Raw genomic sequence first — 226,236 nt, forward strand, 5'->3', positions numbered from 1 at the left:
ACCCCGCGCAGGACTTCGCGGGCATCTGCCTGCGCGGGCTGGCCGGGTGGGGCGAGGTCATGGCCCCCATGACGACAGTGATGAACACCTACGGCGGGCAGTGGTTCGACGAGGGCGGGAACGCCCGCCTCGACTCGCCCGAGGTGCGCGAGGCCGTCGAGACGTACGTCGACACCGTGCAGCAGTACGGGCAGCCTGGCGCCGCGACCTCCGGCTTCGGCGACTGCCTCACCCGGTTCGCGCAGGGCCAGGCGGCCATGTGGTACGACGCGACGTCGATGGTCTCGTCGATCGAGGACCCGGCGTCGTCGACCGTGGCGGGCAAGACGGGCTACGTGCCCGCGCCGGTGAGCGAGACCGACGCGGCCGGCTGGCTGTACTCCTGGTCCCTGGCGATCCCGTCCACCAGCGAGCACAAGGACGCCGCCTGGGACTTCGTGTCGTGGATGACCGACAAGGACTACATCACGCTGGTCGGCTCCACGCTCTCCTGGGAGCGGGTGCCGCCTGGCAGCCGGCTGTCCACGTACGAGATCCCGCAGTACGCGGAGGTCTCGGAGGCGTACGCCGACGCGACCCTCACCGCGATGAGCGAGGCCACCCAGGAGAAGACGATGGTGGCGCCCGTGCCGTACCCGGGCATCCAGTTCGTCGGCATCCCCGAGTTCCAGGATCTCGGCACCCGCGTAGGGCAGCAGATGTCGGCCGCGATCGCGGGGCAGAAGTCGGTGGCGGACGCGCTGGAGCAGTCGCAGCAGTACGCCGAGACCGTCGCCGAGACGTACCGCAAGGAGAACGAGCGATGACCGCCGTCACCACGCAGGCCGGGAACCTGCGGCGCGCGCAGGCCCAGCGCGCCGCCCGCGCGGACAAGCACCGGTACTCCCGCGCCGAGCGGTGGCGCCGCCGCGGGCCGCTGCTGCCGGCGCTGGTCTTCACGATCGTCGTCACGCAGATCCCGTTCCTCGTGACGATCTGGTACTCGCTGCACTCGCGGAACCTCTTGCGCCCCGACTCCGACCTCTTCGTCGGGCTCTCGAACTATCTCGACATCGCGCGCGACTCGGTGTTCCGCCAGACGGCGCTCAACTCGGTGGTCATCACCCTCGGCTGCGTGCTGGTCGCGATGGTGCTGGGCATCGTGCTCGCGATCCTGCTCGACCGGCCGTTCCGCGGCCGGGGCGTGGCGCGCACGCTGCTCATCACGCCGTTCCTCATCATGCCCGTGGCCAGCTCGGTGCTGTGGTCGATGGCGATGCTCAACCCGACGTACGGGCTGTTCAACTGGACGCTCGGGCTGGTGGGCATCGACCCCGTCGACTGGACCTCCACGTACCCGATCGTCGCGATCCTCATGGCCCTGGTGTGGCAGTGGACGCCGTTCATGATGCTGCTCGTCCTGGCCGGGCTGCAGGCCCAGCCGAAGGACGTGCTCGAGGCCGCCGCGATGGACGGCGCCGGCTGGTGGCGCACCTTCGGGTCGATCACGCTGCCGCAGCTGCGCCGGTACATCGAGCTGGGCGTGCTGCTCGGGATCATCTACGTGGTCAACACGTTCGACCAGATCTACCTCATGACCGCCGGCGGCCCCGGGACGGCCAGCGCCAACCTGCCGTTCTACATCTACCAGCGCGCCTTCCTCGGCTTCGACGTCGGGCAGGCCGCCGCGATGGGCGTCGTCGTCGTCATCGCCACGATCATCGTCGCCTCCGCCGCGCTGCGGCTCATCTTCCGCAGCTTCGACGTCAAGGAGTGAGCATGACCGCCACCGAAACGGCCCCGCGCACGCCTGTCGCCCCGTCCGCGGCCGCGCGCCGCTCAGGCCGGAGCAGCGTCACCGGGGGGCTGCTCACCACCCTCACCTGGATCCTCGCGCTCGGGTTCTTCTTCCCCGTCCTGTGGATGGCGATGACGGCGTTCAAGCAGGAGAACCAGGCGTCGTCCGACCCGCCCACGTGGTTCTTCACCCCGACGCTCGACCAGTTCCAGGCGGTGGTCGGGGAGTCCGGCACGTACGTCGCGAACTCGGCGATCGCCACCGGCGTCTCGACCGTCCTCGTGCTGCTGCTCGGCATCCCCGCCGCGTACGCGCTGTCGATCCGGCCGGTGGAGAAGGTCAGCGACGTGCTGTTCTTCTTCATCTCCACCAAGATGCTGCCGGTCGTGGCCGTCATCGTGCCGATCTACGTCATCGCCGGGCAGCTCAAGGTGCTCGACAACATCTGGACGCTGGTCGTGCTGTACACGGCGATGAACCTGCCGATCGCGGTGTGGATGATGCGGTCGTTCTTCCAGGAGATCCCCGCCGAGGTGCTCGAGGCGGCCGCCGTCGACGGCGCGGGGCTGATGAAGACGCTGCGGTCCGTGCTCATCCCGATGGTCGCGCCCGGCATCGCCGCGACGGCGCTCATCTGCGTGATCTTCGCGTGGAACGAGTTCTTCTTCGCGCTCAACCTCACCGCGTCGCGCGCCGCCACCGTGCCGATCTTCATCGTCTCGACGATGACGAGCGAGGGCCTGTTCCTCGCGCGGCTCTGCGCCGCCGCGCTGCTCGCGTCGCTGCCGGTGATCCTCGCCGGGTGGATCGCGCAGAAGCAGCTGGTGCGCGGCCTGTCGATGGGCGCGATCAAGTAGCCGGGCCGGTGTGCAGCAGGTCGCGGGCCTGCTCGGCCGCGCGGGTGATGCTGTCGGCGACGAAGTCGATGAAGCGGGCCATGTTCTCGAGGCGCGCGCCCGCGGCGGAGTCGCGGCCCAGGACGTCGACCCCCTGCCGGGCGGTGGCGGCGAGCGCGGCGTTGGAGCGCGCGGCGGCGATCATCGACTGGTACCAGGCGTCGCCGTCGGCGGCGTAGCGCTCGCGGCGCCCGTCCTCGCGCTCGCGGCGGATCAGCCCCAGGTTCTCCAGCAGCGCGACCGCCTTGGACACCGACGCCGGGCTCACCTGCAGCCTCTCGACCAGCTCCGCCGCGGTGAGGCTGCCCGAGTCCGCCAGGTACAGCCGCGTGAGCACGGCCGCGGCCATGCGGGGGAGGCCGGACTGCATGAGCAGCGTCGTGAACGTCTCCTCGTACTCCCGCAGGGCCGCGTCGTCGGTCGCGGCCCCCGAGCCGGACGTCGCGCGCGGCGAGGCGGGACGACGACGGTGCGCGCGCTGCTGGGTGGCGCGCTGGGCGAGGTCGGCGCGGTAGCCGCCGGGGCCGCCGTTGCGCATCACCTCGCGCGTGACGGTCGACGTCGGGCGGTCGAGCCGGCGGGCGATCTCGGCGTACGCGAGGTCGTCGGCGAGGCCCAGCGCGATCTGCTGGCGCTCCTGGGCGGTGAGCCGGCCTCCCGGCATGGCGTCCTCCTGGGGTCGGGCCCGGGGTCGGGCCGGGTGCCACGTTACGTTCACTTCGGGTCAGGTGCAACGGGCTCAAGCGCGGTGGTTGCGTTGATGTTCAGGCCTGGTGCAACGATATTGGCATCGTGACCTGCGCAAACGGTCTTCTGATGCAACATTGCTCTTGCCCGATCTACGAACGCAACGTAGCGTTTCGTATGTCAGAAAGTCACCGCACCGACCATCGCAGGAGCTGAGAACGATGCAGAACTTCGCCACCCCCGCCCCCGTCTCCGCCGTCGTCGACGTCCCGGCCGGGCGCCTCACCTTCGTCGCCGCCGACCGGTCCGACACCACGGTCGAGGTGCGGCCCGCCGATGCCTCGAAGCGCCGCGACGTCGAGGCCGCCGAGCAGACCACCGTCGCGTACGCCGACGGCGTCCTGCGCGTCGCGGCGCCCGACGGGCACCGGGCCTTCGGGCCCTCCGGCTCGGTCGAGGTCACGGTGCAGCTGCCCGCAGGGTCCGCGGTCGAGGTCACTGCGGCGAGCGCCCCGCTGCGCGGCGTCGGGCGCCTGGGCGCCGTCGTCGTCGAGACCGCGCACGGTGACGTCAAGATCGACGAGGCGGCGAGCGCCCGCCTCGCCACGCAGGCCGGCGACATCACCGTCGGCCGGCTCACCGGCCCCGGCACGCTGAGCACCGCGAAGGGCGACCTCCGCGTGGAGGAGGCCGTGCAGGGTGCGCTCGACCTGAGCACCCAGGCCGGCGACGTGACCGTGGGCGTCGCGTCCGGCGTCACCGCGTCGCTCGACGCGGGCACGACGCTGGGCCGCATCAACAACTCGATCACGAACAGCGGCGGCGACGTCCAGGTCGCGATCCGCGCCACCACCACGATGGGCGACGTGTCGGCGCACAGCCGCTGAGCCGACCGCCGCAGGATCCCGGACCCGCCGGGCCGACGAGTTCCGTCGGCCCGGCGGGTCTGTCCTGTCATGACCCCCACCGGAACCCTCGACGCCCGCTTCAGCGAGGCCACCGCGCCCACCCCCTGGCCGGAGGTCGAGGCCGCGCTGACGGCCGCGACCCTGTACCGGCTCGTCACCGTCCGGGCGGGCGGCCGCCCGCACGTCACGCCGCTCGTCGGGCTGTGGACCGACGACGGCTTCGTCTTCTGCACCGGCCCCGGCGAGCAGAAGGCCCACAACCTCGCACACAGTCCGCACGTGGCCGTGACGATCGGGTCCCCGGAGTGGGACGCCGGGCTCGACGTCGTCGTGGAGGGCGTCGTCGTCCGCGCGACCGGCGAGCCGGAGCTCCGCCGGCTCGCCGACGGCTTCCGCGCCAAGTACGGCGACGCCTGGGACTTCGAGAACGACGACGAGTCCTTCGACCCGCACGGCCAGCGCGCGCTCGTCTACCGGGTCGTCACCGACAAGGTGCTCGCGTTCGCCAAGTCGCCGCACGGGCAGACGAGGTTCCGCCCCTGACGTCGCGTCACGGCGCCAGGTCGGGGTCCAACGGGAGGGTGAGCGCCGTGCCGCACTCGCCGACCCCGTCGAGGACGGTGGCGGCCCACCCCTCGGCGAGCTCGTCGTGCGTCACGAGGGTCTCCGACCGGAGCGTCGTGGGCGTGCCGCCGGCCGCGTCCTGCGCCGGTTCCGGCCAGGATCCGTCGGCCCAGAGCGGGTCGCCGTCGTCAGGGACGGTCGTAGCGGGCTCGTCGTCGGCGGCGCGGGCCTCGAGGGTGGGGGTGCCGGTGGGCTGCGTCGGCCAGTCGGCGGGCACGGTCCACCGCGCGCCGAGGCGCCACGTCGTCGTGGCGTTGCGGTGGATGCCCAGCCGTGACTCCCAGCTCTCCGCGCGCTGCGCGACGATCGTCGCCGACGCCGAGACGTCGACGCTCTCGGCGTCCAGGCCGCGCCGCCCGCCCCGCCGGGCTCGCCCAGGCCCGGGAGCGCGGCGAGGGTCGGCGCGGCGCCCGTCGCGAGGAAGGCCACCGCCGCCACGAGCGCGGAGTCGAGGAGCGCCGCCAGCACCCGCAGGCCCCACGCCGCCGGCGGCGACGTCGTGAACGGGTTGAGGGCGTGCTCGACGCGCGAAGGCGCCGTCGTCGTCATGTCCGGATCGTTCCATGACCGTGCGGCGGCGTCCACGGGATGTCCAGCCCGTGCCCAGGTCACTGGCGCGCGACGGTCCCCGCGTCGCCGTCCACGACGACCGCGCCGGCGTCGCGCAGGGCGTCGGTCGCCGCGGGCACGCCGAGCACGGCGGGCAGCCGCAGCTCGCGCGCGACGATCGCCGCGTGCGACAGCAGCCCGCCCGTCTCGGTGACAACGGCGGCGACGACGTCGAACAGCGGCGTCCACGCGGGGTCCGTCTCGCGGCACACCAGCACGTCGCCGGGCCGGACCGCGCCGAAGTCGTCCGGTCCGCGCACCACCCGCGCCGGCCCGCTCGCCCGGCCGCCGCTCGCCCCGGTGCCCCGCAGCACCCCGTCGTCGCTGTGAGCGGGAGCCTGGCCCCGTCCTGCCCCTCGATCAGGGCCGATCTCCCGCTCGCAGCGGTCGACGGGGAGGGCGGCCGTGACCGGGCGGGCCTGCAGCAGCCAGGCCGTGCCGGCGTCGTCCACCGCCCACTCGACGTCCTGCGGGCCGCCGCGCAGGTCGGCGACCTGTCGCCCGAGCGCGGCGAGGCGCAGCACGGCGTCGTCGTCGAGGCAGGGGCGGTCGCGGTCCGCCGCCGGGACGTCGCGGGTCCTGGTGCCGCCGGGGGAGCGGTCCACGCGGGTGCGCTTGTCGCCGGTGCGGTGCTCGACGACGCGCCCGGCGACGACGGTCCACCGGTCGGGGTCGACGGTGCCCTGCACCACGCTCTCGCCCAGCCCCCAGGAGCCCTCGACGACGGTGCGCCCGCCGCCGGTGAACAGCACCCCCGCCGCGCGGGCGTCGACAAGCCGCTGCACGACGACGGCGACGTCGGCGGCGGGTGTTCCGGCAGCCGGTGCGCCGCTCGTCGCCGCCCGGTAGGCGGTGACCCGTGGCCCGACGGCCGACGCCCGGCAGGCGAGCAGCGCCGCGACGACGTCGCTCGCGCCGGTGACGCCGAGCACCGTCTCGTACTGGCCCGCAGCCGAGGCCCTGGGCCCGTCCTCGTCCGTCGCGGACGACCGCACGGCCACGGCCGAGCGCCGCCCCAGCGCGTCGAGCGCCCCGTCGACGGCGGCCCGCAGGTCGACATCCTCGAGCGAGGGCGGGACGACGACACCGACCGGTACCGGCAGCCCGGCCCGCCGCAGCGCGCCCAGGCCGGCCGCCTTGGCGCCGTGCGCCGCCGTCGCGGCGTCGAGCGGCACGACGGTGTCCATGCCGCACCTCCGTCCCCTGACCTTCGTCCCCGCCGCCGCCATGGCGCGACATCAACACATCATTGACAACAGTTCGTTGATGGTGCACGGTCGCGGGATGGAACGCAAGACCCGCCCGGACGACCGTGCCGCCGGCCAGGCCGCCGACCACGAGCGCGACCAGGGTGACGCCGACGCCGAGGCGCGCGCCCGGCGCGTGCTGCTCGGCCTCGGCGCGGACAAGCTGACCTCGCGCCCGTGGCAGCCGGGCGCGGTGCCGCCGTCGGCGACGGACCTGGTACGGCACTACCTGTGGCGCTCGGCAGGCGGGACGCTCACCGCCGAGGAGGATGCCGCGGGGGCGCTCGCGGCCCTCGCGCTGGTGCCCGCCGCGCGCGCCGAGGCCGAGCAGCTCGAGACGGCGGCCCTGTTCTCCGCGCGCGCCGCCGGTCACACCTGGGGGCGGATGGCGGGTGCGCTGGGGCTGGGCTCCCCGCAGGCGGTGCAGCAGCGGCTCGACCGGCTCGTCGCGAGGTCCGCGGGAGCGGGGGAGGCGCCGTGAGCCGCGTGTCGGAGCCTGGGCTCCTCGTGCTGCACGCCGTCCGCGTGCGGGGCTCGGCGGACGCCGCGGCCGTCGCCGGGCGGTCGGGGCTCACGGTCGACGTCGCCCGCGAGCACCTGCTCGACCTCGAGGCGTTCGGCCACGTGACCTGGGCGGAGTTCGCCGGGACCGGCGGCTGGTCCCTCACCGAGCGCGGTCGGGCCGAGGGGGAGCGGCGCCTCGCGGCGGAGCTCGCTGCCGACCCGACCGGGCGGGCGTCCGCCGTCGTGCGCGCGGCGCTCTCGACCTTCGACCCGCTCAACGCCCGGCTGCTGCAGGCCTGCACGGACTGGCAGCTGAGGCCCGCCGCGGGCGGCCGGCTGGACCTCAACGACCATCGCGACGCCGCCTGGGACGCCCGCGTCCTCGACGAGCTGGGGGCCGTCGCCGCCGAGGCGCGGCCGCTGCTCGCCGGGCTCGCGGCGGAGCTCGACCGGTTCGCGGGCTACGGCGTGCGGCTCGACGACGCCCTGGCGGCGGCGCGGGGTGGCGACGGCACGCGCGTGGCCGGGATCGGCGCGGCCTCCGTCCACGGGGTGTGGATGGAGCTGCACGAGGACCTGCTCGCCACGGTGGGGATCCCGCGCGGCGCGGTCGAGCCGCGCCCCTGAGGGGCAGGTCCCGCACTCGGCTCAGCGCTCGGACGCGGCGCCCAGCGCGGCGAGGACCCGGTCGCGGAGGAGCTCGTACTGCTCCCGGTGGTAGCGGGGTGCGTCCGGTGGCCTGACGACCACCGTGCCGCCGACGACCGTCTCCTCGGGGCGGAACTGGTCCGCCGTGAGGTCGACGTCCGTACCGTCCGGCAGCCGGTTCCAGTAGTGGTGGCCGATCTGCGCCCCGTCGACGTGGACCTCGGCGAGGACCAGGTCGCCGCCGAGGACGTCCTGGACGACCAGTGCGGTCATGCCGCACTGGTCGCGCGAAGGGTGCTCGGGGGTCCACTCGGCGCTCATGTGCGGGTAGCAGGTGTCGGGGCCCCAGGCGGCGAGGAAGTGTTCACGCAGCTCATCGACGGTGATCGGCATCCCCGCAGCGTGGCACCGGGCACCGACACGCCTCGGGGGGGCGTCGCCGTCAGACCGCGGCGACCTCGTGCAGCGACGACGCGAGCGGCGCGATCTCCGGGATGTCCTCGGCACGCGTGAGCGCCTCCTCGAGCGCGCGGTCGTGCGTGGGCCGGGCCCGCTTCAGCAGGGCGCGACCGGCGGGCGTGAGCTCGGTGTAGATGCCCCGGCGGTCGTCGGCGCACAGGATGCGCGTGAGCAGGCCGCGGTCCTCGAGGCGTGTGACGAGGCGCGTCGTGGCGCTGTTGGACAGCGCGGCGGCGCGCGCGAGCTGCTGCATGCGCATGTGCCAGCCGTCCTGGCGGCTCAGCGCGTCGAGCACGGTGAACTCCACGACGGAGAGCTGGTGCTCCTTCTGCAGCGCGCGTTCCAGGTCCGTCTCGATCAGCCCGTGCAGCGCGGCGAGCGTGCGCCAGCCGCGCGCGCGGATCTCGACGGCGTCGTCGGCGATTCCCATCTCGGCCTCCTCGCGGGCCTCGTCGTCGGGCCCGGTGTCCCGTCGTCCGGGTCACAGCATAGCGCCTTGCGCCGATATAACGCGTGTGCAACTATCTAGAACGTTGCGCGTGCAACTACTGCGTGCGCAACGTTCCCCTCTCCCGACCCTGGAGGCCTCGATGCCTGCCGCGCTGTACGCCCTCGCCCTCGGGGGCTTCGGCATCGGACTCACCGAGTTCGTCATCATGGGCCTGCTGCCGGAGGTGGCCGCCGACTTCGGCGTCACCGAGCCGGTGGCCGGCTACCTCATCTCCGGCTACGCCCTGTCCGTGGCCGTCGGCGCCATCGCCATGACGGCCGCGCTGTCCCGCATGCCGCGCAAGCGGGCGCTCCTGCTGCTCATGGTCCTGTTCATCGTCGGCAACCTGCTGTGCGCCGTCGCCCCCACCTACGGCATGACGATGGTCGGCCGGGTCGTCGCGGCACTGTGCCACGGCGCGTTCTTCGGGATCGGCGCGGTCGTCGCGGCCGACCTCGTCCCGGCGAACCGTCGTGCGGCCGCCATCTCGATCATGTTCGCGGGCCTCACCGTCGCGAACGTCGCCGGGGTGCCGCTCGGCACCTTCCTCGGCCAGGCGGCGGGCTGGCGCGCCACGTTCTGGGCCGTCACCGCCGTGGGCGTGCTCGGCCTGGTCGGCATCGCCGTGCTCGTGCCCCGCACCGAGCACCGCTCCGCCGGCTCCGTGCTGTCGGAGTTCCGCATCTTCCGCGGCCGCCAGGTCTGGCTGTCGATGGCGGTCACGGTGCTCGGCTACGGCGGCATGTTCGGCGCCTTCAGCTACATCGCGTTCACGCTCACCGGGGTGAGCGGGTTCAGCAGCGCCGCCGTCCCGTGGCTGCTCGTCGTGTTCGGCGTCGGCACGGTCACGGGCAACGTGCTGGGCGGTCGCGCCGCCGACCGGAACCTCGTCAAGGCGCTCGTCACCGTCATCGCGGTGCTGGCCGTCGTCCTCGTCCTCTTCGCCCTCACCGCGCAGAGCAAGGCCGCGACCGTCGTCGGCCTGCTGCTCATGGGCGGCTTCGGCTTCGCGACCGTGCCCGCGCTGCAGACCCGCATCATGCGGTACACGGACGCCGCGCCGACGCTCGGCTCCGGCGCCAACATCGCCGCGTTCAACGTCGGCAACGCGTTCGGCGCCTGGGCGGCCGGCCTCGCCCTCGCCGCCGGCGCGGGGTACACCTCGCCCCTGTGGGTCGGCGCGGCCGTCACCGTCGCCGGGCTCGGCGTCCTGCTGGTCGCCGTCCGCACCCGTGGCGGCGAGCTCGCCCGCCCCCGTGCCGCCGAGCGAGAGCGCGAGCTCGCGCCGACCGCCGTCTGACATCCCCAGAGCCCAGCACCGCACCACCGGAAGGACCCTCCTCATGACCGCGAACGTCCCCACCGTCTCCCTCGCCGACGGCACCGCCATGCCCCAGCTCGGCTTCGGCGTCTTCCAGGTGCCCGACGCCGAGACCACGGCCGCGGTGAGCGCCGCGCTCGACGCGGGCTACCGCAGCATCGACACGGCCGCCGTCTACGGCAACGAGCGCGGCGTCGGCCGCGCCCTGGCGGAGTCGGGCGTCGCCCGCGGCGACCTGTTCGTCACCACCAAGCTGTGGATCGACCGGCTGGGCCGCGCCGCCGCCCGCGAGGGCCTCGAGCAGAGCCTCGAGAAGCTCGGCCTCGACCGCGTGGACCTGTACCTCATCCACTGGCCGACCCCCGCCACGGACGACTACCTCGACGCCTGGCAGGGCCTGGAGGACCTGCGCGCCGCCGGCCTCGCGACGTCGATCGGCGTGTCCAACTTCCTGCCCGGGCACCTCGACCGCGTCGCCGCCCTCGGCGGCAGCACCCCGGTCGTGAACCAGGTGGAGCTGCACCCCGCGCTGCAGAACCGCGACACCGTCGCGGCGAACGCCCGCCACGGCGCGGTGACCGAGGCGTGGAGCCCGCTGGCGCAGGGCGCCGTGCTGGGCGACGCGCCCGTCGTCGACGCCGCCCGCGCGCACGGTGTCACGCCCGCCCAGGTGGTGCTGCGCTGGCACCTGCAGCAGGGCCGCGTCGTCATCCCCAAGTCGGTGACGCCCGCGCGCATCGCCGCGAACGTCGACGTCTTCGGCTTCGACCTCACGGACGCCGAGCTCGCCGCCATCGACGGGCTGGAGCGCGACGGCCGCACCGGCCCGCACCCGGCGTCCTTCAACGGCTGACCACCCAGAGTGCTGTGAGCGGGCGTTTGGCCCCGTTTCCCTGGGGAAACGGGGCCAAACGCCCGCTCACAACGCGTCTAGGCTGAGACGGCATCCCTGACCGTCCCGAGGAGGACCCATGCCGAGCAGCGCCCGCGTCGCCGTCGTCACCGGAGCCAGCAGCGGGATCGGCGCCGCCAGCGCGCGCGCCCTCGCGGCGGCGGGCTTCCACGTGGTCCTCGGCGCCCGCCGCATGGACCGCCTCGAGCAGGTGGCCGCCGAGACCGGCGGCACCGCGCTGCCCCTCGACGTCACGGACGACGCGTCCGTCGCAGCGTTCGCCACGGCCGTCGAGGAGAAGCTCGGGCGCTGCGACCTGCTCGTCAACAACGCCGGCGGCGCGCTCGGGACGGAGTCCGTGGCGGACGCCGACCTCGCCGACTGGCAGCGCATGTACGACATCAACGTGCTCGGCACCGTCCGCGTCACCAAGGCGCTGCTGCCGAGCCTGATCGCCAGCGGCGACGGCCAGGTCATCACCATCGGCTCCATCGCGGGCCGCGAGCCCTACAAGGGCGGCGCCGGCTACAACGCCGCGAAGCACGCCGAGGCCGCGCTCACCCGGGTGCTGCGCCTCGAGCTGCTCGGCCAGCCGGTGCGGGTCAGCGAGATCGACCCGGGCATGGTGCACACCGACTTCTCGCTGGTCCGGTTCAAGGGCGACCAGGAGAAGGCCGACGCCGTCTACGCCGGCGTCGAGCCGCTCACGGCCGAGGACGTCGCCGAGACGGTGGCGTGGATCGCCACCCGCCCGGCCCACGTCAACGTCGACCAGGTGCTGCTCATGCCGCGCGACCAGGCGGCGGCGCAGGTGGTCCACCGCCGAGAGGTCTGACGCCTCGGCCGCAGCTCCTCACTCGTCCGATCCGCCGCGGGCGTGCCCGCCGTCGCCGACCACCTTGAGGCCGATGGCGCAGCCGATGATGCCGACGAGGAACAGGGCCTTGAGGAGCGACGCCGTCTCGGCGCCCGTCACCATCGCCCAGGCGACGGTGAGCGCGGCGCCGACGCCGGTCCAGATGGCGTAGGCCGTGCCGATGGGGATGTGCTTCGCGGCGTAGCCCAGGCCGAGCATGCTCAGCGACAGTGCGACGACGAAGACGATCGTGTCGGCCGGCACCGTGAAGCCGCGGCTGGCGTGCAGGGCTGTGGCCCAGACCGCCTCGAGGACGGCGCTGGCCAGCAGCACCACCCAGGCCACGGTCGTCACGTTCTTCCTCGCGTCCACGTTCTCGGCGCTCATGTCAGCTCACCACCTTGAGTCCCACGACCGACCCGACCAGGCCGACCAGCAGCAGCGCCCGCGCGACGGTCAGCCGCTCGTCGCCGCGGACGATGGCGACCAGCACGGTGAGGACCGCGCCGATGCCCACCCACACCGCGTAGGCCGTGCCCACCTCGATGGTGAGCATCGCGTGCGCGAGACCCCACATGCTCAGGGCCAGGCCGACGACGAACAGCACGGTCGGCACCGGTCGCTTGAAGCCGCGCGACGCGGCCAGCGCGGTCGCCCACACGGCCTCCATCACGCCGGCGGCGATGAGGATCAGCCAGTCCACGGCTCTCACTTCCCCTCGTTCGGGATCTGCTGGGAGTTTGTCGCACGATCGTGCGAAGACAGTTCTAGCACACTTCGCACGACTGTGCGAACATGGGCGCGTGCCCCAGAAGCTCGACCGTGACGAACGCCGCCGCCAGGTGTCCGAGGCCGCGTGGCGCGTCCTCGTGCGCGACGGCCTCGAGGCCCTGTCCGTGCGCAACGTGGCCGCGGAGGCCGGCCTGCCGCAGAGCTCGCTGCGCTACACGTTCCCCACCGTGGCCAGCGTGCGCGAGCGCGCCGTGGCGCTCGTCCTGGAACGGCTGCAGGAGCGCGTCGCCGCCGTCGACGTCGACGGCGCGAGCTGGTCGCGGGCGGTGCTCGCCCAGCTCCTGCCGCTGGACGCCGAGCGGCGCACCGAGATGGAGGTGTACCTCGCTCTCGGCACCGCGGCCATGACCGACCCCGCCCTGCGCGACGGCCACCGCGCGTCGCAGGACGCCATCCGCGACGTGTGCGCCCGCGCGCTGGCCGCCCTGACCGGGCGCGCGCCGTCCGGCGTCGAGGTGCGCGAGCTGCACGCGCTCGTCGACGGCCTCGCGCTGCACGTCGTGCGGCAGGACCCCGACGCCGACGCCGGATGGGCGCTGGACGTGCTCGACACGCACCTGGAGCGCGTCGCGGGCTGACGCGCGATGTGCTCAGTCCGTACCGTCGTCGGCCCTGTGCCGGGCGACGAACGGCCCCAGGAGGCCCTCGGTGCCAGCCCAGACCTCGTCGAGGGGCGCGCCGGACTCAAGCATCCTCGAGCCGGCGTTGACCACGGCGTTGACGAGCTCCGCGGTCCGGTCCGGCTGTGCCACGTCCAACGCGCGCAGGGTGTCGACCAGGGGCCGCAGGAGCTCGCGGTGCATCGCCCTCATCCCCTCGGCCACGGCGGGGGCGGGCCCCGCGCCGGCGAGCGCGGTGGCGAGGGCGTGCTCGCCCTCGGCGACGAGCTCGAGGTTGGTCCGCGCGTAGGCGAGCACCCGGCCCGCGTCGTCGTCGGCGTCATCCATGGCCGTCGCGACCGTCGCCGCCCACCGGGGGAAGACGTCCGCCACCATCGCGCGCAGGAGATCATCGGCGGAGCGGAAGTACTGGTAGATGCTCGGCCGGGCGAGGCCGGAGCGCTCGGCGAGCGCCGCGAACGTGGGTGGGCGGCCGGTCTCGGCGAGCAGGGCTCGCGCGGCGTCGAGGAGTGCCCGCTGCTGCGCTGCGCGGTGCTCGGCGACGGTGGGGGCGCTGATGCGCGGCACGGGCACTCCTCCTCGCGGGTGCCCTGGGCCTGCGGCCCGGGGCGTGACGGTCAGTCGACCAGTCTCCCATCCTCCATCCGCACCACCCGGTCGCAGTGCTCCAGCACGTCGTGGTCGTGCGTGACCATCACGGTCGCGACGCCGTGCTCGTGCGTCTCGGCCGCGAGCAGCTCGACGACGTCGTGGCTGCGCGCGCGGTCGAGCGCCGCGGTCGGCTCGTCCACGAGCAGGAGCGCCGGGGTCGTCACCAGCGCACGGGCGATGCCGACGCGCTGGCGCTCGCCTCCGGACAGCTCGTGCGGCCGGCGGCCGGCCTTTTGCGCCATGCCGACCTGTTCCAGGAGCTCGAGCGGCGACCGCGCAGAACCTGCGACCTTGCGCCCCGTGGCGTGCAGAGCGAAGCGCAGCTGGTCGACCGCCGTGAGTGCGGGCAGGAGGTTGCCCGACTGGAACACGAAGCCGATCCGCTCGCGACGCAACCGGGCCTGGCGGGAGACGGGGAAGGCGCCGACGTCCTCGCCGTCCACCAGGACGGTGCCGGAGTCCGGCCGGGTCAGCGCCCCGGCGACGGCGAGCAGGCTCGATTTCCCGGCGCCGGACGGCCCGACGACGGCGAGGAGCTCGCCCGCCGGGACGGTGAGGTCGACGTGGTCCAGCGCCTTCACCGTGCTGTCGCCGTCGCCGAGGGTGAGCGTGACGTCGGCCAGCCGGAGGCCGTCGCCCGCGGCGGAGCGCCGCTCGGTGGTGATGGTGGTGGGGGCGGGCTGGGTCATCGCTGTCCTCCGAGGGCAGTGAGCGGGTCGACGCGGGCGATGCGGCCGACGGCTGCGGCCGCGCCGAGAAGTCCGAGCGCGATCAGCAGCGCGGCGGCGGACGCCACCGGCACGGGCTCGAGCGAGAACGGCATGGGGGTGGACGTCAGGAGCGCGCCGAAACCGACCCCGATGCCCATGCCCACCGCGGTCGAGCCGACGAGGACGACCGCGGCCTGCCCCAGGGCGTCGCGAACCAGGTAGCCGGTGCGGGCGCCCATGGCGCGGGCGACGGCGATCTCGTGCCGGCGCTGGATGGTCCACACCGTGAAGAACGCGCCGACCACGAGGGCCGAGATCGCGTACAGGAACGTCTGGATGAGGTTGAGCGTGAGGGTCTCGGCCGCGTACCCCGGCGAGCCCTCGAACGAGTCCTCGAGGAGCACGGCAGTCGTGCCGGTGCCGGTGCCGGCGGTCGCGAGGTCGATGTCGGCACCGTCGGACTCCTTCAGCGCCACGGCGGTCGCCTCGTCGTAGTCGTCGGGGCGCACGTCGTCGCCGGGCCCGGCGCCGGCGTGGATCTCCTGCCAGGTGGCGAGGGGGACGTACGCGACGTCCACGTGCCCGTAGGTGTGCTGGCCGTCAAGGACGCCGACGATCCTCAGCTCGGTGCCGAGCCGGTCGACCGTGACGGTGTCGCCGACGCCGAGACCGAGGTCGGTCACGGTCTCGCTGACGACGATCCCGTCGCGCTGCCCGAGCCCTGCGCCCTGCGCGACGAGGTTGGGAGGGGGTGCGAGGAAAGAGTCGGGCTCGACGCCGAAGAGGGCCAGGTCGACCGCCTCGCCGTCGGGGCCCTCCGCGTTGACGAGCTGGTTCCCGAACAGTGCGGCGTCGGCCACGCCGTCCTGCTGTGCCCATCGGGCCACCTGGTCCCGCTCTACCGTGCTGCGCGAGAACGCGGAGTCGACGGGGGTGCCCTCGTCGAAGGCGAACGCCGTCACGGGCAGCTTCTTCAGCCCGGAGACGCCGTCGTTCACGAGTCCCGAGGAGAGTCCCGAGAGGATGACGACGAGGATCGCGACGAGGGCGACGACACCTCCCATCAGACCGAACCGTGCTCGCGCGAACAGCAGCTCGCGCCACGCCAGAAACATCGTGCTCCCTTCCGCGCCGACCCGAGTTGTCGACGTCATGTCGGGAACGATAGCAACGCGGTGTCGGGAAACTGTCGAGATGCGGGAGCTCAGGCTGTGGGTTTGGTCACCGGACCTCGCGTCCGTCGCCCACCAGCGCGTCGCCCACCTCCGACCGCAGGTACAGCACGGACCGGCCGGAGCGGGCGGAGGTCAGCAGGCCGGCGTCGCGCAGCACGCGCAGGTGCTGGTTGACGGCGCTGGTCGTGACGTCGAGGCGGCGGGCGAGCTCGGTGGACGACGCCGGCTGCTCCAGGGCCGTGAGGAGCCCGGCCCGCGCGCGGCCCAGGACCGCGACGAGGGCGTCGCCCGCCACGTGTCGCTCGGCCTGCCACAGCGTGCCCGTACCGCGCGCGCCGTACATGATCATGGGCGGCTCCTCCGGCGAGATCGGGGCCGACGCCGCGCGGGTGAACAGGGTGGGCACGAGCGTGAGCCCCGCGCCGGTGGTGGAGCGGCGGAACTCCCCGCTGAGCGTCCCGAGGCGGACGCTCACCACGCCGTCGGCGAACGAGACCCGCGGGGAGAGGTCGGCGAACATCGCGCCCGCGCCCCGCGCCGAGATCACGGTGCCGCGGTGCACGACGTCGGCCTGCAGCACGGCGCGCATCCGCGGCCAGACGGGCGCGAAGCAGGCGTCCCAGTAGCCGGTGAGCGCGTCGAGCATCCGGCGTCGTACGCGGGGGAGCGGGCCGCGCAGCGGGGCGGGCAGGCCGCCCGGGTGCACCGCGGCGAGGTCGTGCACCACCACCGTGTCGTCGACGGCGGCCACGCCGGCGAGCTCGTCGTCGAGCCGGGTGAGCGGGCTGCCCGGGCGCGGCGTGAGGAAGTCCGGCGTCCACATCACCTCGTTGGTCAGCGCGAGCAGCATCTCCCCGTCGAGGGTCGGCCGGGCCTCCTGCACGCGACGCAGCCACGGCAGGTGCACGGGGAAGCGGCCGGGGTCGCGCCACGCGCGCAGCGACAGCACCAGCTCGTTCAGCGGGGAGACGGCGAAGCGGACGTCGGCGAGGTCCATGCCGGCCAGCTCGTAGTGCATCCACCCCATCAGCGGCTCCGTCCCATCGTGTGAGCATAGATGTAGTGCAGCGCTACATCCGTTCCGGGTGCGGACCCACGGGTCCCTACTGGTGCCGTGATCCAGACCCTCCTGCCGCGGGACCCCGTGGCGCGCGCACTCACCGTCTCGACCATGGCCTTCGCCGCGTCGACGGGGATCTTCTACACCGTCTCCGTCCTGTACTTCACGCGCGTGGTCGGGCTGCCCGCGACCACCGTCGGGCTCGGCCTCGGCATCGCCGGCGGCGCGGGCGTGCTCGGGTCCTACCTCGCCGGGCGCTGGTCGGACCAGCGCGGCGCGCACCGCGTGCAGGTGTGGGGCCTGCTCGCGCAGGCGCTGGCGCTGGCGGCGTACTCGTTCACCTCCGACGCGGTGAGCTTCACCGCCGTCGCCGTCGTCGTCAGCGCGGGACGCGGCGTGCAGTCCACCGCCCGGCAGGCTCTGCTGGCGCGGTGGTTCACCGGTCCCGAGCGCGTCGACGTCCGCGCCCGGCTGCGCGTCGTGACCAACGTCCTCATCGGGCTCGGCACGCTGGCCGCCGCCGTCGCGCTGCTGGTGGACACCGCGGCCGCGTACCGCACCGCGATGGTCGCGACGGCGGTGCTGCTGCTCGGCGCCGTCGTGCCGCTGGTCCGCCTGCCGCGCCGGGTGCCCGAGCTGGCCGCGCGGATGCTCGCCGACGCGCCCGTCGCCGACACCCCGGCCGCCGCCGCGGCCGACGACGCCGCGCACCGGGCCGCGCCCGGGGTGCACCCGCTGCGCGACCGCACGTACGTCGCCAGCGTCGTGCTCAACGCCGTCGTGGCCATGCAGTTCGGCGTCATGACCGTGGGCGTGCCGCTGTGGGTCGCGACCACCGACGCGCCGACCGCCGTCGTGTCCGCGCTGCTGGTGGTCAACACGGCGCTGGTGGCCCTGCTCCAGGTGCGCGCGTCCCGCGGCACGCACGAGGTGCGGGCGGCCGGCCGGGCCGTGCGCCGCGGCACGCTCCTGCTGGCCGGCGCCTGCGTGCTGTACGCCGCGGCCGGGCACGGCAGCCTCGTCGCCGCGACCGCGCTGCTGCTGCTCGCCGCCGTCGCGCACTCGCTCGGCGAGGTGCTGTCCGAGGCCGGTGGGTGGGGCATGGCGTTCGAGCTCGCCGACCCGCGCCGCGCCGGCGCCTACCAGGGCCTGTCGCAGACCGGCTACGCGCTCGCCGGGATGGTCGCGCCGGTCGTCGTCACCGCGCTGCCCATCCGGTTCGGCACGCCCGGCTGGCTCGCGCTGGGCGCGATCTTCGTCGCCGCCGGCGTCGGCGCGGCGTGGGTGGCGCGGCGGGCGGCGGACGTCCGGCCGGTGGACGACGTCGTCTCCGCCGCCGTCTGACGCTCGCGGCGGCAGCTCGAACTGCCGCGGCGGGCCCGAACTGCCGCCGTGACGCCTGCTCGGACGGCGCCCGGCGCGCCCTTCGGCCCGGTTCGTCCGAGAATGCGGGTGTGACGGACGAGGGCACGACGACGCGCGAGTGGTTCGTCGGGACGCACGGCGCGCCGTCGGAGACGGCGGACGACGACCACCCGGCGCGCTGGCTGCACGTCACGGACAAGGCGTCGTTCCTTGCCGCGGCGGAGGAGATCGATCCCGCGCTGCGGGAGCGGCTGGCGCAGGTGCACGTCGTCGCGCGGGACGTGCCGAAGCGGCCGGCGGCCGCCGTGCGCTGGCTCGACGACGACTGGGTGGCGGTGCTGACCCCGACGGTCTGGTTCACGGAGGACGACCGGCAGGTGCACACCGGTGAGCTGGGCGTGCTCGCCAGCCCGGACGCGGTGCTCACGTTCGAGGCGGGCGAGGCCGGGGTGCACGACCACGCGCTGGACCGGTTGCGCGGCCCGGGCCCGGCGCACGGGTCGGGGGCGCAGCGGGTGACGCTCGCCGTCGTGCTGGGCCTGGTGGGCGTGGCGTCGGAGGTGGAGGTGGCGCTCGGGGACGCCGTCGCGGACACCGAGCGCGTCGTCTTCGACCGCACCACGGCGGACCCGGTGCAGCGCCTCTACGACCTCAAGCGGGAGATCACGGAGGCGCGGCGCGCGCTGCTGCCGGTGTCCGCGGAGCTGCCCGAGCTCACCTCCGACGAGCGCCGCGTCGTCGCCGACCGGCGCACGCTGGAGCGGGTGGCGTCGACGGTCGAGCGCATCGACCGGCACCTCGACGCCCACGACGACCTGCTCTCCGACATGCTCCAGGTGCACCTGTCGCAGGTGTCGGTGCGGCAGAACGAGGACATGCGCAAGATCTCGGCGTGGGCGGCGATCCTCGTGTACCCCACGGTGATCGCGGGGATCTACGGCATGAACTTCAGCCACATGCCCGAGCTGCACTGGCTGCTCGGCTACCCGTTCGCGCTGCTCCTCATGGCGGTCGGCTGCGTGGTGCTCTACCGCGTCTTCCGCCGGGTGGGCTGGCTCTGACCCCGGAGCGACGCTCCGCTACCCTGGCGCCCTCGAAGCGCCCGACGGAGGGACGGTCCCGTGCAGCTGCTCGTGGTCGAGGACGACGACCATGTCGCCGGCGCGCTCGTGTCCGTGCTCGGACGGCACGGCCACGAGGTGGTCCGCGCGCGCGACGGCGCGTCCGCGCTGCGGGAGCTGAGCCCCCGCACCGACATGGTGCTGCTCGACCTGTCCCTGCCCGACATCGACGGGTTCGAGGTCTGCCGCCGCATCCGCCGCGTCTCGGACACCCCGATCATCATGGTCACCGCGCGCACCCGCCTCGACGCGCGCATCCGCGGCCTCGAGCTCGGCGCCGACGACTACGTGACCAAGCCGTACGACGTCCGCGAGGTGCTCGCGCGCATCGACGCCGTCATGCGCCGCGGCCGCGGCCGCGAGTGGGACGGTGCCCGCGCGGAGGCATCCGACGCGCGCGTCCGCGTCCGCGGGCTGGTGGTGGACCTCGCGCGGCGCGAGGTGCGTCGCACCGGCGACCTGGTGGGCAGCACGGTGGGCACCGTCGTCGAGCTGACCCGCAAGGAGTACGACCTGCTCGCGCTGCTGGTGCGCCAGCAGGGCTCGGTGCTCACGCGCGAGCGGATCCTGCGCGACGTGTGGGGCTCCAGCTGGAAGGGCCTGGGCCGCACGCTCGAGGTGCACGTCGCGTCGCTGCGCCGCAAGCTCGGCGTGCCCGACGTCGTGGAGACGGTGCGCGGCGTGGGCTACCGGGTGGCGGCGCCCGACGGCGGCGGGCCCACGGTCGCGGGGGCGTAGACGTCGATGCGGACCCGCCTGGCGATCATCCTGTTCGTGCCCTGCGTGCTGGTGCTGGCGCTGCTCGGCACCGCGTACGCGGGCAACGTCGCGCGGGCGAACCAGCAGGGGGTCTACCTGGACCGGCTCGCGGACGCGGGCTACCTGGTCATCACCGCCCGGCAGTCGCTGGCCGCGGACGACCCGGCGATCGTCGAGGGCGACCTCGACCGCTACCGCGAGGTGTACGGGGTCGCTGCCGCCGTCGTCGACCAGTCGGGCGTCACGTGGGCCACGAACGGGCTCGACCCGCAGGAGGTGGACGAGCGGCAGGCGGCGCTCGCGGGCCGCCGCGGGGAGGCGGACCTCAGCTCGCTGCCGTGGAAGGCCGACCGGGTGGTGGTGGCCGAGCCCGTGTACGACGGCGGCGACCTGGTGGGCGCCGTCGTCACCGTGTCCGACGCGGACGAGGTCTCCCGCAGCATCTGGTCGAGCTGGGGCATCCTCGTCGCCGCGGGGCTGGCCATGTGCGTGCTGGCCGTCGTCATCGCGCACCGCACCGCGGGCTGGGTGCTGCGGCCGGTGCGCGCCGTCGACACCGCGATGGGCGAGATCGGCCGCGGGCGGCTCGACGCCCGCATCCCGCCGTCCACGGGCCCGCCCGAGCTGCGCGAGGTCATCACCCGGTTCAACGCGATGGCCGGCCAGGTGGAGCACTCCATGCACCGGCAGCAGGAGTTCGTCTCGAACGCGTCGCACGAGCTGCGCAACCCGCTCAACGCGCTCATGCTCCGCGTCGAGGACCTCGCCCTGTCGACGCCGCCCGAGCACGCCACGGAGGTGGCGCACGTGCGCGCGGAGGCGGTCCGCATGGCGCACATCCTCGACGCCCTGCTGCTCCTGGCCGACGACGCGAACCTGGCCGCGGGCGCGCACCCGCTGGACGTCGCCGGGCTCGTCGCGCGGCGCGTGGAGAGCTGGCGGCTGGTCGCGGTCGGGCGCGAGCTGACGTTCGCCGACCCGGGCGACGGCGCGTGGGCCGAGCTGAACCCGATCGTGCTCGAGTGCGCGTTCGACGCCGTCCTGGACAACGCGGTGAAGTTCTCGCCCGACGGCGGCCGCGTCGACGTCTCGGTGACGGCCCCCGCCGTCCCGGGCGGCGCCGTCGAGGTGGTGGTGCGCGACCACGGCGCGGGCGTCCCGCCCGAGGAGCTGGACCGCCTCGCGGAGCGGTTCTGGCGCTCGCCGGGCCACAGCACCGTGCGCGGCTCCGGGCTGGGCCTCGCCATCGCGTCGGAGCTGCTCGCCACGGGCGGCGGCGGGCTGCGCCTGGGCCTGCCGGACGGCGGCGGCCTCGAGGTGCGGCTGCGCGTGCCCGCGCTGGCGACGGTCGACGGCGCGCCCCTCGACCCCGCGGCGGAGGTGACGCCGTGAGGGCCGGGTCGACCGCGGGCCGGTCGCGGGCGGCTCGCCTCGCGACGCTGCTGGTCACGGCGCTGGTGGCGCTGCCGTTGCTCACCGCGTGCGTGGGCGACGACGGCGCCGGCGACCCGTGGGACGGGCAGCGCCCCGACGCGCTCACCGTGGCGACCGGCGGCTCCACCGGCATCTACCACGCGTACGGGACGGCGCTGGCGCAGGTGCTCGAGGACCGCTACGACGTGCCGGTCGTGGTCGACGAGTCCGGGGGGTCGGTGGAGAACCTCGACAGCCTCGACGCCGGCACGGCGCAGGTGGCGTTCAGCGCCGCCGACGCCGCGCGGGACGCCGTCGCGGGCGAGGGCGAGTTCGACGAGCCGCTCGAGGTGCGCGCCCTGGCCCGCGTGTACGACGACTTCCTCCACCTCGTCGTGCCGGCGGGCTCCCGGGTCCGCACCATCGACGACCTTCGGGGCAGGCGCGTCTCGCTCGGCGCGCCGCAGTCCGGCACGGCCCTCATCGCCCACCGGCTGCTCATGGCGGCCGACGTGCCCGCCGAGGACCTCACCGACGTGAGCCTCGGCCTCGACGGCTCGATCGAGGCGCTGCGCGCGGGCGAGATCGACGCGTTCTTCTGGTCCGGCGGGCTGCGCACCCCGGGCCTGACGGCGCTCGCCGACGACGTCCCGGTGCGCCTCGTGCCCCTGGGCGACCTGGTCGAGGACGTGCGGTCCCGGTACGGCAGCGGCTACCGGCACGGCATCGTGCCCGAGGGCATGTACGGGTCGTCGCGGGCGGTCGAGACGCTCGCGGTGCCGAACTTCCTCATGGTGCGCGCCGACATGCCGGACGCCGAGGCCCGCACCCTGGTGTCCACCCTGTTCGACGCGAGGGGTCAGATCGCGGAGCAGGTGCCGTCGGCGGCGAACCTCGACCGGGTGCGGGCGATCTTCACCGACCCGGTCGAGCTGCACCCCGGCGCGCTGCGGTACTACCGCGTCACGAAGGACTGACGGTCCCGCGGCGGCGCTACCAGGCCGCGGCGGCCGGCACGGCGGAGACGAGCCGCAGGCGGTGTCCCACGCCGCCGCGCCACGGTGCGGACGGCGCCAGGGTCGTCGGGTACCCGGTGGGGTTGCGCTGGTGCCAGCGCCACAGGTCGAGGCAGATGTCCTCGATGCCGCGGGTGGCGCTCCAGCCGAGCTCGGCCTCGGCGCGGGCGGGGTCGGCGTACGACACGGCGACGTCGCCCTCCCGGCGGGCGGCGACGCGGTACGGCACGGTGCGGCCGGTCGCGGTCTCGAACGCGCGGACCAGCTCGAGGACGCTGGTGGGGCGGCCGCTGCCGAGGTTCCAGGTGGACAGCTGCTCCTCGGCGTCGCCGAGGGCCGCCAGGGCCGTGACGTGCCCGGCCGCCAGGTCGTCCACGTGCACGTAGTCGCGCATGGCCGTGCCGTCGGGGGTCGGGTGGTCGACCCCGTGCACCTCGAGGCCGTCGCGCAGCCCGGCGGCGGCCTCCGCGACGGCGGTGAGCAGGCCCGCGGACGCCCCCGTCCGGTCGGGCCCGAGGGATCCCGAGGGGTGCGCGCCCGCCGCCGAGAAGTGCCGCACGACGCCCACCCGCAGGGCGGGGCCGGCGTCGGCGGCGACGTCGCGCAGGATCTGCTCGTTCATCGCGTGGCTGCGGCCCACCGGGCCGGTGGGGGCGAGCGGCGCGTCCTCGGCGTGCGGCAGGTCGCGACCCTCGCCGTACACGGCCGCCGACGACGACACGACGAGGCGGTCGACGCCGTACCAGGCCATGCAGCGCAGCAGCGTGAAGGTGGTGCCGAGGTTGGTTTCGTAGCTGTCCAGCGGGCGGACGCCGCGGGCACTGGGGCTCTTGATGCCCGCGAGGTGCAGCACGGCGTCGAAGCCCTCGGTGTCGAAGAGCCGCTCGAGGGCGTCGATGTCCGCCCCGTCGAAGACGTGCACCGGCACGGGCCGGCCCGCCAGGACCTCCACCCGCTCCAGCGCCGCCGGGGCGCCACGGGAGAAGTCGTCCACCACGACGACGTCGTGCCCGGCCTCGAGCAGCCGGAGCACCGTGTGCGACCCGACGTACCCGGCGCCTCCGGTGACCAGGACGCGCATGGGGGTTCCTCGCTTCACAGCTCGCGGCGGTTGATGTCGCGTCGTCATCTTGGTGGCCGGGACCGGGCGCCCGCAGGCGATTTGAGGAAGGTCAGAGGGTGCGAACCGTCGCTCGACCGTCAGAGGACCGGCACCTGCGCGAGCTCCTGCGTGCACCGGGTGAGCGCCACGTAGAGCCCGTTCCAGCCCCGCGGCTCGGCCGCGATGCCGTCCGGGTCGACCACGACGGCGGCGTCCCACTCGAGGCCCTTGGCGCCCGTCGCGGAGAGTGCGGGCACGCCGTCCGGCAGCACCTCGCGGAGCGCGGCCAGCCGGGAGGCCGGGGCGACGACGCCGACCGTGCCGCCCTCGTAGCGGCCGGTCATCCCGGCGACGGCGTCGACGACGACGCCCGGCCACGTGCGCTCGTCGGCGTCGGCCCACCAGGGCGCGACCGGCGCGGACCGGACGGCGCGGGGCGGGGCGTTGCGGCTGCCGGCCCGCCGCAGCACGGGGACGGTGAGCTCCATGACCTCGCGCGGCGTGCGGTAGCAGATGGTGAGGTCGGCCCGTCGCCACCGGTCGCCGAGGGCGTCGCCCACGGCCTCGCCCCAGTCGGTCTGGCGGTGCGCGGACGACGCCTGGTCGATGTCGCCCACGGCGGTGACGGACCGGGTGGGGCAGCGGCGCACCACCATGTGCCACTGCATGCCGGACAGCTCCTGCGCCTCGTCCACCACCACGTGCCCGTACGTCCAGTCCCGGCGGGCGGCGGCCCGCGCGGCGACGAAGACGTCGTGGTCGTCGCCGTCGGACCCGTCGTCGAGCGCGGCGCCGGCAGCCTCGCGAGGGTCGCCGAGCAGGTCGGCGAGGGCGTCGAGGAGCGGGACGTCGCTGCTCGCCCAGCCGTCCGCGCCACCCGCAGGTTCGGCGACGACGCGCGCGACCTCCGCGGCCGTGAGGTCGGGGGCGTGCACGGCCAGGAGCTCCCGGTCGTGCAGCAGGCGGGCGAGCTCGGCGGCCGGGTCGCGCCTCGGCCACCACGCCTCGAGCGTCGCGGCGACGCCGCGGTCGGCGGCGACCCGCGCGTGCAGCGCCTCGAGGTCGGACTCGGACAGCACGCCGTCGACGTCGGAGCCCGTCGCGCCGGTGTGCACGGCCCGGTCGTCGGCGGCGGCCAGCCGGGCGTCGAGCTGGCCCAGCACGTCCTCGAAGCCCTCCTCGGCGCGGGCGAGCAGCTCGGCCTGGCGGTCCGCGACGGCGTCGACCAGGAGGTCGTGCACGCGCTCGGTCACCCGGTCGCGGGCCCGGTGGTAGGAGCCGGCGCCCACCGCGCCGCGGCGCGCGGCGGCCACCTGGGCCGCGGGCAGCACGTACTCCTCGCCGTCGAGCGCGAGGGCGAGCGGGCCGTCGTCCGGCTCGAGCGACGCGACGAACCGGCGCAGGGTCGGCAGCCACGACGACCGGCCCTTGAGCTCCGCGACGTCGCGCCCCTCGGTGCGCGCGGGCCGCACGCCCGGCACGAGCGTGTCGCAGGTGGCGGAGACGACCGCCGTCTCCCCGAGCGCCGGCAGCACCTGGGCGATGTAGTCGAGGAAGCGTGTCGACGGGCCCAGCACGAGCACGCCGCGCTCCGCCAGGTGCGGCTGCGCGAAGAGGAGGTAGGCGACGCGGTGCAGCGCGACGACCGTCTTGCCGGTCCCCGGGCCGCCCTGCACCACCAGCGGGGTGCGGGCGTCCGCGCGCACGACGTCGTCCTGCTCCCGCTGCAGGGTGGCGACGGCGGTGCCCATCCGGCCGGTGCGCCGCTCGTCCAGCGCGGCGAGCAGCGCCCCCTCGCCGACGAGGCCCGAGTCGTCGAGCCCGCCGTCGAGCGGCTCGTCGTCGACGCCGACGACCTCCGGCCCGCGGGTGCGCACGTGCCGCCGGCGGCGCACGCCCTGCGCGTCGACCGGTGTCGCCGTGTAGAACGGGCGGGCGACGGCGGCGCGCCAGTCCACGACCAACGGCTCGTCGTCCTCGGTGGCGCCGGGCAGCCCGACGCGGCCGAGCCGGCGCACCGAACCGTCGTCGCCGTCGAGCCGGCCGAAGACCAGGCCGTGGTCCGCCGCCCGCAGCTCCGCGCGCCGGCTCCGCAGCCGCGCGATCCGCGCGCGGGCCGCGGCGTCCTCGGGGCGCGCTGTGGCGAGGGTGCGCTCCAGGTCGTCGAGCACCGCGGCGCGTCGTGACCACGCGGCGTCGAGGGCGGCCTGCTCCTCGTCGATCGCGCCGGCGACGACCGCGCTGGTGACGACGTCGTCGGCGGTGCCGGAGGTCGTGTCGGAGGAGGTGGCGGCGGTGTGCGGGGTGGCGGGCTGGGGCACGAGACCTCTTTCGTACGGCGTACGGGGCCCTGCCCCAACGCGCCGCCCGTCGCGATTGTTCCCGGCCCGCCCGCCCACTCATGCCTGTTCGGCGACGCCGCGGGGTGGCGGCGTCAGTCGACGTACGGCCAGCCGGCGTCGTCGTAGCCGAGCAGGTTGATGCCGAGGAACGACGCGCCCGAGCCGGCGTAGTAGTGGTACATCAGCACGTCGGCGTCGACGTCGGAGAAGACGGTCTGATGCCCCGGGCCGTGGATCGACCCGTGCCCGGCGAGCACCTGCGTGCCGCCGCCCTGGGTCAGGGGGACGCCGGCGCGGTCGACGTACGGGCCGGTGACCGACGTCGAGCGCCCGACCATGACGCGGTAGGTGGAGTCTGCGCCCTGGCAGCACGCGTCGAACGACACGTAGAGGTAGTAGTAGTCCCCGCGGCGGTGGATCGTGGGTGCCTCGATCGCGCCGCCCCCACGACCGGCGACGGAGTGGAACGCGGTGCCCGAGCGCAGGCCCGACTGCGGGTCGAGGCGGATCATCTTGATGCCCGACCAGAACGAGCCGAAGCTCAGCCACCACCGGCCGTCGGCGTCGACGACGAGTGCGGTCGATGGCGTTGAAGTCGTCGGAGGTGCTCGACTCCACGACCGTGCCGCGGTGCGTCCAGGTGCCCGGGTCGCCGGTCGGGCTGGTGGCCAGGAAGATCGCGGACCGGTTCACGCCGAACGACGACGCCGAGTACCAGAGGTAGTACCGGCCGTTCGCGTACGCGATCTCCGGCGCCCACAGGTGGGTGCTGCCGCCGGTGTACGTGTCGGCCCAGGGCGCGCCGTCCGGGAACGCGGCGCCGACCTCGGTCCAGCGCGTGCGGTCGGTGGACCAGGGTCGCGAAATACCGGCGTGGGGTATATGGTTGCCGGCAGCGGGGATACCCCAGGGGGGTATAAACCGAGATCGCGAACCCGTCCGTCCGAGGTAAGGATCGAGCTGTGGACCACTCCTCTCACGACCAGCACACGGGGCACCGGCGCCCCGACGCCGCGCGCGTCCTGGAGAACGACCACCACGCGCACGAGGGTCACGACGCGCACACCGGTCACGACGCGCACACCGGTCACGACGCGCACACCGGTCACGACATGCACGCGGGCCATGACATGTCGGGCCATGACATGCCGGGTCACGGCGGCCACAGCGGTCACGGCGACCACGTCGGTCAGTTCCGCCGCCTGTTCTGGATCATGCTGGCGCTGGCGGTGCCGACCGTCGCGCTGTCGCCGATGTTCGCGATGGTGCTCGGTTACGAGCTCCTCGACGCAGCATGGGTCGACTGGGTCTCGCCGGTCCTCGGCACGGTGATCTACGTGTGGGGCGGCCGGCCGTTCCTCACGGGGGCGGTGTCGGAGCTCAAGGCCCGCAAGCCCGGGATGATGCTGCTCATCGGCCTGGCGATCACGGTCGCGTTCGTCGCGTCGCTGGGCGCCAGCCTCGGCGTGCTCGACCACCAGCTCGACTTCTGGTGGGAGCTCGCGCTGCTGGTCGTCATCATGCTGCTGGGCCACTGGATCGAGATGCGGTCCCTGGCGCAGACCACCTCCGCGCTCGACTCGCTGGCGGCGCTGCTGCCGGACGAGGCGGAGCGCGTGGAGGGCGAGCAGGTCGTCACGGTCCCGCCGGCGTCCCTGCGCGTGGGCGACGTCGTCCTCGTCCGGCCCGGCGGCAGCGTCCCCGCCGACGGCCGTGTGGTCGACGGCCACGCGGAGATGGACGAGTCGATGGTCACCGGCGAGTCGCGCACGGTGGGCCGCACGGTGGGCGACGCCGTCACCGCCGGCACGGTCGCGACCGACTCCGGCCTGCGCGTCGAGGTCACCGCGACCGGCGACGACACCGCGCTCGCCGGCATCCAGCGCCTGGTCGCCGAGGCGCAGGCCTCGTCGTCGCGGGCCCAGCGGCTCGCCGACCGCGCGGCGGGGTGGCTCTTCTGGTTCGCGCTCGGCGCCGCCGTCGTCACCGCGATCGCCTGGACGGCGTCCGGGCTGCCGGACGACGCCGTGATCCGCACCATCACGGTGCTGGTCATCGCCTGCCCCCACGCGCTGGGCCTGGCCATCCCGCTGGTCGTCTCCATCGCCACCGAGCGAGCCGCCCGCGGCGGCGTCCTCATCAAGGACCGCCTGGCGCTCGAGAGCATGCGCACCGTGGACGCCGTCCTCTTCGACAAGACCGGCACCCTCACCAAGGGCGAGCCGACGGTCGCGGAGATCGCGACGGTGGCGGGGACGAGCTCGGGCCCGGACGAGGACGACGCGGTGCTGGCGCTGGCGGCCGCCGCCGAGGCGGACAGCGAGCACCCGTTGGCCCGGGCGATCGTCCGGGCGGCGGAGGCCCGCGGCCTCGACGTCCCGCGCGCGACGGACTTCTCGTCGTCGCCCGCTGTCGGCGTCGTCGCGACGGTCGACGGGCACGAGGTGCGCGTGGGCGGCCCCCGCCTGCTCGAGGAGCAGCAGGTCGACGAGGTGGCAGAGGCCGAGGCATGGCGGGGCGACGGCGCGATCATCCTGCACGTGCTGCGCGACGGCGCCGTCGTCGGCGGGCTGAAGCTCGCGGACGAGGTGCGGCCGGAGTCCGCCGAGGCGGTCGAGGCGCTGCACCGGCGGGGCGTGCAGGTCGTGATGATCACGGGCGACGCCGAGGCGGTGGCGCGGTCCGTGGCCGACGAGCTCGGCGTCGACCGGTTCTTTGCGGGCGTGCGCCCGGAGGACAAGTCGGCGCGCGTGGCGGGGTTGCAGGCCGAGGGCCACAGGGTCGCGATGGTCGGCGACGGCGTCAACGACGCCCCGGCGCTCGCGCAGGCGGACGTCGGCATCGCGATCGGCGCCGGCACGGACGTCGCGATCGCGTCGGCGGGCGTGATCCTCGCCAGCGACGACCCCCGGTCGGTGCTGTCCGTGATCGAGCTCTCGCGGGCCGGCTACCGCAAGATGACGCAGAACCTCTGGTGGGCGGCGGGCTACAACCTGCTGTCCGTGCCGCTGGCGGCGGGCGTGCTCGCCCCGGTCGGGTTCGTGCTCCCGATGTCCGTCGGCGCACTGCTGATGTCGCTGTCCACCGTGGTGGTGGCGCTCAACGCCCAGCTGCTGCGGCGGCTGGACCTGCGGCCCGACGTCGTGTCCCGCGACGTCCTCGGACGCTGACGGCGGGGCCCTGACATCGGTCCTCCGGTGCGAGATCGGTCGACATCCTGACCGATCTCGCACCGGAGGACCGATGTCGGCTCAGCCGATCTCGAGCCGGACGGCGTCGTAGGCCGCCTCGTTCCACAGGTGCTCGGCGCCGGCGTTGATCTGCAGCGTGATCTCGTTGCCGGCCGGCTTCAGCAGGCCCGCGTCGAAGGCGATCTCGCGGGTGTAGTTCCGCCCGCCGCGCGCGCTGCGGTAGGTGGCCCCCTTCGCGTCCTCGGGCCCGAAGGTCCAGACGAACGGCTCCCCGTTGACCGTGATCGTGAGGTTGCTGTTCTCCGGCGGCACCGGCAGCGCGGAGCCCATGGCCCACGCCGCCAGCGCGATCGTCAGGGTGGCCTGCGCGCTCGCCGCCGGCGCGCGGTCGAGGTCGAACAGGATGCGCCACGGGCTCTCCTGCCGGGTGACGTGCAGCCGGTACGTCGTCGCCCCGCCGTCGCCGTCGCTCACCACGAGCTCGAGGACGGTGCGCTGCGCGTGCAGGGCCACGGCGAGCCCCTCCTCCGCCACGACGTCGCCCCCGATCGTGACCTGCGCGCCGCCGCGGCCCGCGGCCCGGACGACGACGGACTCCTGGTCCCAGGGCAGGTCGACGGCGAAGTCGGAGCGGAACGTGCTGAAGCCGGGCACCAGGTCCGCGCCGTCGACCTCGAGGCCCCCGAGCACGGGGAGGGCGGCGTCCGCCGCGAGGATCTCGACGGCGTTGAGGCGGCCGTCGCCGCCGGCGAGGAGGTCGAGCCGGCCCCCGGTGACGGTCACCGTCGCGGTGTGCACGGCGTACTCGCCCCGGCCGGAGTCGAGGGCCACCGGCTCGCCGCCGCCGAACGAGACCTGGGTCTTGTTGGCCGCGATGTCGTCGCCGGAGAGCACGGTGACCTCGTACTCGCCGTCGGGCAGGTCCACTGCGAAGGTGTAGCCGGACCCGACGACGAAGTCGCGCTGCAGGTCCCCGTCCGACCCGCGGTCGCGGGAGTCGACCGCCCGGTCGAGGCCGAAGCCCGCCCCGGCGGAGTACAGCGTGTTCTGCGCGACCCGCTGGTACCCGGCGGCGACGGGGCTGGACGCGGTGCCGAAGTCGAACAGCCGGACGCCGTCGGCATCCTCGGGGAGCACCGTGCCCTCCGGCGCCTGCACCGGGTACGACCGCTGGTACTGGATGTAGTTCCAGTCCTTCGCCGTGCTCGTGCCGACCGTGTACGTGACGCCGTCGGGGAAGTCGTCGTGGAACGACTCGAACAGGCCGTAGCGCCGGAACTCCCGGCCGTGCCGGAACTCCCGGGAGTCGCGGGTGGGGGTGCCGAGCTGGAACACCGTGCGCCCGTGGCTCGTGGGCTCCCACAGCATGCGGCCCAGCGTGACCTCCTGGCCGGCGCCCACCTCGACGTCGTCGATCACGTACTCGCCCCAGAGGCCGCCGCCGTAGACGGTGAGGCGGTAGGTGCCGGGGCGCACATGGTCGAGCGTGAACTGCCCTCCCCGACCGAGGTCGGCCCAGTAGTTGTGGCCGAGCACGGAGTCCTGCATGGGCGTCCCGTTGTCCGACAGCACGACGACGGCGCCCTCCAGGTTCGGCGTGCCGGGGACCCGCACCGTGCCGCGCACGCGGGAGCGCTTCGCGGTGGGCGTCCAGCCCTCGATCGCGAGCCGGTCGTAGAACTCGGCGTGCGCCTCGAAGCGCGCCTGGCGGGCGGCGTCGCGGCGCAGGGCGCGCGGGTCGTCGCCCTTGTTGAGGTAGACGAAGTACGGCCCGTACGTCTTCTGCCACGCCTGCCCGGCCGCGACGCGCACCGGCGGCGCGCCGTAGTGGGTGGCCTGCGGCTCCACGAGCAGCACGGGGGTGTCGCCGGTCTGGTGCAGGATCAGGTCCTGGCGCACGGGGCCGCCGCTGAACCCCTCGAGGTTCGGCAGGGCGGCCCACATGCCGTAGCCGCTGCCGTACAGCCCGTGCAGGCTGTGGTCCTTCATGGACACGGCCCAGTCGTACTTCGTGTAGTAGCGGCGGGGGTAGGCGGAGCCGGTGCCCTCGAGGTCGTAGGTCGCGTCCATCACCATCTCGGCGCGCGAGATCTCGCCGCCTGTGGGCATGCGTGCCGCGGCCTCGCGCCACCGGACGGCGTCGGCGTCGTCCTCCACCGAGGCGTGCGTGAAGACGCCGCCCGCCGTGTAGAAGACGTACCGGTGCTGGTCGGTGCGGAAGCCGTGCAGCTCCGCGGGGTGGTCGTAGCTGTACGCGAGGTGGATGCCGGCCTCGCCGGAGCGCACGACGTGGTGCCGCACCAGCCAGCACGGCATGTCGCCGGACGGGCTGTGGTGGTACGCGACGTCGACGAAGTCCTGCTCGACCCGGACGGTGAGGTGGTTGTCCGCCGGCGGGAGCGGAAGACTCCCGCCCTCGCGGACGGTGTTCATGTCGTAGTTCCCGCGGCCGACCAGGTTCACGCCGTCGTAGACGAGCGAGGTGGTCCGACCATTCGACTTGTCGACGGTGAGGCGGACGAGGCCGTTGTCCACGACGACGTGCGTGTCCGTCTCGACGACCTCAGGCGGTCCCGAGGCCGCGGCGCGTGGGGCTTGCGCCCACGGCAGCAGCGCTGTTGCGGTGATCCCGGCCAGCTTCCCGAACGTGCGCCGCGTCATTGCGGCCGATGTGGTCATGCCACGGGAAATTAGCACGATTCAATCGTCGATTGGAAGGATTCATTAGACGACTGGAGTGTCGAGCTCAGGTCGCGGGCGGGAGGGCGGCGGTCAGGTCCACCTCGACGAGCTGCCCGGGGAATCCCAGCTGGGCCACCCCGAGCAGCGTGCTGGCGCTGGTGAACGCGGGGGCGAGGGGTGATTCCCTGCCTCCACGATCGTGACGTGGTGGTAGCCCGGAGTCACGTGCAGGCCCGCGGGGTCGAGGCGCGTGATCGTCATGACCCGAGTGTCACGGCCTCCGGCGTCGCGGTCGACGGGTTTCGCGCTCCGCCGCGACGGAGGATCACGAGGTTGAGCGCGGCCGCGGCGAGCAGCACGACGGCCGTGGCGACGAAGACGGCGCGCAGGCCGGCCTGCGCGGCGACCAGGCCGCCGAGCACGGGGCCGGCGACCTGCCCCACGTACTGCGCGGAGACGCCGAGCCCCAGCACCCGGCCGACGGCGTCCGGCGGGGCGAGGTGGCGCACGGCCGCGGTGATCGACGGCAGCAGGCCGCCGAGGCTCAGGCCCAGCAGCACGCGCAGCACGCCGAGCTGCCAGACGTTCGTCACGAGCGCCTGCGCCAGGGCGAGCACGCCCGCCGCCGCGAGGCAGGCGACGACCACGCGCGTGTGCCCGACCCGGTCCGCGAGCCGGCCCACCCGCGGCGCCGCGACGACACTGCCCACGGCGGTCAGCGCGACGAGGATCCCCGCGACGCCGGTGGCGTGCGAGAGCTGGCCCAGGTCCTCGACGTAGACGGTGACGATCGGCTCGATCGACATCGTCGAGAACAGCAGCAGGCTCGACGTCGCCAGCAGCGCGACGACGGCGCCCGGGCGCTGCACCTGCGACCACACGCCGTGACGGCGGGTGGCGGCCCGGGGCGGACGCAGCCCGGCCGGCGGCTCGCGGAGCAGGAACGTCGTGGCGAGGAACGCCACGAAGATCACGGCCCCGCACACGACGAACGTCGTCCGGATGCCCACCCAGGCGGGCACGAAGCCGCCGACCAGCGGCCCGACGACGTTGCCCGCCAGGATGCCCGACGACAGCACCCCGAGGGCCCACGCGCTGCGGTCCTTCGGCGTCTGCGCTGCCACGAGGATGGTGGCCCCGGAGGAGTAGCCGCCGAGCAGGCCCACCAGCAGCCGCACCGCGACGAGCTGCTCGACGCTCTGCACGAACCCGAGCAGCGTCATCGCGGCCGCCATGCCCAGGCTGGCGCGCACCAGCATGGACTTGCGGCCGAACCGGTCGCCGAGCGCTCCCCACAGCGGCGCGGTGAGCGCCGCCGTGAGGAACGTGGCCCCGTACGCGACGCCCGACCAGCGCACGACCGCGGCCGGGTCGTCCACGCCGAGCTGCCGCACGTACTCCGGCAGGAACGGCACCAGCAGCGTCATCGCGACGAGCGTGGTGAACGACCCGACCGTGCCGACGGCGAGGTTCCGCCGCCAGTACCGCTGCTCGGGGTCGGCGACGGCGGGGTCCTCGACGTCAGGGCTGGTCATGCCCCAGGTCTACACCCGATATCCGTTCAGTGGGACCATCTGTCTCGTATGGTGGCTACGCGTTCACGGTGAGACGCACCGTCGCGAACGCCGCGGGCGGCAGCTCCGCGGTGAGGACACCGCCCTCGAGACGCACGCCGTCGAGCGGGCGCGGCGCGACGGCGTCGGGCGCGTCGAAGGTGTTGTGCGCGGCGGGGTCGTCCGCCGCCAGCACCGTGGCGACGGGGTCGCTCACCGCGTGACCGCGCAGGTCGATCCGCACCGTGGCGCCGGCGTCGGGGTCGAGGTTGGTCAGCGACACCAGCACCGCACCGTCCTTCGTCGACGCCGACGCCGAGACCGTCCCCACGGCCGTGCCGTCGACGTCGTGCGTGGCCCGCGGCGACCGCTCGCGCACCGGCAGGCTCGCGGCGTCGTGGTGGCCCGCGCTCATCGCGAAGGCGTGGAACGTCGGCGTCTTGATCATCTTCGCGCCGTCGGTGAGCAGCATCGACTGCAGCACGTTCACCGTCTGCGCGATGTTCGCGAGGCGCAGCCGGCGGGCGTGGTCGTGGAAGGCGTCGAAGTGCACCGACGCGACGAGGGCGTCGCGCATCGCGTTCTGCTGGTACAGGAAGCCGGGGTTGGTGTCCTTCTCGACGTTCCACCACGTGCCCCACTCGTCGAGCGCCAGACCGAGCCTGGCCTCGGGGTCGTAGGCGTCCATCACGGCCGAGTGCCCGGCGATGATGCGGCGCACGTCGAGCGCCTTGCGCATCGTGGCCCAGTACTCGTCGCGCGTGAACTCGGTGGCGGCGCCCTTGTCCCCCCACGTCCCGGCGAACGTGTAGAAGTGGAACGACACCATCTGCCACAGGTCGCGCGGCTCCGCGTCGCCGAGCTTCGCGACCTGCTGCATGAGCGTCTCGGTCCACGCGTAGTCGTCGTCCGACGCGCCCGCCGCGACCCGCACCAGGCGGTTGCCGCCGTGGTCGCGCGCGTACGTCGCGTGCTGCCGCGCCAGCGACGCGAACTGGTCCGCGCGCAGGTTGCCGCCGCAGCCCCACGGCTCGTTGCCGATGCCGAAGAACGACACGCCCCACGGCTCGTCGCGGCCGTGCTCGCGGCGCAGGCGGGCCATGGGCGAGTCGTCGCCGCGGGTCAGGTACTCGACCCAGTCCGCCGTCTCCTGGACCGTGCCCGAGCCGACGTTCCCCGAGATGTACGGGGCCGTGCCGAGCAGGTCGCACAGCGCCATGAACTCGTGCGTGCCGAAGGAGTTGTCCTCCACGACGTCGCCCCAGTGCGTGTTGACGATGCGGGGACGGTCGGCCGCCGGGCCCACGCCGTCACGCCAGTGGTACGTGTCGGCGAAGCAGCCGCCCGGCCAGCGCAGGTTGGGGATCGCCAGCTCCCGCAGCGCCTCGACGACGTCGGTGCGGATGCCGCCGACGTTCGGGATGTCGGAGTCCTCGCCCACCCAGAAGCCCTCGTAGATGCACCGGCCGAGGTGCTCGGCGAAGTGCCCGTACAGGTGGCGGCTGATCGTGGGGCCGGGGACGTCGAGGTCGACGACGGCGTCGAGGGCGAGGTCGGGCGTGCTCGTGGACAGGTCGGTCACGGGGGAATCCTCCAACGTTGCAGGTGGCGGTCAGACGATACCCGCGGAGCCCCGCGCGGATGCCAGACTCCTCACGTGCCGAACACCCCGGATCCCGCCCCCGTACCGGCCCTCGCCCCCACCTGGCTGCGTGTCGCCACGCTCGTCGTCGCGGCCGCCGCCGTCCTCGTCGTCGCGTGGGCGTGCGCGACGGCGTGGGGTGCGGTGGTGCACGGCCACCCGGCGTACGCGGTGCTGCTGGCGCTGACGCTGGTGGGGACGGTCGTCGCCGGGGTGCGGGCGCTGCGCCGTCGGCCCGCGCGCCCGGGGTGGCGGCGCGCGGGACGGGTGGCGCTGCTCGTGGTCGGTGCGGCCTGGATCGTGCTGGTCGCGTGGCTGCGGCCGTTCGGCGCGGTCGAGCCGGCGCTCGCGGACCTGCGCTCGGACGACGCGGTGACGGTGACCGAGGGCGCCACCCGGTACGTGCTGACCCCGGCCGGCGGGGGCGACGGGACGGCCGTGTTCTTCCAGCCCGGGGCGAGGGTCGACGCCCGCGCGTACGCGGCGGTGCTGCGTCCGCTCGCCGAGGCGGGGCACACCGTCGTCGTCGCGAAGCAGCCGCTCGGGATCGCGTTCCTCGCCACCGGTGCGTTCGACGACGCCCGCGCGGCGGTGGACGCGGACCGATGGGTGGTGGGCGGCCACTCGCTCGGCGGCACCGTCGCGGCCATGGCGGCGGAAACCGCGGACGACGACGCCGAGGCACCCGCGGCCGGGCTGCTGCTGTTCGCCTCCTACCCGGCGGGCGACATGAGCGGCACGCTGACCGCCGCCGTCGCGTCCGTCTCCGGCAGCGAGGACGGTCTCGCGACTCCGGCGAAGATCGACGCCTCGCGCGCCGACCTGCCCGCCGACGCCGCGTTCACCGTCGTCGAGGGCGCCGGGCACGCGTACTTCGGCGACTACGGCCCGCAGCCCGGCGACGGCACCCCGACGATCTCGCACGACGACGCCCGCGCGCAGATCTCCGGCGCCGCCGTCGCGTTCGTCGACGGCCTCGCGCGGTAGCCGCGAGGTACTACCTCGCCGGGACGGGTACTACCTCGGCGAGATCGGTACTACCTCGGCGAGATCGGTACTACCTCGGCGAGATCGGTGCTACCTCGTGCCGGGGTCACACCCCGTCCAGGGTGAGGTGCACGACCACGTCGTCGCCGTCGTCCACGCCCTCGGGGCGGCGCACGGCGTCCTTGAGCGGCACGAGATAGCCGCCGTCCCTGGGGAACAGGGAGGTGGTGAACGTGGTGCCGCCGAGGCGGCCGGTCACGGGGATGACGCCCCAGCCGTACGTGACCAGCGCCGCGACCGCGGCGATCCGCTCCGCCTCGGCGTCGGGGACGGCCACGTAGTAGTACGGCGCGGGACCGCGCCACTGGAACACCTCGCCGCGCACCTCGAGCTCCATGCGCCCAGGCTGCCGCGAGACGCTGACACGGTCGAGCTCACGCGAGGTCGAGGACGGCGTACCCGTGCCCGTCGAGGTGCACGACGTCGCCGTCCCTGCTCAGGCCGCGCGCCTCGACCTCGCGGGCACCGGCCGCCCCGGGCACGGTGATCGACACGGACGCGCGGCCCGGGTTGAGCACGACGGCGAGCGTGCCGCCGCGCAGGTACGCGAACGGGTAGCCGGTGGCCAGCACGTCGACGTCGGCGGTGGCGTCGAGCCGCGGGTCCGAGGTGCGCAGGTGCGCCAGGCGGCGTACCAGGTGCAGCAGCGAGCCCTCGTCGTCGAGCTGGGCGGCCACGGTGGGGCGGTCCCGGTCCGGGTCCTGCGGCAGGTAGCACGACTCCGCCACGTCCGGCCCGAGCCGGCCGGGCGGCACGTCGCCCCACTGCATCGGGGTGCGCGAGCCCGCACGGTCGTAGGTGGGGTTGAGCCGGGAGCCCTCGAGCGTGGGGGTCTCGGGGACGAACCGCATGCCGATCTCGTCGCCGTAGTAGATCGACGGCATGGAGGGCCAGGTGAGGGTGAGGACGAGGGCCGCCCGCGCCTGCTCGGCATCGCGCGCCCCCGCGACGAGCCGCGTGAAGTCGTGGTTCGACGTCGGCAGGCCGGTGAGCCCGCCGCGCCCGGCCGCCGCGATGGCGCCCGTCGCCTCCTCCCAGGCGCGGACGAAGGTGCCCGCGTCGCCGCGTGCCTCGGCGTCGGCCCAGCTGGGCACGTCGCCCCACGACGGCTGCACCGTCCCTGCGCCGTTGTTCCACAGCGAGCGCAGCGGCAGGCCGTCGTCGTCGCCCCCGAACTGGAGGAAGAAGTCGGCGTGGAAGCCGGACGGCACGGAGACGCGCGGGTCGCCCCACTCGCTGATCAGCACGCGGCCGGGATAGGTGGCGTCGAGCCAGGCGCGGTTCTCGCGCCACAGGCGGCCGGTCTCGACCAGCCCAGGGTCGTCCTTGACGAGCGACGCCGCCATGTCGACGCGGAACCCGGCGACGCCGAGGTCGAACCAGTGCGCCATGATCTCGCGCAACGCGGCCCGGTTCGCCTGCGGACCCGCGGCGTCGACCGGGCTGCGCCACGGCTGGGCGGGGTCGGGCCGCGCGAACCCGAAGTTCAGCGCCGGCTGCACCGGGAAGAAGTTCGGCAGGTAGAACCCGCCGCGCCGGCCCGGGCCGGGCTCGAATCCGTCGACGGGGACGTCGCTCCACACGTACCGGTCGTCGTCGGGGTCGTCCGCGGACGCGGCGAACCAGGGGTGCTGGTCGGACGTGTGCCCGGCCACGAGATCGAGCAGCACGGCGATGCCGCGCCTGCCCGCCTCCTCGGTGAGCTCCGCCAGGTCGTCGTTGGTGCCGTACCGCGGCGCGATCGTCATGAAGTCCGCGACGTCGTACCCGGCGTCGGCGAACGGGGACACGAAGCACGGGTCGAGCCACACCGCGCCCACGCCGAGCCAGCGCAGGTAGTCGAGACGCGCCGTGATGCCGGCGAGGTCGCCGATCCCGTCGCCGTTCCCGTCGGCGAAGCTCTGCGGGTACAGCTGGTACAGGACGGTACGCCCGAGGCGCGGGGCGAGGTCGACGGCAGCGTGCGGGGACGTGGGGGAGTGGGTCGGCACCGAGGCTCCTGTGGATCGGGATCGGGATCGGGATCGGGATCGGGTCGGACGGGACAGCAGGCGGGGTCAGACGACGCCGGTCGTGCCGAGCAGCGACCCGAGGGCGAAGGTCACGCCGAGGGCCAGCGCGCCGCCGACGACGACGCGCGCGACGGACCGGCTGCGAGACGACCCGCCGATCCAGGCGGCGATCGAGCCGGCCGCGCCGAGGGCGGCGAGCACGACGACGAACGTGCCGGCGACCTTCCACGGCTCGGGGACGAGCAGCACGGCCAGCATCGGGAGCACGCCGCCGCACAGGAACGCGAGCAGCGACGCCCACGCGGCGTGCCACGGGCTGACGACGTCGCCGGGGTCGATGTTGAGCTCGGCGGACAGGTGGGCGCCGAGGGCGTCGTGGTGCGTGAGCTCGGTGGCGACCTGCCGCGCCGTGCCCTCGCTGAGGCCCTGCCGGCGGTAGAGGCCGACGAGCTCGTCGAACTCCTCGTCCGGCATGGTCGCGAGCTCGTGCTGCTCCTTGGCGATGAGCGCCTTCTCGCTGTCCGACTGGCTGGACACCGACACGTACTCGCCGAGCGCCATCGAGATCGCGCCGCCCACCAGGGCCGCGAGCCCGGCCGTGAGCACGGGCGCCCGCTCCGGCGTCGCGCCGGCGACGCCCACGACGACGGCGGCCACGGAGACGATGCCGTCGTTGGCGCCCAGCACGCCCGCCCGCAACCAGTTCAGCCGCTGGGCGAGGCCGCCGGCGTGCGGCTCGTCGGGATGGCCGGTCGGGTCGGTCTCGGTGCGCTCGGACATGTGCTCAGCACAGCATCGCTCGGTGGGTGCCGCCAGCACGACGCCCGACCGGGCACGGCACGGACCGCGGACTCAGGCGTGCGTGGGGTGCTCGTGCTCCGGGTGGGTGTCCGGCTCGACCTGGAAGGTGGAGTGCTCGACCGCGACGTCGAAGTGGGTGGCCACGCACTCCTGCAGCTCGTCGAGGATGCGGCCGGCGTGCCCGTCGGTGAAGCAGCCCGAGTCGACGACGACGTGCGCCGACAGGATCGGCAGGCCGGTGGCGATGAGGGAGGCGTGCACGTCGTGCACGTCGCGCACGTGGTCCACCTCCAGCAGGTGGGCACGCACCTCGTCGAGGTCCAGCCCGGGCGGGGTGGACTCCAGCAGCACCGACCCCGCGGCTCGCAGGAGCTTCACGGCGCGCGGCAGGATGAGCGCCCCGATGAGGAGTGCGGCGACGGCGTCGGCCCGCTGCCAGCCGGTGGTGGCGATGACGATCGCGGCGACGATGACGCCCACCGACCCCAGCGCGTCGTTGACGACCTCGAGGAAGGCGGCTCGCAGGTTGAGGTTCGCGTCGCGGCGGCCCGCGAGGACGGCCATCGACGCAAGGTTCCCGACCAGCCCGATGACGCCGAAGACGACGAGCTGCGTGGAGGGGATCTCCGGCGGGTCGGCGAGCCGCAGCACCGCCTCCACCAGCACGTACACGCCGACCACGAGCAGCACGGCCGCCTGCGCCAGCGCGGCCAGCACCTCCGCCCGCCGGTAGCCCCACGTGCGCTGCGGCGACGCCGGCCGCAGCGACAGGTGCGCGGCGAACAGGGCGAGCGCGAGGCCCCCGGCGTCGGTGAGCATGTGGGCGGTGTCGACCAGCAGCGCGAGGCTGCCGGTGAGCAGCGCCCCGACGGCCTGGGCGACCAGGATCGTGGCGGTGATGCCGAACGCGATCGCGAGCCGGCCCCGGTGGTCGGCGGCGCCGTGCGCGTGGTCGTGGTCGTGGCTCACGCGGCGTCCTCGGAGCCGGCGCGTCCGTGGGGCGTGCCCGGCGTCGCGCACGTGCAGTCCGGCCCGCAGCAGTCCGGGTCGACGACGAGCGCCAGCCGCAGCATGTCGCCGAGCGCGTGCGCGAGGTGCGGGTCGGACAGCCGGTACTCGGTGCGGCGCCCGTCCTGGCGGCCCACGACCAGGCCGCAGCCGCGCAAGCACGCGAGCTGGTTGCTCATCACCTGCTTGGAGACGCCGAGCGTGGCGGCCAGGTCGGACGGGTAGGCGGGGGCGTCGCGCAGCGCGAGCAGGATGCGCGCGCGGGTGCCGTCCGACAGCGCGTGCCCGAGCCGCGCCAGCGCCGCCGTGTGCGTGAGGGTCACCGTCTCCATGGGCGCGACGGTACATGCGGTCCTGTACCGATACCAGCGCCAACCATGCACCTGTGCACCTTCTGATGCGTCAGAAGGTGCACAGGTGCATGGCGAGCTCTCCAGGGTCGGTCAGTGGCCTCGGTCGTGCGGGACGGTGACGTCGACGGTGCAGCCCACCGCGCGGCCGAGCTCGTCGTGACCGGCGTACGTCAGCGTGTAGACGCGGTCACCGCCGCCCGCGCGCTCGGCACGCAGACTGCCGGAGACCGACGGCGTTCCCGGCACGAACCCGGACACGTCCCCGTCGCCGCCCCCGGAGACGTCGACGAGCTCGAACGCCCGCGGCCCCAGGACCCCGTCCCGGAGGTCGACTTCGACGGTCACGTCCACCAGCTTCCGGTTCGGCGGCCAGAGCACGGGCCGGTCGACGGTGCATTCCAGCTCTCGCGTCGGGACGGGCTCGTCCAGGGTGGCGACGGCATGGGCGATGGTGGCGGTCAACCGCCCGCCGGCCTCGTAGTACATGTGGGCGGTGCGGCCGTCGAAGTAGAAGGTCGGGGCCGCCGACCGCCCGCTGTCGGGGGCGTCGGCCATCGAGTCGTGGACCACGCCGAGGTGGATCTCCTGGTCGAAGTTCTTCCCCACATCCACCGCGTGCATGTTGCCGTCGCTCGCGTGGAAGACGACGAGGTTGCGGCCCTCCCAGCGCAGGAAGAACGGCCCCGAGGCGTTCGGCTCCTCGATGCCGCGTGGCGTCACGAGGGGCTCCGGCTGGATCTCCCAGCTGCGCGCGTCGTCGGACACGGCCCAGCGGATCCGTCGGGCGACGGGCCCGTCCTGGCCCGGCAGCGCGTTCGCCGGGTTGTCCATGAACAGCATCAGGTAGCGGTTCCCGTGCCCGGGCACCGACTGCTCGAAGACCTTCGCGTACGAGGTCTCCCGGCCGGTGGTGTCGTCGCTCTGGACGGCGGTCCCGCCGTAGTCGAAATGGATCCCGTCGTCCGAGGTGGCGTATCGGGTGATCGTGTTCTCGCCGTGGAAGTACAGGAACAACTTCTGCTCGCCCTCCACCCACAGGGCGTGCGGCGACGAGACGTGGCTGACCGCCTCGTAGTGCGGCGCCCAGCTGTTGCTGATCAGGGGGTTGCCGTCGTACTCGGTCCATGGCCCGTCGATCGAGTCGGAGTAGGCCAGGGCGATGCCGCCGGGCCGCTCGTGCGGGGCGTAGTACATGTAGTAGGTCCCCAGCGGCTCGGCGAAGTAGTCCGCCGCGCGGATGACGCTGGGGAAGATGAACTCGTTCGTCGGGTTGTAGGTCAGGTCGCTCTTGTCGAGAGCGGTCCCGACGTAGCCGAACTCCGGAAACGTGAACGGCTCGTCCGGGGCGCCCACCACCTCGGCGACGCCTGAACCGGTGCCGTCGTCGTGCGGGAGGGCATGACCTGCGTCGGCGCCGAGAGCGATGGCGGCGGCGAGGGCGAGGCCGGCGACCAGCCGGGCCCCTCTGACGGTTCTGGCGGACATGACGCGCACTCCTTCGTGGCGGGGATGTCGGTGACGGCGGCGCCGTCGTCGGCGACCGCACCGCTGCAGCCTTCGGCGCAGGACGGGCGCCGGTCAAGGAGCCTTATCGAACCCATGAGCAAGCCACCTGATAATGCGCCGCACCTGATCCCCGCGACGCCGGGACGCCCGGGATGCAGGGCCGCAGCGCGGTCATGGCCGTGATCGCACCGTCATTAATAATGCGCATCATCAGGTTGACCCCGGTTCGGCCGACGCCCAAGACTCCTGGCACATCACCGCCGACGTCCGAGCTCGAGGAGGAGCGTTGCCCCGTCGTCGCATCACGCAGGCCGACGTCGCCGCCATGGCCGGCGTCAGCCAGGCCACCGTGTCGTTCGTCCTCAACGACAGCAACCCGAGCGGGGTGCGGATCAGCGAGGAGACCCGGCAGCGGGTGCTCGACGCGATCCGCATCACCGGGTACTCGGCGAACCCCGCCGCGCAGCGCCTCGCGGGCGGGCTCACGCAGATCCTCGGCGTCTTCACCTACGAGGCGACGTTCCCCCAGGGCGGCCGCGACTTCTACGGCCCGTTCCTCGTCGGCATCGAGCACGCCGCCGAGAAGCTCGGCGTCGACATCCTGCTCTTCACCAGCGCCCGCGTGGAGGACGGCCGGCGGCGGCTGACCCGGGAGGGCTGGCAGCGGCTCGGCGTCGCCGACGGCTGCCTGCTCCTGGGGCAGCAGGAGGACCGAGGCGAGCTCCAGCACCTGCTCGACACGAACTACCCGTTCGTGTTCATCGGGAAGCGCGGCAGCGACGGTGGCCGCCTGCCCTACGTGGGCGTCGACTACGTGACGGCGACGAGCCGGCAGGTGGAGCGCCTGGCGGCGCTGGGCCACACGCGGATCGGCTATGTCGGGCCGCGGGGCACCGACCAGCCCACGCTCGACCGCGTCGAGGGGTACCGCCTGACCATGAAGCAGCACGGCCTCACGGCTCGGTTCGTGGAGCTGGACGACGTCGCGGCCGCGGCGGCGGAGATCGCCGACCAGCGCTTCACCGCCATCGTGGTCGCGCCGGAGAACTCACCGGAGGAGCTCGCCGACGAGCTCGAGCGCCGTGGCCTGCGCGTGCCCGACGACGTCTCCGTGCTGCTCCTCGGGCAGCCGCACCGACCACGCCCGGGCGGCCGCCCGTGGTCGGGGTTCTTCATCCCCCGCGAGGAGATGGGCGCCCGCGCCCTGCACCTGCTCTCGCGCCTCGTGGCGGCGGACGCCGGCCGGGCCGGCCGCCGCGGGGGCGCGCAGGTGCCCGACGACGAGCTGCGCCAGCTGCTCGACTGCGTGGACATCGACGGCGAGACCCTCGCGCCGCCGCCCGCCTGACGCGCGCCCCGGCACGACCCCCGCACGACCCCCAGCACCACCCACCGCACCACGACAGGACGGAAGCACCGCGTGACTCCCCAGGACATCCAGACCGACGTGCTCGTCGTCGGAGCCGGCCTCGGCGGCATCGCCGCCGCCCTCGCCGCGGCGGACCGCGGCGCGCGCGTGGTCCTCACCGAGGAGCACCCGTGGATCGGCGGCCAGCTCACGTCGCAGGGCGTGCCGCCGGACGAGAGCGCCTGGGTCGAGGACTTCGGCGTCACCGCGCGCTACCGGCGCCTCCGCGACGGCATCCGCGACGTGTACCGGCGGTCGTACCCGCTGACCGACGCCGCCCGGTCGTGGGACGCCCTCAACCCCGGCGCGGGCTGGGTGTCGAAGCTGTGCCACGAGCCGCGGGTGGCCCTCGGGGTGCTCGAGGAGATGCTGGCGCCCTGGCGGTCGTCCGGCCGGCTGACGCTGCTGGAGCGCGTGCGCCCGACGTCGGCCACCACCGACGGCGACCGCGTCACCTCGGTGACGCTCGGGTCCGTCGTGGGCGGCGGGCCCGTCACCGTCTCGGCCGCGCTCGTCGTCGACGCGACCGAGACGGGGGAGCTGCTGCCGCTGACGGGCACGGAGTACGTGACCGGCTTCGAGTCGAGCCGGGAGACCGGCGAGCCGAGCGCCCCGGACGAGGCGCAGCCGGACAACGTCCAGGCGCTGAGCGTCTGCTTCGCCGTCGAGCACGTCGACGGCGACCACACGATCGACCGGCCCGAGCGCTACGACTTCTGGAGCTCCTACCGGCCCGACGCCTGGAACGGGCGTCGCATGCTGTCGTGGGAGGCGCCCAACCCGCGCACCCTCGCGATGGACGTCCGGACGTTCACCCCCAACCCGGGGGACGACGCCCGCGCGGTCGCGGCCGACCAGTCGAAGAACCCCGGCGACGGCAACCTGTGGACGTTCCGCCGCATCGCCGCCCGCGACCTGTTCGCGCCCGGCCACTACGCGAGCGACCTGTGCCTGGTGAACTGGCCCAGCATCGACTACTTCCTCGCGCCCGTCCTCGACGTCCCGCGCGACGTCGAGGAGGCGCGGGTCGCCGACGCCCGCCAGCTCAGCCTCTCGATGCTCTACTGGATGCAGACCGAGGCGCCGCGGGCCGACGGCGGCACCGGCTTCCCCGGGCTGCGGCTGCGGCCCGACGTCATGGGCTCCGCGGACGGCCTCGCCCAGGCGGTGTACCACCGCGAGTCGCGCCGGATCCGCGCCGTCACGACCGTCACCGAGAACGACGTGTCGTACGCCGTGCGCGGCGACGCGGGCGCCACCCGCTACGACGACTCCGTCGGCGTGGGCATGTACCGGATCGACCTGCACCCCTCCACCGGCGGCGACACGTACATCGACGTGCCGTCCACCCCGTTCGAGATCCCGCTGGGCGCGCTGCTGCCGCAGCGTGTCACCAACCTGCTGGCCGCGAACAAGAACATCGGCACCACGCACATCACGAACGGCTGCTACCGGCTGCACCCCGTCGAGTGGAACATCGGCGAGGCGGCGGGCCACCTCGCCGCCCACTGCCTCGCGACGGGGCGCGCACCGCACGAGGTCCAGGCCAAGCCCGACCTCCTCGCCGACTACCAGGCCGAGCTCGTCTCGGCCGGCGTCGAGCTCCGCTGGCCCGCGGACCAGGTCCACCCGTACTGACCGTCGGCCCGAACCCGTCCTGAGCACTCAGTCCGAAGGAGCACTGATGAACCCCCGCACCGCCCGCCGCCCCCGCGCGGCCCTCGCCGCGACCGCCGCCGTCACGGCGCTGCTCGCCCTCACCGCCTGCGGCGGCGACGGGCAGGGTGTCGCCGGCGACCCGGAGACCCCCGACGAGCCCGTCGACCTGCGCATGACCGTCTGGACCGCCGACGAGAAGCAGCTCGCGATGTTCCAGGAGATCGCCGACGCCTACGTCGCCGAGAACCCGGACCTCGTGTCGAGCGTCTCCTTCGAGACGATCCCGTTCGAGGACTACACGACGGCGCTCACCACCCAGCTCGCCGGCGGGAACGCGCCCGACCTGGCGTGGATCTTCGAGAGCAACGCGCCGGAGTTCGTCTCCAGCGGGGCCCTCGTCGACGTCGCCCCGGTGCTCCAGGGCACCGAGGGGTACGAGTACGACGACCTGACGCCTAGCGCGCTCGAGCTGTGGAGCGAGGGCGACGGCCTGTTCGCGTACCCGTTCTCCAACAGCCCGTTCGCGATGTTCGTCAACACCGACCAGCTCGAGGCCGCCGGCCAGCCGAACCCGGCCGACCTCGTCGCCGACGGGACGTGGACCTTCGACGAGGCGCGCGACATCGCCGCGAAGACCGCCGCCGACTCGGGCAGGCAGGGGCTGGTCGTGCGCGACTTCGACTTCCAGTTCTGGGAGAACCTCGCCACCGTGTGGTCGGGGTGGAGCGCCGCCCCGTGGAGCGCGGACGGCACGCAGTGCACGTTCACCGACCCCGAGATGGTCGACGCGATGACGTGGATCCACGACGCGATCTTCGACGACGAGGCCATGCCCGGGCCGGGGACCACCGCCGACTTCTTCGCCGGCGACGCCGCGATGACGATCACGCAGATCAGCCGCGCGTCGTCGCTCGACGGCTCGTTCGACTGGGACGTCGTCCCGCTGCCCGCGGGGCCGTCGGGCAAGCAGAACGTCATCGGGCAGGCCGGCATCGGCGTCTTCGCCGCCGGCGCGCACCCGGACGTCGCCGCCGACTTCCTCGCGTACTTCACGAACCCCGACAACGCGAAGGAGCTGGCCGCGTACTTCCCGCCGCCGCGCGAGTCCCTGCTGAGCTCCGAGACGCTCGCCGCCGCCAACCCGCAGCTCAGCGAGGACCAGCTCCAGGCCGTCGTCGTCGAGGGCATCCAGGACGCCGTCACGAAGCCGGCGCACCAGAACTTCGCGAAGCTGCAGGAGACGGTGCGCTCCGAGCTCGACGCGATGTGGACGGCAGACGCGGACGTCGCCGGCGTGCTCGGCGACACCTGCGACGCGATCGCGCCGCTGCTGGAGGACTGACGTGTCCCTCACCACCGCCTCGGCACGCGCCCGCCGCGACTGGTGGGTCGGGTACGCCATGGTCTCCCCGGTCGTGCTCGGCGCCCTGCTGTTCGTCGTCGTGCCGCTCGGGATGGTGGCGTGGTACTCGCTGCACGAGTGGAACGTGCTGGCGAACACCTTCCAGTTCAGCGGCGCGGCGAACTACCAGCGGCTCGTCGAGGACCCGGGCCTGCACGACGCGCTGTGGGCGACGCTCTGGTTCTCGATCGGGCTGGTCGTGCTCAACATCGCGCTGGCGCTGCTCCTGGCCGTGCTGCTCGACCGGAAGCTCCCCGGCACCACGACGTTCCGTACGTTCTTCTTCTCGCCCGTCGTGGTCTCGCTCGTGGCCTGGACCATCGTCTGGAGCTTCCTGCTGCAGGCCGACGGCGGGATCAACGGATTCCTGTCGCTGCTCGGGGTCGAGGGGCCGAACTGGTTGCGGCAGCCGACCACGGCGATGCTCTCGGTGATCGTGGTGCAGGTCTTCAAGAACGTCGGCCTGAACATGATCCTGTTCCTCGCGGCCCTGCAGGGCGTGCCGGAGGAGCTGCAGGAGGCGGCCCGCCTCGACGGGGCCGGCGCCTGGCGCCGGTTCCGTTCGATCACCCTGCCGCTCATCAGCCCGACCATCCTGCTGGTCTCGATCATCACGATCGTCGGCTCGCTCGAGGTGTTCGCGCAGATCGACGTCCTCACCGGCGGCGGTCCCGGCAGCTCGACCACGGTGCTCGTCTACTACCTGTACCAGCAGGCGTTCCAGTTCAACGACTTCGGGTACGCCAGCGCGATCGCCGTCCTGCTCTTCGCCATCGTCCTCGTCCTCACCCTGCTGCAGTGGCAGTCGCGCAAGAAGTGGGTCTTCCATGAAGTCTGACGTGCTCACGGACCGTCCCGCGGCCGCCGGGCCGCCGTCGCCGGGCGGCTCCGGCGCGGCCGGCCCCACCGGCTCGGGCGCCCCGGCCGCCCCCGCCCGTCGTGACCGACGGCGGCGGCGACGCCGGAGCCGGTGGGTGCTCGTCGCGGTGCTGCTCGTGCTCAGCCTGCCGTTCGTGTTCCCCACCTGGTGGATGGCGACGTCGAGCCTCAAGCCGATGAGCGAGATCCTGCGGTCGGTGCCCACGCTCTGGCCGCAGGACCCGACCTTCGAGGCCTACGGGCGGGTGTTCGCCCTGCAGCCGTTCGCCGAGCAGTACTGGAACTCCCTGTACATCGCTGCGTTGGTCACCGGCGGCACGATGCTGGTGTCCGCGATGGCCGGGTATGCCTTCGCGCGCATCCGGTTCCCCGGGGCCAACGCGCTGTTTCTGCTCGTGCTGGTCGGGCTGCTCGTGCCGTCCGAGGTCACGATCGTGCCCCTGTTCCGGCTGGTGAACTCCGCCGGGCTGATCGACACGCACTGGCCGCTGATCGTGATCCCGGTGCTCGGCGCGCCGAGCGTGCTCGCCACGTTCATCATGCGGCAGTTCTTCCTGGGCCTGCCGCACGAGCTCGAGGAGGCGGGGCGTCTGGACGGGCTCGGCAGGTGGGGCTTGTTCTGGCGGGTGGCGATGCCGCTGTCCCGGTCGGCGCTCGCGGCCGTCGCGATCTTCACGTTCCTCAAGTCGTGGAACCTCTACCTGGAGCCCATCGTCTACCTGTCCTCCAAGGACCACTTCACGCTGCCGCAGGCTCTCACGCAGTACGTCGACGCCTACGGCGGGCCCATGTGGAACGTCCAGCTCGCCGCGACGACGCTCACCGTGCTGCCCGTGCTCGCGGTCTTCCTCGTGGCCCAGAAGCAGTTCGTCCAGGGGCTCGCGCACACCGGGCTCAAGGGCTGACCGGCCCGGCGGCTCAGGCGGTCGCCGGGGCGATCTCGTCGAGGACGGCGAGGTCGTCGTCGGTCAGCCGGAGCGCCGCGGCGGCGACGTTCTGCTCCAGGTGCGCGACGTCGCCCGTGCCCGGGATGGCGAGCACGTGCGGCCCGCGGTGCAGCGTCCACGCCAGCCGCACCTGGGCCGGCGTCGCGCCGTGCCGCGCCGCGACGTCGGCCACTTGCGCGGCGCCGGCGTCGTCCGCGGCCCGGGCGCCGGGGACGGCGCCGGCCATGGACGCGGCGACGGAGAAGAAGGGCACGAACGCGACGCCGCGCTCGGCGCACAGGTCCACGAGCGCGTCGTCGCCGCGGTACGTCAGGCCGTACCGGTTCTGCACGCACACGATCGGGGCGATCTCCAGCGCCTCGGTCAGCTGTTCGGGCAGCACGTTGGAGACGCCGATGTTCCGGACCAGGCCGGCGTCGCGGAGCTCGGCGAGCGCGCCGACGTGCTCGGCCACCGAGCCGGGCTCGGTCGTGAGGCCCGTGCCCCAGCGCAGGTTCACGACGTCGAGCTGGTCGAGGCCGAGCTGGCGGATGTTCTCCTCGACCTGGCCCCGCAGCTGGTCGGGCCGGGCGTAGGGCTCGAAGGCGCCGTCGCGGGACTGGGACGCGCCGATCTTCGTGGTGATCACCAGGTCGTCGGCGTAGGGCTGCAGCGCGGCCCCGATGAGCTCGTTCGCCGAGCGGGTGGGGAAGAAGTAGAAGGCGGCGGTGTCGATGTGGTTCACCCCGAGCTCGACGGCGCGGCGCAGCACGGCGACGGAGTCCTCGCGCGGCCGGACGGTCGCGGAGCCGAGGGTGCCGATCAGGCGCATGGCGCCGAAGCCGAGGCGGTTCACGGTGCGGTCGCCGAGCTGCCAGGTGCCGGCAGCGGCGGCGTCGGGGGTGGTGGGGGCGGTGAGGGAGGTCGTCATGTCGTCCAGCCTCGGCGCGGTCGGGGCGGGGGTCACGCGAGTGGCAGGTTGTTGCCGACCCTGGCAGCACCCTGCCGCCGGGTGCAGGATCGAGGCATGCAGACCGGAGAGGCCGTCACGGTCGTCCAGGGGGACGAGGAGCTGCTCGCCCGCACCGCGCACCTCTTCGCGCACGCGACGGAGATCTCTTGCGCCGCGAACGACCTCGGGACCTGGGTGGTGACCCACGGGCCGCAGCCGGTCGAGGACGCGGCGTCGGCCCGGCGCGACGACGTCCGCCTCCGCAAGGTGTACCGGCCGGGCGTGCTCCTGGACCCGGTGGCGGCGCGTGGGCTCGCGCGGGCGCGGGAGCTGCACGGTGCGCAGATCCGCATCACGACCGACGAGGTCAACGAGACCATCCTCTTCGACCGGCGCCTCGCGATCCTCGCCGGCGACGTCCGGGCGGGGCGGCGCAGCTACGGCATCGTCACGCAGCCCGAGGCGGTGGAGGGGGTCGCGTCCCTGTTCGAGGCCGTGTGGCGGTCCGCCGTCGACCTCGACGTCTTCGACGCCCGGATCGCCGAGATCCGCGCGATCGCCCCCCAGGTGCTCGACCTGCTCGGGCAGGGGGTCAAGGACGAGACCGCCGCCCGCGCCATGGGGATGGGCGTGCGCACCTACCGCCGCCGCGTCGCCGAGCTGCTGGCCGCGCTCGGCGCCACCTCGAGGTTCCAGGCGGGCGTGCGGGCGCGGGAGCTGGGCCTGGTCTGAGCCGTCGTCAGCCGTGCCGCGTCGGCACGTAGACGAGCTCCTGCGTGCGGCCGTCGAGCGTGCGCGTCTCCACGAGCTCGAGGTCGAAGTCCGCGGCGCCGCGGAACAGCGGGTCGACGCCGGTCTGCCCGGTGATCACGGGGAACAGCGTCACGCGCAGCTCGTCGACCAGGCCCGCGGCCATCAGCGCCCGGTTCAGCGAGAGGCTGCCGTGGGACCGGAGCGGCACGGGCGACTCCTGCTTGAGCCGGCCGACGACGTCGACCGCGTCGCCGGCGGCGACGGTCGCCCCGCCGGGCCAGTCGAGGGGGTCGCGCAGGGTGCTCGACACGACGGTCGCGGGGGTGCGGACCATGCGGGAGACCCACGGGTCGTGCACGTCGGAGTCCTCGGTGCTCGCGGCGAGCATCTGCATGAACGCCCGGTACGTGGTGGCCCCGAGGACCATCCGCTGCTCGGTGTCGAACAGGTGGAGCCGGTGCTCGAGCAGCTCGGGCCCCTGCTTGCCCCAGTAGCCGGTCCAGTCGCCGTGTGCGGCACCGAAACCGTCCAGGCTGGAGAAGACGTCGAACGTGTAGGTCGTGGCCATGGTCAGCTCCTCGGTCGGCGGGCCGCCTCAGTTCTTGAACATGACTGTACGACTTAGGCGATCTACGCGCCCGGGCGCACCAAGCCCGTCTCGTAGGCGAGCACGACGAGCGCGGCGCGGTCACGCGCGTCCAGCCGCGTGAGCAGCCGGCTCACGTACGTGCGCGCGGTGGCGGGGCTCAGGTACAGGTCGCGGGCGATCTCGTCGTTGGTGAGGCCGCGCCCCACCAGGGTGAGCACCTCCCGCTCGCGCTCGGTGAGACCGGCGACGGCGGCGTCGTCGAGCCGGCGCGGCGCGTCGGCGACGGCGCGCATCGCCGCGGCCGTGACGGCGGGGGACAGCAGCGAGTCGCCGGCGGCCACGGTGCGGATCGCGCCGCGCAGGTCGCCGGGGGAGACGTCCTTGAGCAGGTAGCCCGCCGCGCCCGCGCGGATGGCCTCGACCACGTGCTCGTCCTCGTCGAACGTGGTGAGCACGAGGACGCGGACGTCGCGCAGCGCCGGGTCCGCGACGACCGCCCGCGTCGCCTCGATGCCGTCCATGCCGGGCATCCGCACGTCCATGAGCACGACGTCGGGCCGCAGCTCGCGCACCCGCGCCAGGCCGGAGCGGCCGTCGGCCGCCTCGCCGACGACCGCGATGTCGCCGTCGAGCTCCGCCAGCGGGCGCAGCCCCGCGCGCACCAGCTCCTGGTCGTCGACCAGCACGATCCGGATCATGGCTCCAGCCTCGCCGGGAGGTCCGCGACGACGGCGAACCCGCCGCCGGGCGCGTCGCCCGCGGTGAGCGTGCCGCCCAGCAGGCCCGCGCGCTCGCGCATCCCCGCGACCCCGGTACCCGGCCCGGCGCCGGCCGCCGACCCGCGGCCGTCGTCGGTCACGCTGAGGCGCAGCCGCCCGTCGTCGACGTCCGCCTCGACCCGCACGTGCCGGGCGTCCGCGTGCCGCAGCACGTTGGTCAGTGCCTCCTGGGCGATGCGGTAGGCGGCGGCGTCGATCGCGTCGCTGAGCGCGCCGGGCGCGACGGCGTCGACCACCTCGACGTCGACGCCGGTCGCCCGCAGCGGCGCGACGAGGCCGTCGAGGCCCGCCAGGCCGAGGGCCCCGCGAGGCGCGGCGTCGGGCGCGCGCTCGCGCAGCACCTTCACCGTGGCCCGCAGCTCGTCGAGGGTGCCCGACGCCGCCTCCCGGACGCGGGCGAGCGCGTCGCGCGCCGCGTCGTCGTCCCGCCCGACCGCCTCGTCCGCGACGCCGGCGTGCAGCGCGACGACCGACAGGTGGTGGCCGACGGTGTCGTGCAGGTCGCGGGCGATCCGCAGCCGCTCGGCCTGCAGCCGCTCCTGCGCGGCGTGCGCCGCCTGCTCGGCCGTGAGCTCGCGGACCAGGGCGGCGCGCTCGCGGGCCTCCCGCGCCAGCCGGACGGCGACGCCGAGCGCGACCGCCGCCGCCGTCAGCGCGACGTTGGTGACCAGGTCGTAGGCCGTGAGCGCGGCGCTCGGGTCGACGTCGTCGCCGGTGACGCGGAACCAGGTGGCGACCGCGACGAGCACGCCGCCGGTGCCCGCCGCCCACCCGGCGCGCCCCCGCTCCGCCGCCGCGAACAGCGCGGCGACGGCGGGCAGCACCATGCCGATGGGCGCGAAGCCGAGGGCGTAGTAGGCGCAGACGCCGAGGAACGTGAGCACGAGCATCGTGCGCGGGGCGACGCGGCGCAGCAGCACCAGCGCGCCGAACCCCGCCGCGAACAGGTAGGCCGCCGCGCCGGCGTCGCCCTGGCCCGACGGGTCGGCCGCGATGACGACCGCGACGACGAGCGTCGACGCGAGCGCCAGGACGACGTCGGCCACCCACGGGCTCGGCGGCGTCGTCGCGGACGTGGTCATGCCCGCCAGGCTAGGCGCCACCCCCGGAGGGTGCCGAACAGGCGGAGGGATGCTCCGGGTCGGTCAGGGTCGCTGTCGCTCCGGGGCGACAACAGGAGACGCTCGCGGGCCGATGTGTCGCCCCTGCCCTGGCGGGAAGGGTCGAGGCATGACCTCGAACCAGCCTTCTCCCCAGCCCCGTCCACAGCCGTGGGCGCCGTCCTCGACGACCACTCCGACGCGCGCCGGCATCTCCTGGCCGCTCGTCGCCGGGCTCGCGTCGATGGCGCTCCTCTGGCCGCTCACCGGGCTCACCGGCATCGGCGGCACGGGCGCGCCGCGCGCGCTCGGCATCGTCGCCCTCACCGCCGTCGTGTGGATCGGCGTCGTCGGGTTCGGCCGCGTGCCCCGGCCGGTGCTCACCCTGACGATGACCGGCCTCGCGTCCGGCGTCGTCATCCTGCTCGTCTCGACGCTGATCGGCGGCGTGGGCCCGGGTGGCGAGGGCGCGGCCGCGTGGACGGCGGTCCCGGCGCTCGCGATGGACGCCGGCTGGGGCGCGCTCGCCGGCGTCGTCGCGCTCGGCGTCCAGAAGTCCCGGGGCGGCGCCCGATGACGATGCGCCCGACACCGACACCGACACCGGCACGACGACCGACGCGCCGCGCGGTGCTGCGCGCCACGGCGCTCGCCGCCGTCGTCCCCCTGCTGGCCGCCGGGTGCGGCGCGATCCCCGGTTCGGTGACGTCGGTGGACGAGCCGGAGTTCGCCCGCCCGCTGCCGATCCCGCCGCTCGCGGAGTCCGAGGTGGTGGGCGGCGTGCGCACCTTCCGCCTCACCGCGCAGGAGGGCACGACCGAGCTGCTGCCCGGCACCCGGACCCCGACGTGGGGCTACGACGGCCCGTACCTCGGACCCACGCTGCGGGCGGAGCGGGGCGAGCAGGTCGCCGTCGAGGTGACCAACGACCTCCCGGAGACCACCAGCGTGCACTGGCACGGGATGCACCTGCCCGCGGCGATGGACGGCGGCCCGCACCAGGCGGTCGAGCCGGGCGCCACGTGGCGGCCGACGTGGACGATCGACCAGCCCGCCGCGACGCTCTGGTACCACCCGCACCCGCACGGCGAGACCGAGAAGCACGTCTACCGCGGCCTCGCGGGGCTCTTCCTGCTCGACGACGACGCGTCGCGCGCCGCCGACCTGCCGCGGGAGTACGGCGTCGACGACGTCCCGGTGGTCGTGCAGGACAAGGTGATCGGCGACGACGGACGGCTCGTCCTGAAGGACGACGGCGGCGAGCCGGGCACGCTCGGCAGCACGGTCGTGACGAACGGGGTCGCCGGCGCGTACCAGCGCGTCACGACCGAGCGGGTGCGGCTGCGGCTGCTCAACGGGTCGACGGCGCGCACGTACGCCCTGGGCTTCGCCGACCGGGGGATGGACCTCGTCGCCACGGACGGCGGGCTGCTGGACGCGCCCGTGCGTCTGGACCACGTGCGCCTCGCGCCGGGGGAGCGGGCCGAGGTGGTGGTCGCGATGCAGCCGGGCGAGACGACGCGGCTGCACTCGTCCGAGGCGGACCTGGGCGGCGTCGCGGCGCCGTTCGCGATGGGCGGCAACGACGCGTTCGACGTGCTGGAGCTGCGCGCGGCGGACGAGCTCGCGACGTCGCCGGAGCCGTCGTGGGGGCGCTCGCGGCACGCGGCCGAGGACGCGCTGCACGAGGAGCACGCGACCGTCACCCGCACGTTCGACCTCGACGAGCGCACGATCAACGGCGAGCGCATGGACGCCGGCCGCGTCGACGAGGTCGCGACCGTCGGCAGCACCGAGGTGTGGGAGGTGCGCAACACCATCCCGATGCCGCACAGCTTCCACGTGCACGACGTGCAGTTCCGGGTCCTCACGATCGACGGGGAGGCCCCGCCGCCCGGGCTCGCCGGCCCGAAGGACACCGTCTACCTGGAGCCGCGCCGCACCTACCGGCTGCTGATGCGGTTCGAGGACTACACGGACGACGTGCTGCCGTACATGTACCACTGCCACATGCTGCTGCACGAGGACGAGGGGATGATGGGCCAGCTCCTCGTCGTCGAGCCGGGGTCCGACGCGCGGCCGGGGCCGTCGGAGGCGCTGTCGCGGCGCGACGTCGGGCACGACGCCGGCCACGACGCCTCGGGTCCCGTGGTGGGCGACGGGTACGGCCCGCGCCGATCCACGGCCGGGCATCACGGCTGACCTGTGGGAAGGGTGCTGGCACGCGGGGCGGCGGGCTGCCAGGATCGCCGGGTGCCCACCCTGCTGCCCGTGACGTTCGCGCCCTTCACCGACCCCGAGCAGCCGGTGCTCGACGTGCCCGCTGCGGGCGCGCGCCTGCGCCCCTGGCGCCCGGAGGACGCCCCGGCGGTGCGCGAGGTGTACGCCGACGAGGTGATCCAGCGGTGGCACGTGCGCGTCCTGGAGTCGGACGACGAGGCGCGCGAGGTGATCGCCGGCTGGCGCGCGGGCTGGGCGGACGGGCGCGAGTCGAGCTGGGCGGTGGCGGACGCCGCGGACGACGTCGTCGTGCTCGGGCGCATGGTCGTCAAGACGTTCGACCCGCACGGCGTGGGCGTCGTCGCGTACTGGACGGCCCCGGCGGCGCGGGGTCGGGGGGTCGCGCCGGCCGCGCTCGACGTCGCCGCCGCGTGGGCGTTCGCCGCTGGCTTCCACCGCCTCGAGCTGGTGCACTCCACGGACAACGCGCCGTCGTGCCGTGTGGCCGAGAAGGCGGGCTTCGAGGCCGAGGGCGTGCTGCGGCAGTCCGTGCGGCACCTCGACGGGTGGCACGACATGCACGTGCACGCCCGGGTGGCGGGCTGACGCCCGCGGCGGACGTCGGGCGGGCGTGGGTGGGTCGTGGAAGCATCGCACCGTGACCAGCACCGACGCCGACCGGCTGCGTGACCTCGCGCTGCTGCGGCGCGTGCGCGACCGGATGGACCGGGAGTTCGCGCAGCCGCTGGACGTGGAGGCCCTGGCCCGCGGCGTGCACATGTCGGCGGGGCACCTGAGCCGGCAGTTCAAGGCCGCGTTCGGGGAGTCGCCGTACAGCTACCTCATGACGCGGCGCATCGAGCGGGCGATGACGCTGCTGCGCCGGGGCGACCTGAGCGTCACCGAGGTGTGCTTCGAGGTGGGGTCGTCGTCGCTCGGCACGTTCAGCACGCGGTTCACGGAGCTGGTGGGGATGGCGCCCAGCGAGTACGCGCGGCGGGCCCGGTCCTCGGCGGCGGGGGAGCTGCCGTCGTGCGTCACGAAGCAGGCGACCCGACCGGTCAGGAATCGAGAAGCGCCGGCCGTGGACCTCCACCTAGCGTGAATTCCATGAGCGACATCGACATCACCATCCACACGACCTTCCTTCCGCACACCGACCCGGAGGCCTCCCTGGGCTTCTACCGCGACCTGCTCGGCTTCGAGCTGGTCCAGGACGTCGGGCAGGGCGAGATGCGCTGGCTGACGTTCGTCTCGCCGGCCCAGCCTGAGACCCGCCTCGTGCTCAACCCGCCCGCCGCCGACCCCGGCATCACCGAGGACGAGCAGCGCACCATCCGCGAGCTCATGGCCAAGGGCAGCTACCAGTCGATCATCCTGGGCACCAAGGACCTCGACGGCGTCTTCGCCAAGCTCCAGGCCGCCGACGCCGAGGTGGTCTCCGAGCCCACCGAGCAGCCGTGGGGCGTGCGCGACTGCGCGTTCCGCGACCCCGCGGGCAACATGGTCCGCATCGACCAGGTCGGGTGAGCGTCGTGACCCAGCAGACGACGAAGCGCCCGAAGGGCACCCCCGGACCGTTCTCCCTGTGGGTCCAGCGGCAGGCCAACGCGAGCACCGCCAAGAAGATCCGCCGCAAGGGCGGGCAGATGATGGGCATGGACCTGCTGGTCCTGCACACCGTCGGCCGCCGCACGGGCGAGGCGCGGGAGAACCCGCTGGCCTGGTTCGACGACGGCGCGGGCGGCCGGCTCGTGGTCGCGTCGGGGGGCGGCACGCGCCACCCCGGCTGGTTCGCGAACCTCGTCGCGCACCCGGAGCAGGTCGCGGTCGAGCTGCACGGCACCGGCACCACGCCGGTGACGGCGCACGTCCTCGACGACGCCGAGCGCGCCCGGGTGTGGCCGGCGATCGCCGCGGCCGCGCCGACCATCGACAAGCACCAGAGCAAGAGCGACCGCCAGTACCCGGTCGTCCGCCTCGTCCCGGCCGGCGCCTGAGGTGTGCGTCCCCGGGATCCCGCGCCTCACCCGGACGACGGCCGTCCGCGCGGACGGCAGCGAAGGAGTGGCCATGAGGTTCCGTGCGACCGTCGAGCCCGCCGAGACGATGAAGGGCCTCGAGGTGCCGCCGGAGGTCGTCGAGGCTCTCGGCGGCGGCGCCCGACCGCCGGTGACGATCACCGTGAACGGCCACACGTGGCGCAGCCGGGTCGCGATCATGCGGGGCCGGCACCTGCTGGGGCTGAGCCGGGCGAACCGGGAGGCCGCGGGCCTCGAGGTCGGCGCCGAGGTGGAGGTCGAGCTGGCGCTCAACACCGAGCCGCGCGTCGTCGTCGAGCCCGACGACCTCGCCCGGGCGCTCGACGCCGACCCCGTCGCCCGTACGGCGTACGATTCCCTTCCGCCGGGCCGCCGTCGCCGCCTCGTGCTCGACGTCGACGGGGCCAAGCAGGCCTCGACACGCGCCCGCCGCATCGACAAGGCTCTTGCCGAGCTGCACGCGCCCGCTGGTTGAGCTGCCGCAACCAGGTCTCGACAGGCTCGACCGCCGACTTCCAGGAGGATCCCAGTGACCGTCACGGACCCCTCGACCCTCACCCCGTCGTCCGGCACCACGGCGAGCGTCGTCGCGGTGCACGCGAGCGCCGTCCACGGCTTCAGCAAGCCGGCCCTCGACCAGGTGGTCCTCGTCGAGGGGGTGGGGGTCGAGGGCGACGCGCACGCCGGGGTCACCGTGCAGCACCGCAGCAGGGTCGCCGCGGACCCGTCGCAGCCGAACCTCCGCCAGGTGCACCTCATCCACGGCGAGCTCTTCGACCGGCTCGCCGCCGCCGGCCACGACGTGGCGCCGGGGGACCTGGGGGAGAATTTCACCACCCGCGGGATCGACCTGCTGGCGCTGCCCGTGGGCACCCGGCTGACGATCGGCGACGCCGTCGTGACCGTCACCGGCCTGCGCAACCCCTGCCAGCAGATCAACGACTTCCAGCCGGGACTGCTCAAGCAGCTGCTGCACCGCGGGGCCGACGGCGAGGTCGAGCGGCTCGCCGGGGTCATGGGCATCGTCTCGCGGGGCGGCACGGTCCGGCCCGGGGACGCGGTCGACGTCGAGCTGCCGGCGCCGCCCCACCTGCCCCTCACCCGCGTGTGAGCCTGCCCGCCCCCCACCGGCGTCCCCGCCACCACGATCGAAGGAGCACCGCCGTGACCGCCACCGAGTCCCGCGCCGAGTCCCGCGCCGGGTCCCCCGCCGCGACGTCGTCGCACACCGCCGACGCGCACGACGTCATCCGCGTGCAGGGCGCACGCGAGAACAACCTGCGCGACGTGGACGTCGAGATCCCCAAGCGCCGCCTCTCCGTGTTCACGGGGGTGTCGGGCTCGGGCAAGAGCTCGCTGGTGTTCGCGACCATCGCCGCCGAGTCGCGGCGCCTCATCGACGAGACGTACTCGACGTTCGTGCAGGGGTTCATGCCGTCGCTGCCGCGCCCTGACGTGGACGTCCTGGAGGGCATCACCACCGCGATCCTCGTGGACCAGGAGCGCATGGGCGCCAACGTGCGGTCCACGGTCGGCACCGTCACCGACGCGAACGCCATGCTGCGCAACCTGTTCAGCCGCGTGGGCGAGCCGTACGTCGGCCCGCCCACGGCGTTCTCGTTCAACATCCCGACGTCGACGGCGAGCGGGGTGTTCAGCACCGGCAAGGCCGGGGGCGAGGTCGAGAAGAAGGTCGTGCGCAACCAGGTGTACCTGGGCGGCATGTGCCCCGAGTGCGAGGGCCGCGGCACCGTCTCCGACCTCGACCTGTCCGTCATCGTCGACGAGTCGCTGTCCCTGCGCGACGGCGCGATCCTCGTGCCCGGCTACAAGGCCGACGGCTGGATGGTGAAGGGTTTCTCGGAGTCGGGGTTCGTCGACGGCGACAAGCCGGTGCGCGACTACACGGAGGCCGAGCGGCACGACTTTCTCTACCGGGAGAAGGGCAAGGTCAAGGCCCTCGGGATGAACATGACGTACCAGGGCCTCATCCCCAAGCTGCGCGAGTCGATGTTCAGCAAGGCGCCCGAGTCGCTGCAGCCGCACCTCCGCGCGTTCGTCGAGCGGGCCGCGGTGTTCGTGCCCTGCCCGGAGTGCGACGGCACCCGGCTCAACGAGTCCGCCCGGTCGGCGAAGGTCAACGGCGCGGGCATCGCGGACGTGTGCCGGATGCAGATCACCGACGCCGCCGAGTGGGCGCGGGGGATCGACGACCCGGGCGTCGCGCCGCTGGTCGGGGCCCTGCTGCACCTGTTCGACAAGTTCGTCGAGATCGGGCTGGGCTATCTGTCGCTGGAGCGGCCGGCGGGCACCCTGTCGGGCGGCGAGGCGCAGCGCACCAAGATGATCCGGCACCTCGGGTCCGCGCTCACCGACGTCACGTACGTCTTCGACGAGCCGACCGTCGGTCTGCACCCGCACGACATCGAGCGGATGAACGACCTGCTCCTGGAGCTGCGCGACAAGGGCAACACCGTGCTCGTCGTCGAGCACAAGCCGGAGGCGATCGCGATCGCCGACCACGTGATCGACCTCGGCCCCGGCGCCGGGACCGACGGCGGCACGATCTGCTTCGAGGGCACGCTGGAGGGGCTGCGCGCGAGCGGCACCCTCACCGGCCGCCACCTGGACGACCGCGTCACCGTCAAGGAGTCCGTCCGGGAGCCGTCCGGCGCGCTCGAGATCCGCGGCGCCTCCCAGAACAACCTGCGCGACGTCGACGTCGACGTCCCGACCGGCGTCCTCACCGTCGTCACGGGCGTCGCGGGCTCCGGCAAGAGCTCGCTGATCCACGGCAACCTCGCCGGTCGCGAGGGCGTCGTCGTCGTCGACCAGGGCGCGATCAAGGGCTCGCGCCGCTCCAACCCGGCCACGTACACCGGGCTGCTGGAGCCGATCCGCAAGGCGTTCGCGAAGGCGAACGGCGTGAAGCCGGCCCTGTTCAGCGCGAACTCCGAGGGCGCGTGCCCCACCTGCAAGGGCAACGGCCGCATCTACACGGAGCTCGGCTTCATGGAGACGGTCGAGACACCGTGCGAGGACTGCGGCGGCAGGCGGTTCATGGCGTCGGTGCTGGAGTACACGCTCGGCGGCAAGAACATCGCCGAGGTCTTCGACCTGTCGGTCGCGCAGGCGCACGCCTTCTTCCGCGAGGGTGAGGCGAAGATCCCCGCGGCGCACAAGATCCTCGCCCACCTGGAGGACGTCGGGCTCGGCTACGTGAAGCTCGGCCAGCCCCTCAACACCCTGTCCGGCGGCGAGCGGCAGCGGCTCAAGCTCGCCATGCACATGGGCGAGAAGGGCGGCACGTACATCCTCGACGAGCCCACCACCGGCCTGCACCTGGCCGACGTGGCGAACCTGCTGGGCCTGCTGGACCGGCTCGTGGACGATGGCAGGACGGTGATCGTCATCGAGCACCACCAGGCCGTCATGGCGCACGCCGACTGGATCATCGACCTCGGGCCGGGCGCCGGGCACGACGGCGGCACGGTCGTCTTCGAGGGCACGCCCGCCGACCTCGTGGCCGCCCGCTCCACCGTGACCGGCGAGCACCTCGCGGACTACGTCGGCGCCTGATGCGGGACGGCGGGCGGGGGAGAGCGATGGACCGCTTCGCGGGGCGCGTCGCGCTCGTGACGGGGGCCGCCCACGGGATCGGTGCGGCCGTCGTCCGGCGGCTCTCCGCCGAGGGCGCGGCCGTCGTGCTGGCCGACGTCGACACGGCCGCGGCCGAAGAAACGGCGGCCGCCCTGGAGGCCGTCGCGCGTGAGCGCGCGCTCGTCGTGGCCTGCGACCTCACCGACCGGGCGTCGGTCGAGGCGGCGACGGAGACCGCCGTCGCCCGGCACGGCCGCCTGGACGCGGTCGTCAACGTCGCGGGCGGCGCGCTGCCGCACCCGGACCAGCTCGACGGCGGCACCGACGCGGACTGGGCGGCCACGGTGGACCTCAACCTCGCGGGGCCGGCGCGCGTGGTGCGCGCCGCCGCGCCGCACCTGGCCCGGCCGGGCGGCGCCGTCGTGCTGGTCGGGTCGGTCAACGGGCTCGCGGCGTTCGGCGGCGACGCCTACTCGGCCGCGAAGGCGGGCCTGGGGGTGCTGGCGAAGAACCTCGCCGTACGGCTCGGGCCGGACGGCGTGCGCGTCAACGTGGTCGCGCCGGGCACCGTCCGCACCCGCGTCTGGGACGACCAGGGCGGCCCCGACCGGCTCGCGCCGATGTACCCGCTGGGCCGCGTCGGCGAGCCGGAGGACGTCGCCGCCGCCGTCGCCTTCCTGGCGTCCGACGACGCCGCGTGGATCACGGGCGCCACCCTGCCCGTGGACGGCGGCGTGCTCGCCGGGCCGCTCGCCGCGTTCGCCCGACTCGCCGACGGGACCTGAGGGGCGCGCGCTATCGTGACGGGACGGCCCGAGGCCCACGAGGGGAGGCGGCATGGGTGACGCCCTGCTCGTGCTCGCGCGCGACGTCTCGTGGTCGCTCGCCGTCCTGCTCGGCACGCCGACGCTGACGACCCTGCTCCTCCTGGTCGGCGCCGCCGGCCTCGCCGCGATGGCACTGAGCTTCGTGGCGCGCGCGACGGCGATCGGCCCGCGGCTGGTGCCCGTGACCGCGCCCGTCGTGCGGCGCGCCGCCGGGGCCCCACCGCTCGTCACCCAGAGCGATCCCCACGCGCCCGGCCGCCCCCGGCCGCGCGCCCCCGGCGTCCTCGCCGACTGAGCATCCCTCGGGCCACCCCCTGACCGTCCCCGCCGGGACGGCCCGACGTCGCGCGCCACGCGCGGCGACCCCGTGCGCCCGCGGGGTGCTCGGCGAACGCGAACCCCTTCCGTTCGACCGAGGACGCACCCCATGGATCTCTTCGCCCTGCCCCCTGTCGCCGCCGTGCTCGGCGGCGCGTACCACGCACTGATGAGCCTGACCCACCTGCTCGAACCTGCCCTCGGTGTCGGCGCCGCGGCGGCAGCCGTCGTCGCCGTGACCCTCGCCGTCCGCGCCGCCCTGATCCCGGTGGGGATCTCCCAGGCCCGCGCGGAGCGCACCCGGGTGCGGCTCGCCCCCCGGGTCGCCGAGCTCCGGCTCCGGCACCGCGCGGACCCCGAGGCGCTCCAGCGCGCCACGATGCAGCTCTACGCCGACGAGGGCACGACGCCCCTCGCCGGCTGCCTGCCGATGCTGCTGCAGGCCCCCGTGATCGGGGTGATCTACTCGGTGTTCGTGCACGCGGAGATCGCCGGCGAGGCCAACGCCCTGCTGGGCCACACCCTGTTCGGGGTGCCCCTCGGCAGCAGCCTCGTCGGGGTGCTCTCCGGCGGGGCGCCGGGCGTCGCGGCGGTCGTCGTCCTCGGCGTGCTCGTGCTCGCCGTCGCCCTCGTGGGTGAGCTGACGCGGCGCGCCGCGCTGCCCGGCGGCCGTCTCGCCGTGCCCTCGGCGACCACGGTGCCCGGGCCCGCCGGGATGCAGCGCGCGCTCGGCGCGCTGCAGTTCGTCACCGCCGTCGTCGCCTGCTTCGTCCCGCTCGCCGCGGGGCTGTACCTCCTGGTGACGGTGGCGTGGACCCTGGTCCAGCGGGTCCTGCTGCGGCGCCGCTTCCCGCTCCGGCCCGAGGGCGGCGCCCGACCGGCGCTACCGTGACGCCATGTGGTTCGAGCGGCCCGGTTCGACCCCCGCGGTGCGCACGGTGTGGTCCGCGACCGTGGAGGAGCCGGGGGAGTACCTCGTGGCGGGCTCGGAGTACTGGGGCATCTCCTTCATCCGCCGCGCCGACGGGAGCCTCGGCGGCGAGCTCGACGGGCCGAGCCTGAGCGCCCGCCGCACGACGAGCGTCGTGGGGGAGAGCTACTGGGGCGTGGAGCTGGCGCCGTTCGTGGTGGTCGCGGGCCTCGACAAGCAGCCGGTGCTCGGGGCCACCGTCGAACTGCCGGTGCGCTCCGGGCGCGTCCGGCTCGGGGAGCGGTGGACGACGCTGCCGGCCTTCGACGAGCTCGAGGACTGGGTGGACGAGATGGTGCGCCTCGGCCCGCTGGGCGTGGACGACGGCGTGCGCGCGGCGCTCGACGGTCAGCGGGACGGCGCGTCGCCGCGCACCTGGCAGCGCCGCTACCGGCGCACCGTCGGGCTGACGGCGGGGCAGGTGGAGCAGGTCCGGCGGGCCGAGCGGGCCTACGCCCTCCTGCAGGGCGGCGTCGCGCCGGCCGAGGCGGCGGCGCGGGCCGGGTTCGCCGACCAGGCGCACCTGACCCGCAGCCTGCGCCTCATCCGTGGGCGGACCCCGGCGGCGGTGCTCGCGGCCGCCGCCCGCCGACGGCCCGCCCGGTGACGTTCTCGTTCAAGACCGGGCCCCGGCCGGCGCGGTGTGATGGCGGGGACGAAAGGAGCCACCATGGCCGTCCCCCCAGGATTCTCGACGATCAACCCGTTCATCATCAGCAGCGACGTCGAGAACCTCATCCTCTTCCTGGTCGACGTGTTCGACGGCGTCGAGCACCCCGACGCGCGGACCGTCGACCACGACGGGCTGCTGCTGCACGCCGAGCTCCAGATCGGCGGCACCACCGTCATGTTCGGCGAGCGCAAGCCCGGCTGGCCGTTCACCCCGTCCCTGCTGCAGGTCTACGTGGACGACGTGGACGCGGTGCTCGGGCGGGCGCGGGCCGGTGGCGCGGACGTCGTGACGGAGCCCACCGCGTTCTTCGGCGAGGTCTTCTCCCGCTTCGTCGACCCCTGGAACAACCTGTGGTGGGTCTACAGCACCCCGCAGGACGACGCCGCGGGCGAGTGGGAGGAGGCCGGCGACGGTGCCGAGAACGACGCCGGGAGCGACGCCGAGTGGGAGCCGACGCCGGAGCTGACCTACATCCGCGACACGCTCGTCGCCACCCTGCCGCGCCTGCGGGACCCGGTCGCCTGAGCCGCGGTCACGTCGCCGCCCGCCGCCTCAGGGCCGGACGTAGACGCCGACCCGCGACGCGGGCCGGAACTCGTGCGCCTCGTAGAACGCGGCCGCGGCGCCGTCCCGCAAGGTCAGGAGGTACCAGTGCTGGACGTCCGGCAGGCGGTGCTCCAGGGCGGCCAGCAGGCGGGACCCCCAGCCCTCGCGCTGGTGGGCGGCGGCGACGCACATCTCCTGGACGAGCAGGTGGTCCTCGGTACCGGCGCGTTCACGGTGCCCGAGGACGAAACCGATGACGTCGCCGCCGTCGGTGACCGCGACCGAGCCGACGGATCGTGGCGTGGCCAGCATGTCGCCCAGACGTTGCGCGGCGTCCCCGCGCGTCCACTCCTCGTTCCACGGCGGCGCGGAGAACGTGCGCACGAAGAGTCGCGCGCAGTCCTCGAGGCGGTCGGCGGTGAGATCGACGATCACCCGCGGAACATAGCAGCGCCGTCGGGTCACGTCCGGGCCGCCCGCGTCGTCGGAGTGGCAGGACGCGCGGTGGTCGCGCGACGACGGAGGAGGACGGCATGGCACGCATCCTGGTCACGGGCGGCACGGGACACCTCGGCAGGCTGGTGGTGCCGCGCCTGGTACGCACCGGCGCACAGGTGCGGGTGCTCAGCCGCAGCCCGCACGCGGACGGGGACGGCGTGCGGTACGTCGTCGGGGACTGGGCGACGGGCGAGGGCCTGGCGCAGGCCGTGGGCGACGCGGACGTCGTCGTCCACCTCGCCGGCGACCAGCTGCACAACGAGGAGACGGCTCGGGCGCTGGTCCGGGCGATCCGCGACGCGGGCAGCGAGCCGCACCTGGTGAACATCTCCGTGGTGGGCGCGGAGAAGGTGCCGGTGACGTCGGGGTTCGACCGCCGTGCCCTCGGGTACATGGAGAGCAAGCTCGCCCAGGAGCGCGTGCTGGAGGAGTCCGGGATCCCGTGGACCAACCTGCGCGCCACGCAGTTCCACGAGCTGGTGCTCATCGCCGCCCGGGCCCTCGCGAAGCTGCCGGTCGTGCCCACGCCGTCCGGCTGGCGGGCGCAGCCGATCGCGGGGGACGAGGTCGCGGCACGTCTGGTCGAGCTCGCGCTCGGCGACCCGCAGGGGCGGGTGCCCGACGTCGCCGGGCCCGAGATCCACACGTTCCGCGGGATGGTCCGCGACTACCTCGACGCGGTGGGGTCGCACCGCCCGACGATGCCGGTGCGCGTGCCCGGCGCGGCGTCGCGGGCCTATGCGGCGGGCGGCAACCTCGCCCCCGACCGCGCCGTCGGCAAGCAGACGTGGGCCGAGTTCCTCGCGGAGCACGTCGCGCGGCGCTGAGCCACGAGGAGGTCAGAGGTCGACGCGCATCACCGCGCGGCGCGACGTCGGGCGGCTCACCTCGCGGAACCCGGCGGCCTCGAACACCGCCGCCACCCCGACGTAGAGCTCGCCCCACGAGTCGCTGTACCCGGGCTCGACGACCATCGGGTAGCCCTCGACGGCGCGCGCCCCGCGGGAGCGGGCGTGCTCGACGGCGGCGGCGGTGAGGGCCGCGCTGACCCCGCGGCGGCGGTACCCGGCGCGGGTGACGAAGCAGACCACGGCCCACACGCGGTCGTCGTCCTTGTCCTCGTCGCGCCCCGACCAGGGCACCCGCGCCGTGCGCAGCCGGGGGTACGCGGTGCGGGGCTCGACGGCGCACCACCCGGCGGGCTCGCCGTCGAGCCAGGCGACCAGCCCGCTGGTGGTCGGAGCGTCCGGCTCGCCGCAGTGCGTGTCGCGGCGCAGCGCGGCCGCCCGCTCCTCGCGGGCGGTCTCCCGCCAGTCGGAGGACGGCGTCTGGAACCACCGGCACTGGCAGCGCGCCCCCTCGCCGCGCGGGCCGAGCACGGTCTGCAGGTCGTCCCACGTCGCCTCGTTCGCCGGCCGGACCACGATGTCGGACGTCATCGACCCATCGTGCCCGGCCGCCCGGCTGCCCTCCACAGGTGGCGACGGTCGACGTAGCGATGGGTCCCCGTCCCGTGCGGGGACGAGGACCGACCGCTACGTCGACGACTGGCCTCGCCGCCTCAGCTCCCGTGGACCCCGAGCGACCGCACGATGCTGCCGAACCGCTCCTCCGAGGCCGCGCCGCGCGGCCCGCTGTACTCCAGCACGACCGCGTCGTCGCCGCGGCGGAGCTGCACCGTGCCGAGGAAGCACGGCTCCCCGTCCGCCGTGGCGTCGGCGCCCTGCTGGATCACGACGGCGTCCGCGCCCGGGACGTCGTACCGGTAGCCGGCGGCCGGGACGCGGTCGAGGACGTCGCCCGCCGCGGCCATGACCGTCACCGTCTCCCCGGACCGGCCCGCCGACCAGTCGACCCCGTCGGGCGGTGACACCTGGACCCACCCGTCCGGCAGCGCCATCTGCAGCCCCAGCACGCCGGACGACGTCGCGCGCCACGCGTCGGGGACGGCCGACGTCGGCAGCTCCGGCAGGTCCCGCAGGCCCGGCACCTTCCCCGCCGCGGCGTCGAAGGCGAGCGTCCCCAGCAGCTGCCGTGTGAGCGCACGCCCGTCCGCGGAGGCGGGCGCCTCGACGGTGACGATGTAGCCGCGCCCGCCCTCGCGCCGCAGGTGTGCGGTGGTGCGGTCGACGCCGTCCTCGGTCCCGGTCTCGACCTGCACCACGTCCGCGCCGTCGAGCGGGAACGTGGACGCGGGGTCCAGCGGCGACGACACGATCGAGTCGGGCCACCCCGCGAAGTCGCCCGACCGGAGGACGGTCAGGGCGGCCGAGCCGTCGGCGCTCGCGGACCGCAGCTGGGAACCGGCAGGGAACGCGTCGGCGACGTCGTCGTCGGCCGCCCAGCCGCGCGGCACCGCGTACTCGAGGCCGGCGAACGACTCCTTCTCCCAGCCCTCCGGCACGCCGGGGGCGTAGCCCCCGAGGGGCTGCAGCACGGCCGTCCCGTCCGGGTCCGGGAGGCCGCCGGAGTCCTCGTCGACGGAGACGGTCCCCAGGAGGTCGGAGAACACCGCCTCGCCCTCGGCGCCGTCCACCCAGACCAGCGACACCTGCACCACGTCGCCCGACTCCAGCGTGACCTGCAGCCTCCCGAGGAAGTCCTGGACGACCGTCGGGTCGTCGGCCTGCTCGACGACGTACTGGGCGGACTCCGCCCCCGGGACCCTGACGTCCACCGGCGTGAGTCCCGAGCCCGGGGGCGCGAGCGGCGCGTCGGGCGCCGGCTGCACCTGCACAAAGTCCCCGCCGTCGTTCGCCGGGTCGTGCTCCCAGACGCCGTCGACGCTCGGCTCGAGCCCGGGCGGCACCGCGAGCCGCACGCCACCGACGGCGACGGGCGTCCAGCCGTCTGGCACGTCCGGGGACGCCGGGCTCACGACGCCGTCCGGCGACATGCCCTGCCACACGCCCGCGACGGCGCCCACGGCGGCGAGCACCCCGACGCCGGTCAGCGCGGCGCGACGGGCCCGCACCCGGCGGACGGCGCGGAGGCCCATTGTGGCGCCGTCGAGCGCGGCGACCGGCTCGACCCGGTCGGCCGCGTGCTGGAGCTCGGTCACGAAGTCGTCCTGGAGGGTCATCGGACCGTCCCTTTCCTCGTCGGTGTCACGTCGTGGGTCCCGTCGGAAGAGAGCAGCTCCCGCAGCCGCGCCAGGCCGCGCGACCCGCTCGACTTCACCGAGCCGACCGAGATGTTCAGCTCGTCCGCGGTCTGCTGCTCCGAGCGGTCGAGCAGGTGGCGTAGGACGACGACGCGACGCTGCGCCTCGGGGAGCTGCCGCAGCGCGCGGACGAGCCGGTCCCGGTCGACCACCGTCCGCGTGCCGTCGGGCACGGGAGCGGGACGCAGGTCGGCGGGGTCGGAGAGCACATCGCGGCGGGTGCGCCGCCAGCCGTCGATGCGCGCCGTCGCGATGACGCGGCGCGCGTAGGCGAACGGGTCGCCGTCCTCGACGCGCGTCCACGCGCGGTAGGTCCGTTCCAGCGCGAGCTGGACCAGGTCGCCCGCGCGGTGCTCGTCGCCGCACAGGAGGTACGCGATCCGGGAGAGGGTGGGCGTGCTGGCCGCGGCGAACGCCGTGAAGCGGTCCGCCGGGGTCTTGCCCGCCGCCACGACCCGGAACGGTTCAGTTCTCGTCTCGGCGACGAGCGGCGCGGCGCCGTCGGCCGTCATGGGTGCTGCCTGTCTCGTGGGTTCACGGGACATAGACGCCGACGGTGCGGCAAAGGTTGTCGGGCGACGACGCCGCCCGGAGGCGGCGTCAGGCCGCGCGGTCACCCTTGAGCACGCCGTAGACGAGGGTGTCCGTCCACTCGCCCTTGGACCACCAGTCCTGCCGCAGGTGGCCCTCGCGCCGCATGCCGACGCGCTCGCACAGGCGGGCGGACGGCTCGTTGCGGGCGTCGAGCTGCGCGACCACGCGGTGCATGCGGTAGAAGCCGAACGCCAGGTCGAGGACGGCGCGCACCGCCTCGGTCGCGAATCCCTGGCCCGTGAAGTCGGGGTGGAAGACCCAGCCGATCTCCCCGCGGGAGACGGTGTCGCCCGTCGTCCACAGGGCGACGTCGCCGACGACCTGGCCGTCGTGCTCCACGATCAGCGCGAGGGCGGAGCCGGGCTCGTCGATGCGGGTGCGCGCGAGCCGCTTCGCGAGCTGCGCCTCGGCGACGTCCGGCGTCCACGGCTCCTCGAGCAGGTAGCGCGCCACCTCCGGGTCGGCGTAGTAGGCGAGCAGGGGCTCGAGGTCCTCCGCGCGGTGCGCGCGCAGGACCAGTCGGCCCGTGGTCACCGGCAGCGGGGTCTCGGTCGTCACGGTCAGGCACCCTACGCGCCGGGGCGGGCGAACCGCGACGTCGGCCCCCGAAATGTGCGTGACGCGGACCCCGGGTGCGGCGCACCGTGGAGGCATGAGCACCCCCGCGGCCACACCGACGTGGCGCCTGGTCGAACCGCCCCGCGCCGACCTGCTCGACGCCGCCGAGGCCTGGGCGTACCGCGGCGTCGCGGCGCTGGAGCGGGCGGTGGGGCTGGCCGACCTGGGGCACGACGACCTCGCGCCCAGGGCCGTCGACCTGCTGGTCGGCGACCGTCACCAGGAGCACGCGCGCCACCACCGGCTCGTGGCGGTGGACGGAGAGGTGACACCTGGCGTGCCGCGCGTCGTCGGCCACGGCGAGCTCGTCCTGCCCGTCTCCGACAACCGCCACCTCGCCGTCGTGCGCATCGCGGTGCTGCCCTCCCACCGCGGGCAGGGGATCGGGTCGGCGATCGCGGACCGGCTGCGCCGGGTCGCGCTCACCGAGTGCCGCACCACCGTGTTCGCGGAGGTCGAGCTCGCCGCCGAGCCTCCCGCCGACGCCCCGGACGCGGTCGCGCCCCGGGAGGGTCCGGGGCACGTCTCCGCCGATCTGCCCGGCATGCGGTTCGCCCGCCGGGCCGGGCTGGGGCTGGAGATCGTGGCGCGGCGCTCCGTCCTCGACGTCCCGCTGCCCGACGACGTCGTGGACCGGTTCGTGGCGGACGCCGCGGCCCGGGCCGGGGACGGCTACCGCCTGCACACCTGGCAGGACCCGGCGCCCGAGCGGTGGGTCGACCAGCTCGCCGCGCTGGAGCACAGCCTGTCGGAGGACGAGCCGAACGGCGGCCTCGCGCTCGAGGCCGAGCGGTGGGACGGCGCGCGCATCCGCCTGGAGGAGGCGAAGCGGGCCGAGAGCGGCCGGACCGGGCTCGTCACCGTCGCCGAGCACGTCGCCACCGGCACCCTGGCGGGGATGACGCTGCTCGCGTGGGACGACGACCGCCCCGAGCTCACCGAGCAGGACAGCACGGTGGTGCTGGCCGGGCACCGCGGCCACCGGCTCGGCATGCTCCTCAAGGTGGTGAACCTGCGCGAGCACACCCGCCTGCGCCCCGCCGCGCGCCGCATCTCCACGTGGAACAACGAGACGAACGCCCCGATGCTGGCGATCAACGTGGCCCTGGGGTTCCGGCCCGCGGGCGGCTCGGCGGAGCTGCAGGCGCCGCTCGCCGACGTCGTCCCGCTGAGCCGCGGCTGACGACGCCGGGCGGTCAGGCCGTGCGGACCTCCAGCGCCTCGCCCGGCGCGAGCCGCCGGTACTCGGCCCCGCCGAGCCCGCCCGCGACGCGGTCGACCAGGGCCAGGCCGGCGTCGTTGAGGATCGCGTCGTGGATCGGGACGGCGACGCGCGGCGCCACCCGGCGCACATAGTCGACCGCCTCCGCGAGCTTGAGCCACGGCGCCGCGACCGGCAGGGCCAGCACGTCGACCCGGACGTCCTCGGGGGCGGGGGTGAACGAGTCGCCCGGGTGCAGCACCGCGCCGTCGACGAGGAACGCGACGTTGGCCGGCGGGGTCATGTCCGGGTGGATGGTCGCGTGCACGTGCCCCAGCGCCTGCACGGCGAACCCGGCCGCGTCGAACGACGCGCCGCCGTCCACCGCGTGCAGCCGGTCGGCGGGGGCGCCTGCGTCGGTGAGCTGCTCGACGACGGCGGCCGGGGCCCACAGGTCGGGCCCGCCGTCGGCCGCGAGCGCGGCGGCCGTGCGGGGGACGTCCACGTGGTCGACGTGCTCGTGGGTGACGAGGACGGCGTCGGCGCCGTCGAGGATGCGCGGGTCGGTGAACGTGCCGGGGTCGATGGCGAGGACACGGTCGTCGCGCTCCAGGCGGACGCCGGCGTGGCCCCAGGTGGTGAGGGTGAGGGAGGACATGCTGCCCATCCTGGCCCTGTCACCTGGAAGTGTCCTCAGCGGTGTGCTCGAGCAGGGCCGGGAGGAGCACGTCCCACGACGACGGCGGCGCGACCTGGTGGCCGACGCCGTCGAGCACCAGCAGCCGCGCCCCGGGGATCCCCGCGGCCAGCGCGGCGCCGTGACCGGGGAACAGCGGGTCCTCGCTGCCGTGCACGACGAGCGTCGGCACGGTGAGGTCCGCCAGGGTGCCCTCGAACGGGGCCCCGGGTTCCGCGGCGAAATGGTTCGTCCCGGCGGTGGCGTCGATCGAGCGCGCGACGGCGCGGGTCGCGACGGCGCGGGTGCGCGACTCGTCGAAGTCGCCCCGGCCGGTGAGCGCGCGGTCGTCGGCGACGACCGCATCGATCAGCGCGTCCGTGTCGCCGGGGTCGGGGGAGGGGCCGTCCCACAGGCCAGCGAGCTCGGGGGCGGACGGGGCGAGCGCGGCGTCGTCCGGCCCGGCGAACGCGCGCGTCGTGGACATCAGCGTGGCCGAGGCGACCCGGTCGGGGTGCTCCAGCGCGAGCTCCTGCACCATCGCGGCGCCCGCCGAGAGGCCCACGAGGTGCGCCCGCACGACGCCCAGGTCGTCGAGCACCCGCAGCGCGTCCTCGGTGAGGTCGCGGCTCGTGTAGTCGGGGGCGCCGGGCGGGCAGGTGGCGGAGCGGCCCGTGTCGCGGTGGTCGTACCGGACGACGCGGCGCCCGCCCGCGGCCAGCGCGGCGCAGAGGTCCGCCGGCCACCAGTCCATGGACGAGGCCACGCCCCCGAGCAGCAGGATCGTCGGGTCGGCGGGGTCCCCGACGGCCTGGTAGCACAGCGGGGCCGCGCCGTCGGTGAAGAGCTCCGGCCCGAGGGCGTCCCCGTCCGCGGGCCCGACGGACGAGGGGTCAGGAGGTCGTGTCATGCGGGGTGGACGCCGCGGGCGGGCCGGACTCATCGCCCGACGACGTCACGGCAGGCGCAGCAGCGCCTGGACCGGGGTGTGGTCGCTGGGCCAGCGACCGTCGTCGCGCCAGGTGTTGATACCTGCCGCGAGCACCTCGGTGCCGCCCGACGCCAGGATCCAGTCGATGCGTTCGCCGCCGGGCACGGGGGCGCCGTAGTCGGGGAACGTGCCGACGTCGGGGGTGAGCCGTCGGTCGGCGACCACCCACGTGTCGTGCAGGCCGCCGTCGGTGACGAGCACGTCGTAGGGCGCGGACCGCTCGGCGGGCGCGTTGCAGTCGGCGGTGAAGACGGCGGGGAGCCCGGACCCGGAGACGAGGTCGCGCACCACCTCGGCGCTGCGCACGCGGGCGGGCTCCGACTCGTGGTCGAAGTGCGAGTTCACGTGCACGAGCTCGGTGCCCGTGCGCTCGTCGCGGAACCGGGCCCACGTGACGACGCGCGGGTAGACGTGGTCCCACGTCGAGCCCGCCAGCCGGGGCGTGTCGGACAGCCAGAACTGGTCCCACCACAGCAGCGACAGCCGCCGGGCGTCGTAGAGGATCGCGGAGTGCTCCCCGGCGGCGCCGCCCTCGCGGCCGTGCCCCACCGACCGGTAGTCGTCGCCCAGCGCGTCGGTGACGGTCGTGAGCTGCGCGAAGTGCGCCTCCTGGACGCCGAGCAGCGTCGGCCGTTCCCGCGCCAGCAGCCGGCCGACGAGAGGCGCGCGGTCCGGCCAGTGGTCCGGGCTGCCGGGGAGCGTGTCGTCGATGGCGCAGCGGACGTTGAGGCTCATCACGTGCAGCAGGTCGGCGTCGGGCGCACCGACCAGCGGGGCGTCGTCGGGTTCGACGGGGAGGGTGTCGGGCACGGCCGCCACCGTACCCGGGCACCCGCCCGCTGCTAGGTTCGGGCGCATCGTGACCGACCCCTCCCGAGACACCGCCCCGACCGCCGCCCGCCCCGACACCGCCGCCGACACCGACACCGACGCCGACACCGCTCGACTCGTCGCCTGGGGCCAGGAGCTGCGCTCCGTCCACGCCCGCCTCCGCGACGCCCTCGAGGTCGCGCGCGAGGCCGTCGACTCCGCCGGTGACGCCGCGCCCGCCCCGACCGACGGCGCCGACCCGCGCCGCCTGCTCGGCCTCTACTGCCACGGCTTCTGCCAGGCGCTCGAGGGCCACCACCGCGGCGAGGACGCCAACGTCTTCACCGCCCTGCTCGACCTGCGCCCCGACCTCGCGGACGTCGTCGCCGAGCTGCAGCGCGACCACCGGCTGCTCGACCACCTGCTCGGCGAGCTGTCCCGCGCGGTCGACGCCGGTGCGGACGCCGCCGCTCTCGACCGGCACCTGGACGGCATCGACGCCGTCATGGAGACGCACTTCCGGTACGAGGAGAAGCGGCTGGTCGCCGCGCTCGACGAGCCGGCCCTCGCCGCCGCGCTGTCCGGGACCGGCCGGCGCGCCGCCCTCGGGCCGCTCGCCTGAGCCGTCCGCGACCGGCCCAGGAAGTACCGCGCCGAACGGTGCCGACGGGCTGTCACCTCGTCGGGTGGGACGACGGCGCACGTCGGGCAGACTGGGCGCACCGCCGTCCCGCACCGCCCGAGAGGTCCGCCATGCCCGCCACGCCCGTGTCCCCCCGCCCGCCGCTGTCCGTCGTCGGCCGCGTCTTCGCCGTCGTCGCCGTGATCGAGGCGTTCACCTGGGCGGGCCTGCTGGTCGGGATGTTCCTCAAGTACGTCACGGAGACGACGGAGGCGGGCGTCTGGCTGTTCGGCCGCCTGCACGGCGCGGCGTTCGTGGCGTACGTGGTGGTGGCGCTGGTCGCCGCGGTGAAGCTCCGCTGGGGCTGGTTCCGCGCGCTGGTGGCGCTCGCGGCCGCCGTCCCGCCCCTGACGACGCTGCTCGCCGAGTGGTGGCTGCGCCGCACGGGCCACCTGAGCGTGCCGTCGGCGGTGTCGTCAGAGAAGTCCGCCGAGACCCGGCTCGACGACGAGGCGACGGTTTCCTGATCGTTACCCCGCCCGCCACGCCGGCGTCGCCCGGCGCCGCTACGGTGCCCCTGATATCTCCTCACCTCAGGGAGCACTCATGTCCTTCGTCTGTCCCCTCGCACGCCGGCGGACCGCCGTCGTCGCGTGCGTGACCCTCGCCTTCGCGGGGATCGCCACCGCCGGCGCCGTGTCCGCCAGCGCCGACCCGATCGTCGACGTCCAGATCCTCGCCACCAACGACTTCCACGGCCGCATCCAGGCGAACGGCACCGAGGCCGGCGCCGCGGTGCTGGCCGGGGCCGTGCAGCAGCTGCGCGCCGAGAACCCGAACACCGTGTTCGCGGCCGCGGGCGACCTCATCGGTGCGTCCACGTTCGAGTCGTTCATCCAGCACGACAAGCCCACGATCGACGCCCTCAACGCCGCGGGCCTCGACGTGTCGGCGGTCGGCAACCACGAGCTCGACCAGGGCTACGACGACCTGGTGAACCGCGTCATGGCGCCCTTCGACGCCGAGACGAACCCGTACGGCGGCGCGCAGTGGCAGTACGTGGCCGCGAACCTCAAGATGAAGGCGACCGGCGACGACGCCGTCCCCGCCACGTGGATCAAGGACTTCGGCGACGTGCAGGTGGGCTTCGTCGGTGCCGTCACCGAGGAGCTGCCCGCCCTCGTCAGCCCCGCGGGCATCGCGGACCTCGAGGTGCGCGGCATCGTCGACTCGGTGAACGAGGAGACCGACGCGCTCAAGGCCGAGGGCGCCGACCTCGTCGTCATGCTCGTGCACGAGGGTGCGGAGTCCACGGACTGCGCGGCGATGCCGACGGCGGACAACGCGTTCGCCGAGATCGTGAACGACGTCAGCCCCGACGTGGACGCCATCGTCTCCGGGCACACGCACCTTGCCTACGACTGCAGGTTCCCGGTGGATGCGTGGTCCGGCGAGGCCGTGACGGAGCGCCCGGTGGTCTCCGCGGGCCAGTACGGCTACAACCTCAACCAGCTCACCTACTCGGTGGACGCCGCGACGGGCGAGCCGGTCGGCGTCGAGACGGGGATCCTGCCGCTCGCGGGCCAGTACCCGGCCGACCCGGCGGTCGGGGCGATCGTGTCCGACGCGGTCAAGCAGGCCGACGTGCTCGGCGCGGAGCCGCTGGGCGAGATCGGCGGTGCGTTCAACCGCGCCAAGCTGTCCTCCGGCGCGGAGAACCGCGGCGGCGAGTCCACGCTCGGCAACCTCGTCGCCGAGGTGCAGCGGTGGGCCACCGAGGCCCCCGAGTCCGGCGAGGCGCAGATCGCGTTCATGAACCCGGGCGGCCTGCGCGCCGACATGGTGGGCTCCGGCACGGACGCCTTCCCGCGCACGCTCACCTACAAGCAGGCCGCCGCCGTGCAGCCGTTCGCCAACACGCTCGTCAACATGGACCTCACGGGCGAGCAGATCAAGACGGTCCTCGAGCAGCAGTGGCAGCGCGACAAGGACGGCAACGTGCCGTCGCGGCCGTTCCTGCGGCTCGGCGTCTCCGAGGGCTTCACCTCCACCTTCGACGCGAACCGGCCCGAAGGCGACCGCATCACCGGCATGTGGCTGGACGGCGAGCCGATCGACCCGGCGACGTCGTACTCCGTCACGGTGAACTCGTTCCTCGCGTCGGGCGGCGACAACTTCCGCGCCTTCGCGGACGGCGCGAACGCCCGTGACACGGGCAAGGCCGACCTCGCGGCGTTCGTCGACTACATGGCGACGCACGCCGCCGGCGAGCCGCTCGCCGTCGACCCGGGCCAGCGCGCCGTCGGCGTCTCGTTCCCGGCCGACGCCCCCGAGGCGTACGAGCCCGGTGCGACCGTCGCGTTCGACGTCTCCTCCTGGTCGATGTCCGCCCCTGGGGACGTCACCGACCCGGAGCTCACCGTGTCGCTCGGCGACCGGGTGCTCGGCACCGCCGCCGTGGACAGCACCGCGGGCACCGAGCCGTACGACACGATCGGCACCGCGTCGGTCGCCGTCGAGCTCCCCGCGGACGCCCCGTCCGGCGCCGCGACGCTCACCCTGTCCGGCGCGGCGACCGGCACCGAGGTCACCGTGCCGATCGAGGTGGCCGAGCCGGCCAAGGCCACGCCGACCCTCACGGTCGACGCGCCGAAGACCGCCGTCGCCTGGTTCCAGCCGGTGCGCCTCGCGGTGTCGGTCGAGACGCCGGACGGCACGCCCACGGGCAAGGTCACCGCGACGGTCGACGGCAAGAAGGTCGACGCCGCCACGCTGAACAAGAAGGGCGACGCGCGCCTGTGGGCGGGGCCGTTCAAGCCCGGCACCGTCGAGGTGGAGCTGCGCTACTCCGGCGACGACGCCACCGAGGCCGCCACGACGACCACCACCATCCGGGTGAAGAGCCTGTGGGAGGTCATCTTCGGCAGTCTGTGACGGGGTGCCCCGACACCTCGCGCATGAACGGCCCGGCCCGATGCTCCCCTGAGCATCGGGCCGGGCCGTTCGGCTTGTCGGTGCGCCGTCAGGCGCGACGACGCAGGTGCAGCACCAGGGCCGCCACCCCGCCCAGGAGGCCGAGCACCAGCAGCATCCCGCCCGCGAGCGCCGCCGGGTCCGCCGGGCTGGACTCCATCTCGGTGCGCATCGTGGTGGTGCCGTCGGCGAGCTCGACCGTCCCGGCCGCCAGATCGCCGGCGCCGGAAGCCAGCTCCGCGCTGCCGTCGGAGAGCTCCGTCGCGCCCGACAGGAGCCGGCCCGCCCCGGCGGAGAGCTCGCCGGAGCCCGTGGCGAGCTCCGTGGCGCCGTCGTCGAGACGCTCGCTGCCCTTGCGCAGCCGCTCGGCGCCCGCCGCGGCGTCGGTGGCGCCGGTCGCGAGCTCGTCCAGGCCGTCCTGGAGACGGCCGGCGCCCGCCTCCGCGTCATCGAGCCCGGTCACCAGACGCCACGCGCCCGCCTCCGCGTCGCCCAGCTTGGTGGAGAGGCGCGTGCTGCCGGCGGCGACGTCGTCGGCACCAGCCGCGAGGGCCGGCGTCTTGCCCGCGAGCTCGGCCGCGCCGATCGCCACCTGGTCCGTCGCTGCCGCAACCCGCAGCGAGCCCGCGGCCAGCGCATCGGCACCCACGGCGAGCTCCGCCGTCCCGTTGGCCAGGGAGCGTGCGCCGGTGTCTGCTGCCGCGACGCCGGCCGCGAGCGCTGCCGTCTTCTCGGCGATGGTCGCGTTCCCGGCCGAGACCCGCTGTGCGCCGTCGTTCAGCGTGACGCTCTTGCCGGCGAGGTGCTTCATCCCCGCGTCGAGGTCGACGGAGCCGGCCGCGACCTTGCTCGCACCGGTGGCGGCAGCGCTGGCGCCTGCCTGGAGCCGCTTGCCACCGTCGAGCACGGCCGAGACGCCATCGCTGACCCTGGCGGTACCGTCCGCGAGGCCGGCGGAACCGGCAGAGAGCCTCGTCGCTCCGGAGAGGAGGCCCTCCTTCTCGTCGTTCAGCCCCGCGTCGAGGAGCTGGGCGCCGTCGCGGAGGCTCGCCGCTCCAGCACCGAGCTTGTCCAGGGACCCGGCAAGCGTCGTCGCGCCGTCACGGCTCTGCGTGACCCCGTCAGCGACCCCAGAGGCACCCGCAGCGACCTTCTCCGCCTGAGCGGCAAGGGCCTCGAGCCGTGCCCGGGCGTCGGGGTCGGCGGTGGCAGAGGCGAGCTCCGTGAGCTGCCGGGCGATCCCGGACGTCCCGGCCGCGACGTTCGAGGCGCCTGCCTGGGCAGCCTTCAGGCCCTCGGCCAGCTTCGCGCCGCCGGCCGCGGCCTCGTCGGTGCCAGCCGCGAGCCTCGTCGCACCTGCGGCCGTCGTCGATGCGCCGGCGGCGACCTTCTGGGTGCCGGCGACCAGCGACTCGGCGCCCGACGCCAGGGCGGCAGCTCCGGAGGAGGCGTCCTTCGCTCCCGCCTCCAGCTTCGGGCCGCTGTCCATGAGCGAGTCCAGTCCGTCCGAGATGCTGGCGACCCCGTCGGAGACTGCGGCCGCACCGACCGTGAGATCACCGGAGCCCTGGGCGAGCGCGCCACTGCCGTCGACGAGTGCCTTCGTGCCGTCGGCAACCGAGCTGGCCCCCGCCGCGAGCGGCTCCGCGCCGTCGGCGATGGCGCTCGAGCCGGTCGCGAGCTGCGTGGTGCCCGAGGCCAACGAGTCGGCGCCGTTGGCTGCGACCTGGTTGCCGTCGCGCAGGGCGAACGCCCCGCCCGCCACGATGAGGGCGCCGTCGGCGGTCTGGCCGGACCCGGTCGCCAGCCTGCCCGCCCCGGCGTCGGCACGGGCTGCCCCGTCGGCGAGCTTGTCCGCCCCGGCGGCGAGCGTGGCGCTGCCGTCGTGGAGCTGCGACGTGCCGTCGGCGAGCTCACCGCTCCCGGCGCGGAGCCGCACCGTGCCGTCGTGCAGCTCGACGATGCCGGCGGAGGCGCGGGTCGCCCCGGGGCTCAGGCGGTCGTTGAGCCCCTCGGACAGCTCGGCGGCGCCGGTGGTGAGCTGGGCGGTGCCGGCCGTGAGGTCGTCGGTCCCGTCGACGAGGCGTGCGGTGCCGTCGGACAGGTCGGACGTGCCGTCGGCGAGGGTGCCGGCGCCCTCGGCGAGTCGGCCGCTGCCGTCGGACAGGTCGGCGGCTCCGTCGCGCACGGCGGTGGCGCCGGCGTCGAGGCGGGTGGCGCCGTCGGCGACCTTGCCGTCGAGCAGGACGAGCACCACGAGCGCGACGAGAGCGGCGAGCGCGAGCGCTGCGATGGCGGTGACCGTGGACGCGGCGTGGCCGCGGGATCGGCGGGGTACGGGGGCGGTGGGGTTCATCGGGCCTCACTCCGGTCCGCGTCCACATCGACGCGGGAGGTGCGGCACGGCGCTGGGCCGTGGCCCGTCGTCGTCGACGGGTCTGGAGGGAGACTACTGAGGTTGCCTCAATAAGGGGAAGGTGCGGGTGGATTTCACCCTCTCGGCGGGCTCAGCCCCAGCCGCAGGTGTCGTGCACGACGTCGTAGACGGCCGCGCGCTGCTGGTCGGTCATCGGCACGTAGATCACCGGCTGCGGCGCCCCGTCGACGTCGGCGTGCACGGGCAGGAACGTGCCGCGCTTGTCCTCCGCCACGACGTGCGGGTCGCAGCGCGCGGGCACGACGTCGAGCACGACCTGGCCGTCCGCCTGGTCGGCCAGGCCGTCGCCCGTCCAGGCGTTGCCGGTGGCGGGGGAGAGCAGCGTCGTGCCGGAGACCTCGACGAGCCGCACGTCCGAGCCGCCGGGCACGGGCTCGACGGCGAGCGTGATGCGGCCACCGGGCGCGTCGCCGTCGGGCGTGGGCACGTCCGCGGCGCGCACGTCGGTGACGCGCAGCGTGACCCCCGACGCGACGAGCCGCTCGGCGCACACCTCCGCGTGCACGGCGGCGAGGCGGGCCAGCGGGTCGGTGACCTCCACCTCGACAGCGGTGCCCGCGCCCGTGTCGTCCGCGCCGGGCGACGCCCCACCCACCGCCAGCCGTACCGTCGCCGTCGCGACCGGCGTCGTCTGCGCGTCCGAGCCCGACAGGGCCGCGGGTGCGTCGGCGTCGCAGTCGACCTCCCCGAGCCGCAGCCGCACGTCGCGGCCGGCCCCGGGCGCGAGGGTCCGCGCGCGCGTCGGCCCGTCGGGGGCGCTCGGGCCGTAGCCCGGCGCGTCGAGGGCGCCGCCGAGCAGCGTCACCGCCTGGTCGGAGCCGTTGACGACGTGCAGCGTGGCCCGGCGGTCGGCGTACTGGGTGCGGTCCTGCCGCAGCTCGGCGCTCAGGCCCTGCGCGACGCCGCTCGGCAGCGGCGCGGCGTCGTCGCCCCGGGACGTGCAGGCCGTCGCCAGGACGGCGAGGCCCACCGCGAGCCCGACGGCGCGACGGGCGCGCACGTCACGCCCCCTCCGCCGACGACGAGCGCGCGGGGCGGTCGATGACGCGCGTCATGACCAGAGACGTGCGCGTCTTGTCCACGCGGGCGCTGGCGCGGATGGCCTCGACGGTGCGCTCCACGTCGGCCATGTTCCCGGCCATGATCTGCACCATCGCGTCGGCCTCGCCGGTCACGGTGTCGACCCGCACGATCTCGGGGATGGTCGCCAGGTCGCGGCGCAGCGTGGCCGGGGAGACGTTGCCGCGGCAGAACAGCTCCACGTAGGCCTCGACGCCCCACCCCAGCTCCTCGGGCGCCACCCGCACCGTGAACCCGGTGATCTCGCCGCGCGCCAGCATGACGTCCACCCGCCGCTTCACCGCCGGCGCGGACAGCCCCACGTCGGCGCCGATGTCGGCGTAGGTCGCGCGCCCGTCGCGCAGCAGGTGGCCGACGATCCTGCGGTTCACCGCGTCCATGCCGTCACCATGCCCTCTCCATGCCCGAATTCTTCAACCGCCGCGCACGATCCGCCACGTCGGGGCCCCGAACGCGCAACGGATCGGGCGTCGGGCGCAACGTCCGCGGCCCTAGCGTCCCGGTCATGACGGCCCTCACCACGCCGACGACGACGTCGGCCACGGTTCCCCAGCCCGCGAGCGCGGAGCGCACGGCGACCCCGCGCCGCTTCCTCATGTGCCCGCCCACCTACTTCGACGTGGTCTACGCGATCAACCCGTGGATGGACCTCGACGTGCCGGTCGACGCCGGCCGGGCGCTCGCGCAGTGGGAGCACCTGCGCGCCACCTACGAAGCCCACGGCCACCACGTCGAGGTGATCGACCCCGTGCCCGGGCTGCCCGACATGGTCTACGCCGCGAACGGCGGCGTGGTGCTCGGCGGCCGCGCGCTGGCCGCCCGGTTCACCTACCCGGAGCGGCGGCCCGAGGGGATCGCGTACGAGGCGTGGTTCGCCGGCGCGGGCGACGGCGTCGTCAGCCTCGGCCAGGCGGCCGAGCAGAACGAGGGCGAGGGCGACCTGCTTCTCGTCGGCGACGTCATGCTCGCCGGCACCGGCTTCCGCACCTCCCGCGCCGCGCACGCCGAGGTCGCCGCGCTGCTCGGCGTCGAGGTCGTGACCCTCGAGCTCGTGGACCCCCGCTACTACCACCTCGACACGGCGCTCGCGGTGCTCGTCGGCGGCCCGTCGCCGCTGGTCGCGTACCTGCCGGAGGCCTTCAGCCCGGCGTCGCAGGCCGTGCTCGCGGAGCGCTACCCGGACGCCATCGTCGCCACCCCCGAGGACGCCGCCGTCCTCGGCCTCAACGCCGTGTCCGACGGGCTGCACGTGTTCCTCACCGACCGCGCCACCGGCATGCACGCCCGCCTGCGCGAGCGCGGCTTCGAGCCCGTCGGGGTCGACCTGTCCGAGCTGCTCAAGGGCGGCGGCTCCGTGAAGTGCTGCACCCTCGAGCTGCGTCCCGCCCTCGCCGCTCCCCTGAGCCAGGAGGCCCGCGCATGACCACGTCCACCAGCAGGGTCCCGTTCCTCGACGTCGCGTCCATGGCGCGCTGGGTGGCGCACCGCGGCCCGGAGGCCCTCATCGGGCACCTCGTGGACGCCCTGGAGGTCGACTTCGCACGCTGGCCCGACCTGGACAAGCGCCCGCGCATCGCGTCGCACTCGCGCGACGGCGTCATCGAGCTCATGCCGACGTCCGACGACGTCACCTACGGCTTCAAGTTCGTCAACGGGCACCCCCGCAACCCGGCGCGCGGCTTCCAGACGGTCACCGCGTTCGGCGTGCTCGCCGACGTGCGCAACGGCTACCCCACGTTCCTCGCGGAGATGACGCTGCTCACCGCGCTGCGCACCGCGGCGACGTCGGCGCTCGCCGCCCGCTACCTGGCGCGCTCCGGCTCGCGCACCCTCGCGCTGATCGGTGCGGGCTCGCAGTCGGAGTTCCAGGCCCTGGGGATGCGGGCGGCGCTCGGGATCACGCACCTGCGCGTCTGGGACACCGACCCCGGCGCGCAGGCCAAGCTCGCCCGGCACGCTCGCGCCCTCGGCTTCGAGGTGCACGAGGCGAGCAGCGGGGAGGACGCCGTCACCGGCGCCGACGTGATCACCACCTGCACGGCGGACAAGACGAACGCGACGGTGCTCACGCACGACATGGTGTTCCGCCTCGCCCACCCGGGCGTGCACGTCAACGCCATCGGCGGCGACTGCCCCGGCAAGACCGAGCTCGACCCGGCGATCCTGCGCGACGCCGAGGTGTTCGTCGAGTACGAGCCGCAGACCCGCGTCGAGGGCGAGATCCAGCAGACGCCGGACCTCGTCGTCACCGAGCTGTGGGAGGTCGTGGCCGGCCGCCGCGACGGGCGCCGCGGCGCCCCCGCCTCGGCGGGGCCGGGGGAGACGTTCGCGCGGCACGCGGGCGACCGGCACACCCCGGACGACACCACCGTGACGGTCTTCGACTCCGTCGGGTTCGCCGTCGAGGACTGGGTCGCGCTGCGGTTCGTGCGCGACGACGTCCCCGACGCACTGCTGCAGCACCTGGACCTCGTCGCCGAGCCGGAGGACCCGAAGGACCTCTACTCGCTGGTGCTCGCGGCCGAGGACGACGACCGCGCCGACGCCCGCCGCGCGCTGGACCGGCTCATGGGCCTGGCCGGGCGCGGCCACGTCGAGGCGCTCGCGACCGCGCGGTCCTGACCCGCGCCGCCGCACCGACCCGGCCCCGACCGTGGCCGCCCGCTCCCCGGGGGCGGCCACGGCTGCCGGCGACGGTCACGCGCCGTCGCGCACGAGGGCCGGGAGCTCCGCGAGGGTGCGGATCCGGTGGGTGGCGGCCGAGAAGTCCTGCGAGGCCGTGAAGTCGTGGTGGACGACGGCGCAGTCGATGCCCGCCGCGACCGCGGCGGCGAGGCCCCGCGACGAGTCCTCGACGACCAGCGCCTCCTCCGGCGCGGCCCCCAGGGCCCGCAGGGCGGTCAGGTACGCCTCCGGGTGCGGCTTGGCGCGCACGTAGTCCTCGCGCACGAGGACGACGTCCATGAACGGCAGGATGTCGCGGCCCTCGTGGATGAGGTCGAAGTCCACGCGACGTGACGTCGTCACGATCGCCATGCGGACGTGCGGCGCCAGCGCCGCCAGGACGTCGAGGACGCCGTCGATCTCGATGGCCTCCGTGCGCAGGTACTCCTGGTAGTAGCGGTCGCGGACCGCCCGTTGGCGGTCGATCGTGGCCTCGTCGATCCCGGCGGCCCGCGCCTGGGCCCAGGTGGCCTGGCCGTGGTGCATGTCGCGCAGGTACCGGCCCCGGTCCTGCGTGAAACCGACGTCCGCGAGGGCCCGCTCCCCGGCCCGGTAGTACCAGGGCTCGGTGTCCACCAGGACGCCGTCGTGGTCGAAGAGCACGTACTCCTTCACGCCCCCGAGCCTGCTCCACCTCCGCGCGGGCGTCACCGTCGTCCCGCCCCCTGAGACCTGCCTGGTCGGGGGCTTGCCGGAACCCTGGGGTGCGCTGCCATCATGAGCCCCGCGAGCGCGCCGTCGGCGCGCCGCTGGAGACCCAGGGACGGGGGCACCGTGACCGAGACCGGCGGTGACGACGCGCCGGCGCGCGCGGGCTATGTCGACGACGCGATCCGGCGGATGCGGGTCGCCGCCGCGGCCGCCGGGCGCGGGGGAGCGCCCGGCGCGGCCGGGACCGCGGACCCCCAGGTGCTGCGCACCGCCCTCGTGACTCTCTCGCCCGACGACCAGCGACTCCTGTGGGCGACGCACGTGCAGCGGCAGGAGCCGTCCGCCGTCGCCGCCGCGCTCGGCACGCACCCCCGCGCGGCGGCCCGCCTCCTGCCGCAGGTGGAGCAGGGCCTCGCGGCCGCACTCGCCGACGCGCACGCGCCGGGCTGCCCGCCGGGCTGCGCCGGGACGCGGCGGGCTCTCCTCGACCTGGTCCAGGGCCGGCTCGCGACCGGGCAGGAGACCGGGGTCGAGGACCACCTCCTCGACTGCGCCGCCTGCCTGCGGGCGTTCGTCGACGTGCGCGAGCCCGCCTGGGCGCTGCGGGACGCCGGGCCGCGGCTGCTCGCGGGCGGGTGGCACCCTCCCGCGGTCGCGGTCGTGGCGGCCGCGGAGACCTCGTCCGACCCGGCGTCCGGCACTGCGGCGGGCGCCGCCCCCCGGCCCGCGCGCCGGCAGAGCTGGCTGATCGTCGCGGGCACGGTCGCGTGCGTCGCCGTGGCGGCCGTCGCGATCGCGCTCGGCAGCGGCGACGCGGCGCCCGCGGCCCCGGAGACCGGCTCGTCCCCGGGGGCGACCGTCCTGGGGACGGTGCCCGCCGGCGCGACGTCGCCCGGGGCGACCCCGTCGTCGGCGTCCCGCGACGACGGCCCGAGCACGGGGCCGACGCCGTCCGTGGACCCGTCGGCGACGCCGTCGGGCGAGCCCTCGCCGACCGCGTCGTCGGACGACGACGCCGCGACGTCCGACCCGTCGACGTCGCCCGCGTCGTCGCCCGGGCGCGACGAGCCGGCCTCGTCGTCGAGCTCACCGTCGACAGGGTCGTCCGGGTCGTCCACGTCGGATCCGTCGACGGACGGCCCCGGCACGTCGGCCGGTGACCCCGACCCCGAGCCCGAGCCCTCCGACACGGCGCCGTCGGAGCCCCCGCAGAAGCCCACGGAGAAGCCCACGCCGACGCCGACCCCGACGGTCTCCGCGACGCCGACGCCCACGCCGACCGCGACCCCCGATCCGGAGCCCACGGACGAGACCGACCCGCCCACGGAGTAGCTCGACGTGCCGGTTCGCGGACCGTTCCGCGGCCCCGGCGGGCGTCACCGCGCCGCGCACCCCTCGGGGCAGGGGATTTGCCATCGACCCGTGGGCCGCTGCGATCATGTCCCCCGGCGCGCCCGTGCCGCGCGCCCTGGACGGCCCGCGACGACGGGCACGGACGAGCATCGGCAGGACGGGGGCGTCGCGTGACCGCGATCCACGACGGCGACGCGCCCGCGCGCCGGGGCGCCGTCGACGACGCCATCCGGAAGATGCGCGCCGCGGCCGCGGCGGACGGGCGCGACGACGCCCCGGGGGCCGCCGGCACGGTCGACCCCGCGGTGCTCCGTACGGTGCTCGCGACGCTGCCCCACGACGACCAGCGGCTGCTGTGGGACAGGCACGTCGTCGGCCGCGAGCTCTCGGCGATCGCCACGGAGCTGGGCATGCACGCCCGCGCGGTGCTGCGCCGCCTGCGCCAGGCCGAGGAGCGGCTCGGCGCCGCGTTCGCCGCGGCCCACGCCCGTGCGTGCCCGCCCGGCTGCCTCGACACGAGGCAGTCGCTGCACTCCTACGTGCGGCACCGGCTGTCGCCCCCGCGCCGTACCGTGCTCGAGGCGCACCTCTTCGGCTGCCAGGGCTGCATGCGCGCCTTCGTCGACGTGCGCGAGGCCGGCTGGGCGGTGCGCGACGCCGGCCCCCTGCTGCTCGCGGGCACGGCGGCCGGGGTCGTCGCGGGCGCCCCCGTGGTCGTCGGCGCGCTCGGCGCCGGCACGACGGGCACCGGGGCGATCGCGTGGTCCGGGCCGGTCGGGGCCGCGCTGCTCGCGGCCGGGGAGTGGGTGCGGGCGCTCGCGCTGCGGCTGGGCCAGCTCGGCAAGGCCGGGATGATCGGCGCGGGCACCGTGGCGGGGGTCGCGGTCGCGGCCGTCGCGGTGGCCCTGAGCGGCGGGGTCGGCGGGCCGGCGGCGGCTCCGCCCGCGCCCGGTCCGACGTCGTCGTCGTCGGTGCCCGCCCCGGCGCCCGGTGACACGGCCTCGCCCGACGCCCCGCCCGAGCCGAGCGCGTCCACCTCCGCCGAGCCGGCTCCGTCCGAGGACCCCTCGGCGCCGCCGGTGACCGACGACCCGACGACGGCCCCGACGACCGATCCGACGGCGCCGGGCACCACGCCGAGCACCACGCCGACCGGCCTGCCGCCGGGCACCCGGCCCGGCACGCCGTCGTCGCCGGAGCCCAGCGACCCGGAGGCCGAGCCGACGCCGTCCCCGGCGCCGTCCGGCTCCGCCAGCCCCTCGCCGACGACGTCGCCCAGCCCGTCGCCCTCCACGCCGACCTCGACGCCGACGGCCCCCACCACACCCACCCCGACACCCACGCCCACCCCGACGCCGACCCCCGTGCGGACGACGGTCAGCGTCACCACGTCCGGTCTGCGCGGCGTCGACGCGGTCACGACGACCGACCCGGACGCGACCGTCGTCAAGGTCGCCGAGGACCGCCGCTGGCTCCGGGCCAAGCAGTGCGACGGCGGCTGGTACGTGGCGTCGTGGCGCAACGACGTCGGCGAGCTGACGGTCACGGTCGAGGCACCGCCCGGGGTCGACCCCGGCGTGACCGTCAAGCGCACCTACAACTGGCCGGCGTGGATCTGGTCCTGCTGACCGACGCAGGTCGAGCCCGCCGGGACCCGGTCCCGACAGGCTCGACCGGTGTGCGGTGCAGGTCGGCTGAGGTCAGCGCGTGGCGAAGCCGTGCGCCCCGCGGTGGTGACCCCCGCCGTGGCCGTGGCCGTGGCCGTGGCCGTGGCCGTGACCGTTCCCGTGTCCGTGTCCGTGTCCGTGGCCGTGGCACGGCCGACCGGGCTGGACGCCGTTGACGGCCTCGGTGCTCCACGCCAGCTGCTGCGCGGCGTGCCCGATCGCGCGGGACATGATGTCCAGCGCCTCGAGGCTCACGTTCGACAGGTCGTCGCCCTCGGAGTGGTAGTTCTGGTCGAGGGCCTCGCCGGCGACGCCGCCGAAGACCGCGGCCTCCTCCTCCGTCTTGATCGCGTCCGCGCCGGTGAACAGGCCGGAGGCGGGGATGCCGTTGCTGATGAACGCGTCGTAGTCGGAGCGGCCGGAGAACTCCGAGTCCACCCACGCCTGGTCGATCCCGTCGAAGTAGTCCGTGAACACGGCTTCGGTCGCGACGGAGCCCTCGGGCACCGTCACGGGGGCGGGGAACGTCGACTCGTTCGCGTCGTACACGCCGATCGTGTAGTTCGGCGAGCCGACCATGTCGAAGTTGAGGTAGGTCGCGATGTCCTCGAGCCCCTCCGGGTCGTTCGTCACGAGGTCGTCGACGTAGTGCGCCGACCCGACCAGCCCGAGCTCCTCGGCGCCCCACCACGCGAACCGCACGGCGTTGTTGAGCTTGGCGCTCTTCTTGTTGAGCTGGACGGCGGTCTCGAGGATCGCCGCGGAGCCGGTGCCGTTGTCGTTGATGCCCGGGCCCTCCGGCACCCCGTCGAGGTGCGCGCCCAGCATGACCACGTTGTCGTGCCGCCCGCGCTTCGTCTCCGCGATGACGTTGAACGTCTCGGCGGTGCCGATCACCGCCTGGAGGTCGAACGAGACCTGCAGCGCGGGGTCTGCCTCGATCGCCGCGACGATGGCTGCGCCCTCCGCCTGCGTGACGCCCACGGTGGGCGCGTAGCCGTCGTTGCGCTCGCCCAGCGTCCCGTTGAGGGCGCCGTCGGTGTTGTTGTAGATGATGAGCCCGGCGGCGCCGGCCTCACCGGCCGCGAGCGCCTTCGCGGCGAACGCGCACGCCCCGCGCTGCACGACGGCGATCTTGCCGGTGGCGTCGACGCCGGCCCACGAGTCGTCGTGGGGTGCCTCGGGGTCGTCGCTGGCCGGGCAGCCGTCGGCGATCGCGGGCTGCACCGCGGCCGCGGTGACGCCGTCGTCGGGCGTGGATGTCGAGTACGTCATCGGCACGGGGTCGAACTCGACGCCGGGGACGGTGACCGACAGGTCGAGCACGTCGAAGGTGTCGAACTCGAAGTACTGCCGCTCCGGCTGGTACCCGGCCTTGCGCAGGGTCTTCTCGACGTACCGCGCCGACGCCTCGTAGCCGGGGGTGCCGGCGGCGCGGTTGCCGTCGTTGTCGTCGGCGATCTCCTGGAACGCCTCGAGGTGCCGGAAGACTCGCTCGCCGGTGACCTTCTTCGACAGGTCGGGGCCCGGCACGTGGGTGCCGTGCCGGCCGGTGGCGACGGCGGGTGCCGCCGTCGCCGTGGGGGTGAGGGACGCCGCGACGACGAGCCCGCCGAGGGCTGCGGTCGCGACGGCCGTGCTGAACGTCCTTGTTCTCACGGTCGACCTCCTGGTGGTGACCCCGCGGCCCGGGTCGGGCTCACGACGCACGGCGCGACGCTGCGGGGTGCGGATGGCGCGAGCGTAGGCCCGGGAGGCGCTGCAGGAAACCCCTGGGGTGCGACGTCCCTCAGCCGCGCTCGAGCAGGACGAGCACCTCGTAGTGGCTGGTCTGCGGGAACATGTCGAGCAGGCGCGCGCGGGTCGGACGCAGCGAGGGCATCCGCGCGAGGTCCTCGGCCAGCGTGACGGCGTTGCAGCTGGAGTAGAGCACGTGCCCGACGGCGGACTCCTCGAGCCGCCGGGACAGGTCGGCGCCGATGCCGCGCCGCGGCGGGTTGACGACCACCAGCTCGGGGGCGACGCCGTCGCGCGGGGACCCGGGCACGAGCTCGGTGGCGTCGCCGGCGGCGAAACGGACGCCGGCCACGGCGTCGGCCCACCACGCGGCGTCGTGCCCGGCGACGACGGCGTCCGCGGGCAGCGCGGCGAGCCCGTCACGGGTCGCGCCCGCGCTCGTCACGGCCTCCGCGGAGATCTCGATCCCGGTGACGGCGCGCCCGGGAGCGGCGCAGTGCAGCGCGAAGCCGCCGACGCCGCAGTAGAGGTCCCACAGGGACGCGGGCGCCACCTCGTCCACCCACGCCCGGGCCTGCGCGTACAGGGCGGTGGCGACGGCGGTATTGGTCTGGAAGAAGCTCTGCGGGCGCAGGTGCAGCGTGATGCCGTCCGCGCCGACGCGCATCGGCAGCGCCTGCCGCTCGGTGAGCACGATCTCCAGGTCGCCCTCGAGGACGGCGGCGTGCACCGGCTGCACGTTGACGCTCACCACGGCGACCTGCGGCAGCTCGTCGAGCAGCCACGGCAGGTGCTTGCGCAGGCGCGCCACGGGCTCCTGGCTGCGCAGCACGAACCGCACCATGAGCTCGCCGTCCGGGGAGAGGGTGACGAGCACGTGCTTGAGCTCGCCCCGCCACGCGGACTCGCGGGGCGTCTCGCGGCGGCGTGCCCCGCGCGACGGCGACGTCGCGTCGTAGGGCTGCAGCCGCGCCCGCGTGATCAGCGCGGCCAGGACGGGGAACGACTCCTGCAGCGCGGGCGGGTACAGACCGCAGTCGGTGAGGTCGATCCCCTGGCCGGCGAACGGGCCCGCCGCCGACCCGAGGATGCCGAGCACCGGCTCCTCGACGGTGCCGCTGACCACCATCTTCGCCTTGTTGCGGAACCCGGACTCCGGGCCGGTGACGGCGGGGAGCCAGTCGATGCGGCCGTCGGCGAGCAGCGCGCGCACGTGCGCCACCTTCTCGTCCACCTGCGTGGGGTACGGCGTCGCGAGGAGGGTGCACGAGTGGCAGCGGCCGGCGTCGAAGTGGGGGCACTGCACCCGCCCATTGTCCCCTGCGGCCCGACCCCGGTGGGCGCCGCGGCGTCCTCAGCCCACGAAGAGGCAGAACGGGTGGCCCGCAGGGTCGGAGTAGACCCGCAGCGGCTCCTCCGGGTCGTCGGACCGGTCGAGCAGGAGCCGCGCACCGAGCGCGAGGGCGCGCTCGTCCTGGCGGTCCAGCGCGGCGACGTCCGGCACGGTCGCGTCGAGGTGCAGCTGCTGCGGCACGCCGTCGTCGGGCCAGGTGGTCGGCGGCAGCGACGGCACCTGCTGGAACGCGAGCGGCACGCCGCCCGGGTTCCGCAGCACCAGCCAGTCGGCACCGCGCTCGTCCGGCTGCCCGGGACCGGGTGGCTCGTCGCCGGCGCGGTACGCGAGCCCGAAGAGCTCGCGGTAGAACTCCGCGAGCCGGCGCGCGTCGGTGGTGTCGAGCACGACCTGCCGGATCGTGGGGACGTCCGGGGCGCTCATCGGGCTGCCCCGGGGAACTGCTCGGCGATGCCGCGCAGCCTGGTGGTGAACGCGGCGTAGTCGAAGCCGTCGGCGAGGTTGTCGTTGCCGGCCCGCATCCCCACGGCACCGTCGGCCTCCTCCCGGAGGATGTCGGCGTGGCCGGCGTGCCGGCTCAGCTCGGTGGAGACGTGCACGAGGATCTGGTGCAGCGTGACGTCGCGGTTCCCCTCGCGCCACCACCAGACGTGCCCGGGCGCGTCCAGCGGCAGGGCGTCGATGGTGGCGTCGGCGAAGTCCCACACCTGCCGGTACAGGCCGACGACCTGCTCGACCGACTCGTCCTCGGTGGCGAAGAACTCCGCCTGGAGCGCGTCCGCGTCGGCGTCGGGGGCGTCGGCCGCGGCCAGCCACGGCGCGTCCTCGGGACGCGGCCAGGGGCGGCCGAAGACGTCGCCGAAGTAGCCGATCTCCACCGTGGCGGCGTGCTTGACCAGCCCGAGGAGGTTGGTGCCGGTCGGCGTGCGGGGCATCCGTGCCTCTCGCTCCGACAGCCCCTCCAGCTTCCACAGCAAGGCCTCGCGCGCGGAGCGCAGGTAGCGGTGCAGCACGGTCTTGGCGTCCGGGGGCAGCTCGCTCGTCGTCATCGGCCCAGCGTGCCGGACGGCACCGACAGCCGGCGCGGCGAGTCCCGCCGACCATCGTGCGGGATCAGGGTAGGCAACCCTTACCTGGGCTGTTATGGTGACGCCAGGTCGTGACGAGCTGTCACTACCTCGGTACCCGCCGGTCGTCCATGGCCTGGCACGACACCCGATGCTGGAGGTCCCATGACGGTGCTCGCGGACGTTGCCGCGCTCTCGACCCGACTGCGCGAGGGCACGCGCGCCGAGCACACGCAGGCGGAGTCCGAGGGCTTCGTCGAACGGCTCCTGTCGGGCGGGCTCGACGTCGCCGCGTACGCCGACCTCGCCGCGCAGCAGCTCGCCGTCTACACGGCGCTCGAGCAGGCGAGCGAGCGGATGCGGCAGGACGAGCGCGGCGCCGCCCTGGTCTTCGACGAGCTCACCCGCGTGCCCGCCATCGAGCGGGACCTCGCCCACCTGCACGGCGCCGGATGGCGTGACGTCGTGCGGGTGCTGCCCGCGACCGAGCGCTACGTCGCGCGGCTCGACGCCGTCGGCGGCGACGTCGCCTGCTATGCGGCGCACGCCTACACGCGTTACCTCGGCGACCTCTCGGGCGGCCAGGTCATCCAGCGGATGATGCAGCGCCACTACGGCATGGGCGCGGCGGGCCTGGAGTTCTACGACTTCCCCGAGATCCCCAAGGCCAAGCCGTTCAAGGACGTGTACCGCGAGCGCCTCGACGGGCTCGACCTCGACGACACCGAGGTCGAGCTCGCCGTCTCCGAGGCGCAGGAGGCGTTCCGCCTCAACCGCGCGATGTTCGTCGAGCTGGGCGTCGCGCACCCCTGACGGACTGCCGGCCCGGGTCAGCGGACCCGGGCGGCGAGCACGGCCACGTCGTCGCGCTGCCGGCCGTGCACCATCCGGTCGACGAGCCGCTGCGGCAGCTCCGCCGTCGGGCTGCCGTGCAGGTCCGCCAGGACGGCGCGCAGGTCCGCGGCGCGGGCGGCGAACGTCGCGGTGCGCGACTCCACGAGACCGTCCGTGTACAGCAGCAGGGTGTCGCCGGGGCCGAGCTCGGCCGCGTGGTCGCGGCGCACGACCGACGGGTCGACGCCCAGCATGAGGTCGGGGCGGCCGTCGAGCTCGTGCACGCTCCCGTCGGCGCGCAGCACGACCGGCCGCGGGTGCCCGGCGCTGGCCCACCACAGCCGGCACCGGTCGTCGCCGCTGCCCGGTTCGCCGCGGCCGGTGCGGTCCAGGCGTGCGACGACGGCGGTGCCGCTGGCGGTCAGCCCGAGCCCGCGGTTGGCGCGGTCCAGCTCGCGCAGGAGCCGCGCCGGCGGGGCGTCCTGGCACCACGCGAGGGTGCGCAGCATGGCGCGCAGCTGGCCCATGCGGGCGGCGGCCTGCATGTCGTGCCCGGTCACGTCGCCGATCATCAGCACGGTCGAGCGCGGGTCGAGCTCCACCGCGTCGTACCAGTCGCCGCCCACCTTGTCCGTGCGGGTCGCGGACGCGTAGGTCGACGCGAGCTCCAGGTACGGCACGCGGGGCAGGTCGGTGAGCATCGCGGCCTGCAGCGTGGTGGCGACCCGGTGCCGGTCCTCCAGCACGCGGATGCGCACCAGGGCCTGCGCCACGCACGACGCGAGCGTGGCGGCCGTGCGGCGGCTCTCGTCGTCGTGCTCGTGCGGGCCGCGCCACAGCAGGACGACGACGCCGAGCAGCCGGTCGTCCACCACCATCGGCACCAGCGCGAGGCCGCCGAGCGACGGGTCGATCCACGGCGCCCAGGTGGGCTGGGCGCGCAGGGCGGCCGCGCCGTCCCGGTAGAACGCGGACCGGCGGGCGCGGGCGACTGCCGCCACCGCCGGGTCGTCGAGGCGCCAGTGCCGCGGCAGGTAGGGGTAGGCGCCGTCGCGCTCCACGAGGGTGAGGCCGGACCCGCCGGGCTCCGCGAGCGCGAGCGCGGCCCACACGGTGCCCAGCCCGGGTCCCGACGTGCGCAGCGCGTCCACGATCTCGTCGAGCGTGGTCGCGGCGGCGAACCTGTCGGTGAGGTCGAGCAGCATGCGGGTGCGGCGCGTGGCATGCACTGCCACCTGCTGGATGCGGTGCGCGCGCTGCCGCTCGAGGCGCAGACGCAGCTCGGCGGTGCAGGCGGCGGCCAGGTCGGCCAGGGTGGCGAGGTCCGTGGCGCTCCACGCGTGCGCCTCGGTGTCCAGCGCGCACACCGTGCCGACGGCGGTGCCGTGCCGGTCGAAGATCGGGAAGCCCGCGTACGACCCCATGCCGAGCTCGGTGACCGTCTCCCGGCTCGCGAAGCGCGGGTCCGCACGCAGGTCCTCGACGACGAGGGGCTGGCCGGAGCGGATCGTCTCGCCGCACAGCGGCTCGGTGAGCGTGGTGCGCCGGGTGGCCTGGAACGGGTCCGGCAGCCCGAGCGCGCCGGGGTACACCTGGGCGTCCGGGAGCACGAGCGTCACGAGGGCGGTGGGGACGCCGAGCTGGCGCTGCACGAGCCGCGCGAAGCGGTCGAACGACTCGTCCGCGACCGGCCGGGCGAGCCCGGCCGCCACGAGCGCCTGCACCGCGCCCGTCCCCGGGGCGTCCTGCACCGCGCCCGTCCTCGGGGCGTCCTGGGCCGGAACCGTCCTGCCGGGGGAGCGTGGCGTCACGGGCGCGCACCCTCGGCAGGGCTCTGCGCTCCGCGACCCGCGACCATGCCCCGGATTCTTCCACGCAGGCCGCCGGATATCCTCGCCGAACGATGGACGTCACCCGCCGTGCCCCCGCCGCGCTGCCGCGGATCCTGGCCGCCGCCCTCGTGTCCGCGTCGGCCGTGCTGCTGTTCGCGGTGCACGTGCGCCCGCTCGCCTACGTGCCGCTCGTGGCCGGCGTCGCGCTCGGCCTGCTCGTCGACCGGCGGCTGGGCCGCGACCTCGCGCTGATCGCCGTCGCGCTCGGCATCATCTCGACGATCTCCCTCGAGGCGGACCTGTCCGACGCCGGGATCGCGCGGTTCGCCGTCGTTCTGTCCCTCGCGGTGCTGGTGCCGTGGGCGGCGTCGCGGTACTGGTTCCGCGACGACGACGGCGCGGGGGCGGTGCGGTTCCCCGTCGCGACGGGCCGCCGCTGGACGCGCGGGCAGTACGTGTACCTCGTCGTCGTGGTGGCGGTCGGCTACCTCGTGCTGCCGTGGTACTTCCTGGGCTCGGGCGCCTACCTCAACTGGCCGGCGCTCGAGAGCGGGCAGGACGTCGCCCGGCTGTTCGTCGGCGTCAACGCCGTCGGCATCTGGGACGAGCTGTTCTTCGTGTGCACGGTGTTCGCGCTGCTGCGCCGCCACTTCGGGCTGTGGACGGCGAACGTGCTGCAGGCCGCGATCTTCGTGTCCTTCCTGTGGGAGCTCGGCTACCGCGAGTGGGGGCCGCTGCTCACCGTGCCGTTCGCCCTGGTGCAGGGGTGGATCTTCGCCCGCTACAAGAGCCTTCCGTACGTCGTGACCGTGCACCTGCTGTTCGACGCCGTCGTCTTCGCCGTGCTGGTGCACGGCCACCACCCGGAGCTCTTCGACGTCTTCGTCACCGCCCCCTGACCCCGGTCGTCATTTGTGGCGGGCGTGCGGGCCGTGGAAGGGTGCGCCCATGCCAAGACGCGGCAGCCAGCGGTGACGAGCCCGGACGGGTGGACGACATGCAGGACCCAGAGCACGGCCCGGACGACGACGCTCTCGACACCTGTGCCGCGGAACCCATCCACGTGCCCGGCTCGGTGCAGCCCCGCGGGGTGCTGCTCGTGCTGCGCGACGACGTGGTGGTGCAGGCCTCGGCCACGCTGCCCGAGCTGATCGGCCCGCAGCCGGCCGACGTCCTCGGCCGGCCCCTGACCGCGGTGCTCGGCGCCGAGGCCGTGGCGGCCCTGCGGCTCGAGGACGTCACCGAGGGCGGGCCGCTCGCGGACGGTCTCCGGCGGGTGACGCTGGACGGCCGCACGTGGGTCGCGTCGACCCACCGCAACCCGCAGGGCGCCGTGGTCGTCGAGCTCGAGCCGCTCGCGGACCAGGCCGCCGACCCGGCGGAGCCGTACCGCGCCGCGTACACCGTGCTCGGCCAGGCGGCGACGGCCGGCTCGCTGGACGAGCTGTACGACCTCACGGCGCGCGGGGTGCGGGAGGTGACGGGCTTCGACCGGGTGATGGTGTACCGGTTCGACGAGGACCACCACGGCCAGGTCGTGGGCGAGGCGCGGCGCGCCGACCTCGAGCCCTTCCTCGGCCACCGGTACCCGGCCGGCGACATCCCGCCCCAGGCGCGCGCCCTCTACGAGAAGAGCTGGCTGCGCCTCATCCACGACGTCGCGTCCGTGCCGCGGCCCCTGGTGCCCGCGCTGCTGCCGGCCGCCGGAGAGCCGACCGACCTCTCGTTCGCCGGCCTGCGGGCGGTGTCGCCGGTGCACGTCGAGTACCTGCGGAACATGGGGGTCGCCGCCTCGATGTCGATCTCGCTGCTGCGGGGCGGGCGGCTGTGGGGGATGGTCGCGTGCCACCACGTCGCCGGCCCGCACACGCCGTCGCTCGAGGTCCGCGCGGCGGCCGAGGCGCTCGCGGCGGGGCTGTCCCTGCAGATGGTGGTGCGTGCCGCCGCGGACGACGCGCAGCACGCCCGCGAGGTCTCCCGTGCGCTCGAGGCGCTGGTCCGGGCGGAGGACGACCCGGTGGCCGACGCCGTCGCGCAGCCGGGGCTGCTGCGCATCCTCGGCGCCGACGGCGCGATGGTCCGCACCGGCGACGCGACGGCCACGGTCGGGCTGGTCCCGGACGAGCCCGAGGCCGTGGTCGACGTCGTGCGGCGGACGGCGCGGCCCCGCAGGGACGGCGGCACGGAGCCGGTGTACGCGTCGCACGACCTGCGGGCCGAGCATCCGGGGCTGGCCGACCGCCTGGGCGACGTCGCGGGCGCGCTCGTCGCCCCGCTGCCCGACGGGGACCTGCTCGCCCTGTTCCGCAGCGAGGTCGCGCGCGAGGTCACGTGGGGCGGCGACCCGCACGAGAAGACGATCGACCGGGACGAGAGCGGCGCGGTCGTGCGCGTGGGCCCGCGACGGTCGTTCGCGGCGTGGCGCGAGGCCGTGCACGGCACCTGCGAGCCGTGGTCGGACCATGACGTCCGCGCGGCCCTCGTGGCGCGCCGGACCATCGTCGAGCTCCTGTACCGGCGGTCCCGGCCCGACCTGGGCGCGGCGCTGGTGCTCCAGCACTCCTCGCTGCCGGCGGAGCTGCCGACCCTGCCGGGGTGGCGGCTCGAGGCCCGCTACCGGCCCGCGGACGGCGGCCGGGTCGGGGGCGACTGGTACGACGCGTTCGAGCTGCCCGACGGCCGCACCGCCCTCGTCATCGGGGACGTCGCCGGGCACGGGCTGCCCGCCGCGTCGGCGATGACCCAGCTGCGCAACGGCCTGCGCTCCCTGCTGCTCGAGCACCGTGACGTCGCGACGGCGGCGGCCGGCCTGGACCGCCTCGCCCGGACGCTCCTCACCGACGACATGGCCACGCTGCTGGTCGGCATCCTCGACGTCGACCCCGAGACAGGCACGGGCGGCGTCGACTACGTCTGCGCCGGGCACCTGCCGCCGGTCGTCGCGGACGCGGACGGCGCGCGGTTGGTCGAGGTGGTCCGCAACCCGCCGGTCGGGGCGATGCGCGCGGCCGTGCGTGCCGGGCGGATCGACCTCGTGCCGGGCGAGTCCCTGCTCCTCTACACCGACGGCCTCGTGGAACGACGCGGCACGCGGCTCACGGAGCGGCTGGAGGACCTGCGCTCCACCGTGGGGCTCACCCGCGACCTCGAGGTGATCGAGCACAAGCTCGCCGGGCTCGAGTCCGACGACGACTCCACGATGCTCATGGTGACGGCCCTGGGCCGCCGCTGACGGCGGACGCCCCGTCGTCGTCGTCACCCTCGGGCGCACTCGCACTCGCACTCGCGGTCCGGCGGCGCCGCCGGACCGACGCCGGAGGCAGGCGGCGCGCGGGGGCGGGCCGGTGCAGCGGGCGCTCGTGCCGGCGCGGGCCGCCGTCGACCCGGGCGTTCGACGAGCCGTGCTCGGCGACGAAGGGTGGGCGCATGGTGGTCCTCCTGGGCGTGGTGCGGTCGGCCCTCGCGGCCGTACCCAGGCTCGCCGTGGCCCCGGCACGGATCAACGGCCGATCCGGCTACGCTCGTTCACCCCGGGTCAACGATCGGTCGCCCCGGGCCGAGGGGGGCACGGCGGCGAGGGGTGGGACGGGGCGTGGAACTGCGTGAGATCGAGATCTTCCTGACCCTCGCGGAGGAGCTGCACTTCGGCCGGACGGCGGAACGGCTGCACGTCTCGGTGTCGCTCGTGAGCCAGTCGATCCGCAAGCAGGAGCGGGCCGTCGGGGCGCCGCTGTTCGAGCGCACCAGCCGCAAGGTCGAGCTCACCCCCGTGGGTGAGGTGCTGCGCGCGGGCCTGCGCCCCGCGTACGAGGGCATCGGCGCCGCCGTCGCCGCCGCCACGGCCGCGGCGCGGCGCGTGGCCGGCACGCTGACGCTCGGCTTCATGGGCGGGCAGGCGCACGAGCTGGAGCCCGACCTCGCCCGGTTCCGGGCGCGGCACCCCGACGTCGAGCTGCGCTTCCGCGAGGTCGTCTTCAGCGACCCGTTCGCCGCGCTGCGGCGCGGCGACGTCGACCTCCTGACGACGTGGCTCCCTGTCGAGGAGCCCGACCTCACCGTCGGCCCCGTGCTGCGGTCCGAGCCGCTGCGGCTCCTGGTGGCGACGGACCACCCGCTCGCGGCGGCGGGGCGGGTCGACGTCGAGGCGCTCGCCGAGCACGCCGTGCCCGCGGTCCGCGGGGCGGCGCCGCCGGCGTGGCTGGCCGGCGTCCTGCCCGAGCGGACGCCGGCCGGGCGGGAGGTCCCGCGCGGACCGGCCGCCGCCACCTACCAGGAGATCCTCGCCCTCGTCGCCGCGGGGAAGGTGGTGTGCCCGGTGCCCGACGAGGGCCGCCGCTACTTCCCGTGGCCGGGCGTCAGGTACCTCCCGCTCGACGGCGCGCCTGCGGTGCGCTGGGCGCTGGTGCGGCGCTCCTCCGACGCGACCGCGCCGGTGCGTGCCTTCGTCGCGGAGGTCGCCCGCGAGGGGTGAGCCGACCCGTCATCCGGGGAGCTCGTCGAGCAGCCGGGACATCCGGTCGATCTCCGCGATCTGATCTGCCGCCACGTTCGAGGCGAACTCCTGGACCGTCTCGTCCCGCCCGGCGGCGCTGAGGTCGTCGACCATCTCCAGCGCCCCCGCGTGGTGCTTGATCATGCCCTCGAGGAACAGCCGGTCGAACGCGGTGCCGTCGGCGTCCGCCAGGGCCGTCATCTCGGCCTCGGTCAGCATGCCGGGCATGGAGCCGTGGTCGTGGGCCTGCGGGGCGCGCGGCCCGCTCCCGTCCGACGGCGCGGCCGACGCCGTCGCCACCGCGGGCACCGGGAGGCCCTGGTCTTCGAGCCAGCGGCTCATGTAGTCGATCTCGCCGTCCTGCGTCAGGCGGATGCGGTCGGCGAACTTCGCGAGCGGCGCCGACTCCGACCGCTCGGGGACCAGCTGCGCCATCTCCACGGCCTGGGCGTGGTGGCCGATCATCCGCGTCATGAAGTCGGCGTCGGCCTCGGTGACGACGTCGGCGTCGCCCATGCCCTCGTAGTCCTCGGGGGCGATGGTCTCGGCGGGCTCGCCGGGCTTCCCCGGCGCGAGCACGGCCGACGACGGCGTCGGTGCCGGCGCGGGCTCCTCGGCGGTGCACCCGGCGGAGAGCCCCAGGGCGAGCGTGACGACGCAGGTCAGGGCGGCGCGACGGCCGCCCGAGCGACGGATCCGGGGGTCTGTGGTCACCGGAAGATCCTCTCCTGAGGTTGTTGCCACGGCGTAAAAAGATGCCCGCACACCTGGTGGGGAGGATGCTTCCAGACAACACTCAGTGTGACCAACACAACGAGGTGTGGCGCTAGCGCGTCGTCCAACCCTGAGTTCACGGAAGAGGAGTCCACGGATGCGGAGTTCACGGACGAGCAGTTCACGGACGAGAGGCGTCGCCGGTGTCGCCCTCTCGCTGGCCCTGGTCGCGGGGGCGCTGGGTCTCGCGGCCCCCGCGTCGGCGTCCGACGCCGCCGAGCCCGACGTCCCGCCCGGCGAGGTGGCCTCGTCGAAGATCGAGCACCTCAACAACAACCCGAAGAACGGCGCCCTGCAGGGCACCGGCTCGGACATCGCGTTCCAGGGCAAGTACGCCTACGCGGGCAACTACGACGGGTTCACGGTCTACGACCTGCGCGACCCGGAGCAGCCCGTCCAGGCGCTCCAGGTGTACTGCCCCGGCTCGCAGAACGACATCTCCGTCTACGGCGACATCCTGGTGCTGTCCACCGACTCGTCGCGCAGCGACGACTCCTGCGCCTCGACGACCCGCCCCGCGACGGAGAAGGACGCCTGGGAGGGCATCAAGGTCTGGGACATCTCCGACCCGCTCGAGCCCGAGTACGTCAAGTCCGTCGAGACGGCGTGCGGCTCCCACACCCACTCCCTGGCGCCGAGCAAGAACGGCAAGGACCTGTACGTCTACGTCTCGTCGTACAGCCCGAGCTCGACCTACCCCGACTGCCAGCCGCCGCACGACATCATCTCGGTCGTGAAGATCCCGGTGAAGAACCCTGCTGCCGCCACGCTCGTGGGCACGCCGAACCTCTTCCCGGAGGGCGGCTACGAGGGCGACCCGGACCGGCGCGCCTCGGCGACGTCCGGCTGCCACGACATCACCACCTACGCGCAGAAGGACCTCGCGGCGGGTGCGTGCATGGGCGACGGCATCCTCATGGACATCAAGGACCGCGCTCACCCGAAGGTGATCAGCACGGTCCGGGACACCGAGAACTTCGCGTTCTGGCACTCGGCGACCTTCAACAACGACGCGACCAAGGTCGTCTTCACCGACGAGCTCGGCGGCGGCGGGCTGGCGACCTGCACCGGCGAGTACGCCCCGGAGCTCGGTGCCAACGGCATCTACGACATCGAGAAGGAGCGGAAGAAGGGCGGGAAGCACGAGACGAAGCTCGTGTTCCAGAGCTACTACAAGATTCCGCGCATCAACGACGCCACCGAGAACTGCGTGGCGCACAACGGCTCGCTGATCCCGGTCAAGGGCAAGGACCTCATGGTCCAGTCCTGGTACCAGGGCGGCGTGTCGGTGTTCGACTTCACCAACTCGAAGAAGCCGAAGGAGCTCGCCTGGTTCGACCGCGGCGCTGGCGTCTCCAGCGGTGGCACCTGGTCCACCTACTGGTACAACGGCTACGCCTACTCGAACGACCTGGGGATCGGTTTCGACACGTTCGACATCGACGACCGGATCGACGGGAAGGCGAAGACCAACCTGCGGTCGCTCAACCCCCAGATGCAGCAGAAGTTCTGAGGCGCTGAGCCCGGCAGCGGCCGGGAGTGACGACGGCGGCCGGTCCACCCACGGGGTGGGCCGGCCGCCGTCGTCCGTCGGCGCTCCGGCCCCGATAGGTGGCCGGGTCGACGATCGTGATCGAATCGATATGTTCACCGGTCCAGAACGCGCCGACCTGCAATTTTATCGGCCCTATGGTGTGTTCTGCGTCTCATCTCCGGTGCGCTGAACGCCCGTGTGACAAGACGTGAACCACGGCGAAACACAGCGCGAGTAAGGTCAGCGACTGTTGCACAGGTCTATCGTGAGGCGCCCTGCCAAACCACCTCGGCCTGCGCTTTCGTCATCAGTGCGCGCGGCCCGCACCCACCGGGCAGGGGCCACGCGCGTCGTCGGGCCACGAGCCCCAAGTGCACAGGGAAGTCCATGCGTGTCGCGCCTCTCGCCATGCTGACCGGGAACCAGCCACCCGGACGAGGGGGCACCCCCGTGCCCGCACCGACGAGCGTGGTCGGTCGCGACTGATGGGCCGGTTCCTCCTGCGGCGTGGTGCGAACTACGTCGCGATGCTCTTCGTCGCCGTCTCGGCGACGTACCTGCTGGCCTCGGTCTTCATGGACCCCCGGTCCAACTACCTGTCGCGCAACCCGCGCCCGCCGATGGACTCCATCAACGCGTCCCTCACGGCGGCGAACATCAACGACGAGGACCCGCTGCTGCTGCGCTACTGGCGCTGGCTGACGGACATCGTCCTGCACTGGAACTGGGGCCTGAGCCCCGACCAGGAGCCGGTGGCCAGCGCGGTCGCGACGCGGATCGGCGCGTCGACGCAGCTCGTCACGCTCGCCACGGTGCTCGCGATCGTCATCGGCGTCGCGATCGGCGTCTACACCGCGATCCGCCAGTACAAGTGGCAGGACCGCGTGCTCGGCGGCTTCGCGACCTTCTTCCTCGTGATCCCGACGGCGGTGCTCGCGCTGTTCGTCGTCATCGCCGCGATCTACATCAACGAGGCGCTCGGGTTCCGGTTGTTCTACGTCACCGGGTTGCACAGCTACGAGGGCGACAACCCATGGTTGTGGCTGCTCGACCTGGCGCAGCACCTCATCCTGCCGACCATCGTGCTGACGATCATCGGCGCCGTGAGCTACCACCTCACGCAGCGCACGTACCTGCTCGACACGATGAAGGCCGACTACGTGCGCACCGCGCGGGCCAAGGGCCTGCCGCTGCACCTCGCGATCCGCAAGCACGCGCTGCGCACGTCGCTCATCCCGACGGCCGTGAACGTCGCGTTCTCGATCGCGACGGTGTTCACGGGCGCCGTGATCACCGAGACGATCTTCGCGATCAACGGCCTGGGCCGGTACTTCGTCACGACGATCGTCAACAACGACATCAACGGCGCGACGTGCATCGCGGCGTTCGCCGGCGTGTGCACCCTCGTCGGTGCGCTGCTGGCCGACCTCGTCGTCGCGTGGCTCGACCCGCGCATCAGGATCAGCTGAGAGGGGCTGGACAACCATGGCTGACTCCGAGCTGACCGTCACCGCCGCCGCCGTCCTCACGGCGGAGGACGAGCAGAGCACCGGGCTGCGGCGCACCGGGCGCTTCACCCTGATCGCCAGGCGCTTCGCGCGCCGCCCGTCCGCCGTCGTCGGGCTGGTGCTGCTGGTGCTGCTCGTCGTGTTCGCGTTCGTGGGCCCGCGCATCGCGCAGTGGGGCTACGACGAGCCCGACTTCCTCGCCCTCGCCCAGGCGCCGTCCGCCGAGCACTGGTTCGGCACGACGACGGGCGGGTCCGACGTCTTCGCCCTCGTGGCGCGCGGCCTCGGCCGCTCCCTCGCCATCGGCATCCTGTCGTCCGTGGCGATCACGGTGATCGCCGCGATCATCGGCACCACCATCGCCTTCTTCGAGGGCTGGGTGGAGCGCGTCGGCATGTGGGTCCTCGACATGCTGCTGGTGATCCCGTCGTTCCTGCTCATCGCGATGATCGTGCGCTCGTCGTCCGGCGCCAACGGCTGGATCTGGCTCACGTTCGGCATCACGGTCTTCGGCTGGATCGGGTACGCCCGCGTGCTGCGCACCCTGACGCTGTCGCTGCGCGAGCTCGACTACGTGCACGCCGCCAGGTACATGGGCGTGCGGTCGTTCACGATCATCCGTCGGCACCTCATCCCGAACCTCGGGTCGGTGCTCATCATCCAGACCGTGCTCGGCGTGGTCGCCGCCGTGAACTCCGAGACGGCGCTGTCGTTCCTCGGCCTCGGCATCAAGGCGCCGGACACCTCGCTCGGCACCATCCTCCAGGCGGGGCAGAGCGTCATCCTCACCGCGCCGTGGGTGCTCATCGCCCCGTCGGTCGCGCTGGTGCTGCTCACGTTCTCCGTGCAGCTCATCGGCGACGGCCTGCGCGACGCCATCGACCCGAACTCCCGGTCGGGAGGCCGAGCATGAACCCCGTCCTGAGCGTGCGCGACCTGCACGTGAGCTTCGCCTCGGAGGCCGGCACCGTCCGCGCCGTCCGCGGCGTGAACTTCGACCTCATGCCCGGGCGGACGCTCGGCATCGTGGGGGAGTCGGGTTCCGGCAAGTCCGTGACGTCCCTGTCGGTCATGGGGCTGCTCGACGAGAACGCCCGCGTCGAGGGCTCCATCCGGCTCAAGGGCACGGAGCTGCTCGGCCTCAGCGAGCTCGAGCTGTCCAAGTACCGCGGCAACGAGATGGCGATGGTCTTCCAGGACCCGCTGTCCGCGCTGACCCCGGTCTTCTCCATCGGCGACCAGCTCGCCGAGGCCCTCGACCTGCACCAGGACCTGAACCGCAAGCAGGTCAAGGAGCGGTCGATCGAGCTGCTCGACCTGGTCGGCATCCCCAACCCGGCCGAGCGGCTGCGGGCCTACCCGCACCAGTTCTCCGGCGGCATGCGCCAGCGGGTGATGATCGCGATCGCCATCGCGAACGACCCCGACGTCATCATCGCCGACGAGCCCACGACGGCCCTCGACGTGACGATCCAGGCCCAGGTGCTCGACGTCCTCAAGAAGGCGCAGCGCGAGACCGGCGCCGCCGTCGTCATGATCACCCACGACCTCGGCGTCGTGGCCGGCGTGGCCGACGACGTCCTCGTGATGTACGCCGGCCGCCCCGTGGAGCAGGCGCCCGTCGACGAGCTGTTCGCCCGGCCCGCCATGCCGTACACGATGGGCCTGCTGGGCGCCGTGCCGCGCCCCGACCGCGGCGAGAACCGCCGCCTCGTGCCGATCCAGGGCAACCCGCCGTCGCTGGTCGACCTGCCCGTCGGCTGCCCGTTCGCCGACCGCTGCCCGCTCGTCGAGGACCGCTGCCGCACGGCCGAGCCCGACCTGCTGCCCGTGGCCGGCCGGCCCGAGACGCTCGCCGCGTGCGTGCGCGCCGACGAGCTCGCCGAGCAGGGCGTCACGTTCGAGGACGCGTACGAGGTGGCCGAGGCCGCCGAGTCGACGCTCGAGTCGGTGCCCCGCTCCGAGCGCGAGGTCGTGCTCGAGGTCGAGGGCCTCAAGCGGCACTTCCCGCTCACCAAGGGCGGCTTCCTGCGCCGCCGCGTCGGCACCGTCAAGGCCGTGGACGGCGTCACGTTCGACGTGCGCGCCGGCGAGACGGTCGCGCTGGTCGGCGAGTCCGGCTCCGGCAAGACGACGACGCTCCTCGAGATCATGAAGCTCGAGGCGCCGCAGGGCGGCCGGGTCGCCGTGCTCGGCAAGAACCTCGAGGAGCTCTCGACGCGCGAGCGGGCGGGGCTGCGACGCGACCTGCAGATCGTCTTCCAGGACCCGATGAGCTCGCTCGACCCGCGCATGCCGGTCTACGACGTGCTCGCCGAGCCGCTCAAGGTGCACGGCTGGTCGCGGCAGAAGGTCAACGCCCGCATCGACGAGCTCATGAAGCTGGTCGGCCTCAACCCCGACCACGTCGACCGGTTCCCGTCGCAGTTCTCCGGCGGCCAGCGCCAGCGCATCGCCATCGCACGGGCCCTCGCCGTGAACCCGCGGCTCATCGTGCTCGACGAGCCGGTGTCGGCCCTCGACGTGTCGATCCAGGCCGGCGTCATCAACCTGCTCGAGGACCTGCAGGCCCAGCTCGGCGTCGCGTTCCTCTTCGTCGCGCACGACCTGTCCGTGATCCGGCACATCTCCAGCCGCGTGGCCGTGATGTACCTGGGGCAGGTCGTCGAGTCCGGGGACACGGAGGCGGTCTTCACCGCGCCGCGCCACCCGTACACGCAGGCCCTGCTGTCGGCCGTGCCGCTGCCCGACCCGCAGCTCGAGCGCGGGCGCAAGCGCGTGGTGCTCGAGGGCGACCTGCCCAGCCCGGTGGAGGAGATCCCCGGCTGCCGCTTCGCGAGCCGCTGCCCCGTGCGCGCCACGCTGCCGGCCGACGACCAGCGGCGCTGCGACACCGTGCTGCCCGTCCTCACCGGCGGCGACGACCAGCTCGCCGCCTGCCACTTCCCGCTGACCAGGACGTCGGCGGGCCTCACAGACGTGCGGGAGACCACCCGCGCCTGACCCGTCCGGGTCATCTACCCGACCGGGTAGACGCTTCTCAAGGAGAATCATGACAACGATCCGCAAGAAGGGCGTCGGTGCGGTCGCTGCTGCCGCGGTGCTCGCGCTCACCCTGGCCGCGTGCGGCTCCGGCGGTGGCGACGACGAGGGCACGGCCCAGGGCAACGGCGACACGTCGATGACGACGGAGCCCGCCGACGGCGTCCCCTCCTCGTACGAGGGCGCGCTGCCCAAGCCCGAGGCCGGCAAGGCGTACAACAACCCGCAGGACCGCGAGGCGGTCGAGGACGGCGGCACGCTGAACCTCGCGATCAGCGAGATCACGCCGAACTGGAACGGGTTCTCGGTCGACGGCAACACCCGGTATATGAGCGACTTCTGGAAGCTGTACCAGACGAACCTCTGGGACTACGACGCCGCAGGCAACCCGACGCCGAACCCCGACTACCTGTCCAAGGTCGAGGTCACCTCGGAGGACCCGCTGGTCGTCACCTACGACGTCAACCCCAAGGCGACGTGGAACGACGGCACGCCGATCGACTGGACGGCCTTCGAGGCCACCTGGAAGGCGCAGTCGGGCAAGACCAAGGGCTACAACCCGGTCTCGACCACCGGCTACGACCAGGTCAAGTCGGTGGAGAAGGGCAAGGACGACAAGCAGGTCGTCGTCACCTTCGACGCGCCGTTCTTCCCGTACCAGTTCCTGTTCCTGAACCTGATGCACCCGGACAGCCTGGACGTCAAGACCTACACCAAGGGCTGGGTGAACGAGCCGCACAACGAGTGGGCCGCCGGTCCGTTCATCGTCGACTCGCAGGACGAGACGCAGGCCACCTTCGTGCCGAACCCCAAGTGGTGGGGCGAGACGCCGAAGCTGGAGAAGATCTCGTACAAGCAGATGGAGCCGTCCGCCTCCATCAACGCGTTCCAGAACGGTGAGATCGACGCGATCGAGGACATCGCGGCGGCCGACCGCCTCAAGGTGGCGCGCGGCATGGACGACGTGCAGATCCTCATCAACTACGCCCTGTCGACCGGCGTGTTCACGCTGAACACCAAGGCCGAGGCGCTGCAGGACATCGCGGTGCGCAAGGCCGTGACGCAGGCGACGGACGTCACCAAGCTCGCCGAGATCGACTTCCAGGGTCTCGGCTGGGAGGAGGACCCGGCCGGGTCCGAGGTGATGTCGCCGATCCAGGACGGCTACGAGAACAACATGCCGGCCGACGCCGCCTTCTCGGTGGACAACGCCAAGGCCACGCTCGAGGGCGCGGGCTACACCCTCAACGAGGAGTCGGGTTACTACGAGAAGGACGGCAAGCCGGTCCACCTCAAGTACACCTTCTTCGGTGACAGCCCGACGCAGACCGCCATGGCGAACGCCGTGCAGGCGATGCTCAAGGCGGCCGGCATCGAGGTCGAGCTCGACAACCAGGACCCGTCGAAGTTCTCGGACACCGTCCTCGGCGGCAAGTACGAGATGCTGATCATGGCCTGGTCGTCCTCCGACCCGTACGGCTACAGCACCTCGGGCTGCCAGCTCTACTGCTCCGACTCGGACTCGAACTTCACGTACATCGGGTCGAAGGAGATCGACGAGCTGATGAAGAAGCCGGGCACCATCGAGGAGATCCCCGACGCGATCGCCGCGTTCAACGAGGCCGAGAAGAAGGCGCTGGAGCAGTACGGCACCTTCCCGATCGACTTCGGCCCCGCGATGTCGGGCGTGAAGAAGGGCCTGGCCAACTGGGGCCCGTTCACCTCGGGCTTCCAGGGGCTGAACCCGCACCCGGAGAACTGGGGCTGGCAGAAGTGACGCACCGCGTCACCCGCTGAGCACCACGCACGACGACGCCGCCTCGACCGCCCGGTCGGGGCGGCGTGGTCGTGCCCGGGAGCGACCGGGAGGTCAGCGGTGGCGGCGCAGCGCGCCCTCGAGGAGGGGGACGGCGACGGCGACGAGGGTGAGCGCCGCGCCGGCGTAGGTCGCGGCGCCCGGCGGGGCGACGGCGGGGGAGACGACGTCGAGGACGAGCGCGCCGACCACCTGGCCGGCGATCATGCCGAGCCCGAGCAGCAGCACGCCGATGCGCTGCACGACCGCCGCCTGCAGGGCGATGAAGACGATGCCGAGCAGACCGCCGGAATAGAGCAGCAGGTCGGGGGGCAGCGAGCCGGTGGGGGCGCCGTCGACGGCGAGCGACACCCCGAACACCACGAGCAGCGCCGCCGTCCCGACGAGGAAGCTCACGAACGTCGCGGCCAGCACGCCGCCGTCGCGGCCGCCGCCGCCGGCAGGGCGCACGGCCGCGCGCACGCGGCCGTTGAGCGCCTGCTGGAACGACTGCAGCACGCCCGCCACGAGGGGGAACAGCGCCAGCCCGAGGGCGGCGGTCGCCGCGCCCGCGCCGGAGACCACGACGACGGCGACGACCGTGAGCACGGGGCCGAGGGCCCGGCCCACGGTCACCAGGCGCACGCCGCCCGGCGCGAGCCCGAGCCGGTCGATGACGAGGGAGCTCACCGACTGCCCGGCCACGAGCGCGATGGTGAACACGGCCACACCGAGCGCGTCGACCGTCAGCCCCTGCGACATCACGTAGAACGCGCCGCCGAGGCCGCCCAGGCACTCCCACCAGCGCAGGCCGCCCGAGGAGCCGCCGCGGCGCAGGCCGGCGCCGACCTGGCCGAGCGCCGACCGCCCGGCGCGGGAGAACGGGAGCGCGAGGGTGAGGAGCACCAGGCCCGAGCCGAACGACAGGGCGGCCGTGCCGAACGCCGTGCCCGTCTCGGTGGCGAGGGTGCCGTTGACGCGGCTCTGCAGCGCGGCGGCGAACCCCGCGACGATCGCGAGCGCCACCCCGACCGCCCGCCCGGTCCCGGGGCCTGCGGCGGGGTCGGGCGTCTGGTCCACCCCGGGAGTGTACGTCCGGGAAACCGGCGGGCCCCGTGTGAGGATCCGCCCATGACGGGAGCCCACGCACACGGCCACGCGCACGGCGGACCGGTGGCGCCGGCTCCACGACGCACCCGGCTCGTCATCGCCTGTCTCGTGCTGCCCGCGATCGTCGCGACGGCGCTCGGGATGTGGATGCTCTGGCCGAAGGCCGGCGAGGTGCCCGATCGCATCCCCGTGGTCGTGGACGGGAGCTCCTTCGTCGAGGTGACGGTGGCCGGGCCCCCGGGCGTGGACGAGTCGGGCGAGGTGACCCTGCCGATCGAGCTGCCCGACGGCGGCGCGTCACGCATGCAGGTCGACCCGCGGTTCGAGTTCGAGACCGGCGACGGCCTGGTGGCGCTGCACATCGGCGACCTCCAGGGGGAGATCGCCGCCCCCTACGTCTTCATGGAGCACCAGCGGGAGCTCCCGCTGGCGCTCCTCGCCGGGGCGTACGTGCTCGTCGTCCTCCTCGTGGCCCGGTGGCGGGGCCTCGCCGCGATCGCCGGGCTCGGTGTCGCGTTCGCGGTCTTCCTCGGGTTCACGTTCCCCGCCCTGCTCGCAGGCAAGGACGCGATGGCGGTCGCGCTGGTGACGTCGTCGGCGGTGATGCTCGTCGTGCTCTACCTCGCGCACGGGCTGACGACGCGGACGTCGGTGGCGCTGCTGGGCACGCTGGCCGGCCTGGCCCTCACGGCCGCGATCGGCACGTGGGCCACGTCCGCCTCGAAGATCACGGGCGCGACGTCGGAGACCGCGCAGATGCTGCCGTCCATGGCGGCCGGGGTGGACCTGCAGGGCATCGCGCTGTGCGGGCTCGTGCTGGCGGGCATGGGCGTGCTGAACGACGTCACGATCACGCAGGCGTCGGCCGTCTGGGAGCTGCGCGCGCTGGCGCCGCTGGCCTCGCGCCGGGCCCTGTTCGCGCGGGCGATGCGGATCGGTCGTGACCACATCGCGTCGACGGTGTACACGATCGCCTTCGCCTACGTGGGCGCCGCGCTGCCCCTGCTGCTCACGGTGTGGCTGCTGGACCAGTCGCCCGTGACCGCGCTCACCTCGGGGGAGATCGCGGAGGAGATCGTCCGCACGTTGGTCGGGTCGATCGGCCTCGTGCTCGCCATCCCGATCACGACGGCGATCGCGGCGGTCGTGGTGCCGGGACCGCCGGACGCCGCCCCGGTCCTGCCCCGGCACGAGCCCGCCGAGGCACTCACGTGAGGTGGTCGAAGTCGCCGCGCACCCAGGCCGCGTGCCGCTCGGCGGAGCGCAGCACGGCGTCGCGCGCGTCGGCCGGGATGACGCCGTCGAAGTTGTTGTAGAGGCGGTCGAAGGGCCGGCGGGCCACGTGCGCGGCGACGCGCGTCACGACCGCCGCGGACAGCGGGATGCGGTTGGGGTAGCTGCGCATGAAGCTCGCCGTGCGGTCCGGGTTCGCGAAGATCGTGTCGCCCGACAGCAGCACGCCCCGCCCGTCGGCGCCGGCCTCCCAGTGCACGACGGCAGAGCCCGGGAAATGCCCGCCGGGCTGGCTGAGCCACACACCGGGAAGGATCTCCCGCTCGCCCGCGGGTCCGGGGGCCCAGGTCTCGATCACCGGATCGGGGCGTGCGACCCAGCCGGCGTCGGCCTCGCTGACCAGGACCGGGACCTCGCGTCCCGTGACCGCGGTCAGCCGCCGTGACCACTCGACCTGGGCCCCGAACATGTGCGGGTGGCTCGCAGCGACCGCGACGACGCCGCCCTCGCCGGCCAGGCCGGCCACGGCGTCCACCGCCGCGTCGTCGACGAAGCCCAGCGGGTCCCACAGCAGCGCACCGGCCGACGTCAGCACCAGCTTCGACTGCTGCCCGATACCGACCCCCGGCGCGACCTCCAGGGCGACGAGCCCCGGTTCGAGCTCGCGCACGGACACCGCGCACCCCTCCGCGGCCAGCTCCTCGAGGGTGGTCCACGCCTGCCCCGACACCGGCACCCACTGGCGCTCGTCCGCGCAGATCGCGCACGTGTCGGGGCGCTCGGCGTGCTCGACCGCGCAGGTGCGGCACACGGAGACGGTGAGGGCAGCGGGGGGCGTCATGTCGATCCCGGTGATGGTGGTCACGTCGCCCATCCTGCCCCCGAACTCCGCCTCGTGGGGGAGGCGGGACCCCGGCCGGTCTTCCTACGCTGGGCGGATGCCGCAGCAACCTGCCGGGTGGACCGCCCGTCTCTCGGACTGGTGGGGGATCGACTCCGGGTGGGAGCGCGTGCCCGCCGACCCCGCCCGCGCCTACCGCCACGACCTGTGGCTCGGGGCCGTGTTCGTCGTCGTCTCCCTCGTGGGCGCCGAGCTCGCCCGCAGCATCGGGTACTTCGAGGACGAGACGGCCCCGACCTGGCTGCTCTACCTGCTCGCGGCCGTGGGCGCCGCGCCCCTCATGTGGCGGCGGCGGTTCCCGCTGGTCGTGCTCTCCGTGGTGTACCTGCACTTCCTCGTGGTGGGTCTGACCGTCCCCCTGGTGACGATCCTCGTGCCGCTCCAGGTCGTCTACTTCGTCGCCCTGTTCAGCGCGGTGGCGTGGGCGCGCGACCGGCAGGCGATGGTGCTCGTCGTGGGCGCCGCGCTGCTGGCGATGTTCGGGTGGCTGGCCTGGCAGTTCGCCGTCGGGGCGGGCATCGACGGCATCATCGAGTCGATGGGGCTGGCCGACGAGCAGCCCGGCCTGGTCGACCCCGGCGTCGCGTTCACCGCGTACAACCTGCTCATCAACGTCGCCTACTTCTACGGAGCGGTCGTGGCCGGCCAGCTCATGTGGCACGGCGCCCGCCGCCGCGAGCAGCTGGAGGCGCAGGCCGCGACGATCGAGCGTCAGACGGCGGAGCTCCAGCGGCAGGCCGTCGTCACCGAGCGGCTGCGCATCGCCCGCGAGCTGCACGACGTCGTCGCGCACCACGTGTCCGTCATCGGCATCCAGGCGGCCGCAGCCCGGCGGATGCTCGCGGGCGACCCGGCCGCCGCGGCCGAGCCGCTGGCCACGATCGAGGGCGAGTCGCGCGAGGCGGTGGCGCAGATGCGCGGGCTGCTCGGCACGCTGCGGGGGGTCGAGGACGTCGGCCCGGCCGGGACCGCGGCGGCCGGCGGGCGGGCGCCGGAGCCCGGGCTGGCCGACGTCCCGGCCCTCGCGGACGACGCCGGTCTCGACGTCGACGTGCGGGTGGTGGCCGAGCCGGGCGCCGTCGACGCCGTGCCCGCGCCGGTCGGCCTCAGCCTGTACCGCACCGCGCAGGAGGCGCTGAGCAACGTGCGCAAGCACTCCACGGCCCGGTCCGCGCGCGTCGTCGTGCGCGTGGACCGCCACCCGGCACGGCGCGACGACCCGTCCGCCGACCGGTTCCCGCACGGCTTCGCCGAGGTGGAGGTGCTCGACGACGGCCGCCCGCGCCCCGGCTCCACGGGCACCGGCCTCGGGCTGGTGGGCGTGCGCGAGCGCGTCGCGACGCACGGCGGCGTCGCCGACGTGGGGCCGCGTGCCACCGGCGGCTACCGTGTGCGGGTGCGCCTGCCCCTGCCCGAGGACCGCCCGTGACCAGCGCCGACGCGCCCGTGCGGGTGCTTCTGGTCGACGACCAGAAGCTGGTGCGCTCCGGCTTCGCGATGATCCTGTCCGTCGAGCCCGACGTCGAGGTCGTGGGCGAGGCCGCCGACGGCGCGCAGGCGGTGGAGCAGGTGCGGGCGCTGCGCCCCGACGTCGTGCTCATGGACGTGCAGATGCCGGTGATGGACGGCATCGAGGCCACCCGGCGCATCGTCGCCGACGACCTCGCCAAGGTCCTGGTGCTCACCACCTTCGACGACGACGCCTACGTGGACGACGCCCTGCGCGCCGGCGCGTCCGGCTTCCTGCTGAAGAACTCCGACGCCGACCGGCTCGTCGACGCCGTCCGCACCGTCGCCGCCGGGCACGCGCTACTCGCGCCGGAGGTCACCCGTCGGGTCATCGAGCGCATGGTCTCCGGGGAGCGGCCGCCGGCGGGCGCGCCGTCGGGCACCCAGCCGGCACCGTCCGACCCCCGGCTGCACCAGCTCACTCCGCGGGAGCGCGAGGTGCTGGTGCTCGTCGGCCAGGGGCTGTCGAACGCCGAGATCGCGGGCGAGCTGTTCCTCGGCGAGGCCACCGTCAAGACCCACGTCTCCAACGTGCTGGCCAAGCTGCACCTGCGCGACCGCGTGCAGGCCGTCGTCTACTACCACCGCGCGCTGACGTAGTACCTGGTGACGGTTCCCGGCGCGGCGCGGAACCGCCACCAGGTACTACCTCGAGGGCTGTGGACAACGCCGGCCGTCCGCCGTCCCGCTCGGCTTGGCTGCTGCCATGCCTCGTCGGATCGACGTCCCCTCGCCACTTGTCCGGCTCGCCGCCCACCAGGAAGGCCTGGCTTCCGTCACCCAGTGCCGTGATCACGGGCTGACGGGCCATCAGGTCGCCGCGCTCGTACGGCAGGGACGATGGCGGCGCGCCATGCTCGGCGTCCTCGACACCGGCATTCCCTCGGCGCGGGACGACGACCCGTACGACCGACGGCGGCGCCGGGGCGCGATCGTCGGCCCGCTCGCGTTCCCCGGCTCGGTGGCGACCGGCGTCGCCTCGCTCGTGCTGCAGGGCGCACAGGGCGCGCCGCGGCGGGTGCCGCCGGAGGTGACCTTCCCCGACGGCACGCCTCGTCGGAGCAGCAAGCCCGTCCGGATCCGACGGGAGCAGCTCCGCCGGTGGGTGGTCGTCGACGGCATCCCCTGCGTCCAGGCAGACCTCGCCCTGGCCCAGGCGGTCCCGGAGCTCGACCGCTGCGACGCCGTCGCCCTCATGGACTCGGTGCGGCATCGACGCCTCGTCACGGAGGCCGAGTTCCGACACGCCCGCGAGGCCGCCCGTGGCCGTCGTGGCGCCGCGCGCTCGAGGGCGTGGTGGGACGAGTCGGACGGGCGGGCGGAGTCGCCGATCGAGACCCGGGCGCGGCTGGCCTGCACGGACGCAGGCTTCCCGCCCGATGCGCTCCAGCTCGAGATCCACGACGAGCGCGGCCGGTTCCTGGCCCGCGCGGACCTGGCCTGGTTCCTGCCCGCCGGAGGGGTCGTGCCCGTGGAGCTCGACGGACGGGAGGAGCACTCCACCCCCGAGGCCGTGTTCCGCGACCGGACCCGGCAGAACGCCCTGGTCGCCCGCGGGGCCAGGATGCTGCGGTACACGGGACGGGACGTCATCGGGGGAGCTGTCGTCGCCGATGTCGGCCGCCTGCTCGATCGGGCGGGCTGGGCGCCGCGCCCCTGGCCTGCCGACACCCCGTTGGTGCTGTCGACGTAGTACCTGGTGACGGTTCCCGGCGCTGAACCGTCACCAGGTACTACGTCGACGTCAGGCGCGCGAGGTCAGCCGGATGACGGGCAGCTCGTGGTCGGGGTGTGCCGCGAGGTTGAGGTACCAGGCGGGGTTCGCCCCTGCGCCGGCGGCGGACGCGACGACGATCCAGCTCCCGTTGCCGCCGGGGAACCCGCCGACGGGGGCGGACCGCTCCTGGCCGGTTTTCCGGCCGACCGTCGTCAGGGCGAGGAGGTCGCCGGCGGACCGTGCGTCCGGCCGCACGGTGCCGGGGGCGGACGGCCGCCGGTACCGACCGGCGGCCACCGTGCCGCGACGAAGGTCGGGGGTGGCGCGGCTCCGCCGGCAGGGGGAGGCGCGGATCTCCGCCGCCGGGCGGATCCGCCGCGGGCTCGCGGTCCGTAACGTCGTCGTCATGGACAACGACTCCCTCGAGGTCCGGGGCCTGACCCGGACGTTCGGCGACCTCACGGCCGTCGACGACGTCTCGTTCGCGGCCCCGGCCGGGCTGCTCACCGGGTTCGTCGGCGGCAACGGCGCCGGCAAGACGACGACCATGCGCATGATCATGGGCGTCCTCGCGCCCACGGCCGGCGAGGTCCGGTTCGGCGGCGACCCGGTGACCCGCGCGGACCGCCGCGCGTTCGGGTACATGCCCGAGGAGCGCGGCCTCTACCCGAAGCAGCCGGTGCTCGACCAGCTCGTCTACCTGGCGCGGCTGCGCGGCATCGCGGCCCCGCGGGCCCGCGCCGAGGTGCTGGACATGCTCGACCGGCTCGGCCTCGCCGGCCGGTCCAAGGAGCACGTGGAGAAGCTGTCGCTCGGCAACCAGCAGCGCGTGCAGATCGTCGCCGCGCTGATGGGCACGCCGCGGCTCCTGGTGCTCGACGAGCCGTTCAGCGGCCTCGACCCGGCGGCCGTCGACGGCATGGTCGACCTGCTCGCCGAGCACACCGCCCGCGGCGTGCCGGTGCTGTTCAGCTCGCACCAGCTCGACCTGGTGGAGCGGCTGTGCGAGCGGCTCGTGATCCTCAAGTCCGGCCGCGTCATGGCCGACGGCGCGCCCGCCGACCTGCAGCGGACCGGCGCGCTGCGCCACCGGCTCGTCACGAGCGGCGACGCCGGCTGGGTGCGCGGCGTCCCCGGCGTGCACGCGGTCGACGTCGACGGGCCCGTCGCGCTGCTCGAGGTGGCCGACGACGCGTCCCTGCAGCGGCTGCTCGCCACCGGCCTCGAGCGCGGCGGCGTCCGCGAGCTCACCCCCGTCCGGCCCACGCTGGCCCAGATCTACCGCGAGGTGACGGCATGACCACCACGACCCCGACCCGCCCGGACACGCCGGGCACCCTCGACCGGACCGGCGAGGAGAGCACCCGCGGCGCATGGCTGGTCGTGATGAAGCGCGAGATCGTGGTGCGCGCCCTCAACAAGACGTTCCTCGTGGGGCTGCTCGTCTCGGTCGCGATCATCGCCGCGCTGGCCGGGTTCATGACCTGGCAGGGCAGCAAGACCGACAGCTTCACGGTAGCCGTCCCGGCGGGCGACGCCGCGGCGACGGCGGCGGTCGCGTCCGCGGCCGCGATCCCCGAGGAGCAGGGCGGCGGCGCCGAGCTCACGACCCTCGAGGTGCCCGACGACGCGGCCGCCCGCGAAGCGCTCGCCGACGGCGACGCGGACGGCTGGCTGCACCCTGCTGACGGGGGCGCGGACGGGGGCGCCGGCGGCTGGGTGCTCACCGGCGAGGCGGACCCCGACAGCACGCTCACCCGTCTGCTCACGGCGGGGGTGGCCGCGGAGACGCTCGACGCCAACGCGCAGGCCGCCGGCACCACGACCGCCGAGCTCACCGCCGGCGGCACCCTGACCACCGACCGGGTCGACGGCGACGCCGTGGACTCGCAGACGCTGTTCTTCGCGTCGTTCGCCCTCGCGCTGCTGTTCTTCATAGGGGCGCTCGGCTCCGGGCAGATGATCGCGGGCAGCGTGGTCGAGGAGAAGCAGTCGCGGCTGGTGGAGATCATGGCCACCGCCGTGCCGCTGCGGCACCTGCTGGCCGGGAAGATCCTGGGCAGCTCGGTCGTGGCGCTGGCGCAGAACGTGGTGTTCGCCGCCGTCGGCCTCGCGGCCCTGTCGTTCACGCCGACGGCGTCGATCCTGCCGTCGCTGTCGACGTCGCTCGTCTGGTTCGTGCTCTTCTTCGCGGTCGGCTTCCTCGGCCTCGCGGCCCTGTACGCGGTGGCGGGCGCGCTCGCGTCGCGCACCGAGGACCTGCAGCACACCACCACCCCGATGACGATGGCCATCATGGGCGTGTACTTCCTGACGTTCTCCGCCAGCGGCACCTTCGAGACGGTCCTGTCCTACGTCCCCGTGGCGAACGTCGTCTCGATGCCCGTGCGCGTGCTGTCCGGCGACGCCGCGTGGTGGGAGCCGATCGTCTCGCTGCTGATCCTCGCCGCCTTCGCCGTCGTGGCGCTGCTCGTGAGCGAGCGGGCCTACCGCGGCGCGCTGCTGCAGACCGGCGGACGCGTCGGCTGGCGGAGCGCCCTGACGGCGCGCGCCTGACCGGCAGCCCGCACGGACCGCGATTCCCGTCCACGGGCACCGTCCACGAACTCCGTCCACGAACACCGACGAGGGAGCCCGGCCATGACCGCACCGACCACCGCGTGGGAGCACAAGGTGCTCACCTACAAGCTCGCGATGCGCGGGTTCGACTACGCCCAGATGGAGCGCGATCTCAACGACCTCGGCCGCGAGGGCTGGGAGGCGGTGGGCACGCTGTCGCCGAGCTACGGCGCCGGCCAGGCCATCGAGGTCGTGGTCGTCGTCAAGCGCCCCGCCGCCTGAGGTCGGCCGTGGGGGTAGGGGAGTCCCCCGAAATCGCTCAGGGTTGTCCCCCGAAGGTCCCGAAAACCCTGGGATCGCGGGGCTCGGGCGCCCTAGCGTCAGCCGCATGACCGCCGTCGACGCCGCCCGCCTGCAGTTCGCGCTGCTCGCCGGGACCCACTTCCTCTTCGTCCTGGTGACGCTGGGGCTCGGGCCCGTCGTGGCGATCCTGCAGACCCGATGGGCGGCCGCCCGCGACGCCGGCCGGGCGGCGACGCTCGAGACCGCCACCCGCTTCTGGGGGCAGCTCTACCTCGTCAACTACGCGCTGGGCATCGCCGCCGGCATCGTCATGGAGCTGCAGCTCGGACTCCACTTCCCGGGCCTGCTCGACGTCGCCGGCGGCGTGTTCGGCGCCCCGCTGGTGATCGAGACGATGGCGGCGTTCTTCCTGGAGTCCACGTTCCTCGGGCTGTGGGTGTTCGGGTGGCACGTGCTGCCGCGCTGGGCGCACACGGCGGCGTTCTGGGCGGTGGTGGTCACCGGCTACCTGTCGGCGTTCACCGTGATGGTGGCGAACGGCTTCCTGCGGAACCCGGTCGGTGTCGAGATGGTGGACGGCGTCGCCCGCGTCACCGACGCCGCGGCCCTGGTCACCAACCCCGCAGCGCTGCTGTCCGCGCTGCACGTCGTGGGCGCCTGCCTCATGGCGGGCGCGTTCCTGCTGGTGGGCGTCAGCGCCTGGCACCTGCGCCGGGCGCCGTCGCGGCTGCCCGGGGTGATCGCCGCGGGCCTGCCGGGCGCCGTCATGTCGCCGGAGAACGACGTGTGGCGGCGCTCGATGCGGATCGGGCTGGTCGCGGGCACCGTCGGCGCGTTCGTCGCGACCTCCTTCGGGTACGCGCAGTTCACCTACCTGCAGGACCTGCCCGGCGGCGACCCGCCGGTCGTGGGCATCGCCTACGGCGTGATGCAGGGCGTCGCCGGCCTGGCGTTCGTCGTCGGGTGCGTGCTGCTGCTCCTGCTGCCCGGCAACGTGCTGTTCCGCCTCTGGCGGCCGCTGCGCACCGGCCTCTACGCCACGCTCACCGCGCTGCTGCCCGTGCCGTTCCTCACCGCGCTGCTCGGGTGGGCGGCCCGCGAGATCGGCCGCCAGCCGTGGGCGATCGCGGGCGTGCTGCGCACCGAGGACGCCGTCTCCGGCGCGTCCGCGGGCGCGGTGATCGCGTCCCTCGTCGTCCTCGTCGGCGTGATGGTCACCCTCGCCGTCGTCGACTGGTCGGTGATGGCGCGCCTCGCCCGCCGCGGCACGACGCGGCTCGCTCTCGGCGCCCCGCCCGCCCAGGTGCTGCACGACGCCGACACCGACGACGACGGCGACGGGCGCGACGACGGCGGCACCCGGCGCGAGGACCGCGCCGAGCTCCTCACCTTCGGAGGCACCCGATGAACGTCCTCGGCTGGGGCCTGCTGCTCTCCGTCCTGCTCGCGGGGTGGGCCGCGCTCGACGGCGCCGTCCAGGGCGGTGTGCCGCTGGTGCGCGCGCTCGGCGGCCGCGACGACGCGCGCCGTCGCACGGTGCTGGCCACGGTCGCGCCGTTCCTCCTGCTGGGGGAGGTGTGGCTGGTCGCGGCGGCGGGCGTGCTGCTCGCCGCCTTCGGCCACGTCGAGGCGACGCTCTGGGCGGCCGGGTACCCGTTCGTGGTGGCGCTGCTGGTGGCCTGGGTGGTGCGCGACGCCGCGCTCTGGCTGCGCAGCCGCCTGCCGTCGCCGGGCTGGCGCCGGGGGTGGGACGCCGTCGGGCAGGCGGCGAGCCTCGCGCTCCCGGCGGCGTTCGGTGCCCTGGCCGGCGTCGCGTGGGTGCGGTTCTCCGTGGTCGGGCCGCAGGCCGACGGCGGCTCCGGCGCGGCGCAGGCGCTCGCGCTCGGGCTTCCGGTCGTCACGGCGGGGCTCGCCGTGGCGACGGCGCGGGTGCACGGCGGACTGGTGGTCGCCGCGCGGGCGCCCGAGGCGATCGCGCGGGAGGCCCGGCGGCGTGTCCGCCGCGCCCTCGTGCCGGCCGCCGCGCTCGCCACGCTCGGCGCGCTCGGCGCGCTCGCCGTCGCGGCGCTCGGGACGGCGTCGGCGCTGGTCGCCGCCGTCCTGCTCGTCGCCGTCGCGGGGGTGGCGCTCGCGGCCCGGTTCGACCTGGACCGCGGTGTGCACCGCACCGGCGTCGTGCGCGTCTCCGGCCCGCTGCTCGCCGTCGTGCCGGTGGCCGCGACCGCCGCCGTCGTCGGGCCCGCGGTGCTCGCTCTCGCCGCGCCCGCCGCGGTGCTGCACGCCCTGACCTGGCCCGTGCTGGGCGCGTTCGCCGCCGTCCTGGCGGCGCAGGCGGTGAGCTGGCGGGTGCTGGTGCGCCCCCTCGGGCGGCGCACCGCCGTCTTCCTCTGAGCGCTCCGCCGTCCCGGGTCCTGACGCGGTCGTGACGCCCGGGCAACACCGCGGAAACGGGCGCCGCGCAGCATGGGGACGAGCGGCCGCCCGGGCCGCGCGAAGGAGGTCTCCCATGGCTGCCACGATGCCCGTCCCGACCCCCGTCCCCGCCCCGTCGCGGGCGGTCCTGCCCTCGCCGCACTCGGCGACCGCCCCCGGGGCGGGGCGTCGCGCCAACCCCGGCGACCGGCTCACGGTCGACCCCGACGACCGCCGCCGGCGCGCCCGCACCGCGCTGCTGGAGCTCGCCGTCGCGCGCTCCGTGGAGCGCCGCCGAGCGCTCTGAGGGGCGGTACGAGCGGGCCCTGAACATCCGCGGCGCGCACGGGTCGCCGGGCACGCGGGCCAGGCTTAGGTTCGAGAGGTGGCCCGACGACGCGGCGCCCGCCCGGACGCCTACACGTTCGACCTCGACGCGGACGGCGCGGCGCCCGACGACGTCGAGGATCCCGCGGACGCGCCGGTCGTCCGCGCCACCCGGAGCGCCGGGTCCCGCGGTCCCCTCCTCATCGACCTCGACCCCGACGACGTCGACGACGGCCCGGACGGGTTCCCGCCGCCGTCGGGCGCCGGGCCCGAGCCGCTGACGTGGCGCCGCGCGCTGGACCGCGCGCGCGACGCCCTGCGCGGCCGCCGGCTGGTGGCCGCGGTGGTCGTGGTCGCGGCGGCGCTCACGGCGGTGGTCGTCGACACGGTGGGCGACCGCGGGCGCATCGCCGCCCTGCGCGCCGCGCCCGGCGGGGTGCTGGACCTGAGCGCCCAGCCGCACGAGGTGTGGCGGGTCGAGGCGGAGGGCAGCGTGCCCGGCGGGCTCATGGCGGTGGCCGGCGGGCTGGTGGTGGCGCAACGCCAGGACACGCTCCTCGGCCTGGACGTCGAGACCGGCGAGCGGCGCTGGCAGGTGGCGCTCCCGGCCGGCGCGAGCTCGTGCGGCCCGGGGATGCAGGTGTGGTCGGGCGGCGTCCAGGCGGACACCGCGGACCGGATCGTGTGCGTGACGGCGAGGCCCTCCGACGGCGGCGCCTCGGAGGGCGACAGGGTGCGGCGCAGCACGGTGACCGTGGTCGCCGCCGACGGCACCGTGGAGGGCACGCGGGAGGTGGAGGGCTCCCCGGCCGAGCTCTACCCCGGCGGCGACGGATCGCTGGTCTCCGTCGAGTGGGTGGGCGAGGCGTCGCCCGTGGACCCGCGGGTCGCGGACGACGTCGTGGCCGGCGTCGCGGACGCGGGGGCCATCTCGGACGGCTACGACCTGCGGGTCCGGGTCGAGGACGCGGTCACGGGCGACCGCCGGTGGCAGCAGACGGTCCCGTTCGACGGCGCGGTGGACCCGTCGTTGTGCGTGCGGTGGTCGGACGACGGCACGACGTCGGGGGTGGACCTGCGCGGCGGCGTCCAGACGGTGGTCACCGACCGCCTGCTGTGGCTCGGCGGGTGCGGCATCGACGCGTGGTTCACGCCGGACGGCGGTCGCCTGGACCGCCCGGCCGACCCGGGGACGTTCGAGGGGTTCTCCGTGGAGCCGCTGACCGGCGGCGGCTACGCGGTGCGCACGGACGCCGACGACCTCAGCGCCGAGGATCCCACAGCCACCGACCGCATCCTGCGCGACGACGGCACCGAGGTGCGCGAGGTGCGCGGGCGGTACCTCGTGCCGCTCAGCACGGACGGGGGCGGGGACGGCGTGCACCTCGCGCGGCGCGGCGCCGCGACCGTGGCGACGTCCGACGACGGGACCGAGCTGTGGCGCACCGACGTGCGCAGCACCAGCGTGCTGGTGCGGACCGCTCAGGTGGCCGTGGTGGTGGACGAGGGCCGGCGCGTGCACGGCGTGGACCTCGGCACGGGGGACGTGCTGTGGGTGCGCCCCGACCTGGTGGAGGGGCTCGACGCGATGGGGGCGTACGGGCCGCGGTTCGTCGACGCGGCGTTCACCGACGGTCGGCTGGCCGCGTTCGTGGTGCCGGACTACGCCCGAGGCGACGTCGTGCACTGGGTAGCGCTCGACGCCGCCTCGGGTCGTCAGCTGTGGCAGGTCGAGCTCGGCGGCGACGGCTGGGGGGTCCAGCTCGCGGTCGCCGGCCGGCTCGTCCGCTGGTCACCGACCGAGATCGTCGGCCTCGGCTGACGGGTCGTCGGTGTCGTCCGCGTCGGCGTCGGGGGCGACGTCGTCCGCGAGCACGAGGTAGACCTCGCGCCGCGCCTTGTCGAGCACCGCGGCCGCGGCCTCGGCCTGCGCGCGCGTGCCCGCTCGGGCGACCTGCTCGACGGCGCCGCCCAGGGCGCGCATCGCGTGGTGCAGCTCGTGCCCCTGGCGCCGCGGGTCCTCCGCGACCTTCTGCCACGGGGTGCCGAGCTCGTCGCGGTGCTCCTCGACGTACGCGCGGCCGGAGTCGGTGAGCGACGCGAGGCGGCGTCCGCCGTCGTCGGCCACCGTGACGAGGCCCTCGTCCTGGAGCTGGGAGATGGCCGGGTAGACGGCGCCCGGGCTGGGGCGCCAGCGGCCGTCGGTGCGCTCGGCGAGCTCGGTGATCACCTGGTAGCCGTGCATCGGCTGCTCGGCGAGGAGCAGCAGCAGGGCGGCGCGGATCTCTCCGCGACCGGCGCGGCGGCCGCCGCCCCGGTGGCCGCGCGGTCCGAAGCCGGGGCCGAAGCCCGGGCCCGGAGGGAACCCGGGGCCGAAGCCGCCGGGGAAGTCGCCTCGCCGGCGGCGGTCGCCGCGCGGGCCGGGCTGACGGTCGAAGGGGTGCCGGTCGAAGGACCGGGGGTCGTAGGTGCGGGGGTCGAAAGACGTGTCTCGGGGGGTACGCATGAGCGGTGTCCTCACTGGTTCGGGATGGATGGTCGGTGTCGCCCGGGGAGCGCCGGCGGCGCCTCGACCTCGGGCGGCGACGTATCTAAGATAGGACGCGATATATCGTTACCGCAAGTCCCGACGAGGTGTGACGTGGGTCACTCCGATACCGGATCGGAGACGGGCCCAGGAGAACGCGCGGAGGTGCGCCTACGTTGTTCGGCATGGAAGTCCTGCTCTTCGGCGTGCTCGCAGCGGTCGTCGTCATCGCCGTCACCGCGCTCGCCCCCCGGGCCGGGGTCGCCGCACCGCTGGCACTGGTGCTGATCGGTGTCGCCGTGAGCTTCCTTCCCGTCGTCCCGGCCATCCCGATCAACCCCGAGGTCATCCTCGTCGGCGTGCTGCCCGCGCTGCTCTACGCCTCGGCGGCCTCGTTCCCCTCGATGGACTTCCGGCGCGACTTCACGGCGATCGGCGGGATGGCCGTGCTGCTCGTCGTCATCACCGCGGTGCTGCTCGGGTTCGTGTTCTCGTGGGTCATCCCCGGCATCGACCTCGCCGCGGGGATCGCGCTGGGCGCCATCGTCAGCCCCACGGACGCGGTCGCGACGTCGATCATCAAGAAGCTCGGGGCGCCGCAGCGCGTCGTCGTGATGCTGGAGGGCGAGGGGCTGCTCAACGACGCGACGTCCCTGGTGCTGCTGCGGTCCGCGATCGCCGCGACGGCCGCCAGCGTCAGCCTGTGGGGGGTGGTCGGAAGCTTCTTCAAGGCCGTGCTGCTCGCCGTCCTCATCGGCGTGGTCGTCGGTCGCCTCGGCCTGTGGGTGCGCGAGCACCTGCGGCACGCCGCGCTGTCCACCGCGGTGTCGTTCGTCGTGCCGTTCGTGGCGTACCTGCCCGCCGAGGAGCTGGACGCCTCCGGCATCGTCGCCGCCGTCGCGGCCGGCCTCGTCACCAGCACGCTCTCGGCGCGCCACCTCAGTCCCCAGGACCGGGTGGCCGAGCGGATGAACTGGCGCACCATCGAGACCCTGCTCGAGGGCGGGCTGTTCCTCGCCATGGGCCTGGAGGTGTTCGGCCTCGTCCAGGACGTCCGCGAGGCGCACGGGTCGCTGTGGACGGCGGTCGGCGTCGCGGCGCTCGCGGCGGTCGTCGTCATCGCGCTGCGCGCGCTGTTCGTGCTGCCGCTGCTGCGCTACCTCGCGGCTCGCCGACGGCGCGCGGAGCAGGTCCGCGAGACGCTCGACCGGATGGAGCAGCGGGTCTCCGCGAAGCTCGACGAGTTCACCGACCCGCGCGGGATCATCACGCCCGACGCCGCGAAGGCGCTCTCGGCCGTGTGGACGCAGGGCGACCAGCGCGTCTGGGAGGCCGGCAACCCCCGCCGCCAGGTCCGGCGGGTGCAGCGCCGCGTGCAGCTCGAGGCCGCGAAGCGGCGGGCCGCGGCCTCGGGCGGGCTGTCCGACGACCAGAAGGAGCGGATCCGGCAGCGCCGCATGGATCGGATCGCCGAGTTCCGCCGCCGGTTCACGCGCCGGATCGCCGACGTCGACTACCTGCTCGCCGCCCCGCTCGGGCCGAAGGAGGGCGTGGTCATCGTGTGGGCCGGCATGCGCGGCGTCGTGACGCTCGCGGCGGCGCAGACCCTGCCCAGGGAGGACTTCCCGCAGCGGTCCCTGCTGGTCCTCATCGCGTTCGGGGTCGCGGCCGGCACCCTGCTGGTGCAGGGCGGCACGCTGCCGTGGGTGGTGCGGAGGCTCGGGCTGGCCGGGGTCACGTCGTCGCGGTTCGACGAGGGGACCCAGGGGTTGCGCGAGATCGTCGACGGCACCGCCCGGGACATGCTCGACGACCCCGGGCTGCGCCGCAAGGACGGCACCCCCTACGCCCCGTACGTCGTGGAGCGCGTGCGGACCGTCGTCGTGCGCGAGCAGGCCGACCAGGACGAGGAGGAGGCGACGCCCGAGGAGCTGTCGGCCCAGTTCTTCGAGCTGCGCCTCGCGACCATCGCCGCGCAGCGCAAGGCCCTGCTCGAGGCCCGAGCCGTGGGGACCTACGACTCGGACCTGCTGAGCAGGGCCCTGGACCAGCTCGACGCCGACCAGATCGCCGTCGAGATGCGCGGGCACCTCGACGGCTGATCCGGCCGGCTGATCAGGTCAGGACGACGAGATCTCGCTGCGCGCCGTCCGCCACAGGCCGCCGGCCAGCGGTGCGACCACCCAGATGAGTGTCGCGGTGGCGAGCTGGGCCCAGCCCTGGCCGTCGAGCGCGCCGCCGAAGAGCAGCGGCTCGCCCGCGGTGCCGAGGTCGATCCAGGGCAGGACGTCGGCCATGCCCGGCACGAGACCGCCCACGAGGCCGAACAGCGTCGGCGCGAGCAGCAGCGTGACGATCGCGGCCGGCGTGCTGCGCAGCAGCAGGCCGAAGCCCACGCCCTGCGCCATGAACAGCACGACGGAGAGCGCCAGGTAGAGCACGGCCCGCAGGGAGACGTCCCAGGCAGGGTCGGCGTCGCGGAAGGCGACGACGAGCAGGTGCGCGAGGGCGGCCAGGCCCACGGTGAGCACGAGGAGCGCGAGACCGGAGCCGATCGCGCCGACCACCTTGGCCAGCCCGACGCGCGTGCGGCGGGGTTCGAGCGTGAACGTCACCAGGGCGGTCCGCTGGGACCACTCGGACGTCGCGGCGAGCACGCCCACGATGGGCAGCAGCATCGCCATCGGCGTCGTCGTGCCGACGACGAACGCGCTGAACGAGTGGTTGCCGCCGTTGACCGCCATCATCACGGCGAGCACCGCCGCGGTGATGATCGCGATGACGGCCAGCATCCAGCGGCCTGCGCGGGTGTCGAGCTGCTTGCGCCACTCGACGAGAGTGAGGGTCGCGAAGGACACGGGGCGCAGGTCGGCGCCCGGGCGGTTCGTGCGGCTCGCGCCGGCGGCGCGGGTCGGGGTCGCGGTGGTCATGCCGACACCTCCATGCGGGTCTGCTCGCGGGCGTCGTCGGCGGTGAGCTCGAGGAAGAGGTCCTCGAGGCCGCGGGAGTCGGCGGCGCGCAGCTCGGCGAGCACGACGCCCGCCGCGGCGGCCGCGCGGCCGACGTCGATGGGCTCGGCCTCGACCGACAGCCCGCCGGTCGCCAGCTCCTCCACGCCGGCGCCGCCCTGGCGCAGCGCGAGGGCGAGCGCGGCGTCGTCGGTGGAGCGGACGAACGCGCCGGCCTGCCGGAGCAGGTCGTCCTTGTGGCCCTCGGCGACGACGCGGCCGCGGCCGATGACGACGATCCGGTCGGCGACCGCCTCCATCTCGCGCAGCAGGTGCGACGAGAGCAGCACGGTGCCGCCCCGGGAGGCGAAGTCGTCCAGCAGGTCGCGCATCCAGCGGATGCCGGCGGGGTCGAGGCCGTTGGCCGGCTCGTCGAGGATCAGCACCTCGGGGTCGCCGAGCAGCGCGGACGCGAGCCCGAGCCGCTGCCGCATGCCGAGGGAGTACTGGCCCACGCGGCGGGCCGCCTCGCGGTCGGTGAGCCCCACCAGGTCGAGCGTGGTGTCGATGCGGCGGCGGTCGACGCCGGTCATGAGGGCGGCGAGGGTGAGCACCTCGCGCCCGGTGCGGCCGGAGTGCTGGGCGCCGGCGTCGAGCAGCACGCCCACGCGTCGGCCGGGGTTGGCGAGCGCCGTGAACGGCTTGCCGAGCACGCGGGCGGAGCCCGACGTGGCCGGCGTGAGGCCGCAGATCATGCGCATCGTCGTGGACTTGCCGGCGCCGTTGGGGCCGAGGAAGCCGGTCACGTGGCCGGGCTCGACGGTGAACGACACGTCGTCCACGGCCACGGCCGGCCCGTATCTCTTGGTGAGGTGCTCCACGGTGATCATGGCTCCACCCTGCCCGGGCGCGGGCGGGCGCCGCGTCCGGCGAGGGGATGGTTCGTGTCCTCCTTCCGGAGGATGCGGCACCTCCGGCCGGCGGATGCCCGCGGTGCCGCTGCTGCCTAGGCTCGACGTCGTGCCGACCGCCCCTGCCCGTCCGTCCCGAGCCCGCCGGGTGTGGGGCGAGACGTGGCGCGTGCTGGTCGCCCTCCTCACCGGCCTGACGGTGATGGTCCTCGTGGCCTGGGAGGTGGACACCGGCCAGCGGCAGATGACCGACGGGCAGTGGGCGCTGGACTTCCTCGTGGGGCTGGTCGGGCTGGGGCTGCTGCTCCTGCGCCGCAAGGCCCCCCTGACGATCGCGCTGGTGCTGTGCGTCGGGGCGACGGTCTCGTCCCTGGTGGTCGGCGCCGAGACCATCGCGGTGATCTCCCTGGCCACGACGCGGCGGTGGTGGAAGATCGCCGTCGTCGGGGTGGTGTTCGTGGCCGCGGGACGGGTGCACAGCACGCTGCACCCGTACGTCACCCCGGAGTCCTACGACCGGTGGATCGAGCTCGTCGGCGGCGCGGTGATGTATGCCCTGTTCGTGTGGATCGGCGCGTACATCGGCCTGCGCCGGGAGCACCTCGCGTCGCTGCAGGAGCGGGCCGAGACGGCCGAGCGGGAGCAGGTGAGCCGGGTGGCGCAGGCACGCACGGCGGAGCGGACGCGCATCGCCCGCGAGATGCACGACGTGCTGGCGCACCGGATCTCGCTCGTCGCGATGCACGCGGGGGCGTTGGCCTACCGCACCGACCTGCCGCCGGAGAAGGTCGCGGAGACCGCCGGCGTCGTGCGGGACAACGCGCACGCCGCGCTGACCGAGCTGCGGGAGGTGCTGGGTGTGCTGCGCGACCCGCTCGCCGGGGACGGGGAGGGCGGCGTGCCGCCGGAGCCCCCGCAGCCGTCGGTGGCGAACCTCGCCGAGCTGTTCGCCGAGGCCCGCGCGAACGGGGCCGACGTGCGGGTGGAGGGGATCGAGGACCTGGCCGAGCGGGCCGCGGGGCTCGGCGAGGCGGTCAGCCGGCACGCGTACCGGATCGTCCAGGAGGGGCTGACGAACGCGCGCAAGCACGCTCCGTGGGCGCCCGTGGCCGTCGCCGTCACGGGCGCGCCGGGCGAGGGGCTGACGATCGTCGTGCGCAACCCGGTCCGCAGCGTCGGGCCCGTGCCCGAGGCGTCCGTTCCCCCGCCGTCGGGCCTCGGCCTGGTGGGGCTCACGGAGCGCGTGGAGCTCGTCGGCGGACGCCTGTCGTACGGCACGACGGCGGACCCGGCGTCGCGCGACGGGCGCGCCGCGGCGTTCGTGCTGGAGGCCTGGCTACCGTGGGCGGCATGAGGTGGGCGGCATGAGGTGGGCGGCATGAGCGGGGCGACGCGTGTGGTGCTGGTCGACGACGACGCGCTGGTGCGCTCCGGGCTCACGCTCATCCTGGGCGGCGACGCGGACCTGGAGGTCGTCGCGACGGCGTCGGACGGGCTCGAGGCGCTGGACGTCGTGGCGCGCGAGCGGCCCGACGTCGTCCTCATGGACATCCGCATGCCCCGCCTGGACGGCATCGAGGCGACGCGGCGGCTCCGGTCGGTGCCCGACGCGCGGGTCATCGTGCTCACCACGTTCGACGCGGACGACATGATCGTCGAGGCCCTCCGCGCGGGCGCGGCCGGGTTCCTGCTCAAGGACACCCCGCCGGACCGCCTGGTCGCGGCCGTCCGGGCGGCCGCGGCGGGGGAGCCGACCCTGTCGCCGCGCGTCGCGGAACAGCTCATCGCGCGGGTCACCGACCGGTCCGCCCCCGACGGCCGGAGGGCCGCCGCCGCGCGGCTGGAGACGCTGACCGAGCGCGAGCGCGACGTCGCCCTCGCCGTCGCGCGCGGGCTGTCCAACGCCGAGATCGCCGCCGCGCTCTACATGAGCGTCCCGACGGTGAAGACGCACGTGTCGCGCATCCTCACCAAGCTGGACGCCGCCAACCGCGTGCAGGCCGCCATCGTCGTGCACGACGCCGGGCTCGCCACCGGCTGAGCGGCTCCCGCCCGATCTCGTCGAGCGACCACGGCACCCGGCCCGCCCGTCGTCCACAGGCCTGCCGGCAGGCGGAGGTCAGGCGGCCAGCCGCTCTCGGAGCCACGCGATGTCGGGGCCCATGTCGCCGTGCGTCTCGCACACGACGGGCGCGCCGGCGGCGGCGACCACGCCGACGAGCTGCTCGGGCGGGATGTTCCCGTCGCCGAAGTGCGCGTGGCGGTCGGCCCCGGAGCCCGCGGTGTCGCGGGAGTCGTTGGCGTGCACCAGGTCGATGCGGCCGGTGATCGCGCGGATGTCGTCGACGGCGGTGGCGAGGTCGATTCCGCCCGCCCACGCGTGACACGTGTCGAGCGTGAAGCCGACGTTCTCGGCCCCGTTCGCCCGCATCACGGCGGCCCAGAGCATCTCCAGCCGGTCGAGGCGGCGGGCCATCGAGAAGTCGCCGCCCGCGGTGTTCTCGATGAGCACGGGCACGTCGGTCTCGAGCGCGTCGATCGCCTTGCGCCAGTTGTCGAAGCCGACGTCCGGGTCGTCCTTCGCGGTGACGTGCCCGCCGTGCACGACGACGCCCTTCGCCCCGATCTCGCCGGCGCCGGTCATGATCTGCTGGAGCAGCTTGCGGCTGGGGATGCGGATGCGGTTGTTGGTGGACGCCACGTTGATCACGTACGGCGCGTGCACGAAGACGTCGAGGCCCGCGGCCGCCGTCTCCTCGCGGAAGGCCTCCGCGCCGCCGGGATGGTCGAGCGGCGGCACCTTCCAGGCCTGCGGGTCGGAGAGGAACACCTGCACCACCTCCGCCCCGATCTCCGCCGCCTGCGCGACGGCGTCGGTCCGGTCGACGTGGGCCCCGATCTTCACGCTCATGCGCCCACCCTACGGATCGCGCCCGACAACACCCGTCCGCCACCGTCGTAGGCTGGCCCACCATGAGCACCACGCCGCCGCTCGCGTACGTCATCGCCGGGTCCGAGGCCACGGGAGGGGCCGGGATCCAGGCCGACCTCAAGACCTTCCAGCAGCTCGGCACCTACGGGGTGGGGACGCTGACCTGCATCGTCTCGTTCGACCCGAAGCACGACTGGGGCCACCGGTTCGTGCCCGTGGAGCCGCAGGTCATCGCGGACCAGTTCGAGGCCGCGACGTCCACCCACGCGCTGGACGTGGTCAAGATCGGGATGCTCGGCACGCCCGCGACGATCGACGTCGTCGCCCGCTCGCTGGAGACGCAGCCGTGGCGCCACGTCGTCCTCGACCCGGTGCTGATCTGCAAGGGCCAGGAGCCCGGTGCCGCGCTCGACACCGACACCGCGCTGCGCGAGCGGGTGCTCCCGCTGGCCACGGTCGTGACGCCCAACCTGTTCGAGGCCAAGACGCTCGCGGGCATGGACGACATCACCTCCGTCGAGGAGCTGACCGAGGCCGCGCGCCGCATCCACGCCCGGCTGGGCGACGGCCACGGCCGCCGGTACGTGGTCGCGAAGGGCGGCGTCGAGCTGGCCGGCCCCGACGCCGTCGACGTCCTGTTCGACGGTGACGAGGTCACCGTCTTCGCCACGCCCAAGGTGGGCGAGGAGCGCGTCTCCGGCGCGGGCTGCACGTTCGCCGCCGCCATCACCGCCGAGCTCGCCAAGGGCGCCGACGTCCCCGAGGCGGTCCGCGTCGCGAAGGACATGGTGACGCAGGGCATCGAGGCGCGCGTCGAGGCCCGCACACCGTTCGACACCGTGTGGCAGGGCGCGTACGCCTCCTGACGACCTGAGGAAGGAGCCGCCGTGACCGTCGACGAGGACGTGCACGCGGGCGGGCACCGCACGCACGAGGTGACCAACCAGCCGCCGGAGCGGGTGGACGTCAACGAGTACCTCGACTTCCCGGTGCTGCGCGACGCTGTGCACGCCTTCGGCGGGGGCTGGGGCGAGGAGAGGCTCGTCGAGGCGGGGGCGCACGTCGGGAGCGCGGCGTTCCAGCGGGCCGCGGAGCTCGCGAACACCCACGAGCCGGTGCTGCGCACCCACGACCGGCGGGGACGGCGGATCGACGAGGTCGAGTACCACCCCGCCTACCACGAGGTGATCTCCGCGGCAGTCGCCCGCGGCGCGCACACGAGCGCGTGGGCGGACCCGCGGCCGGGGGCGAACGTCGTCCGCGGCGCGCTGTTCTCCCTCTTCGGGCAGGTCGAGCCCGGCCACGCCTGCCCGGTGTCGATGACGCACGCCGCCGTGCCCAGCCTGCGGCACGCCCCCGACCTGGCGGCGCTCTGGGAGCCGCGCCTGCTCGCCACCGGGTACGACGGCGCCCTCGCCGCGCCCGGCGCCAAGCCCGGCGCGCTCGTGGGCATGGCGATGACGGAGAAGCAGGGCGGCAGCGACGTGCGGGCCAACACGACGCGCGCCGTGCCGGCCGGGGACGGCACGCACGTCCTCACCGGCCACAAGTGGTTCTGCTCGGCGCCGATGTCGGACGCGTTCCTCGTGCTCGCCCAGGCCCCGGACGGCCAGTCCTGCTTCCTCGTGCCGCGCGTCCTCGAGGACGGCACCCGCAACGTCTTCCGCCTCCAGAGGCTCAAGGACAAGCTCGGCAACCGGTCCAACGCGTCGGCCGAGATCGAGCTGGACGGCACGGTCGGGCACCTGGTGGGGGAGCCGGGCCGAGGCGTGCGCACGATCATCGAGATGGTGCAGCGCACCCGGCTGGACTGCGTGCACGGCAGCGCGGCCGGGATGCGCCAGGGCGTCGCCGAGGCGCTGTGGCACGCGCGGCACCGGACGGCGTTCGGCGCCGCCCTCGTGGACCAGCCCGCGATGACGGCGGTGCTCGCCGACCTGGCGCTGGAGTCCGAGGCCGCGACGCTCACCTCGATGCGCCTCGCCGCGGCGCACGACGCGGACGACGAGAGCGAGCGGGCGTTCCGCCGCCTGGCCACCGCCGTCGCGAAGTACTGGGTGTGCAAGCGCGGACCGCAGCACGCGTACGAGGCGATGGAGTGCCTCGGCGGCAACGGGTACACCGAGGCGTTCCCGCTCGCCCGGCGCTACCGCGAGCAGCCGGTGATGGCGATCTGGGAGGGCTCGGGCAACGTCGTCGCGCTCGACGTGCTGCGGGCCATGACGCGCGAGCCGGCGTCGCTGGCCGCCGTCGACGCCGAGCTCGCGCTCGCCGCCGGCGCCCACCGCGACCTCGACGCGCACCTCGCCGCGACCCGCGCGGTGCTCACCGGGCTCGCCGGCGCGGACCCCGCCGGGCAGCAGGCCTCCGCGCGCCGCGTCGTCGAGGCCCTCGCCGTCGGGCTGCAGGCGTCGCTCATGGTGCGGCACGCCCCGGACGCGTCGGCCGACGCGTTCGTGGCCGCCCGGCTGGGTGCCGACCGCGGCCACGGGTACGGCGTCCTGCCGCGCGGCACCGACGCCGCCACGATCCTGCGGCGGCACACCGGGCCGTGACCGTGCGCCGCGGGTGCCGCGTCAGTACCCCCCGCCGCCCGAGCCGGGCATCGTGGTGATCTCGGAGCCGTCCGGCGCCACCACCCACCAGACGTCCTGGATGCCCTGGCCGGCGACGTCGCCCGGCGCCGCGTCCCCCGCGTACAGGTAGACCGGGCGGCCGTCGAGCGTCACCTGGGACTCCCCGTCGTTGCCGGTGATCGTGCCGACCTCGGCCGTCACGCCCTGCACCTCCGGCGTCGCGCTGCCGGCGTGCACCGGGGGCCACGCGGCCAGGCACTCGCCGGTGCACTCGCTCTTGCCCGACCCGGCCTCGTCGGGCGTGTAGTAGTAGACAGTCATGCCCTGGCCGTCCACGACGATCGTGCCCAGGTCGCTGTCGGCGGTGGACAGCGCGCCGGCGCTCCCCGACCCGCCGCCGGAGGACGAGCCCGACATGGTGTCGGTCGGGGTGCTCGCCCCGCCGCCGTAGCCGCCGCTCCCACCACCGCCGCCGCACGCGGCCAGGGTGGTGGCGAGCGCCGCCGCCGCGGCGAGGGCGGCCAGTCGTGACCTCGTGGTGCGCATGATGACTCCTCCGGCTCGGACTCTCCGCTCGGGTGCTGCTGTGAGGGACGACGAGATCGCGGCGCCGGCGGTTCACCTGAACCTTCGGGCGCCCTGCCTCGTCGTGCGGGGTGGAGCCGCGCGGGCGGGCGCGGCCCGGGGCGGGAGGAGCGGTCGTGCGGACACGGACGAAGGTGCTGGTGGGGGCGGGAGCCGGGCTGGTCCTGCTCGGCGGCGCCGCCGTGCTCGTCGGCCCCGGCCTGTACGCCGACCACGCCAACCGCGCCGCGGCGGAGGTCCCGACGCTCTCCACGTCGGGGGCTCCGCTCGCCGACCCCGCGGCCCTCGACGGCACGTGGACGGTGGCACCCGGGTCGGAGGCCGGCTACCGCGTGCACGAGGTGCTGCGGGGCGAGGACGTGACCGTCACCGGGCGGACCGACCAGGTGACCGGCACCGTGACCGTCGAGGACGGCGCGCTCACGTCGGGCGAGGTGACGGTCGACGTCGCGAGCATCCACACCGACGAACCGCCGCGGGACGCGTACTTCCGTGGCAGCGTGATGGAGGTGGGGACGTACCCGACCGCGCGTTTCACGGTCACCGAGCCCGTGCCGCTCGCCGCCGGCGCCACCGAGGTGGACCTGCCGGGCGAGCTGACCGTGCACGGCGTGACGCGCGACGTCGTGGCCGCGGCCCATGTCGCGGCCGTCGGGGAGGTCGTGCAGGTCGTCGCCGAGGTGCCGGTGACGTTCGCGGACCACGACGTCGCAGCGCCGTCGCTCGGCTTCGTCCGCGTGGACCACGAGGGCGCCGTCGAGATCTCGCTGGTGCTGGAGCGGTCATGAGGCCGCGCTCCCGCGCCGACGAGCAGCTCCTCGAGGCCATCCACGCCGCGCACGCCCCGGACCTGCAGCGCTTCGTCGCGCGGCTGGTGCCCGCCGACACCGACGCGCAGGACGTGGTGCAGGAGTCGCTGCTGCGCCTGTGGCGCCACCCCGAGGTGCTGGAACGGCCGGAGGAGTCCGTGCGCGCCTGGCTGTTCACGGTGGCGCGCCACCTCGTGGTCGACCAGCTCCGCAGCGCGCGCCACGCGCGCGAGCGCGCCACCGGGCGCCTGCCCGAGCAGCCTGAGCCGGACCGGACCCAGGCGGTCCTGGACGCCTGGCTCGTCGCCGACGCGCTCGCGGACCTGTCGGCCGAGCACCGCGCCGTCGTCGTGGGCGCCTACTACCGCGGACGGTCCGTCGCCGAGCTGTCCGACGAGCTCGACGTCCCGCCCGGGACCGTGAAGTCCCGCATGCACTACGCCCTGCGCGCCCTGCGGCTCGCCCTGCAGGAGAAGGGAGTGACGCCATGACCGCGCCGACCGACCCGTACCGCGAGTGGGACGCGGCGTACGTCCTGGGCGCGCTGAGCCCGGCCGACCGGCGGGACTACGAGGAGCACCTGGCCGGCTGCGACGCGTGCCGTGCGGCGGTCGCGGAGCTCGCGGGCCTGCCCGGGCTGCTCGCCTCCGTGCCTTCGGAGCACGCCCTCGCGTCGGACCCCCGGGGCACGGTTGCGGTCACGGCCGCGGGCGGGGACGCAGGCCGCGACGTGGGCGGGGGCGACGACGGCGACCTGGCGGACGTCGTGCCCCTCGTGGCCCTGGCCGGCGCGGCCCGGCGCTCGCGGCGCCGGCGCCGATCGGTGGCTGCGGTGGCGGCGTCGGCGCTGCTGGTGGGCGGGGTCGGCACGGGGCTGGCGCTCGGCGGCGCGGGGGAGGGCCCGGGCCCGGCACCCTCGTCGCCGGCGCCGGTCGCGCAGTCCACGGCCGTGGACCTCGAGCCGGTGGGCGCGGTCGACGTGCGGGCGTCGCTCACCGCGACACCCCGCGCGTGGGGGACCAGCCTGGAGTGGAGCTGCACCTACCCGCCGCGCTCGGGCGGCTACGACCCTGCGGCGGCGCCGACCTACGAGCTCGTCCTCGTCGACCACGACGGCGGACGCACGGTCGCCGCGACGTGGACCGGGTCGGGCACGGCCTCCACCGGCCTCGGCGCGGCGTCGTCGGTGCCGCTGGACCGGATCGCGCGCGTCGAGATCGCGCACGCGGGCGGCGGGACGCTGGCCGCCGCCACGCTATGACGTGCGCCGGCGTCAGGCGGGCACGACGGGCGGGACCGTCCAGGCGGCGAGCTCGTCGAGCCGCGGCCGGTACAGGCGGACGGTGAAGTTCCACCCCTCGGGCAGCGGGATGCGGTGGGGCGTGTCGTCGGGCCAGTCGCCGAGGTGGATCGTAACGCGGCCGTCCGGGTCCGGCGTCGCGAAGACGGAGTTCACGTTCGTCAGGCCGCTCGGGCCGGGCTCGAAGTAGCCGTCGGCGTTGTAGACGCTGAGCGACCAGAACGCGTCGGCCGGCGCGTCGTCGAACGTGATCGTGTACCGCCCCACCGAGAGCCGCGGCTCGACGTTCAGGTACGACGCCTCGGCGTCGGGCAGGCCGCCCCACCCGAGCGCCGTGCCGACGAGGTGCCGCACCGGGTCGACGTCCTCCGCCCGGCCGAAGCAGTGCTCGAGGCCGCCCATCGTGCGGCCGAGGGTGAGCAGGGCCCCGCGCACCTCCTGGTGGCTGGCCGGGTCGTAGTCGGGGCGCACGAACTCGCGCTGCTCTGCGGTGACGAGGGTGAGCCCGTCCTGGAGGCGGTGCACCTCCTCGACGTCGGCGGGGCTCGTCGGGTCGAAGAGCGTGCGCGCCGCGACGACCACGTAGTCCGTGCCGAACTCGTCGCGGGAGAGGACGGACGGGCCCGCCTCGTGGAGGACCCGGTTGATGTAGTGGTCCTGGTTGATCACCATCACCGACAGGTACCGGTCACCGACCTCGGGCACGGTCAGCGTCGCCTCCCCCGCGCCCAGGTCGACGATCGCCACCGAGTACAGCGTGTCCCGGTTCTGACGGATCACGGGCTGCTCGTCGAGCGGGGCCAGGACGCGGTCGTGGTGGAACGTCCCGAGGCCGCCCACCATCGGCAGCATCCTCGCGATCATCGTGTCCGTCTCCGCGCGGGCGAAGTTGTCGATGCTGACCTGGACGGCCATGGCCGTACCTCCTCGGGGGTGCGGGTGACGTCCCGCCGGGGAGGTGCGGGACAGGGGTTCGTCACGACGGCCGGACGCTGCCGCAGGTAGCGCGGCCCGGTCGCGGTGTCACGCTATGGGGGCGCGGCCCGCGGCGCGCGCCGGACGTCGCGGCGGGCGGCGGGCGGTGCGTGGCGGACCACCGAGGGAGGGAACGTGCGGATGCAGGGGTACGTGCTCAGGCGCTACGGCCACCCGGGCGTGATGGAGCTGCGCGAGGTGCCGCGCCCGGTCGCCGGACCGGGCGAGGTGCTGGTCCGCGTGCGGGCGGCGGGCCTGAACCCGATCGACCACAAGACGCGCGACGGCGGCCTGCGGGTGATCACCCGGCTCCGGCTCCCGCTGGTCGCGGGCAGCGAGCTCGCCGGTGAGGTGGCGGCCGTCGGGGCCGGGGTCACCCGGTTCGCGGTGGGCGACCGGGTCTTCGCGCGGGTCGACAAGCGGCGGCTGGGCGCGTTCGCCGAGTACGCGGCGGTCGCTGAGGGCCTGGTGGCGGCGATGCCCGCGTCGCTCGGGTTCGTCGAGGCCGCGTCGCTGCCGCTGGCCGGGCTCACCGCGTTGCAGGCCCTGCGCGACGAGCTGAAGGTGGCCCCGGGGGACCGGGTGCTCGTCACGGGCGGCGCGGGCGGCGTCGGAACCCTTGCCATCCAGCTCGCGGTCTGGCTCGGCGCGGAGGTCACGACGACGGCGTCCGCCCGCGGCACGGCCCTCGTGCGATCGCTCGGCGCCACGCGGGTGGTGGACTACCGGAGCGAGCGGTTCGCCGACGTCCTGCACGACTACGACGGCGTGTTCGACCTCACCGGGGGGCAGGACCTCACCGACGCCTTCACGATCCTCGAGCCGGGCCGGACCGTCGTCTCCGTGGCCGGCCTCCCGGACGCGACGACCGCACGCGTCGACCTGGAGGCCGGCCCCCTCAAGGCGGCCCTCCTGTGGGCGGCGAGCACCGCGATCCGACGCCGGGCCCGCCGCGCGGGCGTCCGCTACCGCTACCTCTTCATGCACCCGAGCGGGTCGGACCTCGCCGTCCTGGCGGGCCTCGTCGACGACGGGCACCTGCGCCCCGTGGTCGATCGGACGTTCGCGTTCGCCGACATCGCCCGCGCGTACGCCTACCTGGAGCGCGGCCGCGCGAAGGGCAAGGTCGTCGTCGAGCTTCCGGACGACGGGCCGGAGGACCTGGCGGCCTAGGGTGTCGGTTCGCCCGCGGGGGAGGTGGTCGGGGTCGGCCGGGGCGTCCGGACGTCAGGCGAGCCGCGCGACGAGGCAGGGCCCGCCCTCGTAGACCCCACCGTCGATGGCGAGCGCGCGGCCGTCGGCGTAGGAGTGCGGCTCCGTGACGTCCGTGTACGCCGTGCCGAGCATCTCGGCGACGATGCTGTGTCCGTGCACGACCCGGTCACCACCGAGGTGGTCCAGCAGCTCTCGTGCGGCCCGCGGACCGTGCTCCCCGCGGAAGGCCGCGCGAGACGTGAGGTCCCGCCACGTCTCCCACCACACCACGAGGTCGTCGCTCGCCAGCCGGTCCCGCCCGGCGGCGTTGAGGTCCTCGAGGGTCCGACCCCACCCGAGGTAGGCGAGGGTGTCCGAGTGCACGAGGAGCGCACCGGCGTCGTGCGCCGCCATCGGCAGGGCGCCCAGCCAGGCGACGTGCTCGTCGGTGAGCCGCGCCTGGTCGCGGTCGAGGCCGCCGTTGCGGGCCCACGACCGTGCAAAGCTCCGCCCGGGCTCGCCGGGCGGAGGGACCGTCGTCGCCCCGAACCGCCGCATCCCGAGCGCCAGCACCTCGTGGTTGCCGAGGAGCGCCGCCACGGCGCCTCCGGACTCGTCGACGAGCCGCCGGACGAGGTCGATGACGCCGACGCCGTCCGGCCCGCGGTCCAGGTAGTCCCCGAGGAACCAGAGCCGGGCGTCCCGGCCGGCCCACCGTCCGTCTGCGTCCGTGAGCCCTTCCTCGGCCAGGGCACGCACCAGGACGTCGCGGTAGCCGTGCACGTCGCTGACCGCGTACACCCTCGTCATCTGCCGTTCGCTCCGTCCGTCGTCCGGCCGTGCCACCGGTCCGTGGGGACCATCCGCCGGGGACGACCTTAACCGCGACGCTCGCCCGCTCCCGCACGCGGCACCGTCGGTCGGGGCGACCAGAAATGCGCTGCCGAGAGCCGATGGTCGCTGCGACGCTGGGGAGCATGCAGACACCAGCCCCGATCGACCTGGACACCTGGCCGCGCCGGCAGCACTTCGAGCACTACCGGGCGTCGCCGTGCACGTACGCGATGACGGTGGAGCTGGACGCGACGGCGTTCGTGGCGGCGCTGCGCACGTCGTCGCGCCGCACGTACGTGGCGCAGGTGTGGGCGCTCGCGACGGTCGTGAACCGGCACGACGAGTTCCGCATGGTCCTCACCGAGGACGGTGCGCCCGCCGTCTGGCCGGTCGTGCACCCGGCGTTCACGGTGTTCCACGTGGAACGGGAGACGTTCTCGTGCGTCTGGGCGCCCTACGACGCCGACTTCGGCGCGTTCCACGACGCCGCGACCGCGGTGCTGGCCGAGCACGGGGGCTCGACGGACTTCTTCCCGCAGGGCGCGCCGCCGCCGAACGCGTTCGACGTGTCCAGCCTGCCGTGGGCGTCGTTCACCGGGTTCACGCTGACCATCCGCGACGCCTGGAGCCACCTCGCGCCGATCGTCACCCTGGGCCGGTACGTCGAGCGGGACGGCCGGGTGCTCCTGCCGCTGGCCGTGCAGGTCCACCACGCCGCCGCCGACGGCTTCCACACGGCGCGCCTGGTCGACGAGCTGCAGGAGCTCCTCGACGACCCGTCATGGGTGGGCTGAGCCACAGTTCAGGGGTCACCTGCCGGACGGCTCGACGCCCGGACGGCGAGACGGCTTACGCTCTGGTCCCGTGAGCGAGAACCTGGGATCCACCGGCTCGATCGAACGCGTGGTGGCACGCCACGAGATGCCCGACCCCCTGCGGGACGACATCCGCCTGCTGGGCGGGCTGCTCGGCACCGTGCTGAAGGAGGCGGGTGGTCAGAGCCTGCTCGACGACGTCGAGCGTCTCCGCGGCCTGACGATCCGCGCCTACGGGGCGGACGACGGCGGTGCGACGCTGGCGGAGGCGGCCGAGGTCGTGGCCGGCTTCACGCCGGAGCGCGCCGAGCAGGTCGCGCGGGCCTTCACGTGCTACTTCCACCTGGCGAACCTCGCCGAGGAGTACCACCGTGTCCGTGTGCTGCGGGCGCGCGAGTCGGACGCCGCGTCGGGAGTCGTCATCGAGGACTCGCTGCCGCAGGCGTTCACGCAGCTCGCGGAGGAGGTCGGCCGCGACGAGGCGCTGCGGCGCCTGGGCGAGATCGAGTTCCGCCCGGTCCTCACCGCGCACCCCACCGAGGCCCGCCGTCGCGCCGTCTCGGGCGCCGTCCGCCGCATCTCTTCGCTGGTCGCCGACCGCGACACGATGCGTCCCGGAGGCACCACGCTCGCCGAGAACGAGCGCCGCCTGCTCGCCGAGATCGACACCATGTGGCGCACGTCGCCCATCCGCGCGCACAAGCCGTCCGTGCTGGACGAGGTGAAGACCGCGATGGGCGTCTTCGACGCCACGATGTTCTCCACCTTCCCCGAGGTGTACCGCCGCCTGGACGACTGGCTGCTCGACGGCGAGGCCGGCAGCGTGCCACCCGTCGCGCGCCCGTTCGTCCACCTGGGCTCCTGGATCGGCGGCGACCGCGACGGCAACCCGAACGTCACCGCCGAGGTCACCCGGCAGGCCGCGACCCTCGCCGCCGAGCACGCGCTCGGCGCGCTCGAGAAGGCCGCCGTCGAGACGGGGCGCAAGCTCACGCTCGACGAGGAGGGCACGCCGGCGTCGGCCGAGCTCAAGGCGCTCTGGCAGCGGATGCGCCAGCTCTCCGACGAGCTCGTCACCCGCGCCGCCGCCGACTCGCCGAACGAGCCGCACCGCGCCGCTGTCCTCGCCGTCGCCGGCCGTGTCGCCGCGACCCGTCGCCGCGACGCGGACCTCGGGTACCGGGAGCCGGAGGAGCTCGTCGCCGACCTCGAGGTCGTGCAGCGCTCCCTCGTCGAGGCGGGCGCCCCGCGTGCCGCCTACGGCGACCTGCAGAAGCTCGTGTGGCAGGTGCAGACCTTCGGGTTCCACCTCGCCGAGCTGGAGGTGCGCCAGCACTCGCAGGTGCACGCCGCCGCCCTCGCGGAGACCGCCGAGAAGGGCATCCACGGCGACCTCTCCGAGCGCACGGTCGAGGTGCTCGACACCTACCGCGCCCTCGGCGCCGTGCAGAAGCGGTTCGGCATCCGCGCCGCCCGCCGCTACATCGTGTCGTTCACACAGGCGCCCGAGCACCTGGCCGCCGTCTACCGGCTCGCCGCGCTCGCCTTCGAGGGCAGCGACGACGCGCCCGTCGTCGACGCCGTGCCGCTGTTCGAGACCTTCGACGACCTGGAGAACTCGGTCGACATCCTCGAGGCGATGCTGGAGTTCCCCGAGGTGCAGCGCCGCCTCGCGGAGAACGGCCGGCGCGTCGAGGTCATGCTCGGCTACTCGGACTCGTCGAAGGACGTCGGCCCGGTCGCCGCGACCCTCGCCCTGCACAAGGCGCAGTCGCGGATCGCCGAGTGGGCGCAGCGCCACGACATCACGCTGACCCAGTTCCACGGCCGCGGCGGCTCGCTCGGCCGCGGCGGCGGCCCTGCCAACCGCGCGGTGCTCGCGCAGCCGCCGCACTCGGTGGACGGCCGCTTCAAGCTCACCGAGCAGGGCGAGGTCATCCTCGCCCGCTACGGCGACCCGACGATCGCCGCGCGGCACATCGAGCAGGTCGCCGCGGCGACGCTGCTCGCCTCGGCCCCGACGGTGGAGAAGCGGAACGCCGACGCCCGGGAGCGGTTCGCGCCGCTGGCCGCCGCGCTCGACGAGACGTCGCGCGCCGCGTTCCACGGCCTCGTGAAGTCCGAGGGCTTCCCGCAGTGGTTCTCCCAGGTGACTCCGCTGGAGGAGGTCGGCCTGCTGCCGATCGGCTCCCGCCCCGCCAAGCGCGGCCTGTCGGTCAACTCGCTCGACGACCTGCGCGCCATCCCCTGGGTGTTCTCCTGGTCGCAGGCGCGCATCAACCTCGCGGGCTGGTTCGGCCTCGGCACGTCGCTGCGCTCGGCCGGCGAGCAGCCGGGCGGGCTCGAGGAGCTGCAGGCCGCGTACCGCGAGTGGCCCCTGTTCACCACGCTGCTCGACACCGTGGAGATGGGCCTCGCCAAGACGCAGGAGGACATCGCCGCGCAGTACCTGGCCCTCGGCGACCGCGACGACCTCGCCGAGCTCGTGCTCGGCGAGCTGCGGCTCACCCGCGAGTGGGTGCTGCGGGTGACGGGCAACGAATGGCCGCTCGCCAACCGCCGCGTCCTCGGCCGCGCCGTACAGCTGCGCTCCCCGTACGTCGACGCGCTGTCGCTGCTCCAGGTCCGCGCCCTGCGCGCGCTGCGCAGCCAGGGCGTCAGCGAGGGCCTCACCGTGGACGACGGCGAGTGGGTGGACGGCGGACACAAGGACCGCTGGCAGCACCTGCTGCTGCTCACCGTGAACGGAGTCTCCGCGGGCCTGCAGAACACGGGCTGACCCCGCCGGTTCGTCGGGGTGCTCGATGGGCGTTGTTCGCGAGGCGAACAGCGCCCATCGAGCACCCACCACGGTCTAGGGTGGCCGGTCATGAGCCTGGTGACCTTCAAGGACCTGTGCGTCGACGCCGTCGACGCGGCCTCGCTGGGAGAGTTCTGGGCCCGCACCCTGGGGCTGCGGGCGGAGGCGCTGGACGACGGCGACGTCGTCCTGCGCGACCCGGGCCCCGACCCCGCGAAGGCGCGGACGATCTGGGTCAACACCGTGCCCGAGGCGAAGACGGTGAAGCACCGCGTGCACCCCGACGTGCGCGCCCGGTCGCTCGACGAGCTCCCCGACCAGCCGCGCCTCAGCGAGCCCGGTCGGTTCCACTACACGACGCTGGCCGATCCTGAGGGCGGCGAGCTCTGCGTCTTCACCGCCGACGAGGTGCCGGCCTACCGGCTCAAGGACATCGTCGTGGACTGCGCGGACTACCGGACGGTCGCCGCGTTCTGGCACGGGCTCCTGGGTGGCACGCTCACCCAGGACGACGCCATGGACTACGCCTACCTGGACGAGGGCGCGGGCGTCCCGTTCGAGTCGTTCGACTTCGTCCCCGTGCCGGAGCCGAAGACGGTCAAGAACCGCTGGCACTGGGACGTGACCCTGAACGACGGCGTCACCGTGGACGACCTCGTCGCCCGCGGCGCACGCGTGCTGCGCGCGCAGGACGACGAGATCGCCTGGACCGTCATGGGCGACCCGGAGGGCAACGAGTTCTGCGTCTTCCAGCCCTGACCCGTCCGGGCCGGGGTGCGGCTCAGGGGCGGGCGGCGAGGGCCGCGAGCACGCGGTCCACGCTGCTGCGGATGCCCCACCGCTCGGCGAGGGCGTCGAGCGCCTCGGGGTCCTTCGGGGCCCGAGGCAGCGTCGCGTCGACCTCCCCGACGGGGGCGTCGTGCGCGACCTGCACCACCGTGGGCGCGACGTCGAGGTAGGGCGCGGCGTCGAGCAGCTTCTGCCGCTGGGTCGGGGTGATCCCCTTCGCGCCGTGCTCCGCCGCGGCGCGCAACCCGGCCAGGTCGCCGAACGCGGCGAGCAGCTTGGCCGCCGTCTTCTCGCCGATGCCGGGCACGCCGGGCAGGCCGTCGGACGGGTCGCCGCGCAGGGTCGCCATGTCGGCGTACGCCTGCCCGCTGGGCACGCCGTACTTCTCCGCGAGCCTCGCCTGGTCGACGACGTCGGGGTCGCGCACGCCGCGCGCCGGGTACAGCACGCGCACGCCGGCGGCGTCGTCGACGAGCTGGAACAGGTCGCGGTCGCCGGTGACGATGTCGACGCTGGCCGGCATCACCATCCCGACGGCGCCGGCCACGGGCAGCGCGGTCGCCGCGCTGCGCGCCACCTCGCGGGTGACCAGCGTGCCGATGACGTCGTCCGCCTCGAAGCCCGGCGCGCCCACACGGGCGATGCCGAGCGCGGCCAGCACGTCGACGATCACGGGGACCTGCGGCGTGAGCGCGTCGGGCACCTCCTCGACGTCGGGCTCCCCCACGGGGGTGACCGCCGCGACCCGGTGCTCCTTGTACGACCCGATCGCCTCGACGCGGAACGCCGGCCGCCAGTCCTCGTCCCAGCACGCCACGAGCCGGTCCGGCCCGTGCTCGGTGACGAGGAACGCGATCATGTCCAGCAGGCCGCGCACCGCGTTGACGGGCTTGCCGTCGGGGGAGCGCAGCGAGTCGGGCAGGCCGAAGAAGGCGCGGAAGTACAGGCTCGCGGAGTCCAGCAGCATGAGGCTCACCGGGTCAGCGTGCCACAGGCCCCTGACCCCGAGCGCCCACGACGTCCTAGAGGAGCCGACCCACGAGGACGCCGAGGCCGATGCCGACGACGACGGCGGCCAGCGTGAGCGCCATGGTGCCGAGGGCGTTGGCCAGGGCCAGCCGGGGCCGACCGGAGCGGGCGAGGCGGACGGTCTCGACCATCGCCGTGGAGAAGGTGGTGTACCCGCCGCAGAACCCGGTCGCCACGCCGAGGCGCCAGGGCTCGAGGTGGGCCGGGTCGCCGGCGCCGAGCAGCACGCCCGAGACGAGGCCGATGAGCAGCGACCCGGACACGTTCACCGCGACCGTCGCCCAGGGGAACGCCGCGCCCGGCGTCCGCGCCCGCACCGCGCCGTCGACGACGAACCGGGCGGCGGCGCCCAGCCCACCTGCCACGGCGACGAGCAGCAGCGTCGCGGCGGCGCTCATCGCGGCACCCTCATCTCGGCCGCCTCATCGGGACCTCCGGCGAGAGCCGAGCAGCACGCCCGCGAGGCAGGCGAGGTACCCGAGCACCAGCGTGCCGAGGGCGTACGCGAGCCCCTGCCCCACGGATCCGGAAGCGAGCAGCCGTTCCGTCTCCAGGGCGAGGGACGAGAACGTCGTGAACCCGCCCAGCACGCCCGTGCCGACGGCCAGCCGCACCCGCTGCACGGTGGGCGTCTCCGGCCCGTGGGCCGCGAGCGACTCCAGCAGCCAGCCCAGCACGAACGCACCGAGCACGTTGGCGGCGAGCGTCGCGACCGGCCACCCGTCGACGGCGGGCCACGCCTGCGCCAGCCCGAACCGGGCGGCGGTGCCGACGGCGCCGCCGGCTGCGACCAGCGCGACCAGACCAGGGCGCCGGTGGGCCGGGCGTCCGCGCGCGGGCGGGCTGCCCGCCGTCACGACGCGTCGCCCGCGTGCCGGTCGGGCAGCACGACCACCGGCCGCGGCTGGTCGTGGACGAGGTGCCCGGCGACGGTGCCGCCGACCAGGTGCGTGGCCCAGCCCCGCATCCCGGGGCGGCGCGCGCCCACCACGATCAGGGCAGCGTCATGTGCGGCGGCGATCCGGGCGAGCTCCGTGGCCGGGTCGCCGGCGGTGCGCTCGAGCCGCCAGCGCACGGGGCTGTCGGCCAGGGCGGCGGCGACGGCGTCGCGCAGGCCGCCGTCGTCGGCGGGAGAGCCGGCGTCGGGGTCGACGGGCACCACGGCGCCGGACGGCTCGTGCACGGACGCCTCGTCCACGGCCACGCACACCAGCTCGGTACCGAGCGCGGCCGCCAGGTCGGCGGCCCGCCGGGGCACGCTGGGGTGGCGGTCGTGGGGCACGCCCACCAGCACCGGACCGGTCATCCCGACATCGTAGGCAGCGGGCCGGTCAGGACGTCCGGTCGAGCACCGGCAGGCCGTCGTCGTCCAGCCGCTCCTGGTCGTCGGAGCGCACCCCGAGCAGCTTCGCCATGGGCGTGCCGGTGAACCCGTACACGATCGCGGTGAGCAGCACGACGCCGAAGATCACCGGCACCAGCTGGGGGAACGGCTCACCGGCGTCGTCGAACCGCAGCGAGAAGACGGACGCGGTCGACGCGGCGACGATGCCGCGCGGCGCCATCCAGCCGATCATCGCCCGGTCGGACCATCTCAGGTCGGTCCCGAGCGTCGAGACGGCGGCCACCACGGGGCGCAGCACCAGCACCAGCGCCGCGACGACGAGGACGGTGGGCAGCGCGTACCGGGCCAGGGCGTCCAGGTCGATCCGGGCGGACAGCACGACGAACAGCGCGCCGATGAGCAGCAGGCCGATGTGGGTGCCGAACTCGTGCAGCGGCTCGGTGCGCGCCACCCGCTGGTTCGCCAGGACGGCGCCGAGCGCGGTCGTGGCGAACAGGCCGGCCTCGTCGTGCACGCCCTCGGCCAGCGCGTAGGCCCCGAGGGCGAACGCGAACGCCAGCACGACCTCCGTCTCTTTCGGCACCTTGCCGAAGCGGATGAGCACCACGAGCAGCACGGCGGCCACCCCGCCCACCAGCAGCCCCAGACCCCCGGTCTCGAGCAGGCTGACGGGCTCGGCGTGGAGCACGACGTTCGCCACGGCGAGCGCCACCGTGGCCCCGATGGGGTCGATGAAGATGCCCTCGAAGGCGAGGACGGACTCGACGGGCTGGCGGGGCCGGATGATGGCGAGCAGCGGCCCGACGACGGTCGGCCCGGACACGATGAGGATCGCGCCGATGACGGCCGCCCGGCCCCAGGTCACGTCGAGGAACAGGTACGCGACGGCGGTGGCGCCGAGGCCGGTGACGAGGGCGCCGGTGGTCACCAGGCCGAGCACGGGCCGCCGCGCGCCACCGCGCAGGCGTCCGAAGTCCAGCTTGAGCGACTCCTCGAAGAGCAGGAGGCCGACGGCCATCGACACCAGCGGGAACAGCGCCTCGCCGAACAGCGCGTCCGGGTCGAGCCAGCCGAGGACCGGCCCGACGAGCAGCCCGAGCACGAGCAGCAGCAGGATCGACGGGACCCGCAGCGCGCGGGCGGCGACCTGTCCGGCCACCCCGACGATCACGATGAGGGCGATGCCGCCGACGAGGTCCGGACTCATGCGTTGCTCATCTCAGCTCTCACTCCTCTGCGCCGTCGCGGCGCCGGGCCTCCGCCTCGCGGGCGGCACGCTCCCCGGCCTCGAGGTTGCGCCGTCGCCGCGACGACCACACGCCCTCGCCGCGGCCGGACGGCTGGTCGGGGTCGTGCAGCAGGGTCGAGTCGACGAGCTCGTGCCGCTGCAGGTACGTGTTCCCGAGGGCCTGCACGGTCGCGAGGATCGGCAGGGCGAGGAACGCGCCGAGCGCGCCGAAGACGGCGCCGAACCCGAGGACGCCGACGAACGACACGGCCGGGTTCATCTCCAGCGCCCGGGCGCTGACCTTCGGGGAGAAGATGAGGTTCTCCACCTGCTGGTACGCGACGATGAAGATCAGCACGGCGATCGCCTGCGGCAGCCCCTGGGCGGCGAGCGCGACCGCCACCGGCAGGGCGCCGCCGATGTACGTGCCGATGGTGGGCACGAACTGCGACACGACGCCCGTGAACACCGCCAGCGGCAGCGCGTACGGCGTCTGCACGATCAGCAGGAAGACGAACGTGAACACGCTCGACAGCGCGGCGAGCACGACGCGGGAGCTGATGAAGTCGGAGACCTTCACCTGCGTGATCTCCCACAGCGTCAGCACCTCCTGCTGGCGGTCCGGCCGCAGCCAGGCGCAGATGGCGGCGCGGAACTTGGGGCCCGCGGCCATGAGGTAGTACGTGATGAGCAGGATCGTGGTGATCGCGAACAGGACGCCCACGATGGACACGCCGATGCTGATCGCACCCGTCGCGACGTCCTGCCCCCACTGGTCCAGGGCCTGCGCGACGAGATCGTCGGAGTCGGGGACGGTGACGTCCCAGCGCGACTCGATGCCCTGCTGGATGCTCGTGTAGAGGTCGGGCAGCGACGAGACGAGCTGGATCAGCTGCTGCACGAACAGGTTGCCGAACATCGCGAACACGACGAGCACGACGACGATCGCCCCGCCCAGCGAGACGCCCGCGGCCGCGCCGCGCCGCCACCCGTGCCGCACCAGCCACACGACGATCGGCTCGAGCGCGAGCGCGACGAAGAAGGAGATGAGCACGTTGACGGCCAGCCCGCCGAGCTGGCCGAACGCGTACGCGAGGAAGGTGGCGACGAACGCGGCCACCACGACCATCACCAGCGCGCGCGGCAGCCACCGCGGCGGGTTCTTGCTGTCGTGCTGGACGGGACGGACGGAGCTGTCGACCTCGTCGACCTCGTCGGGCTCGCCCTCAGGGTGCGGGGCGTCCGTGGTCATGCGGGAAAACGTAGCCCAGCGCGGCCCGCGGGGCGCGCTGGGCCGCAGGTCAGAGGGCGGGCAGCCGGTCGGGCAGGCCGAACCGGGGGAACCAGGTGGCCGTGTCGAGGAACGTGGTGATGCCGGTGATCCGGCCGCTGCCGTCGTCCTCCAGCACGGCGAGCCCCCACGGCGACCAGCCGCCCGTGGGGTCGCGCCGGTACTGGCCGTACGCCATCGAGCCGTTCGCCTGCACGGGCACGCAGCGCGACCCCTCGCAGCCGGAGCCGGGACCCGTCATCCAGCGGATCACCTCGGAGCGCCCGTGCACCCACATCGTGTAGGGCGGCATGTTGAGCACGGCGTCCTCGTGCAGCAGCGCCACCAGGGCGTCCATGTCGTAGCGTTCGAACGCGTCCAGGTACCGCTCGAGCAGCGTCTGGTCGATCTCGTCCCACTGCGGCTCGGGGGCGTCGGCGCCGTCGTCGCCCGCCCGGCGCAGGCCCTTGCTGCCGAGGGTGGCGCGGGCGCGCTGCAGCGCGCTGTTCACGGACGCGACGGTGGTGTCGAGGAGGGCGGCGACCTCGGCGGCCGACCAGCGCAGCACCTCGCGCAGCACCAGCACGGCGCGCTGGCGCGCGGGCAGGTGCTGCAGCGCGGCCACGAACGCGAGCCGGATGGACTCGCGCCCCACCGCGACGTCGGCCGGGTCGCCCTCGCGCGGCAGGACGGCGTCGTCGGGCACGGGCTCGAGCCACCGGTCCTCCGCCAGGACGTCGCCGAAGTACTGCTCCTCCGCCGGCTGCGGCCCGCCCAGCCCCATGGGACGCTCGCGCCGCTTGGACGAGCCGAGGTGGTCGAAGCACACGTTGGTCGCGATGCGGTACAGCCACGACCGCAGCGACGACCGCCCCTCGAACCGGTCGTACGAGCGCCAGGCGCGCAGCAGCGTCTCCTGCACCGCGTCGTCGGCCTCGAACGCGCCGCCGAGCATGCGGTAGCAGTAGCCGGTGAGCTCGCGGCGGTACGGCTCGAGCAGGGCGCCGACGTCCTCGCCCTCGCCGTCGGACGTGGGGGAGGCGCCGGTCGCCGTCGTCCCGCGTCGGGACGGCGCGGCGGCGCGCTGGGCGGTGTGTGTCACGTCTCACACCGTACGACGTACCGCCGACACCCGGGAGGGGTGTCGCCCGGGGCGACGGCGAGGGGTCAGCGACGGTCGTCGCGCAGCACGCGCTCGACCAGGGGCACGGCGCCGGTGGCGGGCGTCGGCGGGCGTACCCGCTTGACCGTGCCGGTGAGCGGCCGGGCCGCGCGGTCGATCTCGAACCACACGGTCTTGCCCTCGACGACGCCGGAGTGCCGCCCGACGGCGTCGGAGCCGTCGTGCAGCTGGACGCCCCACCGGGACGCGAGGCGGTCGAGGAAGAGCACGCCGCGGCCCGACAGGTCCTGCGGCCGGGGGGACTGCAGCTCCGGCTCGGCCATGCTCCCGTCGCGGACGCCCACGCGCAGGCGGCGGCCGTCCACCTCGACCGTCGCCGTGATCGGTCCCTCGCCGTGCTCCAGCGCGTTGGTCAGCACCTCGCTGGTCAGCAGCATCGCGGTGCGCCGCTGCTCGTCGGACACGTCGCACGACTCGAGCACGTCGTCCACCCACCGGCGCGCCGGGCCGAGGTCGCTGAGGTCGTCGTCGGCGACGCGCCGCTCCGCCTTGGCGGGGCCGGCCGACGACGGCGGCCCGGACGGGGCGGGGACGCGCACCCGCAGCGCCAGCACGGCGACGTCGTCGCGCTGCGCGTCGCCCACGAGGCCGCGCACCAGCGCGCGCGGGACCGCGGACGTGGCCTCGCCGTGCGCGGAGCGCAGCACGGTCTCCAGGTCGGACAGCCGCTCGTCGCTCGGGACGCCGCGGCGCTCCACCAGCCCGTCCGTGTACAGCACGAGGGTGTCGCCCGGCAGGAGGCGGACGGAGCGGTCCACGCGCGGCGTGGTGGGCACCACGCCCAGCAGCAGGTCGGGGGTCTCGGACAGGCGCTCGACCCGCCCGTCGCGCCGCAGCACCATCGGCGGCGGGTGCCCGGCCACCGACCACGTGAGCGTGTACGCGCGCTCGGGCCGCTCGGCCGGCGGGACGCCCTCGAGCGCGTCCGTCGGGCACGGCGCCGGGTCGCGGTCCAGGCGCGCGACGACGGCGGTCGCCATCGCCCGCGGGCCGAGGCGGGCGTTCGCCTTGTCGAGGCGGGTCAGCAGCCCGGCCGGCGACTCGTCGTGGCTCCATGCGAGCGCCCGGAGCATCGAGCGCAGCTGGCCCATCTGCGCGGCGGCGTGCACGTCGTGGCCCGCGACGTCGCCGATCATGACGATCGCGGTGCCGTCGTCGCGCACCACCGCGTCGTACCAGTCGCCGCCCACCTGGTCGGTGCGTGCGGCGGGGGCGTAGGTGGTCGCGATGTCGAGGTGCGCCACCGTGGGCGGCGCGGTGAGCATCGACTCCTGCAGCGTGGTCGCGACCCGCCGACGCGCCTCCAGCAGCGCCACCCGCTCCAGCGCGAGCGCCACGTACCGGCTGATCGTCGACTCGAGCGCCGCGGTCTCGGCGTCGTGCTCGCGGGCCTGGTCCCACACGCAGGCGATGACGCCCACGACCATGCCGTTCGACATCACCGGCAGGAACGACCGCGCGCCCTCCGACACGGACCCCACGGGGCCCATCTCCGGGTAGGTCGCGACCATCTCCGCGTGGTCGCGGAACCGCAGGGCGGCCCGGCTGCGCACGACGTGCGTGTCGGGCCGGGGCGCGTCGAGCCGCGTGCTGCGCAGCGCGGGCTCGCCCGGGTGGTGGTGCCCCACGGTGAAGAACGACAGGTGCCGCCGGTCGGCGTCGACCAGGGCCAGCGACACCCAGCGGGCGCCCGTGCCGGTGCCGATGACGTGCGCGATGGCGTCCTCGACCTCGTCCAGCGTGGTGACGCGCGCGAACCGCTCCGACAGCCCGAGCAGGAACCGCGACCGGCGGTGCGCGCGGAACGCGACCTGCTCGGCCAGCCGCGCCCGCTCCCGCTCGGCGCGCAGCCGCAGCTCGCCCGACGCCGCGGCGGACAGGTCGGCGAGGGTGGCGAGGTCCGTCTCGGTCCAGGTGCGCGGCACGGACGACACCGCCCACAGCGCGCCCACCACGTGGCCACGGGCGTCCTCGATCGGGTACCCGGCGTACGCGGCGAGCACGAGGTCGCCGATCCTGTGCCGGCCACCCACCCGCGGGTCGTCGTCGGCGTCGCCCACGACGAGCGGCGTGCGGGTGCGCGCGACGATCGCCGTCAGGGGCCGGGGGAGCACGAGGCGGCGGCTGCGCTGCGCGTCCTCGGGGAAGCCGACCGCGCCCGGCAGCGTCTTGACGTCGCCCTCGTCGGTGAGCATGACGACGGCGGCCGCGGGCACGCCGAGCTGTCGGTGCACGAGCCGCGCGATGCGGTCGAACACCTCATCTGCGACGGGCTCACTGTTGGCCGGGCCGGGCGGCGGGCCGGGCACGCGGTCGGACGCGGGACCGGGCACGCGGCCGGGCGACGGGCCGGACAGGGAGCCGACAGCCTGGGCTTCCGGCACGGGCCCAGTATGGACCTCGATCGGTCAGACGCCGATCAGCCCGCGCCGGTGCGCGACGGCGACCGCCTCCGCCCGCCCCGACACGCCCAGCTTCGCGAGCAGGTTCGACACGTGCACGCTGACCGTCTTCGTGGAGATGTACAGCCGCTCGCCGATCTGCCGGTTGCTCAGCCCCTGCGCGACGAGCACCAGCACCTCCTCCTCGCGCTCCGTGAGGACGGACGACGTGCGCCGGGCGCCGGGCAACGGCACGCGGGCGCGGCGGCCCCACGCGTGGATGGCCTCGGCGAGGGGCGCGGCGCCCATGGCGACGGCCTCGCCGAGCGCCTCGGCCGCCTCGACCTCGGCCGCCGGCACGTCGCCGGACGCCCGCAGCGCCTGCGCCCACCGGAACCGGGACCGGGCCACCTCGTAGCGGTAGCCGAAGTCGAACTCCTTGACGGTCGCCTCCCACAGCCCGGGGTCGGCCGGGGCGTCGGTGAGCGCGGTCCGCAGCCGGGAGTGCTCCGCCGCCGCGCGGCTCAGCCACGCCCGGCCCTCGGGACCGAGGCGGCCGCCGCGGGGGCGCCCGCGTCGCGCGGTCTCCTGCGCGACGGCGAGGAGGGCGTCGCCGCGGTCGAGCAGCCCCTGGGCGGCGTCGGCGGCGTGGGGGCCGCCCTCCGCGTCGTCCGCGAGCGCCGCCAGCGCCAGCGCGGACAGCCAGATGCGGCCGAGGAAGAACTCGGACCAGGTGGCGCCGACGTGCGCCGCGACCTCCTCCGCCGTCGAGACGGCCTCGTCGTACCGGCCGGCCCAGGTCAGCGCGTCGGCCAGCAGGCCGCCCGCGACGAGCGCGATCTGTCCGTCCACGCCCCAGGACGGGCGCAGCGCCTCGGCGGCCGCGACGGCGTCGCCGCCCTCGCGGGCGGTCGCGGCGTAGAGGCGGCCGCTGTCGAGGTAGACGAGGGCGGGCGCGGGCGCGCCGTCGGGGATGGGCTGGTCGGAGAGGTCGCCGGCGAAGTACGACACCAGCAGCGCGAGGTCCAGCAGCTGCACCCCGTACACGCCCCAGATGACGCCCGTGGCGCGGCCGCGCTCGATCGCCGCCTCCAGGACGCGCTCGGCCTCCTCGAGGTGCCCCGCGTAGAAGTGCGTGGTGGCGAGGCCGTACCAGCAGCGCATCTCGGTGCGCAGGTCGCCGGCGACGACGGCGCGCTCGCGGGCGCGGTCGACGAGCTCCGCCGCGGTGTCCGGGGTGCCGACCTCCAGCACGGCGAGCGTGGTCAGGGCGTCGGCCTCCGCGCCGGGGGCGTCCGCGCGGCGGGCGACGTCGACGGTCTGCCGGGCGAACACGCCGGCCTCGTCGTCGCGGTCCACGGTGAGCAGGACGCGCGAGTGCACGGCAAGGGTCCACGCGAGCTCGGGCGTGGCGTCGGCGTCGGCGACCTCGGGGAACGGCCCCGAGACGCCGGCCTCGGTGGCGCCCGGGAGCAGCACGTCGAGGGCGCCGGAGGACTGGGCGAGGGCGTCGTCGAGGGACTCGAGGTCGAGGACGTACCGCACGAGCACGTGGCGCAGCCGGGCCTGCCTGTCGGGGTCGCCGGACAGACCCTCCACGGCGCGCCGGGCGAGCTGCTCCGCGCGCATCGGCAGCCCGGCGGAGCTGGCCGCCGCCGCGGTCCCGAGGGCCAGCGCCACGCGGTCCTCGCCCAAGAGCTCCGCGGCGTCCGGCACCGACTCCCAGAGGGACAGGACCTGCTCCAGGTGCCGCAGCTCCTCGGCGGGGGCGAGCAGCTCGGCCGCGCTGCGGGCCGCCTCGCGGGACGCGACGAGTGCCGCCGTCAGGTCGTGGCCCTGCAGGGCGTGGTGCGCGCGCTTGGCGGCGGAGCCGAGCGCCGGCTCGGCGCACAGCGCCTCGAGGTACGCGCGATGCATGGTGGTGCGCTCGCCCGGCAGCAGGTCGAGCACGAGCGCCTCGGCCACGAGCGCGTGCCGGAAGGCGACGTGCTGGCCCTCCACCCCCAGCACCTGCTGGGCCACTGCCTCGCGCAGTGCGGCGTCGGCGGCGCCGGGGGCGTCGAGCCCGGGCAGGCGCGGCGCCGCCGCGCGCAGCAGCGACTCGTCCACCTGCCGGCCGGCGACCGCCGCGAGCCGCACGAGCTGCTGCACGGCGGGGTCCAGCCGCTGCAGCCGCGTGTGCAGCACGTCCGCGAGCGACCAGGGCAGGCCCACGCTCGAGGGCCCGGCGTCGAGCAGCTCCTCGGCGAAGAACGCGTTGCCGTCCGACCGGCTGCGCACGGCGTCGAACTCGGCGTCGTCGAGGGGCTCTCCGCGGGTGGCGGTGGTGAACTCGCGCAGCTCGTCGGGCGTGAAGGGGGACAGCTCCACGTGCTGCACCGGGCGCTGGCGGTGCAGCTCCGCGATGACGGGGCGCAGGGGGTGGCGCCGGTGCACGTCGTCGCTGCGGTACGTGGCGACCACCAGCAGGTGCTCCGAGCGCATCCGCGCGACGACGAACCGCAGCACGTCGCGGGTGGACTCGTCCGCCCAGTGCAGGTCCTCGAGGACGAGGACCAGGGGGGAGCCCGCGTGCCCGGCCGCCGCGAGGCTGCCCGCGACGCCGTCGAGCAGCTGCAGCCGCTCCGCGTGGTCGGTGCCGGAGCCGCTGGCGGGGTCGAGCAGGCGGGTCAGGGCGGGCCGCTCGGCGATCACCTCGCCCACGGCCGGGACCGTCCGCAGCTGTCCCAGAGCCTCGGTGAACGGCAGGTACGGGATGCCGACGTCGCCCAGGTCCACGCAGTGCGCGACGACGACGCGTGCGCCGGCGTCGCGCGCGGTGTCCGCGAGGTGCGTCACCAGGCGCGTCTTGCCCACCCCGGCGTCGCCGCCGAGCAGCAGGACGCCGGGCTCGCCCTCCGCGGCGCGCTCCAGCGCACCGCGGAAGGCGGTGACCTCCTCCTGGCGGGCGATCAGGGGCACCTCGCTGGAACGTCGCACGAGGTGATCGTCCCACCGGCCGCCCACACCCGCCGCAGGTTTTCCGTGCTCGCCGACCCGCTCCGCGGCCGCCTCGACCGCGGTGCGGGCCCCCGTGCCGCCCACGGTCAGGCGGCCCGGCGTCCCGCGCCGTCCTGCGGGCGCAGCGCGTCCAGCCCGTGGGCGATCTGGTCCGCCCGGCGGGTCACCTGGAGGTCCCAGGCGCGGGCGTCGGTGCGGGCCGCGACGGCGTCGAGCGTCGAGCCGAGGCGCTGCACCGCCTCGCGGTCCACGGCCCGCGACCGTGCCCGGCGGGCCAGGTCCCGGACCGCCCGGCCCACCGTGCGCACCCACGCCGGCGTCCCGCGCTGGTAGGTCTCGGCCATCCGCTCGCGCCGGTAGTCCAGCTCGGCCAGGACGGCCACGTCCCGCGACGTCATCTGGTTCATGTCCTCGTCCCCTCACCGGCCGGGGTCCCGGCCGTCGTGCCGGCCACCGCCGGCTCTCCGATCTCGTGGTGACCACGTTCGTCCTGAGGCCCCCGGCGGGGGATCGGGCAACTGCCCCGTCTTCGCCGTCGGAGGTACCTCAGACGGCGTGGCGACCAGGGCCTTCGCCCGTCTGAGGTACCCCCAGGGCAGGGTTGCGGCGTGCCGGGGCCGGTCCCGGACCCGCCTTCGCCCGCGCCAGCCGTTGCGACCTGGGTCACAGCGGTCGCACACTGGGGAGACCGGACCTATACGGGGGTGGACTCGTGGCTGGATCTGTTGCAGGCGCTTTCGACGCGCTGCCGATGCTCGGGCGTGGCAAGCACCGCAACCCCAAGAAGGGCGCGTGCTTCATGGAGCTGGCCTCGTTCCTGGCCGGTGAACGGTGGAGCGACCATCCGCAGTGCACGCACCCGCTCCTCGCGATGCTGGCCCGTGCCGTGAACGACCTGACCTCCGACGGGAACCGGCCGCAGCTCGCGCCGCTCATCCCGTCCGTCATCGGGCTGACCAGCGGCGACCCGCGCTGGGACGTGCGGATCGCGCTGCGTGCCGCGCAGACGGCGCTGCCCGTCGCGCCCGCCGACCGGCAGCAGACGCTGGCCGTCGCCATCATCGGTGCGGAGCGCATGCTCGACGCCCTCGACGGACGACCCGAGGGGACCCTCGACCCCGCCAGCGCCGACGCGCTCGCCGCGTCGCCGAAGACGGCCGAGTGGGCCTACCGGTTCTGCGAGGGCACCCGCGTGCGGCCCAAGCGGTTCGTGCGCGACGCCGCGCCGTCCGTGGTCTCCACCGCGGTGCAGGGCATCAGCGAGGCGTTCGTGCCGGACACGGACGCCCGGCTGCGCGGCCTGCTCGCCGCCACGATCGAGGACGCCCGGCGCTGGGCCGGCCACACCGACGAGGACCGCCCGGCGCTCGTCGAGGAGCAGTGGGCCCCGGTGGTGAAGACGGTCCCGTCCGCCTGACCCATGCCGAGGTAGCACCCCCGGCGCCGAGGTAGCACGCGTCGCGCCGAGGGAGTACGCGTCGCGCCGAGGTAGTACGCGTCGCGCCGAGGTAGTACGCGGGCGCCTCTGGTAGACCGGAGCCGTGACCGACAACCCCCTGGAGCAGCTCACCCTCGACGACCTGCGCCGTCGTACGTCCGTGAAGTGGCGCGCCTACCCGCCGGACGTACTCCCCCTGTTCGTCGCCGAGATGGACACGCCCGTCGCCCCGCCCGTCGTCGACGCGGTCCGTGCCGCGCTCGCCCTCGGCGACACGGGGTACGACGTCGGCACCACGTACGCCGAGGCGCTCGGGCCGTTCGCGCAGGAGAGGTGGGGCTGGGCGCCCGACGTCGCGTCCAGCCGCACGATGCCGGACGTCATGGTCGCGATCGTCGAGGTGCTGCGTGTCCTCACCGCCCCCGGCGACGCCGTCGTCGTCACGCCGCCCGTGTACCCGCCGTTCTACGGCTTCCCCGGCAACGAGGGGCGGCAGGTCGTGGAGGCGCCGCTGGACGCCGACCTGCGGCTCGACCTGGGCACGCTCGAGGCCGCGTTCGCGCGCGTCACGGGCGCTGCCGCCCACGGCACGGGGCCCGGCTCCGGCCGGCGCGCCGTGCTGCTGCTCTGCAACCCGCACAACCCCACCGGCACCGTGCACACCCGCGCGGAGCTCGAGGCGGTGCTGGCGCTCGCCGACCGGTACGGGGTGCGGGTGGTGGCCGACGAGATCCACGCCCCCTTCACGTTCGAGCGCGTGGCCGCCGGCGTGCCCGCGTTCGTGCCGCTGCTCTCCGTGGCGGGGTCCGAGCGCGCGATCGTCGTGCAGTCGGCGTCGAAGGCCTTCCACCTCGCCGGGCTGCGGGCGGCGGTCGCGCTCGGCGGGTCGGACGCCGCCGACGACCTGCGCCGGATCCCCGAGGAGGCTGGCCACGCCGTCAACCACCTCGCGGTGCTGGCGCACGCGGCGGCCTACCGCGAGTGCGGGCCGTGGCTGGATGCCCTCCTCGCCGGCGTGCGCGCGAACCGCGGGATGCTCGCGCGCCTGCTCGCGGAGCACACGCCCGCCGTGCGGCTCCAGCCCGCCGACGCCACCTACCTCGCCTGGCTCGACCTGCGCGCCGCCCTGCCCGGCGGGGTCCCCGCCGCCGACGCCGCCGCGTTCGTCCTGGAGCGCGGCCGCCTCGCCCTCGAGGACGGCGTGCGCTTCGGCGCCGGCGGCGCCGGGTGGCTGCGGCTCAACCTCGCGACGTCCACGGCGGTGCTCACCGAGGCCGTCGAGCGCCTCGGCCGCGCCCTCGCCGCGCCGGTGTAGCACGGACCTGCCGAGGCGGTCCCGTGCCCCAGGCCCTGTACTACCTCGGCGCGGTCCGTACTACCTCGGCGCGGTCCGTACTACCTCGGCGCGGTCCGTACTACCTCGGCGCGGTCCGTACTTGCCCGCGACGGTCAGGACGCCCGCCAGGGTGCCCGCCACGGCAGCGTCACGAAATCTATGCGGGACCGTGACCACGACACGGGGGAACATGCCGACACGGTTGCCAGGGAGCCGATAATCTCGCCAAGGTGCGCCGCCGACACCGCCTCGCCCTCGCCGTCCTGCTGACCCCTGTCGTCGGGGTGTCCCTGGTGGCGTGCACCGGGACCGACACGCCGTCCGCCGAGCCCACCGCCGCGGCGCTCGCGACCGCGCTCCAGGCGGGCGACGTGAAGGACCTGCCGCTGCAGGCGCCCGGCTCCGTCGACGTGCAGACGCAGCTCAGCCAGGTGCTGGAGCCGCTCGTGGACGCCTCGGGCGAGCGCGAGCACACGGTGACGGTGGCCGACGTCGGCAAGCCGGTCACGAAGGACGGCTCGACGACGGCGGTGGCCACGCTGGACTGGTCGTGGCCGGTGGGCCGCGACGTCACGTGGAAGTACAGCACCGACGTCGACCTCGCCTACACGCCGCCGGAGAGCGGCGACGGTGAGGGGGCCTGGCGCGCGGTGTGGCGGCCGGACGTGCTGGTGCCCGACCTGGAGCCGGGCGAGCGGCTGACGGTCAAGACCCTCGACGCGGACCGCGGCGACCTGCTCGACGGCGACGGGAAGCCGATGGTGACCGAGCGGGGCGTGTGGCACATCGGGGTGGACAAGACGGCGGTCGAGGGGCTCGGCCAGGAGTCCGCGGCGCGCGACCTCGCGCAGCTCGTGGGCCTCGAGCCGAACGAGTTCTTCGCGCGCGTCGACGCGGCCGGGGAGAAGGCGTTCGTCGAGGCGATCACGATCCGCCAGAAGAACCCGGGCGTGGACTTCACGGTGGGGGACGCGCAGGACATCATCGGCGTGCGGGCGGTCGAGGACTCCCTCGAGCTCGGTCCGACGAGCACCTTCGCGTCGCCGATCCTGGGCCGGGTCGGCGAGGCGACCAAGGAGGTCATCGAGGAATCGGACGGCGCGGTGCAGGCCGGCGACGTGGTGGGCCTGTCGGGGGTGCAGCGCGCCTACGACGACCAGCTCACCGGCTCTCCGGGCGTCCTCGTGAGCGTGGTCCCGGCCGGCGACGGCGACGTGGGGCTGGACGGCGAGCCGGAGGAGGACGAGAACGAGGGCCGGGAGCTGTACCGCGTGGACGCCGTCGACGGCACGCCCGTGGCCACCACCCTCGACCAGCACCTCCAGAAGCTCGCGGAGAACGTGCTCGACGACGTCGACCCGGCCAGCGCGATCGTCGCGATCCGGCCGTCGGACGGCGAGGTGCTCGCCGCGGCGAGCGGGCCGGGCAGCGAGGGCTGGTCCACCGCGACGCTCGGGCAGTACCCGCCGGGGTCGACGTTCAAGGTGGTGGACGCCCTCGCGATGCAGCGGGCGGGGCTCACCCCGGACACGAAGGTCGCCTGCCCGGAGCACCTCACCGTGGACGGCCGGACGTTCGGCAACGTGCCCGGCTACCCGGCGTCGGCGACCGGGGAGGTGCCGCTGCGCACGGCGTTCGCGCACTCGTGCAACACGGCGATGATCGGGCAGCGCGACAAGGTGGCGCAGGCGGACCTGGCGACCGCGGCGTCCGACCTCGGGCTGGTCGACGACGAGGTGGCGTCGCCCGTGCTGGGCGTGCCCGCGTTCCTCGGCGCCGTGCCCGCGAAGGCGGACGGCACCGAGCACGCGGCGTCGATGATCGGCCAGGGCAAGGTGCAGGCGTCGCCGCTGGGGATGGCGACGGTCGCCGCGAGCGTCGCCGCCGGTCACCGTGTGCAGCCCGTGCTGGTGCGCGACGAGACGGGCGACGAGAAGGAGGCCTCCGCCTCGCCGTCGGCCGACGAGGAGGCGTCGGAGAAGGCCCCGAAGAAGCCCTCGACGCCGGGGGTGGCGGACGACGAGGCGGCGGTGCTGCGCGACCTGATGCACGGCGTCGTCACCGAGGGCAGCGCGGACATGCTGCAGGGCGTGCCCGGCATCGTCGGCGCCAAGACCGGCACCGCGCAGTACGGCGACGGGTCGAAGCAGCACGTGTGGATGCTCGCGATCGTCGACGACCTCGCGGTCGCCGTCTTCGTGGAGGACGGCCACCGCGGGTCGGACACCGCCGGCCCGCTCATGAAGGACTTCCTGGCGGGCCTGTGACCGGTCAGGCGCCGTGCTTGTGCGGCACGCCTGCCACGAGCCCGCCGTCGACGACGAACTCGGAGCCGGTGGAGTAGCTGGACTCGTCGCTCGCCAGGAAGACGATGGTCTGGGAGACCTCCTCGGGCCGTGCGCCGCGGCCGAGCGGGATGAGCAGGTCGCCCGCGTCGATGCCGGCGGTCATCGGCGTCTCGATGAACCCGGGGTGCACGGAGTTCACCCGCACGCCGTGCGGCCCGAGCTCGAGCGCGACCGACTTGGTGAGCCCGCGGACGCCGAACTTGGAGGCCACGTAGCCGTGCAGGCCGCGGCTCCCGCGGAGCCCCTCGACGGACGAGATGTTGATGATCGAGCCGGAGCCGGACCTGACCATGATCGGCGAGACGGCACGGATCCCCAGGAACACCCCCGTGAGGTTGATGTCGATGATCCGGCGCCAGGCGTCGGTGTCGAACTCGGTGATGGGGCCGCCGTTCGCGATGCCCGCGTTGTTCACGAGGACGTCGATCCGGCCGAACTCGTCCAGCGTGTAAGCGACGGCCTTCGCCCAGTCGTCCTCGCTGGTGACGTCGAGGTGCACGTAGCGGGCGACGTCGGTGCGGTCGCCGCCCAGCTCCGCGGCGAGGGCCTCGCCCTTCGCGTCGTCGAGGTCGGCGACGACGACCTTGGCGCCCTCGGCGGCCAGCGCGCGGGCGTGGGTGACGCCCATCCCGCCGGTCCCGCCGGTGACGATCGCGACCTTGTTGTGGACGCGGCTTCCTGTGCTGACGGCCATGTCGGCCCTCCTTCGTGGTTCTGATGTGGTGCGCGCACCGGGTGGGTGCACCTGCCCGCCTGGGACGCGACGGTCCCGGGACGGAGGGGACGTCAGGGGGACGGCGTGGTCCACCAGGCGGGCAGGGCGTCGTGGGCGACGCGCGGGAAGAACCCGGAGTCGCGGGGCGGGGGAGTGCTGAGCCAGACCTCGAGGGCGCCGACGGTGCCGAGCCCGACGTACGTCGCGAACGCGCGCGCGTAGCGGTCGACCTGGTCGGCGGGGGTGCCCGGGGCCAGGGGCATGAGGCCGGGGTGGGCGCGCAGGTGGTCGGTGAGGGTGCCGGCCACGTGATCGGCGAGCAGGCGCGCCAGCGGGGCGCTGAGGCCACCCTCGAGGGCCCGCTCGTACACGGGCAGGTGCGCCTCGACGTGGGCCTGCAGCGCGCCGGTGTACCGGGCGACCACCTGCTCGGCGTCGCCGTGGGTGGCGTGACCGGCGACCTGCCGCACGGCGGCGTCGAACTCCGCGCGGATGCGGTCGAGCTCGGCGCCGAGGACGCGGGCCAGCAGGTCGGCGGGGCTGGCGGCGTGGTCGTAGAACGTGGCCCGGTTGATGCCCGCGCGGGCGGCGACGGCGGACGCGGTGAGGGCGGCGACGTCCTGCTCCGCGGCCAGCTCGAGGACGGCTGCGCGCAGCGCCTCGGCGGTCCGCTCGACCCGCTTGTCCACGTCCGTCACCTCCCGACGCCTTCGACGGTACGCCGGGGAAACCAGTAAAGCAACAGGTGTCGTCTAACTCGCCCTGCGGGTGCGGGGTCGCCCGGCGCGGCAGTCTCTGCTCGGCGCGGCAGTTCGAGCTGCCGCGCCGAGCACGAACTGCCGCGCCGACGGTGCGGTCAGCGGCCGAACCGCTCCGACCGCTCGACGACGCGGCCCGCGCCGCGCCCGCGGTCGGCGGCGCGGTCCCAGGTGTAGACCTCGGTGCCGGTGACGAAGACGTGCTCGGCGCGCGAGCCGACGTCGAGGGGGTCGCCCGACCAGACGACGACGTCGCCGTCGAGCCCGGGCCTGAGCGCGCCGACGCGGTCGTCGAGGCCGAGGAACGACGCCGGGTTCACGGTGAGCGCCTCGAGCGCGACCCGCGGGTCCAGCCCCTCCTTCACGGCGAACGACGCCTGGTGCACGAGGAAGTTGATCGGCACCACCGGGTGGTCGGTCGTGATGGCGACGCGCACACCTGCCTCGGCGAGGCGGGCGAGGTTGGCGACGTCGCGGTCGCGCAGCTCCACCTTGGAGCGGGACGTGAGCATCGGGCCGTAGATGACCGGCACGTCCCGCTCGGCGAGCACGTCCGCGATCGCGGCGCCGTCCGTGCCGTGGTTGACGACGAGCCGGTAGCCGAACTCGTCGGCCAGCCGCAGCGCGGTCGCGATGTCGTCGGCGCGGTGCGTGTGCTGGTCCCAGGCGAGCTCGCCGGCGAGCACCCGCCCCAGCGTCTCCTTGCCGAGGTCACGGGCGAACGGCTCGCCCTTGGCCTCCGCCGCGTCGCGCTGGGCCACGTAGTGCTGCGCGTCGAGGAACGCCTGCCGGATGACGGCGGCCACGCCCAGGCGGGTGGACGGAGCCTTCTTCTGCTCGCCGTACACGCGCTTGGGGTTCTCGCCGAGGGCCGACTTCACGGAGACGGCGTCGCTGATCACCTGCTCGTCGACCGTGCGCCCGCCCCACGTCTTGATCGCGACGGTCTGGCCGCCGATGGGGTTGGCCGACCCCGGCTTCACGACGACCGACGTCACGCCGCCGGCGAGGGCGTCGCGGAAGCCCTCCTCCTCGACGTTGATCGCGTCCAGCGCGCGCAGGTGCGCGCCGTTCGGCCCGGTCTTCTCGTTGGTGTCGTCGCCGGCCCAGCCCTCTGCCTCCTCGTGCACGCCCACGTGCCCGTGCGCCTCGACGAAGCCGGGCAGCACCCACCGGCCGCCGACGTCGAGCGTCGGCACGCCGGCGGGCACCTCGACGTCCGCGCCGACGGCGGTGATCACGCCGTCCGTGACGAGGACGGTGCCGTTCTCGATCGGCAGCCCGTCGACCGGGACGACGTAGCCGTTCGTGATCGCGACGGACGAGCGGGCGGTGCGGATCGGTGCGGTCATGGCCGCCATCATGCCGCTACGGTCGGCGCATGCCGACCCGACACCTGCACGTGCTGCGACACGGTCTCGCGGACCCCTTCGGCGAGCTGACGGCGGAGGGGGAGCAGCAGATGGAGCTGGCCGGCCGCCGCCTGGCCGCCCTGCCGGTGGACACCGTCTGGCACTCGCCGCTGTCGCGCGCGGTGCGGTCGGCGCAGGTCCTGGGCGCGCAGCTGCCGGGCGTGCGGGTGCGCGAGGCGGCCGAGCTGATCGACCACGTGCCGTACCTGCCCGACCCGATGCCCGCCGCGTGGGCCGGGTTCTTCGACGGGTACGACGTCGCCCAGGCGGCCGAGGGCGAGCGGCTCGCCGCCGCGCTCACCACCCGCTTCGCCCGCGCCGTCGACGCCGAGACCCACGACGTGCTGGTCACGCACGCGTTCCAGGTCGCGTGGCTCGTGCGCGACGCCCTCGCCGCGCCGCCCGCGAGCTGGCTGGGGCTGCCTTACGGCAACGCCGCCCTCACGACGATCGAGTACCGCGACGACCGCAGCGCCTCCCTGATCGTCTACAACGACATGGGCCACCTGCCGGCCGAGCTGCGCTGGACCGGGTTCGGTCCCGCCGCCCGCCCCTGACTCGCACGGGACTCAGACCGTCGTCGGGACGTTCTCCTCCAGCTCGGCGAGCCAGGCGGCGGCGGACGCGTCGGACGGCATCCGCCAGTCTCCGCGCGGCGAGAGCGAGCCGCCGGCGGCGACCTTGGGGCCGTTCGGGATGGCGGACCGCTTGAACTGCGACGAGAAGTAGCGCCGGAAGAACACGGTCTCCCACTTCCGGATGGTCGCCAGGTCGTAGGCCGACCGCTCGTCGTGCGGGAAGTTCGGCGGCCACTCGCCGGCGTCGGGGTCGCGCCAGGCGTGCCAGGCGAGGAACGCGATCTTGGACGGCCGCAGGCCGTGGCGCAGCGTCCAGAACAGGGTGAAGTCCTGCAGCGCGTACGGGCCGATGGCGGCCTCGGTGGACTGCGGCGCCTCGCCCTCGCCGGCCGGGACGAGCTCGGGGGAGATCTCCTGGCCCAGGATCTCCAGGAGCAGGGCGTTCGTGTCGGCCTCGAACTGGCCGGAGTCCGCCACCCAGCGGATGAGGTGCTGGATGAGCGTCTTCGGCACGCCGGTGTTCACCGCGTAGTGCGACATCTGGTCGCCCACGCCGTACGTGCACCAGCCGAGCGCGAGCTCCGACAGGTCGCCGGTGCCGAGCACGATGCCGCCGCGGTGGTTCGCGAGCCGGAAGAGGTAGTCGGTGCGCAGCCCGGCCTGCACGTTCTCGAAGGTGACGTCGTAGACCTTCTCGCCCGCGCCGTAGGGGTGGCCGAGGTCGCGGAGCATCTGCTCGGCCGCCGGCCGGATGTCGAGCTCCTCGAAGTGCACGCCCAGCGACGTCGCGAGCCGGGTGGCGCGGTCCTTCGTCTCCGACGACGTCGCGAAGCCGGGCATGGTGACCGCGTGGATGTCGGTGCGGGGCCGGCCGAGCCGGTCCATCGCGCGGGCCGCGACGATCAGCGCGTGGGTCGAGTCCAGGCCGCCCGAGACGCCGATGACGATCTTCGGCTGCCCGATCGACCGCAGCCGCTGCTCCAGCCCGGCCACCTGGATCGAGTACGCCTCGTAGCAGTCCAGCGCCAGGCGCTCCGGGTCGTCGGGCACGAACGGGAAGCGATCCACCTTGCGCCGCAGGCCGACGTCGCCCGCCGGCGGGTCGACGGTCCACCCGACGGTGCGGAACCCCTCGACGCGGGCGCCGAGCGCGCGACGGTTGTCGTCGAACGACCCCTGCCGCAGCCGCTCCTGGCGCAGCCGGTCGAGGTCGACGTCGGCCACGGAGCGGCGCGCGCCGTCGGGGAAGCGCTCGGTCTCGGCGAGCAGGTCGCCCACCTCGTAGACCATCGTCTGGCCGTCCCACGACAGGTCCGTGCTCGACTCGCCCTGCGCCGCCGCGTACGCGTAGGCGGCCAGCCCGCGGTGCGACGCGGACCGGACCATGAGCCGCCGGTCCTCCGCGCGCGCGACCGTGATGGGGCTCGCGGACAGGTTGAGCAGCACCGTCGCGCCGGCCAGGGCCGCCTCCGCCGACGGCGGCACCGGCACCCACAGGTCCTCGCACACCTCGACGTGCACGACGAGCCCGGCGACGTCGTCGGCGGCGAACAGCAGGTCCGGGCCGAACGGCACGGACCCGTCCGCGAACGGCAGCGTCACCGTGGTGCCTCGGCGGTCGTCGCCGGGGGCGAACCACCGCTTCTCGTAGAACTCGCGGTAGTTCGGCAGGTACGACTTGGGCGCGACGCCGAGCACGCGGCCGCCCTGCACGACGACGGCGCAGTTCAGCAGCCTGTTCCCGACCTCCAGCGGTGCCCCGACGACCAGCAGCGGCCGCAGGCCGGCGCTGGCCTCGACGATCGCCGCGAGGGCGTCCGACGTCGCCTCCAGGAGCGTGTCCGCGAGGTGCAGGTCGTCGATCGCGTACCCCGAGACGCACAGCTCGGGGAAGACGGCGACCGCGACGCCGTCGTCGTGGCACGCGCGCGCCTCGGCGAGGATCGCGGCGGCGTTCGCGCGGGGGTCGGCGACGGTGACGGGGACGGTGCAGGCCGCCACGCGGGCGAAGCCGTGGGCGTAGGCCGAGGTGAAGTCCACCCCCCGAGTGTAGGAACGCCGCCCGTGCCCGCGAGACCTGGCCCTGACACGTCGGGCGGGCGGGTCGCTAGGGTCGGGCCGTGCACCCCCGACCCGCGCGCCGTCGTCGCGTCCTCGCCGTCCTGCTCGCCGCCGCGGTGACCCCCGCGCTCGCCGTCGCCGTCGCGCAGCCCGCCAGCGCGCACGACCGGCTCCTGTCCTCGGACCCGGCCGACGGCGCCACCGTGGACGAGGTGCCCACGCAGCTCACCCTCGTGTTCAGCGCCGACGTGCTGGCCGCGGGCGCCCAGGTGGCGGTCACGACGGCGGACGGCACGGTCCCGGCGGAGGTCACCGTCGACGGCGACGAGGCCGTCGCCGCGCTGCCCGACGACCTGCCCGGCGGCGACTGGGACGTGTCGTGGCGCGTCGTCTCCTCCGACGGCCACCCGATCGAGGGCGAGCTCGCGTTCACGGTCGACGCCGCGCCGCCGTCCCCGAGCGCCTCGCCGACCGCCTCGCCGACAGCCTCCCCGAGCGCCACGCCGTCGAGCACTCTCTCGAGCCCGACGTCGTCCGGGGACGCGACCGCGTCGTCCGGGCACGAGCACGACGGCGGGGGCACGCCGGGCGTGGACCTGGACGCCGACGGCGAGGCGGGGTGGGCGACGGCGTGGCTGTTCCCCGTGGCCGTGCTCGCGGTGGTGGGCGTGGCGGCCGCCGTCCTGCTGCAGCGGCGCCGCCGCGCCGCCGAGGACGCGCACGACGCCGGTGACGGCCCGCACACGACGGGCGAACCGCGCGAACCGGGCGAAACGCCCGGCGACGCGGACCACCCGACGTCCTGAGGGTTGCCCTGCCAGCACGCGATCTGTCCCGCCATGACGGCAGATACCGGGACAGATCGCGTGCTCGAAAGGTTCCCGATTCGAGGTGTCCGGCACGCCACGCGCGCAAAAGTCGCAGGAATCCGCGGATGTTCCCTAGTGTGTTCCCCGTCCTCCCGGCGCGAGCCGGGGTGGCGTACGAACGTGACGACGCGCGGGTCGCGTGCGTCGTGAACCGGAGAAGGGATGCACATGTCGCTGAACAAGTCCGAGCTGGTCTCGGCCATCGCCGGCAAGGCTGAGCTCAGCAAGGCGGACGCGGAGAAGTTCCTCAGCGCCTTCCAGGAGGTGCTCGAGGAGTCGCTCGCCAAGGGCGAGGCGGTCAAGGTCACGGGTCTGCTCTCGGTCGAGCGCGTCGAGCGCGCGGCCCGCACCGGCCGCAACCCGCGCACGGGCGAGGAGATCCAGATCCCGGCCGGCTTCGGTGTGAAGATCAGCGCCGGCTCGCTGCTGAAGAAGGCCGTCGCGAAGTGATCCTTCGCTGACACGACGCGTCGTGTCAGCGCTCCGGAGGCCCGCCGCCCGCATCCTGCGAGCGGCGGGCCTCCGGCGTTCCCGGACCCGGGCGCGGGCGGCGCCCGGCGCGTGGCGTCTGGATCGAGTCCGTCGGCGTCCCGGTCGGCCCGGGCGCGGCCGCGCGTTGTTGCGACCAGCATGACGACGAACCCGATCGACACCACCGCGGCTCCCGCGGCGGCCACGACGACGGCGGCACCGGGGGCGCCCGGCCCTCTCCCGCGCCGACGCGCCGCACTGGCGCTGGCCACGATGTTCCTGGGCAGCTTCTCCCTCGTGACGGCGGAGTTCCTGCCGCCCGGGGTGCTCACCCCGGTGGCGCAGGACCTCGGGGTGACCGAGGGCGTGGTGGGCCTCTCCGTGAGTGCCACGGCCCTCACCGCGCTGCTCACCGCCCTCGTGCTGGGTTCCCTGTTCCCGCGCACCGACCGCCGCACGCTGCTCGTGGTGCTCGCGATGGGCGCGGTCGCCTCCAACGTGCTGGTGGCGCTGGCGCCGAGCTTCGGCGTGCTCATGGCGGCCCGGCTGCTGCTGGGCGCGGCGCTGGGCGGATACTGGTCGATGTCGCTGGTCATCGCGACGCAGCTCGTCCCCGCGGACCGGGTGGGCAGGGCCATGATGGTGGTCAACGCCGGCACGACCGTCGCCACGGTGGCCGGCGTGCCGCTGGGCGTGATCCTCAGCGCCGCGGCCGGCTGGCGGGTCGTGTTCGTGGCCGCCGCGGTGATCACGGTGGTGACGGCGGTCGCGATGCGCGTCGCCCTGCCGCCGGTGGCGCCGACGCCGGGGATCGGCTGGTCGGCGACCGGGCGGGCGCTGCGGTCGCCGGGCGTCGGCGTGGGCCTGGTGGCCATCGTCGCGGTCATCGGCGGGCACTTCGCCGGCTACACGTACGTGCGGCCCGCGCTGTCGCTGCTGCCGGGGTCCGACGTCGGGACGGTCGCCGTGCTGCTCGCGCTGTTCGGCGTGGGCGGCCTGGTCGGCAACTTCGCGATCGGGGCGCTCGTCGACCGGCACCTCGCCGTGCTGCTGCTCGCGGTCCCCGTGGCGATCGGCGCGGGCGTCGCCGCCGTCGGGCTGGCGTCCGCCCTGCCGCTGCTCGTGTACCCCGCGGTGATCGTGTGGGGCGCGGCGTTCGGCGGCGTCCTCAACGTGGTGCAGGTGTGGATCACGCGCGTGATGCCCGGCCAGGTCGAGGCGGGCAGCGGGCTCGTCGTCGCCGCGTTCCAGACGGCGATCATCCTCGGCTCCGCGGTGGGCGGCCTCGGCGTCGACTCCGTGGGGGTCGGTCGGACCTACCTCGTGGCGGCGGTGGCCGCCGTCGCGGGCGGGGTCCTGGTGCGCAGCACGCTGTCGCGGCGGTACTCGGACGGCGTCGCGCCGGTATGACGGCGAAAGGCGCGGCCGAACGCCGTGTCGGAGCCGTAGCCCAGACGGCGGGCGATCGTCGCGACCGGCAGGTCGCCCGCCGTCAGGAGGCAGCGCGCGTGCGCCACGCGCACCTGTGCCAGGTAGCGCCCGGGGGGCAGCCCCGTCGCGGAGCGGAACCGGGCGGCGAACCCGGACCGGGAGGCGAGCGCCACCCGGGCCAGGTCGTCCACCGTCCACTCGCGGCCGGGGTCGGCGTGGATCGCGGCGACGGCGCTCGCCAGGCCCGGGTCCTCGCGCTGCATCAGCCAGCGGGCGGGGGCGCAGCCTCGCGCGTACCAGGCGCTGATCGCCATCGACGCCACGAGGGTGACGACCCGGTCGCCCAGCACGCTGCGCGGGGCGCGGTAGTCCTCGACCAGCGAGCGCAGCATCGTGGCGGCCGTCGGCTCGGTCTGGGGCAGCTCGGTGAGGAGCACGACGGCGGGCAGCACGCCCGCGCCGTCGTCCGCCCCCACGGGCGCCACCCGCACGCACTGCACGGCGGCGGTCGAGAGCGCGTGCACCTCGAAGCGTGGGCCGTGCGGCAGGAACAGGAAGTCGCCGGGCGCGAGGTCGGCGACGTCGCCCACGCCGCGCACGCGCACCAGGCCGTCGGTGACGAGCAGGAGCGCCGCGTCCCCGGAGGTGTGCTCGGCCCACTCGCCGGCGGCCAGGGTGTGCCGGGACCGTGCCACGAAGCGCCACTGCAGCCCCGCGAGCACGCGGTCGAGCTCCTCGGCGGCGGCCGACGCCGCGCTCGCGCCCGGCCCGTCGGCGCCCTCGGGGCCGACGGCGCACGACGGCGCGGGTAGGTCCGTCACGGTCATCGCGCCTCCCCGGGCGCGACGACCGGCGCGTCCGGCCCGGGCCCTCCAGGAGCATGCCACGCGGGGCGGACGGGTGCGCGACCGTCCTGTGCGACCGTCCCGAGCGACCGTCAGGGCGTCCGGATCCCGGTCGGCGCCGGCCGGAGATCGCGTCCACCGGGCGGGCGTGGCTACGCTCCGGGGGATGCGTCCCGACGACCTGAAGAACGTTCTCCATCCGAACGCGTCGCAGCTCGCGCTGCTGGCCGCCGCGGAGCGGCTCGTGGCGCGGTCGGGGCTCGAGGGCGCGAGCTCGCGGGCGATCGTCCGGGAGGCGGGGCACCGCAACAACTCGGCCGTGACGTACTACTTCGGGTCCCGACAGACGATGCTCGACGCGCTGTACCACTGGCGGAGCAGACCGATCAACGAGCACCGTGCGCGCCTGGTCGCCGAGCTGGTGGCCGCGGGGCGGGAGCGCGACCCGGAGGCGTTGGTGCGCGCGTACGTGGTGCCGTTCGTGACGGCGGTCGAGGGGCTGCGCCCCAGCTCCTGGGCCCGCTACACGCAGGCCGTGCTGCAGGACCGGCCGCTGGTCTTCATGGACTGGGTGCGGCGTGACGTGAAGCGCTACGAGGGGATCGCGGTGCCGGTGGTCACGACCCTCGACCTGCAGGACATGATGCGCGCCGTGGCGTGCGACGGGGTCGAGCCGCTGGCCGGTCTGCGGGTCGCGATCGTCTCGCGCGCGGTGGTCGCCGCGGTCGCCGCGTGGGAGGCCGACGACGAGCGGGACGACCTGGACCTGCCGCCCCTCGACGTCCTCACCGAGGAGCTGGTGCGCTCCGCCACGGGGATGCTCACCGCCTGACCGCCGGCTGCCCCACGGCCAGGCGGTGAGCGGCGACGCCGTCCCCCCGGACCGACGTCAGCTCTCGGCCGCCGCTCCCCGCCGGCGCGACGCCCGCAGCAGCAGCCCGCCCGCGGTGACCAGCAGCAGCGCGCCCAGCGCGGCCCCTGCCACCTCGGCGCCGGTGACGGGCAGGCCCCCGCCGCCCGGCGTGGTCGGCCCGTCGCCCGGGGCCCCCGGGGCGCCCGGCGATGTCGGCGTCGTCGGCGGGGTCGGCGAGGTGGCGCTCGCGGTCGGGTCCGGCGAGGGGCTCGGCGCCGGCGCGACGTCCTCGGCGGCGAGCACGAAGTCGAGGCCGGCCACCTCCGCGCCGTCGACCTCGAACCCCAGCGTCGGGTCGCCCTCGACGACGTAGCCGTCGGGCGGCGTGACGGTGGCCGTGTACGCGCCGTCCGGAAGGTCGGCAGTCCAGGTGCCGTCGTCGGCCGTGGTGACGGTGGCCGCCTCCGCGCCGTCCGCGCCGGTCACCACGACCTCGGCCCCCGGCACGGGGGCGCCGTCGGTGTCGGTCACCGTGCCGCCCACGGGGCGCCCGGGCGGCTCCACGGGCTCGGCGACGACGGCGAAGTCCTCCGCGAGGAAGCTCTCGCCCGCGGCCGTGACCGAGACGGACCGCTCGGTCACGTCGGCCGTGTACCCGTCGGGCACGGTGAGGGTGACGGTCCAGTCGCCGGGGGCGAGCCCGTCGACGAAGTAGCCGCCCGCGCCGTCCGTCGTCAGGGTGACGGGTCCGCCGGGGCCGCCGACCGTGATCGTGGCGCCCGGCACCGGGTCGCCCGCGTCGTCGGTCACCGTGCCGCCGACCGTGCCCGGCCGGGCGAGCGCGAAGTCGACACCCGTCACGTCGTCGGCGCCCACACCGACGTCCCGCGTGGCGGGGCCGTCGACGGTGTACCCGTCCGGCGCCTCCACGGTCACGGGGACGTCACCCGGCAGGACGCCCTCGAACGCGTAGGTGCCGTCCGCGCCGGTGGTCGTGCTGCGGTCGCCGAGCGTCACGACGACGCCCGCCACGGGCTCCCCGCCCGCGGTCACGGTGCCGGACACGGCGGCGGGCCCCTGCACCGTGAAGTCGTTGCCGGTGCTGGCTCCCTCCTGCCCGACGTCGACGACGAGGTTCGGCGGGGTGCCCGTGACGGTGTACCCCTCGGGCAGGTCGCCGAGCGAGACCTCGTACTCCTGCGGTCGGCCGTTCGCCACGTCCCACGCGACGTCGTCCACGAGGTACTCGCCGCGGGAGCTCGTCACGGCCGTGATCGGGTCGCCGCCGCCCACCGGCGTGAGCGTCACGGTGGCGCCGGGCACGGGGTTGCCGTCGTCGTCGAGCACCGTCCCGCTGACGGCGACGGGCCGGATGTCGCGGGCCATGAAGTCGGCGACGCCGTCGGTGTCGGAGAGGTCGACGTCGTCGACGACCGTCGGCCCCACCGCGACGAGCCCGAACGGGTGCGCGTCCGACGGGCCGGGCAGCTCGGTCAGCTCCACCCGGTAGCCGGGGGCGGCGGTGTAGCCCTCGAAGGCGTACGTGCCGTCGGCCGCGGACGTGGTGGTGGCGAGGGTCGTCCCGTCGGGGCCGAACAGCGTGAGGGTCGCGCCCCCGAGCGTGGCGCCGTCGTCCGTGGTGACGCTGCCCGCGACGTCGCGGGCCAACGACGCGAACCACGTCTGGTACACCGGGAACCCGGAGCGCTGGAAGAAGCCGATCGTCAGCCGCGTGACGGGCACGGTGGGCCGGAACCAGCCGGTCGCGCCGTTCGTGTCGGTCGCGGTCGCGTTGCCGCGGAGCTGCTGGGTGGCCGGGTCCCAGGTGGGGACCTCCGTGTCGGTGCACGACGGCGAGCCCGCGCCCTGGCAGTAGTTGAAGGCGCCCTGCCAGCCGAGCTCGTCGGCGGTGAGCTGCTGCCCGTCCGCCCCGACGGCGGAGACGCGCACCCAGTCGGCGTCGATGTCGCCGAGCACGAACGCCCAGCCGCCCGCCGGCGTCGGCCGCTCGAAGGCGTAGACGGTGGTCGACGGCGTCGTCGGGCGGTCGGCCTGCGGGCGCAGGTTGACGTAGGGCTGGTTCCGGCTCGAGCCGAAGACCTCACCGGGCGGCGTCGCGTCGGACAGCCACGACGAAGCTCCCGAGACGACACCGACGGCGCCCCCGCGCGAGTTGGAGGTCATGGTCGCGGCGGGGAAGCCCGCCGCGGGCAGCTGCATCGTCGTCGACCAGTCGCCGGCGGTCCCGGCGAGCGGCTCCCACCCCGCCCAGCCGGCGGTCGTCGCCGCGGTGGCCGCCGTGGGCGCCGCGACAGAGGAGAGCGCGGCGATCGTGAGCGCCGCGAGCGCGCTGAGGGTCCCCCTGGCACGGTTCACGAGGACACGGTATGAGACATGTGTCTTGACCGCGCGGCGTGGTGCGCCGGCTGAGGTCCCTCAGGTCGGTCAGAGGTCGCCGGTCTTCTCGAGGCGCTTCATCGCCACCCAGCCGATCGGCACGCGGGCCCAGTACGTGACGACGCGGTAGAGCATGGTCACGGTGACGGCGAGCGACGCCGGGATGCCGGCGGCGGTGAGCCCGGCGATGAGCGCGCCCTCGACGCCGCCCAGGCCGCCGGGCGTGGGCACCATCGCGCCCACGGAGTTGCCGACCAGGTAGATCACCGCGACGTCGATGAGGTTGAGCGACTGCCCGAACGCGGCGAGGGCGAAGTCGAACGCCAGCACGTACCCGAGCGTCATGATGACGTTGCCGCCGAGGCCCAGCGCGAGGCGGGTGGGCTGGCCCAGCATGGCCGACAGCCGGGGCCAGACCTGCTCGAGCGTCGGGCGCGCCTTCTCCCACGCCCACCGGCGGACGGACGGCACCAGGAGGATCGCGACGACGGCGATCGCGACGCCCGCGATCGCCAGCAGCACGGTCGTGGAGGGCAGGTCGATGAGGCCGCCGGACTGGGTGGACACCGACAGCACCACGAGCAGCAGCACCGTGACGACGAACTGCGACAGCTGCACCAGCGCGACCGTCGCGACCGCCATCGGAGTCGACACGCCGCGGCGGGTGAGCATGCGCAGGTTGAGCGCCGCGGGCCCGATGCCGGCGGGGGCGGCGAGCGCGACGAACGAGCCGGCCATCTGCGTCAGCGTGGCGCGCCACAGCGGCAGCTTCTCCGGCGAGAAGGCGCTGAACGTCAGGGCCGCGCCGAACCAGGTGAGGGCCCCGAGCAGGAACGACGCCGCGACCCACCAGGGATTCGCCTCGGTGATCGCGGAGGCGATCTCCTCGAAGTTCAGGGTCGTGACGATCACCGTGACGGCGACGATGGTCAGCGCGAGCGTGATGACCGTGCGGGCGCCGAAGCGGGTGATGTTCTGCGGCTGCACGTCCGCCTGCGGCAGCCGCTCGACGAGCGCCTCGCGCAGCTCGTCCAGCAGGCCCTTCGTGCGCCGCACCTCCTCGCGCGTCGGGCTGGGCAGCGCGATGGACTGCAGCAGCGGCCCGATGGCGGCGATGTCCTCGTCGGGCAGGGCGCGCACCGCGGAGGCGAGCGCGCGACGCGCCCCGACCTGCAGGGCCAGCAGCGCGAGCATCTGCGTGAGGTCCAGGCGTCGCGACAGGGTGCCCGACGCGATCTCGCCCTGCTCCCAGCCGGTGAGCCACACGTGCGGCGCGCCGGAGAGGTCCCGGTGCACCAGCACGACGTCGGGCGTCAGGGCGTGGTGGGTCAGACCGGCGTCGTGCGCGCGCCGCAGCTGCTCCCACGCCTGGGCGAGCACGGCGTCGCCGCGCGGCCCGTCGAGGTCGTCGGGCTCGAGGTCGCGCAGGGAGACGGCGCCGCGGGCGTGCTCCTGCACCAGCACCACGGAGTCGGCGGCGACGCCGATGCCCTCCAGCCGAGGGGTGCGCACGCCGGCCGCCTGCGCGGCGTACGCGAGCAGGGCGGTGCGCTCGGCCGCGGCGCGCAGCGAGATCGCGGCGCGGCCCTCCAGGCCGCGCAGCCGCAGGGCGCGCCACAGCCGCTGCACCGTGGTCAGCACCTGGCGGTCGCCGTCCAGCACGACGACGTCGCGGCGGGGCTCGCCGTCGCCGGTGAACAGCGCGTACACCCGGTTGTCGCCGGAGCGGGTGAGGGCCACGGCCGCCGCGTCCGCGGTCGTGGGGTCCGGCGGGAGCGTGTGTTCCTCGTCCTCCGGGGCGTCCACGACGTCGCCGTCGGCGTCGTAGGAGGCCACCGGGTCCTCCGGCACGGCGGGAGGCCCGTCGGCGTGCGCCTCGGCGTCGTCGACGACGGCGGAGACGTCGCGCACCCGCACCAGCGCCGTGGGGTGGAACCCGGCCCGCCGCACCGCGCCCACGAGGTCGGCGCCGTAGGCGCGCTCGCTGCGCACGCCGGACACGTACTGCACCGCCTGCCCGGCGAGGCGGCCGAGCAGCAGGGCGACGAGCACGCCCGGCAGCGACACCTGCCCCGTGATGAGCACGATGAACAGGGCCAGGTACAGCACGTTCCACGACCAGCGCACCGTGCGCCGGCGTGTGCGCGGCCCCGCCGTGGTGAGCAGGCCGGCGATCGCCGCCACGTACCCGGGGATGGTGAGCTGCCACGCGCCGTCGGTGAACACCGACAGCCCGCGCACCAGCTCGTCGCTGCCGAAGCGGGAGATGGTCAGGGCCGTGACGACGCCGAGCATGAGCCCGAGCGCGGCCGCGCAGATGGACTCCACCACCTGGCGGCCCAGCCGGCGCCAGCCCAGCTCGATCAGCACGGCCGCGGGCACGAACAGGGTGATGAGGCCCTCGAGGAGCGCGACCGGGATGAACAGGATGCGCGCCAGCAGGGAGCTGAACGTCCGCACGTCCTGGGTGACGCCCTCGGTGGTGGCGTGCGCGACGACCGACAGCACCAGCACCAGGGCCACGCCCAGCGCGCTGACCACCATGCCGAGCATGTCGGACGGGTGCCGCACCCGGGCCTCGGGGGTGTCGACGACGCGCACCAGGTCGGTCGGCGTGCCCTGGTCGGAGGTGTCGCCGCCGAGCAGGGCGCGCAGCGGGCCGGTCGGTGTCGCCGCGTCGCCCGCGGGGCTCCGGTGCGGAGGATCCTGGGCAGGACCCGCGGTGCTCGCTCCGGACATGCCGGAAAGTCTAGGTGTTGCCGGGCCTCACGGCCTGTGACACGAGGTAGAGAGCGGTGGTAGGTTCCCGGACCACGATGCGAACCTGCCCCCGGGTGTGACCCACACCCGTGACGGGAGCGACACACCGGTGTGCTAGAAACCCGCATCGTGACGAGTCCGCGGCCACCCGCCGCGGCCGGCCTGGACGAAGGGGACCACGACCATGAGTGCCATCAGAGGCTCGCGACGGCTGCTCGCCGGCGCCGCAGGAACGGCAGCGCTCGCGCTGGTGCTGACCGCGTGCGGCGGGGGTTCCGGCGACGGCGGGAGCGGCGGCGGAGGCAGCGCCGAGTCGCTGGTCGTCGGCACCACGGACAAGATCACGTCGCTCGACCCGGCCGGGTCGTACGACAACGGGTCGTTCGCGGTGATGAACCAGATCTACCCGTTCCTCCTGAACACCCCGTACGGCAGCCCCGACGTGGAGCCGGACATCGCGGAGTCGGCGGAGTTCACGTCGCCCAAGGAGTACACGGTCAAGCTCAAGCCGGGCCTGAAGTGGGCCAACGGCAACGACCTCACGTCCTCCGACGTCAAGTTCACCTTCGACCGCCAGCTCGCGATCGCGGACGAGAACGGCCCGTCGTCGCTGCTGTACAACCTCGACTCGGTGGAGACGCCGGACGACACGACCGTCGTCTTCAAGCTCAAGAGCGCGGACGACCAGATCTTCCCGCAGATCCTGTCGTCCCCTGTGGGCCCCATCGTGGACGAGGACGTCTTCTCGGCCGACGCCGTGACGCCGGACCAGGAGATCGTCGACGGCAAGGCGTTTGCCGGCCAGTACTCGATCACGAGCTACAAGGCCAACGAGCTCATCAGCTACGAGGCGTACGACGGCTACCAGGGCATCCTCGGCGCGGCCAAGACGCCGAAGGTCGCCGCCAAGTACTTCACGGACGCCTCCAACCTCAAGCTCGAGGTGCAGGACGGCTCGGTGGACGTCGCCCTCCGGTCGCTGTCGCCCACGGACATCGAGGACCTGCGCGGCGACGACGCGGTGAAGGTCGTCGACGGGCCCGGCGGCGAGATCCGCTACATCACGTTCAACTTCAACACCCAGCCCTACGGCGAGAAGCAGCCGGACGCCGACCCGAAGAAGGCGACCGCGGTCCGCCAGGCCGTCGCCGACCTCATCGACCGCGAGGCCCTGGCCGACCAGGTCTACAAGGGCACCTACACCCCGCTGTACTCCTTCGTCCCGGACGGCCTCACCGGCGCCACGGAGCCGCTCAAGGAGATGTACGGCGACGGCCAGGGCGGCGCCGACGCCGACGCGGCGAAGAAGCGCCTCGACGACGCCGGGGTCACCACCCCGGTCGAGCTGAACCTGCAGTACTCGAACGACCACTACGGCCCGTCGTCGGGCGACGAGTACGCGCTCATCAAGGACCAGCTCGAGGCGGACGGCCTGTTCACCGTCAACCTGCAGACCACCGAGTGGGTGCAGTACTCCAAGGACCGCACGTCCGACGTCTACCCGGCCTACCAGCTCGGCTGGTTCCCGGACTACTCGGACGCGGACAACTACCTCACGCCGTTCTTCCTCAAGGAGAACTTCCTGGGCAACCACTACGTGAACCAGGACGTGGAGGACATGATCCTCGAGCAGGCCGTCACGGCCGACGAGGCGAAGCGCACCGAGCTCCTGGGCCAGATCCAGGAGGCCGAGGCCAAGGACCTGTCGACCGTCCCGTACCTGCAGGGTGCGCAGGTCGCGGTCACCGGCGCCGACGTCACGGGCGTCGAGGACACCCTCGACGCGTCGTTCAAGGTCCGCTACGCCGCGCTGGCCAAGGGCTGAGAGACGGACTGAGCACTTCTCGTGTCTGCACGTAGCACGGCAGGGAGCGCACTGGGACGCTACGTCCTGGTGCGCTTCCTGCTCATCATCCCCACCGTGTTCATCCTGGTCACCACCGTCTTCGTGCTCATGCGCGCGACCGGTGACCCCATCACCGCCGCGCTGGGCGGCAAGCTTCCGCCCGACCAACTCGCCGAGCTGATCCATGCGGCCGGCTACGACCGACCCATCGTCGTCCAGTACTGGGAGTACCTCACCGGGATCTTCTCCGGCGACTTCGGCACCACGATCAGCGACAACCGGCCGGTCACCGAGGTGCTCACCACCTACGGGACGGCGACGCTGGAGCTCGCGTCGTACGCGATCCTCGTGGCTCTCGTGCTGGGCGTCCCGTTCGGCATGGTCAGCGGTTACTTCCGCGACCGTCTGCCCGATGCGGTGCTCCGCATCCTCGCGATCCTCGCGTACGCGACGCCGGTGTTCTTCGCCGGCCTCATCCTCAAGCTGGTGTTCTCCGTCTGGCTGGGCTGGTTCCCGGTGGCGGGCCGCGTGTCCACCGACGGGGAGATCGCGATGCAGCTCGCCGGCGCCGACTCCGGGTTCATGCTGATCGACGCGTTCAAGACGGGCGACCCCGCGGTCGTGCTCGACGTGCTGTCGCACGCCGCGCTGCCGGCGATCGCGCTCGGCCTGCTCACGGCCGGCGTGTTCCTGCGCCTCGTGCGCACCAACATGATCGGCACCCTCGGTACCGGCTACGTCGACGCGGCCCGCTCGCGGGGCGTCAAGGAGAGCCGCCTCGTGCGCAAGCACGCGTGGCGCCCGGCGCTCATCCCGATCATCACCGTGGCCGGCATGCAGGTCGCGATGCTGCTCGTGGGCGCCGTGCTCACCGAGACCACGTTCGAGTGGCGCGGCCTCGGCTTCCAGCTGTCGGAGTACCTGCAGGCGCGCGACTTCGTCGCCGTGCAGGGGATCGTCGTGCTGATGGCCGTGGTCGTGGCGGTGACGAACTTCCTCGTGGACGTCCTCGCCGCCCTGATCGACCCGAGGGTGAGGTACTGATGACCAGCGGAGAGATCACGAGCGTCGGCACGGCCGGCGCAGCCCCCGAGCACGTCGCCGGACGCGGTGCCTGGTTCAAGAAGCTGCCGGTGGTGCACCAGGTGCGCCAGAGCGTCGGGCTCCAGCGGGGCATGCTCATCGCGGGCCTCGTCCTGACGACGGTGTTCGTGCTGGTCGCGGTCTTCGCGCCGCTCCTGGCGCCGTACGGCTGGTCGCAGCTGCGCAGCGGGGACGGCGTCGCGTTCGGTGCCCAGCAGCCACCGTCGGCGGAGCACTGGTTCGGCACCACCGTCGGCGGCTACGACGTCCTGTCCCGCGTGGTGTGGGGCGCGCAGACGTCCCTGCTCGTCGTGATCGTCGCGGTCGCGGCGTCGATCGTCGTGGGCGTGCTGCTCGGCCTGGTGTCGGGCTACTTCGGCGGCTGGCTCGACCGGGTGCTCGTGGTGATCGCGGACGCGATCTACGCGTTCCCGTCCCTGCTGCTCGCGATCCTGCTCGCCATCGTCATCTCGGGCGGGCAGTCGAGCATGTGGGGCGGCATCCTCGCCGCCGCGCTGTCGATCACCGTGGTGTTCGTGCCGCAGTACTTCCGGGTGGTGCGCGCCGAGGTGGTGCGGATCAAGGCGGAGGCGTTCGTCGACTCGGCGCGCGTGCTCGGTACCGGGCACTGGCGCATCATGACCCGCCACGTGCTGCGCAACTCCACGCGCACGCTGCCGCTCATCGTCACGCTGAACGCGTCGGAGGCGATCCTCACGCTCGCCGGCCTGGGGTTCCTCGGCTTCGGCATCGAGCCGACGGCGGCAGCCGAGTGGGGTTACGACCTGCAGCGCTCGCTCGCCGACGTCACCTCCGGCATCTGGTGGACCGCGCTGTTCCCGGGTCTCGCCATCGTCCTCGCGGCGATGGGCATGACCCTCATGGGCGAGTCGCTCAACGACCTGGCCGACCCGCGCCTGCGCTCGCGTGCACGCTCCGGCCAGGTGGCGGGGGCGGTCGCGGCGACGTCGGTCGAGGCGGACGCCTCCGACCCGGAGAACCCGGCGTCCGCCGAGCACTCGGAGGAGAACCCGAAGGGAGGCGACGCATGAGCGCCGTCGCATCGAGCGCCGCCGCATCGAACGGCGCGGTCGCGCCGAACGGTGCTGTCGCGTCGATCAGGGACCTCGAGGTCTCGTTCGCCACGGACGCCGGGCCGGTACGGGCCGTCGCCGGCGTGAGCCTCGACGTCCAGCCGGGCGAGGTGCTCGCCGTCGTCGGCGAGTCCGGCTCCGGCAAGACCGTCACGGCCAAGACCATCCTGGGCCTGCTGCCGGAGACGGCGACCACGAGCGGCGCCGTCGTCCTCACGGGGCGCGACGGCGCGGCGACGGACGTCGTCGCGGTCTCGGCGTCGAAGCTGCGCCAGGTGCGCGGCCGCGACGTGGCGATGGTGTTCCAGGAGCCCTCCAGCGTGCTCAACCCCGTGTACACGGTGGGGTGGCAGATCGCCGAGGGCATCCGTGCGCACGGCGACGTGTCGAAGAAGGAGGCGCGGCGACGGGCGATCGAGGTGCTCGGCACGGTCGGGATCCCCGACCCCGAGCACCGCGTCGACCACTACCCGCACCAGTTCTCGGGCGGGCAGAAGCAGCGCATCGTCATCGCGATGGCGCTGGTGCTGGGGCCGAGCCTCATCGTCGCGGACGAGCCGACGACGGCGCTGGACGTCACCGTCCAGGCCGAGATCCTCGACCTGCTGCGCCACCTGCGCGACGAGACCGGCACGGCGATCGTGCTCATCACGCACAACATGGGCGTGGTGGCGGACCTGGCCGACCGGGTCGCCGTGATGTACCAGGGCAAGGTCGTGGAGCAGGCGCCGGTGGGCGACCTGTTCACCGACCCGCAGGCCGACTACACGAAGGCGCTGCTCAAGGCCGTGCCGCGCGTCGGGGAGGGCACCGTCCGCGCCGTCGAGCGCGCCGCCGCCCGCCCGGAGGGGTGGGCGGCGTCCGAGCCGGTGGTGCGGGCCGAGGGCCTGACCATCACGTACCCGGGGCGGTTCCGGCAGCCGGCGTTCACCGCGGTGGACGGCGTGGACCTCGTGATCCGCCCCGGCGAGGTGCTGGGGCTGGTGGGGGAGTCGGGCTCGGGCAAGACGACGATCGCCCGCGCGATCGCCGGCCTCACGCCCGTGAGCGGCGGGTCGCTGCAGGTGCTCGGCACCGAGATGCGCGGCGCCAAGGGACGTGACCTCAAGGCGATGCGCCCGCGGCTGGGGTTCGTGTTCCAGGACCCGGCCACGTCGTTCAACCCGCTGCTGACCATCGCCGAGTGCGTGGCGGAGCCGCTGGTCGTGCACGGGCGGGTGCGCAACCCGGAGGCCGCGCGCGGCCGCGTCGACCAGCTGCTCGAGGCCGTCCAGCTGCCCCGCAGCTACGGCGACCGCTTCCCACACGAGCTGTCGGGCGGGCAGCGGCAGCGCGCGTCGCTGGCGCGCGGCCTGGCGCTCGACCCGGAGCTGCTCATCGCCGACGAGCCGACGTCGGCCCTCGACGTGTCGGTGCAGGCGCGGGTGCTGGAGCTCTTCGCCGAGCTGCAGAAGGAGCTCGGCTTCGCCTGCCTGTTCGTGTCGCACGACCTCGCCGTCGTGGACCTCCTGGCCGACCGCATCGCGGTGCTCTACCGCGGGCACCTGGTCGAGGAGGGTACGGGCGAGCAGGTGCTCGGCGCCCCGCGCGAGGACTACACGAAGCAGCTGCTGGCCTCGCTGCCGGTGCCCGACCCGGACGCGCAGGCCGTGCACCGGGAGGAGCTGCTCGCCCTCCGGCAGCGCTGACCCCGGCGGGACGCGCTCGGTCGCCGATCAGAGGCCGAGCGCGTCCTTCCACCCCTGCGGCAGCAGCGCGTAGCCGACGAAGGCGACGACGTCGAGCAGGGTGTGCGCGACGACGAGCGGCACCACCCGCTGCCGGCCCCACCGGCTGGTGTAGAACCACGAGAACACCAGCCCCATCACGACGTTGCCGAAGAACGGGCCGATGCCCTGGTACAGGTGGTACGAGCCGCGCAGCAGCGAGCTCCACACCACGAACCACAGGCGGGACCACCCGAGGTCGCGGGTGCGCTCGTGCAGGTACGCGACGGCCACGACCTCCTCGAGCAGACCGTTCTGCAGGGCGGCGACGACGAGGACCGGCACCGTCCACCAGTGCTCGTTCAGGGCGCTGGCCTGCACCTGGACCGTGATGCCGAGCAGGCGGCCGAGGGCGTAGAACGCGAGCCCCGGGATGCCGATGGCGGCGGCCAGCGCGAAGCCCCACGCGACGTCGCGGCCGGGGCGCGCGTCCTCCAGGCCCCAGTCGAGGCCGATCCGACGGCGCGTGCCCCGCCACGTGGCGCCCGCCCGCCCGCTGAGCAGGTACAGCGCCAGCGCGACCGGGACCAGCGCGAAGAAGATCCCCAGCAGCTGGTAGGTGAGGTCGAGGAGCGAGCGGTCCGACTGGCTGGCGTTGAGGGTCGCGGACTGCTCCGCGAGCGGGGTCTCGGCCGTCAGCCTCGCGATGATGTTGACCAGGGCGTACACGCCGCTCTGCCCCAGGCTGAGGCCCAGCACGATCCAGATCTCGGCGGTGGTGCGGCGTCGCGCCGCGGGCGTCATCGTCTGCGGGTCGGCCACCGTCCGGTTATAGCACCCGCCCCTGGACGGCGGTCAGGAGGACGGCGGCGTCCTTGAGCGCTGGTCCCCGGGTTCAGGGGCGCGGGCGTCGCAGGTGCAGCGATCCCGCGTGACGACGGGGTGGCGCGGCTCTCGCCGCACAGCACCACCAGCAGGTTGGAGAACGTGGTGGCGCGGCGCTCGTCGTCGAGCGTGACGACGCCCTCGGACTCGAGGCGGTTCAGCGCGTCCGCGACCATCGAGACGGCGCCCTCGACGATCCGCGACCGGGCGGCGATGATCGCGCCCGCCTGCTGGCGCTGCAGCATGGCCCGGGCGATCTCCGGGGCGTAGGCGAGGGGGGGGGGGGGTTGTGCGCGGAGCCGCTCGGTGTCATGATCAACAAACCAGTTTGCAGCGCAAAGTCGTCTGCAGGATCCTCGAGAGGGAGCCATGACCGACCACCCCGACCGCCCTGGCGACGCCACCGACGACGCCGGGCTGGCCGCCGCCGACTCGCTCCGGCTCATCCGCGAGCAGCAGGACCGGGCCCGCGCGGCCCTCGGGCCGGACGGCCGCGCGCTCTACGGCGCGTGGGGCGTCGCATGGCTGGCCGGCTACCTGGTGCTGTGGTTCAGCGCGCAGGGCCGCGAGCAGCCGGAGGCCTGGGCGTACTGGGTCTTCGCCGGCGCCCTCGCCGCGGCCGTCGTGTTCACGATGGTGCACACCATGAGCCGCACGTCCGGCACGCGCGGCGTCTCCGCCCGGACGGGCGCGATGTACGGCTGGGCGTGGATGCTCGGCTTCCTCACCTTCAGCGCGTTCCTCGGCGGGCTCGCCCGCGCGGGCGCGGACGGGGAGCTCATGGGCCTCGCCAGCAACGGCGGCGCGTGCCTCGTCGTCGGGCTGCTGTACCTGGGCGGGGCGGTCGCGTTCGACGACCGCTCCCTGTTCGTCCTGGGCGGGTGGATCCTGCTCGTCGCCGCGGCCGCGACGCTCGCCGGCCTGCCCCTCACCTACCTCGTGATGGCGTTCGCCGGCGGGGGCGGCTTCCTCGTGATGGCCCTCGTCGACCACCTGCGCATCGTGCGCCGACGGCGCCGCGCGGGGGAGGGGGCGGGCCGTGGCTGACGCCCTCGACCCGGTCATCCACGCGCCCGCCCGGCTGCGCGTCGTCGCGACGCTCGCCGCCCTGGACGCCGGCGACGAGCTGAGCTTCCCCAGGCTGCAGAAGCTGCTCGACATGACCGCCGGGAACCTGTCCACCCACCTGCGCAAGCTCGAGGACGCGGGCTACGTCCGCGTCACCAAGACCCACGAGGGCCGCACCCCCGCGACCTATCTCGCGCTCACCCCGCAGGGGCGCCGCGCGTTCGAGGACTACCAAGAGGCCCTGACCGGCCTGCTGAGAGGAGCCGGATCATGACCCGCACCCGCCCCCCGGAGCGTGCCCCCGCCCGGGCCGACACGCCGCCCGTGCCCGCCGCCGCGCCCGACCCCGTGCCCGCAACGGTCCCCGCCGTCGTCGCCGTGCGCGGTGTCACCCGGCGGTTCGGCGACGTCGTCGCGCTCGACGACGTGTCGCTCGACGTCGGGCCCGGCGAGCTCGTGGGCCTGCTCGGGCCCAACGGGGCCGGCAAGTCCACGCTGCTCTCGCTGGTCAGCGGCCAGCGCCGCCCCGACGCGGGCACCGTGCGCCTGCTGGGCGGCGACCCGCGCGACGCCGCCAGCCGCGCCGGCCTCGGCATCACCCCGCAGGAGACGGGGCTGCCCGCCACGCTGCGGGTGCGCGAGGTGGTCGACTTCGTCGGCGGGCACTTCGCCGGCCCCGTGCCCACCGGCGAGCTGCTGGAGCAGTTCGGGCTCGCCGACCTGGCCCGCCGCCAGACGGGCGCCCTGTCCGGCGGGCAGAAGCGGCGGCTCGCCGTCGCGCTGTCGCTGGTGGGGCGGCCGCGCGTCGTCCTGCTCGACGAGCCCACCACCGGGCTCGACGTCGGCGCCCGCCAGGCGCTGTGGGACGCGATCCGCGCCTACCACGCGGACGGCGGCACGGTCCTGCTCACCAGCCACTACCTCGAGGAGGTGCAGGCGCTGGCGCAGCGCGTCGTCGTCATCGACCGCGGCGTGGTGCGGGCGGACGACACGCTCGACGCCATCCTGCGACGCGTGGGCCTGCGGCGGGTGGCGCTGCGCGCGACGGCCGACCTGGCCGCGTGGCCCGGCGTCGTGCGCGCCGAACGACTCGACGACGGCACGCAGGAGCTGTACACGGCGGACGCCGACGAGCTCGTCCGGTCGCTGGTGCGCGGCGAGGTGGACTTCCACGACCTCCGCATCCGGGGCGCGAGCCTCGAGGAGGCGTTCGAGGAGATGGTGACGGAGGCGGCACGATGAGCGCGACGACGACCCCCACCCGGGCGGGGACGGCCCCGGGACCGCTGCGGCTGACCTGGCTGCACCTGCGCTACCAGTTCCTCGAGACGGTGCGGGTGCCCATCGCGGTGCTGGGCAACATGCTGTTCCCCGCGCTGGCGATGTTCTTCTTCGTCGTGCCGCAGCGCGAGGTCGCGCAGAACCCGCTGTGGGCCACGATGTCGGTGGCGAGCCTCGGCCTGTTCGCCGTCTGCTCGGCGAGCCTGTTCACCTACGGGCTGGGCGTGGCCGAGGACCGGCAGCTCCCGTTCGACCCGTTCCTGCGCTCCCTGCCCGCCGGCCCCGGCCCGCGGATGGTCGCGCGGATCGGCAACGGCGCGATCTTCGCGCTGTTCGGGTTGGTCCCGCTGATCCTCATCGGCTGGCTTTTCACGGCGGCGACCGTGACGTTCGGGCAGCTGCTCGCCGGGGTGGGCACCATCCTGCTGGTCTCCGTGCCGTTCGTGCTGCTCGGCATGGCGGTGGGGTACTCGCTGTCCGCCAAGGCCGCGCTGCCGGTCGTGCAGGCGGTGCTGTTCCCCCTGGCGTTCGCGGGCGGCCTGTTCCTGCCGCCGCAGGCGTTCCCGGAGTGGCTGGACGCGATCTCGCAGGCCACCCCGACGCGCGCCGGTCGTGACCTGCTGGTGCAGGCGCTCACCGGCGAGCCCGCCTACGGGCTGGCGTGGGTCGTGCTGCTCGGCTGGACCGTGCTGTTCGCCGTCCTCGCCGCCGGCGCCTACCGCCGCGACGAGGGCCGCCGCTTCCGCTGACCTGCCTGCCCGCCACCGGCTGTGTTGTGGGCGCGATGTCGGGGACCATGCGTCCCCGACATCGCGCCCACACCATCGCGGGAGGGTCAGCCGGCGCGGCGCAGGCGCAGCGAGTTGCCGACGACGATGACGGACGACGCGGCCATGGCCGCCCCGGCGATCATCGGGTTGAGCAGGCCTGCCGCGGCGAGCGGGATCGCCGCCACGTTGTAGGCGAAGGCCCAGAACAGGTTCTGCTTGATCACGCGCAGCGTGCCGCGCGAGAGCCGGACGGCTGCGGGCGCGGAGCGCAGGTCGCCGCGGACGAGCGTGATGTCGCTCGCCTCGATCGCGACGTCGGTGCCCGTGCCCATCGCGAGCCCCAGGTCCGCCGTGGCGAGGGCGGCGGCGTCGTTCACGCCGTCGCCGACCATCGCCACGACCCGGCCCTCGGAGCGCAGCCGCGTCACGACCGCCGCCTTGTCCTGCGGCAGCACGCGGGCGATGACGTCCTCCTCGGCGATGCCGACCTCACGGGCGGCGACGCGGGCCGCGCCCTCGCCGTCGCCGGTGAGCAGGACCGGCCGGAGCCCGAGGTCGCGCAGCTCGCGCACCGCCTCGGCGGAGGTCGCCTTGACCGGGTCGCGCAGCACGACGACGCCGCGGGCGGCGCCGTCCCACGCGACGACGACGGCGCTCGCGCCGGTCGCCTCGGCGTCGGCGAACGCCGCCGCGAGGTCGCCGTCGAACGCGACGCCCTCCCCGGCCAGCCACGACGGCTGCCCGACGAGCACCCGCCGGGCGTTGAGCCCGCCGTCCGCGGCGAGCCCGGCGAGGCCGGAGTGCGCCCGCCGCACGACCGCCTCGACCCCGCCGCCCGGCGTCGCGCGGAAGTCGAACGCCTGCAGCGCGCCGATCCCGACGCCGTCCGCCCCCGTCCCGCCCGACCTGTCAGGGCCAGGACCATCAGAACGTGCTCCTGGTCCTGACAGCTCGCGTGCGGCGGCCGCGACGGCGTGCGCGATCGGGTGCTCGCTCAGGGCCTCGACGGCGCCGGCGTACGCCAGCACCTCGTCCTCCCGTGAGTTGTCACGGCCAGGGCCATCAGAACCTGCTCCTGGCCCTGACAGCTCGGCGACGACGCGCTCCACCTGCATGCGGCCCTCGGTGACGGTGCCGGTCTTGTCGAGCACGACGGTGTCGACGCGGCGGGTGGACTCCAGGATCTCCGGGCCCTTGATGAGGATGCCGAGCTGCGCGCCGCGGCCGGTGCCGACCAGCAGGGCGGTGGGGGTCGCGAGGCCGAGGGCGCAGGGGCACGCGATGATCAGCACCGCGACGGCGGCGGTGAAGGCGAGCTGGACGTCGGCGCCGGCCAGCAGCCAGCCCACCAGGGTGAGCACCGACAGCCCGATGACGATCGGCACGAAGACGGCGGAGATGCGGTCGGCGAGCCTGGCCACGGGGGCCTTGCCGGTCTGCGCCTGGGACACGAGGCGCCCGATCTGCGCGAGCGTCGTCTCCTCGCCCACGCGCGTGGCGCGCACCAGCAGGTGGCCGGACGTGTTGACGGTCGCGCCGGTGACGGCGTCGCCGGGGCCGACGTCGACCGGGACCGGCTCGCCCGTGAGCAGCGACGTGTCGACGGCGCTCGCGCCCTCGACCACCTCGCCGTCGGTGGCGACCTTCTCGCCCGGCCGCACGACGAACACGTCGCCGACGGCGAGGTCCGCGACGGGCACGCGCTCGGTGACGCGCCCGCCGTCGGGACCGGTCAGGGGTGCGCCGTCGGGTGCGAGCCGCACGCGCTCGGCGTCCTTGGCGCCCAGCTCCAGCAGGGAGCGCAGGGCGTCGCCGGCGCGGCGGCGGGAGCGGTGCTCGGCGTAGCGGCCGGCGAGCAGGAAGGTCGTGACGACGGCCGCGACCTCGAAGTACAGCTCGGGCGCGCCGCCCGACTCGGACGGGATCAGCGACGGCCGCATCCGCATGCCGAGCTCGCCCGCCCCGCCGAGCGTGAGCGCCCACAGGGACCACAGCGTCGCGGCGGCCACGCCGAGCGAGACCAGCGTGTCCATCGTGGACGCGCCGTGCCGGGCGGCCCGCGCCGCGGCGGTGTGGAACGGCCACGCGCCCCACGTCACGACCGGCAGCGCGGCGGCGGCGACCACCCACTGCCAGCCCGTGAACTGCAGCGCGGGGATCATCGACAGCACGACCACCGGCACGGTGAGCGCCGCGGACGCGACGAGCCGACGGCGCAGGTCGGCCCCGCGGGCGTCGCCGGGGGCGGACGTGTCGGACGGAGGTCGTACCGGGGTGCGCTGAGCCTCCGACAGGTCGGGGGCGGGCGGGGCGACGTCGCGGCGGCCGGTGATTCGGGCGCCGTAGCCGGCCTTCTCGACGGCCTCGACCAGCGCGGCGTCGTCGACGGGCGCGGTGAGCTCGACGTGAGCGCTCTCGAGCGGCAGGTTCACCGTCGCGGTGACGCCGTCGACGCGGTTGAGCCGCTTCTCGACGCGCGCCACGCACGACGCGCAGGTCATGCCCTCGATGGCGAGGTCGATCTCCAGGATCGGAGGGCCGGCGGCGGGCCCTGCCGGGTCGACCGGCGAGGACGTGGGGGTGCTCATGAGGGTGACTCCCTGAGGTGCTGGGTGGAGGTCACCCGCGACGACCCGGGGCGGCGGGGTCGCGGTGGGGGCGCCGGGTCGGGGGGACGGCGGCGCGGCGCGGAGGGCCTGGGTCGCGGCGGCTCGTGGTGGTCGAGCGGCGCGACGGTTCGGCAGGCGGTCCGCGGGGATGGGCTCCGGGGAGCGGGGACTCAGGCGCGCGGGGGCACGGCCAGGTCGTAGGTCTTCCGCGCCGGGCCGGTCTCGGTGGCGGAGGCCTCGCCGGTGCCGCAGCCGCAGGCGCAGTTGTGCGCCTCCTGGCGGGCGGGCGCCTGCGCGGCCTGCTGGGCGGCGAGCGCGTCCTGCTGGACGGCGACGGACTCGACGTCGTAGCCCGCCTCGTCGACGGCCTCGCGCAGCGCGGCCTCGTCGAGCGGGGCGTCGGAGAAGACGGTGACGTCGGAGGTGCCGCCGGCGTGCAGCTCGACGGAGACGTCCTCGACGCCGGGGACGGCGGAGAGGTCCTTGGTCACGTGCGCGACGCAGTTGCTGCAGGTCATGCCGGTGACGCCCAGGGTGGTGACGGTGCTCATGCGTGCTCCTTCATCGAGGGTGGATCAGCAGGGGTGAGACGTGGGTCAGGACCGGACGAGCCGGCCGATGGCGTCGGCGGCCTCCTTGACCTTCGCGGCGCCCTCGGCCTCGGACGCGCGGGCGGCGTCGACGACGCAGTGGCCCAGGTGGTCCTCGACGAGGCCGATGGAGACCGCCTGCAGCGCCTTGGTCACGGCGGACACCTGGGTGAGGATGTCGATGCAGTAGACGTCCTCGTCGATCATGCGGGCGATGCCGCGCACCTGGCCCTCGATGCGGCGCATGCGCTTGAGGTAGGCCTCCTTGTCGGAGGCGTAGCCGTGCGGGCCGTCGTGCGGGTGGCCGCCGTCGGTCGCAATGTCGGGGAGGGGCGTGCCGGTGTCGGTCATGGGTCCACCATACCCCTAGGGGGTAATGCGTCAACCCTTGAAGCGGTCAGCCGACGCGGAACGGCGTCACCAGCAGGTCGTCACGGCGCGAGCTCGGACCGACGAGCAGCTCGAACTCGCCCGGCTCGACGACGCGGCGGCCGGCGGCGTCGACGATCGTGCAGTCCGTGGCGGGCACCTCGACCTCGACGACGACGCTCTCGCCGGGTGCCAGCGGCACGCGGCGGAAGGTCTTCAGCTCCCGGTCCGCCCAGGTCACGGACGTGACCTTGTCGCTCACGTACACCTGCACGGTCTCGACCGCCGGGCGGGCCCCGGTGTTGGCGACGGTGACGCGGCCCCGCACCACGCCGTCGGCCGCGACGTCGGCGGCGTCCAGCTCCAGCCCGGAGTACTCGACCGTCGTGTACGACCGGCCCTCGCCGAACACGTACGGCGGGCGCTGCGTGAGGTCGGCGTACCGCGTGCCGTGCTGGCCGCGCACCTGGTGGTAGAAGACCGGCTGCTGCCCGGCGTGCAGGGCGTAGGAGATCGGCAGGCGGCCGGTCGGCTCGACCAGCCCGAGCAGCAGCTCCGCGACGGCCCGGCCGCCGCGCATGCCGGGGTTGGCGGCGTGCACGAGGGCGGCGGCGCGGCCCACGGCCTCGGGCAGCACGAGCGGCTTGGAGGCGACGAGCACGACGACCACGGGAGTGCCCGTCGCGACCAGCCGCTCCAGCAGCTCGGCCTGCCCGCCCTGGAGCTCCAGCGTGGCGGTCGACCTGCCCTCGCCCGCCAGCGCGACCTCGTCGCCCAGCACGGCGACGACGACGTCCGCCGTGAGGGCCGCGTCCTCCGCCTCGGCCAGCAGGGCCGGGTCGGACGGCGCGGGCAGGGCCGCCGGCGGGCGCGGCTGCCCGTCGGGGAAGTGCGTGCCGTCGGGGTCGGGTCCCAGCTCGACGATGTCGGCGCCGCGGGCGTACGTCACCTCCCACGACGGCGGCGCGACGGCGCGCAGCCCGTCCAGCACCGTCTCGGTCAGCTCGCGCGGGTGGCCGTCGCGGATCCAGCTCACCTGGCCCGACGCGCCGGCCCAGTCGCCGAGCTGGGCGTGCGGGTCGTCGGCGTTCGGTCCGACGACGGCGACGCGCAGCGGCGCGGCACCGGTCGGGGCGACCGCGCGCCCGTCGTCGTCCGCCACGAGGCCGCCCGCGAGCGGCAGGGTGCCGTCGTTCTCCAGCAGCACCAGCGAGCCGCGCGCGACGTCGAGGGCGAGGTCGCGGTGCTCCGCCGAGCCGACGACGGCCTCGATGCGCTCGCCGACCGGCGCCCGCGGGTCCTCGAACAGCCCGAGGTCCACCTTGAGGCGCAGGATGCGCCGCACCGCGTCGTCGAGCCGCGTCTCGTCGATGCGCCCGTCGGCGAGGGCCTCCTGCGCGCCCTCGAAGAACGTCGGCGTCGCCATGATGACGTCGTTGCCGGCGCCGACGGCGGCGGCCGACGCGGCCGCGTGGTCGGGGCTGACGAACTGCTCCCACACCATGCGGCCCACGTTGTCCCAGTCGGTGACGAGGGTGCCGTCGAAGCCCCACTCGTCCTTGAGGACGCCCTGCAGCAGCCAGCGGCTGGTCGTGATGGGGACGCCGTCGATGGCCTGGTAGCCGATCATCACGGTGCGCACGCCCTCGCGGACCACGCGCTCGAACGGCGGCAGGAACCAGGAGCGGAGCTTGCGCGGCGTGAGGTCGGCCTCGGTGGCGTCGCGGCCGCCCTGGGTCTCGGAGTAGCCGGCGAAGTGCTTGGCCGTCGCGAGCACCGCCGTCGGGTCGGTGAGCCCCTCGCCCTGGTAGCCGCGCACCATCGCGGCGCCGAGCTCGCCGATGAGGTACGGGTCCTCGCCGAACGTCTCGTTCACGCGGCCCCAGCGCAGGTCGCGCGTCGCGCAGAGCACGGGGGAGAAGGTCCAGTGCAGGCCGGTCGCGGCGGCCTCGACCGCCGTCGCGCGGGCCGCCCGCTCCACGAGGTCGAGGTCCCACGTCGCCGCCATCCCCAGCTGGCTGGGGAAGACGGTCGCGCCGGGGAAGAAGCCGTGCCCGTGGATCGCGTCGTCGGCCACCAGCAGCGGGATCCCCAGGCGCGTGCCGCGGGCCAGCTCGATCGCCTCGACGACGCGCGAGGGCGACGCGTGCAGGATCGACCCCGCCAGCCGCTCGACGACGATCTCGTCGAGGTCGTCCATCGCGTTGAGCTGCAGCATCTGCCCGACCTTCTCGGGCAGCGTCATGCGGCTCAGCAGGTCCTCCACCCGTGCGGCGGGGGACAGGGACGGGTCGCGGTACGGCAGGTCGGTCATGGCTCCTGAGCCTTCCGTCGGTCGAGGATCGCTGAGGTAGTACGAGTCTCCGCGAGGTAGTACCGCACCCCGCGAGGTAGTACGGGCCGTGCCGAGGTCGTGGGCAGCCCACTACCTCGGCAGGGTCCGTACCGCCTCGCGGACGGGGTCAGCGGACGGTGAGGCCGTTCGCCTGCGCGACGGAGCCCAGCCAGCCCAGCGACGGCTTCGGGCGGCGCTCGAACGTCTCCTTGTCGAACTCGACGAGCCCGAACGTGGGGCGGAACCCGGAGGCCCACTCGTAGTTGTCCAGCAGGCTCCAGTGCAGGTAGCCCCGCACGTCGATGCCGTCGGAGATGGCGGCGTGCAGGCCGGCCAGCGCGCCCTCGGTGTAGTCGATGCGGCGCGCGTCGTCCTGGGTCGCCATGCCGTTCTCGGTGACGAACACCGGCACGCCCTCGGTCTTCTCCCACGCCGAGCGCACGCCGTGCTCCAGGGCGAGGGGGTAGAACTCCCAGCCGGTGAGGGTGGTCTCGACGCCCTCGGGCACCTGGCGCGGGCCGTCGGGGCCGATGATGGTGCGGGTGTAGGCCTGGACGCCCACCCAGTCGTCGCCGCGGGCGGCCTCGAGGTACCAGTCGTCGCGCTGGTGGCCGTACTCGTGGGCCACGTCCTCGCAGCCCGGCTCGGGCTGGAAGTCCTGGGTGGCGACGGTCCAGCCGGAGCTGATGCCGCCCACGCCGGCGAGGATCTCGCGCGAGCGCTTGTGCGACTCCAGCAGCGTGTCCGCGACCTGCAGGTCGGGGGCGGGCAGCCCGTAGGCGACCAGGTTGGCCGGGTCCTCGCCGCCCGCGATCATCGCGGCGATGTTGGGCTCGTTGATGGTGCAGACGTAGTCGACGTCGTTCCCGAGGATCGGCAGGGCGAGCTCGGTGAAGCGGGCGAAGCGGTCGGCCGCCTTCGGGGAGCGCCACATGCCCTCCTCGTAGAACCAGCGCGGCACCGTGAAGTGCATGAGCGTGACCATCGGGGTGATGCCGAGCTCGAGGCACGTCTCCACCATGCGGCGGTAGTGCGCGATCTCGGCGCGGGAGACGAAGCCCTCCTCGGGCTCGATCCGCGCCCACTCGATGGAGAAGCGGTACGTGTCGAGGCCGGCGTCGCGCAGGAGCGTCATGTCCTCGCGGTAACGGTGGTAGCTGTCCGCGGCGTCGCCGCTGGGCTCGACGATCGAGGTGCCGGCGGCGTGCTCGCGCACCCACCAGTCGCTGGAGACGTTGTTGCCCTCGATCTGGTGGGCCGCGGTGGCGGCGCCCCAGCGGAAGCCCTCGGGGAAGTGCAGCACGGGATGGTCCTTACGTAGTGGAGCGGTGTTCGGGGGGTGGCTCAGCGGGAGGTGGTCCAGAAGTCGGCCAGGAGGTCCGCCGTCGCGGCGGGGTTCTCGACGTTGGGGAGATGACCGGCGTCGGCGATCACCTCGTAGCGGGCGCCGAGCCGCTCGGCCATGGCGCGCTGCCACGGCTGCGGCCACGCCGCGTCGTCCACGCCGTGCGCGACCAGCACCGGCAGGCCGGTGGCGGCCAGGCCGGGCGTGACGTCGCGGACGTCGGCGAGGACGTCGATCGCGCCCAGCAGGTTGTCCGTGCTGGTCGCGACCGAGCGGTCGCGGTGGAAGCGGGCGTCGACGTCGAGGGCGGCCAGGGCGGCCGGGTCCTCGGACAGGCGCCGGGCGAGCCCGGGGTTGTCGAGCGTCCACAGGTCGACGAGCCCGGCGGCGGCGAGCAGCCGGTCGCGCTCGGCGTCCTTGCGCCCCGGCCAGCCGTGCGGGCCCGAGCAGAGCATGGTGAGGCTGGCGAACGGCGCGGCGTCGCGCACGGCCGTGGCCGCCGCGACCGTGCCGCCGAAGCTGTGCCCCAGCAGGTGGAGGTCGCCGGCGGGGAGGCCGGCGGCCGCGCCCACGACGACGGCGACGTCGAGCGCGTCGCCCGTGAAGTCGTCGCGGCGGTAGGCGCCCACCCCGCGCGGCGCGACCGAGTCGGCCTGCCCGCGCTGGGAGTACGTCCACGCCTCGACCCCGCGCTCGGCCAGCAGCGGCAGCAGCAGCCGGTGGTCCTCGCGCGACCCGGTGAACCCGGGGACCAGCAGCGCGACGGCGCGGCGCTCCACGCCGTCCGGCACGACCGACCGCAGCGCGGTCAGCGGGCCCACCGGCACGTCCAGCACCAGCGGCTCGACGCCGTCCGGCAGCGGGAGCACCGAGAACGGCGCCCCGGGCCGGACGGCCGTCGGGGCGGGCGCGGTCACGACGCGGCCCCGTCGGAGAAGCGGCGGGCCGGCTGCGGGATCGCGTCGAGCAGCTGGGTCGTGTACGCGTCCTCGGGGAACCGCAGCACCTGCGTGGTGCCGCCGGACTCCACGACCTTGCCGTGGTGCAGCACCATGATCTGGTCGGTGACGACGCGCGCGGACAGCAGGTCGTGCGTGATGTACAGCAGCGAGACGCCGAGGTCGGCGCGCAGGTCCTCCAGCAGGCTGAGCACGCCGGCGCGCAGCGACACGTCGAGCATGGAGACCGGCTCGTCGGCGATGAGCACCTGCGGGTCCGACGCCAGGGCGCGCGCCACGACGACGCGCTGGCGCTGCCCGCCCGACAGCTGGTGCGGCAGCTTGGCCGCGTACTGCTCCACGGGCGTGAGACCCACGGTCTCGAGCAGCTCCAGCACGCGCTCGCGCGCGGCCTCGCCCTTGAGCCCGGTGAAGTTCTCCACCGGCCGCGTGAGCGTGTACTCCACGGTGTGCAGCGGGTTGAGCGCCGAGTACGGGTCCTGGAAGACCATCTGGACGTCCGCGTGCAGCGTCTTGAGCTGGCGGCGGCGCAGCCGGTCGACCCGCAGGTCGCCGAACGTCACGGTGCCCGACGTCGGTCGCTCCACGCCGGTGACCATCTTGGCGATGGTCGACTTGCCGGAGCCCGACTGGCCGACCAGCGCCATCGCGGCGCCCGGCTCGAGCCGGAACGAGACGTCGTCGACGGCGGTGACCGCCTTCTCGCCGCGGCGCGGCGGCGGGTACACCTTCGACACGTGGTCGACGACGATCGCGTCGTGCGCGGCCGCGCGCGCCTCGCGAGCGCCCGTGCGGGCCGCGCGGTCCTCCGCCCCGCCGGTCGCTACGGCCGCAGGGGCCTTGCGCTCGAAGCCCGGCAGCTCCACGACCTCGGCCCGCGGGTCGGCGTAGTGGCTCAGCAGCATCTGCGTGTACGGGTGCGCGGGTGCGGAGAAGATCTGCCGCGAGGCGCCGTCCTCGACGATCTCGCCGTCGTGCATGACGACGACGCGCTCCGCGGACTCCAGCACGACGCCGAGGTCGTGCGAGATGAGCACGGCGGTGAAGCCCTCCGCGGCCTGCAGCTCGCGGATGGTGTCCATGACGGCGTGCTGCACCAGCACGTCGAGGGCCGTGGTGGGCTCGTCGAACACCATGAGGCGCGGCTCGAGCGACAGGGCCAGCGCGATCGAGACGCGCTGGCGCATGCCGCCGGAGAGCTCGCCGGGGTAGCGGTCGAGCACCGTGGACGGCAGCTGCACCTTGTCCAGCAGCTCGACGGCGCGCTGGCGGCGCCTGCCCTTCGGCACGTGGCCGTGCGCGGCGAAGATGTCGCCGAAGTGGTGCGCGATGGTGCGCACCGGGTTGAGCGCGTTCATGCCCGACTGCAGCACCATCGCGAACCCGCCGCGGCGCTGCACGCGCAGCTCCTCGGCGTCCAGGTGCGCGATGTCGGTGCCGTCGAACACGATGCGGCCGGCGGAGATGCGCGCCGGGGCCTTGGCGAGGCGGGTGACGGCGAAGCCGAGCGTCGACTTGCCGGAGCCGGACTCGCCGACCAGGCCCACGAACTCGCCCTGCTCCAGGGTGAGGTTCGCGTGCTTCACGGCGTGCGTCGGGACGGCCCCGCGGGGCTCGTAGACGACGGACAGGTCCTGGATCTCGAGCAGGCTCATCGGCCGGTCCCTTCCCGCAGGCGCGGGTTGGACAACCCGTCGACGCCGAAGTTCACGAGGGTCATGGAGGTCGCCAGCAGCGCGATGCACAGACCCGGGGCGAACAGGAGGATCCACTGGCCGGTGAGGATCGCCATCGAGTTCTGGGCCCAGAAGATCATCGAGCCCCAGCTCACGGTGGCCATGTCGCCCAGGCCGAGGAACGACAGGCCGGACTCGGCGAGCACCGCCGACGTCGCGGCGCCGAAGAACGACCCCGCGATCATCGAGGTCATGTTCGGCAGGATCTCGCGGAAGATCACGCGGGCCGAGCTCTCGCCGGAGAAGATCGCCGCGGTGACGAAGTCGCGCGAGCGCAGGGACTGCGTCTGCGAGCGCAGCACGCGGGCGCCCCACGCCCAGCCGGTGATGACGACGACCAGGATGATCATCGGCAGCCCGCCGTTCTGCAGGTACGCCGCGATGATGATCATCAGCGGCAGGCCCGGCATCACGAGGAACAGGTTGACGAGGAAGTTGACGACGTCGTTGCCCCAGCCGCGCAGGTAGCCCCACGACAGGCCGATGACGACGGCGACGACGGTCGACAGGCCGCCGGCGACGAAGCCGACGAGCAGGGAGACGCGGGCGCCGTAGATCACCTGGGACAGCACGTCCTCGCCGGCGCCGGTGGTGCCGAGCCAGTGCGCGGCGCTGCCGGGCTCGTTGCGGGCGAACGAGTCGTCGTGCGGGGAGTACGGCGCCAGCAGCGGCGCGAAGACCGCCATGAGGACGAACAGGCCCAGGATCACGAGGCCCACGCGCGCCTTGGGGTTGGCCCAGACGGTGGCGAACGCGCGGCCGAGCACCTGGCCGGTGCGGCCGAGGCGGGTGCGGGCGGGCCGGTGCGGGCCGCGGGCCGCCTCGGGGGCGGGACCCTCGGGGTCCGGGATCGTCGCGGTGGTGGTGGTGGTCGGGTCAGCCATCGGGGTCACCGCCTCGTTCGGGGGTCGAGGACGCCGTAGAGGATCTCCACCAGGAAGTTCGCGAGCAGCACGCTCACGGTGATCATGAGGAAGAGGGCCTGCATCAGCGGGAAGTCCTGGTTGGTGACGGCGTTGAACAGCAGGTAGCCGACGCCGGGGTACGCGAACACCTGCTCGACGAGCAGGGAGCCGCCGACGACGCCGCCGAGCGCCATGCCGAACCCGGTGAGGTTCGGCAGGATCGCGTTGCGGGCGGCGTAGCGGATCGCGACGGTGCGGCCGCGCAGGCCGTTGGCCTCGGCGAACGTCACGTAGTCGTCGCCGAGCGTGTTGATCATCGTGTTGCGCATGCCGAGGATCCAGCCGCCGAGCGACGTGATGAGGATCGTCACCGCGGGCAGGGTCGCGTGGTACAGCACGTCGCCGAGGAACTCCCACGACAGGTTCGGCACCGCGGTGGCGGAGTAGGCGCCCGAGGTGGGGAACCAGCCGAGCACGTAGCCGAGGAAGAAGACGATGAGGAGCGCGGTCCAGAAGTAGGGGAACGCGGAGAGGAAGCTGCCGGCCACCGTGGGCAGGGAGTCCATCCAGGTGCCGCGCTTCCAGGCCGCCCCGATGCCGATCAGGGTGCCGAGCACGAACGCCACGACGGTGACGGCGCCGACCATGATCAGCGTCCAGGGCAGGGCGCCGGCGACGAGCTCGGAGACCTGCTGCGGGAAGAAGGTGTAGGACACCCCGAAGTCGAGGTGGATGACGTTGTTCAGGTACGTGACGTACTGGTCCCAGATGCTGCCGCCGGGCACGCCGAGCTGGGCCTCGATCGCCGCCTGCACCGACGGCGTCACGGGGCCGTTCTGGGCGAGCTTGGCGATGGCCGCGTCAGCGGGCGAGCCGGGCATGAGGCGCGGGATGACGAAGTTCAGCGTCACCGCCGCCCACAGCGTGAGGACCAGCAGGCCGAGCTTGCGGAGCGCGTAGCGCAACGGAGCCTCCGGGTCGGTCGGTTCGGTGGGGCAGGGGGTGCCGGCCGGGCCTGACGGCGGTCGTCGGGCCCGGCCGGCGGGCGGGCGTCAGCCCTGGGCGGGCTCGAGGTGCGTGAGGATCAGCAGCGGGGTGGAGTCCCACGTCTTCGGGGAGGCGTAGGGGTCGTCCGCGCTGGGCCAGCCGGTGAAGTTCTTGTTCGAGAACAGGCCCCACGAGCCGCCGTAGAACAGCGCGATCATCGGCAGCTGCTCGTAAGTGATCTGCTCCAGCTGGTGCGTGATCTCGAGCTGCTTGGCCTCGTCGGTGGTCACCTTGAGCTCGGCGAGCAGCGCGTCGGCCTCCTTCGACTCGAAGCGGCCGAAGTTGCCGGCGGAGGTCTTGCCGACGGGCAGCAGGAACTCCGAGCCCATGAGGCCGTTGTAGTCCTGGAACGGCTGCCCGGTACCGCCGACGGTGCCCATGATCATGTCGAAGTCGCCCGTGCGGAGCTCCTTCTGGTACGCCGCGGCCTGCGGCTGCACGACGGTGACGTCGATGCCGATCGCGGTGAGCTGGCCCTTGACCTGCTCGACGCCCTGCAGCCAGTCGGACCAGCCGTTCGGGGTGGTGATCGTGACCTTCAGCGGCTTGCCGGACGAGTCGACGAGCTTGTCGCCCTTCTTCGTGTACCCGGCCTTCTCGAACGAGGCGAGGGCGGCGTCGGTGTCCTGGTCGACGTAGCCCTGGTTCGGGATCGACGTGTCGAGGATGGCCTCCTGGTTCGGCAGCATGAGGCCGGTCTGGCTGGCCCGGTCGACGTAGCCCTGCTCGGCCTTGTCGGCGATGACCTGCTTGTCCAGGGCCAGCGCGATCCCCTTGCGGAAGTCGACGTCGTCGTACGGCGCCTTCGTCATGTTCGGGATCAGCGAGATCGCCGCGCCCGCCGGGAACCAGTAGGTGTTGTTCTCGGGGTCGGCCTTGACCCAGGTGTCCTCGACGTCGCTCATGAACGCGTAGGCCCAGTCGTAGCCGTTGTTGACGATGTCCAGCTCGGAGTTGGCGGCGGGCTGCACGAGCTCCTCGACGGCCACCTTGTCCGCCTGCCAGTACGTCGCGTTCTTCGTGAGCGTGTACTGGTTCGGCGTGAACGTGCCGAGCGTGTAGGGGCCGGACCCGACGGGCTCCTCGTTGGTCCAGGTGACCGGGTCCTTGACCTCGGACCAGATGTGCTCGGGCACGATGAGCTGCTGGGCGAGGATCTTCGCGGCGGGGACGTCGTCGGTCTTCAGGTGCGCGACGACGGTCTTGCCGTCCACCTCGACGGACTTCAGGTGCGACCACGCACCCTTGAGGTCCATCTCGGGGTGCTTCTTGACGAGCTCGAAGGAGTACTTGACGTCCTCGGCGGTGAGGGGCTCGCCGTCCGACCAGGTGACGCCGTCCCGGATGGTGAAGACGACGGTCTTGGCGTCGGGCTGCTCGTACCCCGTGGCCAGCCAGGGGGTCTCCTCGCCGCTCATCTCGTTGATGATGACCAGCGGCTCGTACATGTACGTCGTCGTGTTCCGCTTGCCGGACGAGTACGGGTTGAAGTTCCGGTCGAACGTCGGCGAGCCGTTGTCGGCCGCGATGAGCATCGACGTCGCGCCGCCGGCGGCGCCGTCGTCACCCTTGTTCTGCACCGGTGCCGAGCAGGCCGCCGTGGCCAGCACCGCGACGGTGGCCGCGATGGCGGCCAGGCGCCGCCCCGAGCGCGCTGTGCGCGTCATGGACATCCACTCCTCTTCGTCGAGGCCTCTCCTGTGAGGGCCCGCGCACGCCGGGGTCGGCGTGCGGCGTCCCGGCGAGTGTATGCGCATACATTTCGGAGCGGCAAACCGTGTGGCCAACGGCCCGGGCGTGCGCTGCGGTGCCCCGGTCGGCGAGGGTCACGAGCAGCCGCAGCTCTCGCGCAGCAGCACGCGGACGGGCAGGTTCACCGTGGCTGCCGGTGCCGACGGGTCGGCGAGGCGCCCGCGCAGCAGCTCCACGGCGGCGCGCCCCAGCTCGACCATCGGCTGGCTCACGGTGGTGAGCCGCGGCATCGACGCCTGCGTGGCGTCGATGCCGTCGAACCCGGTGAGGACGACGTCGCCCGGGACGTCGACCCCGGCCTCGGTGAGGACGTCGAGGAAGCCGAGCGCCGTCTGGTCGTTGGAGCACACCAGCGCGCGGGGGAGCGCCTGTCCCGTGGTCCCCGACCCCCGGCCGGTCACGTGGGTCTCGAGCATCCGGCGGGCGAGGTCGCGGGCGCCGGTGCGCGTGAAGTCGCTGCGTGCCACCGGCTCGTCGGGCACGGGCAGGCCCGCCGCGGCGAGCGCGTCGCGGAAGCCCTGGAAGCGCTCGTGCGCGTCGGGGGAGTCGAACGGGCCGCCCACGAACGCCAGGTCGCGGAGGCCGTGGTCGGCGATCAGGTGGTCCACCAGGGCGCGGGTGCCTGCACGGTTGTCCACCGAGATGTGGTCGTAGGCGTCGTCCTGCGGCGGGCCGGCCATGACGACGACGGGGACGCGGCGGGCGATGTGCGCCAGCAGGTCGTCGGGCACCGACTTGGCCAGCACCGCCAGGCCGTCCACGCGCCCGGCGAGCTCGTTGACCGCCTGCGCGCGCCGCAGCCCGCGCGCGACGCCGATCATCACCGCGTGGCCGGTGCGCCACGCCTCCAGCTCCGCGCCGCGCATCACCTCGCCGAGGTAGAGGTTGCTCCAGCGCGCCGTGACCGGGCCGCCGACGTCGCGCACCACCTCGACCGCCTCGCCCACGCGGACCGGGTCCGGCAGGTCGGCGGCCTCGTCGATGCCGTCCACGTCGGGGAAGCACAGGCCCAGCACGCCCGTCGAGCGCGCCGCCAGCCCGCGGGCCGCGCCGGACGGCACGTACCCCAGCTCGCGGATCGCCTCGTGCACCACCGTGCGGGTGCGCTCGCGCACGTCGTCCGGGCGCCGCAGCACCCGCGAGACCGTCGCGATCGAGACCCCCGCGCGCTGCGCGACGTCGTACACCGTGGGGGCCTTCGCCACCGGAACTCCTGACCGCATCCCTCGCCCGCACGGCCGTGCGAGCGGTCCCACGATAGTGAACGCGCATACATCTCTGCATCGCGGCTGGTCACCACCAGGTCCCTGTCGCCTTCGAGAACGGGATCCGTACCGCCATTCGATGACGTGACGGTACGGATCCCGTTCTCGAAGGCGACCGAGAGGTCAGGCGATGGTAGGCACGGCGTCCGGCTCGGGGTCGTCGACGGCGATGCGCAGCGCGGCGACCAGGTCGCGGTACAGCTCGTCCGTGGCGTGCAGCTCCTCGTGGGTGCCGCTGGCCCTGACCCGGCCGCCCTCCATGACGAGGATCCGGTCGGCGTCCAGCACCGTGGAGAGCCGGTGCGCCACGGTCACGACGGCGCCGTGGCGGGTGTGCGCGCGGATCGCGTCGTGGATCGCCGCCTCGGTGAGGCCGTCCACCTGCGACGTCGCCTCGTCGAGCAGCAGCACGTCCGGCTCCTTGAGCAGCGCGCGGGCCAGGGCGATCCGCTGCCGCTGACCGCCCGAGACGGCGGACGACACCAGCGAGGTGTCCAGGCCGTCGGGCAGGGCGTCCAGGTCGGCCGCGAGGCGCACGGCCTCCAGCACCGCGCGCACCTCGGCGTCGGAGGCGTCGGGCCGGCTGAACAGCAGGTTCTCCCGGATGGTGCCCGGCACCACCGGCGTCTCCTGCTCCACGTAGGCGAAGCGGGCGCGCACCTGCGCGTGCGTCAGGTCCCGGTACGGGACGCCGTCGAGGCGGACCTCGCCGCCCGTCGGCTCGAGGAACCGCAGCAGCAGCGAGAGCAGCGTCGTCTTGCCCGCCCCGGACGGGCCGACGAGCGCCACGTGCCCGCGCCGCGGCACCTCGAGGGTGACGTCGTGCACCACCGGAGTGCCCTCGGCGTAGCCCGCGGTGACGCCGTCGAGCACGAGGACCGGGCGCGCCGCGCCGTCGCGCCCGTCGGGGCCGGGGGCGCGCGGCGTGGACGCTGGCCGCGCGGCGGCGCCGTCCTCCTCGAGCTCCATCGTCCCGACCTCGCGGATCCGCTCCGCGGCGGCGAGGCCGGACTGCAGGGTGGTGAACGCCTGGGTGAGCTCCGAGATCGGCCCGACGATGTTGAACGCGTAGAGCAGGAACGCCACGAGGCTGGAGACGGCGAGCAGGTCCTGCGAGACGCGCCAGGCGCCGAGCCCGAGGATGACGATGATCGCGAGCTGGATGCCGCCCCACGAGACGGTCCAGGCGACGGCCTCGGTCTTCACCGCCGTCACCGCGTGCTTGCGCGCCTCGCGCGCGTCGCCGAGGATCTTCGTCCCCTGCCGCTCCTCCGCGCCGCTGGCCTTGACCGTGCGCACGGCGCGCACCGCGCCCTCGACGGCGCCGCCCAGGCGGCCCACCGCCTCCTGCGTGCGGTGCTGCGCCTTGCCGATGCCCGGCAGCAGCAGCCCCATCGCGACGGCGACGACGACGATCGCGACCACCGTGGAGCCGAGCAGCGTGAGGTCGAGCACCGCCATGAGGACGAGCGTGCCGACCAGGGAGATGAACCCGTTGACGAGGCTGACCAGGCTGTTCGACGTCGCCTCGCGCAGCAGCAGGGTGTCGGAGGTGACCCGCGTGACGAGCTCGCCGGCCGGCTTCGAGGTGATGGCGCCGACCTTGGCCCGCAGGTAGCGCGTGACGATCGACGACCGGGCCTCGTAGACGACGTCCTCCGCGAGGCGGCCCAGGAGGATCCACTGGAACAGCCCGACGACGGAGCCGACGACCATGAGCGCGAGGAGCCAGGCGACCGGGCCGCCCAGGGACGCGCCGGTCGACAGCGTGTCGAGCACCCACTTGGTGACCATCGGGGTGGCGAGGCTCATCGCCGTGGCCAGCAGCCCGAGCACCAGCCCGAGCGCGAGCGTGCGGCGGTGCGGGCGCACGAAGCCGAGCAGGATGCGCAGGCGCTCGCGGCCGGAACGCTCGGGGTCGCTGGTGGCCCTGGCGTCTGGTGGGGGTGCGGTCTCGGTGGCGGCCATGCTGTCAACCATGGTTGACGCTCCTCAATTCGTCAACCCTGATTGACGATCCGACGGGCGTGGTGGTCTGCTCCAAAGTGGAACACTGATGTTCCAACGTGGTCAAGCAGTGAACCATTCCCGGGTGTAGCGTTCGCCGCATGACGGAGGTGCACGACGCCGAGACCGGCGCCCGCGCGCGGACCCGGCGCGCGATCGTCGAGGCCGCGGTCGGCCGGCTCGCGCGCGACCCCGCGGCCTCGCTCGGGCAGATCGCGGACGCCGCCGGGGTCGGTCGCACCACCCTCCACCGGTACTTTCCCGACCGCGCCACGCTGCTCGAGGCGGTCGGCGCCGAGACCGTGGCGCGGCTGACCGAGGCGCACGCGCGGGCCCGGCTCGACGAGGGCGACGCGCGCTCCGCGCTGCGGCGGCTGTGCCCCGAGTACCTGCTGCTGGGCGACCTGCTCACGCTGCTGTTCACCGGCGTCGTCCCGGACGCCGTCCTCGACGGGGAGGGCGCCGCCCCGCTCGCGGCGCTCGTGGCACGCGGGCACCGCGAGGGCAGCATCGATCCCGAGCTCGACCTCGAGTGGGTGGTGGGCGTCGTCTGGGCGCAGCTCTACCTCGCGTGGGCCACGCTGCGCGAGGGGCAGGCCGCGCGGCACGACATCGTCCCGATGCTGGTGCGCACCGTGGACAAGGCCGTCGCTCCCTGACCTCGTCGGGCGGGGCCGACGTCAGGTGGTCAGCCGGACCCGGTCGTGCGGGGCCACGCCGTGCGAGCGGCCCGGGTACCGCAGCCCGGAGAAGTACATGGTCGTGTGCGCCACGATGTGCTCGGCCGGGACCACGACGCCCTCCCACTCGGCATCCGTCGTCGTGTGGGCGTCGCTGACGAGCGTGACGTCGAGACCGCGGGCCGCGGCGGCCTGCGTCGTGGTGCGGATGCAGTAGTCGGACTGCGCCCCGGCGACGACGAGGCGCGTCGCGCCGAGGTCGTGCAGCACGTCCTCCAGCTCCGTGCCCGCGAACGAGTCGCGGTACGCCTTGCGCACCAGGGGCTCGCCCGAGGCCCGCTCGAGGGGCGCCGCGAGCTCCCAGCCGGGGGAGCCCTCGGGCAGGTCGCCGTGGTCCTGGACCCAGACGACAGGCGTCCCCGCGCGGCGGGCCCGGTCCACGAGCGCGGCGGTGCGGCGCACCACGCCGTCGGCGTCGAGGCAGCCGTCGAGCACCCCGACCTGAAGGTCGATCACCAGCAGCACGGACCGCTCGGCCCCGAGCGCCCGAGGCGTCGGGTGCGTGACCACCACCGGCGTCAGGCGGTCGCCGCGGCGGCGGCGCGGGCGCCGGCGGGCAGGGCGTCGAGGATGCGGTTCACCGCGTCGTCGTCGTGCGCGGCGGAGACGAACCACGCCTCGAAGACGGACGGCGGCAGGTTGACGCCGGCGTCGAGCAGCGCGTGGAACAGCGCACGGTAGCGGTACGCCTCCTGCGCCTGGGCCTGCGCGTAGTCGCGCACGCCCTCGGCAGCGGCGAGCGGGCCGAAGAACGTCGAGAACAGCGACCCGGCGCGCTGCACGCGGTGCTCCACGCCCTCGGCGGACAGGGCGTCGCCGAGCGCGGTGGCGATGGCGTCCGCGACGGCGTCGACCCGCGCGTAGATGGCGTCGTCGGCGAGGCGCAGCGTCGCGAGGCCGGCGGCGACCGCCACCGGGTTCCCGGACAGCGTGCCCGCCTGGTAGACCGGGCCGGTCGGGGCGAGCTGGTCCATGACCGACGCCGGGCCGCCCAGGCCCGCCACGGGCATGCCGCCGCCCACGACCTTGCCGAAGGTGATCAGGTCGGGGGTGTACCCCTCGCCGCCCTCGCCCCGGATGCGCGCGTTCTCCAGCCCCCACCAGCCGGACGGGCCGACGCGGAAGCCGGTGAGCACCTCGTCCATGACGAACAGGGCGCCGTGCGCGCGCGTGATCCGGCGCAGGCCCTCGTTGAACCCCTCGGCCGGGGGCACCACGCCCATGTTGGCGGGGCTCGCCTCGGTGATGACGGCGGCGATCCGCGAGCCGTGCTGCGCGAACGCGGCCTCGACGGCGGCGAGGTCGTTGTAGGGGAGCACCAGCGTCTCGGCCGCCGACGCCTCCGTGACCCCGGCGGTGCCCGGCATGGCGAGCGTCGCGACGCCCGACCCGGCCTCCGCCAGCAGCGCGTCGACGTGCCCGTGGTAGCAGCCGGCGAACTTCACGACGAGAGGCCGGCCGGTGACGCCGCGCGCCAGCCGGACCGCCGTCATCGTCGCCTCGGTGCCCGTGGACACCAGGCGCACCCGCTCGGCGACGGGCACCCGGCGGCGGATCTCCTCCGCGAGCTCCACCTCGGCCACCGTGGGCGCGCCGAACGACAGGCCGCGCGCGGCGGCGTCCTGCACGGCCGCGACGACCTCGGGGTGCGCGTGGCCCAGCAGGGCAGGGCCCCACGAGCAGACGAGGTCCACGTACTCGCGCCCCGCGACGTCGGTGACGTACGGGCCGCGCGCGCTGGCGAGGAACCGCGGGTCGCCGCCCACCGAGCCGTACGCCCGGACCGGGGAGTTCACGCCCCCGGGGATCGCGGCTTGCGCGCGCAGGAACGCGGCGTGGTTGTCGGTCGTCATGGTCACTTGATCCACTCCGCGATCTCGTTGGCCCAGTAGGTGAGGACGACGTCGGCGCCGGCGCGCTTGATGGCGGTCACGGACTCGAGCACGGCGCCCTCGCGGTCGATCCAGCCGTTCGCGGCTGCCGCCTCGATCATCGCGTACTCGCCGCTGACCTGGTACGCCGCCACGGGGACGTCGGACCGGTCGGCGACGCCGCGCAGCACGTCGAGCGACGTGCCCGCCGGCTTCACCATGACCATGTCCGCGCCCTCGGCGAGGTCGAGGTCCGCCTCGCGCAGGCCCTCGCGGGCGTTGGCGGCGTCCATCTGGTACGTGCGGCGGTCGCCCTGCAGGGCGCTGTCGACGGCCTCGCGGAACGGGCCGTAGAAGGCGCTCGCGTACTTGGCGCTGTAGGCGAGGATGCTCACCTGGTCGAACCCGGCGTCGTCGAGCGCGTCGCGGATGACGGCCACCTGGCCGTCCATCATCCCGGACGGCGCCACGACCTCCGCGCCCGCCCGCGCCTGGGCCACGGCCATCGCCGCGTACCGGTCGAGGGTCGCGTCGTTGTCCACGGTGCCGTCGGCGGCGAGCACGCCGCAGTGGCCGTGGTCGGTGAACTCGTCCAGGCACGTGTCGGCCATGACGACGGGGCCCGGGCGTCCGGTCTCGGACTCGACCTCCGCGACGGCCTCGCGCGCGACGCGGATGCCGCGCTGCAGCACGCCGTCCGGGTCGTCGCCGGCGGTGCCGGTCGCGTCGCGCTCGGCGGGGATGCCGAACAGCATGACGCCGCCCAGTCCCGCGCGGGCAGCGTCGGCGACGGCGTCGCGCAGCGTGGCCTCGGTGTGCTGCACCTGGCCGGGCATCGAGGTGATCGGCGCCGGCTCGGCCAGGCCCTCCTTGACGAACAGCGGCAGCACGAGGTCCGCCGCGTGCAGGCGGGTCTCGGCGGCCAGGCGCCGCATGCGGGGGGTGGTGCGCAGGCGGCGCGGTCGGTACACGATGCCGGTGCCCGAGGTGCTCACGGGTGCTCCTTCGCTGAGGTGTCAGGCGCACGGTTCGCTCCCGTGGGCCGTGGTGCTGACGGTGCCGGGTCTGATGCTGCGGGGTCGGTCAGCGCCTGCGCGACGGCGGCGGCGAGCGCGTCGTCGGTGGGGTGCGACGCGACCGCGGCGACGCGCAGCCCGGCCTCGCGGGCGGCGTCGGCCGAGGGGGTGCCGATGGCGACGACGGGCGTGCCGGTGCCCGCCTGGTCGGCGATCTCGCGCGCCACCGAGCCGGACGAGACGACGACGACGTCGAAGCCGCCGGCGCGGGCGCGCTCCGCGACGTCCGCGGGCAGCGCGTGGCGCACCGTCCGGTAGGCCGTCACGACGTGCGGCGCCCAGCCGCGGTCGGCCAGCCCGTCGTCGAGGGTCGGCCGGGCGAGGTCGCCGAGCGGCAGCAGCACGGCCGGCGTCTCCGGGTCGGTGACGGCCGGGTCGGGGAACGCCGCGACCAGGCCGGCGGCCGTGGCGTCGTCGTCGGGGACGAGGTCGGTCGTGACGCCGGCCGCGGCGAGGGCACGGGTCGTCGCGGGCCCGACGGCGGCCCAACGCGCGGGGGTCTCCGCGAGGCTCGTGCCGGTCCGGGCGGCGGCGTCGACGAGCGCGTCGACGGCGTTGACGCTGGTCACGACCGCCCACACGTAGGCGCCCCGGGCCAGGCCGCGGACGGCGTCGTCGAGGGGGGCGAGGTCGTCCGCCGGGGCGCGCTCGATCACCGGCGCGACGACGACCTCCAGCCCGTCGTCCCGCAGCCGGGCCGCGAGGCCTGCCGCACGCTCGGGGGCCCGCGCCACCAGCACGGCGCGGGCCGGGGTCGCGGGGGTGTCGGGTGTCACGCGCCCTCCGGGTCGTCGGTGCCGGTGGGCGTGTGCAGGGGCTCGACGTCGGAGCGCGGGGTGACGGCGTCCGCCTCGCCCCGGCGCGGCTCAACCGTGCCGCCCACCAGCGGCGCGAGCCGCGCCGCGCCGTCGGCGAGCAGAGCCTCGGCCACGCGGACCCCCAGGGCCGTCGCGGCGTCGTCCTGCGCGGCCGGGTCGAGGGGGGCGTCGTCCGCGGCGAGGACCGCCGACGCGCTGTGCGTGAGCTGCTCGGTCCCGTCCACGCGCGCGACGACGGCGGTGAGCTGCAGCTCGCCCGCCTCGACGCGGGCGTGCGCGCCGACCGGAGCCGCGCACCCGGCCTCGAGGCGCGCCAGCACCGCGCGCTCGGCCAGCACGGCGAGCCGCGTGGGGCGGTGGTCGAGGGCGGCGAACGCGTCGGCCAGGGGCGTGCCGGGCGCGAGGTCGGCGGTGCGGGCCTCGACCGCGAGGGCCCCCTGCCCGGGCGCGGGGGCCACGACGGCCGGGTCGAGCGCCTGCGTGACCACCTCGGTGCGGCCCAGCCGGGTCAGGCCGGCGAGCGCGAGCACGACGGCGTCCAGGTCGGCGTCCGGGCCGAGCGCGCGGGCGAGGCGGGTCTCGACGTTGCCGCGGATGTCCACCAGCTCGACGTCGGGGCGCGCCGCCTGTACCAGCGCCGCCCGGCGCGGGGAGCCGGTACCGACGCGCGCGCCGCGGGGCAGGGTGTCGAGGGTGAGGCCGTCGCGGGCGCACAGCGCGTCGCGCGGGTCCTCCCGCTCGGGGGTGGCGATCGTGAGCTCGGCGGGCTGCGCCGTCGGCAGGTCCTTGAGCGAGTGCACGGCGACGTCGCAGCGACCGCCCGCCAGCGCCTCCCGCAGCGCGGTGACGAACACGCCCGTGCCGCCCAGCGACGCGAGGGAGCCCGTCTTCACGTCGCCCTCGGTGCGGATGCGCACCAGCTCGACCGGCCGGCCCAGCAGCTCCTCCAGCCGGCGCGCGACCAGGCCGGACTGCGTCGTCGCGAGGGCGCTGCCGCGGGTGCCGAGGCGCAGCGGGGCGGGGGCGGTCTCGGGGGTGCTCACCCGTCCAGTGTCGCGCAGCGGTACCGCCTGTGGACAACTCCCGGCGGGCTGGAGGCCGATCTCACACCGTTCTCCCCGACGTCGTGACGCAGGGTCATGACGATGCGTCACTACCGCCCGGAGAGCTGTCAGAGGGCGGCGACGGCGGCCTGCGCGTGCGCGACGATCGCGGCCAGGCCGGTGCCGGCCACCCAGCCTCCCGTCACGGCCAGCCCGGGCGTGTGCCCGACGGCGGCGGTGAACGCCCCGACCTGCGCGCGGTAGGCGGGGGTCGGCGGGGGCAGGGCGCCGTCCCAGCGCTGCAGCAGGTGGTCGCGGACCCGGTCGGTGAGGTCGACGCCGAGGAGGGCGGACGCGTCGCGCGCGGCCTCCTCGGCGGACGGGGGCTCGGTCGCGGCGCCGATCCGCCCGTACGACAGCCGCACCACGTGCACCCCCGGGCCGGCGACGGCGCGCAGGCGGTCGGCCAGCCACGGCCACTTCGCCGTCGCGTGCGTCAGCGCCTTGGCGCGCACCCCGTCCGCCCCGTCGCCGTCGGGAGCGACGAGGAGCCCGGAGCCGCGGGGGGCGTCGTCGAGCTCGGGCGCGTCGAGCAGGAGCGTCGCGAGCCAGATGTCGGCGCCGGCCTCCGCTGCCGGCACGGGCACGGACCCCGGCTCGACCTCGCCCGGAGCCGTCACCCACGGGGACAGCAGCGGCGCGACCTGCGGCGTCGTCACGACCAGCCGCGGCGCGCGCACGGTGTCGCCGACGGTCGTGGTGACCTGCCAGTCGACGCCGAGCCGCTCGACGCCGTCGACCTGCTGCCCCACGCGCACGGCGGCGTGGATCGGGCCGGTCGCGTCGGTGCGCGGGGAGTCGGCGAACTCCTCGGCGCTCGCGGCGATCTCGCCCGTGAGCGCCTCGACGACGGCGTGGATGCCGCCGTCGATGCCCCTGACGGCGGACCCGGCCGGCGCGGCGGCCCGCAGCTCGGCCACGGCGCGCGACAGCGACGCCGTGCGGGCGAACGCGTCGAGCAGCCCGGGTGCGACGGCGGCGACGTCGAGGCGGTCGAGCGGGGCGGAGTGCACCCCCGTCGCGACGGGCGCGACGAGCCGGTCGGCCACGCGCCGGCCGAGCCGGGAGCGCACCAGCGTCCCGAGGTCGGTGGTGTCGGCGACGAACCGCGGCAGCACGCGGTCGAGGGCCGCTCGTGCGACGCCGGGCCAGCCGATCGCGCGGCGGACGTCGGGAGCCCACGGCACGGAGGGGATGCCGAGCACTCCCGCCTTCGGCAGCGGGAAGGCGCGGCCCGCCGCGTACCCCCAGGCGGACAGCGGGGCCGGGCTCACGACGTCCAGCCCGAGCTCCTCGGCCAGGTCCGTGACGGCGGTGCCGCGCGCCGCGAACGACTCGGCGCCGAGGTCGAGCCGCACGGGGAGCGAGCCGAACGCACCGCCGCGCACGGGCCCGCCCACGCGGTCGGACGCCTCGAGCAGCACCACCTGCAGGCCGCGGTGCACCAGCGTGCGGGCCGCGACGAGCCCGCCGATCCCGCCGCCGACCACCACCGCGTCCACGTGCTCGGGCGGCCGGGCGGGCCGGCCCGAGGGCACGTCGACGGGGGCGCCGAGCGGCGGGAGCGGCGTCACAGCGAGTGGACCAGCTCGACGACGCGCGTGAGCACGGTCGGGTCGGTGTCCGGCGGGACGCCGTGGCCCAGGTTGACCACGTGGCCGGGGGCCCCGGCGCCGCGCGCGACGACGTCGCGCACGTGCGCCTCGAGCACCGGCCACGGGGCGCCCAGCAGCGCGGGGTCGATGTTGCCCTGCACGGGCACGGCGCCGCGGGGGTGGTCGGCGAGCAGCCCGGCGGCCTCGTCCAGCGGGGTGCGGTAGTCGACGCCGACGACGGGGTACCCGATCCCGGCGGTGTCGAGCACGTCGCGCAGCGCGGGCAGCAGGTGCCCGGTGCCGGTGCCGAAGTGGATCGCCGGGAGGCCGTCGCCCTCGTCGGCGCCCGGCGTGCGCAGGTCGGCGACGTGCGCCAGCGCGGCGGTCGACGACGGCGCCACGTGCGCGGTGTAGTCGGCCAGCGAGAGGGAGCCCGCCCACGAGTCGAAGAGCTGCACCGCCGAGGCGCCGGCGAGCACCTGCGTGCGCAGGAAGCGGCCGGTGAGCTCGGCCGTCCAGGCGGTGAGGCGGGCCCACGTCTCGGGGTCGGCGTGCATGAGGGTGCGCGCGGCGAGGTGGTCGCGCGAGGGCCGGCCCTCGACCAGGTAGGCGGCGAGGGTGAAGGGGGCGCCGCCGAAGCCGAGCAGCGGCACGTCGCCCAGCTCGGCCACCGTCAGCCGCACGGCCTCCGCGATCGGCGCGAGCGCGCCGTCTTCGAGCGTCCGCGAGGTGAGCCGCGCGACGTCCTCGGCCGTGCGGTACGGCTGGTCCATGACGGGCCCGACGCCGGGCTTGATGTCCACGTCCACGCCTGCGAGCCGCAGCGGTACGACGATGTCGCTGAAGAAGACGGCGGCGTCGACCCGGTGGCGGCGCACGGGCTGGAGGGTGATTTCCGCGGCGAGCGGTGGCCGGAGGCAGGAGTCGAGCATCCCTACTCCCTGACGGACCTCGCGGTACTCGGGCAGGGAGCGACCCGCCTGCCGCATGAACCACACGGGGGTCACGTCCGGACGGTCGCCCCGCAGGGCACGCACCAGCGGGGCACGCGTCGTCCGGCCGTCGACCAGCGGGTGGTCGGCGGGGAGCGGGTGGGTCTCGCGGCTCGGCTCGGGAGCGATCGTGGGGGATGTCACGGTTCATGATTCTGCCCCGCCTCGTCGGCCCTCTTAAAGTGGAGCCACTGTGGTACTCCTCTCCCTCACCGCCTCGCACCGCGAGCTGGACCTGGACGCGCTCGAGCGGCTGTCCACCGGGTCCGGCTCCGTCGGGCGCGTCGCCGTGGGGTCGTGCGGGCCCGTGCAGGGCGCCGTCGTGATCTCCACGTGCAACCGTTTCGAGCTCTACCTCGACGTGGACGCCCCGTTGCACGGCGACGCCGTCCGGCACACGACGAAGCACGTCGCGGCGCTGGTCGCGGCCGGCTCCGGGGTCTCGGAAGAGGTCGCGGCCGACTCGTTCACGGTCCGCACCGGGCCGGAGGTCACCTCGCACCTGTTCACGGTGGCCGCGGGCCTGGACTCGATGGTCGTGGGGGAGCGCGAGATCGCCGGGCAGGTGAAGCGCGCCCTCGCCGAGGCCCGCGACGACGGCACCACGTCCAAGACCCTCGAGCTGCTGTTCCAGACGGCGTCGCGCACGTCCAAGCGCGTCGGCACGCGGACGGAGCTCGGCGCCGCCGGGCGGTCCGTCGTGTCGCTCGGGCTGGACCTCGCCGGCCAGGACCTGCGGCGCGGACGCGCGGCCGAGCTCGACGCGTCGTGGCGGGGCCTGCGCGTGGTGCTCATCGGCACGGGCTCGTACGCGGGGGCGTCGGTGGCGGCCCTGCGTGCCCGCGGCTGCGACGACGTGCGGGTGTACTCGCGCTCCGGCCGCGCCGAGATCTTCGCGCAGGGCCACGACGTCGAGGCGGCGCCGGACCTCGTCGAGGCGCTCGCCGACGCCGACCTCGTGGTGTCGTGCTCGGGCGCCCGCGGCCGCCGGGCCGGCGGCGTCACGGACGGGCGGGCCGAGGCCTCCCTGGAGTACGTGCTCGACGCGGCCGCCGTGGTGCGCTCGCGCGAGCGGGCCGCGGTCGCCGCGGGCGACGAGCCGGAGCCGCGCCCCCTGGTCGTGCTCGACCTGGCGCTGCACCGCGACGTCGACCCGCGCGTCGCGGACGTCGAGGGCGTGCTGCTGTACGACCTGGGAACGCTCAAGGCGCACGCCCCGGCCACCGCCGCGGACGTCGTCGACCGTGCCCGGCGGATCGTGGACGACGCGGCCGCGGGCTTCGAGGAGACCCGCCTGGGCCGCGCCGCGGACGCCGCCGTCGTGGCGCTGTTCGACGCGGCCGAGGTCGAGGTCCGCCGGGAGGTCGACGCGGCGGTCGACCGCCTCACCACGGAGCTGGCGGCGCGCGGCGGGACCACCCCCGACGAGGCCGACGTCGACGCCATCTCGCGTGACGTCCGCAAGCGGGTGCACGCCGCCCTGCACGGCGAGATCGTGGCCGCGCGGGCGGAGGCGCTGGCCCGGGCGCGGGCCGAGGAGGCCGCCGTCGTGGCGGGCGCCGAGGAGCTCGTCGAGGACGCCGAGCGCGCCGACCGGCGCTGATCGTCCCGCCTGTCGCGAACCTCCCGCAGAGCCCGGTTCGCCGGTTGGGGGCCTAGATCACCCCGTTTCAGCGCGCGCGTCCGGCATGTCGGCACTAGCGTGCCGAAAGCGGGCACCTGGCCGCCCCTGTCGGCCGTCGACGGTGTGGGAACCGCCTTCGAAAGGACGCGCTGAACATGGACACCTTCTGGGACTTCTTCTGGTACCTCGTCTGGATCTTCCTCTTCGTGGCTTACCTGATCGTCCTCTTCCAGATCCTCACCGACCTCTTCCGTGACCGGGACCTGTCGGGCTGGTGGAAGGCGGTGTGGGTCATCTTCCTGATCTTCGTCCCGATGATCACCGCGCTGATCTACCTCATCGCCCGCGGGCGGGGGATGTCGGAGCGCCAGCTCGCGGCGGTGAAGGAGGCCAAGGCCGGCACCGACGCGTACATCCGGGAGGTCGCGGGCAGCCCGGCCGACCACATCGCCCAGGCGAAGAAGCTGCTCGACGAGGGCACCATCACGCCGGAGGAGTACGCGCAGCTCAAGGCGAAGGCGCTCGCCTGACCACTCCCGGCTGACCGGCTCACGACGCCCGGCCCCGCCCCGCGGGACCGGGCGTCGTCGTGCGCGGGGCGGGTACGGCGTCCGACGCCGCCGCTACGCTCGGCTGCCATGAGCAGCGCAGCCCGGGCCTCCGCGCCCCGCCTCGGCGTGATCGACATCGGCTCCAACACGGTGCACCTGCTCGTGCTGGACGCGCGGTACGGCGTGCGGCCGGTGCCGCACGCGGAGCGCAAGATCACGGTGCGCCTCATGCGGTACCTCGACGCCGACGGCGCGGTCACGGACGAGGGGCGGCGCACGATCCTGGCCGCCGTCGACGACGTCATGGAGCTCGCCCGCGAGTCCGCGGTCGACGAGCTGCTGCCGATGGCGACCTCCGCGCTGCGGGACGCCGCGAACGGCACCGCGGTGCTCGCGGAGATCGCCGGGCGCGTGGGGCGCGAGGTGGTCGTGCTGTCGGGCGAGGACGAGGCCCGGCTCACGTTCCTCGCCGCCCGCCGCTGGCACGGGTGGGCCGCCGGCCGGCTCCTGGTGCTCGACATCGGCGGCGGCTCGCTGGAGATCGCGACCGGCGTCGACGAGGAGCCGGACCTCGCCGCGTCCGTGCCGCTCGGCGCCGGCCGGACCACGAGGGAGCACCTGCCCGACGACCCGCCCCCGCCCGACCAGGTCCAGGCGCTGCGCGTGCACGCCCGCGCGCTGCTGACGCCCGTCGTCGACAGGCTGGCCACCGTGCCGGCACCCGACCACGTGGTCGCGACGTCGAAGACGTTCCGCTCGCTCGCGCGGCTGGCCGGCATGCAGGTGGAGGCCGTCGGCCCGGACGACCGCTGGCGGTTGCGCCTGCCCCAGCTCGCGGACTGGGTGCCGCGGCTGGCCCGCCTCACCGCCGAGGGCCGCACCGCGCTGCCCGGCGTGACGCCGGAGCGCACCTATCAGATCGTCGGCGGTGCGGTCGTGGCGGAGGAGACCATGCGCGCGCTCGGCGTCGACGAGGTCGAGATCTGCCCGTGGGCGCTGCGCGAGGGCGCCGTGCTGCAGTGGCTCGACCACCTGTGAGGCCCGATCCTCGGTGCAGCCGGCACTGATCCGGCGGGATCAGCGGGACGGGGCCTGCACCCACGCCGCGCCGGACGAGGACACGCGGACGCCGTCGGGTCGCTCGACGACGACGAGCAGCACGGCGGCGCACGTCGCGCACCGCACGACGCCGCCCATGGCGGACAGGTGCACGGTCGTGCGGGCGAGGACGTCGGTGTGCCCGCAGCTCGCGCAGCGCACGACGGCGCTCGTGGTCTCGAAGGCGTAGACCTCGCTCAGTGCGCCGGCCAGGGCCGACCCGTCGAGGACGGGCCCGCCCGGGGCGGACGGCTCGGGGGACGACATCAGGCACCTCCGAATCGCTCGGTGCGGACCCGGTCGGGCGGGTGCCCGAGGCCGGTCAGCAGGCCGGCCGCCGCCTCCACGAAACCGGTGGGGCCGCAGACGAAGACCTCCGTGCCGTCGTCCGGGCCGAAACCGGGGGCGACGAGGTCGTCGGTCGTGATCCGGCGGGGTGGAGTCGGCCACCCCGGCGGGGCCTCGCGCGTGAAGACCCAGCGCACGTCGAACCCGCGGTCGGGGGTGTCGACCTCCCCGCGCTCGATCACGTCGGCGGGCGTGCGTACGGAGCACACGAGGCGGAACGGCGCGCGGCGGCCGGTGCTGCGGCGGGCGCGCAGCATCGCGAGGAACGGCACGACGCCGGAGCCGCCGGCGACGAGCAGCACCGGGGCGGTGTCGGCGTCGTGCCAGACGAAGTACCCGCCGAGCGGGCCGCGCACCTCGAGCTGGTCGCCCGGCCGGGCGTCGCGGACCAGGTAGGGCGACACCTCGCCGTCGGGGACCTCGTCCACGACGAGGTCGACGCGCTCGTCGTGCCCCGTCTCGGCGAGCGAGTAGGCGCGGGTGGCCTGGTAGCCGTCGGGGGCGGTGAGCCGCACGTCGACGTGCTGGCCGGGCAGCGCCCCGACGAACCCGGGCACCGCCAGGGTCAGGGCGCGGGCGGTGCGCGTCAGGGGCCGCGCCCCGACGACCGTCGCGACGTGCCAGCTCACGCGTACCGCTGCTCGAGCCAGGGGTCGCCGTAGGCGTGGTACCCGTTCTGCTCCCAGAACCCCAGGTCGTCGTCGTCCATGAGGTCCAGGCCGCGCAGCCACTTGGCGCTCTTCCAGAAGTACAGGTGCGGCACCAGCAGCCGGGCAGGCCCGCCGTGCACGGGCTCCAGCGGCTCGCCCTCGAACTCGTACGCCACCCACGCCTGCCCGTCGAGCAGGTCCTGCAGCGGCAGGTTCGTGGTGTAGCCGCCGTAGGAGCGCGCCATGACGAACTCGGCGCTCGTCTCGACGTCGGCCAGCAGCGTGTCCAGGGAGACGCCGCGCCACGTCGTGCCGAGCTTGGTCCAGTGCGTCACGCAGTGGATGTCGGTGACGACGTCCTCGGCCGGCAGCGCCAGGAGCTGCTCCCACGTCCACGAGACGCCCTCGCCCGTCTCCGTGCGGACGGTGAGCTCCCAGCGGGACACGTCCACGTCTGGGGTCGGCCCTGCCGACAGCACGGGGAAGTCGTCCGTGACGAACTGCCCCGGCGGCACCTCGTGCTCCGGTTCGGGGCGCCGGCCCCCGAACCCTCGTGTCACGACCGCCATCGCCGACCCCTCTCACGCCGCGGCCCGGACGGTGCGTGCCGGGTCAGGTCCGATGACACCAGAGGCCCGGCCCCTTCGCACGTCCCGGGCCGAGGATCACCCCGGCAGCGGTGTCGACCAGGCGGCGTGGTCCGTGCCCCAGGGGTGGGCGGGCGCCGGGTGGTCGTCGTGGCCGGGCAGCGCGGGGCGGGCGGTCGTGACGCGCGGGTGACGGCCGTGGCTCACGACCGCTTCCGGTCCGGGCGCGGCGGCGGGCGGGTGCTCGGGGTCGCGGGTGTCGGCGTCGAGCAGCCAGGCCGCGGTGCGGGCCAGCGCGGCCGAGACGTCGCGCCCGCGCCCGTCGTCGCGGCGGGCGGCGAGCGCGTCGACCACGCCGGCGGCGAGCAGGTAGCCCGTCGCGTGGTCGAGCGCCTGCGCGGGCAGCGCGCCGGGGGTCCCGCCGTCCGGCGACTCGAGCAGCGCGACGCCCGACGCCGCCTGCACGATCGAGTCGAAGCCGCGGCGGTGCGCCCACGGACCCTCGACGCCCCAGGCCGACACGTGCGCGACGACGGCGCCCGGCGGTGGGCGCAGCCGGAACCGGTCGAGCGCGCCGGGGCGGTAGCCGGTGACCAGCACGTCGGCGTCGTCGAGCAGGGTCTGCGCGCGCTCGCGGTCGCCGTCGTCGCGCAGGTCGAGCAGGGTCGTGCGCTTGCCCTGCCCGACGTCGAGGTGCTGGTGCCGGATCTCGGCGGGCAAGGGCGGGTCGACGCGCAGCACGTCGGCGCCGAGGGCGGCCAGCGCCCGGGTGGCGACGGGTCCGGCGATGACGCGGGTGAGGTCGAGCACGCGCACCCCCGCGAGGGGTGCGGCCCCGCCAGCCAGGACGGCCGGCCGGGCGACGACGTCGTCGCGCACCCCGGCCCGCACCAGCGCCCCCCGCGAGGCGGCCCGGCCGGGCGCGGACGCGCGCCACCCCGCCTCGGGGCGCACGCGGACGGCGATCGCGCCCGCGGCGGCGGCGTCGTCCTCCACGGCGCCGGCCGAGGTGTCCGCGAGCCGGGCGGCGAGGTCGTCCCGGTCGGCGCCGTCGCGAAGGCCGAGCAGGCGCAGCAGCCGGACCCGGTGGTGCGGGTAGTTGGCGTGCGTGCGCACCCAGCCGTCGCGGGTGCGGAAGAAGCCGGACAGCGGCGCGAACCCCGGGACCGGCCGCCCGTCGAGCCGCAGCAGCCGGTCGGAGCCGAACGACGCCGCGAGCCGCGCCGGCGACGGCCCGCGCTCCACCAGGGGGCCGGTCGCGCCCGCGCGGCGGGCGGCCGAGGCGAAGGCCGCGACCGACCCTGCCGCCAGGTCCAGCGCCGGCAGCGTGCCGGCGAGCCAGTGGTCCCGCGCGCCGTCGAGCGGCGGGACGTCGTCGTCGGTCCGGGCACCGTCGTCGAGCCCGGACCGGTAGTCCGCCACGAGGCGGCGCCACGGCTCCATCCCGTCACCGTACCCACGCCCTCCGGGGACGACCCGACCTGGCGAGGTAGTACCGGACCCGTCGAGGTAGTACGAGATCGCGCGAGGTGGTGCCGGGCCCCGCGAGGTGGTGCGGCACGCCACGAGGTACTACCTCGGCAACCTCCGTACTACCTCGGCGAGCCCCGTACTACCTCGGCGGGACCGGTACGACCTGGGCGGGAGGGGGGTGTGCCGGGCCGATAGGATCGCGGGCATGGCCAAGAGCTCTGCGACCGCCCCTGTCCTGCGTCCGTTCGAGGGTCTTCCCGGGGAGGCGGACTGGGTCGCGCTGCGCGAGGTGGTGCCGTCCGCCACGGCGACGGCGCGCACGACGGCCGACCACGGCGGGCGCGACGTCACCGTCACGACCGTCCTGCCCGGCGGCTGGTGCGCGCTGCACCGTGAGGACGGCACGGTCCTGCTCGCGCTGCAGGGCCTGGGCGCCTCCGACGACCTCAGCCGCGACCTGGCCGCCGCGCTCCTCGCGGCGCTCGCGGCGGAGCCCGGCTCGGGCATCCTGCCCGAGGAGCTGCCGGCCCCGGCGGACGACGACCCGCGCCTGCAGGACGTGCTCGACCTCGACGTCCCGTTCGAGGTGACCGTGCACGACGGCTACGACTACTGGATCGACGCCGGCACGCAGATGACGGACGAGATCCGCGAGTCCCTCGACGAGGCCGCGGAGTCGTCCATCCCCACCGTGAAGCTGGCGTCGGTCCCCGCGGCGTACTGGTGCCGGATGTCGCGCGAGTTCCTGCGCTGGGCGCGCACGGAGGACGAGGACGCCGTGGTCGACGCGATCGCGCGGCTGCACGCGCGCCGCGAGTCCGGCCTCGCGGGCGGCAAGTTCCTCGGGATGTTCCGCGCCTGCGGGCTCGTCGTGCCGGTCTGGGAGCTGCCGCGCGGCACCGAGGCGGCGGAGCTGGAGGAGCCGGTGGCGGAGCTCGCGGCCCGGCTCGACGAGGCGCTCGCGGTGACCGAGCCGCTGGACGCGAACGAGCGACGCGCCCGGGCCGGTATCGTCTCCCGACAGGTGACGCTGCGCTGACGCGGCGCCGCCCGGCGGCCTCGGCCGCCGGCGGTACCCCGCGACGTCGCGGGCTCCGCACGATCTTCACGGACCGTCCCGCTCGACACCGTTTCTTGACCAGAGATCGGGCGTTCCGGGGGAGTACAGTTTCTCAGGAAAAGTTTGCTCTTCTGATTCCCGGTGATTCCCCCAAGGGGACACCGCACAGCACGCCGGCGGAGCGCCGGCCGACACGGGCGAGAGAACCCAACAGGCAGGGAGTCGTGAACACGGACCACGGAGCGACCCGCACGGGCGCTGAGGTGTCCACCAGCCAGGACGAGGCCGGCGAGCGGAACTCCGTCGCCGGCGGCGACGGCAGCGTCGTGACGACCCGCGTGGGCGCGCTGCCGGTCGCCAAGACCCCGCGGCCACCGGTCGCGCAGGGGAGGCGCAACCCGCAGCGCGTCGCGGTGATCATCCCCGCGAAGGACGAGTCGGCGCGCATCGCGGCGACCGTGCGCTCGGCCCGCGCGATCCCGCACGTCGACCTCGTGCTGGTGGTCGACGACGGCTCGACCGACGACACGCAGCACGTCGCGCGCGACGCGGGCGCCGTCGTCGTGCGCCACTCGCACAACCGCGGCAAGGCGTCCGCGATGGAGACCGGCGCGGCGGTCGTCGCGATGCGCGACGCCGACGGCCGGGCCCCGCGACTCCTGCTGTTCGTCGACGGGGACCTCGGTGACACCGCCGTCAACACGGCGCCCCTCGTCGCCCCGGTGCGCGAGGGCGTGGCCGACCTCGCCATCGCGCTGCTGCCGAAGCAGACCGGGGCCGGCGGTCGCGGCATCGTCGTCGGCACGGCGCGCCGCGCCATCCAGCACCTCACCGGGTGGAGCCCGAGCCAGCCGCTGTCCGGGATGCGCTGCCTCACCCGCGAGGCGTTCGAGGCGGCGACGCCGCTGGCGCACGGCTGGGGCGTGGAGACGGGCATGACGATCGACCTGCTCCGCCAGGGCTACGTCGCCGTCGAGGTGCCGTGCGACCTCAGGCACCGCGCTTCGTCGAACGACCTCAAGGGCCAGCTGCACCGGGCCGGGCAGTACCGGGACGTCGTGCTCGCGGTCAACGCGCGCCGCGTGCGCGGGGCGGTGGACGCGGTGCGCGGCATCGGGCGTTCGCACGAGAGCGCGCAGTCCTGACCCGGGCGACCTGACCGGGCCGCCGGGGCCGATCTGGCCCCTGATCAGCGCCGACACCTCGCGTCGACAACCTCGCCGGGGCGTGGCTAGGCTCGCAGCGCCGGGACGAACGCGTCCCGTCCCGCCCCGACGGAGGCCTGATGCCCACCACCACTGACACCGGAGCTCCCGGCCCGCTGCGCGGGTCCGACGTCCTGGAGGTGCTCGACGCGCTGGTGGCCGCCGGTCCGGCCGACGACGCCTCGGTCGCCGAGGCGACCGGCCTGCCCCGCGCGACCGCCGCGGACGCTCTCGCGGCGCTCCGGGCGAGCGGCGCGGCCGCGGACGACGGCGCCGCGGGCGGGTTCCGGGTGGACCCGGACACCGCGTTCGGGCTCGGCGTGGACGTCGCCCGGGACCGGGTGCGGGTCGCCCTGGTGGACGCGACCGGCGCCGTCCGGGCGCGTGCGGAGCGGCGGGACGTGCAGCGCACCCCCGTGGCGCGGGCGCGGGCCGCGGCGGTGCTGGCGAACTCCTGCCGGGAGGACGTCGAGGCGCGGCTCGCGCCGGGCCGCCGGGTCGAGGTGAGCCGCGCGGTCGTGGCGTTCCCCGCCGTCGTCGGGGCCGACCGGACCACGGTGCTGCACGTGCCCGGGTACGAGAAGGGCGGGACGGCCCTGCACGACGCCCTGGTGGACGCCCTGGCCTGCCCCGTGACGCTGGACAACGACGTGAACCTGGCCGCGGTGGCGGAGCAGCACCGGGGAGCCGGGCGCGGACGCACGTCCTTCGTGACGGTCTCGTTCGGCGCGGGGTTCGGGGCCGGCATCGTGCTCGACGGCCGGGTGCACCGGGGCGCCGCAGGCATCGCGGGCGAGGTGGCGTTCCTGCCGCAGCCAGGGCACGCCCTGGGGGAGCAGGTGCTGGGCGACGCCGCGATCGCGGCGCTGGCGAAGGACCACGACCTGCCGGAGGACGTCACCGTCCGTGAGCTCCTCGACCGCGCGGAGCAGGGCGACGGGGTCGCGGACGAGGTCGTCGCGGAGCTGGCGCGCCGGGTCGCCGTCATCGTCGCGTCGTTGGCGATCGTGCTCGACCCGGAGGCCTTCGTCCTGGCCGACGAGGCGGCGCGGCCCGCGATCCACGACCGGGTCGCCAGCTACCTCCGCGACCGCATCGGCGTCCTGCCCGTCCACATCGACGCGTCGCCGCTCGGCGCGGACGGCGCCGTGCTGGGCGCCGCGTGGGCCGCCGGCGAGGCGCTGCGCGCGCGGATCGCCGACGACGTGGCCGACGACGCGGCGGCGGTCGTCGACGGGGCCACCCGGTGAGCGCGGCCGGCGCGCCGCCGTCCGACCTGACCGCCCGCCTCGGGCTCGCCCCCGACGCCCGTGCGATCATCCTCAACGCGGACGACCTGGGCATGTGCCGGGCCGCCAACCGCGCGATCCTGCCGCTGCTCGGCGAGGGGCTCCTGGACTCCTCGACGGTGATGGTGCCGTGCCCGTGGGCGCCGGACGCCCTCGCGGCGGCGGCCACGGACCCAGGGCTGGACGTGGGCGTGCACCTGGTCCTGACGAGCGAGTGGACCCGCTACCGGTGGCGGCCGCTCACCGGCGTGGGCACGTCGCTGGTGGACGACGCCGGGTACTTCCCCACCGCGGTGGACGTCGTCGAGCGTCACGCGCGGGACGAGGACGTCGCCGCCGAGCTCGCGGCCCAGCTCGACGCCGCGCTCGCCGCGGGCGTCGACGTCAGCCACCTGGACAACCACATGGGCTCGGTCTACGGGCTCGCCACCGGCCGCACGTTCCTGTCGCAGGTGCTGGAGCTCGCGGCGACGCGCGGCCTGCCGTTCCGGCTGCCGCGCTCGCTGGACGGGCTCGCGGCGATGGGCGCCGACCCCGACGCGCCGGGGTCGCAGGCGATCCTCGACGCCGCGACCGCCGCCGCCGACGCGGCCGGCGTCGTCATCCTCGACCGGCTGTGGACGCACCCGTTCGAGCTGGCGGGCGAGGGCACCCCCGACGCGGAGGGGTACGAGGCCGTGAAGGCCGGCTTCCTCGACCTGCTGCGCGGCGTGCAGCCGGGGGTCACGGAGATCTTCCTGCACCCGATGCTGCACGACGACGAGCTGCGCGACGCCGTCGACTACGCGGCGCCCAAGCGCGGCTACGAGGAGCGGCTGCTCCGCGACCCGGACGTGGCCGCCGTGATCGAGGACGAGGGCCTGGTCCGCGTCGGCTGGCGCGACCTGCGCGCGGTGCAGCGGGGCGAGACGGTGCAGCGGGGCGAGCGGTGAGCGACACCGGGACCCGCGCGGGCGTCCTCGCCCGGCTGCGCGACCGGCGTCTCGAGGGGGACCCGACCCGGGCGCAGGCCGTCGCCTACGGCGCGTCCGCGTTCCCGGCGAACCTCATGCTGCAGACGTTCTCCGCGTTCGTCGTCTTCTTCTACGTGGACCACCTGGGCGTGCCCGCCGGCTGGGTCGCGGGCGCGATGGTGGCGCACGGCGTCCTCAACGCCGTCCTCAACCCGGTGGTCGGGGCGGCGTCCGACCGGCGCCGCACGCGCTGGGGCCGCCGCGTCCCGTGGATCGTGCTGGGGATCGTGCCGCTCGTCGTGTCGTTCGCGCTCGTGTGGGCGCCGCCGTCCCTGCCCGCGGCGGGGCTGGTGGTGTGGTTCCTGCTCGTCGTCGCGGTGTTCGACGTCGCCTACGTGGCGGTCGTGCTCAACGTGTCCGCGCTGTTCCCGGAGATCTTCCGGACGACGGCGGAACGGGCGCGCGGCAACGCGCCCCGGCAGCTCTTCGCCCTGGTCGGGATGATCCTCGGCACGGCGGGGGCGCCGCTGCTGTACGACGCGATCGGCTGGGCCGGGATGGGTGTCGCGCTCGCCGTCGTGTGCGCCGCCTTCTTCGCCTGGTCGCTGCTGGGGATGGTGGAGCGCGACGCCGACGACGCCGTGCGGGCACGCGAGTCCGCCGTCGGGCTGCGCGACCAGCTGCGGTACACGTTCGCCAACCGCGCGTTCGTCACGTACGTGCTCGGGTCGCTGCTGCTGCAGAGCACCACGGCGGTGCTGCTGGCCGGGATCCCGTTCTACGTGAAGTACACCGTGGGCGGCACGGAGGCGGACGCGACGCTGCTGCTGGCGCCGATCTTCGTGGCCGCCATCCCCGCGATCTGGGGCTGGTCGTGGGTGGTGCGCCGGCTGGGGCCGCGCACCACGATGCTCGCCGTCGTCACCGTGTACGGCCTGGCGACGTGCCTCTACCTGCTGCCGACGACCGTGCTCGGCGCCGCGGTGGCCGGGCTCGCCGTCGGCCTCGGCGTCGCCGGACTCATGCAGGTGCTGGAGGTGGCCCTCGGCCAGGTGATCGACGACGACGAGCGCCGCACCGGCCTGCGCCGCGAGGGCATGTACTTCGGCGCGAACGGCTTCGTGGTGCGCGGGTCCGTCGTGGTGCAGGCGGTGGTCGTGGCCGGCGTGCTGGCCGCGAGCGGGTACGTCGAGGGTGCGGCGACGCAGGTGCCGCAGGTGGCCGCCGGCATCCGTCTGCTCGTCGGCGGGGTGCCGGTGGCGCTCGCCGCCCTGGCCTTCGTCTGCTTCTGGCTCTATCCCCTGCGCTCCGCGGCGCCGGCCGCGCCCGCCCCCGCCGCCACGCCCTGAGCCTTGCCGCCGCGCCGTGCGACGAGCCTGTTCAGGCGCTCGGACATGACCAGGCCCAGCGCCACGAGCACCGCGAGGAACAGGGGGAACACCCAGGCCCCGGCCCACGTCGAGAGCACGCCGAAGGCGGGCGGCGCGAGGGTCGAGCCGGTGTACGCCGCGGCCATCTGGATCCCGATGATCGCCTGCGAGCTGCGCGCGCCGAAGTTGACCGGCGTGGAGTGGATGATCGCGGGGTAGATCGGCGCGCACCCCAGTCCCGCGACCACGAGGCCCGCCAGGGCGGGCACGGGCGTGCCGACGGGCAGGGCGACCAGCAGGACACCGAGGCCGACCACCGCGAAGCCGCCGCGGATCAGCAGCTTGTCGCCGACCCTGTCGGCGAAGAATCCGGCGAGGAACCGCCCGGCGGTGATGCCGAGGAGGAAGAGGGAGGCGAACGCGGCCGCGGTGGCGTCGTCGACCCCGCGGTCGGTGACCAGGTACGTCGACGCCCACAGGATCGCGGTGCTCTCGAGCGCGCAGTAGGCGAAGAACGCGGCCAGGACCAGCAGGACGCCGGGGATCCGCAGTGCCTGTGCGAGCGGGACGTGCGAGCCGCCGGTCGCCGGCTCGCCGTCGCCGGCGTGCTCGGCGCCGGGGGCCGGCCCGACCTTTCTCCAGAGCGGGATGCTGAGGATCAGCACGGCCGTGAGCACCGCCTGCGTGACGCCGACGATGCGGTAGGCGCTGGACCAGCCCAGGCCCGAGGTGATCGCGTAGCTCATGATGAACGGGCTGATCGAGGCGCCCAGGCCCCAGAAGCTGTGCAGCCAGTTCATGTGCCGCGCCGCGAAGTGCAGGGCGACGAAGTTGTTGAGCGCCGCGTCGACCGCGCCCGCCCCCAGACCGTAGGGGACGGCCCAGAGGCAGAGCAGCCAGAACGAGCCCGAGACGGAGAAGCCCACGAGCGCGGCGGCGGTCAGCCCGACGCTCACGGCGGTGACGGCGCCGGCGCCGAACCTCCGGGTCACCCGCTCGGACGCGAGGCTGGAGAGGATCGTGCCGCCCGCGATGATCATGGTGATGATCCCGGCGAAGGCGACGGGGACGCCGAGGTCCTGGTGCATCACGGGCCAGCCCGCACCGACGAGGGAGTCCGGGAGCCCGAGGCTGACGAAGGCGACGTAGATGAGGGCGAGGAGGAGCGAGTACACGGTGGGGCGGGTCGCCTTTCACGGGTGGCTGGCGGGAGACACGGCGAGGTCCATCCTCGCAGTCGTCGCCCGCGTCCGGGTCGAGCCTGCCCCACCCCGGCGGGTGACGGCAGGCTCGACCTGAAGGACGGGTCGGACAGGCGTCAGGACCGGAGCCAGGCGGTCGTGCCGCCGGGCAGCGCGCCGCCGGCGAGGGGCGCGCTGCCCAGCAGCACCTCGCCCTCGGGCAGCGGCACGGCGGCCGCGCCGAAGTTGGTGACGCTGGTCCACCCGTTGGGGCGGCGGAACGCGAGGACGTCCGGCGAGCCCGTCTCGAGCCACTCGAGCTCCTCGGCGGTCTGCAGCTGTCGCCGGAGACGCAGCGCGTCGCGGTAGAGCTCCAGCGTCGAGCCCTCGACGCCGTCCTGGGCGTCGGCGGCGTGCTCGGCGAACCATGCCGGCTGCGGCAGGTGCGCGGGCCCGTCGCCGAAGCCGAGCGACGGCCCGTCGGCGGTCCAGGGCAGCGGCACGCGGCAGCCGTCGCGGCCGACCTCGACCCCCCGGTGGCGGAAGAACGTCGGGTCCTGGCGCTCGCCGTCGGGGATGTCCGCGACCTCGTGCAGGCCGAGCTCCTCGCCCTGGTAGAGGTACGACGAGCCGGGCAGCGCGAGCTCGAGCAGCGTGGCGGCGCGCGCCCTGGCCAGCCCGGCCGCGCGGTCGAGCTGGTCCTCCGGGCCGCCGGCGAGCAGCCAGTCCGTGCCGCCCTTGCGCCGGTCGTCGCCGCGGGGGGCGAGGCCGTAGCGGGTGGCGTGCCGCACCACGTCGTGGTTGGAGAAGACCCAGGTGGTCGACGAGCCCGACGCCGCTGCCAGCTCCAGGTTGGCCGTGATGATGCGGCGGAACTGCGCGGCGTCGAAGTCGGCCTCGAGCAGGTCGAAGTTGAACGCCTGCCCCAGACCGTCCCTGCTGGCGTACCGCGCGCGGCGCTCGGCAGAGCCCACCCACGCCTCCGCGACGGCGGTCCGGGGCGGGTCGTAGGAGTCGAAGACCTCGCGCCACGCGGCGTACACGTCGTGCACGTCGTCGCGGTCGAACAGGGGGTGCTGGCCGTCGCGCGGCAGCGCCTCGAGCTCGTCCTGGGACGGGAGCGGCTCGCCGTCGGGGGGCAGGTCCTTGGTGAGCATGTGCGCCACGTCGATGCGGAACCCGTCGACGCCGCGGTCGGACCAGAAGCGCAGCGTGCGCAGGAAGTCCTCGCGCACCTCCGGGTTGTCCCAGTTGAGGTCCGGCTGCTCGACGGCGAAGTGGTGGAAGTACCACTGCCCGTCGCCCACCGGCTCCCAGGCGGGGCCGCCGAAGGTGGAGGTCCAGTCCGCGGGCGGCAGCTCGCCGTGCTCGCCGAGGCCGTCGCGGAAGATGTAGCGGTCGCGGGCGGGCGACCCCTTCGGCGCGGCGAGGGCCTCGGCGAACCACTCGTGCAGGTTCGAGGTGTGGTTGGGGACGATGTCGACGACGACGCGGATCCCCGCGCCGTGCAGCGCGGCGACCATCTCGTCGAAGTCGGCGAGCGTGCCGATCTTCGGGTCGACGTCGCGGTAGTCGGCGACGTCGTAGCCGCCGTCGGCCAGCGCGGAGGGGTAGAACGGGCTGAGCCACACGGCGTCGATCCCGAGGGCGGCCAGGTAGTCCACGCGGGAGGTGACGCCGCGGAGGTTGCCGATGCCGTCGCCGTCGGAGTCCGCGAAGCTGCGGGGGTAGATCTGGTAGACGGCGGCCTGGCGCCACCAGGTGGCGTCGGAGCCCTCGGTGGTGGGGGCGGGGACGTCGAGCAGGTCGCTCATGGGGTGCATGCCCTTCTTCGGTGGTGCGGTCTGGCGGGGAGTCGGGCGGTCAGCCCTTCACAGCCCCCTGGGTGACGCCTTCCATCACCCAGCGCTGCGTGAACAGGTACGCGACGATCGCCGGAGCCATCGCCATGAGGTAGGAGGCGAACGAGACGTTGTAGTTGTTGCTGAACTGGGTCTGGAACAGCTGCTGGCGCACCGGCAGCGTCTGGAGGTCGGGGTCGGAGATGATCAGCGACGGCATCATGAAGTCGTTCCAGGCGTAGAGGAACGCGAAGATGCCGACCGTGGCGCTCATGGGGGCCAGGAGGGGGAAGATCAGCCGCCAGAAGGTCTGCCACGTGGTCGCGCCGTCGATCCGGGCGCTCTCCTCGAGCTCCAGCGGGATCGAGCGGAGGAACGCCGTGAACAGCAGCACGCTGAAGCTCAGCTGGAACATCGTGGCGAGCACGATCACGCCGACCGGGTTGTCGAGGCCGAGGCGCCCGGTGAGCTGGATCTGCGGCAGGGCGACGACCGGGAACGGGATGAACATCGCGCCGAGCAGGTAGAAGAACGACCAGCGGAACAGGCGACGCTCCCAGTTGCGCATGATGGCGAACGACGCGACCGCCGCCAGCAGGATCGTCGCCGCGACCGTGCCCGCCGTCACGAGGACCGACACCGCCAGGCCGACGGGGAACTCGGTGAGCTGCCAGGCCTGGACGAAGCCCTGCACGTCGAACGGCGCCGGCAGCGAGAACGCGTTGCCGTCCACCGCCTGGCCCGTGGTCTTGAACGCCATCGAGACGGTGACGTAAAGGGGCAGCAGCACGGTCACCGAGCACAGCAGGAGGAGCAGGGTGCCGGACCTGCTCCACCGTTCCCGGGACGGTCGCAGCGGGCGCGCGGCGGCGGTGCGCGGCCTGCGCGCGGTCGGTGCGGTGAGCGTGGCCATCAGAGGGAGTTCCTTCCGCGGGTGACCGAGATCTGGAGGAAGGCGATCAGCACCGTGACGACGAAGAAGATCGTCGCGTTCGCCATCTGGTAGGCGTAGTCGCCGCCGTTGAAGCCGGTGATGATGGTCATCGCGATGCTCCGGGTGGCCGTGCCGGGGCCGCCGTTCGTGAGGCCGACGATGATGTCGTAGGCGTTGAGGAAGTTCTTGAAGCCGAGGATGACGTTGATGACGACGTACCCGGCCATGAGCGGCAGGGTGATCCGCGCGAGCCGCTGCGACCTGGTCGCGCCGTCGATCTCGGCGGCCTCGTACACGTCGCCCGGGATGGCGAGCAGGCCGGCGATGTAGATGAGCAGGGTGCCGGGGACGGCCTGCCAGGCCGTGACGACGACGATCGCGAGCCAGGCCAGGTCCGGGTTGGCGAGCAGGCTCGTCTCCAGGAAGGGGATCCCGACGGCCTGCCCGGCGGCGGGCAGGGAGTTCGAGAACAGGAAGTTGAAGACGTACGCGATGATGATGCCGGAGACGACCATCGGGATGACGAAGACCGCGCGCAGGCCCACCTTCAGCCGGATGCGGGAGGTCAGCCCGACCGCCAGGAGGAACGCCACGACGTTCACCAGCACCACGGTCACGAGCGAGAAGCCGAAGGTGAACAGGTAGCTGCGCAGGATGGCGGGGTCGGTGAACGCGACGGCGTAGTTCGTGAGGCCGACGAAGTCCCAGTCCCCGATGCCGACCGAGTTCGTGAAGCTGAAGAAGATGCCGACGATCGCGGGGACCGGGATCGCCAGGGTGAACAGCACGAGGCTCGGCAGGAGGAAGAGGTAGTAGATCGGTTCGGTCCGCCTGGCGCCGCGCGGACCGGGCCGCGCGGCGGCCGGAGCGGGCACGGCCGTCGTGGTGAGGAGGGACATGAGCAAGGACTCCTTCGTTCCGCTCGGGCTCTACTGGCGCCGGGCCAGGCGGGCCCAGTCCGTGTCGAGGGTGCGCATCGTGGCGTCGACGTCGGCGCCGAACGCGATCCCCTGGGTGTAGGCCATGACCGGGATCGTCTTGGGCACGAGCACCGAGGCGCCCTGGTAGACCCGCCCCTCGTCGTAGTACTCCGTCATGCCCGCGAGCCGCGGGTCGGAGGGCGGTGGCGCGTCCGTCGTCGGGGTGTAGCCGAGCTGCGACTCGTTGTAGGCCTCGATGATCTCGGGCCGGTACAGGTACTCGAGGAAGTCGCGCGCGGCCTCCTGGTGGCGCGATCCCTCGGGGACGATCGCCGCGAGGTCGACGTTGACGCGCACCTTGAGGTCGGCCGGGTCCTCGGTCATGGGCAGGGGGAACGTGCCGAGGTCGAGGTCGGGAGCGGTCTTGGCGATCTCGCTGAAGGCCCACGGGCCCTGGAGGTACATCGCGGCCTGGCCCTGGGCGAAGGCGAGGTTGCCGTCCCCGTACCCGCGGCTCGCGGCGTCGTCGTTCGTGTACTGCGCGAGCTGGGTCATCTGCTCGAGGGGCCGGCTGAAGTCCTTCTCGAACGAGACGTCCGAGCGTGGGCCGACGTCCGCGCCCTCGGCGTCGAGCCGGTGGAAGAAGTCGAGGGTGTCGACCTGGCCGCCCACGGCGTAGTCGAACCACCCCTGCGCCACGGTCCAGTCGTCCTTGAACGTGCCGTAGAACGGCGTCACCCCCGCGGCCTCGAGCGTGTCCGCCACCTCGAGCAGCTCGCTCCAGGTCTGCGGCACCTCGAGGTCGTGCTCCGCGAAGACCGCCTTGTCGTAGATCACCGAGGCGGCCATCACCGAGTACGGCAGCGCGCTCGTGCGGCCGTCGCAGGTGCCGTACTGGTCCATGAGGGGCTGCAGGTCCGGCCGGATCCGGGCCGCGGCCGCGGTGTCGCCCAGGTCGCTCAGCGTGCAGCGGTCCACGAACCGCGCGACCTCCATGTTGTAGTTCGCGAGCATGAGGTCGGGCGGGTTGCCCCGCACGAAGCTCGCGGACACGACGTCGACCCCCGAGGTGTCGAGCTCCACGCGGACGTCGTCCTGCGACGCGTTGTAGTCGGCCACGACCTGGGTCATGTACGGGATCGCCTCGCGCTTGCTGAAGGTGAAGCGGACGGGCTCGGCGCCGTCGCCGCTGCCGCACCCCGCGAGGAGGCTGCTGACGAGCGCCAGCCCCAGCGCCCCGGAGATCCCGCGCAGCGCACGTCTCGGTTCCTCAGACACCGTCGTCCTTTCGTCGAGAGAGCTCGAACCGGGTAGATTTCCGCACTAAATGTTGTGCCGAAATTAACTCGGTCGAAGCACCATCTCACCCGCCTGCGCCCAGGGTCAACCCCTCCGGCCGAGAAAATCGCGGCCTAGAATCAACCCGCCCGCCGGCTCGCCGCCGGGAGGGGACCACGACGCGAGGCGGAACGATGACGAACGGCCCGGAGGGGGCCACGACTCCCTCGACCCACCTGGTGCGCCGGCTCAACGCCGAGCGTGTGCTCCAGGAGGTCTGGGACGGGGAGCCCGTGACGGCCAGCGACCTCATGGCCGCCACCGGCCTGGCACGCTCCACCGTCCTGGCGCTGTGCCGGGAGCTCATGGACCGGGGCTGGCTCGTCGCCCTCGACGACGCCCGCGCCGCCGGCGCGTACACCAAGGGCCGCCCCGCGCTGCGCTACGCCTTCCGGCCCGACGCCGCGCTCGTCGTCGGCGTGGACGCCGGGCAGCACCGTGTCTCGGCGGCGGTCGCGGACCTGCACGGTCGGGTGCTCGCCGAAGAGGCCGTGCGGGTGGACCCGGCGAGCGACGCGGACGCGCGCCGGGCGACGGTCCGCGACGCCGTGGACGCCGCCGTGGCGAGATCCGGCCGCGACGGCCGGGCCGTCGTCGCCGCGGTGCTGGGGGTGCCCGCGCCCGTGGGAACGGGCGACGTGCCGGCCGGCGCGCGGAACCCGTTCTGGGCCCTGATGAACCCCGGTCTGGGCGACCTGTTCGCGGCCCGCGGCTGGGACGTCGTCGTCGAGAACGACGCGAACCTCGCGGCGGTCGCGGAGACCGAGCACGGCGACGGCGCCGCGGCCTACGCCGCGCTCCTCGTGGGGGAGCGGATCGGGGCCGGGATCGTGCTGGACGGCGCCCTGCGGCGGGGGCCGCGCGGGGCGATCGGGGAGATGCGGATCCTCGACCTGGTCGTGGGGGTGGGCTCCAGCGACGGCCTGGGCGCGCTGGCGCGGGACGAGGCGGGCCGGCTGCTCGACGCCGGACGGGCCGGGAGCGTGCTCGCGGACGTCCCGCGCCAGCGCCTGGACGCCGAGCACGTCCTGGCGGCGGCGGACGCCGGTGACGCCGTGGCGCGGGAGGTGGCCGACGGGCTCGCCGACCGGCTGGCCCGGGTGTGCGCCGTCCTCTCCGGTCTCCTCGACCTCGACCGCGTGATCGTCACGGGGGCGATGGCGCCCGCGCTGGGGCCGGTCGTGGAGCGCGCCCGCGCGCTGCTCCCGGACCACCTGCACGACCCGGCGGTCGAGGTGGTGCTGTCCGACCTCGGGCCGGACGTCGTGCGGACGGGGGCCGTGCGCCTCGCGGTCGAGCGCGTCCGGTCCCACGCCCTCGACCGCGACCTGCCCGCGGGCGCCTGACCCGGGTCCCGGGACGTCCGGTCAGCGCGAGCGCAGCAGGGCGATGAACTCGTCCGCCATGGCGAGCTTGCGGGCCAGCCCTGCCCGGCGCTCCTCGGCCGCGGCGCGGTAGCCGTCCAGGCGGGCACGGGCGTCGCCGGCCCCCGCGTCGTCGAGCGTCCCCGCCTCGAGCGCGTCGGTGATCTCCAGCAGCTCCGCCATCTCCTCGAGCGTGAAGCCCAGGGGCTTCATGCGGCGCACGAGCAGCAGGCGCTCGACGTCGTCCTCGGTGTACAGGCGGAACCCGCCCTCGCTGCGGGCCGACGGCCGCACCAGCCCCACCTCGTCGTAGTGGCGCA

The 226,236-nt window shown here is 74.6% G+C and carries 206 protein-coding genes and 3 pseudogenes (2 of these 209 cut by a window edge); 105 read left to right on the forward strand and 104 right to left on the reverse strand.

Going from position 1 to position 226,236, the window contains the following annotated elements:
• The 3 genes in view from ACQP6G_RS04400 to ACQP6G_RS04410 are tightly spaced (at most 2 nt apart) and all read left to right on the forward strand, a layout consistent with a single transcriptional unit that may run on beyond the window.
• On the forward strand, positions 1–806 hold the 3' portion of the coding sequence (locus tag ACQP6G_RS04400) for an ABC transporter substrate-binding protein (RefSeq protein WP_429762991.1). 562 nt of this gene lie to the left of the window's left edge; 806 of the gene's 1,368 nt are visible here — the last part of the coding sequence; the start codon falls outside the window, past its left edge; its stop codon occupies positions 804–806.
• A complete protein-coding gene (locus ACQP6G_RS04405; protein ID WP_429762992.1) occupies positions 803–1,756 on the forward strand; it encodes a carbohydrate ABC transporter permease in 954 nt (317 codons plus the stop codon). The genes ACQP6G_RS04400 and ACQP6G_RS04405 overlap by 4 nt, the downstream gene beginning before the upstream one ends.
• Positions 1,757–1,758: 2 nt before the next feature.
• Positions 1,759–2,634, forward strand: coding sequence for a carbohydrate ABC transporter permease (locus tag ACQP6G_RS04410; RefSeq protein WP_429762993.1), 876 nt, complete (start codon positions 1,759–1,761; stop codon positions 2,632–2,634).
• On the opposite strand, the gene ACQP6G_RS04415 is transcribed toward ACQP6G_RS04410, so the two are convergent.
• Positions 2,627–3,337, reverse strand: coding sequence for a GbsR/MarR family transcriptional regulator (locus ACQP6G_RS04415; protein WP_429762994.1), 711 nt, complete (start codon positions 3,335–3,337; stop codon positions 2,627–2,629). The two genes, ACQP6G_RS04410 and ACQP6G_RS04415, sit on opposite strands and share 8 nt — an antisense overlap.
• Before the next feature lie 244 nt (positions 3,338–3,581).
• On the opposite strand from ACQP6G_RS04415, the gene ACQP6G_RS04420 reads away from it, so the two are divergent.
• Both ACQP6G_RS04420 and ACQP6G_RS04425 read left to right on the forward strand, forming a co-directional pair.
• On the forward strand, positions 3,582–4,247 hold the full coding sequence (locus tag ACQP6G_RS04420; RefSeq protein WP_429762995.1) for a DUF4097 family beta strand repeat-containing protein: 666 nt from the start codon (positions 3,582–3,584) through the stop codon (positions 4,245–4,247).
• A 69-nt stretch (positions 4,248–4,316) separates the two neighbouring features.
• A complete protein-coding gene (locus ACQP6G_RS04425; protein WP_429762996.1) occupies positions 4,317–4,811 on the forward strand; it encodes a pyridoxamine 5'-phosphate oxidase family protein in 495 nt (164 codons plus the stop codon).
• 7 nt (positions 4,812–4,818) lie between these two features.
• On the opposite strand, the gene ACQP6G_RS04430 is transcribed toward ACQP6G_RS04425, so the two are convergent.
• Positions 4,819–5,109: a hypothetical protein gene (locus ACQP6G_RS04430; RefSeq protein WP_429762997.1), complete on the reverse strand. Its 291-nt coding sequence runs from the start codon at positions 5,107–5,109 to the stop codon at positions 4,819–4,821.
• A 391-nt stretch (positions 5,110–5,500) separates the two neighbouring features.
• Positions 5,501–6,688, reverse strand: a complete 1,188-nt coding sequence (locus ACQP6G_RS04435) for a PEP/pyruvate-binding domain-containing protein (RefSeq protein WP_429762998.1) — start codon at positions 6,686–6,688, stop codon at positions 5,501–5,503.
• Positions 6,689–6,785: 97 nt separating this feature from the next.
• On the opposite strand from ACQP6G_RS04435, the gene ACQP6G_RS04440 reads away from it, so the two are divergent.
• Positions 6,786–7,229 carry a DNA-binding protein gene (locus tag ACQP6G_RS04440; protein ID WP_429762999.1) on the forward strand — a complete coding sequence of 148 codons (444 nt, stop codon included), beginning with the start codon at positions 6,786–6,788 and terminating at the stop codon, positions 7,227–7,229.
• A complete protein-coding gene (locus ACQP6G_RS04445; protein WP_429763000.1) occupies positions 7,226–7,879 on the forward strand; it encodes a helix-turn-helix domain-containing protein in 654 nt (217 codons plus the stop codon). The genes ACQP6G_RS04440 and ACQP6G_RS04445 overlap by 4 nt, the downstream gene beginning before the upstream one ends.
• Before the next feature lie 21 nt (positions 7,880–7,900).
• Here ACQP6G_RS04445 and ACQP6G_RS04450 read toward each other — a convergent pair whose 3' ends face one another.
• Both ACQP6G_RS04450 and ACQP6G_RS04455 read right to left on the reverse strand, forming a co-directional pair.
• The gene (locus ACQP6G_RS04450) at positions 7,901–8,293 is read right to left on the reverse strand and encodes a YunG family protein (RefSeq protein ID WP_429763001.1); all 393 of its coding nucleotides are present in this window, start codon (positions 8,291–8,293) and stop codon (positions 7,901–7,903) included.
• Between the two features lie 49 nt (positions 8,294–8,342).
• Positions 8,343–8,789, reverse strand: a complete 447-nt coding sequence (locus tag ACQP6G_RS04455) for a MarR family winged helix-turn-helix transcriptional regulator (RefSeq protein WP_429763002.1) — start codon at positions 8,787–8,789, stop codon at positions 8,343–8,345.
• Between the two features lie 160 nt (positions 8,790–8,949).
• On the opposite strand from ACQP6G_RS04455, the gene ACQP6G_RS04460 reads away from it, so the two are divergent.
• The 3 genes from ACQP6G_RS04460 (at position 8,950) to ACQP6G_RS04470 (ending at position 11,897) form a co-directional block, all read left to right on the forward strand.
• Entirely contained in the window at positions 8,950–10,149 is a 1,200-nt protein-coding gene (locus ACQP6G_RS04460) for an MFS transporter (protein WP_429763004.1), read from the forward strand.
• A gap of 43 nt (positions 10,150–10,192) precedes the next feature.
• Positions 10,193–11,023, forward strand: coding sequence for an aldo/keto reductase (locus tag ACQP6G_RS04465; RefSeq protein WP_429763005.1), 831 nt, complete (start codon positions 10,193–10,195; stop codon positions 11,021–11,023).
• 118 nt (positions 11,024–11,141) lie between these two features.
• Positions 11,142–11,897 carry an SDR family NAD(P)-dependent oxidoreductase gene (locus tag ACQP6G_RS04470; protein ID WP_429763006.1) on the forward strand — a complete coding sequence of 252 codons (756 nt, stop codon included), beginning with the start codon at positions 11,142–11,144 and terminating at the stop codon, positions 11,895–11,897.
• 18 nt (positions 11,898–11,915) lie between these two features.
• Here the strand turns inward: ACQP6G_RS04470 and ACQP6G_RS04475 are convergent, their stop codons facing one another.
• Entirely contained in the window at positions 11,916–12,305 is a 390-nt protein-coding gene (locus ACQP6G_RS04475) for a DMT family transporter (protein ID WP_429763007.1), read from the reverse strand.
• A gap of 1 nt (position 12,306) precedes the next feature.
• A complete protein-coding gene (locus tag ACQP6G_RS04480; RefSeq protein WP_429763214.1) occupies positions 12,307–12,621 on the reverse strand; it encodes a DMT family transporter in 315 nt (104 codons plus the stop codon).
• A gap of 100 nt (positions 12,622–12,721) precedes the next feature.
• Between ACQP6G_RS04480 and ACQP6G_RS04485 the strand changes: the two genes are divergently transcribed.
• Positions 12,722–13,288, forward strand: coding sequence for a TetR/AcrR family transcriptional regulator (locus ACQP6G_RS04485; protein ID WP_429763008.1), 567 nt, complete (start codon positions 12,722–12,724; stop codon positions 13,286–13,288).
• A gap of 12 nt (positions 13,289–13,300) precedes the next feature.
• Here ACQP6G_RS04485 and ACQP6G_RS04490 read toward each other — a convergent pair whose 3' ends face one another.
• The 4 genes from ACQP6G_RS04490 to ACQP6G_RS04505 form a co-directional block, all read right to left on the reverse strand.
• Positions 13,301–13,897: a TetR/AcrR family transcriptional regulator gene (locus tag ACQP6G_RS04490; protein ID WP_429763009.1), complete on the reverse strand. Its 597-nt coding sequence runs from the start codon at positions 13,895–13,897 to the stop codon at positions 13,301–13,303.
• Between the two features lie 50 nt (positions 13,898–13,947).
• Entirely contained in the window at positions 13,948–14,670 is a 723-nt protein-coding gene (locus tag ACQP6G_RS04495) for an ABC transporter ATP-binding protein (RefSeq protein ID WP_429763011.1), read from the reverse strand.
• Positions 14,667–15,845, reverse strand: a complete 1,179-nt coding sequence (locus tag ACQP6G_RS04500) for an ABC transporter permease (protein WP_429763012.1) — start codon at positions 15,843–15,845, stop codon at positions 14,667–14,669. Before ACQP6G_RS04500 ends, ACQP6G_RS04495 begins: the two co-directional genes overlap by 4 nt.
• 67 nt (positions 15,846–15,912) lie before the next feature.
• Positions 15,913–16,893: an ArsR/SmtB family transcription factor gene (locus ACQP6G_RS04505; protein ID WP_429763013.1), complete on the reverse strand. Its 981-nt coding sequence runs from the start codon at positions 16,891–16,893 to the stop codon at positions 15,913–15,915.
• An 87-nt stretch (positions 16,894–16,980) separates the two neighbouring features.
• On the opposite strand from ACQP6G_RS04505, the gene ACQP6G_RS04510 reads away from it, so the two are divergent.
• From ACQP6G_RS04510 to ACQP6G_RS04530, 5 genes are all read left to right on the forward strand, one after another.
• Positions 16,981–18,270 (forward strand): MFS transporter, encoded by a 1,290-nt coding sequence (locus ACQP6G_RS04510; RefSeq protein ID WP_429763014.1) that lies wholly within the window; start codon positions 16,981–16,983, stop codon positions 18,268–18,270.
• Positions 18,271–18,380: 110 nt separating this feature from the next.
• On the forward strand, positions 18,381–19,352 hold the full coding sequence (locus tag ACQP6G_RS04515; protein ID WP_429763015.1) for a CorA family divalent cation transporter: 972 nt from the start codon (positions 18,381–18,383) through the stop codon (positions 19,350–19,352).
• A gap of 60 nt (positions 19,353–19,412) precedes the next feature.
• Positions 19,413–20,150, forward strand: coding sequence for a response regulator transcription factor (locus ACQP6G_RS04520; RefSeq protein WP_429763016.1), 738 nt, complete (start codon positions 19,413–19,415; stop codon positions 20,148–20,150).
• 6 nt (positions 20,151–20,156) lie between these two features.
• Positions 20,157–21,563, forward strand: a complete 1,407-nt coding sequence (locus ACQP6G_RS04525; RefSeq protein WP_429763017.1) for a sensor histidine kinase — start codon at positions 20,157–20,159, stop codon at positions 21,561–21,563.
• A complete protein-coding gene (locus ACQP6G_RS04530) occupies positions 21,560–22,561 on the forward strand; it encodes a TAXI family TRAP transporter solute-binding subunit (protein WP_429763018.1) in 1,002 nt (333 codons plus the stop codon). Before ACQP6G_RS04525 ends, ACQP6G_RS04530 begins: the two co-directional genes overlap by 4 nt.
• Positions 22,562–22,577: 16 nt before the next feature.
• On the opposite strand, the gene galE is transcribed toward ACQP6G_RS04530, so the two are convergent.
• The 4 genes and pseudogenes from galE to ACQP6G_RS04550 all read right to left on the reverse strand — a co-directional run.
• Positions 22,578–23,681, reverse strand: coding sequence for a UDP-glucose 4-epimerase GalE (galE, locus tag ACQP6G_RS04535; RefSeq protein ID WP_429763019.1), 1,104 nt, complete (start codon positions 23,679–23,681; stop codon positions 22,578–22,580).
• 119 nt (positions 23,682–23,800) lie between these two features.
• The gene (locus ACQP6G_RS04540; protein ID WP_429763020.1) at positions 23,801–26,023 is read right to left on the reverse strand and encodes a HelD family protein; all 2,223 of its coding nucleotides are present in this window, start codon (positions 26,021–26,023) and stop codon (positions 23,801–23,803) included.
• Positions 26,024–26,136: 113 nt separating this feature from the next.
• Positions 26,137–26,607 (reverse strand): annotated as a pseudogene (locus ACQP6G_RS04545) (arabinan endo-1,5-alpha-L-arabinosidase); the annotation flags it as partial.
• 82 nt (positions 26,608–26,689) lie between these two features.
• Positions 26,690–26,962: pseudogene (locus tag ACQP6G_RS04550) on the reverse strand (family 43 glycosylhydrolase); the annotation flags it as partial.
• Positions 26,963–27,156: 194 nt separating this feature from the next.
• Between ACQP6G_RS04550 and ACQP6G_RS04555 the strand changes: the two are divergent.
• Positions 27,157–29,214 carry a heavy metal translocating P-type ATPase gene (locus ACQP6G_RS04555; RefSeq protein WP_429763215.1) on the forward strand — a complete coding sequence of 686 codons (2,058 nt, stop codon included), beginning with the start codon at positions 27,157–27,159 and terminating at the stop codon, positions 29,212–29,214.
• A gap of 81 nt (positions 29,215–29,295) precedes the next feature.
• Here ACQP6G_RS04555 and ACQP6G_RS04560 read toward each other — a convergent pair whose 3' ends face one another.
• From ACQP6G_RS04560 to ACQP6G_RS04570, 3 genes are all read right to left on the reverse strand, one after another.
• The gene (locus ACQP6G_RS04560) at positions 29,296–31,914 is read right to left on the reverse strand and encodes a polysaccharide lyase family protein (RefSeq protein ID WP_429763021.1); all 2,619 of its coding nucleotides are present in this window, start codon (positions 31,912–31,914) and stop codon (positions 29,296–29,298) included.
• Positions 31,915–32,174: 260 nt separating this feature from the next.
• Positions 32,175–33,452 carry an MFS transporter gene (locus ACQP6G_RS04565; protein ID WP_429763022.1) on the reverse strand — a complete coding sequence of 426 codons (1,278 nt, stop codon included), beginning with the start codon at positions 33,450–33,452 and terminating at the stop codon, positions 32,175–32,177.
• A 55-nt stretch (positions 33,453–33,507) separates the two neighbouring features.
• Positions 33,508–35,052 carry an alpha-N-arabinofuranosidase gene (locus tag ACQP6G_RS04570; RefSeq protein ID WP_429763023.1) on the reverse strand — a complete coding sequence of 515 codons (1,545 nt, stop codon included), beginning with the start codon at positions 35,050–35,052 and terminating at the stop codon, positions 33,508–33,510.
• A 75-nt stretch (positions 35,053–35,127) separates the two neighbouring features.
• Between ACQP6G_RS04570 and ACQP6G_RS04575 the strand changes: the two genes are divergently transcribed.
• Positions 35,128–36,099, forward strand: coding sequence for an alpha/beta hydrolase (locus ACQP6G_RS04575; protein ID WP_429763024.1), 972 nt, complete (start codon positions 35,128–35,130; stop codon positions 36,097–36,099).
• A 106-nt stretch (positions 36,100–36,205) separates the two neighbouring features.
• On the opposite strand, the gene ACQP6G_RS04580 is transcribed toward ACQP6G_RS04575, so the two are convergent.
• The 6 genes from ACQP6G_RS04580 to ACQP6G_RS04605 all read right to left on the reverse strand — a co-directional run bounded on the left by ACQP6G_RS04580 (position 36,206) and on the right by ACQP6G_RS04605 (position 41,818).
• Positions 36,206–36,496: a DUF1905 domain-containing protein gene (locus ACQP6G_RS04580; RefSeq protein WP_429763025.1), complete on the reverse strand. Its 291-nt coding sequence runs from the start codon at positions 36,494–36,496 to the stop codon at positions 36,206–36,208.
• A gap of 37 nt (positions 36,497–36,533) precedes the next feature.
• Positions 36,534–38,150, reverse strand: coding sequence for an alpha-amylase family glycosyl hydrolase (locus tag ACQP6G_RS04585; RefSeq protein WP_429763026.1), 1,617 nt, complete (start codon positions 38,148–38,150; stop codon positions 36,534–36,536).
• 66 nt (positions 38,151–38,216) lie between these two features.
• Entirely contained in the window at positions 38,217–38,951 is a 735-nt protein-coding gene (locus ACQP6G_RS04590; protein ID WP_429763027.1) for a VIT1/CCC1 transporter family protein, read from the reverse strand.
• 72 nt (positions 38,952–39,023) lie between these two features.
• Entirely contained in the window at positions 39,024–39,941 is a 918-nt protein-coding gene (locus ACQP6G_RS04595; protein ID WP_429763028.1) for a cation diffusion facilitator family transporter, read from the reverse strand.
• Entirely contained in the window at positions 39,938–40,312 is a 375-nt protein-coding gene (locus ACQP6G_RS04600; protein WP_429763029.1) for an ArsR/SmtB family transcription factor, read from the reverse strand. The genes ACQP6G_RS04595 and ACQP6G_RS04600 overlap by 4 nt, the downstream gene beginning before the upstream one ends.
• 111 nt (positions 40,313–40,423) lie before the next feature.
• Positions 40,424–41,818 carry a glycoside hydrolase family protein gene (locus tag ACQP6G_RS04605; protein ID WP_429763030.1) on the reverse strand — a complete coding sequence of 465 codons (1,395 nt, stop codon included), beginning with the start codon at positions 41,816–41,818 and terminating at the stop codon, positions 40,424–40,426.
• 307 nt (positions 41,819–42,125) lie between these two features.
• On the opposite strand from ACQP6G_RS04605, the gene ACQP6G_RS04610 reads away from it, so the two are divergent.
• From ACQP6G_RS04610 to ACQP6G_RS04630, 5 genes are all read left to right on the forward strand, one after another.
• The gene (locus ACQP6G_RS04610) at positions 42,126–43,187 is read left to right on the forward strand and encodes a LacI family DNA-binding transcriptional regulator (RefSeq protein ID WP_429763031.1); all 1,062 of its coding nucleotides are present in this window, start codon (positions 42,126–42,128) and stop codon (positions 43,185–43,187) included.
• 72 nt (positions 43,188–43,259) lie between these two features.
• On the forward strand, positions 43,260–44,885 hold the full coding sequence (locus tag ACQP6G_RS04615) for an FAD-dependent oxidoreductase (RefSeq protein ID WP_429763032.1): 1,626 nt from the start codon (positions 43,260–43,262) through the stop codon (positions 44,883–44,885).
• Between the two features lie 46 nt (positions 44,886–44,931).
• Positions 44,932–46,248, forward strand: coding sequence for an ABC transporter substrate-binding protein (locus tag ACQP6G_RS04620; RefSeq protein WP_429763033.1), 1,317 nt, complete (start codon positions 44,932–44,934; stop codon positions 46,246–46,248).
• 1 nt (position 46,249) lies between these two features.
• Positions 46,250–47,146 carry a carbohydrate ABC transporter permease gene (locus ACQP6G_RS04625; RefSeq protein ID WP_429763034.1) on the forward strand — a complete coding sequence of 299 codons (897 nt, stop codon included), beginning with the start codon at positions 46,250–46,252 and terminating at the stop codon, positions 47,144–47,146.
• Complete coding sequence (locus ACQP6G_RS04630) at positions 47,136–48,092, forward strand: carbohydrate ABC transporter permease (RefSeq protein ID WP_429763035.1); 957 nt, start codon at positions 47,136–47,138, stop codon at positions 48,090–48,092. Before ACQP6G_RS04625 ends, ACQP6G_RS04630 begins: the two co-directional genes overlap by 11 nt.
• Before the next feature lie 13 nt (positions 48,093–48,105).
• On the opposite strand, the gene ACQP6G_RS04635 is transcribed toward ACQP6G_RS04630, so the two are convergent.
• Positions 48,106–49,044: an oxidoreductase gene (locus ACQP6G_RS04635; protein WP_429763036.1), complete on the reverse strand. Its 939-nt coding sequence runs from the start codon at positions 49,042–49,044 to the stop codon at positions 48,106–48,108.
• 96 nt (positions 49,045–49,140) lie between these two features.
• Here ACQP6G_RS04635 and ACQP6G_RS04640 point away from each other — a divergent pair, with 96 nt between their 5' ends.
• A complete protein-coding gene (locus tag ACQP6G_RS04640) occupies positions 49,141–49,797 on the forward strand; it encodes a DNA-binding response regulator (RefSeq protein WP_429763037.1) in 657 nt (218 codons plus the stop codon).
• Between the two features lie 7 nt (positions 49,798–49,804).
• On the opposite strand, the gene ACQP6G_RS04645 is transcribed toward ACQP6G_RS04640, so the two are convergent.
• From ACQP6G_RS04645 to ACQP6G_RS04655, 3 genes are all read right to left on the reverse strand, one after another.
• Positions 49,805–50,386 (reverse strand): dihydrofolate reductase family protein, encoded by a 582-nt coding sequence (locus ACQP6G_RS04645; protein ID WP_429763038.1) that lies wholly within the window; start codon positions 50,384–50,386, stop codon positions 49,805–49,807.
• Positions 50,387–50,448: 62 nt separating this feature from the next.
• Positions 50,449–51,105, reverse strand: a complete 657-nt coding sequence (locus ACQP6G_RS04650) for a response regulator (protein WP_429763039.1) — start codon at positions 51,103–51,105, stop codon at positions 50,449–50,451.
• Positions 51,102–52,268: a sensor histidine kinase gene (locus ACQP6G_RS04655; protein ID WP_429763040.1), complete on the reverse strand. Its 1,167-nt coding sequence runs from the start codon at positions 52,266–52,268 to the stop codon at positions 51,102–51,104. Before ACQP6G_RS04655 ends, ACQP6G_RS04650 begins: the two co-directional genes overlap by 4 nt.
• A gap of 148 nt (positions 52,269–52,416) precedes the next feature.
• Between ACQP6G_RS04655 and ACQP6G_RS04660 the strand changes: the two genes are divergently transcribed.
• The 14 genes from ACQP6G_RS04660 (at position 52,417) to ACQP6G_RS04725 (ending at position 63,461) form a co-directional block, all read left to right on the forward strand.
• Positions 52,417–52,863: a hypothetical protein gene (locus tag ACQP6G_RS04660; RefSeq protein ID WP_429763041.1), complete on the forward strand. Its 447-nt coding sequence runs from the start codon at positions 52,417–52,419 to the stop codon at positions 52,861–52,863.
• A gap of 53 nt (positions 52,864–52,916) precedes the next feature.
• A complete protein-coding gene (locus tag ACQP6G_RS04665; protein WP_429763042.1) occupies positions 52,917–54,488 on the forward strand; it encodes a multicopper oxidase family protein in 1,572 nt (523 codons plus the stop codon).
• Positions 54,489–54,539: 51 nt separating this feature from the next.
• Complete coding sequence (locus ACQP6G_RS04670) at positions 54,540–55,112, forward strand: GNAT family N-acetyltransferase (protein ID WP_429763043.1); 573 nt, start codon at positions 54,540–54,542, stop codon at positions 55,110–55,112.
• 52 nt (positions 55,113–55,164) lie between these two features.
• Positions 55,165–55,611, forward strand: coding sequence for a helix-turn-helix transcriptional regulator (locus tag ACQP6G_RS04675; protein WP_429763044.1), 447 nt, complete (start codon positions 55,165–55,167; stop codon positions 55,609–55,611).
• 14 nt (positions 55,612–55,625) lie between these two features.
• Positions 55,626–56,036, forward strand: coding sequence for a VOC family protein (locus ACQP6G_RS04680; protein WP_429763216.1), 411 nt, complete (start codon positions 55,626–55,628; stop codon positions 56,034–56,036).
• A 5-nt stretch (positions 56,037–56,041) separates the two neighbouring features.
• Positions 56,042–56,506 carry a nitroreductase/quinone reductase family protein gene (locus ACQP6G_RS04685; protein ID WP_429763045.1) on the forward strand — a complete coding sequence of 155 codons (465 nt, stop codon included), beginning with the start codon at positions 56,042–56,044 and terminating at the stop codon, positions 56,504–56,506.
• 73 nt (positions 56,507–56,579) lie between these two features.
• Positions 56,580–57,023, forward strand: coding sequence for a YdeI/OmpD-associated family protein (locus tag ACQP6G_RS04690; RefSeq protein ID WP_429763046.1), 444 nt, complete (start codon positions 56,580–56,582; stop codon positions 57,021–57,023).
• Positions 57,024–57,077: 54 nt separating this feature from the next.
• Positions 57,078–57,659 carry an MOSC domain-containing protein gene (locus tag ACQP6G_RS04695; protein ID WP_429763047.1) on the forward strand — a complete coding sequence of 194 codons (582 nt, stop codon included), beginning with the start codon at positions 57,078–57,080 and terminating at the stop codon, positions 57,657–57,659.
• A gap of 53 nt (positions 57,660–57,712) precedes the next feature.
• On the forward strand, positions 57,713–60,127 hold the full coding sequence (locus ACQP6G_RS04700) for an ATP-binding cassette domain-containing protein (protein WP_429763048.1): 2,415 nt from the start codon (positions 57,713–57,715) through the stop codon (positions 60,125–60,127).
• A gap of 26 nt (positions 60,128–60,153) precedes the next feature.
• Positions 60,154–60,933, forward strand: a complete 780-nt coding sequence (locus ACQP6G_RS04705) for an SDR family NAD(P)-dependent oxidoreductase (RefSeq protein WP_429763049.1) — start codon at positions 60,154–60,156, stop codon at positions 60,931–60,933.
• Positions 60,934–60,985: 52 nt separating this feature from the next.
• On the forward strand, positions 60,986–61,270 hold the full coding sequence (locus tag ACQP6G_RS04710; protein ID WP_429763050.1) for a hypothetical protein: 285 nt from the start codon (positions 60,986–60,988) through the stop codon (positions 61,268–61,270).
• Positions 61,271–61,402: 132 nt separating this feature from the next.
• The gene (locus tag ACQP6G_RS04715; RefSeq protein WP_429763051.1) at positions 61,403–62,185 is read left to right on the forward strand and encodes a YidC/Oxa1 family membrane protein insertase; all 783 of its coding nucleotides are present in this window, start codon (positions 61,403–61,405) and stop codon (positions 62,183–62,185) included.
• A gap of 4 nt (positions 62,186–62,189) precedes the next feature.
• A complete protein-coding gene (locus tag ACQP6G_RS04720) occupies positions 62,190–62,870 on the forward strand; it encodes a helix-turn-helix domain-containing protein (protein ID WP_429763052.1) in 681 nt (226 codons plus the stop codon).
• A gap of 63 nt (positions 62,871–62,933) precedes the next feature.
• On the forward strand, positions 62,934–63,461 hold the full coding sequence (locus tag ACQP6G_RS04725; RefSeq protein WP_429763053.1) for a VOC family protein: 528 nt from the start codon (positions 62,934–62,936) through the stop codon (positions 63,459–63,461).
• A 27-nt stretch (positions 63,462–63,488) separates the two neighbouring features.
• Here ACQP6G_RS04725 and ACQP6G_RS04730 read toward each other — a convergent pair whose 3' ends face one another.
• Positions 63,489–63,917, reverse strand: a complete 429-nt coding sequence (locus ACQP6G_RS04730; protein WP_429763054.1) for a GNAT family N-acetyltransferase — start codon at positions 63,915–63,917, stop codon at positions 63,489–63,491.
• A gap of 98 nt (positions 63,918–64,015) precedes the next feature.
• Here ACQP6G_RS04730 and ACQP6G_RS04735 point away from each other — a divergent pair, with 98 nt between their 5' ends.
• A complete protein-coding gene (locus ACQP6G_RS04735) occupies positions 64,016–64,807 on the forward strand; it encodes an SDR family oxidoreductase (RefSeq protein ID WP_429763055.1) in 792 nt (263 codons plus the stop codon).
• 12 nt (positions 64,808–64,819) lie between these two features.
• Here the strand turns inward: ACQP6G_RS04735 and ACQP6G_RS04740 are convergent, their stop codons facing one another.
• The 4 genes from ACQP6G_RS04740 to ACQP6G_RS04755 form a co-directional block, all read right to left on the reverse strand.
• Positions 64,820–65,419 (reverse strand): GNAT family N-acetyltransferase, encoded by a 600-nt coding sequence (locus ACQP6G_RS04740; protein WP_429763056.1) that lies wholly within the window; start codon positions 65,417–65,419, stop codon positions 64,820–64,822.
• Between the two features lie 122 nt (positions 65,420–65,541).
• Positions 65,542–67,062, reverse strand: a complete 1,521-nt coding sequence (locus tag ACQP6G_RS04745) for a hypothetical protein (protein WP_429763057.1) — start codon at positions 67,060–67,062, stop codon at positions 65,542–65,544.
• Positions 67,059–67,655, reverse strand: coding sequence for a SigE family RNA polymerase sigma factor (locus ACQP6G_RS04750; protein WP_429763058.1), 597 nt, complete (start codon positions 67,653–67,655; stop codon positions 67,059–67,061). The genes ACQP6G_RS04745 and ACQP6G_RS04750 overlap by 4 nt, the downstream gene beginning before the upstream one ends.
• Positions 67,656–67,743: 88 nt before the next feature.
• The gene (locus tag ACQP6G_RS04755) at positions 67,744–68,295 is read right to left on the reverse strand and encodes a GNAT family N-acetyltransferase (protein WP_429763059.1); all 552 of its coding nucleotides are present in this window, start codon (positions 68,293–68,295) and stop codon (positions 67,744–67,746) included.
• A 94-nt stretch (positions 68,296–68,389) separates the two neighbouring features.
• On the opposite strand from ACQP6G_RS04755, the gene ACQP6G_RS04760 reads away from it, so the two are divergent.
• The gene (locus ACQP6G_RS04760) at positions 68,390–69,538 is read left to right on the forward strand and encodes a GNAT family N-acetyltransferase (RefSeq protein WP_429763060.1); all 1,149 of its coding nucleotides are present in this window, start codon (positions 68,390–68,392) and stop codon (positions 69,536–69,538) included.
• 13 nt (positions 69,539–69,551) lie between these two features.
• Here ACQP6G_RS04760 and ACQP6G_RS04765 read toward each other — a convergent pair whose 3' ends face one another.
• Genes ACQP6G_RS04765 through ACQP6G_RS04775 form a run of 3 tightly spaced genes read right to left on the reverse strand, consistent with a single transcriptional unit; the run spans position 69,552 to position 72,033 of the window.
• On the reverse strand, positions 69,552–70,214 hold the full coding sequence (locus tag ACQP6G_RS04765) for an MBL fold metallo-hydrolase (protein ID WP_429763061.1): 663 nt from the start codon (positions 70,212–70,214) through the stop codon (positions 69,552–69,554).
• Between the two features lie 19 nt (positions 70,215–70,233).
• Positions 70,234–71,142, reverse strand: a complete 909-nt coding sequence (locus ACQP6G_RS04770) for an alpha/beta fold hydrolase (protein ID WP_429763062.1) — start codon at positions 71,140–71,142, stop codon at positions 70,234–70,236.
• 45 nt (positions 71,143–71,187) lie between these two features.
• Positions 71,188–72,033: an endonuclease/exonuclease/phosphatase family protein gene (locus ACQP6G_RS04775; protein WP_429763063.1), complete on the reverse strand. Its 846-nt coding sequence runs from the start codon at positions 72,031–72,033 to the stop codon at positions 71,188–71,190.
• 49 nt (positions 72,034–72,082) lie between these two features.
• Here ACQP6G_RS04775 and ACQP6G_RS04780 point away from each other — a divergent pair, with 49 nt between their 5' ends.
• From ACQP6G_RS04780 to ACQP6G_RS04790, 3 genes are all read left to right on the forward strand, one after another.
• Positions 72,083–72,655 (forward strand): hemerythrin domain-containing protein, encoded by a 573-nt coding sequence (locus tag ACQP6G_RS04780; protein WP_429763064.1) that lies wholly within the window; start codon positions 72,083–72,085, stop codon positions 72,653–72,655.
• 131 nt (positions 72,656–72,786) lie between these two features.
• Positions 72,787–73,182 (forward strand): DUF3817 domain-containing protein, encoded by a 396-nt coding sequence (locus ACQP6G_RS04785; RefSeq protein WP_429763065.1) that lies wholly within the window; start codon positions 72,787–72,789, stop codon positions 73,180–73,182.
• A 79-nt stretch (positions 73,183–73,261) separates the two neighbouring features.
• Entirely contained in the window at positions 73,262–75,589 is a 2,328-nt protein-coding gene (locus tag ACQP6G_RS04790; protein WP_429763066.1) for a 5'-nucleotidase C-terminal domain-containing protein, read from the forward strand.
• A gap of 88 nt (positions 75,590–75,677) precedes the next feature.
• Here the strand turns inward: ACQP6G_RS04790 and ACQP6G_RS04795 are convergent, their stop codons facing one another.
• The 3 genes from ACQP6G_RS04795 to ACQP6G_RS04805 form a co-directional block, all read right to left on the reverse strand.
• The gene (locus ACQP6G_RS04795) at positions 75,678–77,984 is read right to left on the reverse strand and encodes a hypothetical protein (RefSeq protein ID WP_429763067.1); all 2,307 of its coding nucleotides are present in this window, start codon (positions 77,982–77,984) and stop codon (positions 75,678–75,680) included.
• Positions 77,985–78,135: 151 nt separating this feature from the next.
• Positions 78,136–79,065, reverse strand: coding sequence for a hypothetical protein (locus ACQP6G_RS04800; RefSeq protein WP_429763068.1), 930 nt, complete (start codon positions 79,063–79,065; stop codon positions 78,136–78,138).
• 1 nt (position 79,066) lies between these two features.
• Positions 79,067–79,525, reverse strand: a complete 459-nt coding sequence (locus tag ACQP6G_RS04805) for an Lrp/AsnC family transcriptional regulator (protein ID WP_429730455.1) — start codon at positions 79,523–79,525, stop codon at positions 79,067–79,069.
• A gap of 125 nt (positions 79,526–79,650) precedes the next feature.
• On the opposite strand from ACQP6G_RS04805, the gene ddaH reads away from it, so the two are divergent.
• On the forward strand, positions 79,651–80,568 hold the full coding sequence (ddaH, locus tag ACQP6G_RS04810) for a dimethylargininase (RefSeq protein WP_429763069.1): 918 nt from the start codon (positions 79,651–79,653) through the stop codon (positions 80,566–80,568).
• The gene (locus ACQP6G_RS04815; protein ID WP_429763070.1) at positions 80,565–81,767 is read left to right on the forward strand and encodes an ornithine cyclodeaminase; all 1,203 of its coding nucleotides are present in this window, start codon (positions 80,565–80,567) and stop codon (positions 81,765–81,767) included. Before ddaH ends, ACQP6G_RS04815 begins: the two co-directional genes overlap by 4 nt.
• Before the next feature lie 75 nt (positions 81,768–81,842).
• Here ACQP6G_RS04815 and ACQP6G_RS04820 read toward each other — a convergent pair whose 3' ends face one another.
• Positions 81,843–82,484, reverse strand: a complete 642-nt coding sequence (locus tag ACQP6G_RS04820) for an HAD family hydrolase (RefSeq protein ID WP_429763071.1) — start codon at positions 82,482–82,484, stop codon at positions 81,843–81,845.
• Between the two features lie 159 nt (positions 82,485–82,643).
• On the opposite strand from ACQP6G_RS04820, the gene ACQP6G_RS04825 reads away from it, so the two are divergent.
• On the forward strand, positions 82,644–83,852 hold the full coding sequence (locus ACQP6G_RS04825; RefSeq protein ID WP_429763072.1) for a hypothetical protein: 1,209 nt from the start codon (positions 82,644–82,646) through the stop codon (positions 83,850–83,852).
• 191 nt (positions 83,853–84,043) lie between these two features.
• The gene (locus ACQP6G_RS04830) at positions 84,044–85,501 is read left to right on the forward strand and encodes a zf-HC2 domain-containing protein (RefSeq protein ID WP_429763073.1); all 1,458 of its coding nucleotides are present in this window, start codon (positions 84,044–84,046) and stop codon (positions 85,499–85,501) included.
• A 72-nt stretch (positions 85,502–85,573) separates the two neighbouring features.
• On the opposite strand, the gene ACQP6G_RS04835 is transcribed toward ACQP6G_RS04830, so the two are convergent.
• The 4 genes from ACQP6G_RS04835 to ACQP6G_RS04850 form a co-directional block, all read right to left on the reverse strand.
• On the reverse strand, positions 85,574–87,199 hold the full coding sequence (locus tag ACQP6G_RS04835; RefSeq protein WP_429763074.1) for a M20/M25/M40 family metallo-hydrolase: 1,626 nt from the start codon (positions 87,197–87,199) through the stop codon (positions 85,574–85,576).
• A gap of 130 nt (positions 87,200–87,329) precedes the next feature.
• Positions 87,330–88,583 carry a 23S rRNA (uracil(747)-C(5))-methyltransferase RlmC gene (rlmC, locus tag ACQP6G_RS04840; RefSeq protein ID WP_429763075.1) on the reverse strand — a complete coding sequence of 418 codons (1,254 nt, stop codon included), beginning with the start codon at positions 88,581–88,583 and terminating at the stop codon, positions 87,330–87,332.
• 48 nt (positions 88,584–88,631) lie between these two features.
• Positions 88,632–89,054 carry a VOC family protein gene (locus tag ACQP6G_RS04845; protein WP_429763076.1) on the reverse strand — a complete coding sequence of 141 codons (423 nt, stop codon included), beginning with the start codon at positions 89,052–89,054 and terminating at the stop codon, positions 88,632–88,634.
• Entirely contained in the window at positions 89,051–89,680 is a 630-nt protein-coding gene (locus ACQP6G_RS04850) for a DinB family protein (RefSeq protein WP_429763077.1), read from the reverse strand. The genes ACQP6G_RS04845 and ACQP6G_RS04850 overlap by 4 nt, the downstream gene beginning before the upstream one ends.
• A gap of 183 nt (positions 89,681–89,863) precedes the next feature.
• On the opposite strand from ACQP6G_RS04850, the gene ACQP6G_RS04855 reads away from it, so the two are divergent.
• The gene (locus ACQP6G_RS04855) at positions 89,864–90,511 is read left to right on the forward strand and encodes a biliverdin-producing heme oxygenase (protein WP_429763078.1); all 648 of its coding nucleotides are present in this window, start codon (positions 89,864–89,866) and stop codon (positions 90,509–90,511) included.
• Between the two features lie 17 nt (positions 90,512–90,528).
• On the opposite strand, the gene ACQP6G_RS04860 is transcribed toward ACQP6G_RS04855, so the two are convergent.
• On the reverse strand, positions 90,529–92,343 hold the full coding sequence (locus tag ACQP6G_RS04860; RefSeq protein WP_429763079.1) for a SpoIIE family protein phosphatase: 1,815 nt from the start codon (positions 92,341–92,343) through the stop codon (positions 90,529–90,531).
• Between the two features lie 92 nt (positions 92,344–92,435).
• Between ACQP6G_RS04860 and ACQP6G_RS04865 the strand changes: the two genes are divergently transcribed.
• From ACQP6G_RS04865 to ACQP6G_RS04875, 3 genes are all read left to right on the forward strand, one after another.
• Positions 92,436–93,263, forward strand: a complete 828-nt coding sequence (locus tag ACQP6G_RS04865; RefSeq protein ID WP_429763080.1) for a CPBP family glutamic-type intramembrane protease — start codon at positions 92,436–92,438, stop codon at positions 93,261–93,263.
• Between the two features lie 98 nt (positions 93,264–93,361).
• Complete coding sequence (locus ACQP6G_RS04870) at positions 93,362–95,596, forward strand: SpoIIE family protein phosphatase (RefSeq protein WP_429763081.1); 2,235 nt, start codon at positions 93,362–93,364, stop codon at positions 95,594–95,596.
• Between the two features lie 360 nt (positions 95,597–95,956).
• Positions 95,957–96,835, forward strand: coding sequence for a LysR family transcriptional regulator (locus tag ACQP6G_RS04875; protein ID WP_429763082.1), 879 nt, complete (start codon positions 95,957–95,959; stop codon positions 96,833–96,835).
• A gap of 9 nt (positions 96,836–96,844) precedes the next feature.
• Here the strand turns inward: ACQP6G_RS04875 and ACQP6G_RS04880 are convergent, their stop codons facing one another.
• The gene (locus ACQP6G_RS04880) at positions 96,845–97,570 is read right to left on the reverse strand and encodes a DUF305 domain-containing protein (RefSeq protein ID WP_429763083.1); all 726 of its coding nucleotides are present in this window, start codon (positions 97,568–97,570) and stop codon (positions 96,845–96,847) included.
• Between the two features lie 157 nt (positions 97,571–97,727).
• Between ACQP6G_RS04880 and ACQP6G_RS04885 the strand changes: the two genes are divergently transcribed.
• The 5 genes from ACQP6G_RS04885 (at position 97,728) to ACQP6G_RS04905 (ending at position 105,491) form a co-directional block, all read left to right on the forward strand.
• On the forward strand, positions 97,728–99,143 hold the full coding sequence (locus tag ACQP6G_RS04885; protein ID WP_429763084.1) for an LVIVD repeat-containing protein: 1,416 nt from the start codon (positions 97,728–97,730) through the stop codon (positions 99,141–99,143).
• A 506-nt stretch (positions 99,144–99,649) separates the two neighbouring features.
• A complete protein-coding gene (locus ACQP6G_RS04890; protein ID WP_429763085.1) occupies positions 99,650–100,633 on the forward strand; it encodes an ABC transporter permease in 984 nt (327 codons plus the stop codon).
• A gap of 16 nt (positions 100,634–100,649) precedes the next feature.
• Positions 100,650–101,585, forward strand: coding sequence for an ABC transporter permease (locus tag ACQP6G_RS04895; RefSeq protein ID WP_429763086.1), 936 nt, complete (start codon positions 100,650–100,652; stop codon positions 101,583–101,585).
• Positions 101,582–103,675: an ABC transporter ATP-binding protein gene (locus ACQP6G_RS04900; protein ID WP_429763087.1), complete on the forward strand. Its 2,094-nt coding sequence runs from the start codon at positions 101,582–101,584 to the stop codon at positions 103,673–103,675. The genes ACQP6G_RS04895 and ACQP6G_RS04900 overlap by 4 nt, the downstream gene beginning before the upstream one ends.
• 49 nt (positions 103,676–103,724) lie before the next feature.
• On the forward strand, positions 103,725–105,491 hold the full coding sequence (locus ACQP6G_RS04905; RefSeq protein ID WP_429763088.1) for an ABC transporter family substrate-binding protein: 1,767 nt from the start codon (positions 103,725–103,727) through the stop codon (positions 105,489–105,491).
• Positions 105,492–105,584: 93 nt separating this feature from the next.
• Here ACQP6G_RS04905 and ACQP6G_RS04910 read toward each other — a convergent pair whose 3' ends face one another.
• Entirely contained in the window at positions 105,585–106,589 is a 1,005-nt protein-coding gene (locus tag ACQP6G_RS04910; RefSeq protein ID WP_429763089.1) for a DMT family transporter, read from the reverse strand.
• Between the two features lie 51 nt (positions 106,590–106,640).
• Between ACQP6G_RS04910 and ACQP6G_RS04915 the strand changes: the two genes are divergently transcribed.
• The gene (locus tag ACQP6G_RS04915; protein ID WP_429763090.1) at positions 106,641–107,834 is read left to right on the forward strand and encodes a YibE/F family protein; all 1,194 of its coding nucleotides are present in this window, start codon (positions 106,641–106,643) and stop codon (positions 107,832–107,834) included.
• Here ACQP6G_RS04915 and ACQP6G_RS04920 read toward each other — a convergent pair.
• Positions 107,827–108,693, reverse strand: coding sequence for an MBL fold metallo-hydrolase (locus tag ACQP6G_RS04920; RefSeq protein ID WP_429763217.1), 867 nt, complete (start codon positions 108,691–108,693; stop codon positions 107,827–107,829). The two genes, ACQP6G_RS04915 and ACQP6G_RS04920, sit on opposite strands and share 8 nt — an antisense overlap.
• Before the next feature lie 97 nt (positions 108,694–108,790).
• Here ACQP6G_RS04920 and ACQP6G_RS04925 point away from each other — a divergent pair, with 97 nt between their 5' ends.
• The 3 genes from ACQP6G_RS04925 to ACQP6G_RS04935 all read left to right on the forward strand — a co-directional run bounded on the left by ACQP6G_RS04925 (position 108,791) and on the right by ACQP6G_RS04935 (position 111,955).
• Entirely contained in the window at positions 108,791–110,182 is a 1,392-nt protein-coding gene (locus ACQP6G_RS04925) for a sensor histidine kinase (protein WP_429763091.1), read from the forward strand.
• A gap of 68 nt (positions 110,183–110,250) precedes the next feature.
• The gene (locus ACQP6G_RS04930; protein ID WP_429763218.1) at positions 110,251–110,862 is read left to right on the forward strand and encodes a response regulator; all 612 of its coding nucleotides are present in this window, start codon (positions 110,251–110,253) and stop codon (positions 110,860–110,862) included.
• A 253-nt stretch (positions 110,863–111,115) separates the two neighbouring features.
• Entirely contained in the window at positions 111,116–111,955 is an 840-nt protein-coding gene (locus tag ACQP6G_RS04935) for a type IV toxin-antitoxin system AbiEi family antitoxin domain-containing protein (protein WP_429763092.1), read from the forward strand.
• A 51-nt stretch (positions 111,956–112,006) separates the two neighbouring features.
• Here ACQP6G_RS04935 and ACQP6G_RS04940 read toward each other — a convergent pair whose 3' ends face one another.
• A complete protein-coding gene (locus ACQP6G_RS04940) occupies positions 112,007–112,387 on the reverse strand; it encodes a nitroreductase/quinone reductase family protein (RefSeq protein ID WP_429763093.1) in 381 nt (126 codons plus the stop codon).
• Between ACQP6G_RS04940 and ACQP6G_RS04945 the strand changes: the two genes are divergently transcribed.
• The 7 genes from ACQP6G_RS04945 (at position 112,386) to ACQP6G_RS04975 (ending at position 119,402) form a co-directional block, all read left to right on the forward strand.
• Complete coding sequence (locus tag ACQP6G_RS04945) at positions 112,386–113,279, forward strand: ABC transporter ATP-binding protein (protein WP_429763094.1); 894 nt, start codon at positions 112,386–112,388, stop codon at positions 113,277–113,279. The genes ACQP6G_RS04940 and ACQP6G_RS04945 overlap by 2 nt on opposite strands.
• Entirely contained in the window at positions 113,276–114,535 is a 1,260-nt protein-coding gene (locus ACQP6G_RS04950; protein WP_429763095.1) for an ABC transporter permease, read from the forward strand. Before ACQP6G_RS04945 ends, ACQP6G_RS04950 begins: the two co-directional genes overlap by 4 nt.
• An 84-nt stretch (positions 114,536–114,619) precedes the next feature.
• Complete coding sequence (locus ACQP6G_RS04955; protein ID WP_429763096.1) at positions 114,620–114,820, forward strand: DUF4177 domain-containing protein; 201 nt, start codon at positions 114,620–114,622, stop codon at positions 114,818–114,820.
• A gap of 106 nt (positions 114,821–114,926) precedes the next feature.
• Entirely contained in the window at positions 114,927–116,249 is a 1,323-nt protein-coding gene (locus ACQP6G_RS04960; protein ID WP_429763097.1) for a cytochrome ubiquinol oxidase subunit I, read from the forward strand.
• Positions 116,246–117,232, forward strand: coding sequence for a cytochrome d ubiquinol oxidase subunit II (locus ACQP6G_RS04965; protein ID WP_429763098.1), 987 nt, complete (start codon positions 116,246–116,248; stop codon positions 117,230–117,232). The genes ACQP6G_RS04960 and ACQP6G_RS04965 overlap by 4 nt, the downstream gene beginning before the upstream one ends.
• A gap of 115 nt (positions 117,233–117,347) precedes the next feature.
• Positions 117,348–117,560 (forward strand): hypothetical protein, encoded by a 213-nt coding sequence (locus tag ACQP6G_RS04970; RefSeq protein WP_429763099.1) that lies wholly within the window; start codon positions 117,348–117,350, stop codon positions 117,558–117,560.
• A 78-nt stretch (positions 117,561–117,638) separates the two neighbouring features.
• On the forward strand, positions 117,639–119,402 hold the full coding sequence (locus ACQP6G_RS04975) for an outer membrane protein assembly factor BamB family protein (protein ID WP_429763100.1): 1,764 nt from the start codon (positions 117,639–117,641) through the stop codon (positions 119,400–119,402).
• Here the strand turns inward: ACQP6G_RS04975 and ACQP6G_RS04980 are convergent.
• The gene (locus tag ACQP6G_RS04980) at positions 119,373–120,086 is read right to left on the reverse strand and encodes a PadR family transcriptional regulator (protein WP_429763101.1); all 714 of its coding nucleotides are present in this window, start codon (positions 120,084–120,086) and stop codon (positions 119,373–119,375) included. The genes ACQP6G_RS04975 and ACQP6G_RS04980 overlap by 30 nt on opposite strands.
• 206 nt (positions 120,087–120,292) lie before the next feature.
• Between ACQP6G_RS04980 and ACQP6G_RS04985 the strand changes: the two genes are divergently transcribed.
• Positions 120,293–122,209: a cation:proton antiporter gene (locus tag ACQP6G_RS04985; RefSeq protein WP_429763102.1), complete on the forward strand. Its 1,917-nt coding sequence runs from the start codon at positions 120,293–120,295 to the stop codon at positions 122,207–122,209.
• 18 nt (positions 122,210–122,227) lie between these two features.
• Here ACQP6G_RS04985 and ACQP6G_RS04990 read toward each other — a convergent pair whose 3' ends face one another.
• Positions 122,228–123,037 carry an ABC transporter permease gene (locus ACQP6G_RS04990; protein ID WP_429763103.1) on the reverse strand — a complete coding sequence of 270 codons (810 nt, stop codon included), beginning with the start codon at positions 123,035–123,037 and terminating at the stop codon, positions 122,228–122,230.
• On the reverse strand, positions 123,034–123,945 hold the full coding sequence (locus tag ACQP6G_RS04995; RefSeq protein WP_429763105.1) for an ABC transporter ATP-binding protein: 912 nt from the start codon (positions 123,943–123,945) through the stop codon (positions 123,034–123,036). The genes ACQP6G_RS04990 and ACQP6G_RS04995 overlap by 4 nt, the downstream gene beginning before the upstream one ends.
• Before the next feature lie 130 nt (positions 123,946–124,075).
• Here ACQP6G_RS04995 and ACQP6G_RS05000 point away from each other — a divergent pair, with 130 nt between their 5' ends.
• Positions 124,076–125,320 (forward strand): sensor histidine kinase, encoded by a 1,245-nt coding sequence (locus ACQP6G_RS05000; protein ID WP_429763106.1) that lies wholly within the window; start codon positions 124,076–124,078, stop codon positions 125,318–125,320.
• Positions 125,321–125,344: 24 nt separating this feature from the next.
• The gene (locus tag ACQP6G_RS05005; RefSeq protein ID WP_429763107.1) at positions 125,345–126,007 is read left to right on the forward strand and encodes a response regulator; all 663 of its coding nucleotides are present in this window, start codon (positions 125,345–125,347) and stop codon (positions 126,005–126,007) included.
• 78 nt (positions 126,008–126,085) lie between these two features.
• On the opposite strand, the gene ACQP6G_RS05010 is transcribed toward ACQP6G_RS05005, so the two are convergent.
• Entirely contained in the window at positions 126,086–126,877 is a 792-nt protein-coding gene (locus ACQP6G_RS05010) for a deoxyribonuclease IV (RefSeq protein ID WP_429763108.1), read from the reverse strand.
• 62 nt (positions 126,878–126,939) lie between these two features.
• On the opposite strand from ACQP6G_RS05010, the gene ACQP6G_RS05015 reads away from it, so the two are divergent.
• Together ACQP6G_RS05015 and ACQP6G_RS05020 are read left to right on the forward strand one after the other, a co-directional pair.
• Entirely contained in the window at positions 126,940–127,764 is an 825-nt protein-coding gene (locus ACQP6G_RS05015) for a hydroxymethylpyrimidine/phosphomethylpyrimidine kinase (protein WP_429763109.1), read from the forward strand.
• 21 nt (positions 127,765–127,785) lie between these two features.
• Positions 127,786–129,453: an acyl-CoA dehydrogenase family protein gene (locus ACQP6G_RS05020; protein ID WP_429763110.1), complete on the forward strand. Its 1,668-nt coding sequence runs from the start codon at positions 127,786–127,788 to the stop codon at positions 129,451–129,453.
• A gap of 21 nt (positions 129,454–129,474) precedes the next feature.
• Here ACQP6G_RS05020 and ACQP6G_RS05025 read toward each other — a convergent pair whose 3' ends face one another.
• Positions 129,475–130,020, reverse strand: coding sequence for a COG4315 family predicted lipoprotein (locus tag ACQP6G_RS05025; protein WP_429763111.1), 546 nt, complete (start codon positions 130,018–130,020; stop codon positions 129,475–129,477).
• Positions 130,021–130,175: 155 nt separating this feature from the next.
• Here ACQP6G_RS05025 and ACQP6G_RS05030 point away from each other — a divergent pair, with 155 nt between their 5' ends.
• The 3 genes from ACQP6G_RS05030 to ACQP6G_RS05040 are packed head-to-tail and all read left to right on the forward strand — an operon-like array spanning position 130,176 to position 132,129.
• Positions 130,176–130,847: a YceI family protein gene (locus tag ACQP6G_RS05030; RefSeq protein ID WP_429763112.1), complete on the forward strand. Its 672-nt coding sequence runs from the start codon at positions 130,176–130,178 to the stop codon at positions 130,845–130,847.
• Positions 130,844–131,359 (forward strand): sigma-70 family RNA polymerase sigma factor, encoded by a 516-nt coding sequence (locus ACQP6G_RS05035; protein WP_429763113.1) that lies wholly within the window; start codon positions 130,844–130,846, stop codon positions 131,357–131,359. The genes ACQP6G_RS05030 and ACQP6G_RS05035 overlap by 4 nt, the downstream gene beginning before the upstream one ends.
• Entirely contained in the window at positions 131,356–132,129 is a 774-nt protein-coding gene (locus ACQP6G_RS05040; RefSeq protein WP_429763114.1) for an anti-sigma factor family protein, read from the forward strand. Before ACQP6G_RS05035 ends, ACQP6G_RS05040 begins: the two co-directional genes overlap by 4 nt.
• Before the next feature lie 12 nt (positions 132,130–132,141).
• Here ACQP6G_RS05040 and ACQP6G_RS05045 read toward each other — a convergent pair whose 3' ends face one another.
• Complete coding sequence (locus ACQP6G_RS05045; RefSeq protein ID WP_429763115.1) at positions 132,142–133,083, reverse strand: DUF1254 domain-containing protein; 942 nt, start codon at positions 133,081–133,083, stop codon at positions 132,142–132,144.
• Between the two features lie 201 nt (positions 133,084–133,284).
• On the opposite strand from ACQP6G_RS05045, the gene ACQP6G_RS05050 reads away from it, so the two are divergent.
• Complete coding sequence (locus ACQP6G_RS05050; protein ID WP_429763219.1) at positions 133,285–134,316, forward strand: NADP-dependent oxidoreductase; 1,032 nt, start codon at positions 133,285–133,287, stop codon at positions 134,314–134,316.
• Positions 134,317–134,370: 54 nt separating this feature from the next.
• Here ACQP6G_RS05050 and ACQP6G_RS05055 read toward each other — a convergent pair whose 3' ends face one another.
• The gene (locus ACQP6G_RS05055) at positions 134,371–135,147 is read right to left on the reverse strand and encodes a metallophosphoesterase family protein (RefSeq protein WP_429763116.1); all 777 of its coding nucleotides are present in this window, start codon (positions 135,145–135,147) and stop codon (positions 134,371–134,373) included.
• Positions 135,148–135,314: 167 nt separating this feature from the next.
• On the opposite strand from ACQP6G_RS05055, the gene ACQP6G_RS05060 reads away from it, so the two are divergent.
• The 3 genes from ACQP6G_RS05060 to ACQP6G_RS05070 all read left to right on the forward strand — a co-directional run bounded on the left by ACQP6G_RS05060 (position 135,315) and on the right by ACQP6G_RS05070 (position 139,545).
• Positions 135,315–135,965 carry a CatA-like O-acetyltransferase gene (locus tag ACQP6G_RS05060; RefSeq protein ID WP_429763117.1) on the forward strand — a complete coding sequence of 217 codons (651 nt, stop codon included), beginning with the start codon at positions 135,315–135,317 and terminating at the stop codon, positions 135,963–135,965.
• Between the two features lie 127 nt (positions 135,966–136,092).
• Positions 136,093–138,765: a phosphoenolpyruvate carboxylase gene (locus ACQP6G_RS05065; RefSeq protein WP_429763220.1), complete on the forward strand. Its 2,673-nt coding sequence runs from the start codon at positions 136,093–136,095 to the stop codon at positions 138,763–138,765.
• A gap of 90 nt (positions 138,766–138,855) precedes the next feature.
• Positions 138,856–139,545, forward strand: a complete 690-nt coding sequence (locus tag ACQP6G_RS05070) for a VOC family protein (protein ID WP_429763118.1) — start codon at positions 138,856–138,858, stop codon at positions 139,543–139,545.
• 22 nt (positions 139,546–139,567) lie between these two features.
• On the opposite strand, the gene ACQP6G_RS05075 is transcribed toward ACQP6G_RS05070, so the two are convergent.
• The 10 genes from ACQP6G_RS05075 to ACQP6G_RS05120 all read right to left on the reverse strand — a co-directional run bounded on the left by ACQP6G_RS05075 (position 139,568) and on the right by ACQP6G_RS05120 (position 151,418).
• Positions 139,568–140,542, reverse strand: coding sequence for a 5'-3' exonuclease (locus ACQP6G_RS05075; protein ID WP_429763221.1), 975 nt, complete (start codon positions 140,540–140,542; stop codon positions 139,568–139,570).
• Positions 140,543–140,597: 55 nt separating this feature from the next.
• On the reverse strand, positions 140,598–141,002 hold the full coding sequence (locus tag ACQP6G_RS05080) for a fluoride efflux transporter FluC (RefSeq protein ID WP_429763119.1): 405 nt from the start codon (positions 141,000–141,002) through the stop codon (positions 140,598–140,600).
• 24 nt (positions 141,003–141,026) lie between these two features.
• Positions 141,027–141,461, reverse strand: a complete 435-nt coding sequence (locus ACQP6G_RS05085; protein ID WP_429763120.1) for a fluoride efflux transporter FluC — start codon at positions 141,459–141,461, stop codon at positions 141,027–141,029.
• Positions 141,458–141,910, reverse strand: coding sequence for a universal stress protein (locus tag ACQP6G_RS05090; protein WP_429763121.1), 453 nt, complete (start codon positions 141,908–141,910; stop codon positions 141,458–141,460). Before ACQP6G_RS05090 ends, ACQP6G_RS05085 begins: the two co-directional genes overlap by 4 nt.
• Positions 141,911–141,935: 25 nt before the next feature.
• Positions 141,936–143,156 carry a cation:proton antiporter gene (locus ACQP6G_RS05095; protein ID WP_429763122.1) on the reverse strand — a complete coding sequence of 407 codons (1,221 nt, stop codon included), beginning with the start codon at positions 143,154–143,156 and terminating at the stop codon, positions 141,936–141,938.
• 19 nt (positions 143,157–143,175) lie between these two features.
• Positions 143,176–144,429, reverse strand: a complete 1,254-nt coding sequence (locus ACQP6G_RS05100; RefSeq protein WP_429763123.1) for an AI-2E family transporter — start codon at positions 144,427–144,429, stop codon at positions 143,176–143,178.
• Between the two features lie 49 nt (positions 144,430–144,478).
• The gene (locus ACQP6G_RS05105) at positions 144,479–145,549 is read right to left on the reverse strand and encodes a sigma-70 family RNA polymerase sigma factor (protein ID WP_429763124.1); all 1,071 of its coding nucleotides are present in this window, start codon (positions 145,547–145,549) and stop codon (positions 144,479–144,481) included.
• 65 nt (positions 145,550–145,614) lie between these two features.
• On the reverse strand, positions 145,615–148,014 hold the full coding sequence (locus tag ACQP6G_RS05110) for a SpoIIE family protein phosphatase (RefSeq protein ID WP_429763125.1): 2,400 nt from the start codon (positions 148,012–148,014) through the stop codon (positions 145,615–145,617).
• Positions 148,015–148,038: 24 nt separating this feature from the next.
• Entirely contained in the window at positions 148,039–150,990 is a 2,952-nt protein-coding gene (locus ACQP6G_RS05115) for a helix-turn-helix transcriptional regulator (RefSeq protein ID WP_429763126.1), read from the reverse strand.
• 107 nt (positions 150,991–151,097) lie between these two features.
• Positions 151,098–151,418 carry a hypothetical protein gene (locus ACQP6G_RS05120; RefSeq protein ID WP_429763127.1) on the reverse strand — a complete coding sequence of 107 codons (321 nt, stop codon included), beginning with the start codon at positions 151,416–151,418 and terminating at the stop codon, positions 151,098–151,100.
• A 344-nt stretch (positions 151,419–151,762) separates the two neighbouring features.
• Here ACQP6G_RS05120 and ACQP6G_RS05125 point away from each other — a divergent pair, with 344 nt between their 5' ends.
• From ACQP6G_RS05125 to ACQP6G_RS05135, 3 genes are all read left to right on the forward strand, one after another.
• Complete coding sequence (locus tag ACQP6G_RS05125; RefSeq protein ID WP_429763128.1) at positions 151,763–152,428, forward strand: hypothetical protein; 666 nt, start codon at positions 151,763–151,765, stop codon at positions 152,426–152,428.
• A 124-nt stretch (positions 152,429–152,552) separates the two neighbouring features.
• A complete protein-coding gene (locus tag ACQP6G_RS05130) occupies positions 152,553–153,764 on the forward strand; it encodes a MalY/PatB family protein (protein WP_429763129.1) in 1,212 nt (403 codons plus the stop codon).
• 251 nt (positions 153,765–154,015) lie between these two features.
• Positions 154,016–156,052, forward strand: coding sequence for a penicillin-binding transpeptidase domain-containing protein (locus ACQP6G_RS05135; protein ID WP_429763130.1), 2,037 nt, complete (start codon positions 154,016–154,018; stop codon positions 156,050–156,052).
• A 4-nt stretch (positions 156,053–156,056) separates the two neighbouring features.
• Here ACQP6G_RS05135 and ACQP6G_RS05140 read toward each other — a convergent pair whose 3' ends face one another.
• The 3 genes from ACQP6G_RS05140 to ACQP6G_RS05150 all read right to left on the reverse strand — a co-directional run bounded on the left by ACQP6G_RS05140 (position 156,057) and on the right by ACQP6G_RS05150 (position 158,958).
• Positions 156,057–156,827: a glucose 1-dehydrogenase gene (locus ACQP6G_RS05140; protein WP_429763131.1), complete on the reverse strand. Its 771-nt coding sequence runs from the start codon at positions 156,825–156,827 to the stop codon at positions 156,057–156,059.
• A 92-nt stretch (positions 156,828–156,919) separates the two neighbouring features.
• Complete coding sequence (locus ACQP6G_RS05145; RefSeq protein WP_429763132.1) at positions 156,920–157,546, reverse strand: TetR/AcrR family transcriptional regulator; 627 nt, start codon at positions 157,544–157,546, stop codon at positions 156,920–156,922.
• Between the two features lie 158 nt (positions 157,547–157,704).
• Positions 157,705–158,958: an amidohydrolase gene (locus ACQP6G_RS05150; RefSeq protein WP_429763133.1), complete on the reverse strand. Its 1,254-nt coding sequence runs from the start codon at positions 158,956–158,958 to the stop codon at positions 157,705–157,707.
• Positions 158,959–158,987: 29 nt separating this feature from the next.
• Between ACQP6G_RS05150 and ACQP6G_RS05155 the strand changes: the two genes are divergently transcribed.
• Positions 158,988–159,575 carry a histidine phosphatase family protein gene (locus ACQP6G_RS05155; RefSeq protein ID WP_429763134.1) on the forward strand — a complete coding sequence of 196 codons (588 nt, stop codon included), beginning with the start codon at positions 158,988–158,990 and terminating at the stop codon, positions 159,573–159,575.
• Between the two features lie 12 nt (positions 159,576–159,587).
• On the opposite strand, the gene ACQP6G_RS05160 is transcribed toward ACQP6G_RS05155, so the two are convergent.
• Positions 159,588–161,636, reverse strand: a complete 2,049-nt coding sequence (locus ACQP6G_RS05160) for an NAD(+) synthase (RefSeq protein ID WP_429763135.1) — start codon at positions 161,634–161,636, stop codon at positions 159,588–159,590.
• Positions 161,637–161,716: 80 nt separating this feature from the next.
• Between ACQP6G_RS05160 and ACQP6G_RS05165 the strand changes: the two genes are divergently transcribed.
• The 3 genes from ACQP6G_RS05165 (at position 161,717) to ACQP6G_RS05175 (ending at position 164,407) form a co-directional block, all read left to right on the forward strand.
• On the forward strand, positions 161,717–162,463 hold the full coding sequence (locus ACQP6G_RS05165; RefSeq protein WP_429763136.1) for a copper resistance CopC family protein: 747 nt from the start codon (positions 161,717–161,719) through the stop codon (positions 162,461–162,463).
• A 231-nt stretch (positions 162,464–162,694) separates the two neighbouring features.
• Positions 162,695–162,976: an HU family DNA-binding protein gene (locus ACQP6G_RS05170; RefSeq protein ID WP_429763137.1), complete on the forward strand. Its 282-nt coding sequence runs from the start codon at positions 162,695–162,697 to the stop codon at positions 162,974–162,976.
• 180 nt (positions 162,977–163,156) lie between these two features.
• A complete protein-coding gene (locus ACQP6G_RS05175; protein WP_429763138.1) occupies positions 163,157–164,407 on the forward strand; it encodes an MFS transporter in 1,251 nt (416 codons plus the stop codon).
• Here ACQP6G_RS05175 and ACQP6G_RS05180 read toward each other — a convergent pair.
• The gene (locus tag ACQP6G_RS05180) at positions 164,314–165,249 is read right to left on the reverse strand and encodes an AraC family transcriptional regulator (protein WP_429763140.1); all 936 of its coding nucleotides are present in this window, start codon (positions 165,247–165,249) and stop codon (positions 164,314–164,316) included. The two genes, ACQP6G_RS05175 and ACQP6G_RS05180, sit on opposite strands and share 94 nt — an antisense overlap.
• Positions 165,250–165,439: 190 nt before the next feature.
• Between ACQP6G_RS05180 and ACQP6G_RS05185 the strand changes: the two genes are divergently transcribed.
• Complete coding sequence (locus tag ACQP6G_RS05185) at positions 165,440–166,105, forward strand: TetR family transcriptional regulator (RefSeq protein ID WP_429763141.1); 666 nt, start codon at positions 165,440–165,442, stop codon at positions 166,103–166,105.
• A 57-nt stretch (positions 166,106–166,162) separates the two neighbouring features.
• Here the strand turns inward: ACQP6G_RS05185 and ACQP6G_RS05190 are convergent, their stop codons facing one another.
• A complete protein-coding gene (locus ACQP6G_RS05190; RefSeq protein ID WP_429763142.1) occupies positions 166,163–168,502 on the reverse strand; it encodes an MSCRAMM family protein in 2,340 nt (779 codons plus the stop codon).
• A gap of 69 nt (positions 168,503–168,571) precedes the next feature.
• On the reverse strand, positions 168,572–171,262 hold the full coding sequence (locus ACQP6G_RS05195) for a flippase-like domain-containing protein (protein ID WP_429763143.1): 2,691 nt from the start codon (positions 171,260–171,262) through the stop codon (positions 168,572–168,574).
• Positions 171,263–171,467: 205 nt separating this feature from the next.
• On the opposite strand from ACQP6G_RS05195, the gene ACQP6G_RS05200 reads away from it, so the two are divergent.
• The 4 genes from ACQP6G_RS05200 to ACQP6G_RS05215 are packed head-to-tail and all read left to right on the forward strand — an operon-like array spanning position 171,468 to position 176,994.
• Complete coding sequence (locus ACQP6G_RS05200) at positions 171,468–173,108, forward strand: ABC transporter substrate-binding protein (protein WP_429763144.1); 1,641 nt, start codon at positions 171,468–171,470, stop codon at positions 173,106–173,108.
• A 21-nt stretch (positions 173,109–173,129) separates the two neighbouring features.
• The gene (locus tag ACQP6G_RS05205; protein ID WP_429763145.1) at positions 173,130–174,173 is read left to right on the forward strand and encodes an ABC transporter permease; all 1,044 of its coding nucleotides are present in this window, start codon (positions 173,130–173,132) and stop codon (positions 174,171–174,173) included.
• Positions 174,173–175,264: an ABC transporter permease gene (locus ACQP6G_RS05210; RefSeq protein WP_429763146.1), complete on the forward strand. Its 1,092-nt coding sequence runs from the start codon at positions 174,173–174,175 to the stop codon at positions 175,262–175,264. The genes ACQP6G_RS05205 and ACQP6G_RS05210 overlap by 1 nt, the downstream gene beginning before the upstream one ends.
• Positions 175,261–176,994, forward strand: coding sequence for a dipeptide ABC transporter ATP-binding protein (locus ACQP6G_RS05215; RefSeq protein WP_429763148.1), 1,734 nt, complete (start codon positions 175,261–175,263; stop codon positions 176,992–176,994). The genes ACQP6G_RS05210 and ACQP6G_RS05215 overlap by 4 nt, the downstream gene beginning before the upstream one ends.
• A 27-nt stretch (positions 176,995–177,021) precedes the next feature.
• Here ACQP6G_RS05215 and ACQP6G_RS05220 read toward each other — a convergent pair whose 3' ends face one another.
• The gene (locus tag ACQP6G_RS05220; RefSeq protein ID WP_429763222.1) at positions 177,022–177,816 is read right to left on the reverse strand and encodes a CPBP family intramembrane glutamic endopeptidase; all 795 of its coding nucleotides are present in this window, start codon (positions 177,814–177,816) and stop codon (positions 177,022–177,024) included.
• 134 nt (positions 177,817–177,950) lie between these two features.
• Positions 177,951–178,172 (reverse strand): annotated as a pseudogene (locus ACQP6G_RS05225) (SPFH domain-containing protein); the annotation flags it as partial.
• A 94-nt stretch (positions 178,173–178,266) separates the two neighbouring features.
• Here ACQP6G_RS05225 and ACQP6G_RS05230 point away from each other — a divergent pair.
• From ACQP6G_RS05230 to ACQP6G_RS05245, 4 genes are read left to right on the forward strand one after another with little or no spacing between them, the layout of a single operon-like run.
• On the forward strand, positions 178,267–178,944 hold the full coding sequence (locus ACQP6G_RS05230; RefSeq protein WP_429763149.1) for a hypothetical protein: 678 nt from the start codon (positions 178,267–178,269) through the stop codon (positions 178,942–178,944).
• The gene (locus tag ACQP6G_RS05235; protein WP_429763150.1) at positions 178,937–179,239 is read left to right on the forward strand and encodes a transcriptional regulator; all 303 of its coding nucleotides are present in this window, start codon (positions 178,937–178,939) and stop codon (positions 179,237–179,239) included. The genes ACQP6G_RS05230 and ACQP6G_RS05235 overlap by 8 nt, the downstream gene beginning before the upstream one ends.
• A complete protein-coding gene (locus tag ACQP6G_RS05240) occupies positions 179,236–180,207 on the forward strand; it encodes an ABC transporter ATP-binding protein (RefSeq protein ID WP_429763151.1) in 972 nt (323 codons plus the stop codon). Before ACQP6G_RS05235 ends, ACQP6G_RS05240 begins: the two co-directional genes overlap by 4 nt.
• Positions 180,204–180,995, forward strand: coding sequence for an ABC transporter permease (locus tag ACQP6G_RS05245; RefSeq protein WP_429763152.1), 792 nt, complete (start codon positions 180,204–180,206; stop codon positions 180,993–180,995). The genes ACQP6G_RS05240 and ACQP6G_RS05245 overlap by 4 nt, the downstream gene beginning before the upstream one ends.
• An 86-nt stretch (positions 180,996–181,081) precedes the next feature.
• Here ACQP6G_RS05245 and ACQP6G_RS05250 read toward each other — a convergent pair whose 3' ends face one another.
• The 12 genes from ACQP6G_RS05250 to ACQP6G_RS05305 all read right to left on the reverse strand — a co-directional run bounded on the left by ACQP6G_RS05250 (position 181,082) and on the right by ACQP6G_RS05305 (position 197,908).
• Positions 181,082–183,604, reverse strand: coding sequence for a heavy metal translocating P-type ATPase (locus ACQP6G_RS05250; RefSeq protein WP_429763153.1), 2,523 nt, complete (start codon positions 183,602–183,604; stop codon positions 181,082–181,084).
• Between the two features lie 191 nt (positions 183,605–183,795).
• Positions 183,796–184,176: a heavy-metal-associated domain-containing protein gene (locus tag ACQP6G_RS05255; protein ID WP_429763154.1), complete on the reverse strand. Its 381-nt coding sequence runs from the start codon at positions 184,174–184,176 to the stop codon at positions 183,796–183,798.
• A 45-nt stretch (positions 184,177–184,221) separates the two neighbouring features.
• The gene (locus tag ACQP6G_RS05260; RefSeq protein ID WP_429763155.1) at positions 184,222–184,566 is read right to left on the reverse strand and encodes a metal-sensitive transcriptional regulator; all 345 of its coding nucleotides are present in this window, start codon (positions 184,564–184,566) and stop codon (positions 184,222–184,224) included.
• 46 nt (positions 184,567–184,612) lie between these two features.
• Positions 184,613–186,898, reverse strand: coding sequence for a glycoside hydrolase family 3 N-terminal domain-containing protein (locus tag ACQP6G_RS05265; RefSeq protein ID WP_429763156.1), 2,286 nt, complete (start codon positions 186,896–186,898; stop codon positions 184,613–184,615).
• 148 nt (positions 186,899–187,046) lie between these two features.
• Positions 187,047–188,222, reverse strand: a complete 1,176-nt coding sequence (locus ACQP6G_RS05270) for a glycoside hydrolase family 1 protein (RefSeq protein ID WP_429763158.1) — start codon at positions 188,220–188,222, stop codon at positions 187,047–187,049.
• Positions 188,223–188,263: 41 nt separating this feature from the next.
• Positions 188,264–189,181: an alpha/beta fold hydrolase gene (locus ACQP6G_RS05275; RefSeq protein ID WP_429763159.1), complete on the reverse strand. Its 918-nt coding sequence runs from the start codon at positions 189,179–189,181 to the stop codon at positions 188,264–188,266.
• Positions 189,178–190,878 carry an ABC transporter ATP-binding protein gene (locus ACQP6G_RS05280; protein ID WP_429763160.1) on the reverse strand — a complete coding sequence of 567 codons (1,701 nt, stop codon included), beginning with the start codon at positions 190,876–190,878 and terminating at the stop codon, positions 189,178–189,180. Before ACQP6G_RS05280 ends, ACQP6G_RS05275 begins: the two co-directional genes overlap by 4 nt.
• The gene (locus ACQP6G_RS05285) at positions 190,875–191,843 is read right to left on the reverse strand and encodes an ABC transporter permease (protein WP_429763161.1); all 969 of its coding nucleotides are present in this window, start codon (positions 191,841–191,843) and stop codon (positions 190,875–190,877) included. The genes ACQP6G_RS05280 and ACQP6G_RS05285 overlap by 4 nt, the downstream gene beginning before the upstream one ends.
• A gap of 5 nt (positions 191,844–191,848) precedes the next feature.
• Positions 191,849–192,829, reverse strand: coding sequence for an ABC transporter permease (locus ACQP6G_RS05290; protein WP_429763162.1), 981 nt, complete (start codon positions 192,827–192,829; stop codon positions 191,849–191,851).
• Between the two features lie 87 nt (positions 192,830–192,916).
• Entirely contained in the window at positions 192,917–194,578 is a 1,662-nt protein-coding gene (locus ACQP6G_RS05295; RefSeq protein WP_429763163.1) for an ABC transporter substrate-binding protein, read from the reverse strand.
• A gap of 159 nt (positions 194,579–194,737) precedes the next feature.
• Positions 194,738–195,868 carry a LacI family DNA-binding transcriptional regulator gene (locus tag ACQP6G_RS05300; RefSeq protein ID WP_429763164.1) on the reverse strand — a complete coding sequence of 377 codons (1,131 nt, stop codon included), beginning with the start codon at positions 195,866–195,868 and terminating at the stop codon, positions 194,738–194,740.
• A 183-nt stretch (positions 195,869–196,051) separates the two neighbouring features.
• Positions 196,052–197,908, reverse strand: a complete 1,857-nt coding sequence (locus ACQP6G_RS05305; protein WP_429763165.1) for an ABC transporter ATP-binding protein — start codon at positions 197,906–197,908, stop codon at positions 196,052–196,054.
• Positions 197,909–198,036: 128 nt separating this feature from the next.
• Between ACQP6G_RS05305 and ACQP6G_RS05310 the strand changes: the two genes are divergently transcribed.
• The gene (locus ACQP6G_RS05310) at positions 198,037–198,594 is read left to right on the forward strand and encodes a TetR/AcrR family transcriptional regulator (protein WP_429763166.1); all 558 of its coding nucleotides are present in this window, start codon (positions 198,037–198,039) and stop codon (positions 198,592–198,594) included.
• A 21-nt stretch (positions 198,595–198,615) separates the two neighbouring features.
• Here ACQP6G_RS05310 and ACQP6G_RS05315 read toward each other — a convergent pair whose 3' ends face one another.
• From ACQP6G_RS05315 to hemE, 7 genes are all read right to left on the reverse strand, one after another.
• Positions 198,616–199,188: a cysteine hydrolase family protein gene (locus ACQP6G_RS05315; protein WP_429763167.1), complete on the reverse strand. Its 573-nt coding sequence runs from the start codon at positions 199,186–199,188 to the stop codon at positions 198,616–198,618.
• Positions 199,189–199,193: 5 nt separating this feature from the next.
• Entirely contained in the window at positions 199,194–200,528 is a 1,335-nt protein-coding gene (gene hemL / locus ACQP6G_RS05320; protein WP_429763168.1) for a glutamate-1-semialdehyde 2,1-aminomutase, read from the reverse strand.
• Between the two features lie 2 nt (positions 200,529–200,530).
• The gene (gene hemB, locus ACQP6G_RS05325; RefSeq protein ID WP_429763223.1) at positions 200,531–201,481 is read right to left on the reverse strand and encodes a porphobilinogen synthase; all 951 of its coding nucleotides are present in this window, start codon (positions 201,479–201,481) and stop codon (positions 200,531–200,533) included.
• A gap of 56 nt (positions 201,482–201,537) precedes the next feature.
• Positions 201,538–202,398: a uroporphyrinogen-III synthase gene (locus ACQP6G_RS05330; protein ID WP_429763169.1), complete on the reverse strand. Its 861-nt coding sequence runs from the start codon at positions 202,396–202,398 to the stop codon at positions 201,538–201,540.
• A complete protein-coding gene (gene hemC / locus ACQP6G_RS05335; RefSeq protein ID WP_429763170.1) occupies positions 202,395–203,483 on the reverse strand; it encodes a hydroxymethylbilane synthase in 1,089 nt (362 codons plus the stop codon). The genes ACQP6G_RS05330 and hemC overlap by 4 nt, the downstream gene beginning before the upstream one ends.
• A 128-nt stretch (positions 203,484–203,611) precedes the next feature.
• Positions 203,612–205,117 carry a protoporphyrinogen/coproporphyrinogen oxidase gene (locus tag ACQP6G_RS05340; protein WP_429763171.1) on the reverse strand — a complete coding sequence of 502 codons (1,506 nt, stop codon included), beginning with the start codon at positions 205,115–205,117 and terminating at the stop codon, positions 203,612–203,614.
• Positions 205,114–206,274: a uroporphyrinogen decarboxylase gene (gene hemE, locus ACQP6G_RS05345; RefSeq protein ID WP_429763172.1), complete on the reverse strand. Its 1,161-nt coding sequence runs from the start codon at positions 206,272–206,274 to the stop codon at positions 205,114–205,116. Before hemE ends, ACQP6G_RS05340 begins: the two co-directional genes overlap by 4 nt.
• A gap of 49 nt (positions 206,275–206,323) precedes the next feature.
• Here hemE and ACQP6G_RS05350 point away from each other — a divergent pair, with 49 nt between their 5' ends.
• The 3 genes from ACQP6G_RS05350 to ACQP6G_RS05360 all read left to right on the forward strand — a co-directional run bounded on the left by ACQP6G_RS05350 (position 206,324) and on the right by ACQP6G_RS05360 (position 209,343).
• Positions 206,324–207,733, forward strand: a complete 1,410-nt coding sequence (locus ACQP6G_RS05350) for a glutamyl-tRNA reductase (RefSeq protein WP_429763173.1) — start codon at positions 206,324–206,326, stop codon at positions 207,731–207,733.
• A gap of 176 nt (positions 207,734–207,909) precedes the next feature.
• Positions 207,910–208,284, forward strand: coding sequence for an SHOCT domain-containing protein (locus ACQP6G_RS05355; RefSeq protein WP_429763174.1), 375 nt, complete (start codon positions 207,910–207,912; stop codon positions 208,282–208,284).
• Between the two features lie 108 nt (positions 208,285–208,392).
• On the forward strand, positions 208,393–209,343 hold the full coding sequence (locus ACQP6G_RS05360; protein ID WP_429763175.1) for a Ppx/GppA phosphatase family protein: 951 nt from the start codon (positions 208,393–208,395) through the stop codon (positions 209,341–209,343).
• 39 nt (positions 209,344–209,382) lie between these two features.
• On the opposite strand, the gene ACQP6G_RS05365 is transcribed toward ACQP6G_RS05360, so the two are convergent.
• The 4 genes from ACQP6G_RS05365 to ACQP6G_RS05380 form a co-directional block, all read right to left on the reverse strand.
• A complete protein-coding gene (locus ACQP6G_RS05365) occupies positions 209,383–209,670 on the reverse strand; it encodes a DUF6510 family protein (protein ID WP_429763176.1) in 288 nt (95 codons plus the stop codon).
• Entirely contained in the window at positions 209,670–210,380 is a 711-nt protein-coding gene (locus tag ACQP6G_RS05370) for a ferredoxin reductase (RefSeq protein ID WP_429763177.1), read from the reverse strand. Before ACQP6G_RS05370 ends, ACQP6G_RS05365 begins: the two co-directional genes overlap by 1 nt.
• Complete coding sequence (locus ACQP6G_RS05375; RefSeq protein WP_429763178.1) at positions 210,377–210,970, reverse strand: molybdopterin-dependent oxidoreductase; 594 nt, start codon at positions 210,968–210,970, stop codon at positions 210,377–210,379. The genes ACQP6G_RS05370 and ACQP6G_RS05375 overlap by 4 nt, the downstream gene beginning before the upstream one ends.
• Before the next feature lie 96 nt (positions 210,971–211,066).
• On the reverse strand, positions 211,067–212,431 hold the full coding sequence (locus ACQP6G_RS05380; RefSeq protein ID WP_429763179.1) for a CoA transferase: 1,365 nt from the start codon (positions 212,429–212,431) through the stop codon (positions 211,067–211,069).
• Between the two features lie 235 nt (positions 212,432–212,666).
• On the opposite strand from ACQP6G_RS05380, the gene ACQP6G_RS05385 reads away from it, so the two are divergent.
• The 5 genes from ACQP6G_RS05385 (at position 212,667) to ACQP6G_RS05405 (ending at position 218,317) form a co-directional block, all read left to right on the forward strand.
• A complete protein-coding gene (locus ACQP6G_RS05385; RefSeq protein WP_429763180.1) occupies positions 212,667–213,500 on the forward strand; it encodes a DUF5926 family protein in 834 nt (277 codons plus the stop codon).
• 368 nt (positions 213,501–213,868) lie between these two features.
• Positions 213,869–214,666 (forward strand): glycosyltransferase family 2 protein, encoded by a 798-nt coding sequence (locus ACQP6G_RS05390; protein ID WP_429763225.1) that lies wholly within the window; start codon positions 213,869–213,871, stop codon positions 214,664–214,666.
• Between the two features lie 140 nt (positions 214,667–214,806).
• Entirely contained in the window at positions 214,807–215,976 is a 1,170-nt protein-coding gene (locus ACQP6G_RS05395) for an ROK family protein (protein ID WP_429763182.1), read from the forward strand.
• Positions 215,973–216,947: a ChbG/HpnK family deacetylase gene (locus tag ACQP6G_RS05400; protein WP_429763183.1), complete on the forward strand. Its 975-nt coding sequence runs from the start codon at positions 215,973–215,975 to the stop codon at positions 216,945–216,947. Before ACQP6G_RS05395 ends, ACQP6G_RS05400 begins: the two co-directional genes overlap by 4 nt.
• Complete coding sequence (locus ACQP6G_RS05405; RefSeq protein ID WP_429763184.1) at positions 216,944–218,317, forward strand: MFS transporter; 1,374 nt, start codon at positions 216,944–216,946, stop codon at positions 218,315–218,317. Before ACQP6G_RS05400 ends, ACQP6G_RS05405 begins: the two co-directional genes overlap by 4 nt.
• Here ACQP6G_RS05405 and ACQP6G_RS05410 read toward each other — a convergent pair.
• From ACQP6G_RS05410 to ACQP6G_RS05430, 5 genes are all read right to left on the reverse strand, one after another.
• Complete coding sequence (locus tag ACQP6G_RS05410; RefSeq protein WP_429763185.1) at positions 218,263–219,513, reverse strand: MFS transporter; 1,251 nt, start codon at positions 219,511–219,513, stop codon at positions 218,263–218,265. The genes ACQP6G_RS05405 and ACQP6G_RS05410 overlap by 55 nt on opposite strands.
• A 143-nt stretch (positions 219,514–219,656) precedes the next feature.
• Positions 219,657–221,333, reverse strand: coding sequence for a glycoside hydrolase family 13 protein (locus tag ACQP6G_RS05415; RefSeq protein WP_429763186.1), 1,677 nt, complete (start codon positions 221,331–221,333; stop codon positions 219,657–219,659).
• A 49-nt stretch (positions 221,334–221,382) separates the two neighbouring features.
• Positions 221,383–222,273, reverse strand: coding sequence for a carbohydrate ABC transporter permease (locus tag ACQP6G_RS05420; RefSeq protein WP_429763187.1), 891 nt, complete (start codon positions 222,271–222,273; stop codon positions 221,383–221,385).
• A complete protein-coding gene (locus ACQP6G_RS05425) occupies positions 222,273–223,193 on the reverse strand; it encodes a carbohydrate ABC transporter permease (protein ID WP_429763188.1) in 921 nt (306 codons plus the stop codon). Before ACQP6G_RS05425 ends, ACQP6G_RS05420 begins: the two co-directional genes overlap by 1 nt.
• Before the next feature lie 30 nt (positions 223,194–223,223).
• The gene (locus tag ACQP6G_RS05430; protein WP_429763189.1) at positions 223,224–224,492 is read right to left on the reverse strand and encodes an ABC transporter substrate-binding protein; all 1,269 of its coding nucleotides are present in this window, start codon (positions 224,490–224,492) and stop codon (positions 223,224–223,226) included.
• 194 nt (positions 224,493–224,686) lie between these two features.
• Here ACQP6G_RS05430 and ACQP6G_RS05435 point away from each other — a divergent pair, with 194 nt between their 5' ends.
• Positions 224,687–225,898 (forward strand): ROK family protein, encoded by a 1,212-nt coding sequence (locus ACQP6G_RS05435; protein WP_429763190.1) that lies wholly within the window; start codon positions 224,687–224,689, stop codon positions 225,896–225,898.
• A gap of 21 nt (positions 225,899–225,919) precedes the next feature.
• On the opposite strand, the gene ACQP6G_RS05440 is transcribed toward ACQP6G_RS05435, so the two are convergent.
• On the reverse strand, positions 225,920–226,236 hold the 3' portion of the coding sequence (locus ACQP6G_RS05440; RefSeq protein ID WP_429763191.1) for a MerR family transcriptional regulator. The gene runs 76 nt beyond the window's last position; 317 of the gene's 393 nt are visible here — the last part of the coding sequence; the start codon falls outside the window, past its right edge; the stop codon is at positions 225,920–225,922.

It is taken from the genome of Isoptericola nanjingensis, from assembly GCF_050311635.1.
GTDB lineage: Bacteria > Actinomycetota > Actinomycetes > Actinomycetales > Cellulomonadaceae > Isoptericola > Isoptericola nanjingensis.

Coding starts and splice junctions, on each gene's coding strand:
- ACQP6G_RS04410 (WP_429762993.1), top strand. CDS start 1,759: ATGACCGCCACCGAAACGGCCCCGCGCACGCCTGTCGCCCCGTCCGCG.
- ACQP6G_RS05220 (WP_429763222.1), bottom strand. CDS start 177,816: ATGACGCCCGCGGCGCGACGCCGCACCACCGCCGAGATCTGGATCGTG.
- ACQP6G_RS04555 (WP_429763215.1), top strand. CDS start 27,157: ATGCACGCGGGCCATGACATGTCGGGCCATGACATGCCGGGTCACGGC.
- ACQP6G_RS05150 (WP_429763133.1), bottom strand. CDS start 158,958: ATGACCGCACCGATCCGCACCGCCCGCTCGTCCGTCGCGATCACGAAC.
- ddaH (WP_429763069.1), top strand. CDS start 79,651: ATGACGGCCCTCACCACGCCGACGACGACGTCGGCCACGGTTCCCCAG.
- ACQP6G_RS04690 (WP_429763046.1), top strand. CDS start 56,580: ATGAGGTTCCGTGCGACCGTCGAGCCCGCCGAGACGATGAAGGGCCTC.
- ACQP6G_RS04435 (WP_429762998.1), bottom strand. CDS start 6,688: ATGGACACCGTCGTGCCGCTCGACGCCGCGACGGCGGCGCACGGCGCC.
- ACQP6G_RS04505 (WP_429763013.1), bottom strand. CDS start 16,893: ATGGGGTGGATGCACTACGAGCTGGCCGGCATGGACCTCGCCGACGTC.
- ACQP6G_RS04960 (WP_429763097.1), top strand. CDS start 114,927: ATGACCGCCGTCGACGCCGCCCGCCTGCAGTTCGCGCTGCTCGCCGGG.
- ACQP6G_RS05395 (WP_429763182.1), top strand. CDS start 214,807: ATGCCCACCACCACTGACACCGGAGCTCCCGGCCCGCTGCGCGGGTCC.
- ACQP6G_RS04640 (WP_429763037.1), top strand. CDS start 49,141: ATGCAGACCGGAGAGGCCGTCACGGTCGTCCAGGGGGACGAGGAGCTG.
- ACQP6G_RS04465 (WP_429763005.1), top strand. CDS start 10,193: ATGACCGCGAACGTCCCCACCGTCTCCCTCGCCGACGGCACCGCCATG.
- ACQP6G_RS04710 (WP_429763050.1), top strand. CDS start 60,986: ATGGGTGACGCCCTGCTCGTGCTCGCGCGCGACGTCTCGTGGTCGCTC.
- ACQP6G_RS04925 (WP_429763091.1), top strand. CDS start 108,791: ATGCCGCAGCAACCTGCCGGGTGGACCGCCCGTCTCTCGGACTGGTGG.
- ACQP6G_RS04990 (WP_429763103.1), bottom strand. CDS start 123,037: ATGACCACCGCGACCCCGACCCGCGCCGCCGGCGCGAGCCGCACGAAC.
- ACQP6G_RS04660 (WP_429763041.1), top strand. CDS start 52,417: ATGACCTCGAACCAGCCTTCTCCCCAGCCCCGTCCACAGCCGTGGGCG.
- ACQP6G_RS04620 (WP_429763033.1), top strand. CDS start 44,932: ATGAACCCCCGCACCGCCCGCCGCCCCCGCGCGGCCCTCGCCGCGACC.
- ACQP6G_RS05260 (WP_429763155.1), bottom strand. CDS start 184,566: ATGACCGACACCGGCACGCCCCTCCCCGACATTGCGACCGACGGCGGC.
- hemL (WP_429763168.1), bottom strand. CDS start 200,528: ATGACGACCGACAACCACGCCGCGTTCCTGCGCGCGCAAGCCGCGATC.
- ACQP6G_RS05155 (WP_429763134.1), top strand. CDS start 158,988: ATGCCGACCCGACACCTGCACGTGCTGCGACACGGTCTCGCGGACCCC.
- ACQP6G_RS05075 (WP_429763221.1), bottom strand. CDS start 140,542: ATGCTGCTGGACTCCGCGAGCCTGTACTTCCGCGCCTTCTTCGGCCTG.
- ACQP6G_RS04750 (WP_429763058.1), bottom strand. CDS start 67,655: ATGACGGCCGACGGCGCCGCGCCGCTCGTCGCCGAGACGAGAACTGAA.
- ACQP6G_RS05285 (WP_429763161.1), bottom strand. CDS start 191,843: ATGGCTGACCCGACCACCACCACCACCGCGACGATCCCGGACCCCGAG.
- ACQP6G_RS04760 (WP_429763060.1), top strand. CDS start 68,390: ATGAGCACCCCCGCGGCCACACCGACGTGGCGCCTGGTCGAACCGCCC.
- ACQP6G_RS04930 (WP_429763218.1), top strand. CDS start 110,251: ATGATCCTGTCCGTCGAGCCCGACGTCGAGGTCGTGGGCGAGGCCGCC.
- ACQP6G_RS05310 (WP_429763166.1), top strand. CDS start 198,037: ATGACGGAGGTGCACGACGCCGAGACCGGCGCCCGCGCGCGGACCCGG.
- ACQP6G_RS04885 (WP_429763084.1), top strand. CDS start 97,728: ATGCGGAGTTCACGGACGAGCAGTTCACGGACGAGAGGCGTCGCCGGT.
- ACQP6G_RS04720 (WP_429763052.1), top strand. CDS start 62,190: ATGTGGTTCGAGCGGCCCGGTTCGACCCCCGCGGTGCGCACGGTGTGG.
- ACQP6G_RS04525 (WP_429763017.1), top strand. CDS start 20,157: ATGCGGACCCGCCTGGCGATCATCCTGTTCGTGCCCTGCGTGCTGGTG.
- ACQP6G_RS04415 (WP_429762994.1), bottom strand. CDS start 3,337: ATGCCGGGAGGCCGGCTCACCGCCCAGGAGCGCCAGCAGATCGCGCTG.
- hemB (WP_429763223.1), bottom strand. CDS start 201,481: ATGCGGCGCCTGGCCGCCGAGACCCGCCTGCACGCGGCGGACCTCGTG.
- ACQP6G_RS04895 (WP_429763086.1), top strand. CDS start 100,650: ATGGCTGACTCCGAGCTGACCGTCACCGCCGCCGCCGTCCTCACGGCG.
- ACQP6G_RS04420 (WP_429762995.1), top strand. CDS start 3,582: ATGCAGAACTTCGCCACCCCCGCCCCCGTCTCCGCCGTCGTCGACGTC.
- ACQP6G_RS04725 (WP_429763053.1), top strand. CDS start 62,934: ATGGCCGTCCCCCCAGGATTCTCGACGATCAACCCGTTCATCATCAGC.
- ACQP6G_RS05090 (WP_429763121.1), bottom strand. CDS start 141,910: ATGACCGGTCCGGTGCTGGTGGGCGTGCCCCACGACCGCCACCCCAGC.
- ACQP6G_RS05240 (WP_429763151.1), top strand. CDS start 179,236: ATGACCCGCACCCGCCCCCCGGAGCGTGCCCCCGCCCGGGCCGACACG.
- ACQP6G_RS04865 (WP_429763080.1), top strand. CDS start 92,436: ATGGACGTCACCCGCCGTGCCCCCGCCGCGCTGCCGCGGATCCTGGCC.
- ACQP6G_RS05140 (WP_429763131.1), bottom strand. CDS start 156,827: ATGGCCGTCAGCACAGGAAGCCGCGTCCACAACAAGGTCGCGATCGTC.
- ACQP6G_RS05045 (WP_429763115.1), bottom strand. CDS start 133,083: ATGGCCGTCCAGGTCAGCATCGACAACTTCGCCCGCGCGGAGACGGAC.
- ACQP6G_RS05380 (WP_429763179.1), bottom strand. CDS start 212,431: ATGGAGCCGTGGCGCCGCCTCGTGGCGGACTACCGGTCCGGGCTCGAC.
- ACQP6G_RS04425 (WP_429762996.1), top strand. CDS start 4,317: ATGACCCCCACCGGAACCCTCGACGCCCGCTTCAGCGAGGCCACCGCG.
- ACQP6G_RS05095 (WP_429763122.1), bottom strand. CDS start 143,156: ATGAGTCCGGACCTCGTCGGCGGCATCGCCCTCATCGTGATCGTCGGG.
- ACQP6G_RS05175 (WP_429763138.1), top strand. CDS start 163,157: ATGACGACGAACCCGATCGACACCACCGCGGCTCCCGCGGCGGCCACG.
- ACQP6G_RS04940 (WP_429763093.1), bottom strand. CDS start 112,387: ATGACGACGACGTTACGGACCGCGAGCCCGCGGCGGATCCGCCCGGCG.
- ACQP6G_RS05230 (WP_429763149.1), top strand. CDS start 178,267: ATGACCGACCACCCCGACCGCCCTGGCGACGCCACCGACGACGCCGGG.
- ACQP6G_RS05200 (WP_429763144.1), top strand. CDS start 171,468: ATGAGTGCCATCAGAGGCTCGCGACGGCTGCTCGCCGGCGCCGCAGGA.
- ACQP6G_RS04900 (WP_429763087.1), top strand. CDS start 101,582: ATGAACCCCGTCCTGAGCGTGCGCGACCTGCACGTGAGCTTCGCCTCG.
- ACQP6G_RS04470 (WP_429763006.1), top strand. CDS start 11,142: ATGCCGAGCAGCGCCCGCGTCGCCGTCGTCACCGGAGCCAGCAGCGGG.
- ACQP6G_RS05425 (WP_429763188.1), bottom strand. CDS start 223,193: ATGTCCCTCCTCACCACGACGGCCGTGCCCGCTCCGGCCGCCGCGCGG.
- ACQP6G_RS04405 (WP_429762992.1), top strand. CDS start 803: ATGACCGCCGTCACCACGCAGGCCGGGAACCTGCGGCGCGCGCAGGCC.
- ACQP6G_RS05010 (WP_429763108.1), bottom strand. CDS start 126,877: ATGAGCGTGAAGATCGGGGCCCACGTCGACCGGACCGACGCCGTCGCG.
- ACQP6G_RS05015 (WP_429763109.1), top strand. CDS start 126,940: ATGAGCACCACGCCGCCGCTCGCGTACGTCATCGCCGGGTCCGAGGCC.
- ACQP6G_RS05245 (WP_429763152.1), top strand. CDS start 180,204: ATGAGCGCGACGACGACCCCCACCCGGGCGGGGACGGCCCCGGGACCG.
- ACQP6G_RS04980 (WP_429763101.1), bottom strand. CDS start 120,086: ATGCGTACCCCCCGAGACACGTCTTTCGACCCCCGCACCTACGACCCC.
- ACQP6G_RS05255 (WP_429763154.1), bottom strand. CDS start 184,176: ATGAGCACCGTCACCACCCTGGGCGTCACCGGCATGACCTGCAGCAAC.
- ACQP6G_RS05120 (WP_429763127.1), bottom strand. CDS start 151,418: ATGAACCAGATGACGTCGCGGGACGTGGCCGTCCTGGCCGAGCTGGAC.
- ACQP6G_RS04870 (WP_429763081.1), top strand. CDS start 93,362: ATGCAGGACCCAGAGCACGGCCCGGACGACGACGCTCTCGACACCTGT.
- ACQP6G_RS05070 (WP_429763118.1), top strand. CDS start 138,856: ATGAGCCTGGTGACCTTCAAGGACCTGTGCGTCGACGCCGTCGACGCG.
- ACQP6G_RS05195 (WP_429763143.1), bottom strand. CDS start 171,262: ATGTCCGGAGCGAGCACCGCGGGTCCTGCCCAGGATCCTCCGCACCGG.
- ACQP6G_RS05280 (WP_429763160.1), bottom strand. CDS start 190,878: ATGAGCCTGCTCGAGATCCAGGACCTGTCCGTCGTCTACGAGCCCCGC.
- ACQP6G_RS04650 (WP_429763039.1), bottom strand. CDS start 51,105: ATGATCCGGATCGTGCTGGTCGACGACCAGGAGCTGGTGCGCGCGGGG.
- ACQP6G_RS04455 (WP_429763002.1), bottom strand. CDS start 8,789: ATGGGAATCGCCGACGACGCCGTCGAGATCCGCGCGCGCGGCTGGCGC.
- ACQP6G_RS04995 (WP_429763105.1), bottom strand. CDS start 123,945: ATGATCACCGTGGAGCACCTCACCAAGAGATACGGGCCGGCCGTGGCC.
- ACQP6G_RS05170 (WP_429763137.1), top strand. CDS start 162,695: ATGTCGCTGAACAAGTCCGAGCTGGTCTCGGCCATCGCCGGCAAGGCT.
- ACQP6G_RS05125 (WP_429763128.1), top strand. CDS start 151,763: ATGCTCGGGCGTGGCAAGCACCGCAACCCCAAGAAGGGCGCGTGCTTC.
- ACQP6G_RS04935 (WP_429763092.1), top strand. CDS start 111,116: ATGCTCGGCGTCCTCGACACCGGCATTCCCTCGGCGCGGGACGACGAC.
- ACQP6G_RS04645 (WP_429763038.1), bottom strand. CDS start 50,386: ATGGCCACGACCTACACGTTCGACGTCTTCTCCAGCCTGGACGGTTTC.
- ACQP6G_RS04590 (WP_429763027.1), bottom strand. CDS start 38,951: ATGTCCGAGCGCACCGAGACCGACCCGACCGGCCATCCCGACGAGCCG.
- ACQP6G_RS05040 (WP_429763114.1), top strand. CDS start 131,356: ATGACCGCGCCGACCGACCCGTACCGCGAGTGGGACGCGGCGTACGTC.
- ACQP6G_RS04600 (WP_429763029.1), bottom strand. CDS start 40,312: ATGGAGACGGTGACCCTCACGCACACGGCGGCGCTGGCGCGGCTCGGG.
- ACQP6G_RS04855 (WP_429763078.1), top strand. CDS start 89,864: ATGACGGTGCTCGCGGACGTTGCCGCGCTCTCGACCCGACTGCGCGAG.
- ACQP6G_RS04460 (WP_429763004.1), top strand. CDS start 8,950: ATGCCTGCCGCGCTGTACGCCCTCGCCCTCGGGGGCTTCGGCATCGGA.
- ACQP6G_RS04955 (WP_429763096.1), top strand. CDS start 114,620: ATGACCGCACCGACCACCGCGTGGGAGCACAAGGTGCTCACCTACAAG.
- ACQP6G_RS05100 (WP_429763123.1), bottom strand. CDS start 144,429: ATGACCACGGACGCCCCGCACCCTGAGGGCGAGCCCGACGAGGTCGAC.
- ACQP6G_RS04890 (WP_429763085.1), top strand. CDS start 99,650: ATGGGCCGGTTCCTCCTGCGGCGTGGTGCGAACTACGTCGCGATGCTC.
- ACQP6G_RS04915 (WP_429763090.1), top strand. CDS start 106,641: ATGACGGGAGCCCACGCACACGGCCACGCGCACGGCGGACCGGTGGCG.
- ACQP6G_RS05365 (WP_429763176.1), bottom strand. CDS start 209,670: ATGTCGTCCCCCGAGCCGTCCGCCCCGGGCGGGCCCGTCCTCGACGGG.
- ACQP6G_RS05005 (WP_429763107.1), top strand. CDS start 125,345: ATGAGCGGGGCGACGCGTGTGGTGCTGGTCGACGACGACGCGCTGGTG.
- ACQP6G_RS05210 (WP_429763146.1), top strand. CDS start 174,173: ATGACCAGCGGAGAGATCACGAGCGTCGGCACGGCCGGCGCAGCCCCC.
- ACQP6G_RS04920 (WP_429763217.1), bottom strand. CDS start 108,693: ATGACGCCCCCCGCTGCCCTCACCGTCTCCGTGTGCCGCACCTGCGCG.
- ACQP6G_RS05055 (WP_429763116.1), bottom strand. CDS start 135,147: ATGACGAGGGTGTACGCGGTCAGCGACGTGCACGGCTACCGCGACGTC.
- ACQP6G_RS05415 (WP_429763186.1), bottom strand. CDS start 221,333: ATGAGCGACCTGCTCGACGTCCCCGCCCCCACCACCGAGGGCTCCGAC.
- ACQP6G_RS04785 (WP_429763065.1), top strand. CDS start 72,787: ATGCCCGCCACGCCCGTGTCCCCCCGCCCGCCGCTGTCCGTCGTCGGC.
- ACQP6G_RS04655 (WP_429763040.1), bottom strand. CDS start 52,268: ATGACCACGTCCGCGACGACGCCGCCGAGCCCGTGGGTGGCCGACGTC.
- ACQP6G_RS04495 (WP_429763011.1), bottom strand. CDS start 14,670: ATGACCCAGCCCGCCCCCACCACCATCACCACCGAGCGGCGCTCCGCC.
- ACQP6G_RS05265 (WP_429763156.1), bottom strand. CDS start 186,898: ATGACCGACCTGCCGTACCGCGACCCGTCCCTGTCCCCCGCCGCACGG.
- ACQP6G_RS04560 (WP_429763021.1), bottom strand. CDS start 31,914: ATGACCACATCGGCCGCAATGACGCGGCGCACGTTCGGGAAGCTGGCC.
- ACQP6G_RS05025 (WP_429763111.1), bottom strand. CDS start 130,020: ATGCGCACCACGAGGTCACGACTGGCCGCCCTCGCCGCGGCGGCGGCG.
- ACQP6G_RS04500 (WP_429763012.1), bottom strand. CDS start 15,845: ATGACGTCGACAACTCGGGTCGGCGCGGAAGGGAGCACGATGTTTCTG.
- ACQP6G_RS04790 (WP_429763066.1), top strand. CDS start 73,262: ATGTCCTTCGTCTGTCCCCTCGCACGCCGGCGGACCGCCGTCGTCGCG.
- ACQP6G_RS04440 (WP_429762999.1), top strand. CDS start 6,786: ATGGAACGCAAGACCCGCCCGGACGACCGTGCCGCCGGCCAGGCCGCC.
- ACQP6G_RS04715 (WP_429763051.1), top strand. CDS start 61,403: ATGGATCTCTTCGCCCTGCCCCCTGTCGCCGCCGTGCTCGGCGGCGCG.
- ACQP6G_RS04605 (WP_429763030.1), bottom strand. CDS start 41,818: ATGTCCGCCAGAACCGTCAGAGGGGCCCGGCTGGTCGCCGGCCTCGCC.
- ACQP6G_RS05360 (WP_429763175.1), top strand. CDS start 208,393: ATGAGCAGCGCAGCCCGGGCCTCCGCGCCCCGCCTCGGCGTGATCGAC.
- ACQP6G_RS05355 (WP_429763174.1), top strand. CDS start 207,910: ATGGACACCTTCTGGGACTTCTTCTGGTACCTCGTCTGGATCTTCCTC.
- ACQP6G_RS04740 (WP_429763056.1), bottom strand. CDS start 65,419: ATGACGTCCGACATCGTGGTCCGGCCGGCGAACGAGGCGACGTGGGAC.
- ACQP6G_RS05050 (WP_429763219.1), top strand. CDS start 133,285: ATGCAGGGGTACGTGCTCAGGCGCTACGGCCACCCGGGCGTGATGGAG.
- ACQP6G_RS04580 (WP_429763025.1), bottom strand. CDS start 36,496: ATGGAGCTCGAGGTGCGCGGCGAGGTGTTCCAGTGGCGCGGTCCCGCG.
- ACQP6G_RS05060 (WP_429763117.1), top strand. CDS start 135,315: ATGCAGACACCAGCCCCGATCGACCTGGACACCTGGCCGCGCCGGCAG.
- ACQP6G_RS04970 (WP_429763099.1), top strand. CDS start 117,348: ATGGCTGCCACGATGCCCGTCCCGACCCCCGTCCCCGCCCCGTCGCGG.
- ACQP6G_RS04745 (WP_429763057.1), bottom strand. CDS start 67,062: ATGACCCTCCAGGACGACTTCGTGACCGAGCTCCAGCACGCGGCCGAC.
- ACQP6G_RS04985 (WP_429763102.1), top strand. CDS start 120,293: ATGGAAGTCCTGCTCTTCGGCGTGCTCGCAGCGGTCGTCGTCATCGCC.
- ACQP6G_RS04850 (WP_429763077.1), bottom strand. CDS start 89,680: ATGACGACGAGCGAGCTGCCCCCGGACGCCAAGACCGTGCTGCACCGC.
- ACQP6G_RS04815 (WP_429763070.1), top strand. CDS start 80,565: ATGACCACGTCCACCAGCAGGGTCCCGTTCCTCGACGTCGCGTCCATG.
- ACQP6G_RS05420 (WP_429763187.1), bottom strand. CDS start 222,273: ATGGCCACGCTCACCGCACCGACCGCGCGCAGGCCGCGCACCGCCGCC.
- ACQP6G_RS04770 (WP_429763062.1), bottom strand. CDS start 71,142: ATGACACGACCTCCTGACCCCTCGTCCGTCGGGCCCGCGGACGGGGAC.
- ACQP6G_RS05375 (WP_429763178.1), bottom strand. CDS start 210,970: ATGGCGGTCGTGACACGAGGGTTCGGGGGCCGGCGCCCCGAACCGGAG.
- galE (WP_429763019.1), bottom strand. CDS start 23,681: ATGCGCGTCCTGGTCACCGGAGGCGCCGGGTACGTCGGGTCGCACACG.
- ACQP6G_RS05385 (WP_429763180.1), top strand. CDS start 212,667: ATGGCCAAGAGCTCTGCGACCGCCCCTGTCCTGCGTCCGTTCGAGGGT.
- ACQP6G_RS05065 (WP_429763220.1), top strand. CDS start 136,093: ATGCCCGACCCCCTGCGGGACGACATCCGCCTGCTGGGCGGGCTGCTC.
- ACQP6G_RS04950 (WP_429763095.1), top strand. CDS start 113,276: ATGACCACCACGACCCCGACCCGCCCGGACACGCCGGGCACCCTCGAC.
- ACQP6G_RS04945 (WP_429763094.1), top strand. CDS start 112,386: ATGGACAACGACTCCCTCGAGGTCCGGGGCCTGACCCGGACGTTCGGC.
- ACQP6G_RS05035 (WP_429763113.1), top strand. CDS start 130,844: ATGAGGCCGCGCTCCCGCGCCGACGAGCAGCTCCTCGAGGCCATCCAC.
- ACQP6G_RS05250 (WP_429763153.1), bottom strand. CDS start 183,604: ATGAGCACCCCCACGTCCTCGCCGGTCGACCCGGCAGGGCCCGCCGCC.
- ACQP6G_RS05305 (WP_429763165.1), bottom strand. CDS start 197,908: ATGGTTGACAGCATGGCCGCCACCGAGACCGCACCCCCACCAGACGCC.
- ACQP6G_RS05435 (WP_429763190.1), top strand. CDS start 224,687: ATGACGAACGGCCCGGAGGGGGCCACGACTCCCTCGACCCACCTGGTG.
- ACQP6G_RS05185 (WP_429763141.1), top strand. CDS start 165,440: ATGCGTCCCGACGACCTGAAGAACGTTCTCCATCCGAACGCGTCGCAG.
- ACQP6G_RS04475 (WP_429763007.1), bottom strand. CDS start 12,305: ATGAGCGCCGAGAACGTGGACGCGAGGAAGAACGTGACGACCGTGGCC.
- ACQP6G_RS05080 (WP_429763119.1), bottom strand. CDS start 141,002: ATGAGCGCCGCCGCGACGCTGCTGCTCGTCGCCGTGGCAGGTGGGCTG.
- ACQP6G_RS05295 (WP_429763163.1), bottom strand. CDS start 194,578: ATGACGCGCACAGCGCGCTCGGGGCGGCGCCTGGCCGCCATCGCGGCC.
- ACQP6G_RS04805 (WP_429730455.1), bottom strand. CDS start 79,525: ATGGACGCGGTGAACCGCAGGATCGTCGGCCACCTGCTGCGCGACGGG.
- ACQP6G_RS05215 (WP_429763148.1), top strand. CDS start 175,261: ATGAGCGCCGTCGCATCGAGCGCCGCCGCATCGAACGGCGCGGTCGCG.
- ACQP6G_RS04965 (WP_429763098.1), top strand. CDS start 116,246: ATGAACGTCCTCGGCTGGGGCCTGCTGCTCTCCGTCCTGCTCGCGGGG.
- ACQP6G_RS04735 (WP_429763055.1), top strand. CDS start 64,016: ATGGCACGCATCCTGGTCACGGGCGGCACGGGACACCTCGGCAGGCTG.
- ACQP6G_RS04905 (WP_429763088.1), top strand. CDS start 103,725: ATGACAACGATCCGCAAGAAGGGCGTCGGTGCGGTCGCTGCTGCCGCG.
- ACQP6G_RS04450 (WP_429763001.1), bottom strand. CDS start 8,293: ATGCCGATCACCGTCGATGAGCTGCGTGAACACTTCCTCGCCGCCTGG.
- ACQP6G_RS04565 (WP_429763022.1), bottom strand. CDS start 33,452: ATGACCAGCCCTGACGTCGAGGACCCCGCCGTCGCCGACCCCGAGCAG.
- ACQP6G_RS04845 (WP_429763076.1), bottom strand. CDS start 89,054: ATGAGCGCCCCGGACGTCCCCACGATCCGGCAGGTCGTGCTCGACACC.
- ACQP6G_RS04635 (WP_429763036.1), bottom strand. CDS start 49,044: ATGACGACCTCCCTCACCGCCCCCACCACCCCCGACGCCGCCGCTGCC.
- ACQP6G_RS04795 (WP_429763067.1), bottom strand. CDS start 77,984: ATGAACCCCACCGCCCCCGTACCCCGCCGATCCCGCGGCCACGCCGCG.
- ACQP6G_RS04765 (WP_429763061.1), bottom strand. CDS start 70,214: ATGTCCTCCCTCACCCTCACCACCTGGGGCCACGCCGGCGTCCGCCTG.
- ACQP6G_RS04705 (WP_429763049.1), top strand. CDS start 60,154: ATGGACCGCTTCGCGGGGCGCGTCGCGCTCGTGACGGGGGCCGCCCAC.
- ACQP6G_RS04630 (WP_429763035.1), top strand. CDS start 47,136: ATGAAGTCTGACGTGCTCACGGACCGTCCCGCGGCCGCCGGGCCGCCG.